The organism is Bacteroides neonati (assembly GCF_000499785.1).
In the GTDB taxonomy this organism is placed as follows: Bacteria; Bacteroidota; Bacteroidia; order Bacteroidales; family Bacteroidaceae; genus Bacteroides; species Bacteroides neonati.
Genome location: NZ_HG726025.1, coordinates 1 through 230,686 on the forward strand (window position 1 = coordinate 1; position 230,686 = coordinate 230,686).

202 protein-coding genes, 1 tRNA gene and 6 pseudogenes (1 of these 209 cut by a window edge) are annotated in these 230,686 nt (G+C 42.1%); 108 read left to right on the top strand and 101 right to left on the bottom strand.

What is annotated here, in order from left to right; genetic code table 11:
* Positions 1 to 239: 239 nt before the first annotated feature.
* Together TY03_RS21585 and TY03_RS16205 are read left to right on the top strand one after the other, a co-directional pair.
* The gene (locus tag TY03_RS21585; RefSeq protein ID WP_052332524.1) at positions 240 to 833 is read left to right on the top strand and encodes a hypothetical protein; all 594 of its coding nucleotides are present in this window, start codon (positions 240 to 242) and stop codon (positions 831 to 833) included.
* A 34-nt stretch (positions 834 to 867) separates the two neighbouring features.
* Positions 868 to 1,440 (top strand): hypothetical protein, encoded by a 573-nt coding sequence (locus TY03_RS16205; RefSeq protein WP_042371884.1) that lies wholly within the window; start codon positions 868 to 870, stop codon positions 1,438 to 1,440.
* Positions 1,441 to 2,423: 983 nt separating this feature from the next.
* On the opposite strand, the gene recA is transcribed toward TY03_RS16205, so the two are convergent.
* The 4 genes from recA to TY03_RS16225 all read right to left on the bottom strand — a co-directional run bounded on the left by recA (position 2,424) and on the right by TY03_RS16225 (position 6,533).
* Positions 2,424 to 3,467: a recombinase RecA gene (gene recA, locus TY03_RS16210; RefSeq protein WP_042371886.1), complete on the bottom strand. Its 1,044-nt coding sequence runs from the start codon at positions 3,465 to 3,467 to the stop codon at positions 2,424 to 2,426.
* A gap of 12 nt (positions 3,468 to 3,479) precedes the next feature.
* Positions 3,480 to 3,941, bottom strand: coding sequence for a thioredoxin-dependent thiol peroxidase (gene bcp / locus TY03_RS16215; RefSeq protein WP_187374007.1), 462 nt, complete (start codon positions 3,939 to 3,941; stop codon positions 3,480 to 3,482).
* A gap of 17 nt (positions 3,942 to 3,958) precedes the next feature.
* Positions 3,959 to 5,152, bottom strand: a complete 1,194-nt coding sequence (locus tag TY03_RS16220; RefSeq protein WP_042371888.1) for a saccharopine dehydrogenase family protein — start codon at positions 5,150 to 5,152, stop codon at positions 3,959 to 3,961.
* 97 nt (positions 5,153 to 5,249) lie between these two features.
* A complete protein-coding gene (locus tag TY03_RS16225) occupies positions 5,250 to 6,533 on the bottom strand; it encodes a hypothetical protein (protein WP_042371890.1) in 1,284 nt (427 codons plus the stop codon).
* A 128-nt stretch (positions 6,534 to 6,661) separates the two neighbouring features.
* Between TY03_RS16225 and TY03_RS16230 the strand changes: the two are divergent.
* The 4 genes and pseudogenes from TY03_RS16230 to TY03_RS16245 form a co-directional block, all read left to right on the top strand.
* Positions 6,662 to 7,171: pseudogene (locus TY03_RS16230) on the top strand (META domain-containing protein); the annotation flags it as partial.
* 288 nt (positions 7,172 to 7,459) lie between these two features.
* Positions 7,460 to 8,689 carry a site-specific integrase gene (locus TY03_RS16235; RefSeq protein ID WP_042371892.1) on the top strand — a complete coding sequence of 410 codons (1,230 nt, stop codon included), beginning with the start codon at positions 7,460 to 7,462 and terminating at the stop codon, positions 8,687 to 8,689.
* A gap of 12 nt (positions 8,690 to 8,701) precedes the next feature.
* Positions 8,702 to 9,910 carry a site-specific integrase gene (locus tag TY03_RS16240; protein WP_042371894.1) on the top strand — a complete coding sequence of 403 codons (1,209 nt, stop codon included), beginning with the start codon at positions 8,702 to 8,704 and terminating at the stop codon, positions 9,908 to 9,910.
* A 27-nt stretch (positions 9,911 to 9,937) separates the two neighbouring features.
* Entirely contained in the window at positions 9,938 to 10,294 is a 357-nt protein-coding gene (locus TY03_RS16245) for a virulence RhuM family protein (protein ID WP_230201994.1), read from the top strand.
* 92 nt (positions 10,295 to 10,386) lie between these two features.
* Here TY03_RS16245 and TY03_RS16250 read toward each other — a convergent pair whose 3' ends face one another.
* Together TY03_RS16250 and TY03_RS16255 are read right to left on the bottom strand one after the other, a co-directional pair.
* Positions 10,387 to 10,680 carry a helix-turn-helix domain-containing protein gene (locus TY03_RS16250; RefSeq protein ID WP_042371898.1) on the bottom strand — a complete coding sequence of 98 codons (294 nt, stop codon included), beginning with the start codon at positions 10,678 to 10,680 and terminating at the stop codon, positions 10,387 to 10,389.
* 27 nt (positions 10,681 to 10,707) lie between these two features.
* Positions 10,708 to 10,992, bottom strand: coding sequence for a helix-turn-helix domain-containing protein (locus tag TY03_RS16255; RefSeq protein ID WP_042372257.1), 285 nt, complete (start codon positions 10,990 to 10,992; stop codon positions 10,708 to 10,710).
* Between the two features lie 274 nt (positions 10,993 to 11,266).
* Here TY03_RS16255 and TY03_RS16260 point away from each other — a divergent pair, with 274 nt between their 5' ends.
* Positions 11,267 to 11,593 carry a helix-turn-helix domain-containing protein gene (locus TY03_RS16260; RefSeq protein WP_042371900.1) on the top strand — a complete coding sequence of 109 codons (327 nt, stop codon included), beginning with the start codon at positions 11,267 to 11,269 and terminating at the stop codon, positions 11,591 to 11,593.
* 132 nt (positions 11,594 to 11,725) lie between these two features.
* Here TY03_RS16260 and TY03_RS16265 read toward each other — a convergent pair whose 3' ends face one another.
* The 5 genes from TY03_RS16265 to TY03_RS16280 form a co-directional block, all read right to left on the bottom strand.
* Entirely contained in the window at positions 11,726 to 17,101 is a 5,376-nt protein-coding gene (locus tag TY03_RS16265) for an N-6 DNA methylase (RefSeq protein WP_042371902.1), read from the bottom strand.
* Positions 17,091 to 17,519: a DUF1896 family protein gene (locus TY03_RS16270; RefSeq protein WP_042371904.1), complete on the bottom strand. Its 429-nt coding sequence runs from the start codon at positions 17,517 to 17,519 to the stop codon at positions 17,091 to 17,093. Before TY03_RS16270 ends, TY03_RS16265 begins: the two co-directional genes overlap by 11 nt.
* 133 nt (positions 17,520 to 17,652) lie before the next feature.
* A complete protein-coding gene (locus TY03_RS16275) occupies positions 17,653 to 19,728 on the bottom strand; it encodes a type IA DNA topoisomerase (RefSeq protein WP_042371906.1) in 2,076 nt (691 codons plus the stop codon).
* 21 nt (positions 19,729 to 19,749) lie between these two features.
* Positions 19,750 to 19,914 carry a hypothetical protein gene (locus TY03_RS22700; protein ID WP_222860407.1) on the bottom strand — a complete coding sequence of 55 codons (165 nt, stop codon included), beginning with the start codon at positions 19,912 to 19,914 and terminating at the stop codon, positions 19,750 to 19,752.
* Between the two features lie 11 nt (positions 19,915 to 19,925).
* Entirely contained in the window at positions 19,926 to 21,332 is a 1,407-nt protein-coding gene (locus TY03_RS16280) for a DUF3945 domain-containing protein (protein WP_042371908.1), read from the bottom strand.
* Positions 21,333 to 21,616: 284 nt separating this feature from the next.
* On the opposite strand from TY03_RS16280, the gene TY03_RS16285 reads away from it, so the two are divergent.
* The 28 genes and pseudogenes from TY03_RS16285 (at position 21,617) to TY03_RS16415 (ending at position 44,278) form a co-directional block, all read left to right on the top strand.
* On the top strand, positions 21,617 to 21,943 hold the full coding sequence (locus tag TY03_RS16285) for an ArsR/SmtB family transcription factor (protein WP_042371910.1): 327 nt from the start codon (positions 21,617 to 21,619) through the stop codon (positions 21,941 to 21,943).
* A gap of 66 nt (positions 21,944 to 22,009) precedes the next feature.
* Positions 22,010 to 22,252 carry a thioredoxin family protein gene (locus tag TY03_RS16290; protein ID WP_042371912.1) on the top strand — a complete coding sequence of 81 codons (243 nt, stop codon included), beginning with the start codon at positions 22,010 to 22,012 and terminating at the stop codon, positions 22,250 to 22,252.
* Between the two features lie 2 nt (positions 22,253 to 22,254).
* Positions 22,255 to 22,689: a nitrophenyl compound nitroreductase subunit ArsF family protein gene (locus TY03_RS16295; protein WP_042371914.1), complete on the top strand. Its 435-nt coding sequence runs from the start codon at positions 22,255 to 22,257 to the stop codon at positions 22,687 to 22,689.
* A 7-nt stretch (positions 22,690 to 22,696) separates the two neighbouring features.
* Positions 22,697 to 23,413 carry an aromatic aminobenezylarsenical efflux permease ArsG family transporter gene (locus TY03_RS16300; RefSeq protein ID WP_042371916.1) on the top strand — a complete coding sequence of 239 codons (717 nt, stop codon included), beginning with the start codon at positions 22,697 to 22,699 and terminating at the stop codon, positions 23,411 to 23,413.
* A gap of 13 nt (positions 23,414 to 23,426) precedes the next feature.
* The gene (gene arsD / locus TY03_RS16305) at positions 23,427 to 23,756 is read left to right on the top strand and encodes an arsenite efflux transporter metallochaperone ArsD (protein WP_042371918.1); all 330 of its coding nucleotides are present in this window, start codon (positions 23,427 to 23,429) and stop codon (positions 23,754 to 23,756) included.
* Between the two features lie 7 nt (positions 23,757 to 23,763).
* A complete protein-coding gene (gene arsA, locus TY03_RS16310) occupies positions 23,764 to 25,479 on the top strand; it encodes an arsenical pump-driving ATPase (RefSeq protein ID WP_042371919.1) in 1,716 nt (571 codons plus the stop codon).
* 7 nt (positions 25,480 to 25,486) lie between these two features.
* Positions 25,487 to 25,942 carry an arsenate reductase ArsC gene (locus TY03_RS16315; protein WP_042371921.1) on the top strand — a complete coding sequence of 152 codons (456 nt, stop codon included), beginning with the start codon at positions 25,487 to 25,489 and terminating at the stop codon, positions 25,940 to 25,942.
* Between the two features lie 12 nt (positions 25,943 to 25,954).
* A complete protein-coding gene (gene arsB / locus TY03_RS16320) occupies positions 25,955 to 26,998 on the top strand; it encodes an ACR3 family arsenite efflux transporter (protein WP_042371924.1) in 1,044 nt (347 codons plus the stop codon).
* Between the two features lie 23 nt (positions 26,999 to 27,021).
* Positions 27,022 to 27,768, top strand: a complete 747-nt coding sequence (locus TY03_RS16325) for a hypothetical protein (RefSeq protein WP_042371926.1) — start codon at positions 27,022 to 27,024, stop codon at positions 27,766 to 27,768.
* Between the two features lie 433 nt (positions 27,769 to 28,201).
* Positions 28,202 to 28,369, top strand: coding sequence for a hypothetical protein (locus tag TY03_RS22545; protein ID WP_154663605.1), 168 nt, complete (start codon positions 28,202 to 28,204; stop codon positions 28,367 to 28,369).
* Positions 28,370 to 28,375: 6 nt separating this feature from the next.
* The gene (locus TY03_RS23045) at positions 28,376 to 28,846 is read left to right on the top strand and encodes a permease (RefSeq protein WP_262482526.1); all 471 of its coding nucleotides are present in this window, start codon (positions 28,376 to 28,378) and stop codon (positions 28,844 to 28,846) included.
* 35 nt (positions 28,847 to 28,881) lie between these two features.
* Entirely contained in the window at positions 28,882 to 29,283 is a 402-nt protein-coding gene (locus TY03_RS23050; RefSeq protein WP_262482527.1) for a permease, read from the top strand.
* A gap of 342 nt (positions 29,284 to 29,625) precedes the next feature.
* A complete protein-coding gene (locus TY03_RS23255) occupies positions 29,626 to 29,745 on the top strand; it encodes a hypothetical protein (RefSeq protein ID WP_449374813.1) in 120 nt (39 codons plus the stop codon).
* 165 nt (positions 29,746 to 29,910) lie between these two features.
* Positions 29,911 to 30,318 (top strand): DUF6769 family protein, encoded by a 408-nt coding sequence (locus TY03_RS16345; protein ID WP_316929671.1) that lies wholly within the window; start codon positions 29,911 to 29,913, stop codon positions 30,316 to 30,318.
* Between the two features lie 101 nt (positions 30,319 to 30,419).
* Positions 30,420 to 30,806, top strand: coding sequence for a hypothetical protein (locus TY03_RS22705; protein ID WP_052332525.1), 387 nt, complete (start codon positions 30,420 to 30,422; stop codon positions 30,804 to 30,806).
* Between the two features lie 11 nt (positions 30,807 to 30,817).
* Complete coding sequence (locus TY03_RS16355) at positions 30,818 to 31,795, top strand: IS982 family transposase (RefSeq protein WP_034753041.1); 978 nt, start codon at positions 30,818 to 30,820, stop codon at positions 31,793 to 31,795.
* 97 nt (positions 31,796 to 31,892) lie between these two features.
* Positions 31,893 to 32,219: a phosphatase PAP2 family protein gene (locus tag TY03_RS16360; protein WP_081713122.1), complete on the top strand. Its 327-nt coding sequence runs from the start codon at positions 31,893 to 31,895 to the stop codon at positions 32,217 to 32,219.
* A gap of 12 nt (positions 32,220 to 32,231) precedes the next feature.
* Positions 32,232 to 33,455 carry an efflux RND transporter periplasmic adaptor subunit gene (locus TY03_RS16365; protein ID WP_042371933.1) on the top strand — a complete coding sequence of 408 codons (1,224 nt, stop codon included), beginning with the start codon at positions 32,232 to 32,234 and terminating at the stop codon, positions 33,453 to 33,455.
* A gap of 24 nt (positions 33,456 to 33,479) precedes the next feature.
* Complete coding sequence (locus TY03_RS16370) at positions 33,480 to 36,605, top strand: efflux RND transporter permease subunit (protein ID WP_042371935.1); 3,126 nt, start codon at positions 33,480 to 33,482, stop codon at positions 36,603 to 36,605.
* Positions 36,602 to 37,780, top strand: coding sequence for a TolC family protein (locus TY03_RS16375; RefSeq protein ID WP_042371939.1), 1,179 nt, complete (start codon positions 36,602 to 36,604; stop codon positions 37,778 to 37,780). Before TY03_RS16370 ends, TY03_RS16375 begins: the two co-directional genes overlap by 4 nt.
* A 313-nt stretch (positions 37,781 to 38,093) precedes the next feature.
* Entirely contained in the window at positions 38,094 to 38,474 is a 381-nt protein-coding gene (locus TY03_RS22555; RefSeq protein ID WP_148335692.1) for a hypothetical protein, read from the top strand.
* 381 nt (positions 38,475 to 38,855) lie between these two features.
* Positions 38,856 to 39,995: an IS701 family transposase gene (locus TY03_RS16390; RefSeq protein WP_042371942.1), complete on the top strand. Its 1,140-nt coding sequence runs from the start codon at positions 38,856 to 38,858 to the stop codon at positions 39,993 to 39,995.
* A gap of 101 nt (positions 39,996 to 40,096) precedes the next feature.
* A pseudogene (locus tag TY03_RS22940) lies at positions 40,097 to 40,328 on the top strand (hypothetical protein); the annotation flags it as partial.
* Positions 40,329 to 40,490: 162 nt separating this feature from the next.
* Positions 40,491 to 40,925 carry a Fur family transcriptional regulator gene (locus TY03_RS16395; RefSeq protein ID WP_042371943.1) on the top strand — a complete coding sequence of 145 codons (435 nt, stop codon included), beginning with the start codon at positions 40,491 to 40,493 and terminating at the stop codon, positions 40,923 to 40,925.
* 47 nt (positions 40,926 to 40,972) lie between these two features.
* The gene (locus TY03_RS16400) at positions 40,973 to 41,635 is read left to right on the top strand and encodes a hypothetical protein (protein ID WP_042371944.1); all 663 of its coding nucleotides are present in this window, start codon (positions 40,973 to 40,975) and stop codon (positions 41,633 to 41,635) included.
* Between the two features lie 44 nt (positions 41,636 to 41,679).
* On the top strand, positions 41,680 to 43,632 hold the full coding sequence (locus TY03_RS16405) for a heavy metal translocating P-type ATPase (RefSeq protein WP_042371946.1): 1,953 nt from the start codon (positions 41,680 to 41,682) through the stop codon (positions 43,630 to 43,632).
* 30 nt (positions 43,633 to 43,662) lie between these two features.
* Positions 43,663 to 43,905: a hypothetical protein gene (locus TY03_RS16410; protein ID WP_042371947.1), complete on the top strand. Its 243-nt coding sequence runs from the start codon at positions 43,663 to 43,665 to the stop codon at positions 43,903 to 43,905.
* A 22-nt stretch (positions 43,906 to 43,927) separates the two neighbouring features.
* The gene (locus TY03_RS16415) at positions 43,928 to 44,278 is read left to right on the top strand and encodes an RteC domain-containing protein (protein WP_148335693.1); all 351 of its coding nucleotides are present in this window, start codon (positions 43,928 to 43,930) and stop codon (positions 44,276 to 44,278) included.
* 47 nt (positions 44,279 to 44,325) lie between these two features.
* Here TY03_RS16415 and TY03_RS16420 read toward each other — a convergent pair whose 3' ends face one another.
* The 4 genes from TY03_RS16420 to mobA are packed head-to-tail and all read right to left on the bottom strand — an operon-like array spanning position 44,326 to position 48,496.
* On the bottom strand, positions 44,326 to 44,772 hold the full coding sequence (locus tag TY03_RS16420) for a hypothetical protein (RefSeq protein WP_042371949.1): 447 nt from the start codon (positions 44,770 to 44,772) through the stop codon (positions 44,326 to 44,328).
* 52 nt (positions 44,773 to 44,824) lie between these two features.
* Positions 44,825 to 46,843: a conjugal transfer protein MobC gene (gene mobC, locus TY03_RS16425; RefSeq protein ID WP_042371950.1), complete on the bottom strand. Its 2,019-nt coding sequence runs from the start codon at positions 46,841 to 46,843 to the stop codon at positions 44,825 to 44,827.
* 19 nt (positions 46,844 to 46,862) lie between these two features.
* Positions 46,863 to 48,098, bottom strand: a complete 1,236-nt coding sequence (gene mobB, locus TY03_RS16430; protein WP_042371952.1) for a conjugal transfer protein MobB — start codon at positions 48,096 to 48,098, stop codon at positions 46,863 to 46,865.
* A complete protein-coding gene (gene mobA, locus TY03_RS16435) occupies positions 48,083 to 48,496 on the bottom strand; it encodes a conjugal transfer protein MobA (protein ID WP_042372262.1) in 414 nt (137 codons plus the stop codon). Before mobA ends, mobB begins: the two co-directional genes overlap by 16 nt.
* 763 nt (positions 48,497 to 49,259) lie before the next feature.
* Between mobA and TY03_RS16440 the strand changes: the two genes are divergently transcribed.
* From TY03_RS16440 to TY03_RS21590, 18 genes are all read left to right on the top strand, one after another.
* On the top strand, positions 49,260 to 50,036 hold the full coding sequence (locus tag TY03_RS16440; RefSeq protein WP_042371954.1) for a ParA family protein: 777 nt from the start codon (positions 49,260 to 49,262) through the stop codon (positions 50,034 to 50,036).
* Complete coding sequence (locus TY03_RS16445; protein WP_042371955.1) at positions 50,026 to 50,436, top strand: DUF3408 domain-containing protein; 411 nt, start codon at positions 50,026 to 50,028, stop codon at positions 50,434 to 50,436. The genes TY03_RS16440 and TY03_RS16445 overlap by 11 nt, the downstream gene beginning before the upstream one ends.
* 2 nt (positions 50,437 to 50,438) lie before the next feature.
* Positions 50,439 to 51,092: a hypothetical protein gene (locus TY03_RS16450; RefSeq protein ID WP_042371956.1), complete on the top strand. Its 654-nt coding sequence runs from the start codon at positions 50,439 to 50,441 to the stop codon at positions 51,090 to 51,092.
* Between the two features lie 6 nt (positions 51,093 to 51,098).
* Positions 51,099 to 51,857 carry a ParA family protein gene (locus TY03_RS16455; protein ID WP_042371957.1) on the top strand — a complete coding sequence of 253 codons (759 nt, stop codon included), beginning with the start codon at positions 51,099 to 51,101 and terminating at the stop codon, positions 51,855 to 51,857.
* Positions 51,842 to 52,546 carry a hypothetical protein gene (locus TY03_RS16460; RefSeq protein WP_042371958.1) on the top strand — a complete coding sequence of 235 codons (705 nt, stop codon included), beginning with the start codon at positions 51,842 to 51,844 and terminating at the stop codon, positions 52,544 to 52,546. Before TY03_RS16455 ends, TY03_RS16460 begins: the two co-directional genes overlap by 16 nt.
* Before the next feature lie 122 nt (positions 52,547 to 52,668).
* Entirely contained in the window at positions 52,669 to 52,968 is a 300-nt protein-coding gene (locus TY03_RS16465; protein WP_042371960.1) for a DUF4134 domain-containing protein, read from the top strand.
* A gap of 9 nt (positions 52,969 to 52,977) precedes the next feature.
* Positions 52,978 to 53,298 (top strand): DUF4133 domain-containing protein, encoded by a 321-nt coding sequence (locus tag TY03_RS16470; RefSeq protein WP_042371962.1) that lies wholly within the window; start codon positions 52,978 to 52,980, stop codon positions 53,296 to 53,298.
* Positions 53,295 to 55,799: a TraG family conjugative transposon ATPase gene (locus TY03_RS16475; RefSeq protein ID WP_042371964.1), complete on the top strand. Its 2,505-nt coding sequence runs from the start codon at positions 53,295 to 53,297 to the stop codon at positions 55,797 to 55,799. The genes TY03_RS16470 and TY03_RS16475 overlap by 4 nt, the downstream gene beginning before the upstream one ends.
* A gap of 11 nt (positions 55,800 to 55,810) precedes the next feature.
* The gene (locus TY03_RS16480; protein ID WP_042371967.1) at positions 55,811 to 56,176 is read left to right on the top strand and encodes a DUF3876 domain-containing protein; all 366 of its coding nucleotides are present in this window, start codon (positions 55,811 to 55,813) and stop codon (positions 56,174 to 56,176) included.
* A 24-nt stretch (positions 56,177 to 56,200) separates the two neighbouring features.
* Positions 56,201 to 56,830, top strand: a complete 630-nt coding sequence (locus TY03_RS16485; RefSeq protein ID WP_042371969.1) for a DUF4141 domain-containing protein — start codon at positions 56,201 to 56,203, stop codon at positions 56,828 to 56,830.
* 3 nt (positions 56,831 to 56,833) lie between these two features.
* Entirely contained in the window at positions 56,834 to 57,859 is a 1,026-nt protein-coding gene (gene traJ / locus TY03_RS16490) for a conjugative transposon protein TraJ (RefSeq protein WP_042371971.1), read from the top strand.
* Positions 57,860 to 57,900: 41 nt separating this feature from the next.
* Complete coding sequence (gene traK, locus TY03_RS16495; RefSeq protein ID WP_042371974.1) at positions 57,901 to 58,524, top strand: conjugative transposon protein TraK; 624 nt, start codon at positions 57,901 to 57,903, stop codon at positions 58,522 to 58,524.
* Positions 58,521 to 58,796 (top strand): TraL conjugative transposon family protein, encoded by a 276-nt coding sequence (locus TY03_RS16500; protein ID WP_042371975.1) that lies wholly within the window; start codon positions 58,521 to 58,523, stop codon positions 58,794 to 58,796. Before traK ends, TY03_RS16500 begins: the two co-directional genes overlap by 4 nt.
* Positions 58,777 to 60,117, top strand: coding sequence for a conjugative transposon protein TraM (gene traM, locus TY03_RS16505; protein WP_042371977.1), 1,341 nt, complete (start codon positions 58,777 to 58,779; stop codon positions 60,115 to 60,117). The genes TY03_RS16500 and traM overlap by 20 nt, the downstream gene beginning before the upstream one ends.
* A 64-nt stretch (positions 60,118 to 60,181) precedes the next feature.
* Positions 60,182 to 61,099, top strand: a complete 918-nt coding sequence (gene traN / locus TY03_RS16510) for a conjugative transposon protein TraN (RefSeq protein WP_042371979.1) — start codon at positions 60,182 to 60,184, stop codon at positions 61,097 to 61,099.
* A gap of 1 nt (position 61,100) precedes the next feature.
* Entirely contained in the window at positions 61,101 to 61,664 is a 564-nt protein-coding gene (locus tag TY03_RS16515) for a conjugal transfer protein TraO (protein ID WP_042371981.1), read from the top strand.
* 13 nt (positions 61,665 to 61,677) lie between these two features.
* Positions 61,678 to 62,109 carry a DUF3872 domain-containing protein gene (locus TY03_RS16520; protein ID WP_042372263.1) on the top strand — a complete coding sequence of 144 codons (432 nt, stop codon included), beginning with the start codon at positions 61,678 to 61,680 and terminating at the stop codon, positions 62,107 to 62,109.
* Positions 62,110 to 62,506: 397 nt separating this feature from the next.
* Positions 62,507 to 63,334 carry an SLOG family protein gene (locus TY03_RS21590; protein ID WP_052332527.1) on the top strand — a complete coding sequence of 276 codons (828 nt, stop codon included), beginning with the start codon at positions 62,507 to 62,509 and terminating at the stop codon, positions 63,332 to 63,334.
* Positions 63,335 to 63,526: 192 nt separating this feature from the next.
* On the opposite strand, the gene TY03_RS16530 is transcribed toward TY03_RS21590, so the two are convergent.
* Genes TY03_RS16530 through TY03_RS16560 form a run of 8 tightly spaced genes read right to left on the bottom strand, consistent with a single transcriptional unit; the run spans position 63,527 to position 67,161 of the window.
* Positions 63,527 to 65,206: a ParB/RepB/Spo0J family partition protein gene (locus TY03_RS16530; RefSeq protein ID WP_042371983.1), complete on the bottom strand. Its 1,680-nt coding sequence runs from the start codon at positions 65,204 to 65,206 to the stop codon at positions 63,527 to 63,529.
* Between the two features lie 60 nt (positions 65,207 to 65,266).
* The gene (locus TY03_RS16535) at positions 65,267 to 65,572 is read right to left on the bottom strand and encodes a hypothetical protein (protein WP_042371985.1); all 306 of its coding nucleotides are present in this window, start codon (positions 65,570 to 65,572) and stop codon (positions 65,267 to 65,269) included.
* Entirely contained in the window at positions 65,569 to 65,958 is a 390-nt protein-coding gene (locus TY03_RS23260) for a DUF3873 family protein (protein WP_449374812.1), read from the bottom strand. Before TY03_RS23260 ends, TY03_RS16535 begins: the two co-directional genes overlap by 4 nt.
* 3 nt (positions 65,959 to 65,961) lie before the next feature.
* A complete protein-coding gene (locus tag TY03_RS16545; RefSeq protein WP_042371987.1) occupies positions 65,962 to 66,210 on the bottom strand; it encodes a DUF6956 domain-containing protein in 249 nt (82 codons plus the stop codon).
* 13 nt (positions 66,211 to 66,223) lie between these two features.
* Entirely contained in the window at positions 66,224 to 66,445 is a 222-nt protein-coding gene (locus TY03_RS16550) for a hypothetical protein (RefSeq protein WP_042371989.1), read from the bottom strand.
* Positions 66,446 to 66,448: 3 nt separating this feature from the next.
* Positions 66,449 to 66,580, bottom strand: a complete 132-nt coding sequence (locus TY03_RS23055) for a hypothetical protein (RefSeq protein ID WP_262482530.1) — start codon at positions 66,578 to 66,580, stop codon at positions 66,449 to 66,451.
* 12 nt (positions 66,581 to 66,592) lie between these two features.
* Positions 66,593 to 66,958, bottom strand: a complete 366-nt coding sequence (locus TY03_RS16555) for a hypothetical protein (RefSeq protein ID WP_042371992.1) — start codon at positions 66,956 to 66,958, stop codon at positions 66,593 to 66,595.
* Positions 66,940 to 67,161: a hypothetical protein gene (locus tag TY03_RS16560; protein ID WP_042372266.1), complete on the bottom strand. Its 222-nt coding sequence runs from the start codon at positions 67,159 to 67,161 to the stop codon at positions 66,940 to 66,942. Before TY03_RS16560 ends, TY03_RS16555 begins: the two co-directional genes overlap by 19 nt.
* 654 nt (positions 67,162 to 67,815) lie before the next feature.
* Between TY03_RS16560 and TY03_RS16565 the strand changes: the two are divergent.
* Positions 67,816 to 68,100, top strand: a pseudogene (locus TY03_RS16565) (META domain-containing protein); the annotation flags it as partial.
* A gap of 285 nt (positions 68,101 to 68,385) precedes the next feature.
* Positions 68,386 to 70,293, top strand: a complete 1,908-nt coding sequence (dnaK, locus tag TY03_RS16570; protein WP_042372269.1) for a molecular chaperone DnaK — start codon at positions 68,386 to 68,388, stop codon at positions 70,291 to 70,293.
* Positions 70,294 to 70,610: 317 nt separating this feature from the next.
* Here the strand turns inward: dnaK and TY03_RS16575 are convergent, their stop codons facing one another.
* The 11 genes and pseudogenes from TY03_RS16575 to TY03_RS16620 form a co-directional block, all read right to left on the bottom strand.
* Positions 70,611 to 71,129, bottom strand: coding sequence for a very short patch repair endonuclease (locus TY03_RS16575; RefSeq protein WP_042371996.1), 519 nt, complete (start codon positions 71,127 to 71,129; stop codon positions 70,611 to 70,613).
* A gap of 5 nt (positions 71,130 to 71,134) precedes the next feature.
* Positions 71,135 to 73,336: an AAA family ATPase gene (locus TY03_RS16580; protein WP_042371998.1), complete on the bottom strand. Its 2,202-nt coding sequence runs from the start codon at positions 73,334 to 73,336 to the stop codon at positions 71,135 to 71,137.
* Positions 73,337 to 73,413: 77 nt separating this feature from the next.
* The gene (locus TY03_RS16585; protein WP_042372000.1) at positions 73,414 to 75,615 is read right to left on the bottom strand and encodes a DUF2357 domain-containing protein; all 2,202 of its coding nucleotides are present in this window, start codon (positions 75,613 to 75,615) and stop codon (positions 73,414 to 73,416) included.
* A gap of 26 nt (positions 75,616 to 75,641) precedes the next feature.
* Complete coding sequence (locus TY03_RS16590; protein WP_230201996.1) at positions 75,642 to 77,219, bottom strand: McrB family protein; 1,578 nt, start codon at positions 77,217 to 77,219, stop codon at positions 75,642 to 75,644.
* 3 nt (positions 77,220 to 77,222) lie between these two features.
* Complete coding sequence (locus TY03_RS16595; RefSeq protein ID WP_042372002.1) at positions 77,223 to 78,347, bottom strand: DNA cytosine methyltransferase; 1,125 nt, start codon at positions 78,345 to 78,347, stop codon at positions 77,223 to 77,225.
* A gap of 8 nt (positions 78,348 to 78,355) precedes the next feature.
* Positions 78,356 to 78,562: a helix-turn-helix transcriptional regulator gene (locus tag TY03_RS16600; protein ID WP_042372004.1), complete on the bottom strand. Its 207-nt coding sequence runs from the start codon at positions 78,560 to 78,562 to the stop codon at positions 78,356 to 78,358.
* 137 nt (positions 78,563 to 78,699) lie between these two features.
* Positions 78,700 to 79,409: pseudogene (locus TY03_RS16605) on the bottom strand (hypothetical protein).
* A 4-nt stretch (positions 79,410 to 79,413) separates the two neighbouring features.
* Positions 79,414 to 80,782: pseudogene (locus tag TY03_RS22245) on the bottom strand (ATP-binding protein); the annotation flags it as partial.
* A 49-nt stretch (positions 80,783 to 80,831) separates the two neighbouring features.
* Complete coding sequence (locus tag TY03_RS16615; RefSeq protein ID WP_042372005.1) at positions 80,832 to 81,296, bottom strand: hypothetical protein; 465 nt, start codon at positions 81,294 to 81,296, stop codon at positions 80,832 to 80,834.
* A gap of 815 nt (positions 81,297 to 82,111) precedes the next feature.
* Entirely contained in the window at positions 82,112 to 82,294 is a 183-nt protein-coding gene (locus TY03_RS23135) for a hypothetical protein (RefSeq protein WP_316929672.1), read from the bottom strand.
* Positions 82,275 to 83,006 (bottom strand): DNA-binding protein, encoded by a 732-nt coding sequence (locus tag TY03_RS16620; RefSeq protein ID WP_316929673.1) that lies wholly within the window; start codon positions 83,004 to 83,006, stop codon positions 82,275 to 82,277. The genes TY03_RS23135 and TY03_RS16620 overlap by 20 nt, the downstream gene beginning before the upstream one ends.
* 200 nt (positions 83,007 to 83,206) lie before the next feature.
* Between TY03_RS16620 and TY03_RS16625 the strand changes: the two genes are divergently transcribed.
* Complete coding sequence (locus TY03_RS16625) at positions 83,207 to 84,778, top strand: ClC family H(+)/Cl(-) exchange transporter (protein ID WP_042372007.1); 1,572 nt, start codon at positions 83,207 to 83,209, stop codon at positions 84,776 to 84,778.
* Here the strand turns inward: TY03_RS16625 and nfo are convergent.
* The 15 genes from nfo to TY03_RS16700 form a co-directional block, all read right to left on the bottom strand.
* Positions 84,772 to 85,608, bottom strand: a complete 837-nt coding sequence (nfo, locus tag TY03_RS16630) for a deoxyribonuclease IV (RefSeq protein ID WP_042372009.1) — start codon at positions 85,606 to 85,608, stop codon at positions 84,772 to 84,774. The genes TY03_RS16625 and nfo overlap by 7 nt on opposite strands.
* Before the next feature lie 70 nt (positions 85,609 to 85,678).
* Positions 85,679 to 88,306, bottom strand: coding sequence for a DUF4962 domain-containing protein (locus TY03_RS16635; RefSeq protein WP_042372011.1), 2,628 nt, complete (start codon positions 88,304 to 88,306; stop codon positions 85,679 to 85,681).
* A 19-nt stretch (positions 88,307 to 88,325) separates the two neighbouring features.
* On the bottom strand, positions 88,326 to 89,594 hold the full coding sequence (locus tag TY03_RS16640) for a sugar MFS transporter (protein ID WP_042372012.1): 1,269 nt from the start codon (positions 89,592 to 89,594) through the stop codon (positions 88,326 to 88,328).
* On the bottom strand, positions 89,591 to 90,535 hold the full coding sequence (locus TY03_RS16645) for an ROK family protein (protein WP_042372014.1): 945 nt from the start codon (positions 90,533 to 90,535) through the stop codon (positions 89,591 to 89,593). The genes TY03_RS16640 and TY03_RS16645 overlap by 4 nt, the downstream gene beginning before the upstream one ends.
* Positions 90,536 to 90,562: 27 nt before the next feature.
* Positions 90,563 to 92,191, bottom strand: a complete 1,629-nt coding sequence (locus tag TY03_RS16650; protein ID WP_042372016.1) for a PHP domain-containing protein — start codon at positions 92,189 to 92,191, stop codon at positions 90,563 to 90,565.
* A 22-nt stretch (positions 92,192 to 92,213) separates the two neighbouring features.
* Positions 92,214 to 93,755, bottom strand: a complete 1,542-nt coding sequence (locus TY03_RS16655) for a sulfatase family protein (protein WP_042372017.1) — start codon at positions 93,753 to 93,755, stop codon at positions 92,214 to 92,216.
* Positions 93,756 to 93,836: 81 nt separating this feature from the next.
* The gene (gene hepC / locus TY03_RS16660; RefSeq protein ID WP_042372019.1) at positions 93,837 to 95,837 is read right to left on the bottom strand and encodes a heparin-sulfate lyase HepC; all 2,001 of its coding nucleotides are present in this window, start codon (positions 95,835 to 95,837) and stop codon (positions 93,837 to 93,839) included.
* 6 nt (positions 95,838 to 95,843) lie between these two features.
* Positions 95,844 to 97,133, bottom strand: a complete 1,290-nt coding sequence (locus TY03_RS16665; RefSeq protein ID WP_148335695.1) for a DUF4995 domain-containing protein — start codon at positions 97,131 to 97,133, stop codon at positions 95,844 to 95,846.
* A 206-nt stretch (positions 97,134 to 97,339) separates the two neighbouring features.
* Entirely contained in the window at positions 97,340 to 98,461 is a 1,122-nt protein-coding gene (locus tag TY03_RS16670; RefSeq protein WP_042372023.1) for a type II toxin-antitoxin system HipA family toxin, read from the bottom strand.
* Positions 98,445 to 98,771 carry a helix-turn-helix domain-containing protein gene (locus TY03_RS16675; protein WP_042372025.1) on the bottom strand — a complete coding sequence of 109 codons (327 nt, stop codon included), beginning with the start codon at positions 98,769 to 98,771 and terminating at the stop codon, positions 98,445 to 98,447. The genes TY03_RS16670 and TY03_RS16675 overlap by 17 nt, the downstream gene beginning before the upstream one ends.
* Positions 98,772 to 98,948: 177 nt before the next feature.
* A complete protein-coding gene (locus tag TY03_RS16680; RefSeq protein WP_042372273.1) occupies positions 98,949 to 100,637 on the bottom strand; it encodes a RagB/SusD family nutrient uptake outer membrane protein in 1,689 nt (562 codons plus the stop codon).
* Positions 100,638 to 100,653: 16 nt separating this feature from the next.
* Positions 100,654 to 103,785: a SusC/RagA family TonB-linked outer membrane protein gene (locus TY03_RS16685; protein ID WP_042372027.1), complete on the bottom strand. Its 3,132-nt coding sequence runs from the start codon at positions 103,783 to 103,785 to the stop codon at positions 100,654 to 100,656.
* A 10-nt stretch (positions 103,786 to 103,795) separates the two neighbouring features.
* Entirely contained in the window at positions 103,796 to 105,904 is a 2,109-nt protein-coding gene (locus TY03_RS16690; protein WP_042372030.1) for a surface glycan-binding family protein, read from the bottom strand.
* A gap of 262 nt (positions 105,905 to 106,166) precedes the next feature.
* The gene (locus tag TY03_RS16695; RefSeq protein WP_042372275.1) at positions 106,167 to 106,517 is read right to left on the bottom strand and encodes an SH3 beta-barrel fold-containing protein; all 351 of its coding nucleotides are present in this window, start codon (positions 106,515 to 106,517) and stop codon (positions 106,167 to 106,169) included.
* Between the two features lie 62 nt (positions 106,518 to 106,579).
* On the bottom strand, positions 106,580 to 106,996 hold the full coding sequence (locus tag TY03_RS16700; RefSeq protein WP_042372032.1) for a hypothetical protein: 417 nt from the start codon (positions 106,994 to 106,996) through the stop codon (positions 106,580 to 106,582).
* 342 nt (positions 106,997 to 107,338) lie between these two features.
* On the opposite strand from TY03_RS16700, the gene TY03_RS16705 reads away from it, so the two are divergent.
* The 19 genes from TY03_RS16705 to TY03_RS16795 all read left to right on the top strand — a co-directional run bounded on the left by TY03_RS16705 (position 107,339) and on the right by TY03_RS16795 (position 126,394).
* Positions 107,339 to 107,854 (top strand): UpxY family transcription antiterminator, encoded by a 516-nt coding sequence (locus tag TY03_RS16705; protein WP_042372035.1) that lies wholly within the window; start codon positions 107,339 to 107,341, stop codon positions 107,852 to 107,854.
* Positions 107,855 to 108,053: 199 nt separating this feature from the next.
* On the top strand, positions 108,054 to 108,356 hold the full coding sequence (locus TY03_RS16710) for a hypothetical protein (protein ID WP_042372036.1): 303 nt from the start codon (positions 108,054 to 108,056) through the stop codon (positions 108,354 to 108,356).
* Positions 108,357 to 108,446: 90 nt separating this feature from the next.
* Entirely contained in the window at positions 108,447 to 108,674 is a 228-nt protein-coding gene (locus tag TY03_RS16715) for a hypothetical protein (protein WP_042372038.1), read from the top strand.
* A gap of 44 nt (positions 108,675 to 108,718) precedes the next feature.
* Positions 108,719 to 109,468: a cytidylyltransferase domain-containing protein gene (locus TY03_RS16720; RefSeq protein ID WP_042372277.1), complete on the top strand. Its 750-nt coding sequence runs from the start codon at positions 108,719 to 108,721 to the stop codon at positions 109,466 to 109,468.
* A 16-nt stretch (positions 109,469 to 109,484) separates the two neighbouring features.
* A complete protein-coding gene (locus tag TY03_RS16725; RefSeq protein ID WP_042372040.1) occupies positions 109,485 to 110,534 on the top strand; it encodes an N-acetylneuraminate synthase family protein in 1,050 nt (349 codons plus the stop codon).
* A gap of 592 nt (positions 110,535 to 111,126) precedes the next feature.
* On the top strand, positions 111,127 to 111,636 hold the full coding sequence (locus tag TY03_RS16730) for a KdsC family phosphatase (protein ID WP_042372041.1): 510 nt from the start codon (positions 111,127 to 111,129) through the stop codon (positions 111,634 to 111,636).
* A gap of 52 nt (positions 111,637 to 111,688) precedes the next feature.
* Complete coding sequence (locus TY03_RS16735; RefSeq protein ID WP_074434200.1) at positions 111,689 to 113,122, top strand: oligosaccharide flippase family protein; 1,434 nt, start codon at positions 111,689 to 111,691, stop codon at positions 113,120 to 113,122.
* A complete protein-coding gene (locus tag TY03_RS16740) occupies positions 113,094 to 114,848 on the top strand; it encodes a hypothetical protein (protein ID WP_042372046.1) in 1,755 nt (584 codons plus the stop codon). Before TY03_RS16735 ends, TY03_RS16740 begins: the two co-directional genes overlap by 29 nt.
* Positions 114,845 to 115,783: a hypothetical protein gene (locus TY03_RS16745; protein WP_042372048.1), complete on the top strand. Its 939-nt coding sequence runs from the start codon at positions 114,845 to 114,847 to the stop codon at positions 115,781 to 115,783. The genes TY03_RS16740 and TY03_RS16745 overlap by 4 nt, the downstream gene beginning before the upstream one ends.
* A complete protein-coding gene (locus tag TY03_RS16750) occupies positions 115,755 to 116,858 on the top strand; it encodes an O-antigen ligase family protein (RefSeq protein ID WP_042372050.1) in 1,104 nt (367 codons plus the stop codon). Before TY03_RS16745 ends, TY03_RS16750 begins: the two co-directional genes overlap by 29 nt.
* Positions 116,859 to 116,862: 4 nt before the next feature.
* The gene (locus TY03_RS16755) at positions 116,863 to 117,732 is read left to right on the top strand and encodes a glycosyltransferase family 2 protein (protein WP_042372051.1); all 870 of its coding nucleotides are present in this window, start codon (positions 116,863 to 116,865) and stop codon (positions 117,730 to 117,732) included.
* Positions 117,733 to 117,875: 143 nt separating this feature from the next.
* Complete coding sequence (locus tag TY03_RS16760; RefSeq protein WP_042372052.1) at positions 117,876 to 119,027, top strand: N-acetyl sugar amidotransferase; 1,152 nt, start codon at positions 117,876 to 117,878, stop codon at positions 119,025 to 119,027.
* Between the two features lie 19 nt (positions 119,028 to 119,046).
* Positions 119,047 to 120,066: a polysaccharide biosynthesis protein gene (locus TY03_RS16765; RefSeq protein ID WP_042372053.1), complete on the top strand. Its 1,020-nt coding sequence runs from the start codon at positions 119,047 to 119,049 to the stop codon at positions 120,064 to 120,066.
* A 4-nt stretch (positions 120,067 to 120,070) separates the two neighbouring features.
* Positions 120,071 to 121,219 (top strand): capsular polysaccharide biosynthesis protein CapF, encoded by a 1,149-nt coding sequence (locus TY03_RS16770; RefSeq protein WP_042372278.1) that lies wholly within the window; start codon positions 120,071 to 120,073, stop codon positions 121,217 to 121,219.
* Between the two features lie 11 nt (positions 121,220 to 121,230).
* Complete coding sequence (gene wecB, locus TY03_RS16775) at positions 121,231 to 122,373, top strand: non-hydrolyzing UDP-N-acetylglucosamine 2-epimerase (RefSeq protein ID WP_042372054.1); 1,143 nt, start codon at positions 121,231 to 121,233, stop codon at positions 122,371 to 122,373.
* A gap of 3 nt (positions 122,374 to 122,376) precedes the next feature.
* Positions 122,377 to 123,615: a glycosyltransferase family 4 protein gene (locus TY03_RS16780; protein ID WP_042372057.1), complete on the top strand. Its 1,239-nt coding sequence runs from the start codon at positions 122,377 to 122,379 to the stop codon at positions 123,613 to 123,615.
* A 40-nt stretch (positions 123,616 to 123,655) separates the two neighbouring features.
* Positions 123,656 to 124,612, top strand: a complete 957-nt coding sequence (locus TY03_RS16785) for an NAD-dependent epimerase/dehydratase family protein (RefSeq protein WP_042372059.1) — start codon at positions 123,656 to 123,658, stop codon at positions 124,610 to 124,612.
* A 45-nt stretch (positions 124,613 to 124,657) separates the two neighbouring features.
* On the top strand, positions 124,658 to 125,608 hold the full coding sequence (locus tag TY03_RS16790) for an MraY family glycosyltransferase (protein WP_042372060.1): 951 nt from the start codon (positions 124,658 to 124,660) through the stop codon (positions 125,606 to 125,608).
* A 237-nt stretch (positions 125,609 to 125,845) separates the two neighbouring features.
* Positions 125,846 to 126,394: a protease inhibitor I42 family protein gene (locus tag TY03_RS16795; RefSeq protein ID WP_042372062.1), complete on the top strand. Its 549-nt coding sequence runs from the start codon at positions 125,846 to 125,848 to the stop codon at positions 126,392 to 126,394.
* Positions 126,395 to 126,475: 81 nt separating this feature from the next.
* Here the strand turns inward: TY03_RS16795 and TY03_RS16800 are convergent, their stop codons facing one another.
* Positions 126,476 to 129,145 (bottom strand): pyruvate formate lyase family protein, encoded by a 2,670-nt coding sequence (locus tag TY03_RS16800; protein WP_042372064.1) that lies wholly within the window; start codon positions 129,143 to 129,145, stop codon positions 126,476 to 126,478.
* Positions 129,132 to 130,082 carry a glycyl-radical enzyme activating protein gene (locus TY03_RS16805; protein ID WP_042372066.1) on the bottom strand — a complete coding sequence of 317 codons (951 nt, stop codon included), beginning with the start codon at positions 130,080 to 130,082 and terminating at the stop codon, positions 129,132 to 129,134. The genes TY03_RS16800 and TY03_RS16805 overlap by 14 nt, the downstream gene beginning before the upstream one ends.
* A 304-nt stretch (positions 130,083 to 130,386) precedes the next feature.
* On the opposite strand from TY03_RS16805, the gene TY03_RS16810 reads away from it, so the two are divergent.
* A complete protein-coding gene (locus TY03_RS16810; protein ID WP_042372067.1) occupies positions 130,387 to 130,863 on the top strand; it encodes an HU family DNA-binding protein in 477 nt (158 codons plus the stop codon).
* 35 nt (positions 130,864 to 130,898) lie between these two features.
* Entirely contained in the window at positions 130,899 to 130,994 is a 96-nt protein-coding gene (locus TY03_RS22560; RefSeq protein ID WP_154663606.1) for a smalltalk protein, read from the top strand.
* An 80-nt stretch (positions 130,995 to 131,074) separates the two neighbouring features.
* Here the strand turns inward: TY03_RS22560 and TY03_RS16815 are convergent, their stop codons facing one another.
* From TY03_RS16815 to TY03_RS16830, 4 genes are all read right to left on the bottom strand, one after another.
* Positions 131,075 to 135,139 (bottom strand): hybrid sensor histidine kinase/response regulator transcription factor, encoded by a 4,065-nt coding sequence (locus TY03_RS16815; RefSeq protein WP_042372280.1) that lies wholly within the window; start codon positions 135,137 to 135,139, stop codon positions 131,075 to 131,077.
* Positions 135,140 to 135,287: 148 nt separating this feature from the next.
* Positions 135,288 to 136,973: a RagB/SusD family nutrient uptake outer membrane protein gene (locus TY03_RS16820; RefSeq protein ID WP_042372070.1), complete on the bottom strand. Its 1,686-nt coding sequence runs from the start codon at positions 136,971 to 136,973 to the stop codon at positions 135,288 to 135,290.
* 19 nt (positions 136,974 to 136,992) lie between these two features.
* Positions 136,993 to 140,190, bottom strand: coding sequence for a SusC/RagA family TonB-linked outer membrane protein (locus TY03_RS16825; RefSeq protein ID WP_052332533.1), 3,198 nt, complete (start codon positions 140,188 to 140,190; stop codon positions 136,993 to 136,995).
* A 236-nt stretch (positions 140,191 to 140,426) separates the two neighbouring features.
* The gene (locus TY03_RS16830) at positions 140,427 to 141,797 is read right to left on the bottom strand and encodes a TrpB-like pyridoxal phosphate-dependent enzyme (protein ID WP_042372072.1); all 1,371 of its coding nucleotides are present in this window, start codon (positions 141,795 to 141,797) and stop codon (positions 140,427 to 140,429) included.
* Positions 141,798 to 141,930: 133 nt separating this feature from the next.
* Between TY03_RS16830 and TY03_RS16835 the strand changes: the two genes are divergently transcribed.
* The 8 genes from TY03_RS16835 to TY03_RS16870 all read left to right on the top strand — a co-directional run bounded on the left by TY03_RS16835 (position 141,931) and on the right by TY03_RS16870 (position 154,381).
* Positions 141,931 to 143,760 carry a TrkH family potassium uptake protein gene (locus tag TY03_RS16835; protein WP_042372074.1) on the top strand — a complete coding sequence of 610 codons (1,830 nt, stop codon included), beginning with the start codon at positions 141,931 to 141,933 and terminating at the stop codon, positions 143,758 to 143,760.
* Between the two features lie 14 nt (positions 143,761 to 143,774).
* Positions 143,775 to 144,461, top strand: coding sequence for a potassium channel family protein (locus TY03_RS16840; protein ID WP_042372076.1), 687 nt, complete (start codon positions 143,775 to 143,777; stop codon positions 144,459 to 144,461).
* Between the two features lie 62 nt (positions 144,462 to 144,523).
* Positions 144,524 to 146,545 carry a PAS domain-containing sensor histidine kinase gene (locus TY03_RS21600; RefSeq protein ID WP_052332534.1) on the top strand — a complete coding sequence of 674 codons (2,022 nt, stop codon included), beginning with the start codon at positions 144,524 to 144,526 and terminating at the stop codon, positions 146,543 to 146,545.
* A gap of 126 nt (positions 146,546 to 146,671) precedes the next feature.
* Entirely contained in the window at positions 146,672 to 147,901 is a 1,230-nt protein-coding gene (locus TY03_RS16850) for a hypothetical protein (RefSeq protein WP_042372079.1), read from the top strand.
* A 90-nt stretch (positions 147,902 to 147,991) separates the two neighbouring features.
* Positions 147,992 to 148,897, top strand: a complete 906-nt coding sequence (locus TY03_RS21605; protein ID WP_052332535.1) for a FimB/Mfa2 family fimbrial subunit — start codon at positions 147,992 to 147,994, stop codon at positions 148,895 to 148,897.
* A 6-nt stretch (positions 148,898 to 148,903) separates the two neighbouring features.
* Positions 148,904 to 150,352 (top strand): hypothetical protein, encoded by a 1,449-nt coding sequence (locus TY03_RS16860; protein WP_148335697.1) that lies wholly within the window; start codon positions 148,904 to 148,906, stop codon positions 150,350 to 150,352.
* Between the two features lie 6 nt (positions 150,353 to 150,358).
* Positions 150,359 to 152,248: a fimbrial tip adhesin FimD gene (gene fimD / locus TY03_RS16865; protein WP_148335698.1), complete on the top strand. Its 1,890-nt coding sequence runs from the start codon at positions 150,359 to 150,361 to the stop codon at positions 152,246 to 152,248.
* 18 nt (positions 152,249 to 152,266) lie between these two features.
* Positions 152,267 to 154,381 carry a fimbrial protein gene (locus TY03_RS16870; RefSeq protein WP_042372085.1) on the top strand — a complete coding sequence of 705 codons (2,115 nt, stop codon included), beginning with the start codon at positions 152,267 to 152,269 and terminating at the stop codon, positions 154,379 to 154,381.
* A 99-nt stretch (positions 154,382 to 154,480) separates the two neighbouring features.
* Here TY03_RS16870 and TY03_RS16875 read toward each other — a convergent pair whose 3' ends face one another.
* Together TY03_RS16875 and TY03_RS16880 are read right to left on the bottom strand one after the other, a co-directional pair.
* Positions 154,481 to 155,527 carry a glycoside hydrolase family 53 protein gene (locus TY03_RS16875; protein WP_042372087.1) on the bottom strand — a complete coding sequence of 349 codons (1,047 nt, stop codon included), beginning with the start codon at positions 155,525 to 155,527 and terminating at the stop codon, positions 154,481 to 154,483.
* 82 nt (positions 155,528 to 155,609) lie between these two features.
* A complete protein-coding gene (locus TY03_RS16880) occupies positions 155,610 to 157,076 on the bottom strand; it encodes a catalase (protein WP_042372089.1) in 1,467 nt (488 codons plus the stop codon).
* 404 nt (positions 157,077 to 157,480) lie between these two features.
* Here TY03_RS16880 and TY03_RS16885 point away from each other — a divergent pair, with 404 nt between their 5' ends.
* The 3 genes from TY03_RS16885 to TY03_RS16895 all read left to right on the top strand — a co-directional run bounded on the left by TY03_RS16885 (position 157,481) and on the right by TY03_RS16895 (position 159,885).
* The gene (locus TY03_RS16885; RefSeq protein WP_042372091.1) at positions 157,481 to 158,029 is read left to right on the top strand and encodes a DUF4738 domain-containing protein; all 549 of its coding nucleotides are present in this window, start codon (positions 157,481 to 157,483) and stop codon (positions 158,027 to 158,029) included.
* 114 nt (positions 158,030 to 158,143) lie between these two features.
* Positions 158,144 to 159,313 (top strand): heparin lyase I family protein, encoded by a 1,170-nt coding sequence (locus TY03_RS16890; RefSeq protein WP_042372093.1) that lies wholly within the window; start codon positions 158,144 to 158,146, stop codon positions 159,311 to 159,313.
* Between the two features lie 128 nt (positions 159,314 to 159,441).
* Positions 159,442 to 159,885, top strand: a complete 444-nt coding sequence (locus TY03_RS16895) for a PepSY-like domain-containing protein (protein WP_042372287.1) — start codon at positions 159,442 to 159,444, stop codon at positions 159,883 to 159,885.
* Positions 159,886 to 159,984: 99 nt separating this feature from the next.
* On the opposite strand, the gene TY03_RS16900 is transcribed toward TY03_RS16895, so the two are convergent.
* The 8 genes from TY03_RS16900 to TY03_RS16935 form a co-directional block, all read right to left on the bottom strand.
* Positions 159,985 to 161,193 carry an L-serine ammonia-lyase gene (locus TY03_RS16900; protein WP_042372096.1) on the bottom strand — a complete coding sequence of 403 codons (1,209 nt, stop codon included), beginning with the start codon at positions 161,191 to 161,193 and terminating at the stop codon, positions 159,985 to 159,987.
* A gap of 30 nt (positions 161,194 to 161,223) precedes the next feature.
* On the bottom strand, positions 161,224 to 162,387 hold the full coding sequence (locus TY03_RS16905) for a metallophosphoesterase (protein ID WP_042372098.1): 1,164 nt from the start codon (positions 162,385 to 162,387) through the stop codon (positions 161,224 to 161,226).
* 12 nt (positions 162,388 to 162,399) lie between these two features.
* The gene (locus tag TY03_RS16910; protein ID WP_042372101.1) at positions 162,400 to 163,848 is read right to left on the bottom strand and encodes a RagB/SusD family nutrient uptake outer membrane protein; all 1,449 of its coding nucleotides are present in this window, start codon (positions 163,846 to 163,848) and stop codon (positions 162,400 to 162,402) included.
* A gap of 22 nt (positions 163,849 to 163,870) precedes the next feature.
* Positions 163,871 to 167,272 (bottom strand): TonB-dependent receptor, encoded by a 3,402-nt coding sequence (locus TY03_RS16915; protein WP_081713123.1) that lies wholly within the window; start codon positions 167,270 to 167,272, stop codon positions 163,871 to 163,873.
* A gap of 17 nt (positions 167,273 to 167,289) precedes the next feature.
* A complete protein-coding gene (locus TY03_RS16920) occupies positions 167,290 to 168,465 on the bottom strand; it encodes a FecR family protein (protein ID WP_042372103.1) in 1,176 nt (391 codons plus the stop codon).
* 76 nt (positions 168,466 to 168,541) lie between these two features.
* Entirely contained in the window at positions 168,542 to 169,090 is a 549-nt protein-coding gene (locus TY03_RS16925) for an RNA polymerase sigma-70 factor (RefSeq protein WP_042372104.1), read from the bottom strand.
* A gap of 68 nt (positions 169,091 to 169,158) precedes the next feature.
* The gene (gene corA / locus TY03_RS16930) at positions 169,159 to 170,205 is read right to left on the bottom strand and encodes a magnesium/cobalt transporter CorA (protein WP_042372106.1); all 1,047 of its coding nucleotides are present in this window, start codon (positions 170,203 to 170,205) and stop codon (positions 169,159 to 169,161) included.
* A gap of 29 nt (positions 170,206 to 170,234) precedes the next feature.
* Entirely contained in the window at positions 170,235 to 172,733 is a 2,499-nt protein-coding gene (locus TY03_RS16935; RefSeq protein ID WP_042372108.1) for an endonuclease MutS2, read from the bottom strand.
* A 131-nt stretch (positions 172,734 to 172,864) separates the two neighbouring features.
* On the opposite strand from TY03_RS16935, the gene TY03_RS16940 reads away from it, so the two are divergent.
* Positions 172,865 to 172,952 (top strand) — tRNA-Ser (locus TY03_RS16940).
* 158 nt (positions 172,953 to 173,110) lie between these two features.
* Here the strand turns inward: TY03_RS16940 and TY03_RS16945 are convergent.
* From TY03_RS16945 to TY03_RS16980, 8 genes are all read right to left on the bottom strand, one after another.
* Positions 173,111 to 174,658 carry a DUF6119 family protein gene (locus tag TY03_RS16945; protein WP_042372109.1) on the bottom strand — a complete coding sequence of 516 codons (1,548 nt, stop codon included), beginning with the start codon at positions 174,656 to 174,658 and terminating at the stop codon, positions 173,111 to 173,113.
* 1 nt (position 174,659) lies between these two features.
* Positions 174,660 to 175,373 (bottom strand): hypothetical protein, encoded by a 714-nt coding sequence (locus tag TY03_RS16950; protein ID WP_042372111.1) that lies wholly within the window; start codon positions 175,371 to 175,373, stop codon positions 174,660 to 174,662.
* Position 175,374: 1 nt separating this feature from the next.
* On the bottom strand, positions 175,375 to 175,716 hold the full coding sequence (locus TY03_RS16955) for a hypothetical protein (RefSeq protein WP_042372113.1): 342 nt from the start codon (positions 175,714 to 175,716) through the stop codon (positions 175,375 to 175,377).
* Between the two features lie 9 nt (positions 175,717 to 175,725).
* Positions 175,726 to 176,091: a hypothetical protein gene (locus tag TY03_RS16960; protein ID WP_042372115.1), complete on the bottom strand. Its 366-nt coding sequence runs from the start codon at positions 176,089 to 176,091 to the stop codon at positions 175,726 to 175,728.
* A 1-nt stretch (position 176,092) separates the two neighbouring features.
* Positions 176,093 to 176,995: a hypothetical protein gene (locus TY03_RS16965; RefSeq protein ID WP_042372116.1), complete on the bottom strand. Its 903-nt coding sequence runs from the start codon at positions 176,993 to 176,995 to the stop codon at positions 176,093 to 176,095.
* Between the two features lie 30 nt (positions 176,996 to 177,025).
* Positions 177,026 to 177,688, bottom strand: a complete 663-nt coding sequence (locus TY03_RS16970) for a DUF4145 domain-containing protein (protein WP_052332536.1) — start codon at positions 177,686 to 177,688, stop codon at positions 177,026 to 177,028.
* Positions 177,689 to 177,977: 289 nt separating this feature from the next.
* Entirely contained in the window at positions 177,978 to 178,361 is a 384-nt protein-coding gene (locus tag TY03_RS16975) for a hypothetical protein (protein ID WP_042372118.1), read from the bottom strand.
* Positions 178,362 to 178,786: 425 nt separating this feature from the next.
* On the bottom strand, positions 178,787 to 179,428 hold the full coding sequence (locus tag TY03_RS16980; RefSeq protein ID WP_042372120.1) for a hypothetical protein: 642 nt from the start codon (positions 179,426 to 179,428) through the stop codon (positions 178,787 to 178,789).
* A 255-nt stretch (positions 179,429 to 179,683) separates the two neighbouring features.
* Between TY03_RS16980 and TY03_RS16985 the strand changes: the two genes are divergently transcribed.
* Positions 179,684 to 182,647 carry an AsmA-like C-terminal region-containing protein gene (locus TY03_RS16985; RefSeq protein ID WP_042372122.1) on the top strand — a complete coding sequence of 988 codons (2,964 nt, stop codon included), beginning with the start codon at positions 179,684 to 179,686 and terminating at the stop codon, positions 182,645 to 182,647.
* A gap of 127 nt (positions 182,648 to 182,774) precedes the next feature.
* Here the strand turns inward: TY03_RS16985 and TY03_RS22050 are convergent.
* The 5 genes and pseudogenes from TY03_RS22050 to TY03_RS17005 all read right to left on the bottom strand — a co-directional run.
* Positions 182,775 to 182,951, bottom strand: a pseudogene (locus TY03_RS22050) (GGGtGRT protein); the annotation flags it as partial.
* A gap of 363 nt (positions 182,952 to 183,314) precedes the next feature.
* Entirely contained in the window at positions 183,315 to 183,734 is a 420-nt protein-coding gene (locus TY03_RS16990) for a hypothetical protein (RefSeq protein WP_148335699.1), read from the bottom strand.
* 46 nt (positions 183,735 to 183,780) lie between these two features.
* Complete coding sequence (locus TY03_RS16995; RefSeq protein WP_042372294.1) at positions 183,781 to 184,848, bottom strand: penicillin-binding transpeptidase domain-containing protein; 1,068 nt, start codon at positions 184,846 to 184,848, stop codon at positions 183,781 to 183,783.
* 13 nt (positions 184,849 to 184,861) lie between these two features.
* Positions 184,862 to 185,239, bottom strand: coding sequence for a hypothetical protein (locus tag TY03_RS17000; RefSeq protein ID WP_042372126.1), 378 nt, complete (start codon positions 185,237 to 185,239; stop codon positions 184,862 to 184,864).
* A gap of 339 nt (positions 185,240 to 185,578) precedes the next feature.
* Positions 185,579 to 185,941: a hypothetical protein gene (locus TY03_RS17005; RefSeq protein ID WP_042372127.1), complete on the bottom strand. Its 363-nt coding sequence runs from the start codon at positions 185,939 to 185,941 to the stop codon at positions 185,579 to 185,581.
* 997 nt (positions 185,942 to 186,938) lie between these two features.
* Here TY03_RS17005 and TY03_RS17015 point away from each other — a divergent pair.
* Positions 186,939 to 187,157 (top strand): HTH-like domain-containing protein, encoded by a 219-nt coding sequence (locus tag TY03_RS17015; protein ID WP_042372131.1) that lies wholly within the window; start codon positions 186,939 to 186,941, stop codon positions 187,155 to 187,157.
* A 61-nt stretch (positions 187,158 to 187,218) separates the two neighbouring features.
* On the opposite strand, the gene TY03_RS22710 is transcribed toward TY03_RS17015, so the two are convergent.
* From TY03_RS22710 to TY03_RS17055, 9 genes are all read right to left on the bottom strand, one after another.
* Positions 187,219 to 187,806, bottom strand: coding sequence for a tyrosine-type recombinase/integrase (locus tag TY03_RS22710; RefSeq protein ID WP_042372133.1), 588 nt, complete (start codon positions 187,804 to 187,806; stop codon positions 187,219 to 187,221).
* 120 nt (positions 187,807 to 187,926) lie between these two features.
* On the bottom strand, positions 187,927 to 188,382 hold the full coding sequence (locus tag TY03_RS22715) for a JAB domain-containing protein (RefSeq protein WP_042372296.1): 456 nt from the start codon (positions 188,380 to 188,382) through the stop codon (positions 187,927 to 187,929).
* Between the two features lie 387 nt (positions 188,383 to 188,769).
* Positions 188,770 to 189,417, bottom strand: coding sequence for a hypothetical protein (locus TY03_RS17030; protein ID WP_042372298.1), 648 nt, complete (start codon positions 189,415 to 189,417; stop codon positions 188,770 to 188,772).
* A complete protein-coding gene (locus TY03_RS22945) occupies positions 189,380 to 189,562 on the bottom strand; it encodes a hypothetical protein (protein ID WP_074434202.1) in 183 nt (60 codons plus the stop codon). The genes TY03_RS17030 and TY03_RS22945 overlap by 38 nt, the downstream gene beginning before the upstream one ends.
* A 398-nt stretch (positions 189,563 to 189,960) precedes the next feature.
* Positions 189,961 to 191,046 carry a hypothetical protein gene (locus TY03_RS17035; RefSeq protein WP_042372136.1) on the bottom strand — a complete coding sequence of 362 codons (1,086 nt, stop codon included), beginning with the start codon at positions 191,044 to 191,046 and terminating at the stop codon, positions 189,961 to 189,963.
* Between the two features lie 173 nt (positions 191,047 to 191,219).
* The gene (locus TY03_RS17040; RefSeq protein ID WP_042372138.1) at positions 191,220 to 192,137 is read right to left on the bottom strand and encodes a hypothetical protein; all 918 of its coding nucleotides are present in this window, start codon (positions 192,135 to 192,137) and stop codon (positions 191,220 to 191,222) included.
* A gap of 90 nt (positions 192,138 to 192,227) precedes the next feature.
* Entirely contained in the window at positions 192,228 to 193,445 is a 1,218-nt protein-coding gene (locus TY03_RS17045; RefSeq protein WP_042372139.1) for a site-specific integrase, read from the bottom strand.
* A 367-nt stretch (positions 193,446 to 193,812) separates the two neighbouring features.
* Positions 193,813 to 194,823 (bottom strand): GGGtGRT protein, encoded by a 1,011-nt coding sequence (locus TY03_RS17050; protein WP_042372140.1) that lies wholly within the window; start codon positions 194,821 to 194,823, stop codon positions 193,813 to 193,815.
* A gap of 20 nt (positions 194,824 to 194,843) precedes the next feature.
* The gene (locus tag TY03_RS17055) at positions 194,844 to 195,545 is read right to left on the bottom strand and encodes an iron-sulfur cluster assembly scaffold protein (protein WP_042372142.1); all 702 of its coding nucleotides are present in this window, start codon (positions 195,543 to 195,545) and stop codon (positions 194,844 to 194,846) included.
* Between the two features lie 242 nt (positions 195,546 to 195,787).
* Here TY03_RS17055 and TY03_RS17060 point away from each other — a divergent pair, with 242 nt between their 5' ends.
* The 11 genes from TY03_RS17060 (at position 195,788) to TY03_RS17110 (ending at position 207,249) form a co-directional block, all read left to right on the top strand.
* A complete protein-coding gene (locus TY03_RS17060) occupies positions 195,788 to 196,192 on the top strand; it encodes an HsmA family protein (RefSeq protein ID WP_042372144.1) in 405 nt (134 codons plus the stop codon).
* Between the two features lie 111 nt (positions 196,193 to 196,303).
* Entirely contained in the window at positions 196,304 to 196,804 is a 501-nt protein-coding gene (locus tag TY03_RS17065) for a DMP19 family protein (RefSeq protein ID WP_042372146.1), read from the top strand.
* Between the two features lie 7 nt (positions 196,805 to 196,811).
* Positions 196,812 to 198,557 (top strand): hypothetical protein, encoded by a 1,746-nt coding sequence (locus tag TY03_RS17070; protein WP_148335700.1) that lies wholly within the window; start codon positions 196,812 to 196,814, stop codon positions 198,555 to 198,557.
* Between the two features lie 210 nt (positions 198,558 to 198,767).
* Positions 198,768 to 199,148, top strand: a complete 381-nt coding sequence (locus TY03_RS17075) for a DUF3244 domain-containing protein (RefSeq protein ID WP_187374009.1) — start codon at positions 198,768 to 198,770, stop codon at positions 199,146 to 199,148.
* A 35-nt stretch (positions 199,149 to 199,183) separates the two neighbouring features.
* Complete coding sequence (locus TY03_RS17080) at positions 199,184 to 200,353, top strand: ETX/MTX2 family pore-forming toxin (RefSeq protein WP_042372152.1); 1,170 nt, start codon at positions 199,184 to 199,186, stop codon at positions 200,351 to 200,353.
* 653 nt (positions 200,354 to 201,006) lie between these two features.
* Positions 201,007 to 201,855 carry a hypothetical protein gene (locus TY03_RS17085; RefSeq protein WP_042372153.1) on the top strand — a complete coding sequence of 283 codons (849 nt, stop codon included), beginning with the start codon at positions 201,007 to 201,009 and terminating at the stop codon, positions 201,853 to 201,855.
* 30 nt (positions 201,856 to 201,885) lie between these two features.
* Complete coding sequence (locus TY03_RS17090; RefSeq protein WP_042372154.1) at positions 201,886 to 202,431, top strand: Yip1 family protein; 546 nt, start codon at positions 201,886 to 201,888, stop codon at positions 202,429 to 202,431.
* 7 nt (positions 202,432 to 202,438) lie between these two features.
* Positions 202,439 to 202,891, top strand: a complete 453-nt coding sequence (smpB, locus tag TY03_RS17095) for an SsrA-binding protein (protein WP_042372155.1) — start codon at positions 202,439 to 202,441, stop codon at positions 202,889 to 202,891.
* Positions 202,892 to 202,939: 48 nt separating this feature from the next.
* Complete coding sequence (locus TY03_RS17100; protein ID WP_042372157.1) at positions 202,940 to 203,911, top strand: nucleoside recognition domain-containing protein; 972 nt, start codon at positions 202,940 to 202,942, stop codon at positions 203,909 to 203,911.
* Complete coding sequence (gene metH, locus TY03_RS17105) at positions 203,880 to 206,633, top strand: methionine synthase (RefSeq protein ID WP_052332537.1); 2,754 nt, start codon at positions 203,880 to 203,882, stop codon at positions 206,631 to 206,633. Before TY03_RS17100 ends, metH begins: the two co-directional genes overlap by 32 nt.
* 22 nt (positions 206,634 to 206,655) lie before the next feature.
* Positions 206,656 to 207,249, top strand: coding sequence for a nitroreductase family protein (locus tag TY03_RS17110; RefSeq protein ID WP_042372159.1), 594 nt, complete (start codon positions 206,656 to 206,658; stop codon positions 207,247 to 207,249).
* A gap of 2 nt (positions 207,250 to 207,251) precedes the next feature.
* On the opposite strand, the gene TY03_RS17115 is transcribed toward TY03_RS17110, so the two are convergent.
* Positions 207,252 to 208,250, bottom strand: a complete 999-nt coding sequence (locus tag TY03_RS17115; RefSeq protein ID WP_042372302.1) for a hypothetical protein — start codon at positions 208,248 to 208,250, stop codon at positions 207,252 to 207,254.
* 145 nt (positions 208,251 to 208,395) lie between these two features.
* Here TY03_RS17115 and TY03_RS23060 point away from each other — a divergent pair, with 145 nt between their 5' ends.
* The gene (locus tag TY03_RS23060) at positions 208,396 to 208,521 is read left to right on the top strand and encodes a symporter small accessory protein (protein WP_262482531.1); all 126 of its coding nucleotides are present in this window, start codon (positions 208,396 to 208,398) and stop codon (positions 208,519 to 208,521) included.
* The gene (locus TY03_RS17120) at positions 208,518 to 210,065 is read left to right on the top strand and encodes a sodium:solute symporter family protein (protein ID WP_042372162.1); all 1,548 of its coding nucleotides are present in this window, start codon (positions 208,518 to 208,520) and stop codon (positions 210,063 to 210,065) included. The genes TY03_RS23060 and TY03_RS17120 overlap by 4 nt, the downstream gene beginning before the upstream one ends.
* 9 nt (positions 210,066 to 210,074) lie before the next feature.
* Here TY03_RS17120 and tilS read toward each other — a convergent pair whose 3' ends face one another.
* From tilS to TY03_RS17175, 11 genes are all read right to left on the bottom strand, one after another.
* Positions 210,075 to 211,364 carry a tRNA lysidine(34) synthetase TilS gene (gene tilS, locus TY03_RS17125; RefSeq protein WP_042372165.1) on the bottom strand — a complete coding sequence of 430 codons (1,290 nt, stop codon included), beginning with the start codon at positions 211,362 to 211,364 and terminating at the stop codon, positions 210,075 to 210,077.
* Positions 211,365 to 211,484: 120 nt separating this feature from the next.
* Entirely contained in the window at positions 211,485 to 213,323 is a 1,839-nt protein-coding gene (locus TY03_RS17130; protein ID WP_042372167.1) for a YgiQ family radical SAM protein, read from the bottom strand.
* 30 nt (positions 213,324 to 213,353) lie between these two features.
* On the bottom strand, positions 213,354 to 213,698 hold the full coding sequence (locus TY03_RS17135) for a hypothetical protein (RefSeq protein WP_042372169.1): 345 nt from the start codon (positions 213,696 to 213,698) through the stop codon (positions 213,354 to 213,356).
* On the bottom strand, positions 213,695 to 213,910 hold the full coding sequence (locus tag TY03_RS17140; protein ID WP_042372172.1) for a sulfurtransferase TusA family protein: 216 nt from the start codon (positions 213,908 to 213,910) through the stop codon (positions 213,695 to 213,697). The genes TY03_RS17135 and TY03_RS17140 overlap by 4 nt, the downstream gene beginning before the upstream one ends.
* The gene (locus tag TY03_RS17145; protein ID WP_042372173.1) at positions 213,907 to 214,221 is read right to left on the bottom strand and encodes a hypothetical protein; all 315 of its coding nucleotides are present in this window, start codon (positions 214,219 to 214,221) and stop codon (positions 213,907 to 213,909) included. The genes TY03_RS17140 and TY03_RS17145 overlap by 4 nt, the downstream gene beginning before the upstream one ends.
* 80 nt (positions 214,222 to 214,301) lie before the next feature.
* On the bottom strand, positions 214,302 to 217,205 hold the full coding sequence (locus tag TY03_RS17150; RefSeq protein WP_042372305.1) for a golvesin C-terminal-like domain-containing protein: 2,904 nt from the start codon (positions 217,203 to 217,205) through the stop codon (positions 214,302 to 214,304).
* 89 nt (positions 217,206 to 217,294) lie between these two features.
* Positions 217,295 to 219,286: a glucosamine-6-phosphate deaminase gene (locus TY03_RS17155; RefSeq protein WP_042372176.1), complete on the bottom strand. Its 1,992-nt coding sequence runs from the start codon at positions 219,284 to 219,286 to the stop codon at positions 217,295 to 217,297.
* Positions 219,287 to 219,416: 130 nt separating this feature from the next.
* Positions 219,417 to 220,232, bottom strand: coding sequence for an amidohydrolase (locus tag TY03_RS17160; RefSeq protein ID WP_394330896.1), 816 nt, complete (start codon positions 220,230 to 220,232; stop codon positions 219,417 to 219,419).
* A gap of 13 nt (positions 220,233 to 220,245) precedes the next feature.
* A complete protein-coding gene (locus tag TY03_RS17165) occupies positions 220,246 to 220,800 on the bottom strand; it encodes a lysophospholipid acyltransferase family protein (protein WP_042372179.1) in 555 nt (184 codons plus the stop codon).
* Positions 220,801 to 220,803: 3 nt separating this feature from the next.
* The gene (locus TY03_RS17170) at positions 220,804 to 221,073 is read right to left on the bottom strand and encodes a hypothetical protein (RefSeq protein ID WP_042372182.1); all 270 of its coding nucleotides are present in this window, start codon (positions 221,071 to 221,073) and stop codon (positions 220,804 to 220,806) included.
* 113 nt (positions 221,074 to 221,186) lie between these two features.
* Positions 221,187 to 223,400, bottom strand: coding sequence for a patatin-like phospholipase family protein (locus tag TY03_RS17175; RefSeq protein ID WP_042372183.1), 2,214 nt, complete (start codon positions 223,398 to 223,400; stop codon positions 221,187 to 221,189).
* A 156-nt stretch (positions 223,401 to 223,556) separates the two neighbouring features.
* Between TY03_RS17175 and TY03_RS17180 the strand changes: the two genes are divergently transcribed.
* Both TY03_RS17180 and TY03_RS17185 read left to right on the top strand, forming a co-directional pair.
* Complete coding sequence (locus tag TY03_RS17180; protein WP_042372185.1) at positions 223,557 to 225,200, top strand: diphosphate--fructose-6-phosphate 1-phosphotransferase; 1,644 nt, start codon at positions 223,557 to 223,559, stop codon at positions 225,198 to 225,200.
* A gap of 58 nt (positions 225,201 to 225,258) precedes the next feature.
* Positions 225,259 to 226,107: a glycoside hydrolase family 25 protein gene (locus TY03_RS17185; RefSeq protein ID WP_042372187.1), complete on the top strand. Its 849-nt coding sequence runs from the start codon at positions 225,259 to 225,261 to the stop codon at positions 226,105 to 226,107.
* Here TY03_RS17185 and prmA read toward each other — a convergent pair.
* Positions 226,097 to 226,939 carry a 50S ribosomal protein L11 methyltransferase gene (gene prmA / locus TY03_RS17190; protein WP_042372189.1) on the bottom strand — a complete coding sequence of 281 codons (843 nt, stop codon included), beginning with the start codon at positions 226,937 to 226,939 and terminating at the stop codon, positions 226,097 to 226,099. The genes TY03_RS17185 and prmA overlap by 11 nt on opposite strands.
* A gap of 500 nt (positions 226,940 to 227,439) precedes the next feature.
* On the opposite strand from prmA, the gene TY03_RS17195 reads away from it, so the two are divergent.
* On the top strand, positions 227,440 to 228,714 hold the full coding sequence (locus TY03_RS17195; protein WP_042372191.1) for a hypothetical protein: 1,275 nt from the start codon (positions 227,440 to 227,442) through the stop codon (positions 228,712 to 228,714).
* A 34-nt stretch (positions 228,715 to 228,748) separates the two neighbouring features.
* Positions 228,749 to 230,401 (top strand): OmpP1/FadL family transporter, encoded by a 1,653-nt coding sequence (locus TY03_RS17200; RefSeq protein WP_042372193.1) that lies wholly within the window; start codon positions 228,749 to 228,751, stop codon positions 230,399 to 230,401.
* 108 nt (positions 230,402 to 230,509) lie between these two features.
* Here TY03_RS17200 and TY03_RS17205 read toward each other — a convergent pair whose 3' ends face one another.
* Positions 230,510 to 230,686 carry the 3' end of a nucleoside deaminase gene (locus TY03_RS17205; protein WP_042372195.1) on the bottom strand. 291 nt of this gene lie beyond the right edge of the window, so only the last 177 of its 468 coding nucleotides appear in the window; its start codon lies beyond the right edge, outside the window; the stop codon is at positions 230,510 to 230,512.

The following is a 230,686-nucleotide window of genomic DNA, read 5'->3' on the forward strand; positions in this document are numbered from 1 at the left end:
CAAATAGGCATAAGCCTCACCTTTCTTTTTGGGGTCTTCCCAGTCAATTCTTTGCATATATCTACTTTTTTACGTTTGTTAGCTTATCAATCATTTCAGAAGCGTGTTCTAAAACCTTTTCCATACTTATTATTATTTAGAGTTTAATTCTTATCTTTGGACGATGTAAACCGATTTCACTGCGTGTAATGGTATCACGATGCAAATCTACAAACATGTTTTCAATTAAACAAATTATTATGCAAGAAAATGAAAACATTCTTTCAATGAATGAACTTCCACCGCTTAACTTGCGGATAAAAGGGCTTATTGAGCACTATGCAAATGGTAGTGTCAAGAAGTTCAGTGAGATAATACAATTAAGTAGTTCTCAGAAGATTAATAGAATATTCAATATAGACAAGAGAAATGGAGAATTCCCAGAAGCTAGCTCTGATATATTAATCAATATTGCAAACATGTTTTCAGAGGTAGATATGAATTGGCTACTTACTGGTAAAGGATCAATGTTTCGCAATGAGCAAGCACACACTACTCCAGTATCTACTACACAAATCACTCAACCGGCTTTACCTGTTGAAGAATCCTTTATATATAAGATGTATAAAGATAAAGACGAAGAAAATAAAGCTTTGATTAGGGAAAACGGTCACCTCGAGGAGCGTGTCCGTATGCTTGAATCTAAACTATCCGACTGTGCCCATTCAGATGCCTTAAAGGTGCAAGAATTGGTTTTAGAATTACCGGAGACTGCGAGGCCTGCCGCTACAAAACAGCATTTATCGACCTCCGAACCCTCTGCCAGCTATGCTGGAAGCCCATTACAGAAATAATAGACGAGTAAAATAAAACATTAATCACATTTATATGAATTATTTAAGAGTCAAACAAGCCCTTGAATCTATCTATATTATTGAAGATACAATGAATATAGATATACTGGTGAGCCGATATCAATTCCTTGTACCAATATTATCAGAGCTATTATCTATTAAAAATACACCTTCTTTCGAACTCACAATAGCTGATGCTGTAGAAGACTATAGGATGATGTATTATGATAGAACAGTTACAGATACGCAAATAGCCATCGTACTACATCCTGAATATATTGAAAATGGAGAGTTCTATGCCTTGAATATCGTTAGGTGCTTTCACAAATACTGCGATAAGATGGAAAAAGAGCTAAATCAAGCCAAGAGAGAAGCCACAAAGCTTAAAAGGAGGGATGCGGTAATAGAATCAGCCAAAATATGTATATCCGAATTGCATAACAGCAAAATGACTGAATTAATCATCTATATAGCCAATGATTTAGAGCGGTTCGATGTGCATATCACATTTAAGACCGAAGACAGCAGCCATCCCGGTGAAAAAATGAACGAGAAAGTAGCGGAGCGGCTAAAGAACCAGGAAATCGTAAGCGTTGTGAGGAAATAAATCATTTCAAATATACAAGATACATCCTTTAAATGGCGCACGCGCGCTTTTTCATCGCTAAAACATGCATCAAATTCTCTATTATACTGCATATCAGTATCTTATGTATAAGAAGCTGTTCTTATCGGTATTTATTTTACTACATTTTCCTACATAAAACATCGTTTTTCATTACTTAAAATAGGCTTATACACTCAATTTTATATCTAAATACGTAGTTAAAAACGTTAAAAAGTAACCCCTAAAGTAACCCCTAACTATAAACATATAAGAAATATCGCCAAAAAAGTAACCCCTAAACCGTAACCCCAAAGTAACCCCTAAGTTATATTTAACTATATTTTAACGATTTGGCGGACAATTAGGATATTGAAGTCGTATATCTATAATCAAACGCTGCACACCATCTTTTTTTGCTTATTTTCGATCATTTCGGCTTCCTAACAGATATATTCACATAGAAATAATAAACCCCCTCAAATACCTATAAAAAAGGTATTTAAGAGGGTTTCGCTTGCCATTGTATCAGTATTAAAGCAATGCCGGTTTGTTTCTTTGGTAGAATTGTATTATCTTAGTGTAAGAAAGAAGGGAATCCCACAGACGATGTAAAGTTATCCAGTTTCTTTCACTCCATTTTGAAGCTTTTTGCAAAGCAAAAGCAAAGCAATGTAAACACGTCGATTTAAAACCTTATTTTCGTCATATTCTCTGAAACGCTTTATTCATCGGACTTTGCGAAGCTTTTCATAATGTCATAGTTTACACAAGTCGTTCTATCCCCCATAGTAGGCAGGCAAACAAATGTTACATGGAAAACAGGAAAGAGAGTGAAATTTATTGATCGGGAGGGAGGTAGTGGTAAGTAGGAGAGGCACGAGGGATGAAAAAGACTGAATATGATCGGGAAGGAAAGAGGATGCAATCAAAAAAAGATGGTTCATAGCAGTGACCAAGGGTATTGCTATGAACCATCTTGAGTTTTATTTCTTAGCTGTTTTCAGCCCTTCGAAGATTAAACCTTCCAGCTCTTCGGCCAACTCCGGATTATCGGCAACGCATTGTTTTGCAGCATCGCGTCCTTGTCCTAGTTTGGTTTCATTGTAGCTGTACCATGAACCGCTTTTCTTCACGATTCCCATGTCGGCACCCAAGTCAATGATTTCGCCTGCACGAGAGATGCCTTGTCCAAACATGATATCGAACTCGGCTCTACGGAAAGGAGGAGCTACTTTGTTCTTTACCACTTTCACTTTGGTTTGTTTACCGATCACCTCTTCGCCATCTTTGAGTTGTTGAGAACCACGGATGTCGATACGTACCGATGCATAGAACTTAAGTGCATTACCACCGGTTGTGGTTTCGGGGCTTCCGAACATGACACCGATCTTCTCGCGCAATTGGTTGATGAAGATACAGGTAGTACGGGTTTTGCTAACTGTTCCGGTTAGCTTACGCAAAGCCTGAGACATCAATCGTGCTTGCAATCCTACTTTATTGTCACCCATATCTCCTTCGATCTCGGCTTTGGGAGTCAATGCAGCTACAGAGTCTACCACAATGATATCGATAGCCGATGAGCGAATGAGTTGTTCGGCAATCTCTAATGCTTGTTCGCCGTTATCGGGTTGAGAGATGAAGAGGTTGTCTACATCCACTCCCAATTTGGCAGCATAGAAACGGTCGAATGCATGCTCGGCATCAATAAAGGCAGCGATGCCACCTGCTTTTTGCGCTTCGGCAATGGCGTGGATAGCCAGTGTTGTTTTACCCGAAGATTCCGGTCCGTATATTTCTACTATTCGTCCACGCGGATAACCACCTACACCCAATGCGGCGTTCAGGCCGATAGAACCTGTAGGGATTACTTCCATTTGTTCTACCACTTCATCACCCATTTTCATGATAGAACCTTTGCCGAAGCTCTTTTCTATCTTGTCCATGGCAGCCTGTAAGGCCTTTAGTTTTTCGCTTGATGCCATTTTATTATTATCTGTTTCAAAATTAAGTTCGTCTTTCTTGGCCATAACTTTTTAGTTTTAAGAATTCGTGTCTAAAATCTGCGAAGCATGTTCTTTGGTCTTTACCTCTTTGGGCGAGATGATACGTTCGATCACTCCCTCTTCATTGATAAGAAAGGTGGTACGAAGGGTACCCATATAAGCTCGCCCATAGAGTTTCTTTTCGCCCCATACACCGAATTGTTCGACCAATTTCTTGTCCGTATCGGCTATCAGGGTAAAGGGGAGATTGTTTTTCTCGATGAATTTCTGGTGCGACTTTTCGTTGTCAATGCTTACACCGATTACTTCGTACCCGGCTTTGCGTAGCTCTGCATAATTGTCGCGCAGGCTACAGGCTTGTGCTGTACAACCCGATGTGCTGTCTTTGGGATAGAAATACAATACGATTTTCTTTCCTTTGTAACTGCTTAGACGAATCTCTTCGCCTTTCTCGTCGATACCCAATAGTTCGGGTGCTTTGTCTCCTACATTCATCATAAATCTCCTGTTTTTGTTTATAATTCGAGGTCCTTATCTATCTCCTCATGCCAAGGCAAACCTTGCTTGTTGAGTTGTTCCATGAACGGATCGGGATTGAACTCTTCTACATTGTTCACACCCGGACGTTTCCATTCGCCTTTGAAGAACATCAATGCACCGATCATAGCCGGAACACCTGTTGTATAGCTTACACCCTGCATACCTGTTTCTTTGTAGGCTGCTTCGTGGCTACAATTGTTGTATACGTAGTATGTACGTTCTTTGCCATCTTTGAGTCCGCGGATGCGACAACCGATTGAGGTTTCTCCTTCGTAGTTCTCGCCCAAGTCTTGCGGGTTGGGAAGTACTGCTTTGAGGAATTGCAAAGGCACAATCTTCATGCCGTTGTAGTCAATCTCGTCGATGCGTGCCATACCGATGTTCTGAATTACACGAAGGTGGGTCAGGTACTCCTGTCCGAAGGTCATCCAGAAGCGTGCACGCTTAATGGTGGGGAAGTTTTTCACCAACGATTCTAACTCTTCGTGATAAAGCAGGTATGAATCGCGTGGTCCGATGTTCGGATATGTCAGGTCTTTGTGAATCTCGAGTGGTGCGGTAGTTACCCACTTACCATCTTCGAAATACCGACCATTCTGTGTAATCTCGCGGATGTTGATTTCCGGATTAAAGTTCGTGGCAAATGCTTTGTGGTGGTTACCTGCATTGCAGTCTACGATATCCAGGTATTGAATTTCGTCAAAGTAATGTTTGGCTGCATAAGCCGTATAGATTCCGCTTACACCCGGATCGAATCCGCAACCTAAAATAGCGGTTAATCCTGCCTCCTTGAAGCGTTCGTGGTAAGCCCATTGCCAGCTATACTCGAAGTGTGCTTCGTCTTTGGGTTCATAATTGGCTGTATCCAGATAGTTCACTCCTGCTTGCAAACAGGCTTCCATAATGGTAAGATCCTGATAAGGAAGAGCTACGTTGATGACCATTTCAGGTTTGAAGTCATTAAACAGTGCCACCAGTTCCTCTACATTATCTGCATCCACTTTGGCTGTTTTTATATGGGGGTTACCAATAGCTTTAACGATATCATCGCATTTAGACTTGGTACGACTGGCAATCATGATGTCTGTAAATACATCGGCATTTTGTGCCACTTTGTGCGCAACGACGGTACCTACGCCGCCCGCACCGATAATAAGAACTCTACCCATCTGTTAAATTAAAAATTTAGAAAATTAGATATTAAAAACACATTGATGGAACAAATATACGAGATTATTTTCAGATATACATACCCCCCTTCCTGTTTTATTTAGTGTGAAGCAGCCTTCCGTTTTCAAATTCCAACACTGTTCCGTGATAGAACCAGGTTTCGAAGCCATCGTCTTTTTTGAATGCTACCTCAATCGGGTTTCCTAATGCCAACTTGCACTCTTCAATATCCATACCGGGTATGACTTCTCCTTTGCTTATGCGCTTCCAGTTTTCGGCACTTATAGTCGGGTATTTCTTTTCCAGATTGCCAATGCCAAACAGATCTTCAATATAATTTTCGTTCTTTAATATGAAGTCATACTTCAAGTTGACCTCTATCGAAAACAGCCTATCATCGCCGCCTGTCAAGGTCAGTGTAGCCAATGTGCTCGATGGGCTTGTTGTAATATCTTTGATGTGTAAGGTCGTATAGCGCAACAGGGCTATGTGCGACCAAAGCGTTTTGTCCTCGGATGTTATCTTGATTTTGGCAGGAAGCGTCTTTTTCGGATATATAACCAGACCGGTATATTTCTTTTTTAATGCTTCGGTCGAGTTTGCATTCTTATCCGTGAAACTAAAAGCATTCAAAAATAGTTTCATTTTTTTGTCTGCCTGAAAGTCTTTTATATCCATTCCCGAATTGGTTCGCGATAGTGCCACCTCCGTATAGTATGAATGGTTCTTTTCATCTTTGAAGATAATTTTGGCAGGAAAAGCTTTACTGCCCACACCCACGTTTGTTACGGTTACTTTGGAGTATTCGGGAATGGTGACTTCTTTGTAGCCCGTATAACTATTGGCATCATCTACGCGTACATATATGGTGCGGATGTATAAGGTTTTTCCGATGAGTTGTTCCCGTGCCGTGTCTATGTCCTTTAGGTAAACTAATCCACTGATGCTGGCTCTGGGGTCTTTTGTACATATATCGTTTAGCCGCAGGTTCTTTATCTCATGATATAGTTTCTTGCCGTCGCAGCTAAATACAAAGCGTGTACAGTAGTTGGTACCTACGTATAGTTCGTCCACTTTCTCTTCGGTACCTATAAATTCGAATATTTTTTCTTTGAATTGGCTGTTTTCAATCTCTTTCTCATCTTCATACCTACAAAAGATGGGCATAAACATCTCTTTGCCGTCGGGCCTGAACATAAACTTCATTCCGGGAGTCCATTTACAGAGTGGATGCATTGGGAAGTACGTTTCAATAAATAGCTCTTCTTCCGTCATATTGATCGATTGGGATGGAGGAGTTGTTGCAATATATTCTTGTTGGGCATTAGCTATTGTACTGCTCAGAAGCAAAAATATGGTTATTAAAGTTGATATTTTCATACGATTTTGGTTGAATGTAATGGCTTGTCTATAGGGACTATAGATATTTAACGAGGTAAATGTATAAACTTTCTATTATTTTTAATACATTTGTTGCCGATATTTTTAACTTAAAACAAGACTGAGTCATGAAAAAATTATTTCTTTCTATGTGCATTGCCTGCGTTGCATTTGCCATGTCCTCTTGTCGATCGACAAAAGAAGTAGCTTCTTTATCGTCTATTAATGGCGAATGGAATATTATTGAGATCAATGGAACCGATGTTGTTACTGCCAAAGGCCAATCACTTCCTTTCATCGGTTTTGATACGACTACCGGTAAGGTTTACGGTAACAGCGGTTGCAACCGTATGATGGGTTCGTTTGATGTAAACGCCAAGGCAGGTAGTTTGGATTTGGATAAAATTGGCAGTACACGGATGATGTGTCCCGATATGACGTTGGAGCAAAACGTGCTGGGTGCTTTGGCACAAGTAAAAGGATATAAGAAGATGGGTAAGGGACATATCGCTTTGTGCAATGACGCCAAGCGTCCGGTGCTTATCCTTGCCAAGAAGGCTGCCGATGTGCAATTGTCGGCACTGAAAGGCAGTTGGTTGATTGCCGAAGTGAACGGCGAAGCTGTGCCTTGCTGTATGATTAATTCACAATAAATCAGACATAAGAAAAGCTATGAGAGAAAAAGGTAACATGTTTATTATTAGTCGTTTTACGTAGTTTTTGCACTGGCTAAATATTCATAACGAAGCATAGCTACGAGTCTTTTTAGTTACCAAACCGTTAACCGCTCAGTTACCGGATGGACAATAGGTAACTGAAAGCAGAAAAAGAAATTAAAACTGTTTTGTTTTCGCTGATACACAGTATTTTGAATACAAAAGAGCACTTATATAATGGGTAACTTTGCTCATTAAAAATATAAGTGTATGAAAGAAGAAAAATTCAAGGTTTTACTCTACCTAAAAAAGAGCAGTCCCGACAAATTAGGCAAAACCCCAATCATGGGGCGCATCACTTTCGGCGACTCGATGGCTCAGTTTAGCTGCAAGCTATCTTGTACACCAACTTTGTGGAACTCTCGTGAAAGTCGCTTGAATGGCAAGAGCCGTGAGGCAGTAGAAATAAACGAGAAATTAGATAAGTTGCTGCTGTCTATCAATTCGTCGTATGATTCCCTTTTGGAACGCAGACTGCCGTTCAACGCCGAAGATGTAAAAAATTCACTTCAAGGAGGCGTAGCCACTCAAATGACCTTATTAAAACTCTTTGACCGCCACACCGAGGAAAAGAAAGCCCGTGTAGGTATTGATGTTGCCGCAGGTAGTATTTCCACCTATATCTATACGCGTAGAGCAATAGCCGAATTTGTTCAGAAGAAATACAACGCCACCGATATAGCTTTTGGTCAGTTGAACGAACAATTTATTCGTGAGTTTCAGGATTTTGTATTGCAAAATAAAGGCATGGCAATGGATACTACCCGCCATTATCTGGCTCTTTTAAAGAAGATATGTAAAATAGCTTTCAAGGAGGGGCACTCGGAAAAGTTCTATTTCGCTCACTACAAACTTCCCAAACAGAAAGAAAGTACCCCCAAGGCTCTCAGCCGTGAGGATTTTGAGAAGATACGAGACTTGGAAATTCCCGAAAGACGACATTCGCACATTATCACAAAAGATTTATTCCTTTTTGCCTGTTACACTGGGACTTCGTACTCCGATACAGTTTCAATCACACAGGAAAATTTATCAAAAGATGATAACGGTGAACTGTGGCTTAAATACCGCCGCAAGAAGAATGAAATGTTAGCACGTGTCAAACTGCTACCCGAAGCAATTGAGTTGATTGAGAAATACAGCGATAATTTGCGGGTTACGCTATTTCCTCCGCAGATATACAGCACCCTCCGTTCCAACATGAAAGGACTACGAGTGCTCTGTGGGATGACCCAAGACCTTGTCTACCATGCCGGAAGACACTCGTTTGCCTCTCTGGTCACGCTCGAAGAGGGTGTGCCTATTGAAACCATCAGCAAAATGTTGGGACACAGCAATATCCAGACAACTCAAATTTATGCCCGTGTCACTCCAAAAAAGCTATTTGAGGACATGGATAAATACATTGAGGCAACCAAAGATTTAGAATTAGTATTATAAAACAACATCATTATGCGTAGCACATTTAAACAACTCTATTACATCAACCGCAGTAAGGTTAAAGCAGATGGAACAACCGCCGTTCTTTGTCGTATCAGCATCGACGGGAAAAGCACGGTTCTTTCAACAGGTTTCTATTGCAATCCCGATCATTGGAACGGCGACAAAGGGGTACTCAACTCGACCAAAGAAAACAATAAGCTCGACGAGTTTCGCAAACGTATTGCCCAGACCTACGAGGATATATTAAAAGAGCAGGGCGTTGTCAGTGCCGAACTGCTTAAAAACACAGTTGTCGGTGTAAATACTGTTTCAACCTATCTGTTGCAGGCTGGTGAAGTGGAGCGTGAACGATTACGAATACGTTCTGTCGAAATAAAATCGACCTCTACTTATAGAGAATCCAAAACGACTCAACTTAACCTGAGTGATTTTATTGGTTCAAGAGAAATGGAGGACATAGCATTTTCTGATATTACAGAGGAGTTTGGTGAGTCGTTCAAATTCTTTCTGAAAAGGGAGCGGGATTACAGTGCCTCTCATATCAACCACTGTCTTTGTTGGCTGAACAGACTCATTTATATAGCTGTTGACCAAGAGGTATTGAGATTCAACCCGATTGAAGATGTTACCTACGAAAAGAAAAATCCCCCCAAGTTACGCCATATCACCCGAAGTCAGTTGAAACAGATGATGCAAACACCTATGCCCGATAAGTTGCAGGAGCTTGCCCGAAGGATATTTATCTTTTCATCATTTACTGGTCTGGCGTATGTGGATGTGTATAGGCTCTATCCACACCATATAGGGAGAGCGGCTGACGGTAGAAGGTACATTCGTCAGAAGAGGGGTAAAACTAATGTCGAGGCTTTCGTTCCTTTACATCCAATTGCCGAGCAGATACTTTCGCTTTACAACACCACCGATGATACAATGCCGGTATTCCCTCTGCCTATCCGTGATATCCTATGGCATGGGATTAGCAGTACTGGGTTTGCTTTAGGTTTCAAGGAGAATCTCTCCCACCACATGAGCCGCCACTCGTTTGGGACTCTATTGATTTCTTCTGGCATTTCCATCGAAAGCATCAGCAAGATGATGGGGCACACGAATATTACAACTACGCAGGTCTATGCAAAAATTACCGACCAGAAAATATCAAATGATATGGATAAGTTAATGGTACGTAGACAAGCAATGAACGAAATAGATAATAAATAGAAAATAATTATGAGAAAAAATATGATTATGATAAACGACAATGGAACTGTAACAGTACCAAATACAGTACAGATGAGAGATTTTGAGATAGCTCAACTCTTTGGGGTCTTTACACCAACAATAAAGGCGAATATCAAAGCCATTCTAAAATCGGAGGTAGTAACCGTTGACTTGACGGGTGGTGTGACATTGGCTGGCAACCACCTTTTGCCCGATTATTACGGGTTGGATATGATAACCGCTCTTGTGTTTCGGATTCAATCCCCACAAGCAGAATTGTTTCGACAGTGGGTCATAAGAAAGATGGTTGTACCAACAAAAATAATTAGCTCTCAACTATTTATCTCGGTGAATGAAAACGCAAGCAACCGATTGATGAACTGATTAGTTCCATACTTAGGTAGGAATCAACAGCGAGGGAAAAGTGATAAGGCTTTTCCCTCGTTGTTGATTTTAAATAATCTCAGTCAATGGCATTACTTCCATTTCTTGTGATAGGCTGCCATTAACATCTTCTCTACATCCGATACCTTATAGATTGTCTTACCACCCAATTGGATATAGGCAATTTTACCCTCCGTGCGCCAATCTTGAATGGTGCGGCGGCTTACCTTCAATTTTTCTGATAACTCTTTGTCAGTCAAATAGTGTTCACCGCCAAATGGCAGCCGATGGCTCTTTACTAACCGCTCTATACTTGCAGTCATGCGGTCGAGTGCCTTGAAGAAGAAGGCAACTCTCTGATTTTCTTTGTTTACACATTCACTCATTTTACTTTTGGATTTTAGTGGGGTTGATTATTTTTTGAGAGCAACGTCTCGTTCAAACATTTTCTGCACATCAGCGGGGCGGTAAAACATCTTATACCCAATTTTTGAATAAGGCAATGCGCCACTCTCCCGGTAGCCCTGAAGTGTTCGTTTCGAGATGTTCAGTATCTCACACACCTCCTGATTATCGAGCCATTCCTGCATACTCTTGTCACCGCTCTGGCGGCACAAAGTTTCTATTCGCTTGTCGAAGGTTTCAAACCTTGCCATCATTTCCTCAAATGTCGAGGCTTCTACACTAATAATTTCCATGATTTTCTCTGTTTTTTTAGTTGATATTTTCTTTCGCATATATAAAATGCGTGCGTTCTCTGTCAAGTTCCTACAAAGTAATATCATTGTTTTCGGCTTTCAATGGGTTGCAGCTTAACTGTGTATATATGTCTCCACTATGGATAAGTTTGTCTTCACTTTGACCACAAGGAAAAGTGCCGTTTCAAATAAATCTCATACAGGGTGGTTCACCCTGTACATACGCTTTCTGCGATTGTCGCAACTTTGCAGCAGATTTAAAACGACAACAATAATGGAACAGTTAGATAAAGATACTTTTGTGATGTGGATGGAGCGTGTTATGGAACGTTTTGATAGGCAAGAAAGTGCGAAAGTCGAAGAAACTCCATTACGCCCGATGATAGACGGTGTACCTATGCTTGACAATCAAGATGTTTGCCAAATGCTCCATATAAATAAACGCACTCTGCAACGGTATCGGGCAACCAAAACATTACCTTTTGAGATGATGTACAATAGAGCTTGGTACAGAGAAGTAGACGTATTGGAATTTATGAAACTGCACTTCAATGATAATCTCATACGTAAGCGTGAGCAAAAGTCGAAAAGTAAGAAATAGTGTATTTGCTTTTTAATGTTCATAATTATAAATCCTGTACTGTCGTGATGATAGAACAGGATTTTTTGTGATATGAGTATGTGAAAACAGCCCACTGTCCCGTGTTTATAGGGTTCAGTGGACTGTTTTGATTTAGAGTTTGAATCCTTTATTTTGAATGGTGTAGCTTTCTGCTGATTTTTCGAGGTTGTCTGTAAATGACGGTCGCCCGTCTCTTTGGGAGTGTGTGACGGTATTTCCGGCACTCTCTCCCGCATCTTTATGCAGACCATTGGTTTGAGGTAGCGGCTGACTGACGTAGGCAGTTGTTGCCGATGGCTCAATCGAATGGGGCTGCCCATTATTTTGGACTTCATCTTTTTGCTGGGCATCGTTGCCCTGTTCAATGGGCTTTAGCGAAAGTTGGATTTGCCTGTCGAGCGTTGTTAGTTCGACTTTCAAATTTTTGAGTTCCTCCTCTTTTTTCCATACACTGCTTACGAGTTCCTGCAAGACGGGAATATCTTTGGCGATTTTCGCTATCTCTGTTTCGTACTTCTCACTGAGCTTTGGTATCTTTTCCAACGCATTGAGAAAGTTAAGTGAAGCCAATTTCGGATCGGTGGCAATATTACCGTTGTTATAACTGTACTTTATTCGCCCCTCGCCCTCGGCAAAGAATTTATTTTGCGTCAGGTCGAATAGCTCCTTGTCGGATGATTCGGTTTTGACTATCAGATTAAAACCATAGAGCGAGCCGATTATCATATCCTGCCCGTGGGTGCGTGCTTTTTCGCTAATTTCCACGAGTTTTGCTCCGATGGCTTTCGGATCGCTTCCCTCAATACCTTTGAGTTGAATGGGATTGAGTTTGTTACCGTCGGCATCCCATACCACACGAGAGGTGTAGGCTTGCATATCAGCATTGATACGGGAAATCATCTCACTATTACCATCAATGTTGCAAGTAATCTGTTCCAACTTACTCTTTGCTGTGCTTCGACTGCGGTTAAAGGCGTAACGTTCACTTTCTAAAGATGTAATCTTCTTTTCAAGTTTTGCCTTCTCTAATAAGTCGGTATTTCCTGACAAGATAGCTACATATTCCGAAAAGTTCATGCCCGAATTTTCATCCATCGAACCCTCATCAATAGTACGACTCCCCATTCGATTACCCTTTAGTTGTTGGATAAAGAGTTGTTTGTTATGCAGTAGATTGAATTTGTAACCATCTAACGATTTTTCAACGGCATAGATAATTACATCGACCTTGTTATCAGCATATAACTTGGCAATTTCATTGCCCTTTCTGACCGCCCGACCATCCCGTTGGGCAAGGTCAGATGGTCGCCACGGAGTGTCTAAATGATGGACGCAAACCGCTCTTTTTTGGGCATTTACGCCTGTTCCGAGCATCTCAGTTGAGCCAAACAATACACGGATTTTGCCCTCGTTCATCCCCTCAATCAACCCCTTTCGAGCATTCATGTTTTTTGCCTCTTGAATGAAACGAATTTCGTGGGCAGGGATATGGTGATCTTCTACCAACTTGCGTTTAATCTCGCTGTATGGATTCCATTCGCCGGGCTTATACGTACCTAAATCCGAGAAAACGAACTGTGTACCTTTCTGTGCATCGTATTTATGGTAATACTCCGCAATTTTGGCGGCACAATGAGAGGCTTTGTTGTCAATATGGTCGTCGTAGTGCGGACTAATGAGTCGCATATCAAGTGACATCTTACGAGCATAGTCCGTGGCGATAAGCATCTTTGCTTTCTCCTCACTATCTGAGAGTGGTGCTCGTCCTAACACAGTGGCATCACCATCTTGGGCAAACTTCATCAGCTTTTCGATAAACTCTGCCTGCTGGGGAGTGGGTGGAATGTTGTGCATGATTTCTCTCTTGTCGGGACGGTCGATCCCAATCATCTCTGCCGTACGGTAATCTGTAATTTCAGAGTACATCGCTGAAAGTTCGGGCACTTTGATAAAATAGCGGAACCGCTCTTTCTGTACAATCTGATTGGTGACCGAGAACTCGTAATCGGTGGTCTTCTTGGCAAAGATGGCTGCCCATGCATCAAAGGTATTGATATTCTGCCGTTCTAACTCCTTCGGACGTAGATACTTAAAAAGTAGATAGAGTTCGGTCAGTGAGTTGGAAATGGTCGTTCCAGAAAGAAAAGTTGCACCAAGGTCTTTACCTGTACGCTCCTGAATGGTGCGAATAGCAAAGAGCATATTCAAGGCTCTCTGGCTTCCTTCGCTATTTCCAAGCCCTGCCACACGGTCGTGACGGGTGTTAAATAGAAGATTTTTGAATCGGTGCGATTCGTCCAAAAACAAATGGTCAATGCCAAGAGTTTGAAAATCAACCGTATCATCTCTGCGATTATCCATACGAAATTTGATTTCAGAGAGTTTCGTTTCTAAATTTAGCTTACGTTTTTCTACCCCTTTAAGCATCCCGTGAGAGACATTATTTCCCTGCTGACGTAGTACCTCCAAATTCTCTTCCACGCTGTCTAACTCTTTTTGCAGTATTTTGCGTTGTATGTCGTCCGATTGGGGTATCATTCCGAATTGGTCGTGTGTCAAAATAACACAATCCCAATCATTGTTTTTTATATCGTTGAAAATTCGCTCTCTGTTATCAGGTGTAAACTCGTTCTTGCCCGGATAGAGGATTTTAGCATTAGGATAAGCGGTTTTGAAGGTTTGTGCTATCTCATGTACATTGGCTTTGAGTGCTAAAATCATTGGCTTATTTGCAAGTCCAAGACGTTTCATTTCATACGCACCACAGCACATTATCAGCGTTTTACCGGCTCCTACTTCGTGGTCCGCAATCATACCTCCGTTCTGTTTTAGCATCCAGATGGCATCTTTCTGACTGCTGTATAAATCGGGAATACCGAGTGCTTTCAAATCCAAATCGGGAAATGATTGGTGCGAACCATCGTAATTGGGTTTAACGAAACAGTTGAACATCCGATTATAACGGTCGGTTAGTTTATCCTTAAACTCATCGGGACGCTCTGACAACCAATTTACGAAAGCACTGCGTATCTCATCAATCTTGGTATTCGCCATTTGTATCGCCTCACCGTCCCGAACTTTTACCTCTTTTTCACCGATGGTAACATTCTTGGTAATATCGGGCGTGGTATTGAGTAAGGCGTGTTTCATCAAGGCGATGCCGTCATAAGTGCGAAACTCACCCCGGACGGCATACTTCGTCCAGATATTGGCGTTGCCATAATTAGCTTTAACCGAATACTCATCGCCACTTGGCGAATAATGGATATTCACTTCTGTGTCAAAGAGGTGTGATGCAAATTCGGAATAGATACCTGCACTAATCCACCGTTCACCGAACTGAAAATCAAGGTCACAGAAAGGGATGGGTTCGGGAAAAGCATCTTTTAGAGCAAAGAGTGATGCTTCGGAAAGAGTATCTTCGGGATTGGATAGCAGGTAATGTTCTATCTCTTCCGCTTTCTCTATTACATTACCCGCAATAAACTTTTCACCTATTTCGTAACCGTTTATCAGTGGATTGTAGTAGATTATGCCCTTCAAGTCGTGTAATAACTCCGCCTCCTCTTTATCATTCAACAGGGAGGTCATGTAACCGATATTGACCTCTCCGTATTTGTTGAGCGATGCAGAGAGAGCCTCACGAGGTGTCTCGGCAGATGTCACCTCATTGGGGTTGAACGAAACGGGGTGATTGAAAATATCGGCTTTGATTACCTGTTTGTCGATGATACGTTCCAAAAATAGTATCTCACGAAAACCGCTATCCATTCGCAACGTGTCGTTGTTCTTGGGATTATGGAGGTTGCCGTATAGTTTCACAAAGCGGTCGTACAACTCGCTCAGTTGGTGACGAGTAGGTTTATTCTCTACTTTCTGCTCCATCTCCGTATTATAGAGGTGGTGGTAGTTGTCACGGATATCCATGTACAAGAGTAACTTCTGGCGTGTGTCACTTGGCAAATCCAATGGATTGAAAACAGACTCATTGTCATCGTCACGAGAGAGTGTGCCTACTTGCAAGTTGGAGGCGACAAGCGAGCCATCTTTCAAATGCGAACCCATGACACCGTCATACTTTCGAGACTCCATACTCGGCGATGGCTCTTGTTTTGCCATTCGGGGCTGGTCAAAGAGCGAGAGTTGAGCGGTGATAGGTTTAGACGTATGGCTACGTTTGCGGCTCGGTATCCGCTGTTCAACTGCCATACCGAAGAGATCATACAATGTTTGCAGCGGGGCTTCCTGCTTGGGTGGCTCAGCCACAACAGCAGGGGCAACAACCTCTTCTTGTGGCTTTTCTTGTAGTACTACTTTTTGCTTCGGCATATTCCTATTATATAGGTCAATATCCAACCGTGCCGAGAGGTCGGCACGAAGCATCTTTCCCAAATCATTAGCCATACCCGAAACGCCACCACTATGCGTAAAGATGATAGCTGGTTTGCCGTAAGGGTCGGTAGACTCTTTCCATGAGGTATGCACCACACGGGAGAGGTTTTTGAAGTAGCAGTTGAACGTCACACCACTGGGGCGAAGTCGGGTTTTAATAAAATCCTGCTCCATAGGCAAAAGTTCTGTTTTGCTGACGTTCTTTTGTAGTAGTATCAAGTCACTGCCCACATCTGTTCCTGCTTTCTCAGAAAACAGATTGTTAGGTAGGCGTACCACTGAAAGCAGGTTGCTGCTTTTCATCAGCCACTCACGTACCATCTCATTTTGGGGTGAGTTCATTACCCCCTGCGAGGTGATAAAAGCCAAAATGCCCCCATCACGCAATATATCAAGACCTTTGACAAAGAAATAGTTATGCAGCGAACGAGCAGCCAACCGCTTGGGCTGCTCGTTGGTTGCAGAAAACTGTGGGTCAAAAACTGCTACATCTCCAAAGGGTATATTAGAAGATACCACATCAAAAGAAGCAATAAAACGGCTGTCAATCTCTTCAAAACCTTTAATATGTACTTTATTGCCGGGCTGTAATGCGGTGAGCATTTTGCCTGTCAAAAGGTCTTTTTCAAAATTGAAGATTGTGTGTCCGTCGGCGGCAATTGGTTGGAAGGCGTTGGCAAATTCTCCCATTCCTGCCGAGGGGTCAAGGATGCGGGAGGGTGTGATACCGCTATCATGAAGCGATAAAGCGAGCGTTTCAACTACCTCTGACGGCGTGTAAAATGCCGTCAGGATGGAAGATTTCAAACTGCTGAAATAGCGTTTATACTCTTCATCCGAAGAGCTGTTATCCTTAATGAGAGTATGGAGTTCCGCTACCATCGGAAACAACTCCGCATCCGATTTGCTCCATGAGGCGAGGTCGCCGAAGCTCCCTGTCGGATTAAGGATACATTTCAAAGCACCGAAACCAGAGTAAGCCGAGAGTACCTCTCGCTCTACGGTGGTGGCGGTTCTTTGCTCTTTATCAAGTACAAACGCTAACTTTATTGCTTCAATATTTGCTCTTAAATGTGCCTTTTTATTAAAGCCCATTCTCAGCCAACCAAATTACAATCTCACCTGTGAGTTCTGTGTACAACTGCTCGTATTCAGCGGAATAGGCGAAGTCGTCCGAAAGGAGGTACTTAGCGAAAACAGGTTCAACGAATGGTTGCAGCTTGATGGCAAGCTCACGGGCAGAGCTTTGTGGAACCATATCGACAAACTCGTTCCAGATGATGTTAATCAGTGTATCGTGTTTAGAGAAATGCAGGTTCTCGTAAAGCACCTCATTTGCCAGCTCCGATGCTCCATCGTGAGTGTAGCCATTTAGAATGGCATCGCTGTACGCTTCGGCTGCCAATGCTGCACGGTTCTTGATGAATGCTATGTCGGTTGATAGTTCGGGTTGGCTCTCTTTGAGCAGTTCGAGTAAAGAGAGTTCGTAATATGAAAATTGAATTTGAGTCATGTTGAATGAATTTTAATGGTTGATAGTAAGCAAATAGGCACTCGGTGTCCCCACCGAGTGCCCCCACTAAAATCCATAGTAAAAACGGTATGAACCATTTATGACTATTTCATTTAGTGGCAAAGTTAGGGAATTATTTTCGTTTTTTCTTATCGGGGAAAACAAAAACAACTTTAAACTGCTCGTCAAAGACGAGTGAGGCATCGAACGATTTGCCCGCTTTGCTCTGAAAACCTTTGATAACACCTGTCTTACGATTGGTGATTAGCTCGGTAATCTGTGCATCGGACAGTTGTTTACCTGCAATCGTTCTAAAAATGGGTAGTTCACAATTAGGGTTGTTGCATTTGACCACTTTGGGGAAGAAGCTCATCTGACCGCTACCACATTTAGGACAATCCACATTTTGGCAACTACCCGTATAGAGAATTTTAGAGGCTAACAGTTCCGAGGTGATTTGAGTGGCATACACCTCAATCTCTTTACGGAACGTGCTATCTTTCATCTCTCCCGTTTCGATTTTGGCAAGTGCCGCCTCCCACTGCCCGGTCATTTCTACGTCTGCAATCTTCATCTCTTTGACAATGGAATAGATGGCAAGCCCTTTTTCAGTGGGCACGAGTGATTTTTTACTGCGTACCATATACTCACGAGAAAACAACGTTTCGATGATAGAGGCACGGGTGGCAGGTGTGCCGATACCGCACTCTTTTAGTTTGGCTCGTAGTTCTTCATCAACCATATCCTTACCACATGTTTCCATAGAGCCAAGTAATGAGCTTTCAGTATGTAGCGGTTTGGCTTTGGTAAGACTTTCTGCAAGCGAACAACCACCGACGGGTAACGTAAGACCCTTTGTCCAATCTGGGATAAGGGTGTCGGCATCATCTTTTTCGTCCTTTTCGTTCAGTACACCACGCCAGCCAATTTGTTTGATTATAGAGCCTTTGAGTATGAAGCGACTATCGCTACAAACAACGGTGACGGTAGTTACATCTTTAATGCACTTGTCAGAAAAGGCTTCAAGCATACGTGCTACTACCATATTATATATAGTGGTTTCATTCTCACTCAACCCCTTTGGCTTATTCTCTGTGATAAGCAGGGCATGGTGATCGGTTACTTTCTTGTCATCCACCGAGCGAGGGTTTAGTTTGCTCATTCCTTTGGCATATTTGCAAAATGTCGGATGCGAATGCAGCGAGGTGATAAGTTGTGGTATTTCTGCAAATACATCTTCCGAAATGTAACGGCTTCCTGTTCTTGGGTAGGTCAAAACGCCTATTTCATAGAGCTTTTGAGCAATATTTAGAGTGTTGTCTGCCGAGAAACCATGCTTACTATTCGCCTCTTTTTGCAGGGTGGTCAGATCATAAAGCAATGGTGACTCTTGTGCTGTCTCTTTGCGTTCTACATTTTCCACTGTAGCATTTTCACTCGCTTTTACTCGTTGGTAGACCTGTTCCGCTTTCGCTTTGTCGAACCATTTATCTACGGAAAACAGCTGGGTGATACGAGTGTTTTCACAAAGAGAGAGGCTCATTTGCCAAAACTTTTGTGGTATAAAGTTCTTATTCTCCAAGTATCGGGAGCAAACCATACAGAGTGTAGGCGTCTGTACTCGTCCCAGCGAGTATGTCCCACGCCCTGCGGCGATGGTTACAGCCTGAGTTGCATTCAGCCCCACAAGCCAGTCAGCCTCACTTCTGGCACGGGCAGCATAGTAGAGGTTATCATACTCTGCTCCACATTTGAGTTTGTCAAGCCCTTCACGGATAGCTCTGTCGGTGAGGCTCGAAATCCAAAGCCTATCAAAAGGCTTTGCAGTACCCAAAAATTCGTAGATGTAACGAAAAATCAATTCCCCCTCTCTTCCAGCATCAGTGCTAACGATTATCCGGTCGCAACTATCAAACAGTTTCTTAATGATTTTGAGTTGTGTCACTGCACCACTGTCGGGCTTATATCCTTTATCACTCTTCACTTGACGAGGGATAATCTGAAACACCGGAGGCAGGATCGGTAAATTATCACGCTGGAAACCTTTGATTCCATAGGCATCGGGCATTGCCAGTGTTACGAGGTGTCCGAACGCCCATGTTACGGCGTAACCGTTTCCTTCGATGTAGCCCTCTTTTTTATCTGTTGCCCCGACTATGGCTGCTATACTGCGTGCCACGCTCGGTTTTTCTGCTATTATTACTTTCATACTCTTTTACTTTTATGGATTTTAGTGGATTTGAGAGCTTTTACTCTCCATTTGTTGAATTATTTTCCGGTCGTAATAGATGTGATAGCCATCTATATAATATCGCTCGTTCTCCTTCTCAACGGCTTTCCAGTTGGTTTTCCGCCAGAGAATAATAAAGCCAATCACGATGATTGAAAGGAGCATTGCAATTACCATTATCGGCGTATACCTTTTCCTTTTTTCTGTGCCTCTTCTACCTGTTTTTGCTCTTGCTTTTCGGTAGGCTGAACCTGTCCCTGTTGCAATGGCTCTTTCACATTCTTGGTAGCCTCGTTGGTTTTCCCCTCCGAATTGACAGCTACCTGTGTTTTAGAGGCATTATCGGGGGTAATTTCTTTGGCTTTGGACTTGTCGGGGTTCCATTTGAGAAAGTCAAACTTGTTCTTCTCATAGTTCGGTTTGACGTAAGCATTAAACGGCTTGCCCTCTTTGTCAAGTAACCCAGTCATGTAGACTGCTGCTCCCGATTTTAGGCGGGCTTGCTCTTCGGGGGATACCTCTCTACCGAGCAACTTTTCGGGTACTCGAAGTTCTTTGTTGCCACTCTGCTGCTGTGGTGCTTGTGTCTGCTCTTTCCGTTCCGTCTGCTTGGGCTGGTTATGAAATTGAAACTCAATGCCTCGCTTATCAGCATTCATCTGAATGGTGGCGTTGAAACTCTTACCATTTTTTGCAGTCATGCCTTCCAGATAAATTCCTTTTCCCTCTGCAAGTGCTTTTTTCTGCTCATCACCAAGAGTTACTCCCTTAATCTCGTTTGGAACTCGAATCTTATCGGCACTCAGTGCAACCAAATCATTGGTGAGTTTATCCACACTCACAAAAGCAATAATCGGATTAGGTACATTTGGAATTTTAAGCTCCACCAAACGCCCCAAATTGCCCGTTTCAAGAAGTGCCTTTTTATCGGCATCCGTAAATGTGTTACCGTAAAATGCTTTCTCTAATTGGGGCTGTTTCTGCATGGCATGAATGGCGGGAACAATACGCCCGTCAGGAGTCTCTTTGAGCGAGAGGCGTACATCGGTACGAAGCGTTGCGTCACCCACTTTAAGGGTAATGGGGACAAGTCCCGGACTCTTTCGGAAGTTGAGCATGGCATCCAACGCTCCGGTTTTTTCCAGACTTTCACGGGTGACGCCCATCTGCTCGAACTGTGCCCAATCCACACGGTCAGCATCAATGGGCTTATAGCCCTGCTTCTCGTGAATACCGAACTCGGAAAGATCGACACGCACCGAGTCCAACATCTCCTTGTTGGATTGCTTGTCGGGTTCTTTAAGCATCTCGCCAATAACGGTGGCGTTGCTCTCCACATTCTCGGCAGATACTTTGAAGAAGTTGAAATGCGTGGGGTCTTTGTACTGACGTAGGAAGTTGGAGAAGAAGTTTTCAAGCACGTTGCTGTGCTTATCAATTTTCATAAACTCCTTTTCATGCTCTTTTTTGGGTGGAACGGTTTTGAGTTTCCCCTTATCGTCCATCCCTGCGACAACTTTCAAGGAGTTCTCGTCCTTAGTTTTGACCAACAGAACATCTTGGTCTTTGACTTTTTCGTCCATAGATTCATTGATTTTAATAGCATCAACATTAATGCTCGGACAAAGCTAAAGTAAAGATTTTGAGTATTTTTACACCGAAAGCTAACTGCGTACATTTGTCTCCGGCATGGATACATTTGTCCATGCAGATGAAATCAGATGATTAAAATTTGATAGTTTTGAGGGTGTACTTTATTATAATAATCGTGGCTTTTCACATAATCTTTTCAAGGTACAAAAAACGTTATGAATAATTTGGTAGTTACAAATAATGTTCGTAACTTTGCGAACAGAAATAAGAAAAGATGAAAAAGGATAGAGGTTATACGGTAGATAATGAGCAATTAGCTCGTTTTGCGAAGGCGTTGGGACATCCTGCACGCATTACTATAATGGAATTTTTAGCAAGTCAGGATAGTTGTTTCTTTGGTGATATTCATGATGAGTTGCCAATTGCTAAAGCGACTGTATCTCAACATCTAAAAGAGTTGAAAGATGCAGGGTTGATACAGGGTGAAATCGAACCACCAAAGGTGCGTTACTGTGTGAATAAAGAAAATTGGGCATTGGCAAAATCTCTATTTTCTAAATTGTTTGCTCATTCAATGTGCGAAAAAGTATGCTGCGAATAGTCGCATATTTTTTTGATTATATTGTTCGTAGTTTTGCGATTTACTAACATTAAAAATAGAACAAAAATGGAAATTAAAGTATTGGGAACAGGTTGCCCGAACTGTAAGACACTCTACGCAACCGTTGAAAAGGCTATTGACGAACTGAATTTAGATGCGAAGCTCATTAAGGAGCAGGATATTCTGAAAATTATGGAGTATAACATCTTGGGGCTGCCTGCACTCGTGGTCGATGAGAAGGTGTTATCCGTGGGCAAAGCACTGACTTTATCCGAAGTAAAACAACTACTAACCAAAGAACCAATCTAACTATGAAGAAATTATTATTTGCTTTAATGGCAATCATAGCCTTAACCTCATGTGGGAATAGCCAAAATGCTAATGCACAAGGGGCAACTAAAACCAATCAAAAAGAATATGTAGAGGTACTCTATTTTCATGGCAAGCAACGTTGCGTCACCTGCAATACCATTGAGAAATTGACTAAAGAGGTTATTGATAAAGACTTCGCCCAGCAGCTTAAAGATGGAAAGGTAGTATTCAAGGTTATTGATATTTCGACGAAAGAAGGTGAAAAAATAGCCGATAAATATGAAGTTACATGGTCGTCGCTGTTTGTAAATAAATGGAAAGATGGCAAAGAAACTAAAAATAATATGACCGATTTTGGATTTTCGTATGCTAAGGGATCGCCCGACGTATTCAAAGAGGGCGTGAAAAAGAAAGTTAACGAACAACTAAAATAATCGACCAATGGACTTTCTTCAATCACTTTTAGATAACAGCACGATACCTGTTATTACGGCTTTTCTGCTGGGGTTGCTTACGGCAATCAGCCCATGTCCTTTGGCAACCAACATCACGGCGATAGGTTTTATAAGTAAGGATATTGAGAGCCGTCACCGCATTTTTTGGAATGGAATACTCTATACTGCTGGCAGGATTATTACATACGCAGGCATTGGCTTCATCCTTATTCCGATTTTGCGTGAGGGCGCAAGTATTTTTGTCATTCAAAAAGCAATAGGCAAGTATGGCGAGATGATTATCGCCCCTGCTCTTATTCTCATTGGTTTGTTTATGCTCTTTGGCAATAGACTTAATCTTCCCAAATTTGGTTTTGGCGGTGGCAGTGCTAATTCCGAGAAATTAAAGAATAGAGGGAGCTGGGGAGCTTTGCTTTTGGGTGTGCTCTTTGCGTTGGCTTTCTGTCCTACGAGTGGTGTCTTTTACTTTGGGATGTTGATGCCGATGTCAGCTGCTGAAACGGGAGGACTACTTCTGCCTGTCGTTTTTGCCATCGCCACAGGACTACCTGTTATTATTGTCGCATGGATATTGGCATATAGCGTAGCAGGTCTTGGCAAATTTTATCAGCGTATGCAGGTATTCCAAAAATGGATGAACATTATTATCGCATTGCTCTTTATTGCGGTAGGTATTTATTATGCTATGATTTTTTACTTTTAAAATACAAACGAATATGAAAACAATAGAAATTTTCGACCCTGCGATGTGCTGTCCGACAGGGTTATGTGGTCCGAACATCAATCCTGATTTGATGAGAATTGCCGCTGCCGTTCAACTCTTGCAAAACCAAGGTGCGAGTATCAAAAGACACAATTTGCGTGATGAACCACAGTTGTATGTCTCGAACCAATTAGTAAACCAATATTTGCAAGATAAAGGTGTTGACGGACTACCCGTAACACTTGTAGATGGTAAAATCACTATAGAAAAGGGTTATCCTACAAATGCTCAACTAACCGAGTGGACAGGAGTCTCTTTAGATATTATTCCAATTATTAAATAATAAAAAAATGGAAACATTCGATTTATCAAAAATAGCCCTTACTAAATATCTGTTTTTTACAGGTAAAGGTGGCGTGGGTAAAACTTCGCTGGCTTGTGCCACAGCCGTAGGCTTGGCTAATCAAGACAAAAACATCTTACTTATTAGCACCGACCCAGCTTCCAACCTACAAGATGTATTCGGGCAAGAATTGAACGGACACGGAACAGCTATCGCCGAAGTTCCGGGATTGACAGTTGTCAACCTCGACCCAGAAGAGGCTGCTGCTGAGTATCGTGAGAGTGTTATCGCTCCTTTCAGGGGTAAATTGCCTGATAGCGTAATCAGTCAGATGGAAGAACAGTTATCAGGTTCTTGTACGGTGGAGATTGCCGCTTTTAACGAGTTTTCGGATTTCATTACCGACCCGAATAAGCAAAAAGAGTATGACCACATCATTTTCGACACTGCTCCCACGGGGCACACGCTCAGAATGCTACAACTACCATCTGCTTGGAGTACGTTTATCAGCGAAAATACGCATGGGGCATCTTGCCTTGGGCAACTATCGGGACTTGAAGCACGCAAAGAGATTTACAAGCAGGCAGTTGATACGCTTTCGGATGGTAAGCTGACAAACTTAGTGCTTGTTAGCAGACCCGAAACAGCTCCGTTGAAAGAGGCTGCTCGCTCATCGCACGAATTACAATTGTTAGGAATCAAAAATCAGGTGTTGATTGTCAACGGTGTTTTAGGTCAGATAGATGATGCGGACAAAATTTCTAATCAACTGCATCAAAGGCAACAAAATGCACTCCGAGAGATGCCCGATACATTAAAGGAGTATCCAACATATAGTGTTCCGCTTCGTTCGTATAACCTTTCAAATGTTGCCAATATCCGAAGAATGTTGCATGACGACACTCTTTTGCAGCACGAAACGAGAGAACCTCTTACAGGTGTCCATACATTGAATGATTTGTTGGACGATCTTCATAAAACCAACAAGCGTGTTGTCTTTACAATGGGTAAGGGCGGTGTAGGCAAAACGACAATGGCGACCAATATTGCATTGGGATTGGCAGAACGTGGAGCAAAAGTACATCTGACAACTACTGATCCTGCTAATCACCTGAACTACGATTTAGTGACCTCAAAAGGTATCACCGTGAGCCGTATTGACGAAACTGTGGTGCTGGAAGAGTACAAGAACGAAGTCCGTGCCAAGGCGAAAGCTAACAATATGTCGGAAGCCGATATGGAATACATCGAAGAGGATTTACGCTCTCCCTGCACACAAGAGATTGCTGTATTCAAAGCATTTGCACAGATTGTGGACAAGGCGGACAATGAAGTAGTGGTTATAGACACTGCTCCCACGGGGCACACACTGTTGCTGCTTGATGCTACGCAAAGCTATCATAAAGAGGTTGAGCGAACACAAGGCGGAATCCCCGACGCTGTGAGTAATCTGTTGCCTCGTTTGCGAAACGAGAAGGAAACAGAGGTTGTTATTGTCACACTACCCGAAACGACCCCAGTGTTTGAGGCAGAGCGTTTGCAAAAAGATTTGCAGCGAGCTGGTATTCACAATAAATGGTGGATTGTGAACTCATGCCTTTCACTGGTCGAAACCGAAAACCCGTTCCTGAAAGCGAAAGCTCACGGCGAACGAGTTTGGATAGAGAAAGTGAAACAATTATCAAATAATAACACAGCACTCGTTGAGTGGAAAAATATATAAAAGTAATATGAAAGTACTGATTCTTTGCACTGGCAATAGTTGCCGCTCTCAGATGGCACATGGCTTTTTGCAGTTGTTTGATAAGGATCTGATTGTTCGTTCGGCTGGTACACAGGCGGCAGGTAAATTGAATGCAGGAGCAGTTAAGGCAATGGCAGAGGTGGGAGTGGATATCTCCCACCACACCTCTGACCCTGTTGGAATGTATCTTGACGATGAGTGGGACTATGTGATAACCGTCTGCGGTGGAGCAAACGAGGCTTGCCCAATGTTTACCGGAAAAGTAAAACACCGCCTTCATATTGGTTTTGACGACCCATCGCACGCCGAAGGGACTCCCGAATTTATCGAAAGCGAGTTTCGCCGTGTAAGGGACGAAATAAAGAGTCGTTTCTACGAATTTTACATTAAAGAGATTAAGAAACAAGAGTTGCCAAAATGTTCTTGTGGTGGCAACTGCTAACTATTTACAGAAATGGAAAAGAAACAAGGCATAGGCTTTTTTGAACGATACCTGACTATCTGGGTAGCACTATGTATCGTTGTGGGAATTGGTATAGGTCAATATTTGCCCATCATTCCAGATACATTGAGCAAATTTGAGTACGCTAAGGTATCTATACCTGTTGCAATACTCATTTGGTTGATGATTTATCCGATGATGCTCAAAGTGGATTTCCAAAGCGTGAAGAACGTAGGAAAAAGACCCAGAGGCATTATAGTAACTTGTGTTACCAACTGGCTAATAAAGCCGTTCACGATGTTCGGCATTGCATGGCTCTTCTTCTACGTGATTTTCAAGGCTTTGATTCCTGCGGAGTTGGCACACGAATATCTTGCTGGAGCTGTATTGCTGGGTGCTGCACCCTGTACGGCAATGGTATTTGTTTGGAGTTATCTGACCAAAGGTGATGCTGCTTATACATTGGTACAAGTGGCGGTGAATGACCTGATAATTCTTGTGGCATTCGCTCCGATTGTAGCATTCCTGCTCGGCGTTGGTGGTGTTGAAATTCCTTGGGATACGCTGTTACTATCGGTGGTGTTGTTTGTGGTTATACCTCTTGTGGCAGGTGTTTTGACACGTATAGGGGTTGTAAAACGCAAAGGAATAGAGTATTTCAATAACGTATTCGTTAAGAAATTCGATAATTTCACCATTGGCGGTTTGCTTTTGACGCTCATTATCTTATTTTCTTTTCAAGGAGAAACAATTTTGAACAATCCGCTGCATATCCTACTTATTGCCATCCCATTGATTATTCAAACGGTATTGATATTCTTTGTAGCCTATGGTTGGTCGAAAGCGTGGAAACTTCCGCACAACGTGGCGGCTCCTGCCGGAATGATTGGAGCAAGTAACTTTTTTGAGTTATCAGTAGCAGTAGCTATCTCTTTATTTGGACTTCAATCGGGTGCTGCACTGGCAACAGTTGTGGGCGTATTGGTGGAAGTACCTGTAATGCTTATGCTCGTTAAAATTGCAAACAATACTCGTGGGTGGTTTCCTACAAAATAAGTTTAATACATAAAACAATTAAAATGAAATCATTAAAAACATTCTTACTACTTGCTGTGACTATATTTGCAACAAGCAGTTGTTCCGCAGAAAAAAACACAACGGTTAAAGATCAGTTGGCAAAAGCTAAAGACAACAACAATATGGTATTGATGGTCGTAACCGACAAAAACAACTCTGCCGAGAAGATGAACGGTTTGGTAAAAGAATCCATTAAGGATTTGCAAAATATTACTATTGTGCAAATGAGTATGGACGATGAAAAGAATGCTGATTTGGTAAAGGAATATAAACTAAGTGGTGCACCAATGCCAGTGTTACTTCTGTTCTCAAACAAAGGACTGATGTTGGGCGGTATGGTAGAAGCACAAGTAACAAAAGAAGCTATTGTAGACGCTATTCCTACCCCAAAGTACAGCGATATAACTTTTGCACTTAGTCAAGGTAAGCCAGTCTTCGCAGTGGTGTCTAATAATAAATTCAAGAGTGATAAATCAGCTCGTGAACTCTGCGAATCTGCAAAAAAAGAGATGACAGGCAAAGCCGAAATAATTGTAATTGATGCTGAGGATGCTAAAGAAAGTAAGCTGATAAGCATGTTGAACATTAAAAACAAGTTGGAAGATACCTTCATTATCGCTATCAACGGTCAAGGTATTATGTCGGGACGTTTCGATGTAATCCCAGCCCAAACCGAATTGGTCGCAGCAGCAACCAAAGTGGTGCAGAGTGGCTGTGCTCCCGGAGGTTGTACTCCGACTTGTAAGTAATAAAAGGTAGCCATTGGAATATATGGCTATTAATTTGAAATCAATGTTCGTATAAGCACGAACTGAATATTAAAGTTATGAGTAAAAAATCAGTTATAGGAACAACATCAGTAGGAATACTATCTTCTCTACGTGGCATTTTTAGGTGTAGTATCGTGTTGCGGACTACCCATATTAGCAGGCATACTTGCTTGGCTCGGAATAGGAGCATCTCAACTTAGTTTCTTTGCAGAGTACAGACCGTTTTTTTATCGGAGTCGCCATAGTAGCACTTCTATTTGGCTTTTGGCAGGTCTATTTAAAGAAGAAAACATCCTGTTGTACAACAACCTCTTGCTGCGGAACTTCTGACACCAAAGAGGAAAATCCGAAGCCAAAGTCAAACCTGTTTCAAAAGATATTTCTCTGGATTGGGGCAATTGTAATCGCACTTATGTTGATTTTAGGAGAACAGAACGCACCAGCCGAGCAAACAAACGGCTCACTTGCTCCACAAATTCAGCTACAAGACCAACCATCTGGTTGTTGCCCTGCCGAACCAACAAAAGAGTCAGTACAAGAAAAAGAGAATCAATCATCGGGCTGCTGCCCTCAAAATTAATAGAAAATGAATACGCTTTTAGATACACTTCAATATTTTGCCTTTATTACCATTGAACTGATAGTCCTTTTTATGGCAATCAGTGCTTTGGTCGAAATTATCTTAATGTATATTCCTGCCGAGAAGATTCAGAAAAGTCTTTCCGGTAAGGGGATTATGGGTAATATACTTGGTGCTGGATTTGGGGCATTGACTCCGTTTTGTGCCTGTTCCACTATTCCGATGACCGTTGGTTTTCTCAATGCAGGTGTACCGTTCGGCTCGGTAATGTCGTTTCTGATTTCTTCGCCACTGCTCAATCCTATTATTATCGGAATGTTGGGAGCATTGGTCGGAATTAAAGCCGCTGTAATCTACTTTGTCATAGCTTTTATCTGTTCGGTTGCTTTTGGAGCTATTCTACAAAAGATAGGTGGAGCTAAGTATATTAAAAATGTACGTGTGAAGCCAAGCTGCTGTGGGGGGGGGCTGCGGTAGTTGTTGATAAGCGAGCCTTGCCATTCAAAGGTAAATTGAAACTTGCATTTACTGCTGCATGGGGAAGCCTTCGTCCGATTATGGGATATTTGCTTATTGGTGTTGCACTGGGTGCTGCCATCTATGGATATATGCCGGAGGATTTTGTTTTGAAAATTGCCGGAGCCGACAATCCTTTTGCCGTACCTGTTGCAGCAATCTTGGGTGTACCTCTTTATATCAGAGCGGAAACAGCTATTCCTATCGGTATTGCATTGATGGGTAAAGGTATGAGTATCGGTGCTGTTATCGCACTTATCATTGGAGGTGCAGGTATGGCGATTCCCGAAATGAGTATGCTTGCCAGTATCTTCAAAAAAAAGTTGGTAGCTATGATTGTGGTAACTATCTTTCTTACGGCAGTAGCCGGAGGATATTTATTCAATATTTTATTATAATCTTAAATCCGCAATGGAAATACAAAACCATTTAAATATCAACTATTTAGAAATGTTTCATTATCCAAATGGCAGAAAAGAGAGTGTGCTTAATATCTTGACTTCAAGGAATAACCCAATAACCCTTACGCCTATTAGGTATAAATTAATAAAACATAGATTTTTCTATCTCTTTGAGATAACTTATTCTCTTCAAATACTGATAAATTCAATGCTTACAGCATTTTTGGGAGAACTCAAAATGAATTTATTAAAAGTTTATGAAATAACGATAAACAAAAGACTTTCAAGCATTTACTTACCAAAAAGTGCCAAATAGCCAGAGCATAATTAAAGCAAAAGATAAAAGATATTCAAGACGTGATATCCACACACGATTTGCATATATGGAGTTTGGACGGGGAATCTCATGTTATGACTCTTCATGTTGTTACATCGGGAAGAGAGAGTTTAGATATTTAAAAGCAAACTTTAGCCATTGCCGATGAATATCATCCATATAACTATTGAATTTGCACAAGCAAATAGTGCTTGTGCAACTAATTGCGATTTTAATATATATATATATTCATTTTGCAACTCAGTTGCAGAAATAAAGTTGTATCTTTGCAGAAAATAAATAAAACCGTGAGTAGAAACAGGCACATAGCAATTATGGTATTATCAGTATTTGTATTACTGGTAGCTCCATTTATACCACATCACCATCATAGTGGAGTGGCGTGTGCTGTTATAGAGCGTTGCGAACTGGATGATACATACAATGATGAGCATACTGATCATGCTGGTGATGTAGAAAAAGTATCATGCATTGAAGATGCAACCTATTTGGCTTCTCAATCAAATTCTTTTGGTGATTTTAATAATACTCACCTTTTCCCAATACTTATCTCCACGCTAAATATATTTCTTAGTGGTAATGACGATGTTGAAATTAGACTCCCTTATGGTGAGTTTCTCATTTTCTACAAGTCTCTTGAGATAAGCGGATCTAACGGTCTGCGAGCACCTCCCCGTATTTTTCTTAATACCTAACTCAATAGGTATTTTACGTGCATTCTTCTTTGCACGTAATCAATTCTTATATTTCCACAAATTGCATTTTACAACATGAAATGCAACTAAATGATTGCTAAATGACTTTTACGAGAAAAGCATTAGTGCTGTTTGCACTATACTTTCCTTTGTTGTCATATGCCAATAATGGTAGAAATAAGGATAATCCCGATAGTGATAGCTTACAACTATCTTACCCCAAATTTACAGCAAAACCTCTTATTATTCCGGCTTCACTAATGATATACGGAGCAATAGAAACGCTGCTTGCACCTAAATACAGGGGACTAAACTATGCCATAGGTCACGAAGTGATTACTCACAAACCTTCGCAATTCACAATTGATGACATTACTCAGTATGTTCCAGCAGCTAGTGTGTATGTTTTAAATTTGGGCGGAATGAAAGGAAGACATAACTTCAAAGACAGAACAATAATATTAGGTATAACCCGTTGGCGGAATTAATTCACTAAAAAATGTCAGGAAATAAGTTGTGCATATCATTGATTATTAGTATTTTAATGGTGATCAAACTATTAATATACAGCTCAATTATGCACAACTTATATGCAATATTCGCTAAATTTCTTGATATATGCAAGATGTTTTCTGCTGATTTAGTAAACGAAAAAGGGAATATACCTCGCAGAGGAGTCGTCCCGAAGTTCTCTGACTTAGAAGTGATCAGTTTAAGCCTTGCTGCCGAATCAATAGGCATAGATAGTGAAAGCTTTTTGTTTTCTAAATTAAATGAATACAAAGATGATTTTTCTTCTCTCATATCCCGTCGTCAATATAATGATCGCAGGAAGCTCACTATCGGCTTATGTAATCAGGTGCGTGAAAGAATTGCATCAAAAGTTGATGGTGGAGAAGCTATTTTCTGTATTGATTCTATGCCAATTGAAGTCTGTCGTCCCATAAGGTCAAAACGTTGTAAAATGGGAAAGAATAATTATGATAAAGCTCCCAATTATGGCTATTGTGCTTCACAGGGTAAACATTATTACGGATATAAATTACATTCTCTCTGTGGGTTGAGCGGTGTCATACACTCTTTTGACCTGACAAAGGCGAGTGTTCACGACATTCATTATTTGAAAGACGTAAAGTGTAACTTTCAGAATTGCACCATCATCGGTGATCGTGGATATATTGGAGCAGCCATACAACTTGATTTATTTGAAAAAGCTAATATCAAGTTGGAAGTTCCATATCGGTCGAATCAAAAAGATTGGAAACCTGTATTTAGTCCATTTGCTAAAGCAAGGAAAAGGGTTGAAACGCTTTTTGCACAATTATGCGATCAATTTATGATAATCAGAAATTACGCAAAACAAACAGAAGGATTGTTTACCAGAATTACGGGGAAAATTAGTGCACTTACAATCCTTCAATATATAAACAAGATTAATAACAAACCCATTGGACAAATTAAATATGCACTAATTTAATTCCGCCAACGGGTTAGGTATAGCAAGTCTTTTTACAGCAGCTTCGGTTAATGCGATAAAATATACGGCAAAGGTAGAAAGACCTGATAAGTCTGCAATGAACTCTTTCCCTTCCGGACACACCGCTGTTGCCTTTATGGGGGCAGAATTCTTGTGGCAAGAATATAAAGATGTTTCAATTTGGTATGGCATAGGTGGGTATACGGTAGCAACATTAACTGGAGCTTTTCGGATGTATAACAATAAGCATTGGATAGGAGATGTTGCATTTGGAGCAGGTCTCGGAATTTTGAGTACGAAACTTGCATATTTATTGCATTCAGCTATACAAAGCAAATGGTTAAATAGTAACGGGAACAATCTTGTCTTTTATCCTTATTATAATGGACAACAAGGTGGAATATCAATATCAAAACAATTTTAAACTGATTAAAAAATGAAAACGAAAATAGTAGGTATCTTAATTATTACAGCGCTTTTTACAATGAGCTGTAATTCTTCTCAAAATAGCGAACAGAAGGTATCCTCTGATAAGCAGCACACAGAGGGTGACGGTCACGATCATAGTGCAGAGAATGCTGTATCTCTGCAAAATGACGAACAAAATAAAGGCAGTGAAGACGTATCAGGCGGACACGCCGACGAAATAGTCTTCACTCAAAAGCAGGCTGAAGCAATTGGTCTCAAGACTGAAGTCATAACATTTGCACCTTTCCGAAGTGTGATTAAGACGAGTGGGCAGATACAAGCACCACAAGGTGATGAGCAGACTGTTGTTGCAACTTCAAACGGTGTGGTCTCGTTCTCCAATAAATCAATCGTGGATGGTACTCCTGTAAGAGCTGGTGAATCAATAGTTACTGTTTCGGCTAAAAACTTACAAGAAGGCGATCCTGCTTTAAAAGCAAAAATCTCTTTTGAAACTGCCCAAAAAGAGTACAAAAGAGCAGAAGGACTGGTTGCCGATAAAATTATTTCAGCTAAAGAATTTGAGCAAACTCGCTTGCGTTATGAAACAGCAAGAAATACTTATGAAGCCCAAGCATCTAATGTGACAGCGACTGGTATTCGTGTTACTTCTCCTATAAGTGGTTATATTAAAAACAGACTGGTTAATCAAGGAGAATATGTAACCGTAGGTCAACCGATAGCAACAGTAGCGCAGAACCGACGCTTGCAACTACGAGCAGAAGTATCTGAAAACTACTTCAAGTTTCTAAGAAGTGTGAATAGTGCGAATTTCAAAACCACTTATGACAATGCAATATATAAATTGTCCGATCTTAACGGAACATTGCTGTCTTATGGCAAAGCCTCTAATAGTAATTCATTCTATATTCCTGTAACTTTCGAGTTTGACAATATTGGCGATATTATCCCCGGATCATTCACAGAAGTTTATTTGCTCACTCAGCCCAAAGATAATGTGATTTCAATTCCAGTTTCAGCATTAACAGAAGAGCAAGGTCTTAATTTTGTTTACCTACAAATTGAAGATGACGCATTTAAAAAGCAAGAAGTAACTGTTGGACAGGATAATGGGGAACGAGTAGAAATAATGAAAGGTCTCAAGAGTGGAGACAAAGTAGTTACCAATGGCGTTTATCAAGTGAGACTGGCGGCATCTTCGTCTGCTATTCCTGACGGTCATAATCATTAATAATCCATTAAAGCTACTTGAATCATGTTAAATAAAATAATAAAATTTTCTCTCAATAATCGTCTTGTTGTCCTTGTGTCAGCGGTGTTATTGATGATGGCGGGTGTTTATACCGCTACAAATATGGAAGTCGATGTTTTTCCCGACTTGAATGCTCCGACGGTCGTGATAATGACCGAAGCTAAGGGCATGGCTCCCGAAGAGGTTGAACGCCTTGTTTCGTTTCCTGTGGAGACAGCAGTTAACGGTGCAACGGATGTTCGTAGAGTCCGTTCCTCTTCTACTACCGGATTTTCTATTGTGTGGGTAGAATTTAATTGGGGAACAGATATTTATCGTGCTCGACAGATTGTATCTGAAAAGTTAGCCGTAGTAAAGGATGCTTTGCCATCCAATGTTGGAAATCCAACATTAGGACCACAATCGTCAATTCTTGGGGAGCTAATGTTTGTCTCTCTTACAGCTGACTCGACTTCGTTGCAAGAACTCCGAACAATTGCAGATTGGACTATTCGTCCTCGTGTTTTGGCTACTGGAGGTGTGGCTCAGGTCACAGTTATTGGTGGAGAAATTAAAGAATACCAAATACTTCTGAATCCTGAGAAGATGAAGCACTATGGCATTGGACTAAATGAAGTCTATAGTGTAGTGCAAAATATGAATCAGAATGTAGCTGGTGGTATATTATATGAATTTGGTAATGAATTTATCATAAGAGGTGTTCTTTCGACAAATAAAGTAGAAGCACTTGCTAAAGCTGCGATAAAAACGGTTGATGATGTTCCTGTTTTACTCGAAAATATTGCAGACGTGAAGATTGGCAACCGTACTCCTAAAATGGGCTTAGCTTCTTATCGTACTGAACCTGCTGTTTTGATAACTATCACTAAACAGCCGAACACAAGTACATTGGAACTTACCGAAAAAATGGATCAGACCCTTGCCGAACTACAGAAAACTCTTCCTGCCGATGTAAAGATGTCAACTGATATTTATAGACAGGCAAGATTTATTGAAAGTTCTATCGACAATGTACAAAAATCGCTCTATGAAGGTGGTATATTTGTTGTAATTGTTCTGTTTATCTTCCTAATGAATGTTCGTACTACAGTTATATCACTAGTGACTATCCCTCTGGCTTTGGTGACTTCAATCCTTGCTCTGGAATTTATGGGGCTGACTATTAATACGATGAGCTTAGGGGGTATGGCTATTGCTATTGGCTCTCTTGTGGATGATGCGATTGTGGATGTAGAAAATGTCTTTAAACGACTGCGAGAGAATAGGAATAAGCCTGAAAGTGAACGAAAAACGGTAATGACTGTTGTTTTTGAGGCTTCGAAAGAAGTTCGTATGCCTATTTTGAACTCAACTCTGATTATTATTGCCAGCTTTGTGCCCCTCTTCTTCCTTTCAGGTATGGAAGGACGTATGCTTGCACCGCTTGGAATTGCTTTTATTGTTGCTTTGTGTGCTTCTACTGTTGTAGCTCTAACTCTTACTCCTGTCTTGTGCAGCTATCTGTTGGGTAATCGTAAGAATGAAAACAAGTTGGAAAAGGAACCGTTTGTTGCTCGAAAACTGAAAGAGGTTTATTCAAAGGCTTTATCTTGGACGCTACACCACAAAACAGTGGTATTGTCAGTTACAGGAGCAATGCTAATAGGTTCAATTGTAATATTCTTTAGTTTAGGACGTAGCTTTTTACCTCCGTTCAATGAAGGATCGTTTACAGTAAGTGTCAATACATTACCTGGAATTTCGCTTGAAGAATCTGATAAGATGGGTGGTATGGTTGAAAAGGCTTTACTTACAATCCCTGAGATTCAGACCGTAGGTCGAAAGACTGGACGTGCTGAATTAGATGAGCACGCATTGGGTGTGAATGTGTCGGAGATAGAGGCTCCTTTCACTCTTGGAGAACGCTCGAAAGATGAGGTTCTGATGGAGGTGCGTGAGAAAATGAAAGCTATTCCAGGTATAAGTGTGGAGGTTGGTGCGCCCATCACTCATCGTATTGATGCAATGCTGTCGGGGACAAGAGCAAATATTGCCATAAAATTATTTGGAACAGATCTTAACAAGATGTTCTCTATTGGCAACCAGATTAAAGGTGAAATACAAGGTATTGAAGGTATTGCCGACTTAAATGTAGAACAACAAGTAGAACGTCCTCAATTGAAAATAGAGCCCAAACGTGAAGTGTTGGCTAAATATGGTATTTCATTACCGGAATTTGCTGAAATTGTTAAGGTCATGCTTGCGGGGGAAGTTGTGTCACAAGTATATGAAGGAAATAAATCTTTTGACCTAACTTTAAAGGTGAACAATGAGAGTCGTGAGACAACAGAAAGAATTAAAAATCTGATTGTTGATGCAAAGGGACGCAAAGTGCCTCTAAGCAATATCGCTGAAATTACCTCATCAGTTGGACCGAATACAATAAATCGAGAGAACGTAGCACGTAAGATTGTGATTTCAGCCAATGTCGCTGGTCGTGACCTTTTGGGTGTAGTGAATGATATCCAAAGGATTGTCGATGAAAAGATTGAACTGCCGGAAGGGTATCATATCGAGTATGGTGGACAATTTGAGAGTGAACAGGCTGCGTCACGCACGCTGCTTATAACGTCAATATTCTCGATTCTTGTTATCTTTTTATTATTGTTCAATCAGTTCCGTAGCGTAACCCAGTCGATTGTTATTTTGCTTAATCTCCCATTGGCGCTTATTGGAGGCGTATTTGTTATATGGTTTACGGGAGGCGTAATCAGTATACCTGTCATCATTGGGTTTATCTCACTTTTTGGTATTGCCACACGTAATGGAATGTTGCTTATCTCTCGTTACAATGACCTACAAAGTGAAGGATTGTCCGCTTTTGAAAGTGTAATATACGGTTCAACAGACCGTCTGAATCCTATTCTTATGACAGCACTAACTTCTGGATTAGCACTTATTCCGCTGGCAATAGGCGGAGATTTGCCCGGTAACGAAATCCAAAGCCCTATGGCTATGGTCATATTAGGCGGGCTTTTCACTTCGACACTACTTAACGGATTTATCATTCCGATTATGTATCTTATGACAAGTAAACGGATTGTCGAAGAGGTTATTAATGATGACGAAATAAAAGAATTACAATCATGAAAAAGTTAATAGTAAGTATAATGGTAATTGTAGCAACAAGTTCACTTTTTGCTCAAAACAATATAAATGATGTATTGAATGCCATTGAGCAGAACAATACAACGCTCAAGGCACTACGTGAAACGTCTGATGCGAAGAAGCTAGAGAATCGAACAGGTATATTTTTGTCTAATCCAGAGATAGGTTTTAACTATCTCTGGGGTAACCCATCTTCCGTCGGTAATCGTCAAGATATAAGTATCAAACAGAACTTTGACATTCCAACCATATCAGGATTAAAAAGCAAAGTTGCAAATCAAAAAAATGAGTTAGTGGAGTGGCAATACAAAGCTGACAGGATGAATGTTTTACTGGAAGCCAAATTGTACTGTCTGGATCTAATTTACTACAATGCGTTACTTAAAGAACTTGCAGTACGCTTAAATTATGCAGAAACAATTGCAGCAGGACAAAAAGAACGATTAGATAGAGGCGAGGGCAATGTCTTGGAATATAACAATGTCCAATTAAATTTATCGTCCATCAAAGGAGAAGTTTCACGTGTTAGAACCGAACGTAATGCGATTGTTGCTCAGTTGAGCAGACTCAATGGGGGTGTAGAATTGGCATTAGGTGATTCTGGATATGAGCAAATAAAACTGCCTATCAACTTCAATGATTGGTTTGCTGTTGCTGAAGAAAAAAACCCTGTGTTATCTTATGTAAAGCAAGAAATTGAATTAAGCAAGAAACAGGTTTCGTTGAGTAAGTCAATGGGACTTCCTACATTCTCAGCTGGATATATGAGCGAAAATGTAGTAGGGCAACGCTATCAGGGTGTTTCCGTTGGTATCTCTATTCCATTGTGGGAAAACAAGAATCGAATTAAACAGTCTAAAGCCACAGTTAGAGCTGCAGAGTCACGACAAGTAGATACAAAACAGCAATTCTACAGTCAGCTTGAAATTTTATATCAACGAACGTTGGGACTGCAAGAAACGGCAACAACCTATCGTGTTTCTTTGTCAAATGCTAATAACAGCCAACTGCTCCAGAAGGCTCTTGATGCAGGACAAATCTCTATTTTGGACTACATTATTGAGATGGGATTGTATTACAATACCATTAATCAAACTTTAGAGGCAGAACGAGATTACCAAAAGGCATTTGCAGAATTATCAGCAGTAGAGTTATAATGAAACGTAGAGATAGAAGAGTCTTGAGTAAGAAAAAAAATGACATCTTAAAAATGACAAAAAAGCCGCCTCGCTTTATTGTAATAATAAGTATTACAATTGGATTGATTGCAGGTTTTGTCTTTTGGTATTTTTTATCAAGGTGTGGAGAGTCAGGATGCACTCTTTCATATTACATTCTTTTTATAGAAATGGTTTGTTCTACCGCCTTTTTTTTAGCTCTTCCATATATAATGTATGCTGATAATGAGTAGAATTGATGTTTTATACAGAAAACTTGACTTACATACAATAAACAAATAAAAATAGAAAAATGAAAATTATAGTAAATGTTTTATTCGTCGTTGCAATAGCATTATTTGCTGTTTCCTGTAATAAAAACGATGTGACTTCATTGGAAAAGGCTAAATCCGATGTGGAATTAAGAGCTCAACAGCTTGGTTTTGAAAATGTTCTGGTGTATCAAACGAAAGTGTCGGAGTTGTGTGTAGCCGGAGATCACTCAAATTGTGATATTTTGAATGATGACACACACCAACCTTGTGCCTATGCGGAACATTCAGGAACTAAGCATGATGGAGCTCATCATAATGGAACAAATCATGGCAAACATGATGGTTCAGGGCATACGCATGGATCTCACAGTAATGAGGGTTGCACAGGTGATAATCAAAATAACAGTCACCATAAATAATTATTTTCAGATAAAATATATGGGAAGGGGTATTATCTCCTTCCCATATACAATAATTTAAACAAAAAAAGATGAGCTTAAAATTTGAATCTAATTCTACTTTACCATAATAAAAAGAGCTTGTTCTTATTGTTTATTAGTATCTTTAAATATTACTAATCAGAGTTTTGTTCATATTTACAATGATGCAGAAACGAACAAGAAAAAATATATTTCTTCTTTATCAATTAGTCCACTATCCATCATTGAAGAGCTCAACACGCTGATACATAGCGTGCATTTCAATCTATTTCACGTATGCAGAAAAGCTGTACACAGGTTGCCATTGAGTATCTTTCCGGGCTTATCAAGTGTGAAAAAGGACATAAAAACATGGAATAAATGATTAAAAATATACACAATTCAGATTACGAACGTTATATTCACTTCTTATCTGTTGGCTCTTGGAGTTATAGCAATGTTAACAACGCAACTCTCAAGGATGCTGATCAGTCTTTACGCACTCAAAAAAAGATTAGCGGTAAACCGACCGGTTTAATTCTTGATGAAACTTCTCATTTGAAGAAAGATAATAAGTCAGTAGGAGTTAAACAACAGTATGCTGGTGTGAGTGGTAAGGTTGATAATTATCAAGTTTCCGTTCATACTTCTTTGAGCAATGATAGTTTTTGCGCATTGGTTGACACCTCTCTTTTTTTGCCTCAAGAATGGGCGCAGAATTCGCAACGCTGCAAAGCAGCGGGTATTCCCACTACGAATCAGAAATATCAAACAAAACCCGAATTAGCTTTAGCACTTGTTAAAAACGCAATCGCTCAGGGTGTCGATTTTGGTTTTGTAGGCGGCGGCTTGTACGGTCACAATGCAGAATTAGCCAGAGCACTTGATCAACTTCCGGGTATATTGTACGTGCTTGACGCACATAAGGATGAGCTTGTTTTCTTAGAGGAACCGAGCTTTAGTATCCCACCTGAAAAAGGTTCTAAAGGAAGAACCCCTATGGTAAGGCAGCCAAATATCACTCCCATTCTGCTTCAAGAGTATGTTAGTAGCTTATCCGACAACAATTTCACCGTAGAGAAGGTTCTTAAAATAGCCGAAGAGTGGAAACAGATGCAAGTGCATACCGTAACAATTTGGCACTGGGATGGGAAAGAAGAAAAAGCGCAGAAAAGAACCTTGATAACAACTCGGGGGGAGAAGCTAAAATTCTCTTTCAGCAACGAGACAAGAGAGACTTACTCCAATAAGGAGTGGGCATACTTTCAATGTAGCAGATATTGGGTGGAGAGATGTTTTGATGATTGCAAAAACGAACTGGGTATGTCAGGGTATCAAGTCACAGGCTGGCTGACTTGGCAACGCCATATGACACTAGTGATGATGGCAAGCTTATATATGCTGAGAATGAAAATTAAAGCACGGGGTCAACTACCGATTTTAAGCGTAAGAGATGCAAGACTATTAATGATAGCAACCCTCTTTGGAACTAGGGTGTTCAATTGGATGTACCCCTATTAACTCAAGTAAGCCAACATTTTGAGTTTCAGCGCCTATGTCATTATAGAACTTGATGATTTCTTCTTCAGTCCTTTCCCAATCGTTAGTCAAAATGCAGCGGTATGTGTACTCTCCTTGAAATAGATTTTGGTGTGAATTCTATCAAGTTTTACAATAGCTTCATTTCAGATGAAGTATGTTATCAGTACCCGTCTTCCATAAAATGGGAGGATGATACTTTACTTATGCAAGAAATGCGGCAATCCCCATTATTGCACAGGAAGATTGCCTTATTCCAGACGTTGCAGCAGGTGTAAATATGATGAAAGCCCAACCTCTGATACGATGTTCGATTTTTGTCGACATATGCACAAGAACCTTTATTGATTGTTGGGCAGCACTAATATAAGTGGATCTTGTGATATAGCCAAATCTTGAGGATGTTATTCATCCTCAAGTGTTTGGATTAAATAAAAAAAACAGTTACGGATTTAAAGTAAAACTAAGACCAATAAAATGGAAACAAATAGATATTCTGAGCGATTAGAAAAACATGGCATCAATCCAACAGCCATAAGAATATTGGTACTCAAATCAATATCTGGTAAAAAGGAAATTTTCAGCCTATTGGATTTGGAAGCTGAATTGGAGACTATTGATAAATCCACATTATTTAGAACCTTGGTGTTATTTCAACAGAACAAAGTAGTTCATAGTATTGATGATGGTTCAGGTTCTCTAAAATACTCAGTTTGTGATGAAGAGTGTGATTGTACTCGTGAATGGCTGCATGTGCATTTTTATTGTACTAAATGTAAACGGGCTTATTGTTTGAGAGATATTCCTATACCTTCTGTTGATTTACCTGCGGAATATGTCACAGACAGTATAAACTATGTAATTAAAGGTCAATGTCCTGGGTGCTCTAACTTTGCAAACAAGTTGCAATGAATATGTCATACCTTTGCTCAAAATAATTAATATCTAAATATTGAATCATGAGAAAAGGTGTGTCCTTAGTGAAATTGAGTACGGTAGTTGTTATGCTATTCATCTCAAATAAAAGTTTTGCACAAGAATGTGGTCCGAATTGTCCAGCATGTTCTGGTGGAGCGAGTGGTAGTCTTATCTCACAGAATAATTTGGTAATTTCAGCATTAGGAATGCCAACTTCTGATGATGAGTATGCTGTTGTTAATGTTCGATATGGTATTTTTAAATGGTTGGATGCAGGTGTTGGTTACGGTTTCAAAGCAAAAAAACCGATATGGAGTTTACGTGTTCAGCCTTTAGCTGAGAAAGCGGGCAAATGGCATCCGGGTATAATCGTAGGAACAGGGAGTGTGCGTACGGGAGGGACTGACCAATCCGTTTACGCAATGGCAACCAAGACCTTTGAAATTAGCGAAAAATTTGCATTGCAAGGTTATGTGGGGGCAGCCTCCATATTTAAAGATTTCAATAAGCCTTTTTTCCTATCCGGAGCATCAGCCATTCTATTTGAAAAGTTCACAGTCTTTGGTTCTTATGATGGAAAGAATTTTCATGAAGGATTCTCATGGATAACAACAGACAATTTGACTCTTTCTGCCTTATTGATAGAAACTCGTTATCCTGCTTTATCTGTCAGTTACAGATTCGATTTGGGCAAAAGAAAATAAAAGAGCATATCAATAGTAATATATAGTTTAATAAATAATTAGTTATGAGTAATTGTAATAATTGTAGCTGTGGCACAAGTATCACAAATAAAAACAAAGAAAACTCAACGAAGAAATCATATTTTCGTGCGGGAATATCCTTTACCTTACTGATGTCGGGTATTGCTTTTTCCATGTTCGATATAATCTTCTTTGAAAATCAATGGGTGCGACTTGCATGGTATCTTTTAGCTTACATTCCTGTCGGCATTCCTGTTATATTAGAAGCATGGAAGAGTATGCTCAAAAAGGATGTATTTAGTGAATATACTCTAATGAGCATTGCAACTGTCGGAGCATTCGTTATTGGTGAATACCCTGAAGGAGTTGCCGTAATGTTATTCTATGCGGTCGGTGAGCTTTTTCAAGACAGCGCCGTAAATCGTGCCAAAAGAAATATCAGCGCATTACTTGATGTCCGCCCCGAAACGGCAACAGTAGTAAAAGGTGATTTACTAGAAACAGTTTCCCCCGAAGATGTAAACATTGACGATGTTGTGGAAGTAAAAGTCGGCGGCAGAGTTCCACTTGACGGTGTTTTACAAAACGAATTAGCCTCCTTCAATACCGCTGCACTCACAGGAGAGAGTGTGCCCCGAACAATTCGCAAAGGTGAAGAAGTTCTAGCTGGAATGATTGCTACCGACAACGTTTCAAGAATTGTTGTCACCAAACCTTTTGGACAAAGTGCTTTAGCTCGTATTCTTGACCTTGTGCAAAATGCTACAGAGAAAAAAGCTCCTGCCGAACAGTTTATCCGGAAATTTGCTCGCGTTTACACGCCGATAGTAGTAGGATTGGCTGCATTAATCATCCTCCTACCGTGGCTCTATTCATTTATTTCTCCTGAATTTGTATTTACATTTAACGATTGGGTATATCGTGCTTTAGTATTCTTGGTTATATCGTGTCCTTGTGCATTGGTAATAAGTATTCCTCTCGGATACTTCGGAGGTATAGGAGCCGCTTCACGACACGGGATTTTATTTAAAGGAAGTAACTACTTGGAAGCCATAACGAAAGTAAATACAGTTGTTATGGATAAAACGGGAACATTGACACAAGGAATTTTCAATGTTCAAAAGATTTCTACTATCGGTGATATTACAGAAAATGAACTACTGAAAATTGTGGCATCAGTTGAAACCCAAAGTACACATCCTATTGCAAAGGCTGTTGTAGAATATGCAAATCAGCAAAAAGTAAATCTTGATAAAACTAAGAATGTAATAGAGATTGCAGGTCACGGTTTGGAAGCTACTGTTGCTTCAAAGAAAGTATTAGTAGGAAATACAAAACTCCTAACTAAAAATCAAATCGAGTTTCCGGCAGAAATCGCATCAATTCCCGAAACGATAGTTGTTTGTGCCGTTAATGGTGCTTATGCAGGATACATCCTTGTTGCAGATGCCCCAAAAGAAGATGCGAAAAAAGCTGTGGATTCACTCAAAGAGTTAGGCGTAAAAAACATTGTCATGTTGTCTGGTGACAAGCAGGCAATCGTATCGAAATTGGCTTCGGAGCTTAACATTACACAGGCTTTCGGCGACTTACTACCTGAAGGGAAAGTAGAACATGTCGAAAAGCTCAAAATCGATCCAACCAATAATATAGCCTTTGTTGGTGATGGTATTAATGATGCACCTGTATTGGCAATGAGTGATGTAGGTATAGCAATGGGAGGATTGGGCAGTGATGTTGCTATTGAAACAGCCGATGTAATATTGCAAACTGATCAACCAAGCCGTATTGCCACAGCTATTAAAATCGGACAATTTACGCGTCGTATTGTTATACAAAACATAAGTTTAGCTTTTGGAGTGAAATTAATAGTGTTAATATTAGGTGCTGGAGGTATTGCGACCCTATGGGAAGCCGTTTTTGCAGATGTGGGAGTCGCTTTAGTTGCCATTTTTAATGCAACAAGAATACTGAATAAGAAGGATTTATTGACATAATCACATTATTATCAATTTAAAATTTTGAAAATGGAGACATTAACAAAAACATTATTCTTTCAACTGGTATCAGGTAGTGCTAAAAACGGAGACTTACAAGTTTCGTATCGTGATTTCACATTCAAGGTTTTTGAATTGTGTAACGATACGGAGATAGACTACAGCAAACTATATTTTACACTCAATCATACTCACATCGAATTGACCTCCTTGCAAGAGCGAGCGATTAGCAACGGGGCGGGGGGAAAATGTGGAAATACTATTCCATCTTAATAAAGCTATACTATTCATTCATATGGCTATAACCTATGTGAGCGGTAGCCATAAGGCGGAAAGCTATATACGTAAAAAACCGACAATGACTGCTAAAATCAGGAAATGGACGGCTAATATAGTTGACATTGTTGAAATCATTTACGCCCTTGATACCTATAAATGCGTAGATGATGGTGATGATACGCTGGAGGGGCTGTCGGACTACATTGGTTACTTCTTGGGTGCAGACATCAAAGACTGTTCCAACAGTTATGTTTGCATGAAAAAGAGAAAAGGAAATAGCCGTACATACTTCCTTGATGAACTAAGTCGCCGCCTGAATGAACGGATGGATAGAGAGGATGAGAAATCACTACAGCATTCAAAGTGAAAAAAATGGGCGGCACACCTTTGGGTAGCCGTCCATTTTTTAATCCTTTATTTACGTATTGCTCTTATTAGTTTAAATATCGTCCAACCGATTGTAAATGGTGCAGTAAAGAAACCGACAAAAGCATATAAGAAGAGTTTGAAAAGATAGTATATCATCCACATCACTCCTGTTCCTACTAACATTTTCCATCGAATAATGTTATTCACAAATACATAGCCCGACAGTATCGCCATAATAATATACCCACTTAGAATATATGTATCAGGCGAACCCTTAGATGCCATAAAATTCAGTCTGTAACCGACAATAAACAGAACGATATATAATACAAGACGATAGGTATTGTTGATTATATCCGCTTTCTTCCGCTGGTTGTAACAAGGAGTACAGAGAATCAGTTTATATGTATTAGCACAATCGGGGCATAGCCCTTTTGAGCAATCGGCACATTGTGCAACAGCAGCTACTGTAGGATGATTTATACAATTCATAAAAACGACGATTATTCTACAAAGATACAACATACACCGCACATTTTCAGTATTATAAGAAGCTATTTCTTTTTTCAAGTAAGTGTGCCAATTCCGGGTCGGCAGCGATGCGGATGAGTTCCCGCTCTACGATACCCTTTACATCGGACTTGATACGGTCGTAGTTCTCTTTGATACATTGCCCCATCGTGTCGTTGCCCTCGTCATCTTTGAAATCATGGAAGATGGGAATGGGTTGATACTTGGCTGCTTCGGCAGTTACACGGGTATTGTCTACCACTATCTCGGCATGGAAAATCTTCTGCTCAATGCGCTCATCGAAGTTGTCGGAGACGGAGCCGACAAACATACCTTGCGTGAGGGTCGATATTTTACTCTGTGGTATCAGGCTATCCATCTGGGTAGAGATTGAGGTGGATTTATCTTGACGATTGATAGTCATGGACTGGCGTTGTTGCAGCACCTTGCCGAAACGCTCGGAGAGGGTTTTGGCGGTGTCTCCTACTACTTGTCCGCTAAAGATGTTACCCACGGTATTCATCACCACCTTCGCCTCCTTATCGCCATAGTCACGGATAAGTTGAGAGAAATCCTGAAAGCCAAGACAGACGGCAACTTTATTGCTTCGGGCGGTGGCTATCAGGTTATCCAATCCTTTGAAGTAGATAGTTGGCAACTCATCAATAATAACAGAGCTTTTGAGCTGTCCCTTCTTATTGATGAGTTTCACGATACGACTGTTATACAATCCAAGGGCTGCCCCATAGATGTTTTGGCGGTCGGGATTGTTCCCGACACACAAAATCTTTGGTTCTGCCGGATTGTTGATGTCAAGGGTAAACTCATCGCCTGTCATCACCCAATAGAGTTGCGGGCTTATCATTCGAGATAGCGGTATTTTTGCCGATGCGATTTGCCCCATTAACTGGTCAGCAGCACCGCCGAGCCACGCATCCATAAAGGGAGAGAGGTAGTTTTCGAGGTCGGGATAAGAGGTGAGGATAGGAAAAATATCCTCGTACCGTTTATTCAGAAACTCAATAGCGTGCGGAAAGGTGCAATACTTACCGTTGTCATGAATGCGCAAGTACCAGATTATGGCGGCGAACAAAATTATTGGAGACTCCACGAAAAAATCGCCCTGCTTCTGTACCCACGTGCGATTAAGGTTTAACATGATGGTATAGGCACTCTCGTAAGCATCGGAAATATCTGTCATAAAATCGGGGTGGATGGGATTACAACGATGACTACGGCGTGGGTCATCGAAGTTAATTACATAGAACTTCGGAGGTACTTTATATTGCTCGTTATTGTCCTGTAAATGATTATAGGCAATAACCGATAGGTCAGGATATTTGAAGTCGTAAATATATTGAGAAAAGCCCTTTTCAATTTGCTGCTTTATGAAATTATTAACCACAGCATAGGATTTACCTGAACCGGGCGTACCCAACACGATGGTCGCACGAAACGGATTAACAACGTTAATCCATCCCTTCCACATCTTTTTCTTATACCAGAAACGAGTAGGTAAATTGATGGAATACTCATTCTCCATTAATTTTGTCTCCTGCATAAAACTTTCGTTCTCACAGTTAAATACGTCGTCCATCATGCTATTTTTGAGCAATCGGCTCATATATAGTCCTGCCATTAGCAAACAGATATAGCCCACCGCCATCGTAAAGATATAGAGTGCGGCGTTCGCTACCATCGGTAGTGGCAGAGCCAATACCCACCAATTAAGAAAGAAAAAGACGAAGCCAACACCTAAATAAGTGTTGATTTTTCGCCAAGTTATCTTTTCTTCTTTTACCCCTTTTGTACCCAAACAGGAGAGTGCCAGCAGTAGCACACAAAATAGTTTAGTGTAGATAATAGAACCGAACAGCCCCGCCGTTCGGTCAAAGTTCATCAAGATTTTATCTACTACACCGATGTTTATACCCCATAGTTGCATTGCTTCATAGCAATACCAATAGATATTCATCACGACAAATATTATACTCACGGCACGCAGAAAATCCATTATTTTCGCCAGTGCTCTCAAATCATCTTCTTGTTGCATTTCTTTGTTTTTTAAGTTTTTAAATTCCTCTTGTTTTTCTCTTCTTGCGTTGCATTCTACGGCGAAACGCCTCTTCTTCGGGATCTGTTCCGTGGCTTTCGATCGGCATATCTAAGACTGATCCGATAAGTGAATCGCCCTCTTGTTCATAGTTATCTCGCTCAAATGTAGGTGTAACGGCTTCATGCGACTGTACCTGTGTGGTGACAGGATGAGGATTGGTAAACATCTCCTGAAAAGTGTTTGCCGAAAACTCCTTGCCCAACCGTGAACCGTTGAATACGCAGCCACAATTATGATCTACGAACGTCACACCATAGATACGCCCCGTTTCATTTTGGCGGAACAGCACATCAATCCCTTTTTGTGATAGCTCCTTTTCCAATCCGGCACGGTCTGGGTGCTTACTTATTGCCGCCAGTATTGTCTGTTTGGTTTGCCCCCCTAACCGCTTATCCTTTATTTCCGTCTTGGATTGTTCTATCCGTTTTTGCAGGGCTTCATTACCTGCAACCTTCCCAAAAAGTGAAGATTTAAACGAATTACCCACCTTATTACCCTTGTCGTCGGTTGCCGAATAGACGATACCGTTGTATGGTTTCCCTTTGACTTCACCCTTTACCTCTTCCATACCTATATTATATAGGGAGAGCAAAGAGCGGTACTCGTTGAAACTTTGAAATTTATAAAACTTCATCAGTGGTACGATGACCGATGCTACCTGCTTTTTGATATTTCCCTCATCGGGGTTCACTTTACGATAGCGATACCCTTCGGTCTGTTTCTGCTTCTCAGCAGGTAGCAGTCCGTACTTTTGTTCCAACGCTCGTGTGATTTTCTTGCTGTTAAAGAAGTTATTGCTGTCGCTAATCTTCTTACCCTGTTCATCTACACCCAACGTAACAATATGGATGTGGTGACGTGAGATGTCCTCGTGCTTGTAAACCACGTAAGGTTGGTTTCCATACCCCATTTTTTCGAGATACTCGGCAGCGATAACGGCAAGTTGTTCATCGGACAGTCTATCGTCGGGATGAGGGTTGAGCGAGATATGAACAATGGGCTTGCGTGTCTGGATGTGGGCAGGCATCCGGCTCTCAAAATCTCTCATGCAGGCGTGCATGTCTACTGTGCCATCGGCGTTGGTAAGTACTTTATTTGTTCCTAATACCTTGCCTTCACCCTCATCTACCTTCTCTTGGTTGTATGCCAGCGCTCCAAAAAGAGAACTTCCGAAACTTATTTTTGCAACCATTTCTCTCTAAATTCATTGGTTAAGAACACGATTTCTTTGACTATACAACCCAGTTCCTTCGTCTCTTTTTCGAGTTTAAAGAGCATGGCAAGAGCCTTTTTCTCCGTAAAATTGGACTTCAATTCCTTTACTACTTGGTTGTAGTTCACCCCAATGGAACGAAATTGCCCGAACAATTCAGATAGCTTTTGGTAGTAATCAAGTAGCGTGCTATCTACTTTTACTACCCTGAAGCTCTCGTTAAAGACTCGTGCTCGGATAAAAGCGGACTTAGAATATAGCCCCGATAGCTCGAACATCGTGAGAAATTGAGCGTGCTCAGTGGCGGTAAAATTGACTGAATAACGAAATTCGGTCTTCTCTTGTGAGAATTTTAGCTTCCGTTTTTTTTGATTCATATTACTTATGGATTTTAGTGGTGTCGCTGACGAACCACCATTCGAGTAAAGTGCAACTTTCATTAAAGAAAAACCGACTTCGGAGGTTTTTCCGCCCTCTGCAAGAGCAAGGGTTTCATGCTGCATCGGCTCCGCCGTGCTGCATGAGACATACCTTGCTCTTTGCTTTGAGCAAAGAAAATCCGTCTTGATAGACGGATATTGGAAATCTCGAAAGTAATGCTTCTCCGCATTGTGGGTATTGTGTGCCCAACAATCGAAAGTAGTACCATTTACTCGGAAATGATTGGTTTGTCAGCTTGGGTGCAAAATTACTATCTATTGATGGATAATTGATTAGGACAATCGGAGACAAATATATCCATAGCGGAGACAAATGTACGCAGTTAGCAAAAGCGTGGTGTTTGTTCTAAAAGATGCCTATATATTTGTTCCGTCGAAGATTCAAACGAAGGGTCAAACGAACAAAAGTATAGGTCGGCGAGGACACAAATGAGCGAGTATTCAGATATGCGAATGTATGAACGGACGAAGATGGAAACGAACGAAGATACGAATGGATAAATATAGAAATGGGCGAAGATATAGATGAACGAACGCAGGTTCAAACATGCGAAGGCATGAAAGAACGTAGGCATAAATGTATAAGAGGGCAAATATGCGACGGTATAAACAAGCGAAAGCTCAAATGTGCGAAAATAGAAATAGATGCAGGTGCATACCTGCGAAGAGATATATGTTTAACTAATTAAAAAATAAGAAGATGAAAAAGAAACCAGTATTTATCGCTTTCTCCACTCAGAAGGGTGGCGTAGGCAAAACAACCTTTACGGTCTTGGCGGCAAGTTATCTCCACTACCTGAAAGGGTACAACGTGGCGGTGGTGGATTGCGATTACCCACAGCACAGTATCAATATGATGCGTAATAGAGATATTACGCTGTTAGATACCAATGTTGCTCTACACGAGCTGGCTATGGCACAATTCTCTAAAATAGAAAAAGCCACCTATCCTATTTTATGTACTTCTCCAGAGAAGTGCATAAGTTCCGTTCAAAAATTAGTAGCAAAGAGCGATGTCGAGTTTGATTTTATCTTCTTCGACCTGCCGGGCAGCGTAAATAATCCCGCCGTATTGGAGACTCTTTCACAGATGAACTACATTTTCACCCCCATCGCTGCCGATAGAATATCATTGGAGAGTACCTTGTCTTTTGCCACAGTAGTAAAGACCTTGATTGTGAACGACCCCGAAACTTCATGTAATGGTATCTATCTTTTCTGGAATATGGTGGACGGTCGGGAGAAAACGAACCTATACGGTGCTTATGAAGCGATTATCAGAGATTTGGATATGCCTATTCTTAAAACGTTCGTCCCCAATACGACGAAGTACAAAAAAGAAGGAGCCGACGATGGAGCAATCCTATTTCGTTCCACGATTTTCCCCGCTTCCCGTGTATTGCTCAAAGGTAGCCGATTAGCAGAATTGATAGATGAGATTTTAACTACCGTAAAGATTGTCGATAATGGAGAGTAAAAAAGTAGATGCCTTGAAAATGCAGAAAATGATAGCAAAAGGTTTCCAATTGGACGATGACGAACCTATACCGGAAGAGAGCATCCCTCTGCCACAAGAGCGACCGCAGGAGGTGGATCACAAAAAAGAACCTCCCATAACAGTTGAGCGGGCGAAAAGAAAAACAGTGTCTAAAGGGGATTACGAAACGCTCTTCATTTTCAAGAACGACCTAAAAGAACGCAAAACCATCTATGTAGCTAAAGAGGTACAAGAAAAATTAGCAGAGATAGTTATGTCGATGAAGAAACAGGAGATAACCATAGGCATCTATGTAGAAAATATCATCCTGCACCATTTTGAGATGTACAAAGATGAGATAAACACTCTGTATGAAAGTAAAATCCAAAAACCATTGTAGCGATGAAGCAGATAATCACAATATTAGTCCTTGTTGGAATGGCATACGTCGGTAGTGTACACATCGTTCTCTTTATTAGTAAGTATTACCTTCGGATTGTAGCTTTCTATAAGGATATGAAAACCTTTTTTAGAAGCAGAAAAGAGGGTAATCGTATTATCGAGATAAAAATACGAGAGCCGACAAAATCGGCGACAAAACCAGAAGCCATTCCCGTCATCACTCCCGTGTCTGAACCTGTGAAGCAGGAGGCTATAACGACAGTTACTACGGATATGGGCAAAGAGCAAGGCGCTGAGACGGTGGCGGACACCACACCGGATAAAATCTCGAAAGAGGAAACATCGGATAATGAAGTACAGGGAGAGACTCTTTTTATTTCCCTCAATATTGAGGGAAAAGAGTATAACTCTTCCGATGAGGTCAGCGCCGAGGAGCTGGAAGTAATGGGTCGCACTTTGTCAAATACTGCGGCATCAATAACAGATGAGATAGCTACCGCAAAAACCCTCTACAAGCTGAAAGATACACCGTTTATGGATGAAATCAATGCCGTGGTAGGCAAACGGATAAAGGGCTTATTTGACAACATAGTGGAACAAGCCCCTAAAATAGCGAAGTCAGGAGATTATGATTATTCACGATATATTAAATAAAAAGCAATGCAAAAACCAATTTATATAACATTTGCCTCGCCCAAAGGGGGAGTTGGCAAAACAACCCTAACCACATTGATGGCGAGTTATCTGCACTATACAAAAGAATATAATGTAGCGGTGATAGATTGTTGCTATCCCGAATACGGCTTAGACTTCTTGCGTCGAAATGAGATAGAGAAGATAACTAAAGACAATTACTATAACCGTAAAGCCCAGAAGCAATTTACCGCCAAGAACAAGAAAGCCTATCCTGTCATCAATACAAGGGTGGAGACGGCTATCGAAGAGGCGGAAAAGCTACAAGGGGCTGATATTATTCTATTTGATATGCCGAACATTATGAGTGGTAAAGCAGTGTCACTCTTTGCGGAGATGGAGTGTATCGTATTTCCGCTTATGGGCGGAACGATGTATATTAATACTTTGCAATCTTTTGTCGAGGCGATTAATCAGCTCGTTATCACCACGGGAAAAGGAAAGATTAAGGCAATGTATCTGCTCCGAAACAGGGTCAATAATTGGGACGGGATTGAGTTTACAACAGCGTGTGAAGCCTTGGCTGCTGACACGGGAACGACTTTGCTAAACTCCACTTTATCGTATAGTTGCCACTACCAAAAAGACATATTCTGTTCCAAAAAGCAAGATATATGTGTCAGTACCCTATTCCCTTTTGACAAACAGTTGCCCTGCATTGAACAACTTCGGGGCTTTATGCAAGAGATGGAGCAAATAGTAGGCAAGTTATGTGGGAAATACTGATTGTCGCCTGTCTGTCCTACGGGATATGGCTTGTCGGTGATGCGGTGTATCGTAGACTTCGACCAAAGAAAAAAACGCTTCCTAAGAAACCAAAACGACACCTCTCTGGGGAACAATTATTAGGTAAGTGTCGCTATGAGGTAGGACAAAAGCAGACAAATGTATCCACTTATCCGAAAGCGGAACAAGCTATGGATAAAGAACATATATTTGCTCCCGATAAGAAAAACGAGTCACCCGAACCACTCCATTATGAGGAGTCGAACGAGGAGTTCTCAGGGTTGGAAATACCAGTTGTGTCATTGGAGTACGATCCAGAGACAGTGGAAAATGATAACTCTAATCTTGGGGAAGAGGCGGAGGAAATCATACCTGCTGCCGACGGGAAAGTGGAATTAGCGGTAGGCGATGGTGTTAATTGGGAGGCATGGGCAGAGGCGTTGAGTGTGATTAGTCGCACAGATGCTACCCCAGACCAGATAGCGAAAGCCGGAGAGCTACTGCATCAGTCCGAGGGCAACGACATCGTGGATAAGTTACGAAGTGAGCCGCAGCGATCACAGAGAGTTGATGAACTGATATGCTCCTACTTCGAGAGACGATCCAAGGCGAGGATAACGGAAGAGAACCCTTTCGCCGAAACCACAGGGGTGGCGGGTGACTTTGATATTAGAAACTACATAAATTAAAAAGATGAGAAAAATTGATTATGGATAGTGCGATGAGTGCCTCCACTAAAATCCAAAAGTAAAAACAGTATTAACCGCCGTGAGGATTATCCAACCTCACGGTACAAATCAGAAATCATTTTATGACTAAGAAACAGATTTTATTCTCGGCAGCCTGCATCTTGGCTGCATCCTCCGCAATGGCACAGGGAAACGGCATGGCGGGTATCTCCGAAGCCACCAATATGGTGACATCATATTTTGACCCTGCTACCAAACTTATTTATGCCATCGGAGCCGTCGTGGGTTTGATTGGTGGAGTTAAGGTGTATGGGAAGTTTTCTTCGGGCGACCCCGATACATCAAAGACCGCAGCCTCGTGGTTCGGTGCGTGTATCTTCCTGATTGTAGCCGCTACCATTCTCCGCTCATTCTTCTTATAATATAAGGTTATGGCAGAGTTTCCAATCAATAGAGGGATTGGAAAATCGGTTGAGTTCAAAGGGCTGAAAAGTCAATATTTGTTCATCTTCGTGGGTGGACTGCTGGCGACTTTCGTCCTTTTTGTAATCATGTACATGGTTGGTATCAACCAATGGGTATGTATTGGTTTCGGGGTGGTTGCCGCATCAGTTCTGGTGTGGCAGACCTTCGCTCTGAACGCCAAATATGGTGAACATGGGCTAATGAAAGTAGCCGCCACCAAGAGCCATCCCAAGTACATCATCAACCGCCGAAAATTCCCTCGACTAATCAAACGTAAGAAGATATGAGACAAACATTAAAAGCAACCACCTTAGAGAGTAAGTTTCCGCTACTCTCAGTGGAACACGATGTAATCGTGAGCAAGGATGCCGATATAACGGTAGGGTTTCGGGTAGAACTACCCGAACTCTACACCGTCACCTCGGCAGAGTATGAAGCCATTCATGGCTCATGGGTCAAGGCAGTAAAGGTGCTGCCGGATTATAGTATAGTGTACAAACAGGATTGGTATATAAAGGAGAGCTACACCCCGAAAATTGACGGAGATATGAGTTTTCTATCCCGTTCATTTGAACGTCATTTCAATGAACGCCCCTTTTTGAACCATATCTGTTATCTGTTCCTGACCAAAACCACCAAAGAGCGGAGTCGTACCCAAAGCAATTTTTCGACCCTTTGTCGTGGATTCATTATCCCCAAAGAAATTAAGGATAAGGAAGCGATAACAAAGTTTTTGGAGGCAGTCGGACAGTTTGAAAGCATTATGAATGATAGTGGTTTTGTGAAACTGCATCGCCTGACCACCGACGAAATCGTCGGGACGGACACGCAGGCAGGAGTTATCGAAAAACATTTCTCGTTGTCCCAAACCGACACCACTACGCTCGAAGATATAGCGATGAGTGCCGACGGAATGCGTATCGGGGATAACTATCTCTGTATGCACACCCTTTCGGATGTGGAGGATTTGCCCAGTACGGTGGCTACCGATATGCGATACGAAAAACTTTCGACCGATCGCAGCGACTGCCGCTTATCCTTTGCCTCACCTGTTGGGTTGATGCTATCATGTAACCACGTCTATAATCAATACTTATTTATAGATGACAGTGCGGCGAACCTACAAAACTTTGAGAAAGCCGCAAGGAATATGCACTCTCTATCGAGGTATAGCAGAAGCAACCAAATTAATAAAGAATGGATAGAACAGTATCTAAATGAGGCTCATAGCTATGGACTGACTTCTATCCGTGCCCATTGTAATGTGATGTCGTGGAGTGACGATAAAGAGGAACTCAAACACATCAAAAATGATGTGGGTAGCCAGTTGGCTCTTATGGAGTGTAAGCCCCGACACAATACGGTGGATGCACCAACATTATTCTGGGCAGCCATTCCCGGCAATGCTGCCGACTTTCCTGCGGAAGAGAGTTTTTACACCTTCATCGAACAAGCGTTGTGCTTTTTCACAGGAGAAACTAACTACAAAAACTCTCCTTCACCCTTTGGTATTAAGATGGTGGATAGGGTAAGCGGTAAGCCGCTGCACTTAGATATCTCCGATTTGCCAATGAAAAAGGGAATTATAACCAACCGAAACAAATTTGTTTTAGGACCAAGCGGCAGCGGAAAATCATTCTTTATGAACCACCTTGTACGCCAATATTACGAGCAGGGGACGCACGTGGTACTCATCGACACCGGAAATTCTTATCAAGGACTTTGTGAGATGATAAACCGAAAGACGCACGGGCAGGATGGTGTTTATTTCACCTACACCGAAGAGAAGCCTATCTCATTCAACCCATTCTATACGGACGACTACATCTTTGATGTAGAGAAAAAGGATAGTATCAAAACATTGCTGCTCACCCTATGGAAGAGTGAAGATGCCCAAATATCCAAGACAGAATCTGGCGAGCTGGGAAGTGCAGTAACGGCGTACATTGATAGAATAAAGGCAGACCGAACTATTACACCAAACTTCAATACTTTCTATGAATTTATGCGGGATGTCTATCGCAAAGATTTAGATCATAGGGATATAAAGGTAGATAAAGAAGATTTTAATATCGACAACTTTCTGACAACGCTCAGGCAGTATTATCGTGGTGGACGATTTGACTTTCTTTTGAACTCTAATAAGAACATCGACCTACTCTCTAAACGCTTCATAGTCTTTGAAATTGATGCGATTAAGGAAAATAAAGAGCTTTTCCCTGTGGTAACAATCATCATAATGGAAGCCTTTATCAACAAGCTACGACGACTGAAAGGTGTCAGAAAACAGCTTATCGTGGAGGAGGCTTGGAAAGCTCTTTCATCTGCTAATATGGCAGAGTATCTTCGCTATATGTACAAAACAGTTCGTAAATATTTCGGTGAAGCGATAGTTGTAACACAGGAGGTGGACGATATTATTTCAAGTCCCGTGGTTAAAGAAGCAATCATCAATAATTCTGATTGCAAAATTCTCCTCGACCAACGAAAGTACATGAACAAGTTCGATGCTATTCAAGCCCTATTGGGACTTACCGACAAAGAGCGAGCACAGATACTCTCCATCAATATGGCAAATAATCCGAGCCGACTATATAAAGAGGTGTGGATCGGACTGGGCGGAACACAGTCAGCCGTCTATGCCACAGAAGTTTCGGCGGAAGAGTACCTTGTGTACACCACTGAAGAACTTGAAAAGATGGAAGTTATGAACCTATCCGAAAAGCTCGGCGGAGATATTGAAACGGCGATAAAACAACTTGCAGACCAAAAACGAAGTAAAAAATAAAACCAATCAAAATGAATACAATTTCAAAAGAGCAACTATTACAGTTGGCGAAATGTACCCTTGCCATTACGACCATTTTCCTGACCGCTTGTGGTGATATAAAAGAGGTAGATATAGGTGAAATATGTGGTAACTGGGTCAGCACCACCGGAAAACCCGACGTACTAATTTTCAAAGAGGGCGATATTTTCAAACTTACCCTGTTCCGAAAAAAGAGCGTTACTCGAAAGATTAAGCCCGAAACATTTTTGATTGTACAAGAGAATGACAACCTGTTTATCAATACAGGGTTTCGGATTGATATAGCATATAATGAGGTTACCGATGTGCTGACCTTCTCACCAAATGGCGACTATACCAGAGCAAGCGAAAAGTAACAAACCACTAAAATCCATAGTAAAATGAAAGTAAAAACTCTTATGGTATGTATGAGCTTAATGCTCTGTACATACAGTGCGAAAGCCCAATGGGCGGTGATTGACCCAGCTAACTTGGCACAAGGGATTGTCAATGCTACAAAAAACATCGTGCAGACCTCATCGACTGCCAGTAATATGTTGTCGAATTTTAAGGAAACAGTAAAGGTGTATGAGCAAGGGAAAAAATATTACGATGCCCTGAAGTCGGTAAACAATTTGGTCAAAGATGCCCGTAAGGTTCAACAAACCATCTTGATGGTGGGCGAAATATCGGATGTCTACGTGATAAACTTCCAACGTATGATGCGGGATAAGAACTACACCGTTGAGGAATTGGGGGCAATCGCCTTTGGCTATACCAAACTTCTCGAAGAGAGTGCCGGACTGCTGACTGAACTCAAAGGAATCGTGAATATAAGTACCCTCTCGATGAGCGACAAGGAACGGATGGATATGATTAATGGTATCTATAATAACGTAAAGAGCTATCGCAGCTTAGTGGGTTACTACACCAATAAGAATATTGCCGTTAGCTATCTACGCTCAAAGAAGTCAGGCGATACCGCTCGAGTTATGGCTCTCTACGGCAATGCTAACGACAGATATTGGTAAGCCATGATATTAGCAGCCGTTGAATTTGAAAACCTACACCAGATTTTAAGAAATCTATATGTAGAGATGATGCCCCTCTGCTCGAATATGGCAGGGGTGGCTAAAGGGATAGCAGGACTCGGAGCATTGTTCTATGTGGCGATGCGTGTATGGCACTCACTGGCACAAGCCGAACCGATTGATGTCTACCCGATGCTCCGACCCTTTGCCATTGGCTTGTGTATTATGTTCTTTCCTACCATTGTGCTGGGAACGATTAACGGGGTTATGAGTCCTGTTGTTCAAGGGACGCACCAGATGCTGGAAACACAGACCTTTGATATGAATAAATATCAGCAACAGAAAGATAAGCTCGAACACGAGGCGATGATGCGTAACCCCGAAACGGCTTACTTAGTAAGTAATGAAGAGTTTGATAAGAAAATCGAAGAGTTGGGCTGGGGCGTGAAAGATATAGCCACGATGGGTGGGATGTATGTTGAGCGAAGCATGTACAATATGCAAAAGTCATTCAGGGATGGTTTTCGATACCTATTGGAACTTCTTTTTGCCGCTGCCGCCCTGCTCATCGACACGATACGTACATTCTTTTTAATCGTTTTGGCGATTCTCGGTCCCATCGCCTTTGCTATTTCGGTCTGGGATGGTTTTCAATCCACTATGACACAGTGGATAACGAGATACATAAGTGTCTACCTGTGGCTACCTGTATCGGATCTATTCAGTTCGGTGCTTGCCAAAATCCAAATTTTGATGCTCCAAAACGATATTAAGGAGATGGAGAGTAACCCCGCCTTCTCACCTGATGCCAGCAATAGTGTATTTCTGGTATTTATGATAATTGGTATCATTGGCTACTTTACCATCCCAACTGTTGCAGGGTGGATTATCCAAGCTGGAGGTGGTGGGAACTATGGTAAGAATGTAAACAATGCAGCGTCTTATGCGGGTGGAAAAGTCAGCGGAGCAGCAGGAGCGGCAACAGGTGCAGCAGCCGGAAACATAGGTGGTAGATTACTTGGTAAATAGTGGTGAACCACCGCAGGCAATTAATTTAATAAAAACAGAATATGGAATTTAAGTCATTAAAAAACATCGAGAGTAGTTTCAAACAGATCCGACTCTTCGCCATCATCTTCATTTGCTTGTGTGTAGGCATTGCAGGATACTCCATTTGGAGTTCCTACAATTTTGCCGAAGCACAAAGACAGAAGATTTATGTGCTGGACGGTGGTAAATCGTTAATGCTCGCCCTTTCGCAGGACTTGTCTCAAAACCGACCAGTCGAAGCAAGGGAACACATAAAACGGTTTCACGAGTTGTTCTTTACGCTCTCGCCCGACAAAAGTGCGATAGAAAATAACATCAAACGGGCATTGCAACTTGCTGACAAGAGTGCCTTTATCTACTACAACGACTTTTCGGAAAAGGGTTATTATAATCGTATTATTGCAGGAAATGTGAATCAATCTTTACAGGTAGATAGTATCTCGTGCGATTTTGACCACTATCCCTACAAGGCAATCACTTACGCCCGTCAGATGATAATCCGTGAAAGTAATATAACCGAGAGAAGTTTGATTACAAGGTGTAATCTACTCAATTCAGTGAGAAGTGATAATAATCCGCATGGCTTCACCATTGAAGCCTTTGAAATTGTGGAAAATAAGGATATTAAAGTAATGAAACGATGAGAAAGTATATCGTAAGAATACAGGATTGGGTGGATGACAATCTCCGCCGTCTGTGTGGTCGGATAACACCCGAAAAGCGGTTGGCTGTATTGCTGACAATGTTTCTTTTCTTTGGCATCACCTCTATCTACATCTTCGTGAGTGCGATTTACAATATCGGAAAAAACGAGGGACAGCAAATAGAAATCGAGCATATCCAGATGCTCGAACTGCAAAAAAAAGATAGTATTAATCAATTAAAATTTTACAATGATGGAAGAGAACAAAATTGAAATCAAGGCTCGAAATGAGCCTGAACCCAAGAAAGAAAAAACTGAAGAGCAGCGGCAACGAAATAAAAAACGAATTGTGCTACCGATTATCTTCATCCTTTTCGGTGTGGCAATGTGGCTTATTTTCAAGCCGTCAGCCAAAGATGAGCAAGAGAAAGAGCAACAGCAAGGTTACAACACAGATGTTCCATCGCCGACCAATAAGCAGATGGCGGACGACAAGAAGACCGCCTACGAGCAGGCTCAAATAGAGCAGAAGCAGGACGCACGCCAGCGACAGATGCAAGACCTCGCCTCAATGTTTGGAGATGAAACGGAGCCGGTAGTGCCGATTGATGAAGAACCGCAACGGAGTTACGGTGGTGGCGGAGGTAGTGAAAGACCTTACGAGACTATTAAAAGCTCCAATAACGCCTACAAGGACATCAATCGCACGTTGGGCAACTTCTACGAACAACCCAAAGTAGACCCCGAAAAGGAGGATATGCGTAAGGAGATAGAGGAGCTTCGGGAGATGGCGTACAACAAGCAGCAGACAGAGCAAGAGGTAGCCGTTGACCAGATGGCACTACTCGAAAAATCCTACCAGCTGGCAGCGAAGTATATGCCGCAGGGACAACCGCAAGGTTTGCCAATGGGCGGAGTGCAGCAGCCAACAGTAGAGGGCAAAGCACCGGAAACGGTCAAGAACGGAAAAGCATTGATTAATCCCGTGGGGCAGGTTACGACTTCGGTTGTAACCACCCTTTCACAGCCGATGAGTGATTCGACTTTCATCGCCGAATACTCGAAAGAGCGAAACATGGGATTTCATACGGCAGTCGGCACACCTAATAAAATGGATAAAAATACCATCAAGGCGTGTGTACACGATAATCAAACCATTATTGACGGGCAGAGTGTCCGACTTCGACTACTCGAACCGATGCGTGCCGGAGAGATGGTTATCCCACGCAACGCCCTTGTGACAGGCATGGGTAAAGTGCAAGGCGACAGGCTTGGCATTGACATTACCTCGTTGGAATATGCCGGAACGATAATACCTATAGAGCTGGCAGTTTACGATTCAGATGGGCAGGAGGGGATTTTTATTCCCGGCTCTATTGAGCTAAACGCCGTGAAAGAGGTTGCCGCCAATATGGGGGCATCACTCGGCACAAGCGTTTCGATAACCAATCAGGGTGCGGGTGACCAACTGCTGACTGAACTCGGAAAGGGAGCGATACAAGGGGCATCACAGTATATCTCCAAGAAGATGAAGGTAGTAAAAGTCCACCTCAAAGCAGGGTATAACATCCTATTGTATCAAGACAAAAATTAGTTCATAGTAATTCAATCAATTATTAATCGGGCAATGTTGCCTACCACTAAAATCCAAAGTAAAAATGAAAAAAGTATTTGTAATGTTTGCCCTTATGTTGGGCGTAATTGGTGCGACAAACGCACAAGAATCAACAGGCGACCTCTATCATGGTCTGACCAAGAAAGTAACCTATGACCGTATGATACCGCCACACGGTATAGAAGTGACCTACGACAAAACGGTACACATAATTTTCCCCTCTGCAGTGAAGTATGTGGACTTGGGTTCACCCAATCTGATAGCAGGCAAGGCGGACGGAGCGGAAAATGTAATCCGTGTGAAAGCCACAGTTAAGAATTTCCGCACTGAAACCAACTTTTCGGTCATTACCGAAAGCGGCTCATTTTATACGTTCAATGTCAAATATGCCGATGAACCGCTGCTGCTCAATATTGAGATGAAGGACTTTATCCATGATGGCAGTACGGTCAATCGTCCGAATAATGCGCTGGATGTGTACCTGACGGAACTTGGCAGTAAATCGCCCAAACTGGTGCACCTGATTATGAAGTCCATCCATAAGAACAATGACAGGGAGATAAAGCATATCGGAGCGAAGAGTTTTGGTATTCAATATCTTTTGAGAGGATTGTACACACATAACGGGTTATTGTATTTCCATACCCAGATTAAAAACTCATCCAACGTACCGTTCGACGTGGATTTCGTGACTTTCAAAATCGTGGATAAAAAGGTTGCCAAGCGTACCGCCATTCAGGAGCAAGTAATTTTTCCGCTCCGTGCCTACAACTACGCCACCCGAATTGCAGGCAACAAAGATGAGCGTACAATCTTTACGATGGATAAGTTTACCATTCCCGAAGATAAACAGTTGGTAGTGGAGCTTCACGAGAAGTCTGGTGGCAGACACCAAACGTTCGTCATTGAGAACGAAGACATAGTACGTGCCAGAGTTATTAACGAATTAAAAGTAAAGTAAGATGAAGCGTTGGTTATTCATTATTGTAGCGTTGCTTGCCCTGACCGGGCAGGCAAACGCCCAACGCTACCTGCCGGGTATGCGTGGACTGGAATTAAGGGGTGGCTTGGTGGATGGTATTCAAAAGCCATTGAACTACTACACGGGAATAGGACTTTCAACCTACACCAAAAACGGGAACCGCTGGGTGTTCGGAGCGGAATATCTCTCTAAAGAGTACGCCTACAAAAATATCTCTATCCCAAAGGCACAGATTACAGCAGAGGGTGGCTATTATATGAAATTTCTTTCTGACCCATCTAAAACGGTTTTTCTCTCGATCGGTGGCTCTGCATTGGCGGGTTACGAAACAAGTAACTGGGGCAATAAACTCCTACCTGACGGTGCAACCATCCGCAACCAAGATGCCTTTATCTACGGTGGAGCAATCACCCTCGAACTCGAAACCTACCTGTCCGACCGTGTGGTGCTGCTACTAAACGCAAGGGAACGCATACTCCGGGGCAGTAGCATTGGAAAATTCCACACAGTATTTGGTGCAGGACTAAAAATAATCATAAATTAAAATGGATATAGCAATGAAAATAGCATTTATAATCCTTATTGTCGCTTGTATGGGTACTCTTTTATGCTCGTGTGATGACAAACTCGACATTCAACAGGCATACGACTTCTCACTAAGTACAATGCCTATCCAAAAGCGTATTAAACAGAATGAAACCGCTGAAATCAGGTGTCAGTTAAATAAATCCGGCAACTACAAGGAGGCGGAGTTTAGAATTGGATATTTTCAATTTGATGGTCTTGGTACTCTAAAAATGGACGATGGTACAATCTTTCTGCCCAATGATACCTATCCGTTGAAAAAAGAAACGTTCCGGCTCTACTACACTTCCGAATGCACTGACCAACAACAGATAACAATCTATGTAACAGACAATCAAGGTCAGCACTACGAACTCGAAATTTCTTTTGCAAATGACTCTGATAAAGAAGAGCCAGCAGAATAGATAACCGGAAACAAAACATTCAAAGTCCGTCGGTTTATAATCGACGGACTTTTGCGTTACGACGATAATTCTGCTGATTAATTGTGATATGTTCGGAACTATTTATTAATTTTGTACTCAATCAACAATAATTCAAATGCCTATGAGCAAATAAAAAGATAAGAAATATATTATAACGGCTTAATGCTGTTTGTTTTGTATCGTAAAATCGCCAGTTTTAATCACCACAAAACAAATAGGGAAAGTCCATGCTATATCAAATTAGCACGGGCTCGACTTGTTTGTGGTGAGGGTGTCTGGCGATACCTACGATACGGACTTGTTGAGTACCGTGCTTCTTTATTTTGCAGAGGTGGATGGTTTCAGCGAGAAAATCTAATCGTAAAAACCAATCACAATGAGAATCAACAAAAACAAAACAGTCACTTTCACAGGCTATCGCAGCCAAGAAATTCAACATCTAACAGAGGATAAAAACCTCGTAAATGTTATCACCACAGAAGTTTACCGTACTGTCAAGCTCTTCTATGAACAGGGCTACAACACTTTTCTAACAGGCGGTTCAGAAGGATTCGACCTTGTTGCCGCCAATGCCGTTCTGCAACTCAAGCGGGTAAATACCGATATTCAATTAGTAATGGTCGCCCCCTTTATCGGACAGGAACAGCGATACAGCGCCGTTGATAAAATGAGCTACAGATATATCTGGGAACGAGCCGATGCAACGGTAGTACTTGCCGAAGCATACACCGATAAGGGACAGTATCTACGAAGAAATGATTATCTGGTAGATAACAGTACTGCAATGATATGTTATTATGATGGATTAGCAGGCAACACGAAGTACACTCACGACCGTGCCCAAGATGCAGGACACAACAGCATCAACATTTGTGGGATGTTATACGAATACTTCGCCAACGAGAGCCTCGCAAAACAAGCCTTTCAGCCATACAGTCGCATTCAAGGGTTTTGTTACTGCAAGGAGGGTATCCTCATTCACAGACGGGATGATAAGCCGCTTATCATTGCCTTTGAACAGATTGCAGAGGTGGAGAGTAAATGTGGGGTGCTGCATATTGTGATGGGCAACGGCTTAGAACTTCGTGCATCCCTGCTCTCGAACGATTGTCAGGTGTGGTTTCCCGGTATGGATGAGCCGACCGTGTGGGAAAGTGTGTCAGCGTGCTACGCCCAACTAAAAAACAGGATACTACCAAAATAAGCGTAGCCAATAGATTATAATTGAAAGTTTCATGGTGGTATTTTGCTACTTTTGTACCGCCTAAAGGCTCATGATAAAAGTAGTCCTTCATAAAGGTCGAAAGGTTTGAAAGTGGTTTTTTCCTACTTTTTGACCGTCCTAAAGACTCACCGTAAAAAGTAGCGGGCGGATTTTCTCCGCCCGTCCTTATCGTTAATCCGCAAATGGATTGTCCTCCTGTGCAGGCTGTTCGGCTACCGTTTCCGGCTCTGTCTGCACCTGTTCCGCTTGAATAGCCTCTATCTTTTCGGTTATCCGTGCATGGCGTTTATCGTACACCTCTGCGTGTTTGGCTTTTATCTCCGTAACTCCTTCGGGGGCGTGTTGATTGGCAAACTCCATCAATAAGCCTTCAGTTATTCCATTACGGAATGCCTCTCGCAACGTGTTCTGAATAAAGTCCCTGCGGATGACCGTCTTTTGTTCTTCGGTGAGATTGGAAAGGACTTGCATACGCTCCGTATCGGTCAAACCGTAGCTGTATTGGGGTGAAATACCTAACAATTCAATATGGTCGTGGCGTAACTGTTTGAGCATGGCAAAATACATAATCCGTTCTTCAAGGAGTGAAAAATCTCCGACGGTAGGGTTTAATCCTTTTACAAGTTCTTTGGTGTCGGCAATAACCTTTTCTTGCTCTATCTCTTTAAACCGTGCATCCTGCTTGGTCAGTTTGACAAGTGGGGTTTCTTTTACTTCATTGCTCGTATTGTTGAACATATAGCCCAAACGAACTCCTTTCGTTCCAATGTTGGCGTACATGGTGATTTTACCCTCTTTGTACTGGTCGCATAACTCTGCGGACTCGGATTGGTAATCAATAACGCTTTCTGCGTATTCGCCCATCGCCTCGTTATATTCTTCTTCCGTTTCGTAACTCTCTTGTTCGGGTGCGGTAGGTGGTACAGGACACTCACGGCAGTAGTTGAGTTCGGTTATCACATATTCCTGTTCGGTCAGCATATCAACGGCATCCTTACACACATTCAGATTGGTTACGGATAGCGGTAGTTCGGGGTTCTTCTCTACAAACTCCTTTGCTCGCTCAACGATATAGGCGGTATTCTTGGCTTTCAAGCAAGAGGTTTGAAGGCACTTTCCGCAACCGTTACCTTCGGCAAAGAGGTTGTGTTTCTCGGTATTATATCCACAATCGTAACATTTGCTCTTGTCAAAGAAATACTCATTCAGGTCGGTTGAGTAGTTCTTCTCGATAAGACCAACAACTTCTTTAGAGGTTTTCTTTAGCCAATTGTAATAGTTGTCTGCTTGGTAGTGGTCAGCGAAAATATCCTCCTGTACTTCGGGGCTGTATTTACAGAGTTCCAATGCAACCGAAAGGCTTATATCATCTTTCAAAAGTAGCTCCTTGAAAGGCTCTGCAAGGGCGTTTAGTCTCATACGGCTACGGATATAGCTTTCTGACTTTCCGAATTTTACCATAAGGGTGTTCATGTCGTAATGGTTGTTTTCGACAAGGATTTTGTAGGCGGTAGCCTCTTCGATGGGGGAAACGTCTTGGCGTTGGACGTTCTCGGTAAGGGCGTACTCCATTGCGGTATCATCGGTTAAGTCTCGTACAAGGGCTGGTATTATCTCCAATCCTGCAAGAATTGCAGCACGGTAGCGACGTTCGCCGTACACGATTTCATACTCGTTACCTTGTGGGCGTACCATAATCGGCTGTAACACGCCTTGTGCTTTTATGCTCTCGGCAAGCTCCGTGAGGTCTGCATCACGGAATGTTTTACGTGGGTTGAATTTGCTCGGTTTAACCTTAGACAAGTAGATGATGTGAGCGTTGGTGATGTTGTTGTTTTCTTGTAAGTTCATAATGTTGTTGTTTTTGTGTGGAGGTGTTTTTATTGCACCTCCACAAATTAATATTAGGGTTTATAATCTGGTGTATAGTCCTGTTACGGATGTGAACATCTCTTCAAGCATATCACAATAAATCGTATCATGTTGGGCTATCTCGGTAATTTTCATCTCGAAACCTTTGGTCATTACTTGTTTGTAAAACCTCATGGTGTAGGTGTCTGTCGCTCTGTCGAGTGTTATTTCAAGCCTGTTTGCCTGTGTCTTGTTTCGGGCAAGGTTCATCTTCAAACCGTTTCCCATATCAAGTAACTTCTTACTGCCTGTCATTACGACAAACCTGTTTCCGCCTATTTGCTGTAAAATCGTCTGTGCTATCATTGTGTGTTCTTTTTGGCGTTCAACCACTTGTCTCGTTTCTCTCGGCATTGCTCCAAAGTCGGGGCAACGGTGGCAAATAACTCACCGTCCATCGGGTCACGGTAGCCGTATTGACAATACCGTCCCTTACGTCTTGGTCGGGGTGTGAGGTTGAAATACACATACTTTTCTCCTCCGGCTTGGCATACGGATATGCCGTTCTTGTTAATGCTGTTGTTCATTGCTGTTGTTTTATTATTATCATTGAATTTGTACCAACTATCCCTGTAATTATCTCCTATAAGAGTGAAAACACCTGTATAATCACATTCTCTCGCAAACCGCTTGGCTTCTAATATGGTTGGAAATTCATCCAACTTCCGAAACCCTACAAATAACTTGTACATGGTCTATTCCTCCTGTCGTTTTGTGATGGTTGCATGTTGTTGTAGCCATTCCAGAACGTAGGGCATATTGTATTCAGAGGTGATTACCGCCGTGTTTTCTCCTATTTGCGTAAAGCGTGTGCTTTCGTAGCTGTCTATCCACTGTTTGAGGGTGGAAACGCCCCATGCCTGTGTATCATCTTCAAATATTTCATTGAGTTGCTCAATGCCTTTAGAAAAGGTTATTATGATAGTTCTATATATTACTTTCATCGCTGTGGTGGTATTAAATGGTGGCTCTAATGATTTCCAATCGGTACGCTGGATTTACCTCTTCAAACACATATTCGATAAACTGCTTTTGTGCATCGGTGCATAACTCCTTGTATAATTCTCTGAATGGTGTAATATTACCGTTGATATACACGCTAACCATGTATTCAAAGATGTTTTCTACCTCGTAACACCTGCATTGTTGGGCTACGCTCCTGTTTCTTCTTGTTCTCATATCTTATGACAAATGAAAGATTACTACTGTGTTGTCGTACTCCTGTTCAGCAATGTGGCTGTACAGTTTCAAGAACTCCTCTTTGGTCAGATTGATAAAGTCAATCATAATACCCGTGTTGTGCATAAAATTCATATTCGTATGGTTTTAATTGATTTCTACAATTTGGTTGATGCGTCCATAAAGGATTTCTCTTAGGCTTGTCTTATCGGGTGCATAATACTCACTCCATCCTCCGTGCTGATTGACAAGGAATTTGCGGATAACATCCGAAAAGTCAAAACGGTATCCCATCAGCGGTACGGCTGTTCTGAAATAGCTGTTGTGATTGAGGTTCTCGGCAAGCCAATTTTTCTCCTCACGGCTCATTTTCTCTCCTCTGTTAAGTTTCTCACGAAGTTGATACACTATGCTATTTGATAGTGTCTCAAGTGGGCTTATATCCCACTTTGCAAACTTGATTGCAATAGGTTGTGCGTTCATTGCTGTATGTTTTATCCGATTAATATCCAAAGTATTCCGCCAATGATTGAAGCATAAATAAGAATGTAGATAAGGAAGTAAAGTATTACCGCCAACGCTACGGTAAGAAGTAAGCGTGCTACTGCTTTGCCTACGAATACCCCTGCGAACCACCACCAAAGGCTACCACCCAAAAGGAGTGAACCTGCTACGGCTACCACCGCCAAACCTGCTATCTTATATCTTGTTTTCATCGTCCTGTTGTTTTTTATAATTTTATGTGGATTCTTGAGGTGAGTGAGTTGAGTTTCCATTTACTTTTTCCTGTCTCTCGTGAATCCGACATTTTTTTTATGCGTCTTTCCGTCGGGTCGGTCATTTTCGTTTCAGGGGCAATAAAGGTGTAGGGTTTAGGGGAAACAAGGTTTTTGATGAGAATACTACCCGACAGAATGGAGGTGTGGAGATTGTCAGCAAAACGGCTCTGCCGCTCGACCTTGTTTTCACGTTAAGAACCCGTAAATACCTTTGCACCTGTTACGAAATGAGTGATTCGACAGATAATAACCCGCATTTGTGGAGGATGAAACAGGAGAGACAGGGGAAAATAAGAAGATAAATAGTCTTCGGGACTATTCGTTAGAAGATGGGTATAAATAGAAAATGCCACTTTTAGGAGGTGGCTCAATTTTTCATTGCAAAACGGCAATATCGACAAATAAATAAGATAACGCTTGGTGGAGAGAACTAATTTTGTACCTTTGCAATAGTTAAGTCGCTCTTTGAGTTGTATCAGACCAAAGCAAAACAAAGCAGTTAGCTCGTTTCTTAAACGTTACCTATCGGCAAAATGAAATTTGCAACTTATTCATTTTCAGTTTGTTATTAGATTTATTGTGACTTGCTGTATGGAGACTAAACCCTTCATTGAGTTTAACCTGAAAGAAAAAAGCATTCATGGTAATGCCGGTTGCAACATCATCAACGGAGGTTTCAAGACGGACGACAGCAATGCACGTGCCATCTCTTTCCCCGCTTTGGCAACTACTATGATGGCTTGTCCTGACATGGATACAGAGTCGAAAATACTGAAAGCAATGAACGAAGTTGTGTCTTTTGATACCCTCGCGGGTGGTGGCATGGGACTGTATGACGCTAACGGCACATTGGTATTGGTGTTGACTAAAAAGTAATTCACCTTACTCTACCTTATTATAATATATAACTTAGGTCGAAGCTCTCTAAAAAGCTTCGACCTATTTTTTTTGCCTGCTCCTCTATGGCTAAATCCTTTCTCATATACGGCAAATGAATGCCCAATACTGACTTGTTTTCCTCTGTTTTTGTGACAGAAAGCCTTTAATCTGCCTTTCTGGCAGAAAAATGTCAGTTAGTTTTTGGTGAACTCTTTTGGCATAACGTTTGTTTTGTAGTCACTATAAAAATTGAATAATAATAATATAAATAATAAAAGCATTATGGGAAAAATTATTGGTATTGACTTAGGAACAACAAACTCTTGTGTTTCTGTATTTGAAGGAAACGAACCGGTAGTAATTGCTAACAGCGAAGGCAAACGTACTACTCCTTCTATTGTAGCATTCGTTGATGGTGGCGAGCGTAAGGTCGGTGATCCTGCTAAGCGTCAAGCTATTACGAACCCTACAAGAACGATCTCCTCAATCAAACGCTTTATGGGCGAAAACTGGGATCAGGTTCAAAAAGAGATTGCTCGCGTTCCTTATAAAGTAGTAAAGGGAGACAACAATACACCTCGTATTGATATCGACGGTCGTTTGTACACTCCACAAGAAATTTCGGCTATGATTCTTCAGAAGATGAAGAAAACTGCCGAAGATTATTTGGGACAGGAAGTAACCGAAGCCGTTATCACCGTGCCTGCTTACTTCTCTGACTCACAACGTCAGGCAACAAAAGAAGCCGGACAGATTGCCGGATTGGAAGTGAAACGTATTGTCAACGAGCCTACTGCCGCTGCATTGGCTTATGGTTTGGACAAGGCACACAAAGATATGAAGATTGCCGTATTCGACCTTGGTGGTGGTACATTCGATATCTCTATCCTCGAATTCGGTGGCGGTGTATTCGAAGTACTCTCTACTAATGGTGATACTCACTTGGGTGGTGATGACTTCGACCAGGTAATCATCGATTGGTTGGTTCAGGAATTCAAAAACGACGAAGGTGCCGACTTGAAAGTTGATCCTATGGCTATGCAACGTTTGAAAGAAGCTGCCGAAAAAGCAAAGATTGAACTTTCTTCTTCAAACAGCACAGAAATCAACCTGCCTTATATCATGCCGGTAAACGGTGTGCCTAAGCACTTAGTGAAGACATTGACTCGTGCTAAATTCGAATCATTGGCTCACGGATTGATTCAGGCTTGTTTGGAACCTTGTAAGAAAGCGATGAGCGATGCAGGTTTGAGCAACTCAGATATCGACGAAGTAATCTTGGTAGGTGGATCATCACGTATCCCTGCCGTACAGGAATTGGTTGAGAAATTCTTCGGTAAAGCTCCTTCAAAAGGTGTGAACCCCGACGAAGTAGTAGCCGTAGGTGCTGCCGTTCAAGGTGCTGTATTGACAGACGAAATCAAAGGTGTGGTATTGCTCGACGTTACTCCATTGTCAATGGGTATCGAAACAATGGGTGGTGTCATGACCAAGCTGATCGAATCGAATACAACGATTCCTTGCAAGAAGAGCGAAACCTTCTCGACTGCTGCCGATAACCAAAGCGAGGTAACCATCCACGTATTGCAAGGCGAGCGTCCGATGGCTGCACAGAACAAGTCAATCGGTCAGTTCAACCTGGCAGGTATTGCTCCCGCCCGTCGTGGTGTTCCTCAGATTGAAGTAACATTCGATATCGACGCAAATGGTATCTTGAAAGTATCTGCCAAGGACAAAGCAACCGGCAAAGAGCAAGCAATCCGTATCGAAGCTTCGAGCGGTTTGAGCAAAGAAGAGATCGAAAAGATGAAAGCCGAAGCCGAAGCTAATGCCGAAGCCGATAAAAAAGAACGTGAGAAGATTGATAAGCTGAACCAAGCCGACAGCATGATTTTCCAGACCGAAAAGCAATTGGAAGAGTTGGGCGATAAGCTGTCAGCCGACAAGAAAGCTCCGATCGAAGCTGCTTTGACTAAGTTGAAAGAGGCTCACAAAGCGCAAGACCTGGCTACTATCGATACGGCAATGGCCGAGTTGAATACTGCTTTCCAGGCTGCAAGTGCTGAGATGTATGCACAAGGTGGTGCTCAGGCAGGTCCCGATATGAATGCCGGTCAAGCCAATGGCGCACAAGGCAATGGCGGACAGGAAGAGCATATTCAGGATGCTGATTTCGAAGAGGTGAAATAATTCCGATAAAGGAATACATAATAAATAAAAGCGTGCAGCTCAATGAGTTGCACGCTTTTTGCGTTTGTGGGGTTCATGGTTGCTATGTGTTTTCTATGGACTTTTTTTATCTCTTATTTGCGATATATTTGCATCACATCTTATTTGGCGAAAAGATACAACTAAGATTGATATAAACCATTTATAACGAAAAGAATATGCCAAGAGGTAATTACACCATTGTATCGGGCGGTGAAGGAGAAATATCAGCATTTGAAGGAAATGACTTATGAAAAATCTAAAGTTAGAACCAAGTATTTTTTTAATGTCTATATTTATTATTTATTCGTTTCTCCGTATGCTACCTCTGATTCAGCAACCATGAGGCTATCATAGTTTTCCACAATTTTATATGCTTTGATTTTCCTGTCTTCAAGAAAAATATGATTTAAAGTATAAACTAATGATTCAAGTGTTTGCATGCGGACTTTAGGTTTTAGTTGACACTCCCAAATTGTGATGTAGTGCCAGCCCATAGTTGCAAGCTGGCATTGTTCTTTTTTATCACGCTCTTTGTTTCGTTCTATTTTCTTTTGCCAAAAGTCAATGTTTGTTTTAGGCAGGCGAAAGTATCTGCAATTATCATGACCATGCCAAAAACAACCATTCACAAAAATAGCTGTTCGGTATTTACGAAGCACTATATCAGGATGACCGGGTAGACGTGGATGGTTTAGCCGATAGCGGAAACCATGGCTAAAAAGGAATTTCCGCACCAGCATTTCGGGTTTCGTGCCCTTTCCACGTATAGCAGCCATATTACGATGACGCTGTTCTTTGGTTAGTACATCAGCCATTCCGTTTATTTGAGTTTGTCTTTACAGTCTTTGTATAATTGAATTAAATGATATATAGACATATCTATGAGAGGCTCAAACATAAAGCTATTTACATGAATTAGTTCAGGGGTTATCATATTAACACGCTCTATAGTAGTGTAATGAGCATCTCTCGGACAGACTTTTTTAAATTGACCTGTCCACCTCCCTGTCTGATTACCTGTTACGGCTAAATCTTCCTCACTTTTACCTGCAGCTATCATTTTGTCGTGCATATAATTTTCTGCCAAGTGTCTTATGGCAATAGATAAGCATACCTTATTCTCAATTAGTACTTGGTTAGGATTATCTTCAGCTATGATATTATCTGCAGTTTGCATAATTAGGTCGTAAATTTTACCTGCTGATTTCGGGCGTTTCATACCTCTACCTTGTGTAAAATCAATCATAATATTTATCACCTGCTCAATTGTTATAGTTCGTGTATTTGCTTTTCTATGAAGGCATTCGGTTAATGTTGTGTAATCGGTATCGCTTTCCCCTTTAGTATATTCTATCAAATTTCTAACAAAAGGAATCATGCTTATAAATATTTTATCGTCATTATCATGATCGATAAAAGCATTAGTGTATACATTACCCTTATACTGGCCTTGATTGATGATAACCTTACCATTAGCTAAACGTTCCGCCATCCAGAGATTTGGCTGGAATAGGCTAAGGCGAGAAGACAATGTTCTATAGAAGTCATAATTATGAGTCAGCACAAGTATATAGAACTTATTGCTACTATTTACAACAATATCTTTAATATATTCTACTATCGCATATTTGTTTTGGTAATCAAATGAATCAGCTATATCATCCATAACTAGAATCGTATCATGATCCATTGTCTTACGTGCTTCCATTTCAAAGAGAAATTGCAGGATAATGAAGGCTCGTTTTTCGCCTCGACTAAGGATTTTCTCTAGGACTTCTTTCTCTACTTTTGTTTCTGTACTTGGAGTCTCAATATAAGAAAACTGTAGTTTCGCTGCTTCTTGTTTGAGGATAATATCCTTTTGATTGGCTATAGAAACTTTTATTGGAACATGAAAGCGTGTATTATAAAGGGCAATAATTTGTTCCCATCTCTCTTGCTGCGAGTTAGCTTCTTTTAAGACTTGTTGTAGTGCCTCTTTATTTTTATTATAAACTTGTATATAAGCATCAAACAGCGGCTTTATCTCATTGTCTGCTAAATATCCTAACCAAACTTTCTTACGGAATACTTCATAGTTGATGATTTCAGGTATCCATTCTGGATGATTGTTCAAAATAGACTTAAAGCCTCTCAATTCGATATTTTTGTCAATCGCTTTTGTGATTTTATCAAACGCTTTCTTTAAATTTTTGTCTTTTAAGAGACGTTGTTGCTCGTTATCAACAAGTTCTTGTAACTCTTTCTCGGATGACAATTCCGTATTGTCTTGAAGTACAATCTTATGATTAACACCGAAAAATGAACCATCAGAAACATACTGTTGTAATTGTGCTACATGATACGTTCCAAATGTATGACCTTCTACGGTTCGGAATAGTTTAGAAGCTCCTAAAAGTCTATTGTAATTTTCGATATACACATTTAGGTTGTCTTTATTAGCTTCTGTAAATTTCTTGACATTCTCTTTGGTGTCAAATACATCATTATACCTAAACTCAAACTTTGGAAGACCTGATTTGACTTCGTTGGTTAAACGCTCAAGTATACTAAAGATAGTGTCAATTTCATTTTGTTTGAAAGTACCGAATATTTCCTTTTCACAATCAGAACTTAAAGAGACATTTTTTAGTTTACTCATTAGGAGGTCTTTCTTCTCTGACAATTGTTGATATATAGAGTCATACCTATTTTTTAGTTCTGAGCTTGCAAGGAAATTCACAAATGACTTTGAACAATCAATATCATCATCCCCATTTACTACGAATATATTTTCCTTAGGCAACTCCAAGTCGTTCGCTTTTAGTATGAAGTTCGATTCGTCCTTATCGTGTAGTTTGTCACACGGCTTCTCTTTGGACTGCCCTGATAAATAGCGCATGGTTTTGGCAAAAGATGTTTTCATCGAGCCATTAGGGGCATAAATCAAATGTATTTGTTTACCGGAAGTAAACTGGAATTCATGGTTGAGCTCCTTAATACCATAACAATTCTTCCAATCTATTTTTATTGTTTGCACCATAATAAACTTTAAGTTTACGCAAATTCTTATTTATCAAATAACGTAATATCCCATTGTGTTTGCTGATTATAAAACAGCTATAACTTATCTACTGTCATCCACTCTTCCATTTTATCAAATGAAGTATCTATAAATGTATAGTTGATGAGTTTATGGGTATTAATCGAATGATAATTATCGAATAGTTTACGGCTAAAACGCAATTCGAATGCCAAACGCATATCATCGGTTGCGCTTTCTCCTTCTATTTGCTTGGCTTCTTTCCCTGTTATAGTCCTTACACGGACAATCTCATATATATCACGGACACCTTCACCTTTTATATAAGGTATAAAGTAATGGAGATCATGCAATGCAATGGTTGTAGGGAATTTCGGCCCGGTATAGTATAAAGTCGCATTACCATCAAGGAAACTTTGTGTATATCCAGGTCTCGAACTGTTTCCAACCAAGCCAACAAGGAGGCGATTAGGGACTTGCAATAATGCGCCCTTTTGTGGTATCACTTTCGATATTGTTTCATGCGATTTGTTTTGAATAAGTTCTTCTATGAATTGCTCTAAAAGTAGTCGGTTATGAGTGTCTTTGGGTCGGAGTGGGAATGCTCCAATATTTACCTCATCTATAGTCTTACGGAACTTAGATACGGCAATGTCAGTTGGTTCGCCATCACCTGGAAATAGGATATAACCACCTATCACTTCTTTTTTCAAAGTATTCGATTGGCAATCTTTGTAATAGATAGCATCACGGTATCTGTGCATTTGGTTGATTGCATCTTCGGGTGGAACATCTACTCCATTTTTATCTTTTCCATCAATACGATATTTCGCATCAAACAGATAAGTCATTTTCATGCCCTTTTGCAAATCACTCTTGGTAAGTTGCAACACAATATCCGGCTTTTGAGGTACAGTTGGCACTACCAAATCTTTTATGCCGACAGACCTGTTCTCACGTTCCGAACTCTTAGGGTTATAAATAAGTTCTGCCAGCTCTATACCATCTTTCTTAAAAAGGATGCGAGAATGTTCTCCTGTGCCCAAATTCCATGTAAACAGACCATTCATTTCCATACGGTTTCTATGGTCTACATTTTCATTGGATAAGTTCAGTTTCTCTTTTACAATATGACTTACTTCTATGAAACACCAAATTTCATAAAGCGTGGCTATATCTTTGGTCTGCAAGCGATATATACCATCATTAAGTGAATAGGAACGTTGGAGCAGGCTCCATGTGCGATAGACCCGACTATATCCGGTTGCTTTTTGCAGAATCAAACTTTCTTGGCTCATTCCTTTGTAATTTCCCACGGTGCGGAAAAAGGGATTTCGTTGTAGACGTTTCAGTGTTGTCAATGTTGTTTGCATATTGGCTTTCATTACGTCAGAAGCATTCTTGACAATCTCTATACGTTTCTTCAAGGCTTCATATTTGCTGGTAATTTGTCCAAGTGCAAACTTCAAGAATCTGTTTTCCTGTGTGTCATTTGTCCAGACACACTCTTCCACACGATATAGATGAGAACTGTCTTGTCTGTGTTCCGCCAGTTCGTTTTCTATACAAGTGGGGATGAATGTCAGCCTATCAGCACGCTTATACGTCTCCTTTCCGTGCAAGCGATGTCGTGGCCGGTCAATGATATTCTTGCAAGCCTTTATGAATTTCTGTTGTTCATTGGCAAATACACTCCACCAAATTATTTCCGGAGTCTCTCCGCTTGTATCGGGCGAAAAGCCATGAAAGGTTCTTCGCATATAATCAAGTGAAAGCATTCTGTACTCTTGCTCAATATCCTCGATAATGACTTTCCAATGCTCATGATAGTTGAGCTTTGTGCTTAACACTTCAAAGGAGAAAACAAAACTGCGGGTTTCTGTTCCTACTTGATATATGAGCTGTATTTCACTGCGCCCAACCTCATTGCCATAATTCAAGAAACCGGCCAATATTTGTCTGCGAAAAGTGAATTTTTCATTTTCACTCTGGAGAATAGAACCAAACTGAGCCTTTTTTACATAGCCCTTGAATTCCAACCAAATAGGATAATCGGCATTGTCGAAAAATATGGCAGGAGCTTTTTGGTTATTCTCAATCGTAACTTCTTCTCCGATATAGTTGCTTAGAGTAACAGATGCTACTCCTTCTGACCAAGAGTAAGTCGAGTGTAAGCCTTCTTCTCCCACATTACTCTTAGCCTTGCGCCAAATGTCATCGAACTTTGTGCATTCGACAATCATTTCAAAATCCTGGTGTTTTATAGTAAGCAGTTCCATAGTTTCTTGCAGATGTCTGATAGCTTTTAGCCCCAGAAACTTGTATAACCGGATGACAGTCGTTCTTGCATTTCTTTCAGTTTGGCTATGGAAACAGATTCTATTTTCTTATCTTCTCCGGTTAATGCCAACAACTGCGTTTCAATAGTAATAATAAGCCTTTCAAGAAGTGAATGCCTGACTTTTGTATCATCACCTTCAATGCGCGATAAGATTTTCATGCTTGTAATTTCATCCAATGCTGTTGCTATGACCTCATCCTCACTGAACTCGTTTCCGTTTTCATCCATGTTGTAAGGCAAGTTGTTTACCACATAAAGTAAGAACTCGTTTCTTGTACGATAGGCAATCTTGAACGGTGTTCCATTAAGGACATCATTCACAGCTTGCAAATAGGTCAATACCTTATTGCAAACATCCTCGTTATCAGCATATACATCCATACCTTCTATGGCTGTACTGATAAGCATTTTACCATTCAGTTTGCCAATGCGTTCATATTTGCTGTCCAATCCGGCATACAAATCCACTTCATTCATTTCTATGGTCATGGCACGGTCAAGCACCTTTCGGGAGAAAGAGAAAGTTGTTTCATCCATGTTTACCGTACCCACTACAATTAGATTTTGTGGAATGATAATGCCTTCTTCCAAAAAGCGGTTCCTTAATGCTTCATTGTCTCCTGTCAGTTCGGCAGTCAATACTCGATACCAATCTTCCGTACTTTTCTTTAAGATAGGATCAGTTGTAATCGTGCCGCCTTCATTACTTTTGCGAGATTCTATCACGCTAAGAAATTCTGCAAAATATTGTTCTACAGGAGCAAGATTCATTTCATCCAGACAAAGGAAATAAGGTACATCTAAGTTCTCCCAAGCCTGTGTGATAAATCTTAAGAAATCGCCAATTATATATATGGGGCTTCCGCTGACACGACTCACATATCCCATGAGTTCAGTAGAATCGTGCCAATTAGGTTTTACTTGAATCATCTCAAAATTTTTAGGTTTCTGAGCTTTGTATTCGGTAGAATCTTCGTCCCAACACGCGCGGGCGAGTTCACGAACAATGCGGCTCTTACCTGTACCGGATATGCCGGCAAGCAAAAGAAAGGGCTTGGTCTTGATGGCGGTAATGATGTCTATATGCTTATATACCTGTTCGTCTGATGTATTCCTGTTAGTGGATGGATAATCAAGTAACTCTTTTGTTAAAACCGTTATTTTTCCTGCTGGGTGAGGATGGGTCGGAATCCATACCAAGTGTTTTCTTCCTTTTGAGAAATGCGTGTAAAATTCTGATGTGTGAGCAAATAAAGCCTCCCATGCAGAACGGGCACTTCCTGAACCATTCCAAACAGATTCTATATGTAAAGGCTTGTTTTCAACAACCTTATTTACAAACATACGGAGATTTTCCGTTGTTATATTGGCACTTTTCGTAGAACCTTTTTCTGTATCAACTTTTGTCGCTGATATGTATTCTTCAGCATGGTCCACAGCATCAAGCTGAATTTTATTTGTTCCAGCTTTTACATAATCTAGATTAACCTTTTTGGGTAATTCGTCGATTAATTTTAAGAAGTGTTCTAAAGTTAAAGCCATAGACTAATTATTTATGTGATTAACATAGTCGTTAATAGAGTTTGCTATGCCATTTGCTAATACAAAAGGAACTCCGTTTCCAACTGTCTTAAAGGCGTCTGTTAGTGATATATCTTTTGGCAGAATAAAATTTGCAGGTAATGATTGGATTGCCAGTGATTCTGCAACAGATATTCTTCGAGGCAGGAAGGGATGTATATGAACCTCATTATTTCCATAGGCGGCGGTTGGAGAATATCGCCATCTATGCAGACGTTTATAACATTTCTTTTCCACATCACCTTCTTCTTTTGTCCTAAATCTTACAATTCCTGCACGTGGCTGAAAATACATATTGGCATTGGGATGATGTGTGACGTCATTTTCCGTCCACCAATGTTGTGTGGTCAATTCTGCTATAATACCATTAGGCATAGGTATAGGGGTGTTTTCTTGATAGGGAGATTTATTAGGCCAGGGAAGACTTTTTATTTCTTTCAGGTTATATCGTTTATGCGCTTCCCAAGGGAAATTTGTTAAAACTCCGCCATCAGTTTGAAGATGTAGTCTATCAACGGCATCTTGGTGAAATCCTATTAATATAATTCTATCTCTATCTTGTGCTGCTCCGAATTCTAAGGAGTTTACAAGTTGTTCAGTTAAAGAATATCCATGCTCTCTAAATCGCTGTTTCAAGTCTTCAAAGAATTGCCTATGTCTTGCAGTTCTATATAGTCCTTTAACATTTTCAAAAAGGAAAAAATCCGGAAGTGCTGTACAAATCAGTTGCGCATACGTTCCAGATAACCTGCCATTTTCTCCATCGCGTCCTTTATTTTTCCCTGCTACAGAAAAATCGGGGCATGGAGGACCTCCAATAAAGCCGGTAAGTTCTTCTTCTTTCGATTCTTCTACCCAATTTATAAGTCTTTGAAGTCTGTCTTCATGTTCTCCATCAATATATTCAGTTATATCTTCTATATGGTGGCCGTATCTAGGTTCTTGCAATCCTATATTTTGCCTTGCATAACGATAAATACGATTAAAAGCTTCGTGAAATTCATTCACGAAAACAATATTATAACCACCTTGTAATTCGAATCCTAAATCCAAAAAACCAGCTCCTGCAAAAAATGAAAATATGTTCATTCGTTATTTTATTCTTTTATTGACCAAAGTAAATCTTTCACATCCACGTCTAAACATTCTGCAATCTTGACCAACGTTTCCAAGTTCGGTTGCATGGTATTTGTACACCATTTTGAAACAGTTCCCGGATCTTTTCCTAACTGTTTTGCTAGCCATTTATTGGTGTGTTTCTTTTCTGCTAAAACCACCTTCAAACGATTTATGTCTTTATTCATACGTTCTATGATATGTTTTAAATACAAAGGTAATCATTATAATCGAAACTCTATTCCAATTATAATATTTTTCTAACAAATATATGTCGAAAAACAACTTTATATTGAAATATAATTCAATGTATATATCGGAAAATTTACTTGGATTGATTTTCTTTCTCCCTTCTCTCTTTTACCTTTTCCAATCCCGGCATCTTTTTAGCTAATGTACTTTCTCCAGCAGGAAAATAGAGAGGAAAGACCTGAAATAAGAAACTTACAATATCACTACGTTTTTTGTCCATATTGAAAAAACAGTGCAGACAAAATACATAAGTTCTTGTTGACTGCAAGTGTCTTTTGATTGTATGGTAATCGGAGGAGCAACTATCAAGTCATATTCTGCAAATGTACAAGCACTGGCAAGAATCGCTTTCTGCACTTCTTCAGTGAACATCTTGATTTTATCTGCCAACCATTCAAGTTCTTCTCACTGAAGAGCTTGTTGCTTTTGTTTTGACGTTCCAGTAGGATTGATACATTTTCTTGTTGCTTTTCTGTCAAGGCTTTTTCCAATGCTTGGTTTTTTCGTTTAAGAACGTTGAATTTCAGCAAAGCAGCAATCTACATACAGAAATACCCTACTGCAATATCGAATATTAGGACAAGCAGGTAATTGTTATTTGAATTTCGAGTATGCTTAGCCATATACTCACTAAATAGGAATAATGGCTAATAGTATCAAGATGGCTATAGCGTAAAGCGCATTAGCCCGTGTCTTAGTGCTGACCTGCGGCAAAGAAGCAAATAGAAAGGCGATAAGCAGAACGGCAATAATGGCAGCGAGTGGTATGAATGGAAATCCCATAGGTTTATTGTTCAGTTTGAGAGTTAATGATGATGTGCCAGTAGCCAGTCTTATCAGAACATTCATGAGTCAAAATTCCCATATCCCTAAGGCTCTTGATGTTTTTCTCTATAGCGCGTTAAGTTACACCAACCTTGTTAGCCATATTATCGGCTGTGATTGATGGATCAGAAATAACGAGGTCGATTATCTTTTGTGCAGTTTTACTGACTTTCATCGGTGTTTCTGATGTGTCTCGAACCTATCCGCATTTACACCGAACTTTTTGACCGAACTTTCTTCGTTTGTAGGGTACTTTTTGATGGTACTATTTACCTTCTCGCCCATTTCTTCCACAGGTATTCTACTATTTTCGTTCCAGTTCAGATTATAAAAAGTCGTGAAGAAAGAAGTCGCTTCCGTTTGATATTGTGGTTCCTTGCCTTGCAGGAAATTTGGAAGTTTTTCCGTAAGCTCTCGCATTTTTCGCAAGCCCGAGCCACGTTTCTCCATTTTGTCCAATTGCGTAAATATATTCGCAATGGCAGGATTACGACGCGTGGACGGTACTTTGTATATGTCACGGTCTTGAATCTGTGTACCGTCAAGCATTGCACCGGGTGATACCAATTCTACACGGTCATCATAGATGTCGATATGTACTTCACCACCCATTACTGTGTAATCTTTATGGATAAGATGGTTTACCAATCCTTCAAAGATGGCTCGGTCGGAATAGTCGGGTAGGTTAAGGCGATAGTTAGGCATTTTTACCCAGCCACTCATAGTATAGTTTTTGATGAAGTCCTTTCCGTATTTTAAGAGCAACACAAGGTTTGCCCGATGCTCTACAGAACTGATAGCATCATCCTTATACAAGCCAGTCCAACAGGTACAGAAAATACGTGATTGGAATACGGTGCAGTTGCCTACAAACAGCAGTCTGGCATTAGTCAGTTTACCGTCTGATGTGACCAGTCCGAATGATTCCAAATATTTGTCATTCCATTCCTGATGGGTTTGCTTACGGAATGTATTGGTAGTATAACGAAAGTATGTTTGCTGGTGTCCACTTGGGTAGGAAGTGAATCCCATATCATGTGCATGCCCTTTAAAACCAACGAAAGTAATTGTTGGGAGTTACATTCCACACTTTCATTACCCACTCTTGTATAGGCAATACGTGTTCCGTCTTGGTAATAGTAATAAGGTGTCAGCATCCCTGCCTTTACTTTCACTTCAATTAGAATATGCCCTTCATGTTCTATCGGGATAAGTTGTACTTCCGGCACAGGGTCTAGTCTTGCTTTGACTGTTTTGCTGATAAAATCTGCATCGGCTTGCGGATTTTCCGACCCTACAATTATTCCGTCATCGTTCACTCCAAAGAACAAACGTTCTTGATAGATATTTCTACTCTCATATATCACTTTTGTGAAGATACTAATATATTCTTCTAATCCAACGTTCCTTTGTTTTCATTCCCCATTGAACGTGCCATTTTCTTCCACTTGTTTTATCCAGTAGAATAAACTGGTACATATTTTTTGTGGGATATAGTTCAAAACTTCCAAAACCATGATCAAATCCAAAATTCAAGTCATCGTTGTTTATAGTTACGCTACCTTCGTTTTCTGAGTCTAAAGACCATTGAACCTGTTCTATCATTCCTGTTTTAGTATCTAATTGGAGTAGGGTGTATATATTTTCTGTCTGATATAACTTATAACGTTGCTTCAGAGAGTAGTCAAGTTCTATTTGTTCTAGCCAAGCGTTCGTTATTTGAACAAGGCTATCTATTCTATTTAAAACTGAATCTTTTGGAGCTTGTTGGTTGCTTTGTTTCGTTTTGGCAAACCCTATTGTTGCACATAAAAGTATGGCAATGAATGTTGTTATTCTTTTCATGTTACTCTTTTTATATTGTTAGTCAATTTTCCCTGTTTATATTTACTGATGCAATTGATTTGTTTATTATTCAGATGCATATTTCAATATTATATACAAAAATAGAGATAAAAACAGAAGAATCTGTTAAAATTACCGCTTTCTTTTGATTTTTATGCGTTTACATCCCGTTGTTTATGACTAAAAATCGTACTTTTGTGAACAAGTGTTGTTGTTGCTTATGGATGCTTATTTTCGGGTTTGCGTTATATTTGCAACACGTGTACGCAAGTTGCTGATAGATATATCATGCCGACTTCGAAGAAGTGAAGTAATTTAAAAATACTCTCAATAACAAAAAATATAAGTTGGTAATAATACATTTTATCTTTTTTCGGGAGTCAGCCCTTCAGTGGGATTATAGTTATAAATGCGCTCCAATGAATTGATCTGAATGTTCTAAAATATCGCTCCAGCCAATAGGCTTTTCCCCAAGCAGTTACCATTCATTTAAAGTTAACAAATAACAATTTCATCCCGGCATCTATTTATAAGCGGATGCAACAGTACGTACTTTTGCTATCAAAGAGTACGTTTTCATTGATCGTAAGAGTACGTAGTTAACTCATCCTTAAAATCGTTCTTTTGCAAGCAAAGAATAATATGCCCGTTCTATTTTAGAATGTGGTTTATAAGTGCTTATTAATCAATGTTTTATTTTTTTTATTTGATCTCCACTCACGTTCGCCTTTTTCTTTTTGCGGGCTTGTACGGCTTTTATTTACGATTGTTATTTGGGCATTACTTATGTATTTCTCAACTTCGTCAACGCTCTTTCAGTCAATGATTAACGCATCGTAAGAGGCTATCTTCTCCGTGCAAATACATAGGGTTGTCTCTTTTAGGCGTTCGGCTTTTTGGAGCGTATAGGTCAGCTCTTCCCGGGTGATGGTGAAATCTTTGTTATAGCGGACTTCGATGTAGGAACGATAGAGTAGATCAAAAACACCTTTTTTCAAAATCAGTATCGGTCGGCAAAACGGTGATTAACTCTCTCGAATACTCTTTAATGCGTACTCCCAACTTCTTTAATTTATGGCTTTTGAGGCAATAGTTGGTAAATACCAAACTGATGGCACTATAAAATCGCCTGCAGGCTTGAAGTAACTCGAAAGAACCGATCTTGTATTTCCCTTTCTCGAGCATAGAATATGCTATGTCTAAAAAGGTTTCGCCATTCGGGAAGTGAATATTGTATTCAAATTGGGCTGTCTTTTTGATCTCCTTAAAGGATAATTCGCGGGGTTTGGCTAACTGAAACTCCTTGGTTTCGTATATCTTGATACCCTTTTTCACGATATCGGTGAAGAAATACTGGCTTCTTTCTAGCTCTTTGTTGAGTTTGGAGATATCTTCGATGATGAACTGCGGCGAAGCGTGTCGTCTGCGGGCAAATATTTTATGATATTTGGGAGTCGCTTTCGAGCCCAATCTGTCTTCCGTATACTTCATTTTTGATTTCGGAACGATAATCATCAAGTCATAATCGCTCTGATAAGCGGTGTTCACGCCAAACTCCACTTTTTGATCCCACAAGACATAGCCACCCCGTGCATAACTGCCATACAGCACAATCATATTGTACCACGGCACATTGTGCACAATGAGTTCCATTAAGACGTTTAACTCTTCCTGTGTTCGTTTAGGTAGGTGTTTGATGGACCATTTCATAAGCTATCTATCTATATCTATTACAAAGTTAATATAAATAATGACTTATACAGATATCGAGCCCTTAATTATTAGTGGTTGAGATTGAGTTATTGTTTCTTTCCATCGCGACAGTATCGCGATGAAACCATTTTTCTCCGATAATGCCGAAACAACCCCCGCCTCTTAGTTGTTTAACCTTGCAAAAAGAGCGATGAGGAATGTGGCGTAAATTAGATAATCTAAAAGAGGTAACCCGGTGGCAAGTGTGGAAACTGCAACTACAAGATGCGCGATTGTACTTTGTAAGTATCTTTGTGGGGCTACTTACAGGCCTTGTTGCCGTGCCCTACCATTACCTATTGAAGTGCTCTTTCGACCTTCGACATGGTTTCTTCGACTCGCACCCTCATTGGTATTGGCATATTCCGTTATTCTTTCTCTTATGGGGTGTTTTGATCTTTGTGGCTTGGTTGGTCAAGAAGATGCCACTCATCACCGGAGGAGGTATTCCGCAGACAAGAGGCGTTATTAACGGTCGCATCTCGTACCAACACCCCTTTCGCCATTTGGTGGCTAAGTTTACAGGGGGTGTTTTGTCGCTTACTGCCGGTTTGTCATTGGGGCGTGAAGGCCCTTCGGTGCAGATCGGTTCTTATGTAGGTTGCCTCGTATCCAAGTGGACACACTTGCTTGCCGGTGAGCGGAAGCAGTTGTTGGCAGCAGGTGCGGGGGCAGGTTTGGCAGCTGCTTTTGCTGCTCCTTTGGCCTCATCGCTGTTGGTTATCGAATCTATCGAGCGTTTCGATGCACCCAAAACAGCCATTACAACCCTGCTTGCCGGAGTGGTGGCAGGCGGCGTTGCCAGTCTTATCTTTCCTATGACCAGCTATTCGCTCATCAATGCCATTCCTCCCACGACCGACTTCTATTCGCAGGTCAAGTTGTTTCTGCTTTTGGCTGTATTGGTTTCGCTGTTTGGTAAGTTCTACTCGGAGGTCACACAGGTCATCCGGCGAATCTATCCGCGTATAAAGCAACCCGTTTACATGAAGATGCTCTATCTGCTGATAGTGGCCTATACAATCTCGTTATACGATGTCGATCTAACCGGCGGCGGTGAACAGTTCTTACTGCAACAAGCCTCTCACGGCAGTACTCAGATAGGGTGGGTGGTAGCGATGATGTTTATCCATTTTATCTTTACGTCCCTGTCTGTGTCTTCGGGACTGCCGGGTGGTAATTTCATTCCCACTTTGGTGACGGGCGGTTTGTTCGGTCAGATAGTCGGTCTGTTTCTGGTGCAATACGGACTGATTGCCCCACAGAGTATCAGTTATATTATGTTGATTTCCATGTCTGCCTTTTTGGTAGCGGTTATCCGAACACCGCTTACGGCTATTGTGCTTATTACCGAGATTACGGGCCATTTCGAAGTCTTTTATCCCTCGGTTGTGGTGGGCGGACTTACCTATTACTTCACCGAGCTGTTGCAGATAAAACCTTTCAATGTGGTTCTTTACGACGATATGATCCATTCGCCTGCGTTCCGGGCAGAGACACGCTATACGTTGGTGGTCGAGATTATGGCAGGCTCTTATCTCGACGGAAAAACGGTCAGTGAGCTTTTGCTACCCGAACGCTGTTTCATTGTGGGTGTGCATCGCGATCGCAAGGACTTACCGCCTACGGGTATAAAACTTGTCCCGGGCGACCAAGTTCAGATTGAAATGGATGCCCAGGACATTGAAAAGCTTTACGAGCCCTTGGTGAGTATGGCAAATATCTATTGAGCCTGCTCCTTAAGCCAGGCAATCTCTTCGGGCCATAAGGTTTCGTCGATTGTTTCGAGAACCAGTGGAATGTTATCAAACCGTTTATCTTTCATCAACCGTTCGAAGAATGCGAAGCCGATGCATCCCTTACCGATGCTTTCGTGCCTGTCAACATGGCTTCCCACTTCCTTTTTCGAGTCATTGATGTGCATACCGCGCAGGTAACTGAATCCCACCACTTCGTCGAATTCGTTGAACACTCCTTCGTAGTCGTTCACCAGATCGTATCCTGCTGCAAAGGTGTGGCAGGTATCGAGGCACACACCTACGCGGCTTTTGTCCTCTACGCGGTCGATGATGTATTTCAATTGCCAGAACTCACTACCGAGATTGGTGCCTTGTCCGGCGGTATTTTCAATCACAGCGATAACGCCCGTGGTTTGTTTCAAGGCGATGTTGATGCTTTCGGCCACCAACGCCAGACTCTCCTCTACCGATACCTTTCCCAGATGGCTGCCCGGATGGAAGTTGAGCAACCTCAACCCCAATTGTTCGCAACGTTGCATCTCGTCCAGGAAAGCTGCGCGACTCTTTTCCAATGCTTCCTCTTCAGGATGTCCCAAGTTGATGAGGTAACTATCGTGCGGCAAGATAAATTCCGGCTGATAGCCATATTCTTTGCAATGGGCTTTGAAGCTCGCAATGCTCTCTTCGGTCAACGGCTTGCTGACCCATTGGCGTTGATTCTTTGTAAATAAAGCAAAGGCAGTAGCGCCTATTTGGTGTGCATTGACGGGGGCAAACTCTACCCCTCCTGCTGCCGATACGTGTGCTCCGATATATTTCATACACTGTTCTTTAATGAATAATTCTATTGCAAAGATAACAATTTTTACTTTTCATTTGTTTGGTACGAATCTAAATCTCAAAGTCGGGCAGGTAGTCGACCAGCTTTTGCTTTACGCTCTTTCCTTCCACCTTATCTTTTACGAGGGTAGCCCCACCATTCTTCGCTTCGTTGTAGTAGAGCGAAGCACCTTCGGCTTTGTTCGATACACGAATCATAGCAGGCCCCGTAGCACCGAGGTTGCACTCAATGGTCCATCCGGCTACCTGCAAGGTGTTGCCCTCACGAGTCACTTCCCATCCTTGGCGGTCGTTGCCATGCGTGTCGATGATGCTCAAGAAACGAGCGGTTTGTGCCTTGGGTGTAGTGGCGTTGAAGTGCCAGTGATTGGCATACTTAACGGACTGTCCTTTGGCATTGGTCACGTTTTTCCAGTTGGTCGGTGCAGAGAAGAAGGTATCCACTACGGCCGTTTGCATCTTTTCGGAAGCGAACAGATGTGCTACCGATGTACCGCCTATGTTGTTGTGTCCCGTTACCACGACCGCATCCGGAGCCAACGTATTGACCTCCATCGGTTGCGAGGTAGTATGCAGCAGATAGCTCCAGGTGACAGGTTCCGTACCTTCCAGTTCATCGTAAATGACGTACACGCCTGTTGTTCCCAATTGAATAATATGTCTGCGGAAGCATTTCAACTTATTCTTGTCCCATCCGTTCTCGGGAGTAAACTTCGTTCCACTCAGTCGGGCACGCTCCAGCCATAGGGGAGCACTCACTTCGCCGTATGCGTTCGAAGCATCACCCACCACATACGAAAGCTGTTTACCCTCGTACCAGCGTGGAATCCATCCGTACCCCTCGGTACCCATCTTCTGCGTCATTCCATTTACCAGAATGGTGTTGTGCGCCCGCGTATTCCGATAAGCATACATTCCATGATCGTCGGTGAAACCCGTACGGTGTCCGCTGCTGTAGAATATCTCCTTACCACCATAAAAGGTATTGAATGCATTTTGATTGGCAAGTGCATGCGAGGTACTTCCGTACGAACTCGAACGAAACGAAAGCATGGCATTCTTGTCCGGCTCGCCCAATGCCGTATGCATGGTGGCAGTACCCGTTTCGTTAAACACCTTGCAGTTAGGCAAATCTCCCAACTCCGGCTTCTTTGTATCGCCTGTCGAAACCTCTTCGTGTGCGAAGCACCTGTACCAACTCAGGTCTCCAGCTTTGCCCTCTACCGATCCGCCAAGCATTTGGGGATCACGGTCGAGTATGTAGCGCACATAAGCCGCTGCCCATGGGTTGTTGCATTGGCGTGCCAAGGCTTCGGCATATCCTACGCGTGCCGCATTGGGCAGTCGTTTGCTTTCGTGCGAGTTTCCTTGTCCCGACGACTTCGAGAAGGGTGGTTGTTCGTAGACTACGTATAAGGCATTGTTGTTGTACCACGGGTCGGCAAAGAAGTCGAAACCGCTGATACGCGAGTAGAATGCCGGTACTTCGATCAGTGTACGTATGTTGACGTGGAAGTACGAATCGCCATTGTGCCATCCGCCGTCTGTGTTCAATCCGGGAAATCGTGATACCCATACGTTGTAGCAATAATCCGCCCAGGTGTCTGCTTCGGGCAGTTCGCCTACGGTAGCAAACGCTGCCATGGTGAGGATACGCAACGTCATTTGCCATACGTGATTATCGGCTATGCGGTTCTCCAGATGGTTTACATACTCCTCATAGAAACGGGCACCGTTCTCACGGATGCAACCCAAAAGCAATGCCTTCTCATCGGTTGTGAGCAGGTTATAGAAAGCATCGTAGGCCGAGGTCGCCATCGATAAAATGGTCGACCGGTTAAAGTCGCCTGCAAAGTACTTGCTGTCTTTCCAGGATAGCACTTCGCTCAGGCGTTTCATTCCCTCCCGATAGTATACCGTATCTTTGGTTAGCAGATAAGCGCGTATCAGTGCTTCGATATTTCCCTCTTCACGGTCTACTATTTTGCGGCTTTCCCGAATCAAGGTCGATTTATACTGCACGATGTTGGTCAGCTTCACCACCTGTGTGGTATCAATCTCTTCGGCCAAGTGCTTCAGCGGATGCTTCATGGCCTTGCCCGCTTTGTTCAGATACGCTTGGGCTTCGGGCTTCGTGCGGCTGTTTACGATGAATGCATCCCATTCGTTTTTGTCCAGCAATATACGCGGGTGATGGGCAGGTAGTTTGCCCAATAGCTCTTTCAACGACGGTGGCGAGAATACCCGTGCCGACTTATCTACCACAAAGTGATACACCGGCGACCACTCTTCGCGTCCGCTTGCATCTACATACGCATGCTGCCAGTACCAAGTGCCGTTGGCCAATGGTTCAAACGGATTAAAGAAAGCCCAGTTGCGTTCGGCACTGATCACCTCTTTCTTGAAAGACTTATCGCGCGACAGACGAATGCGATAGGTTACGTGTGGTTTCACCTCTTCACCCTCTACACCGTCGAGTACCGGCCCCAAGTGTGGGAACTTATCGGGCCATGCCAACCGCGGAGGGTTCATGGCAATGTGCTGTCCGTTCAGTGGCGAAGGGTCAACCCGCACTTCGTTCATCAGTGTAGGCTGTGTAAGCCTCATAATGTGTTTCTGTGCACTTACGCTCCAGGGTAGGAGAGCAAGCAGTAACAGATAATAAGAAATATGTTTCATTGATCGATATTAAATGTGTTTACTTTTTGGAGAATAGCTCTGAGAACTTCACCGTCTTGTTGTTAATCAACGGGTGAGCCCAGAAACCGATAAACGTAATGTATCCTATGAAAAGAACAATACTCAGCATGCCTATGCGCAGCGAAGTAGCATCGGCGAGTGTACTCACCACCAACGGACCACCCGCTCCACCTGCAATAGCCGAGCATAAGATGCCGGCAAACGAACCATGATGTTGGCGTGTCGAGTTCAGTGCCAGTGAGAAAACAATCGAGTACATCATCGAGATGCTGAACCCGATACACGGGAAAGCAATCAGCGATACCTCTTTGCTGCCAAACAAGGCTGCCAGCAACAAGACAATGGTCAGTATGCCCGAACCGCGCAGAAGCCGTTTGCTATCCATCAATTTGAGCAATACCATACCTACAATGCATCCTGCAGTCATCAGTCCCCAGAAGTAACTTACCGCCTGTGCACCTTCTGTTTGCGGATTCACTCCGTGATACTCTTCCAGAAACGTACTCATGAAGATAGATGTACCCTGCTCTGCACTCACATAACAAAAGATACCCAGAAAGAACAGCCATACATATCGCTGTCTGAACAGGGTGAGGTACGAACCACTGCCGCCTGTTTTCTCTTCCTGCTGCAAGGTGATTTTAGGAAAGCGAGTTAGCACCACAGCAATGAGCATCACCAACAGCAAGGCACTGAAAACCCAGTAGAGCGATACCCACGGCAAGTGAGCCGGTGTTACATCCGCCAGCAGGTCGATGATTGCATTTTGTCCTGCCACATAGGTTTCTGCGTTCAGTTGCTTTATTAAATAGGTATACACCAACGGGCTCAGAAACGAAGCGATGCCAAACATGAACTGAGCCAGTTCCGCTACAAAGGCATAATTCTCTTCGCCACCTACGGTGCGTTGCAAAGGGTTCAATACGGTTTGCAGCATGGCCATGCCCAACCCGATGATGAACGATGAGGCCAGCAACATCGGGTAGGTATGTATGCAGGCAAACAAGATAGTACCGATCAACGGCATCAGGAAGCCGACAAACAATACAGGCTTCTCTCCATAACGATCAATGAGCAATCCCGCAGGAATGCTCATGATAGCGTAAGCCAAAAAGAACGAGGTAGGAATAAACCCTGCCATCGCCAGATCTTTGAGGTTGAAATTAGCAATGATGTCCGGAATCAGTGGTCCCAGAATGTTCGTAATAAAAGAGATGGTAAACCAGAACGCCATGATGAGCGCCAACATACCGAAGTTTTTTTTCATACGTATTGTTTTACTAATGATGCAGCTCCCATACAACCGGCTTTATTGCCCAGTTCGGCAGCCATTATTTCTGTATTTAGTGCACAATCGGCTATGGCATAGCGCTGTGCCCGTTCGCGTAGTTTGTCGATATAGAAACTCCCGGCTTCACTCAAACCACCTCCTATAACAACACGCTGCGGACTAAAAATGTTGATAAATCCGGCTATACCGTGACCTAAGTAATCGCAATGCTCGTCCAAGCACTCCGTAGCCAATGCATCGCCTGCTTTGTACAGGCGTACAATCAACTCACCGTTTATCTCTTCGCCCGCATACGTACGCCCCGTCTCTGTACTGCGTTGAGTAAAACGCCTTACCAGTGCCGTGGTCGAAGCATAATGCTCCAGGCAACCTACCGATCCGCAGGCGCATGTCTCTCCATTGGCTATCAGCGGCACATGTCCCAGTTCCGTACCGCGTCCGCCAAATCCGGTAAATAACTTACCGTCTATGATCACTGCTCCGCCGATGCCCGTGCCTACGGTCAGAAAGAGTACATCCGTTGCACCCCGTCCTGCACCATACATCGTTTCGCCCAGCCCCATGAGGTTTGCATCATTGGCCAGTCGGGTAGGGAGGCCTGTTGCCAATTCCAGTCGATTGGCCAGTGGCAGGTTCTCCCATCCTTTTATATTCTCGGCACCACCCAGCACAATACGACCGGTAGCATCTACAATACCCGGTGTACCCAATCCGATGCCGCTTACGCCCCATCTGTTGGTGGCGGCAAAAGCGGTTACCTCTTCGATGGCCTTTGTCAGCTGACCGATAACGGCTTCTGCCGATACCTCCGCATACGACGGAAGCTTGCCCTCGAAGAGGAAGTTTCCTTCCTCATCGATGAGCGCATACTTCACGCTTGTTCCACCTAAATCTATTCCTATTACGTATTTATTCATGGTCTACACGCATATTTATTAATGATGTTACGCTCTTTCTACCCAGATCGGCGAGCTCCATGCCCATTGCTGGTCGCGTTGACGCACGCGTACATAATAGTAATCGGTCTCTTTCTGCGGCTCGGTGTCTTCCATGAAGTGCTCTACCGTATAGCTGCTTTCGGGCATGGCACGGTTGAAGAGAATCGCTTCGCTCAACCAACCAATCATGAAGTGCGAGCGCGAACCTTCGAGCAGTTCGCCCAATGTATGTTCAAACTGTTTTCCGTTGAAGTCGGCTGTCAGCTTGCCGTCTTTGGGCATATCGAGTTCCAGAATTACTCCCTGCATAGCGGCTGTTACCGTGTTGGGGTTCTTCGAGGTGTACAGATCCAGTTCCGTCTCTTTCTCGCCTACCGATACAATGCGGTTCAGTTGTGTGTGAAACTCCGTTTCGCCCTCTTGTGGTGCTGTAAACGCTGCACCGCGGAAACAAGGCGTTACCGATACGATGCGTCCTTTGTCCACACCCAGTTTTCCTTGCCAGTGCACGTGTTTCTCTTCGCGGTTCCAACCGAACTCAATCTTGATTTTGCAACGTACCGTGTCTCCTTCGGGAGCTACGGGAGTCAAAGGACCGTTCAGTCGTGCTATGCACTGTCCGTTCTTAACAATGTCTACATAGTCGATACAGCTTCCACCTTCTACGTTGACATAGATGCGACGGCTGTTTCCTTTCACAACATCGCCCATGAAGGCGTCGTTCAAGCGAAAGTCGATATTGATCTTGTCGCCCGTAGCACCACACACTCGTCGGTTGGTCATGGCATCCCACAATGCATCACGTGTCAGGCTTGGAGCCAACACACCGATACGTCCGTCGCCATAGCTACCCGGATAGCCCGAATGCTGGTCGGTCGAACACATGATACCGAATTTATGCCCTTGATCCAGTCCGTACTGTACCGTACCTTCCCATTGGCGTGGCCCCATATCGTGCAGGTAATTGTAATCGCCCTGATCGCTTTCGGCTAGTCCGTGACGGGAGTACATCTCTACAAACGGAGTCTGTTGTCCCTGCTTAAAGCAGTCCCAGTTATATCCCCGGTATCCACCTTGGTATCCCATGTGGTGGGGGGTAATCATTACTTTTTCATCTTTCAGTTTCTCTTTCCACTCCTGTACCGAGGTGCACTCTACCAAGGGAGCATCCAGCTTGTGCCACAAGGCTACATGGTCGCCATGTGCCATGCTGTGGCATTCATATCCGATGAAGGTAAGGAATTCTCCTTCCTTATTATATTCTTTCGACATGGCCACGTATTTCTCGTAACCACCCTTGCGCAATCGCTCAAACGCTCCCGTATGATAGTCGATCACCCACTTCAACCGAGGATCATCTGCTCCGGGGATATCGGGCCACATGGCATGAGGCGTTACACTTACAAAGTCCAATTGTCCTTTGGCTGCTTCGAAGGCAGTGCGCATATCACCGTGTCCGTAAGTCAGGTTGCAGTGGTTGTGCAGGTCGCCCCAATACATCTTAAGGTCGCTTGCCGACGGCATTACTCTCTTGGCATCCTTGCTGCCCGGTGTGCATGCACCCAGCAAACTTCCCGATGCTGCCAGTCCCAGAAACGACCAGCCTGTGTTTTTTAGAAAACTTCTTCTATCCATGATATTGTTTACGTATTATAAGTTATTGCCCTTTATCGTTATACTCTTTGCGGGTTTCTTGGAGTAGTTGCATCAATTCCGCTTGTTTATCGGCATACTCCGGTTTGCCGTATACGCTGTTCATCTCGCGCGGGTCTGCTTTGAGGTCGTACATTTCCCACTCGTCTATGTCGTTGTAGAAATGAATCAACTTCATATCCGCCGTGCGTATGCCATAATGGCGTTTTACCGAGTGTTCGGCAGGATACTCATAATAATGATAGTAAGCCGCTTTGCGCCAGTCGGCAGGTGTACGTCCCGCCTCGTCCCATACCGGACGCAACGAGTGTCCCTGTATATCCTCCGGAATCTCTACCCCTGCATAATCCAGAAAGGTAGGTGCAAAGTCTACATTCATGCTGATTGCTTTCGAGGTGCTTCCCGCCTTGATTGCCTTCGGATAGCGGATAATCATCGGCATGCGTTGGCACTCTTCATACATAAATCGCTTGTCGAACCATCCGTGCTCTCCCAAGAAGAAGCCCTGATCGGAGGTGTATACGATGATCGTATTGTCCAGTTCGCCAATCTCTTCGAGGTGTGCCATGAGCCGGCCTATGTTTTCATCGACCGATAAGACCGTAGCCAGATAGTCGCGCATATATTGTTGATACTTCCAACTGATGAGTGCTTTCCCTTTGAGGTCGCCCTTGCGATATTCGGCAATGCGTCGGGCATAGACCGAATCCCATTTATCCTGTACGGCAGCCGGCATTCGTTTGTATACGCTGTATAGCCGGTTGGTGGTGTCTTTCAACATCTCTGCACGCGTTAGTAGTTTCAAGTCCCAGTCTTCGGTTAGTGTTTGTCCGATGCTCATGTCCTGTTCGCGGGCAGCTCGTCCGCGTCCTTCGTAGTCATCAAAAAGCGTAGCCGGTTCGGGAAAGGTGGTATTGTTGAACATACCTAGGTGGCGAGGTGCCGGCATCCAGTTGCGGTGCGGCGATTTCTGATGAACCATCAGGCAGAAAGGTTTCTTTGTGTCACGTCCATCGATAAACTCAATGGCTTTGTCCGTGATAATGTCGGTGGCATATCCCTCTTCGCGGATGGCTTTGCCATTTTCCAGAAAGTCGGGGTTGTAATAATCGCCTTGCTCGTGTTGTCCGCTCAGGATGCTCCAATGGTCAAATCCTTGCGGGGTAGATATCAGGTGCCATTTGCCCACGATAGCTGTTTGGTATCCTGCGTTTTGCAATAGTTTCGGAAAGGTCTGTTGGTTGCCGTCGAAGGTACTGGCATTGTCTTTGAATCCGTTTTCGTGGCTGAATTTGCCTGTAAGGATGCAAGCGCGCGAAGGACCCGATAGGGCGTTGACTGCGTAGCAGTTGTCCATTCGCAACCCTTCATTGGCCAGCCGGTCCATGTTGGGTGTTTGAATCAGGTTACCACCGTAACACGATATAGCTTGCGTAGCATGATCGTCGGTCATGATGAAGATAATATTAGGCCGACGTGTTTCCTCTTTCTGCTTGTTGCTGCAAGAGGCAAGGCTGAGAGCAGCCAGGGGGAGAAGAAGTTTCATGAGGGGATGGGGTTAAAGGTTTGGGTTAACCACCGGCAGCACAAGATGATTTCTGTGCTCCCGGTGGTAACTGAGTTAAGTTTAGAGTTTATAGTTTAGTGTCTGTTTTTTGCCACCTACTGTTACCTCTACCTCCAGTGCCTTTTCGTCAAACTTTTTGTTTTTGAACTTGGCTTCCAGTTTCGGAGCTTTGGCAGCATCCTTGGTTGGGTAGATAATCGTAATGTAGCGTACTGCATCCGCTTTGTCTTTTTGCGTATTGAAAGCCACAGCGGTGCGCTTCACGCGTTGACGGTAAGCAGTCGAGCACCAACCCTCTTCTTTCTTCAGGGTTGTACCCTTCTCGCCGAAGCATTGCAGTTTCACGTTGCTGTCGCCTTCATAGGCCGATGTCAGTGTCATTGTTTTCGGGTCGATGTTCACCTTGCCCTTCGCCAGTTGGTAGTGCAGGTTTATTTCGCCACGTGCTTCACCCACTGCTTCGTCTACAATCACGTAGTAGGTATTGTCTACGAAGAAGATCGAACGACGGTGTTTCAAATCCTTATAACCGGGATTCTCCGTTACCAACGTCTGGATGTTTCCTTCGGGTTGCCACAACTTGGTTACCGACTCGGTTGTTTCCAGTGTCTTATTGTCCAGTGTCAATGTATTGTGTACGGCTGTTTGGCGGAACCAGTTGCGCAACTGCATCACTTCGCCTTCGCCTGCATATACATACGCACCACTATCGGGAAACAAGTTCTTGCCGTTAAACCACAATTCGAAAGTACCGTTATCGGGTTGGCAGTGCCAGAATGCTTTCGGACCGGCTTTCACCACCATCACCGTACCATCCATGCCCCATGAGTTACGCAAGGTAAAGAATCCCGAAGTCAGGAAACCTTTCGATAAGTAGGCAGGCAACTGACCTTTTTTGCCATCGGTAGCGAAATAACGAATCTGTTCGTTCTTCGGGAATAGCTTGGCCCAGTCGCGGTAGTTCTTCTGTTCCTCTTTCTTCGTGCCCAGCTTTGCATCGCTGAAGCAAGGGTTGGTGAAGTCGGGGTAACAAATGTTCATATAGAACACGATCATGCTCTCGATCGTATCGAGGTAGCTTTGTGGAAACTCGTTGCGGAAACCATTCACATCCGCCATGCGCAATGCTTTGCAGAAGATGTTGATGGCTGCCAGGTGATAGTGAGGGTCGAGTTCAAACTGTCCACCGTCTTTGTACACCTGTACGCCTACTTCACGGTTCAGAATATCGATACCGCTCTTGCGCCACGCTGCTGCTTCCTTAAATTCGGGGAAGAATGCACCTGCATAGATCATACGCTGTGCCTCGAACAGCAAGTGATTGCCCTGATCAGAGTAGTTGGCCAGGATGTGCAACGCATGCTTGTGGTAGTTTACCAAAAACTCCGTTAAGAATTCGGGAGTAAACGAAGGCGATGGCAGAAACAGTACAAACTGTCCCGTTTGATCCTGCAAGCGGTTGCTCACCTCGAGCGGACGCCAGGCAAAACGTACATTCTCCACTTTTCCTTTCACTTCGCCTGCGCTAATGAGTTCGTAGTGCTCTTTGTCCATGGGAGCCAATGGATTCTTCTTGATCCAGTCCATGAACTGTGCAGCCCATTCGGCAGCATACTTCTCATCGCCCGATACGCGGTAGGCTTTCCCCATCGGCGTAAACCATTTATGGCGGTGCAACTGCCAGCGCAACTCATTGTCTTTCACCGGCCAGTATTCCCAGTTGATGTCTTTGCCGTAGTTGTATGACGGTTGGTACCCTTTGTGCACAAAGAACGTATGTTCCATGGCATCATCCGCCCATTGTTGCTCTTGCTTGCTGATGGTGATTTTCTTCAAATCCAGATCCGGGTTCTTCACATTGCTGCGTGCGCGGTAGTAGTCGAGCAGGGCAGTAGCTGCCTCCTTCTCTTTTCCTTGCTCGCGCAGTGCCTTCACCTTTTCCAGTCCCGGATAGTCCAGGTTGAGCAGCGAAAATACTTCACTTCTCAGCTCCTGTGCCTTGGCACCGTTTGCCACGCATGCGATGACAAACAGAATAATCAGTTTACATGTTTTGTTCATATTATTTTATAAGTTTTGAATGGTTATTCCTTTCAAGTCGATGAATCTTTTCAACGCCTCCATGTAGTAATAGTCGGCATAGTTGAGCGGTGTGTCGATTTCCGATCCGTTGGGCAGTGATCCGGTCGAGTGCATCAAGATGAATCCTTGGTTCGTGCCTACCTTTGCCAGGTATGCATCGCTCGACAAGTTTTTCAGAATGGTCTCTGCATAATCCAGGTATTTCTTACCATCGGGTACCATGGTGCTCATTTCGATCAGAGCCGAAGCCGTAACCGAAGCAGCCGAAGCATCGCGGGGAGTGTTCTCGCCCTGAGGTGCATCATAATCCCACAACGGAATCAGGTCGTCTGTTTTCACACGTTCCATAATCATATCGGCAATCTTTTGTGCAAAGTCGAGGTACTTCTTATCTCCGGTTTCGCGATAACAAGCCACGTAGCCATACACAGCCCAAGCCTGTCCGCGTGCCCATGAAGAGTCGTCGTTTTTGCCTTGGTGTGTTTGTCTGCGCTCTACCGTACCGTCGTTGTTGTAGCTCACTACATGCCAGCAGGTATAGTCGGGTCGGAAATGATATTTCATTGTCGTATCGGCATGTTTCACCGCTACTTCCTTATACTTGCTGTCGCCCGTCAGTTTGCTGGCTGTGAACAAAAGGTCGAGGTTCATCATGTTGTCGATAATCACCGGGAAGTTCCATGTACCGAAATCCCAAGAACGGATGGCACCGATCGAGTCATTGAAACGGCTGCATAGGTTGTCGGCTGTTTCCACCATAACGGCTTTGATGCTGTCGTTTGCCGATAAGCGCAATGCGTTTCCGTAGCTGCAATTGATCATGAAGCCCAGGTCGTGTGTACCTTTGTAGTAACGTACCGGATTTAGCAGGTTCGTATAGTCGATGGCGAGTGCCTTCAACGCTTCGTCGTTGTTCAGTTCGTAAGTGTACCACAACGTACCCGGAAAGAATCCGCTTGTCCAGTCGTGTACGCCACACAGTCTACGCTTACCTAAATCTTCGGTAGCCGGTTGTGCCCGGAGCGAATCCTTGAACGTAAGCGAATCTCTTTCCAACTGTTGGCAAAGGAAATTCATGTCATATCCTGTGCGGATAGAACGGGGAAGTTGTTCGGTACCTTTCACCTCTTCTCCCGTCAACTTCAGTTGTTCGGTAGCCGTGTCGATTCCTTTTTTTACCCAGCTATAGTCTTCCTGGGGAGCAGTTTTACACGCCGAAAGCGCAATCACTGCGAACGAAGCAAAGAGCACTAAGTTCTTTTTCATACTATTCAAATGTTGTTTTAAATTAGACTTTTGTATGGATGCAAATGTACTGAATAGCCTACAAGCCCCGCTACAGATATGTTGAAAAGAAATCTGCCTCAGTATTGTTACTATTATTTTTGTTGAATTTACTATTAAAATTCTGCAAACATACGGCTAACAGCTTTTAGAAGTGGGTTTTGCCTTTGCTCTTTATTTTGTACTAGCGCTGGTATCTATCTCTTTGAAAGAATCGAGATATAATCTGTTGATAGTATATCCGAGCACTTTTCTGCCATACTCAAAATCATGTTTTTCCCTCTTGTACGGGATATCCGGATACTCTCGCCAACAACGAGCATATCTTCTATCGTCGGGTTTCCGTGGTTATTGACAGAGGTAGCATGCTCACCATTATAGCCGTTGCTGCATTGGGTCAGGTCATAAGCAGGAGCCAATGCCCAACCCTTCTCTTTGTAAATGAAGCTGAAGTTTTTGGCATGGTCATCCTTGTTTCCGGTTAATACATTGAAAACCATGCGGCGAAACATTTCATCTACCTGCTCCGGGTCTTGTGTTAAATACCCTGTGAGATGAAGTAGCGTTTTGTACTCCAGTCTGGGTTGCATAATCGACTCATTTAAGAGGGCGCCTGCCGTAGCTATATGATGCCTGACCCCGTTTTCAATATCAAAACGTTTGCTGGCAAAGTATTTTCCATCCATTAATTTGAAGTCGGGTACGGTAATGCCACATTGGCGAGCCACCTCATTATAGTGATATTCCATCGCCCCCATGTCTTTGGGATCGTAGGTATGTCTGAATTTAACCAGCCAAGATCCCTCTCTGTCTTGAAGCAAACATTTCGGCCGGCATCCTCCCGAGTTACCGCTATTAAAATATAAGACGTCTTCATCTCTATCCGATTTTTCGGACAGAATATCTAAAGCCATTTGTTGCAGATTATCTAACTCGGGAAGTGCTTTGCTTTCGCCCATATACGTTTCGGGGATATAACATAAAGCTCCCATACCCGATGTTCCGACGATGCTTAACCGCTGTAGAGGGGTTAGTTCGCTGTCGTTTTCTCCCTGTTTTTTTAGCAAACGATTTAATAAATAACGTCCATATCCATCCGGAAGGCTGTCTTCGAAAATGCCAAAGTTCCCCCAGAAGGGTTCCGGTTGCGCGATGAATAATTCAGGCTTCAAAGGAAGGTCAAGAGGAGATATTGAAAAACCATTTGCCAACCAATCTTTATCATACTGGAATGCGCACAACCGATTATCGGGTGTCATACTGAGTATCCCTACAGTTTCATTCCTATACGTTACTACTATTTTATTTACCGATTTCATTGCGCCCTTTTTTTCTGTTTTTATTCTTATTAATCACTTCCAGTTCTTCCATCGTACTATAAAGTGGTTCGGATAATAGCTCTTTGATGGCTTTGCCGTAGCCTAATGCTTTAGCCAATGCCACATAAGATGCCAATGAGATGGTATGCTTCTGTTCAAACTTAGCAATCGTAGGGGTAGGAACCCCACTAAGCTCTGTAAGAGCCTCGCGCGAAAGCCCTTTCTCAAGCCTCCTCTTTTGTAAGTTACCAGCGAGGATTGCCAGTAACTCACCGGGTGTATCCATGTCGAAATTATAAAGTAATTGCATACTATTATATCTTATAAGTGGTGTAACTGTTATTTTTGACTATCATTGTATCTGATACAAATATACTTCCTTTTCGCCAATAACACAAACTCCCCATTCACAATTTTATTTGTGGATGGGGAGTTTCCTCTTTTTACCTTATTATATATAGGAGTACGCTATGAATCAGCAGCGCGCTTAATACCAGCCTTTGTTTTGAGTAAAGCTGGTTAAGTCCATATCCCGTTGAGGGATGGGAAACAAGATGTGCTTGTCTTCCGTGTACTTCTTCACTACGTAGTTCACTTCGCCATCGGCAGTCCACCATTGGGCAAGCTTCTTTGCAGTAGCGTCGATGGTGCTTCTATAAATGCCCCAACGAATCAGATCCAAACGGCGGTGTCCTTCGAAGGCAAGCTCGTAAGCACGCTCTTTGCGAACTGCATCACGGAAAGCACTTACCGATAAGCCTGCCGGAAGATCGGCTACTGCACTCGGTGTGGCTACCGGCATACCATATCCGCGACGACGCACCTGGTTGATGGCTTCATACGCTTCGGGGGTGGGAGCACCCTTCCATTCGTTCATCGCTTCGGCATAAATCAACAGTACATCGGCATAGCGCAGCAAGTACCAGTTTACGTTCGATTTGTCATTGTTGATCAGCTTGTTGCTCTGTGGTACATACTTCTCCGTATCCCATTTGGCAGGCGTATAGCTTTGTTTCTCTTTCTGACGCTTGGTGGGGTCGGCATCATTGGCCTCCGCCACTTCGGGTGTATCGCTCTTGCTCGATGCCCATAGCACCTTGCCCGGGTTGTATTGGTAGTTAGCTACCGACAAGTTGCAGCGCAGGTCTTGCGGTTCGGCTCTCCAATCGAGCACGAAGCTGTGTACCACCTTCACGTTGCCCGCATTGCTACCCCGTTCGCCTGCAATGGCCGATGTCTTTACACCGTTCCACTTACCGATACGTCCGCAAGGATCTTCGGAAGCACCCGTGGTAGTCGGTGCATAGAAGCTTACCTCCATCAAACTCTCCGATGCATTCCAGACACCTGCACCGCTGTTCTTCCACAACTGTTCGTAGTCGCTAAGCAGCGCATGCTTGTTCGATGCCATCAGCTCCTCGGCAGTCTTTGCAGCCAGCTCCCATTTCGATACATCCAGTACCGGGTATCCTGCCCAGGTAGCATATACCTTGGCGAGCAATCCCAATGCACTCCCTTTCGACAAGCGGAAGGCGTTGCTCTTGCGCAACACATCATCCTGTGCATAAGGCAGTGTTTCGGCAGCATAGCGCAGGTCTTGTTCGATGAACTCGTACACACGCGCAGGGTCGGCCTGTACAAAGGTCGATGGGTGTTGTTTAGACATGGCGGTGTTGGTCATCAATGCAATGTTTCCGTAGCGGCGTACCAGTTCAAAGTAGTACAACGCACGCAACCCTTTGGCTTCAGCCAGATACAAGGTAGCCACTTGCTTATCGGCTTCGGTGTAGCTGCCTATCTTGCTTTCGAGTGTTTCGATAAAGTCATTGGCGTTGTATACCGAGTTGTACAGCATCGACCAGGTGTTCTGTATCTCCGCCGCACTGGTTGTAAACGAGTTGGTAGGCACAGCACGGAAGCCGTTGTTGTTGCTACCCTCTACCTGCGACACATCGGTGCCCATATCGAAAAGAATCGAAAGGTGATAGCCATACATGGCGTCGGTTACCATGTTGCGATACACACCCAGCAACACTACCTCGGCTTCGGCAGCATTGAGCATGTACTTTTCTTTGTCAATCTCTGTACGCGATTCTTCGTCGAGCATATCCGAGCACGACGAGAAGGGCAGCACACAAAGTGCTGCTATCAGGCTGAAGTATATAAATTTTTTCATTACGTTCATGGTTTTTTTAGAATTGAATGTCGATACCGAAGGTAATTACCCGGCTCTTGGGATACGCACCCCAGTCCAGACCCGGTGTCATTGGGTTGCTACCCGCTGTGCTTACTTCCGGATCGTAACCACTGTATCCGGTCAGGCAGAACAAGTTCTGTGCCGAACCATACAGACGCAGACGCGAGATCTGTGCTTTGCGTGTCCATGCCGTAGGCAGTGTATATCCCAGGGTGATGTTTTTCAATCTCAGGAACGAACCATCTTCAATGAAGCGCGAGTACAGCTCATTCTTCACATATCCCTTGGCCGATGGCACGTGTGTCGACGCATTGGTTGGTGTCCAGCGGTCGGTTACCTCGTTGAGCAGGTTGATACGCTCGTTCTGCGTCTGTGTAGAGTACAAACGAGTGGCATTGTACACATCGTTGCCGTAGTTAAACTGCAACATCACGCTCAGGTCGATGCCCCGGTAGTTGAATGTATTGGTGAAACCACCGAACCATTTCGGTACGGCGTTACCAATCACCGTGCGGTCGTCGGTGGTTATCACACCGTCGCCGTTCTGATCTTTGTACTTCACCACGCCCGGAGCCACTGTACCGTAGCGCAGGTTGTTGGTGATGCCCTCTTTCAGTATCAATCGTCCGTCGGGCGTTGTGTTGAAGTCCGAGCTTTGGTATACACCGTCGAACTCGTATCCGTAAATCTGTCCCAACGATGCACCCACGGTAGCAATGTAATCATAATCCTTGAACTCGTTGTTGAAGTTCGAGTTCGAATACATCGACTGCACACCCGATTGCAATGACTTCAACTCGTTGCGGATGAACGAAATATTGAAATCACTCTGCCACGTAAAGTTACGTGTTTGTATGTTGGTACTGCTCAAACTTAATTCCAGACCCCTGTTCTGAATCTTACCGATGTTCTGATACTGCGACGAGAAACCCGTTACGTGTGCCAAGCTCTGTGCCAGCAACAAATCCTTGGTGTTCTTTACAAAAAGGTCTGCCGTCAGGTTCAGTCGGTTGTCGAGGAAGCCCAGGTCGAAGCCCAGATTCACCGTGGTCGATCCTTCCCACTTCAGGTTGTCGTTCTTGATTTGCTTCGGAGTCAACACCGTTGTGGTGGTGCTGCCTACGCCATATTTGCTTTGCTCGTACAAGTCCATCGACAGGTAGTTCGAGATGCGGTCGTTACCTACCGTACCCCATCCCAGACGCACTTTGGCGTTCGATACAAACTCGATAGGCTTCATGAAAGCCTCTTCGCTTACACGCCATGCTGCCGAGAACGATGGGAATACCCCCCATTTATTGCTCTTCGCAAATACGGTCGATCCGTCGGCACGCAAGGTAGCCGTCAGCAGGTAGCGGTTGTTGTAGTTGTAATTACCCCTTGCAAAGAACGAGATCAACATCTTATCGCTGTATGAGGTAGCTACCTTGCTCGGTGTAGCACCGATGCCCAGGTTGTCGTTGCCCAGATTATCGAAAGGAAAATCCTTTGCCTGTCCCAGCAGGTATTCGCTGCTGTTGTACGACGTTTCCTGTCCCAACATCACATCATACTGATGCTTTTTGATCTTCTTCTTATACGTCAGGTTGTTGTAGTTGCTGAAACGCACGTCGCGTCCCATCTGTGTCTGTCCGTAAGGTTTCTGTCCGTTGCGGTATGCCTCTTTCGAGCCGTTGCGGTAGAATATATTGGTACGTGTGTTGGTTGTATTGTATGTACCGGCTGTTTTAAAAGTCAGTCCCTTCATAATCTCCCAAGTTACCGACAAGTTGCCCGACCATAGTTCCGAACGCTTGGTGTTGGTCACCGATTGTGTTTGCATAATCGGGTTCACCTGTGCCAGGCTTTCACCACTCTCCAATTCGAGGGGGTCGATGGCGGAAGCCAGCAGTTCCTCGTTCGTCATAGCCAATCCACCCGTAGGGCGTGCACTCAATATCTGCGCCATCATGTTGAAACGACCCGAGTCGCCCGACGTACCGATACCCTCGCGGTTGGTATTTGCATAGTTGATGGTGGCATCAAACGATACATTCTTCGATACCTTCTGGTTGATACGGAATTTACCCGTTGTCTTGTCAAATCCGCTGTTGCTGAAGATACCATTCTCGTCATAGCGCGACAGTGCGATCGAGTATTTCGTATTTTCATTACCTCCCGATACCGATAGGTTATGATCCTGCGACCATGTAGGGCGGAATGTTTCCGACTGCCAGTCCACACCCTCTACACCGATATAATCGTCCAGTGTCTGGTAGCGGTAGGGGATGCCATTCTCATCTTCGCCCGGACGGTAGTAAGTCGTAGCATACTTGCCCGGGTTGATCTCCATTTGTAGTTTCGCAAACTCATACGGATTGAGCAAATCCAATGTCTTAGAGATGGTACGGTAGCTGGCCGATCCGTTGTAGCTAACAACGGGACGTCCCGATTTGCCCGATTTGGTTGTTACCATCACCACACCATTCGCTGCCCGCGCACCATAGATCGCTGCCGACGATGCATCTTTGAGCACCTCGATCGATTCGATGTCCGAGTTGGCCAGGTAGCTGATGTCGTTTACCTGAAAACCATCTACTATATAAAGAGGTGAAGCATCGCCCGTCATGGTACCGATACCCCGGATGTTGATGCTAAAGCCCGCACCCGGTGTTCCGTCGGCCTGTGTTATCTGTACACCGGCTACCTGTCCGCCCAAGGCCTCTACAACCGAGCTTGTTTTAAAACCCTCTACGTTTTTCGACGATACCGATGCCACCGAACCCGTTAAGTCCGAGCGTTTCATCGATCCGTAGCCCACTACCACTACCTCGTCGAGGGTGGTGTTGTCGGGTTGCATTTTGATGTTCATCACTTTCTGGTCGGCCACCTTTACCTCTTGGGTCTGATACCCGATATACGATATCGCCAGCACACTTCCCTTCTTTGCGTTGATGGTAAAGTTTCCGTCGAGATCGGTTACCACACCGCTCGTGGTGCCCTTCTGCATCACCGTTGCGCCAATCAATGGCTCTCCTGTTTCGTCTACGATTACCCCCTTTATTGCGTTCTGGGCGTAAAGAGCGAAAGTCATCATCAGTGCCAGCAGTGTCATCCACCCTCTCCGGCCTATTGTTTTTGTTGTCATACGTATGTTTTTATTGTAAATAGATAAAAATCGGGAACACCTGGTTGGTATTCTTGCTGTTGTTCAGATAATCTACGTTACCATCGGTTGTAAAGGTCATCTGTCCGATAAAGGCACCGTTGGCATATTCGCCGTCCGTCCATTTGTTCGGGTTCACTACCACCGATCCGTCTTTGTCTACATAAGCCAATGCCTGCGACAAGTCTTTCTCGTTTACGTAATACGACATCGGGTTCTTCGACGAGTAGTTCAATGATCCCCCTGCCGTTTCGAAATACCGATCCCACAACCCTTGTAGGAACGAGCCCGATACGCTGGGCTGTCCGTTCACGTGGTTGCCGTTGATGTTGTAATAGTTAAAGGTGCGTCGGTAGTCCATCAAGAATAGCGAGCTATCCGTTACCCCTACCAGCTTCGGTGTTACCGAGCGTGTTTGCTTCTTGGGGTCGGCCTGTAGCACAAACGGCGAATACTCTACGCTTACTCCGTTGATGGCAGCCGCACAGTGGAAGAACACCGGCACGCTTACCGATACCGCCTCTTCGCCTTCGCCAGCCGTAGCCGTAACCATCACCAAACCACATTGAGCATCTTTCCATCCACCCTTGGCAGGTTTCAATACACCCGTTTCGGTGATGGTGATACCCTTCATCTGATGAATAGCCTGTACGCTCCACGTCACTTTCGCACCTGCACGCAGGTCGGTAGTAGGTGCCGGAATATCCAGTGCTTCCAATTCATCCGCCGAGTAGGCACGGTATTGGTACGCATTGCCCTCAACAGGCAGCCCCAGGTTGTTTCCGTAGCGTATGTACGTAAAGAAGTTTTCGTTTTCTTTGATGGTCAGTGTAAAGCTTGTCGTTACCGCATTTTTGCTGTTCGATGCCTTCACCTTGAGTGTGTGGTTCCCCAGTGCCAGGGTGTTACCCTTTCGTGCCGTGATGGTTCCCTCGTGGTCTATGGCCAGTTGTCCTTGCAGGGCAGCGTCCAGATCAACGAACTCAAAGCTAGCCTCGTCGCCCACAAAAGCCGGAGTATGTTTCAGTTCAAAAGCCGTAGCCTGTGTGCGTGTGGCATTGTCATAAGCCAGATTTGCCACCGGCTCTATGAAGCTCACCACTTCGATGGCAAACGCGGCGGCAAACGTCACTCCCTCCGGAGCATACGTGTTGGCAACCTTTACATCTACCACGTAGCGTTGACCCGCCTTGAAACCATGTCCTGCCGCTACCGACAATGCTCCCGTTTGCGCATCGATACCGATTTTGTTTGTAGCAGGTGTTACCGCAGCAATGCTGTAGACCACCTCATCGGTCGATCCCTTCAGCAACGGAGCGTTTCCGGCAAAGGTGCTGCCTCCCATTGTCTCTTCCTCCACCTTTCCGGTGGCAGGTGCGTAGGTGAGCGACAACGGCTTAGAGGTTACGTTTACCTCCAGTGCATTCTCAAAAATGCCCTCTCCCGCTTTGGTCGTAAGCTTCAGGTTCAATACATATTTGCCCGGCAAGATGTCTGCACTACCCTTCACAATCGATATTTCGCCCGATGGCGTAATGGCGAAGAAGCGTTTGTACTCTCCATCGGCAATTTCGTATTTGCTGATCGATACATGCTCGCCCTCGGTGGTAACCTGAGCGGTAGGTAGCTGCACGGTGCTTGCCGCATCGATGATGTCGGCATAGTCGGCCGTTAGCTTGTTCGGCTCTACTTTGATGCCGTCGGGCACCGGAGCCATCATATTCACCTCGGCTACATTATCAAACTGATGTGTTTTTCCGCCCGATTGGCACGACACCGAAATGCGGTACAATCCTACCGGAAGATCCTTGGTATTGCTTACCGAGATCGCCCCATTGTCGGGGTGAATCGAAAAGCCGCTGCCTGTATAAGGCTCGCCTTTTAGCGAAATGGCCGTAATGGCAAATTCCGATGGGGTGGCTCCCTTGTAGGTAGGGCTGCTTACGATGCCCTCCATCGACGGACCAATATCGGTCAGTCCCGAATAGTAAATGACAAACGATGTTTTATCGGTCGTTTCGGTGTCGGTACACGAAGCTCCGATCAAACACACTAATGCGATAGCCAGTACGGCTCTACATCGATTTAATAGATGTTTCATTGGCATAGGTTTAATTCTTTAGTTCAGATACAATTAATTGCCGCAAAGATAAGTCAATCGCTTCTAGCTATTTCTCTCAGTTGTGTTCTATTCATTTAAAATACGCTTTTTCTATATCATTTTTGTCTCATTAGCTTTTATTTTTGTTTAATTGCAAGAGTACGTATTTAACTTTGTGTTAATATACTAGTTATTAGTGCATTGAGTACGTACTCTTGCCACCCAAGAGTACGTACTTTTTTAATGCTTGATTTACAGTGGTTTACACCACCGGTTTCCACTCCAGAAAATTCTCTATCCGAAACGTATTCCAGCGTTGCAGCTCTACATCCTGATACACCAGCGTGGTATACATTTTGTCGGCATCATACGGCTGCCCGAAGTCGGTTTCGTAATGCCGCAGTGTAGCCCTCACCAGGCAGAACGTTCCGTCTTGTTTGTAGTAGGCTATCACGGCGTGTCCGTATTGCATGTAGTCGATCAATGCTTCGATCCGTTTCACCATCCATGCGGCACAGGTTTCGGTATACTCTTTCTCAAATACAATGTGTTTTGCCCGTTTGTTTCTCCATTCTTCTTGTTTTCCCAAAGAGATCTTTCGTTGTTTTTTCATTTTTTTTTGTTTAAAGTTATTGAATGAATTATTGTCGCCGGCAATATACGAAAGTTCTTCTTTCATCTCATTAAGCTAATTTCTGTAGCTATTCTTTGCTTTTTTTCTTCTATTTCCCGCTCTTCTTTTATATCGGTCCATGTATTGCTCAACATCACTGTTATGGAGCTTAGCTTCAGCGATGTATGCTCCTCCCCAACGCAATATTTCAATAATTCGGTGCGGGCTATGTAGCGCGCCAGGTTGGCCATTCCTGTATTAAAATGTTGATTCATAGCTCCTTGCTCGTATAGCAAAATAATCATTTTCAACACCTCGCTTCGCTGTGATGTAAAACCTATGATGGGTTCGCTCAGCTTTCTTCCTCTTTTTTTCTTAACTTTCTGACTGTTAGGTTTTAGTTGCTTCTTCTCTTTTCTTTCAACCCCTCTCTTTTCTTTCTTTGCAAGGCCTTTTGTGCATTGTTTTTTCTTTTTCATGTATTGAATTAATTTTATTAATAAAGAATAATGTTAATAAATATAAAGATATAAAAATTGGCTATTTATACACTATTTATTGGATTTTTTTTGTAAGCAATGTAGCGCATTCTTGGTTCTTTGTCAAATCTTTACAACACGTGCTTTTTTTTTAACGATGAAACCTTTTGGTGTTTCAGAAATACCGTCTATCTTTGCGATTCGATAGATAGCTGTTTATGAACCAGTTTTCATTTTCAGAATATTGACGGTTTGAGTGGGATTTCGTGTCTCGTTCAAACCGCGAAGCGCACCTACAACTAAAGAAACCTAACCTATAGTCTCCACAAACATACAATTTAAATGACTGAACAGCAGTACTATTGGTTTGCAGCTCGCACTCGCGACAAACAGGAGTTCGGTATTCGTGATTCGCTAGAAAATTTAGGACTCGAATACTACTTGCCCACACGCTACGTTATTCGTCAATTGAAGTATCGTAAAAAGCGTGTCGAAGTACCCGTTATTAGGAATCTTATCTTTATTCGTGCCGACAAGCAGACCGCTTGTGATATTCCCAACCAGCACCGTATCCCTATTTTTTTCTTGAAAGACCTGTCAACGCGCGCTATGCTTGTAGTGCCCGATAAACAGATGCGCGACTTTATGCACGTCATGAGTCTCAGCCCGGATAGTGTTTGCTTCGACGAAGTACCGCTGTCGGTCGGTGCACGTGTGCAGGTCACCGAAGGTGAATTTTGCGGGGTAGAGGGGGAACTGCTTACTACGAGCAATCGTAGCTATGTAGTGATTCGTTTGGATGGTATTCTTATGGCAAGTATTAAGGTGTTGAAGGAGCATTTGAGGGTGATAGAATAGTGTTAAGGTTATGAAAATAGTATTTAAAGTGTGGTTGATTCATTTATGGAAAGAAATTTATGAGTATTGCTGAGAAAAGTAATAAGCGATTAATGAAAAATACGTTAATGCTATATTTGCGTATGCTACTGACGATGGGAGTATGTAATTTCGCATCGCAGAGCAAATTATATCCAAGTTATAACGCTTTTGCATTAACATGAACGGACACATTGAACCAGAGGGAAAAATTCCGAACTTTCCAAACAAAGACTGTAAAATCTTGAAATGTAATACAATACAAGCTAAAGCGGGAGTAAAAGAAATGTCTTGTAGTCAGGAAAGGTGCCATCAGGAAGAGGAAGAATGCCATTGGTTCGTCATGAGAGATCTCAAACCTGCAAATTCAAATGATAAGTCTTTTCGCGTTCTTAAAGGCAAGCTCAAAGACGTATTCACCCCCACCATTAAAATAGTAAAGAAGGATCAGGCAAAAAGGCGCTGGACAGTGGCAGACTCATGATTATAGAGAAGCCCTATATCAACGACCTCCTTTTTGTGTGTGATATCTATCTATCTCCACGAAAAACGTTTTGTTGATGGGTATAAGTTCATGAAAATAGAACTGGAAGATGATATACCAGTTTATAAAATTGAAAGGCAACACCTTGTTGCACTCCTAAGGGAAGCTGACAATAACACTAATGTAAGAACAGAAAGCGATGTTGATTTAAATTGGACATCGAGAAAAACTACTGGAAGTATAGAGTTGCAAAGTGTTAAAGTGTGCGACTCTAGCACCAAATATGTACCTCCCCATCCGCTTTGCGGCAGAGGCTAAACGTCACATAGAAAGCAGTGCATGCTAAAACTAAAATATTAAATATGAACATAGGTATAATTATACAGGCAAGAATGGGGTCAACCCGATTGCCAGGAAAAATACTTAAGAAGTTTTATGGCGAATATATGCTATTGGAAACACTGCTTAACAATCTACATAAAGTAGGTGTTAAGGTGGTGGTTGCAACTTCAGTAAGTGAAAATAATGATGAGTTAGAAGCTTTCTTAAAGGAGAAAGGCGAACTTGTATATAGAGGTTCTGAGAACGATGTTCTTGATCGCTTTATCCAAGCTGCTGAAGCAAACGATATAGATGGTATCGTTAGAATCTGTTCAGATAACCCATTTATGGATTGGCATGGTGTCGTTCAACTGGTTGAGAAGGCAAAGACTAGTGCGGCAGATTATATAGGATTTCGTGTAAACAATACTCCCTCTATACTTAGCCACTTCGGCTTCTGGGGTGAGTTCGTAACTATAGATGCATTAAAGAGAGTGTATACAACCACCGAACTTGGTTCTCCTGCCCATGAGCATGTAACATTCCATGTTTACAAGCACCCAGATGAGTATACTTGTGAATGGATAAACTGCCCAGAATATCTTCAAAATCGTGAAGATATACGTTTAACTATCGATACTCCTGAAGATTTGGTTAATGCACAAAAAGTGTATGCAGAACTAAAGAAACAAGATGAGAACTTTACCCTAAAGGATGTAGTTAATTATTTGGATTTACATCAGGATATTAAGGAATCGATGTTGACCAACATATCTAGAAATAAAAAATAAATTAAAATAGTGTCTTATGATTAAGAAAGGCGAAACTTACATCATTGGTGAAATTGGACAAAATCACAATGGATCAGTTGATATTGCAAAGTTATTAGTTGAGTTGGTTGCTCGTCCAGTTAGAGAGGAAACTTTTGGTTTGGAGCTTGCTCCTATGAATGCGGTAAAAATGACCAAGAGAGATTTGTCTCAGGAATTAAGTGTATCTCAGATGAACAGACCTTACAACACTCCTCACTCTTTTGGAGCTACTTATGGAGAACATCGTGCATTCCTTGAGCTTTCTGATGAAGACCATTTTGAGGTATATAAACACGCAAAAACATACGGATTGGATTTCATTGAAACCTTGTGTGCGACAGGTTGCTTGTCAATGCTTAAACTTTTCTCACCAGATTATTTGAAAGTGGCAAGCCGCGACTTGACTAATCTGCCATTGCTAACCGCTTTGGCTGAAACTAAGATTCCTATTATCTTGTCTACTGGTATGGCAGGTAAGAAAGAGCTTGATGATGCTCTGGAAGTTATCACGAAGTATCATAATGATATTTCTATTCTTCATTGTGTTTCACAGTATCCTACTCACCCCGATAATTTAAATCTTCAGACAATCAGTTATTTGAAGAAATATTATGGTCAGTATCCTATTGGTTTCTCTGATCATACTATCGGTATCTCAGCTCCTATCGTAGCAATTGGTATGGGTGCAGAAATTATTGAGAAGCACATTACTATCGACCGCACGATGAAAGGCACCGACCAAGCAGGTTCATTGGGTCCAGACGGTGTTAACCGCATGATTCGTGATATCCGTGTTGCAGAACGTTGGATGGGTAAGGAAGAACTGTATATAGACAAGAGTGTGGAGTCAGCCAAAGCAAAATTGGAGCGTTCTATAGCCTCTACTCGTATCCTTCCTGTGGGTCACGTCATTACTGAGAACGATTTACACATGCTTAGTCCAGGCGATGGTTTTAAATGGAGCCAATTGGACGAAATTATAGGAAAAAAAGTTATATATGAAATTTCTGCTAACGAAGTCATCTATTCTGATAGTATAAAATAATGGATGGCAAGTAATTCTTTGACATAATCAACTTCTTAAAATCAAAAACTATTTGGTCTGATTTTAAGTTAGAGTATTCTTCGAATCTGTACGAGCAGGCTTTAAGCTTATTTCGTACAGATTATGAAGGATGGTTTAAAGATGCTGACGATATAAATCTTGATGATTTTCTCCTTACACCACAATTACATTTTATAGCTACATATAGGGTTAGTATGTTGATAAACAGTGAATTGTTTGGTCGTAAACAGGCCTATGTCTTATCTAATGTAGGTAGAGCTACAGGTCTTTCTGAGTTGTTTTTTCTGCCGAAATCGGTGGAGGGATAAAAATTAACCATGGCTCAGGTCTCGTTATAGGAGCAAGGTGTAAAGTTGGAAGAAATTGTTTATTCCATCAAGGAGTTACATTAGGTGATAACAAAGGTGGTAGACCAACCATTAAAGATAATTGCACATTGTGTGCAGGATCATTGGTCTTAGGGAGGTATAATGATTGGTGCAAACTCCATAGTAAGAGCAAATGCTGTAGTCTTACAATCATTTCCAGAAAATTCTATTTTGGTTGGTGCACCAGCAATAAATATAGCAAAATGAAATTACCAAAGTTGATTCTTACAGATATAGATGGTGTCTGGACAGACGGTGGAATGTATTATGATGGTACTGATGTAGAATTGAAGAAGTTCAACACATACGATAGTGCTGGAGTACTGTTTGCGCACCATTTGGGCATACCTGTAGGAATTATTACTGGCGAGAATACGCAGATAGTTCAGCGAAGAGCAGATAAATTAAAGGTAGATTATTGCTTTCTTGGTGTAAAAGACAAGATTCAAGTAGTAAAAGACCTAGTCAATAAACTCGGAATTACCTTAGATGATGTAGCATACATTGGTGACGACATCAACGACTTGCTGGTTTTAAAATCTGTAGGAATCGCTGGTGTGCCGTCTTCTGCACCTGCTTATATTCAGAAATATGCTTCTATACTTTGTGAGAAAAAAGGTGGGGAAGGAGCTTTCCGGGAGTTTGTGGAGAGGATAGTAGGGAATAATATTCTTGAAGATATAATTTATAAAATAGTATTAATAAATCAGTAGAGTTTTACTGCAAGATTTTATTTAGGAAGATATTCGCTAAACATTAAATTCTATGTCATTAATTAAAAACTCCATACTTTACCTAATTTCTACAATTTTAGTTAAAGCTACTACATTCTTTTTGCTTCCGGTTTATTCATATATGGTTTCTCCGGAAGAATATGGATATGTCTATATCGTAGCTGCATCAACTCAATTATTAATGTTATTAATGCAACTTTCAACACAAGTTTGTATTTCTAGGTTTCTTTTTGACTGTAAAAACAACGATGAAGTTAAATTACTTTATTCAACTGTAGTAATAACGGCTGTTGTTTTTTCAACGTTGATTTTTGTCGTAGTATGGCTTTGTGGGGATACAATTGCAAATGTAATTAATTTACCATTAAAATATTTTAGACTGGCTTGTTTAATACCATATATAGGTCTGTTTTATAATCTAATCTTATCACTCTTATATGCTAGACAAGACGCTAAAAAAGTATCTTTGACATCTTCAACAATAGGAATCATAAATATAGTTATACAAGTTATTTTAGTTTACGAAATGGAGGATAAGGCGATGGCCTTAATAATTTCAATGTTGGTTAACTCGATAATAACGTTCTTGATTTTTTTGTTTTATTCTTACCCTTATTTTGTTTTTAAATATGATTATAGTAGAATAAAAAGTTATTTATATTATGCTATTTCTCAAATTCCAAGTGATTTATCAGCTTGGCTGGTTAGTTTTACAGATAGAATAGTAATAAATAAATATATAGGCCCAGCTGAAACAGGTATTTATGGTATAGGCTCTACGATTGGTAATATACCAAGTGTAGTATACACGTCAATGAATCAAGCTTATGTTCCGTATGCCTATTCAAATTTTAAATTAATTGAGAAAAGTGACAATACTGCACATAATAACATCGTTAATACAACAGAAATATTAAGCGGTATAGTTATTATGCTTATAACTCTTTTTGTTATTTTTTCGAATAATATAGTTTGTCTTTTTTCTTCTTCTTATGCGTCCTCATCTTTTATTGTGGTAGTGATGCTAATAGCTTCATTATTCGATATTTTTAGAATTATATATATGCAACCGTTATGTTTTAATGTTAAGTTTACAAAAATAAAATCTGCTATTTGGCTGTTTTCTGGTATAATAAATATGGGATTAAACTTTTTAGTTATTCCTAAATATGGCATCTATGGAGGTTGTTTAACATCGTTAGTTACTTATATAGTTACCTTTTTCTTACTGCTTTATTTTAGCAAAAAAGCTATTCCGTTAAGTTATCGCTGGATTAATGTATGGAAAGTTGTAATAATTTCAATTATCATGTTTCCTTTAATCTTTTTAGGCAACAGCATGTTAGTTTTTATCTTAAAAGCTACTGCATATCTTTCATATATTGTATTATGTGATAAAATACTTAAGTTAAATATAAAAAATAAAATAATAAGTCATGTCAAATTTTTTAGTTACAAACATTAGAAATATTGGTACTTATAGTGAAGAAATAATAGAGAACTCAGTTTTTGATTTAAACTTTAAGTATGATAATAATGGCATTTTTGCTTTAACAACTCGGAAATTGGGTTTTGCAAATGAAAATGCATATCAAGAAGGGAATGATTTTGTTTTAATCAATGGTACGTTAATATACGATGGAAGTAGTGAAAAAGAATGTTTAAAGAAAATTTTTAATGATTTTTCAGGAGATTTAAATGCAATACGTAATAAATGTATAGGCAATTATGCTGTGTGTATCTACAAAAATGGACATATTACTGTATTTGGCGAAAGTTCTGCTTGTTATGACATTTATTATTATAGCTGTGATGGAGAATGGGTGGTTTCCTCTTCAATTTCGACTCTAGCAAAAGTTCTTTGGAATCGATTAAGCATTAATAAATTAAATGTTGTTGAGTCCTATGCTAGGTATGCTATTTTAAATGATGAGACAGTGTTCAATGAGATATTAAGACTATCTGGGTGGGATTTCATAAGAGCAACAACTAAATCCTTAGAAATAATGGGATGCAATGCGGATTTTCAAAATAGCTGCAACTATCAAACTACTATTGACAAGATTGTAGAAGATCTGAAATCTGTTGCAAAATCATTTTATAATAATTTTGGGACTCCAACGATATCTATGACTGGAGGTCTAGATTCGCGTATGACGCTTGCATCCTACTTAGCTGTAGATGTTAAGCCTCGTATTGTTTACGGTCTCGGAGATAGTAGCATAGCAGTATCAGGACATCATGATTGCAACGTTGACAGAATGTACAGTGAAGCTTTTGGGTTGGATTTTGAAGTATTTCCTTGGAATGAAACAATACCACTGGATAAGTATTGGATGCAATTCATTAAAGACTATGATGAAGCTACAATTATGTATGGTGGTAATAAGGATACTATGGATTATTTTTATGATACTAAAGCAAAATATTGCGAGTATGGTTTCTGGGGAGAATTTTATAGAGATGCGGGCTGGTTATTAACAGAAGATGATAATGATTTTGTTTCTATAGAAACTTTTGCTGAAAAGTGGTATTTGAAAAGTATGGAGGAAAATATAATTAATCTTTATCCTGGGTTAAAAAAGCATATTATAAATAAATTATATAAGGTTTGTAATAAAAGGGGGATGGATCCTCAGAGTTTGTCATCAACTGATTTACTACATTTAGCATTGTTATATTATCAAAGAGCCCATGGAGTAATCTTGAATCTTGTTAATAGGCATAAGTATTGTCATTATATAATGTCTGAGAGTTGTATAGTCTTTAATACTAATGTTTCTTGTAAAAACAGAAAGAAAGGAAAATTAATTTTAGACATACTAGCAAATTTGTATCCTCAAATCTTAAGCATTCCTATATACAGTGGCTGGAAATACTATAAATATAATAAACAAAATAAAACATTAGAATTAGATGGACATAATCTAAAAGGATTTATTCTTAAATTAATTCCACATAATTTATTTAATAAAATATATAAACTCATAAGGTATCGCACCATGCCAAAAGAATTTGTCTTGTTAATAAATGATCCTAAGTATAAAAGTATAGTAGATGAGTATCTAACAGAAGAAGTGAAACAAGATTTATTGGCAAATAGAAGGGACAACTCCCCTTTTGTTGTCAGATTGTTAATTCAAGGATTGTTGTTTGAACATTGGGGTAAATGTAATACTGGGAGAAAATGAATGATGTTAATCGTATAATAGTTGTAGCATTTAAATATAATGATATATTATATGCAATGGCAACAACGGAATTTAAAAAATCGAAATATAAGAAATTGGTCATTTTCTATATTAAAGGAAGATCTCCTAAAGATTTTCCTTTTCAAGAAGTATTTGATGAAGTAGTTTATGTTGAGTACTTTGATAGTATATCAAAGTTATGGGTTAATTTACTGAAAATTTGGAAAATGAATTGGAATTGTGATGTTATAACATATTCAAACCCATTACTTCTAGCAACTAAATATCTGACAAAAATAAGTAACTGTAGTAAAATTATTTGGGTGGAAGATGGTCTGATGAATTATTATCCATTATCCGATATTAATTTTTCGATTTCTAGGTCTTTAAAAAGGGATATTCAAAAGTTGTTACACTTAAGAGATAGTGATATTTATACAAAGAAGCAATTTATTACTTATCTTTTATGTCCAGATAAGGCAGTTAGTTATAAAGGGGAATTGAAGCCTCTAATATTTAAAAATCTTCTTAATACGAATGAAGCATTAAATCGCCTGTCTTTTATTCAAGGAAAGAAACTATTCATAGGTCAAGCTTTGTACAATACTGATGGCATAAGTAAAAATGACTATATGAATTGCGTAAATCGAGTTATAAAAGAATATGGGATTGATTATTACGTTCCTCATTATGGATCGCTGGCTGAGAGTATTGAATGTCCATTCTTAAATTTATCTGATTATCATATAACCTTTGAATTTATTGCGTGTGCTTATGATTTTACTCTTTATTCAATAAGTTCAACTTTACTATATTCAACAAAAAGTATTAATCCACAAGTGCGTACTTATATGATTAGGCTTGAAGGAATTGATACAGAGAAACCAATCTTACAAGAAACTGTGAATGGAATCATTGACTATCAGAAGAAATAAAAGTTTCTTTATTTTATTAATTTATTTTATTTTCCTATTTTTGAATGTGTTCATAGAAAACATGAGCAGCTATGGTTATATTCAAAGTCTAATTTTTGGAGTAGTATTTTTTTTCTGCTCAAAATGGAAAGAATGTATTAATAATATAATATTGACGCTTGTCTTACTCGTTCCTGTTTGGATAAATTCTAATTCTAGTTATTTGTATCTTATAAATGACTGCTTTACCTTGTTTTTAGTGTTATCTTGTATTGATGCTTTTAGGAGTCTTGAACTATCAGGCCAGCAAAGGCGTATAATCGCAAGATTATTCCTTCTTTACTCTATAATGTTTATTGTATGTGCAGCTTTTCCTAGCTTTTACGATGGTGAAGACTCACGTTACGCAGGACTTCTACATGGAGCAAATACATCATCCTCAGTATTGATGTTTATCTTGGCGTTCATTATAGAATATTATAAAGATAGTAAAATTAAACTTTTTGTATATTGTACTTCTTTTATTTGTTTTATAATTTGTGTTTTCTTAAGTAATACAAGATCCATTTTTATAGGTATTCCTTATCTTCTATGGTTATATAGGGAGAATATTAATTTAAAAAAGGTTTGGCCTATTATTTTTCTTATAATTGCATTAGGAGCATATTTAATAGTGCCAAATTTAATCTTTATATCAGAAGATCTTAGATTGACAGCAGAGGATACCTCTATGTTAACAAGGGCATCTTTGTATGAAAGTATATGGGAGGGAATAGCAAGTAATTATTATATTATTGCTCATGGTCCTAATGCCTGTGTTGCTTTTATTCAAAATCTAACAGAAAGTGATAGATATTCTCCCCATAACGATATGTTATCATATTGGTACGATTGGGGGATAGTTTGGCTTATTGTTTTATCCATTATGTTTATTCGTATAAAAAGATATCTAGAGGTATATAAAATGAATATAGGAGCAATATTCCTATTTTTATTTGTTATGTCATGTGGGTTACATAATATAATGATGCATATCTATATTTGGATACCTCTAATTTGTATAATGTGGATTCGTAGGATTCAAACAAAATTATAATGATATGATAATAAAAACTGATTTAACAGTTCTGGTTTTAACCATGAACGAAGAAAAAAACATTATTAATTGCATTGATAGTGTTAAAGAATTGGCTAGACGAATTGTTGTAATCGACAGTGGAAGTACTGATAATACTATATCACTTGCTGAGAGTTTAGGTGCGGAAGTATTTCATCACGAGTTTGAGAATTATGCTAGCCAATTCAATTGGGGGCTAGACAATACAAATATTTCTACAAAGTGGATATTGCGATTAGATGCTGATGAAGTCATCACACATGATTTGGCTAAAGAAATGGCAGAAGAAATGGAAAAACATAAAGATGACGAAGTAAATGGTATGCAATTGAAACTAAAACAATGTTTTTTGGGTAAATGGATGAAATATGGAGGAACATATCCTTTTATTAAGCTTATGCTTTTCAAAAATGGAATAGGTAGAATTGAAAATCGTAAAATGGATGAACACACAATATTATCCAGCGGAAGATCTATTCTTTTGAAGAATGATGTACTCCACTATGATTTTCGCGATTTAACATATTATATACACAAACATAATTGGTATGCAATTAGGGAGGCGCAAGATTACTTAGAGAATAAAATGGGTAATAGTGTCGATGCTCTAGAAGAAGGGTCATTAAAAGGTCATAGAAAACAAAAAGTCTTATATTATAAGTTACCTAAGTTTTTCAGAGCTTTTGCAATATTCATATATAGGTATATCTTTCAATTAGGCTTCTTAGATGGAAAAGAAGGATTTATATATCATGTACTAGAAGATTTTTGGTATCGTTTTTTAGTAGATGCTAAGATATATGAATATCAACAGACTGGTAATAAAATAGAAAATACAGGAGCTTTGAAATGATCATTGGACATCGTTTTAGGATACATTGCTGCTATTTTAATAAAAAGAATAAGATTTCTTAACTTTATCTTACTTGGAACTGGTAAGTAGTTAGATATAACCTCAAATTTAAGTTTATTAATATCATAACAATTTTAAGTATAATGGATAATTATATCATTTGCAAAACCTGTGTAATGGACACAAAATCCGATCCTTCAATGGTAATTGAAGCAAACGGCAAGTGCGAACGCTGCAATATGTATGAAAAGACAGTAGCAGCAGACTGGAATCATGGTAGAGGTCACGAGAAAGAATTACAAGAACTTCTTGCAAAAATAAAGAAAGCTGGTGAGAGCAAGAAATACGATTGTTTGATTGGCCTTTCTGGCGGTTTTGATTCTACATACGTCCTTCATATGGCAGTAAAAGAGTGGGGCTTGCGTCCATTGGTATTCCATGTAGATTCAGGTTTTGACCTTCCTCTTGGAGTGCAGAATATCAATACCATCTGCAATAAACTTGGTGTTGATTTAAAGATTGCGAAGATTGATCAGGAGGATATGCGAAACTTTCAGTTAGCTATGTTTCGCACGGGTTTAGCTTGTTTGGATATTCCGCAGGATCATGCTTTTGTGAATATGGTTGAGCAGTTTGCTGTAGATAACAATATTAAATATATTCTCAATGGTGAGAATATATCTACCGAGGCATTCACCAATCCTGCCTATTGGGATAGTGTATATGGTGGTGGAACAACAGATGATGTCTTTATAAAAGATATTATTAAGAGATTTTCTCCTGCACCATTGAAGAACTATAAACTGACTAATACATATCGTAGAAAACTTTGGTTGCCATATATTAAAGGTGTTAAGGTTGTAAAACCTCTTAACTTGATTCCATATGATTATGAAACAATTAAGAAAACTTTGCACGATGAGTATGGCTATATAGCATACCCTCAAAAACATTTTGAAAGTTTGATTACAAAATTTTTGGAGGCCTATTGGTATTCAAAGCGTTTTGGCTATGATGTAAGAAAGCATCAGTTGTCTTCGTTAGTAGTTACAGGACAAATAACACGTGAAGAGGCATTACAGAGATTATCTAAACCTTCTGTAACAGAAGAAGAGGGTCGCGAAATGTTCAAGCAGGTAGCTGACTTCCTTCGTATATCAGAGGATGAGTTACAAGGTTACTTTGATATGCCTTTGGTGAAAGGTGATGAGTACAAGCATGGTAGCAATTGGTTAATTAAGCTTGGTGTGAAGATAATGTTTCTTTTGGGTAAAGAAAAGAGAGTAAGAAAATAATAAATTATAAAGAAATACTATGTCAATTTTCAAAGATAAAACTTTATTAATTACCGGAGGAACTGGCTCTTTTGGTAATGCTATACTCCGTCGTTTTCTTGATTCAGATATTAAGGAAATTCGTATCTTCTCTCGTGATGAAAAGAAACAAGATGATATGCGTCATCGTTTGCAGAATTCAAAAGTAAAATTTTACATTGGTGATGTTCGTGATAAACGTTCCGTTGATGGTGCTATGGTAGGAGTTGATTACGTTTTTCATGCAGCAGCATTGAAGCAAGTTCCTTCCTGTGAATTTTTTCCCACTCAAGCTGTGCGTACAAACGTTTTAGGAACAGAGAATGTGCTTGATTCGGCAATTGCTTATGGAGTAAAGAATGTAGTTGTACTATCGACCGACAAAGCAGCTTACCCGATTAATGCTATGGGAATAAGTAAGGCTATGATGGAGAAGGTGGCTACTGCTAAAGGTCGTCAGCTAGGTGCCGAAGGAACTACTACTATTTGCTGTACACGTTATGGTAATGTAATGGCAAGCCGTGGATCTGTAATTCCTTTATGGGTAGAACAGATGAAGGTAAATAGTTCTATTACTATTACAGATCCTAATATGACTCGTTTTATGATGACGCTTGATGATGCTGTTGACTTAGTAATCTACGCATTTCAACACGGTAAAAATGGAGATTTGTTTGTGCAAAAAGCTCCTGCAGCTACCTTAGATGTACTAGCAGATGCTTTGAAGGATCTTTATAAAATGCAAACGGAGGTAAAGGTAATAGGCACTCGACATGGTGAGAAGCTATACGAAACACTAGTAACCCGTGAAGAGATGGCAAAAGCAGAGGATATGGGCGACTATTATCGCATACCTTGTGATACTCGCGATTTAAATTATGATAAGTTTTTTGTAGAAGGTAATGAGAAAGTATCTAAGATTGAAGATTATCACTCGCATAATACAAAGCGCCTAGACGTGGAAGGTATGAAACAGTTATTGTTGAAACTGGATTTCATTAGGGAAGATTTAGGATTATAATATGATGAATATTTTAGTAACTGGAGCAAAGGGTTTTGTCGGTAAGAACCTAGTGTCGCAACTGCACAATATCCAATCAGGTAAAGCCAAAAACTATAAAGTATCAAGCGAAATAAGAGTTTTTGAATATGATATAGATAGTGATCCGGCTGAATTAGATATTTATTGCAAGAAGGCTGACTTTGTGTTTAACTTGGCAGGTGTTAATCGTCCGAAAGATCAATCGGAGTTTATGACAGGTAATTTTGGATTTGCCTCAATGCTATTAGACGCTCTAAAAAAGCACAAGAATACGTGTCCTGTCATGATTTCTTCGTCTACACAAGCGGCACAAGACAATCCGTATGGAGAGTCTAAGAGGGCAGGTGAGAATTTATTGTTCGAATATTCGAAAGACACTGGAGCTAAGGTGCTGATTTACCGTTTTCCAAATGTCTTTGGGAAGTGGTGTAAGCCTAATTACAATAGTGCAGTAGCTACTTTTTGTAATAACATAGCTAACGGATTGGATATTCAGGTGAATGACCCTTTTGTAGTAATGAATTTGGTGTATGTAGATGATGTAGTGAATGAACTGATTGCTGCATTGACGGGTGATGAGAACAGGGTCGGAAATTACTGCGTAGTATCTACTGTATATACTATTACACTTGGCGAAATAGTTGATTTACTATATGATTTTAAAGCAAATAGAGTGAATTTGAATGTACCCAATGTGGGGAATGCTTTTGAGAAGAAGCTTTATTCTACCTATCTATCTTATTTACCTAAAGATCAATTTAGCTATCCGTTAAAGATGAATGTTGATGATAGAGGAAGTTTTACGGAAATTATTCGCACCAATGATAGAGGGCAGTTCTCAGTTAATATTTCTAAGCCACTCATAACTAAAGGCAATCATTGGCATCACACGAAGAATGAAAAGTTTGTAGTGGTAAGTGGTAGTGGAGTTATTCGCTTTCGACAAATAAATGAACCTAACGCAGAAGTTATAGAATACTTTGTATCGGGTGATAAAATTGAAGTGGTGGACATTCCAACAGGATACACACATAATATAGAAAACTTAGGTGACACAGATATGGTAACGTTTATGTGGTGCAACGAATGTTTTGATGCCCAACACCCGGATACCTTTTTTGAAACAGTATAAGAAATAAAGCTATGGCTAAATTAAAATTAATGACCATCATTGGTACTCGACCGGAAATAATTCGACTATCAGAAGTTATTAAGAAATGTGATATATACTTTGAGCAGGTATTAGTGCACACAGGACAAAATTATGATTATGCTTTGAACCAAGTGTTCTTTGATGATTTAGGCTTGCGTGAACCCGATCATTATCTTAATGTAGTAGGGAAAGATTTGGGAGAAACGATGGGGAATGTATTAGCTAAATCGTATCAGTTGATGGTAGAGGTAAAACCTGATGCAGTAATGGTACTTGGCGACACAAATTCTTGCCTATCGGTTATCTCTGCTAAACGTTTGCATATACCCACCTTCCACATGGAAGCAGGAAATAGGTGTTTTGATGAAAACCTACCTGAAGAAACAAATAGAAGGATTGTAGATCATATTGCGGATTTAAATATGTGTTATAGTGAACACGCGCGTCGGTATTTAAACTCTGAAGGTACAGCGAAAGAACGTACGTATGTAACGGGTTCTCCTATGGCAGAGGTACTTTCGGCAAACTTAGAAAGTATCAAAGCAAGTAAAGTGATCGAGCAATTAGGGTTAGAAAAAGGGAAATATATTTTGCTCTCGGCTCATAGAGAAGAGAATATTGATACAGAAGCTAACTTTTTTAACTTGATGAACGCGGTAAACGCTATGGCTGAGAAATATGATATGCCTATTTTATATTCTTGCCATCCGCGCTCGAAGAAGTACATTGAAACAAGAGGTTTCAAGTTTGATAAACGTGTAATTCAGAATCAACCTTTGGGCTTTCATGATTATAATAATTTGCAATTGAATGCCTTCTGTGTAGTATCTGATAGTGGAACTTTACCGGAAGAAAGCGCTTATTTTAATTCGAAAGGAATGCCTATACCGGCAGTATGTATCCGAACCTCTACAGAGAGACCGGAAGCACTTGATAAAGGAGCTTTTATTTTGGCAGGTATCACTACTGAACAAGTGCTACAAGCTGTAGATACAGCAGTTTTGATGCATGAGAATGGTGATTTTGGATTAGATGTACCTAATTATGTAGATGAAAATGTATCGACAAAGGTAGTGAAGATTATTCAAAGCTATACCGGAGTTATTGATAAAATGGTTTGGAGAAAATATTAAAACATGACGAAGAAGATTCTGATTCATAGCTTGATCTTTAGTCCTGATGGTGTATCGACAGCTTATCTTTACAATGATATTGCTCTTAGATTTCGCGAAAATGGATATGAGGTAGTTGTATTAACGACTACACCTCATTATAACGTAGTTGAAGAACAGTTAAAACAACAACCCATGCATAGATGTATGGGGGGGGGATTTAAAGAAAGCAATTTTAAGGGTATAAGAGTAATACATGTACCGCAGAAAAAGTTTAAGAATACGTTGCTTCGATTATTAGGTTTTGTGTATTGGCATATTGTTTCATTCTTCTTAGGACTTACTCAAAGAAATGTAGATATTATTTTATCTCCGTCCCCTCCTTTAACGATCGGGGTTATCAATATATTGTTAGCCAAATTAAAAGGATGTAAGGTGATTTACAATGTACAGGAGATTTATCCTGATATTTTGAAAAAGAAAGAAGGTATTATTGTTTCTTTACTTAGAAAGATGGAAAGATATGTGTATAATCGTTCTTCTGCTGTGACAACAATTGATAAAGTCTTTTATAGCACGATAGTAGATCGGTTTGAAGATAAATCGAAACTTCATATTATACCTAATTTTGTAGATACTGAACTTTATAATCCGGAACAAGCTGATCTAAATCTGTTAGATGTTGATTTGTTTCCTAAAACTGAATCGCTTAAGTTGCTTTATGCCGGTAATATAGGATTTGCTCAAGATTGGCAGCCGTTAATTGCATTGGCTCAGAAAACGAAAAATGAGGCTATAGAGTATTTTATTATAGGTGAAGGTGTCATGAAGTCTTATATCGAAGAGAAAAAGAAAGAGTTGAATTTAGATAACATTCATCTTCTCCCTTATCAACCTAGAAATTTGATGCCAAGTATTTTATCCTATTCAGATATTCAGTTTATCTTTATGAATCCGGAAATGGAAATGCAAGGTTTTCCTTCGAAAGTATACACAATCATGGCGTGTGCTAGACCTCTTTTAGTTTGTTCTGGCGAAGGAACGCCTATCGTAAATTTTCTACAAGATTGCGATTGTGCTAAATTAATTACAGAAAAGATTTTTGAAACTAAAGTAGATGAAATGTACAATTGGTTGAGAGGCGTTTCTAAAGAAAGCCTAACTCAATTGGGCAATAATGGTTTTAGTGTAATTGAAAAATACTATACTAAAGAAGTAGTAACGGCGCAGTATGTGAGATTAGTTGATAGACTACTGGATTGATATCTCCTTATTGATACTTTGATAAATAAACAGATTATTAATGAATATACTTATTACAGGAATCCACGGTTTCGTTGGTTCTAATCTTGTGAATGCTTTAAAAAAGCAACATACACTGTATGGTCTTGATATAGTTACACCTGATAAAGCAGGTGTAGCTAAAACGTTTACATGGGAAGAACTGGAAAAAGTATCTACTACTTCGTTACAGCTTCCTGTATTTGATGCTATCATCCATTTGGCAGGAAAGGCGCACGATACGAAAAATCAATCGGTAGCGCAAACTTATTTTGATATAAATACAGGGCTAACGCAAAAGATATTTGACTTCTTTCTGACGTCGGATGCAAAGAAGTTTATCTTTTTTAGTTCGGTAAAGGCGGCAGCAGATAGTGTAATAGGTGATGTATTGACCGAAGAGGTGATACCTACTCCGATCGGACCTTATGGTGAGAGTAAGATAAAGGCGGAAGAGTATATTCAAGGCATTTGCTCTCGGTTGGAGCTGCAAACGAAGCAGGTATATATACTAAGGCCTTGTATGATTCATGGTCCCGGCAATAAAGGAAACCTGAACTTACTGTACAATGTGGTAAAGCAAGGTATTCCGTGGCCTTTAGGTGATTTTGAGAATAGACGGTCGTTTACCTCGGTAGATAATCTCTGTTATGTGGTAGAAGGCATATTAACGAAAAGTGTCGATTCCGGAATATATCATATAGGAGACGATGAGGCACTGTCGACAAATGAACTGATTGAAACGATGTGTGAGGCAATAGGTAAAAAAGCGCATATATGGCGACTGAACCGTGGTATGATGGAGGCTTGTGCCAAAGTAGGTAGCATGTTGCATTTGCCTCTTAATACGGAAAGACTTAGAAAGTTGACGGAAAACTATGTAGTGAGCAACGAAAAGATAAAGAAGGCACTGGGCATTACGAGCATGCCTGTAAGAGCAAAAGAAGGGCTTGTGAAAACGATAAAGTCGTTCTCGTAAATAGCGATAGATCACTGCTAACAGAAAATAAAAAAACAGATAGAAATGTATTACCTGATTATTTTAGTTCTGCTATTCGTAGCAGAACTTTTTTATTTCCGCATAGCGGATAAGTACAACATTATTGATAAGCCCAATGAGCGGAGTAGTCATAAAAGCATAACATTGCGTGGTGGTGGAATAATCTTCTACTTTGGCGCACTGGCTTTCTTTGTAACCAACGGAGCGATGTATCCTTGGTTTATGCTGGCACTGACGTTGATTACGCTAATCAGCTTCCTGGACGATATACATCCGCAGTCGAGACGATTAAGGTTGCTGTTTCAGTTTACGGCTATGGGATTGATGTTCTATCAGTGGGGATTGTTCGCCTTGCCTTGGTGGACATTTGTGGTTGCCTTGATTGTATGCATAGGTATAATCAATGCGTATAACTTCATGGACGGTATAAACGGAATAACGGGTGGCTATTCGCTTGTAGTGCTGGCTGTATTGGCGTACATAAACCAACGCGTAGTGCTGTTTGCCGAGCCGGAACTGATCTATACGATGATATGTGCTGTGGTAGTATTCGACTTCTTCAACTTCCGTAAACGTGCGAAATGCTTTGCAGGCGATGTTGGGTCGGTAAGCATTGCATTCGTGATACTTTTCTTAATAGGACAGCTCATTATTAAAACAGAGGATTTTAGTTGGATCATCTTATTGGTAGTATATGGAGTAGATAGCGTGTTGACCATTGTGCATAGAGTGATGTTGGGTGAAAACATAGCCAAGCCGCACCGTAAGCATATGTATCAGCTAATGGCGAATGAATTGAAGATGCCGCATGTGTTGGTATCGGGCATATACATGATAGCACAACTCTTGATTATGGTGGCTTGTCTGGCACTGCCGGGATATGGCTATTGGTGCCTGTTGGGTAGCGTGATTGCATTGAGCGTGGTGTATGTGGTGTTTATGAGGAAGTACTTCGGGCTGCATAAGTGTAGGTGAGTGGTGAGGTGTCTTTGCTTGTAAAAGTTAAAGACCGGATATCTGGTTGTAAAATTGAACATATCCGTGCTGTATTTGTTTTGATGGGACGTGACAAGATTAAGGAAATAAATTAACTTGCATCGCTTTTGTTTTCGGGAATTGTATTCCGGAAAACACCCTTCTCGACAAAGCCGAAGATAAGTTCGGGTAATTAGAAGTTTGTGAAAATTGACTATCTAAAAAACATGTACAGCCATGATTAGAAGAACATTTAAAGTGGGTGATACCATCACCATCAGTCGTACCACAAATGCAGGTACAGGTTATCATTATGCATTGACACGTTTGAGCGGAGGGATAGCTTTGGTGGGAGAAACCGTGGAGGCGAAAGAAAAGCATATGCTCGGAGGAGAGACAGTGCATTCTTATGTATTCCAATTTCTGCAACCCGGAGCTGCCGAGGTTCAGTTTGCTTATTACCGTGATGTGAAGGATATACTGTATGAAGATGTGTTTACTTATGCAGTAGTGGCTCCCGAAGAAACCAACGAGATGTGTGGAGGGTGGAGCGAATATGAACCGCTGACAGAAGATGATAAAAAGGTATTTGATGCTTGCATGACACTGCTGGGTGTAAAATACATTCCTCTTTTAGTTGCCAAACAAGTGGTAAACGGGTATAATTATCGTTTCTTCTGCACAACAGAAACGGTTACGCAGAAACCTCAATGGGGATTTGCCAAGGTAAATATTTACGCACCGATTGTAGGTGATCCGGTATTGGAAGGTATTGTGAGTTATTGATTTTAATATAAAAGACCGCTTCAAGTAAAAAATGAAGCGGTCTTTCTTTTTAGTTATTTAATGGGATTCCATAAAAGGGAATTACGCATTAACGGGTCTTTTGATGTAGTTGAGCATATGATCTAAAGGCAGCGTAATGAAAGGGGTTTGCCAACCGCCGATGCGTACATTGACATCGGCATACTGGGCAAGGAGTTTGGAGGCGGCCTGCTCGGGCATCTCTAAGGCTTTCAGGGCTGCTTCGTAAATCTCCTGATACTTCTCGGTGGTACCGATGGCTACAGTCATCATGGAGCCTTGCTTGGCAATGAACTCATGCAAGATTTGTGCTACCACCTGCTGACTTGCATTTTCATCTTGCAGGCAGATATCGGTAATGGTGCCGGCTGCAAAGCGGTCTAGCTGCAACTTGGAGAGGGTGCTTAGGGTGGAGAGGATACCCGAATGTACGGTACCGGGAACAGGAGAGAAGTTGGGGGCAATAGGTGCACCGTTGGAGCGGTTGGCAGAAGCTGCAATGCCTCTTCCTTGCCAGTTGTACTGCTCGAAAGTGCCCAAACCGGCCGTGATTTTCATCTTCATATTGAAGGTTATACCCAACGGCAAGCCACTGTATCCCGCCAATGACCGTAGAGCGGCAATCTTTCTCCATTCTTTTTCGCCGGCTACATCCTGAAACAGCATCTTACCGAACTTAGACGACTTGGATACGCAACGCTCGAACATATCCAACACTTTGCAGGTGAGGTTGTCGGCGTCTTCGTTGTTGTCGCCAAACTTGGGAGAGTTGGTATCAAAGTCGATACGGATGTTGAGGTATAAGAGCTTCTTGCTGTCGGGCAAAGAGGTATTGCCTTCTCCGAAGTTCTCGCGAATGGCTTCGCAAACTTCTTCGAGTGTGTACTTCTTTTTATTGTATACCCAATGCTGAAGGGCGGACAATTGGTTGACCATATCGGGAACGGAACCCAAGACAATACCGCCGAGGTTGTGATTGGCACCTCCGGAGGCTTTGTCTACTCCTTTTTGCATGCAGCCTTCGAGATAGGCGGAGAAAAGGGGAGAGGGGGCGGCATTCTCGTCGATCATATAATATAGGAAGAGGGACATGATGGCTTGGTCGACAAAGAACTGCATGTGTAGCTCCATGTATTTAAGCAGATCGGCAAAACTCTTGGGTAGGGGTGTTGAAGGAGATACTTTGGCTCCTCTGAAGAGGGCTTCGTCTTTCTTTAAAGAAGCGCCTTGGTTCATGGCGGATTCTACGGCTTGCATACCTACGAGCATGGTGAAGGTCCAATCGGACTTTCCATTTAAGATGGGTTCCCAACAGCCGTCTACGCAGTAATCATTGGCTAGTTGCTGCATCTTTTGGCGGGTTGCGGGGGTGTCTTCTTCGTCTTGCATCAAGCTATTGTACATAGCGGGGATCATGACGTCGTCGTTGATGACAGACGGGTTGTTTTTGGTTCGATATACGGAGGAGGCTACCTTCTGTATCAGACGGTCGGGGCTCTCTTTATGAATGCGTACATAGATGCCGGGTGCAGGCAGATTGACGTTTTCGATGGCTTGGAGGATGAGATAGGTTGTTTCGTTGGTTGCGTCTGAACCGTCGGGCTTTTTGCCTCCTACGATAATGTTTTGCAAGAAGTTGTTGACGCCTGCCTTCTGGTCGATGTAATAGGGATGGGTACCCAACACGGTGGCATAGTCGACGTGGTCTTGTTTGATTAGGTATTTGGAGGTTAGGTTTAAGCGTCCGGCGCATTTGAGAATGAAACATTCGAATATCTCTAATGCCTTGGCTTTATCTGTCTCTTTTTCTAAATAGGGTTGCAACACCTGGTCGAGACGGCCCAGTGAGATGAAATTCATCGAGGCATGTAGGGCGATATGGAAGAAGCAAATGCACTGCATGGCTTCGTGGAAGTTGCGAGCGGGCTTGGCAGGAACACGGCGGGCAATGGCGGAGAGTGCACGGAGTTCTTCTGCACGCTGAGGATGTAGGTCGGCTTCGCGTTCTGCGATATCGGCAAACCGATGGGCATAATCTACCACTGCCTTGCAGGCTAATTTGACACCCCAGTAGAAGTCGAATTTCTTCTTCTTACTAATGAGCATGCCGTCTTTCTTGCGTAATATGCGGAGAGCTTCTTCTTTGGCTTCGGCAGATGCTTGGGGATCGGCTAATAGGTTCTCGTACTGTTTGCGAAGGGTGGATACCTCTTTTTTCTCTTGTTTGATAAGTGGTGAGAGCTCATTGAGCTTCTGGCTACAAAAATCGATCTTCTTCTGCAGACCGTCATGCAAGAGCTCTTCGTAGTTCATCGTATTGTGTCCGAAGAGAGAGGCGGCATTTCGATTGGTGATGGAACCGGCTCTTAACTCATCGTCGGTAAGGAAACGGGGGAAGACTTTGCCCAGGCCATTGGAACCCATGGGCATATTGCCTAGCAGGAGATCGCCTTCGTAAATGTCTGCCGTATGGGTTTTCTCGTTGTTTTGAGCATCGGTCATGGCTATCAGCATTCTGTCGATGGCAATGGCACGGCGCACAATGACCGAACAGTTCTCTACCGATTTCCATAAAGGAAACTTCTCGTTGGGGTCTTTGCTCTTGACTACATCGTGAAACATTTCGGGGGTGAACCACTCTTCGGAACGGTCTCCTAATGCTTTGTCGATTAAGCTCTCGTAGAGCTTTTTAACTCGTGGAGTCATGTGACTGGGGAATTCAGATGTGTTCATACAATTTGAATGTTAAGTTATTAAAAAAGGACGTTATTTTGCTCTCGCACAATTCGATTTCGGTCGAAGAGGGAGGTTGCATTTGCAGGGGTATTCCGCTTTCGGTGTAACAGATTGCGTAGTTTCTGTTCCACGGCATAAGCGAAACGGTGGTGAGAGAATGTTCGGCCAATAAGGAGGCAATGGATTGCAACACATCGTCGCGATCGAAGTAGGATGGAATCATCGGTATTCGAGGTAGTACGGATGCGTTGTTCCGGATCAATAAGCGGAGCACTTCTTTGATATGATGGTGGTGAGGCAAGGCATGCGGATGGGTAATGATGCGCATGCCGAATAGCCAGAGGTCGACCAATGGGAGTACTCTCTCGTAAGTGGCAAGCGAAAGGAGGCCGGAGGTTTCGATGGCTGTGTGGTATCCTCGTTGCTTGCAGGAGCGTAAAAGCTCTTCTGCGGCTTCGGGTTGTAAAAGGGCTTCTCCTCCGGATAGGGTGATGCCGCCGTTCTTGCCGTTGAGACGGATATAGGGATCGATCTGTTCGAAGAGAGAGGATACGAATACTTCGGCAGTGGGTAGGTGTAGTGCACTTCCTCTTACGCCTGCAATACTGTTGGGGCATTGCTCAATACAGGCTCCGCATTGAATGCACCGGGTTCTGTCGATGTGGTGCATGCCTTGGGAGAAAGAGTGTACGTGGGATGGACACGCCGAAACACAGCGTTGGCAGCGAGCGCATACATTGGCATTGAAGAGTAAGGGGGCATGCCCGGGTTGAGACTGGGGAGAATGACACCAGGCGCAATGGGCATTGCAGCCTTGGAAGTAAACTACAGTTCTTGTTCCGGGACCATCATAGGGAGAAAACTCGGCTACATCAAACAACCGGACTGTACAGGAACCTTTTGGATTGTTCCTATCAGAAATTTTTATTCTCATAACGGATATATAGTACTGTTTAAGGGAAACAGAGTGGCAATGTATAACAAAAATATTGAACTTGCAAGGTAGAATGGGAAAATGTGAAGGAAATGGAAGTAGAATTGATAGAGGGAAGGTTTTACTAAATCTTAAGCTTATATAAATATGCTGTTAATCAGTTGATTATGTCTTTTCTACAGAAAACTGCTCCGGAAGGGGCTTTTTTCTTTTACGGTTGCGGGTAAATGCTCATCTTTGCAATGTTGATCAACGAAATGAGAATGAAAAAAACGATTAGTAACATTAAAAAGAGGAGGTAATTATGCCTTTATTTTACAGGGCGATACAATCGCCGATTGCAGACAAGAACGGAGTGAAAAAATGGCACCTTAGTTTGGTGAAAGTGGGCAAAACGGTAAACACAAAGCAGCTGGCTGATGTGATTGCAGAAAAGTCGTCGCTGACAGTGGGTGATGTGCAAAATGTGGTAACCAACCTGATGGTAGTGATGCGCAGAGAACTGCTGAACAGCAGAACGGTGCGGCTGGAAGGGCTTGGAACCTTTACCATGAGAGTGAGAAGCAACGGAAAGGGAGTGGAGACGGCAGAGAAGGTGAACCCGAACCAGGTATCGTCATTGCAATGTCAGTTTACACCCGAGTATACCAGAACGCCGGGAGCAGGTACGACCAAAGCTTTGTTGCAAGGGGTACAGTTTGCGCATGCCGACCTGATGAAAGCATACCTGACAAAGGAAGGTGAAGAGGGCGAAGGAGAACCCGAGAACCCGTTCGAATAGAAGTATTAACGTAAAGAAAAACAAGAAAGAAGTCTATGAAAAAATCGATTTGGAGTGTAATCTTGAAAGTAGTGATCGCAGTGGCGGGAGCCATTGCAGGTGCATTGGGTGTACAGGCAATGACGCTGTAACGATACAAACCCCGCAGGGGTAATATAGAAGAAAACTCCCGGCCACATAGTGATGTGTGTGCCGGGAGTTTTTTGCTGTTTTAAGATCCTTTGAATTGCTTGATATACTCGGTAGGAAGGCATCCGAAGTACTTCTTAAAGCTGGTGGCAAAATAAGAAGGGGTGTTGAAACCAACCATGCTACTGACCTCGGAAACGGTATAGCGACCGTCTTTAAGGAGCTTGCAGGCTTCGCCAAAGCGGATTTTACGAATGAAGTCGATGGTAGACTCGCCGGTAATGGCTTTGAGCTTAAGGTGAAGATTGGAACGGCTCATATTCATCTCGCGGGCAAACTCATCGGTAGAGAATTCGATATTGTCCATATTCTTTTCGACAATGGCAACGGCACGTTTAAGCAGGGCTTCGTCCATGGCATTGAAGGTGATCTTCTCGGGCTCTACTTCGAGGGTTTTGGAATAACGCTCGAGCATACGGCGACGGGTACGAAGCATGTTCTGTATCTTGGCCGTCATCACCGATAGTGAGAAGGGTTTGGGCATATAGTCGTCGGCTCCTACTTGAAGACCTTCCATCTGGTCTTTTACATCGGTCTTGGCCGAAAGGATAATAACGGGGATGTGGCAGGTACGAATGTTCTGCTTGATGGCTTTGCAAAGCTTGATACCGTCCATGACAGGCATCATCACGTCGGTGATGACAATATCGACCTCGTGCTCTTTTAAGACATCGAGTGCTGCTTCGCCATTGCTTGCCTGCAGGGTGTTAAAGAGTTCGGAAAGACCGTTGCTGAGGTATTGGAGTATCTCTTGATTGTCTTCGACGATGAGAATGGTGCCGCGCTTCTTGTCGGCCGACTCAATGACTTCGTTTTCGATCTTTTCGGTATCGATGAAGTACATCTCTTTGGAATTGGTAGAGTGGGCGTTGCTCTCACTACTTTCTTCGAGGGTAAGGGGAGCAAGCTCGGTAGAGGTATAGGCCGATGGGCTCTGAGGAAGGTAGACGGAAAAGGTGCTGCCTTTGCCTTCTTCGCTCTGGAGTTCGATATGGCCGTGATGTAGCTCGACAAGACGCTGGATAAGCGAAAGACCGATGCCACTGCCTACGTGTTCGCTCTCGATTTGATAGAAGCGTTCGAAGATGCGTCCTTGCTTATTGATGGGGATGCCGATGCCGGTATCGCTTACTTGCAGGAGGAGGTTACCATCGGTTTCTTTGAGGGTAACGGTGATGCTCTGTCCGGCTTCGGTATATTTGAAAGCGTTAGACAGGAGGTTGTTGACAATGAGCTCGAGGTAATTGGCATCGAAGAGTTCTTCTTTGTCGTCGAGCTCGGAATGGAACGCATAATGGATCTTTTTATGACGCGCAAGTTTGTCGTAGAAGAGGAAGTTCTCCTGTACGAGTTGATGGGCATTGCCTCGCTGAACTTTAAGCTCGAACACGCCTAACTCGGCACGGCGATAGTCCATAAGTTGATTGACCAGATGGAGCAGGCGATTGGCATTGCGCTGTATGTAGTCTAACTGTGAGCGGGTCCAGCGGTCGCTAATACGGTTCATGATGTCTTGCAAGGGGGCAAGAATCAAGGTAAGGGGCGTGCGAAGCTCGTGGGAGATGTTGATGAAGAAGCGCATCTTCATCTGGTTGATCTCTTCTTGACGTATCTTGTCCATGCGTTCGAGTTCGAGTTGCGACTCCATGCTTTTGCGCATCCAGAAGAAACGGAACACGAACGTGATGAAGCCTGCAAAGATGAAAAAGAACAGAAGAATGGCCCACCAGGTTTTGTACCAGATAGGGAGCACGGTGATTTGGAGAGCGGTAGGGACTTCGTTCCACTTGCCATCGCTATTGGCAGCCTTGACCAGAAACTCATAGGTGCCTTGTGGGAGGTTGGAGTAAGACACGTTGCGCTGGTCGGTAAGTGTATACCACTCTTTGTCGAAGCCATCGAGCTTATAGGCAAAGGTGTTGTGACGCCCGGAGATGTAGTTGGATACAACGAACTCGAGCGAAAAGGTAGATTGGTCGGCGGCAAGGGTAATGCTGCGGGTATCGGAGATGTTCTTGGTGAGGATGCCGGTTTCATCGTCGGGGCGAACAATCTTATTGAACAAACGAAGATTGGTGATGACTACCGCAGGGGTATAAGGGTTGTCGATAAGCAACTCGGGACGGAAGGTAGTGATACCGTTGATACCGCCAAAATACATCTGTCCGTTGGCTGTGCGGCAATAAGACGAAGTGTTGAACTGGTTGCTCTGGATACCATCGGACTCGGTAAAGTTGCGGAACTTCTCGGTTTCGGAATTGAAGCAGGTGAGCCCTTTGTTGGTGCTCATCCACAAACGGCCGGAGGAATCTTCGAGGATACCGTAAAGTACATTGTTGGGAAGACCATTGGCAGTGGTGTAGTGGTGTAGCTCTTTCTTCTTCTCGTTGTAGCCGTAGACACCTTCGCGCGTACCGATCCAGAACGTACCGTTGGCGGCTTGGTAGATGCAGTTGACGAAGGAGTTGAGCAGAGAGGAGTTTCCGGGTAGGATGGCAGTGGATTGAACCTCGCCGTTGCGGGTGGTATAGGTAGCCAGCCCTTCTTCGCCACCGACCCAAAGGCGACGTTGAGAGTCGCGAAAGAGTGTGGTGATGCGACGGTTCTTGATCGGTGTGCCGTCTTGTTCTTGCTGGATAGTGGAAAAGGTGCGCTTATCGGGGTTGAAACGTACGAGACCGCTCAGGGTACCCAACCAAAGGTGATTGGCATCATCGGGCAGGATGGCATAGATGTTCTGGTCGATGAGTTCGCTGTTTTGAGGATTGAAATGCTCGATACGACCGGACTGACGGTTGAGTACACTCAGACCGCCTGCGTGCGTGCCGATATAAACAAGGTTCTTGGACTCGTCGACATATACTGCCTTGATGTTATTGGAACGGATGCCGCCCGACTTGCCATCTTGCAGGGTGTAGTAAGTAAAGTGCTTGGTGGTGGGGTTGTAAAGATTGAGACCGCCATCGTTGGTACCTATCCAGAGGTTGCGATGCTTGTCTTCGACAATACAGCTCACTACGTTGTCATTGAGTGAGTTTTGGTAGGGAATACGCTTGATATTCTGGAAGCGGTTCTTAAGGGGATGGTAGTAGTTGAGACCACCGAAGTAGGTGCCGAGCCACATGCCGCCTTGAGAATCCATAAAGATGCTACGTACGGATTGCTGCGAGAGGCTACCGCTCTTGACAGGGTTGCTCGTATAGGAGCTGAAGGAGTCGGTACCTTCGTGGTAGATATTGAGATCGTTGAAGGTTCCGATCCACAAACGGTTCTGTGAGTCGAGTGCCAACGAACGAATGTAATTGGAACTAATGCTCTTGGCATTGCCCGGGATGTGGGTGTAGTTCTTTATCTCTTGGGTTTTGGGGTTGAACAGGTACAGCCCTTGTCCCTCGGTAGCTACCCAAAGACGGGTGGGCGATTGTTTTAGAACGGCTTGGATGCGCTTGTTGGAAAGCGTGCTGGAAACCATGTCGAGCTGCTTTGTGGGAATGGAGTAGACATAAAGACCATTGTTGGTACCGATATAAACCTCGGAACCTTGCTTACTCAGGGTAGAGGCTTCGAGGGTATGGAGAGCGGGAGAGAGTGCATTGTCGACAAACTCCGATCGGGTGATGTTGAACAGCAACAGTCCGTTGTTGGTACTTATCAATAACTGGTCGGGGGTGTACTCGACAATACTGTTGACTTGTGTGTTCTTTCCGTCTTTCTGGTAAAAGAAATTGTGGAAGAGGTCTTTCTCTTCGTTGTAAAGAGAAAGACCGTCTCGTGTGCCAATCCATACACGACCTCTGCTGTCGGTAAATACCGTGCGGGCAATGTCATTGGCAAGACTATTGGGGTTGGATGAATCGTGCTGATACACAGTAAAGGCATATCCGTCGTACTTATTGACGCCATCGTACGTGGCAAACCACATATTGTTGCGTTTGTCCTGATCGATAGCAAAAACGGTACTCTGAGAAAGACCGTCATTGAGAGATATATACGAAAAGTTAATGGGTTCGGTAGGGATGGCTGATGCCCAATGGATTCCTGTTGTAAGGACGATAAAAAGAAGAGCTATTTTTTTCCTTGTACTCATTTTATAGATACCATGTAAATTCATGCATCAAAGGTAAGCATATCTGTTGTATAATCGTGTGAATGAGATATTAAAAAAGAAAAACAGATAAAGAATAGACACCGGGAACTATACTTTATCTGTTTAGAAATGAGAGTTATTGATCGAATTAATATCCCGGATTCTGTATCCCCTCCAGCTTTTTATTGAGCTGAATCTCATCTAAGGGGATAGGGAAAAGCTCGTGTTTGCCTTTGGTAAAGTTAAGATAAGCGGGATAGATATTCGCCTTTTTAAGCTTGGGGGCGATGTTTTCGCCAAATAGGGTCAGGGCATCGGCAAGTACATTCCAACGAATGAGGTCGTATTTGCGCTGACCTTCGAAGGCCAGCTCGAAACCTCGCTCCCAGTAAAGGGCGGTGCGGAACTTTCCTTTTTCGTCGGTATCGTCTATATAAGGAAGGTTGTATACACGAGGGGCTTTGAGCAGGCTTGCATAATTGGCCATAGTGATGGGAGTAGCACCCGAGCGGGAACGAACACTGTTGAGAAGAGCCCAGGCTTGGGTAGTGCTGCCCAGCTCATTATAGGCTTCGGCTGCCATCAACACTACGTCGGCATAGCGAAGTACGCAGTAATTGACATCGGTGTTGTTGGGCTCTTTGTAACCAATGGGCATCCACTCACGACGCCATTTGCCGGGATACCATTGCTCCTTGGTTACATCCATGGCGTTTTCTTTCTTGACGTGTTTACCGTTCTTCCATTCGTACTGGTAGGTGCAGATCATAACGTCGCGACGGGCATCGGTGGGTTCGAAGAATCCTCTCCATTCGGGTACGGCACGGAAGAAAGCATTGGCACGACCCATAACGGCTGACTTATCGGCACTCTTATCGGGTTCGGCTACTTTAGGACCATTGTACGTGCCCCAGTTGCCGGCATCTTCCCGACTACCGTCGGGGGTATAGAAGGCAATTTCGAACAGGCTCTCGGTAGAGTTGAGGCTACCGAATGAGAAGCGTTTGAAGAGTGCCTGATAACCTTCGGCATCGAAGGTATGGTAGCCATTGGCCTGGAAGGCTTGCCACTCATTGATAACCGCTTCGAAATAAGCTTTGCGCTTATCGTCGGCAGGGCGGGTAGTACGGCCATCAAGTTGAAGGCTATAGCCGGCACGTTGCAGATATACACGCATCAACAAGGCGCGGGCAGCTCCTTGGGTAGCTCGTTCGGGGCTACTTCCGCTACTACCCCAGGGGAGATTGTTCTTGGCATAATCGAGGTCGGCAATGATCTGGTCATAAATAACTTCGCGGTTGCTACGAGGTTGGAAGGCGTCTTCGTGGTTGGCTGTATAAGTGGTTTTGAAAGGCACATCGCCAAAGTATCGAACCAGATCGAAGGCGAAAAAGGCACGAAGGAAACGGGCTTGTGCTACCAATGGTATGACACGGGAGTCATTGGCTGCATACTCGGGCATCTGTTCGATGCCTTGAATTGCGTAGTTGGCTCTGTCGATGCCTTGGTATTTGTACTGCCACACGGACTCGATCCAGTCATTGGAGGAGGATATGGTGTAGTGGGCAATGTCGCGACGAGTGTTGTCGGAACCCGTTCCGTCGATGAAATAGGTATCGTCGGAGCAGGGCATCGCCATCTCGTATTGTCCGTAATGATCTAGCTTGGCCATGACATCATAGATACCGGTAACGGCCATTTCGGCATTGGATACGGCTTGGAAGAAATTCTCTTTTTCGTAATAGGAGTCGGGTTGTTCTTTTAAGAGATCCTGACAAGAAGTACTGAACAGCATCGTAGCTGCAAGGGTACATAGAAATGTATAGGTTTTCATGTAGTGAGTTTTTGTAGTTTTAGAATGCTAAGTTAATACCGAACACAAACGAACGGCTACGTGGATAGGCACCAAAATCGACACCGGGAGTAAGACCGTAACCGCGGGTAGATACTTCGGGGTCTAAGCCGGTGTACTTGGTGAGTGTAAAAAGATTGCTTGCTGTTGCGTATAGGCGCAGGCTCTGGATAGATGCTTTCTTGACCAACATCTTGGGGAAATTGTATCCGAGTGTGATGTTGCTTAGTTTGAGGTAAGAAGCGTCTTCGACTCCCCAGGAGTGAATATATTTATCACCGTCTTCGAGATCGTGGTAGGCAGCTACTGTTTTGCCGCGGTTGATGGTTGCCAGTTCGACCGGATCGGTAATGATCTGTCCGTCGCCATTGATGGTCATGAAACGATTGGAACTGTTGGCAGCATCGAGGATGTTTTTATTGCTGCGTCCGGCTTTGGTATTGGTCAGTTTGGTAGCGTTGAGTACTTCGCCTCCATAGCTGAAAGTGAAGAACACGCTCAGGTCAAAATTCTTGTAACGGAAGTTATTGTTGAAACCTCCGTAGAAGAGGGGAGTAGCGTTGCCGATGACGGTTTTGTCGTTTTCGTCGATTACCGTATCGTCGCCCGATAGGTTGGCAAACTTCCACATACCGGGACGTACTTGTTCGCGTTTGATATTGGAGGGAGTAGCAATGCCCTCTTTGACTAGATAGGTTTGGGTGGTGGGGTTGTAATCGAAATCATCGACTTCGTAAACGCCAAGAGTTTGGTATCCGTAGAACTGTCCGAGAGGTTTGCCTACTTTGATCTTATGGGTTTTCTGGCTATAACCGAAATTGGCTTCTTCGAGGAAAAATGCCTCACCCGAAAGTGCTTTGATGGTATTTTTGTTGTGAGAGAAGTTGAGATTGGTAGTCCAGCCAAAAGTTTTGGTATCGTAGTTGACCGAGGTAATAGTAAGATCGATACCCAGGTTTTGGGTCTCGCCAATGTTGCGCAACATATTGCTGAAACCCGAAGAAGAGGGTACACGCGAATCGAGCAATAAATGGGTGCTACGATTAACATAGAACTCGGGCGATACTGTGAGGCGCTGGTTAAAGAAACCCATATCGATACCCAGATTGAAGGTGTTGTTGGATTCCCATCGGAGGTCGGGATTGGGTATCTGCTTGGGGGCATAGCCGGGAGCTGTGCCGTCACCAATAGGGTAGGTAACCGATCCGAGAATATCTAACGCTCCATAGCTACCGATGCGGTTATTGCCTGCCATACCATATCCGACACGGAGTTTGAGATCGGAGAAGAGGTTGAGGCTTTGAATAAAATCTTCTTCGCATACACGCCATGCACCCGATACGGCAGGGAAATAGCCCCACTTACTATTGGGACCGAATTTGGAAGAACCATCGGCACGGAGAGAAGCGGTGAAGATGTACTTATCGGCAAAGCTATAGTTGGCACGACCGAAGAAGGAGAGTAACTTATCATCATAATTAACACCGGATTGAGGAACGCCGGGGGTAGTACCGAGGGATAAATCGCCCAGTCCGATGACATCGTTGGGGAAGTTGCTTGAACTGGCTTTAAAGAAGCGTGTCCAGTAAGATACGTACTCCTGGCCTCCCATGATCGTGAGGTGGTGTTTGTGCTTATTGAAATCGTAGGTAAGCACGTTGGAGCTTTGGAAGCTACCGGCTTCTGAGTTCTGAATACTACCGTTGATATTGCTACGGATGGCAGTCATGGATTGATCGCCAAAGAAAATATCGTAACGACGGGTTTGATAACGCATGCCTGTATTGTTGCGGAAAGTGAGCCCTTTCATCAGTTTAAAGGTTAGCCCGGCATTGGCCTGAAACGTGCGGAATTCTTTGTTATTCAGCTCTTCTGCTGCCGAGATAAGTGGGTTCTGCATAACGTTTCTGCTTTCATCCTCGAGCAGGGGGTCCATGCCGGTCAATAGCATATCGTCCGATCCGGCCATGCCTACTGTAGGACGGTACTGAAGGATGTGCTGCATCTTGTTGAAGCGGTCGCCATTCTCGGAAGTACCCATGCCATAGGTCTTTATCTGGTCGAAGGTAGCACGGGCAGTGACTTGCAAACGGTCGGAGGCGTTGTGATTGATACCGAACGAAATGTTATGTTTATCGTTGCCACTATACAGCATAGCACCTTGGTCTTTGAAATAAGAGTATCCCAGGTTGTATTTCAGGTCTTTGTTGCCACCGGCAATACCTACACGGTAGTTTTGAGTAATGGCAGTGCGTCCTAAAGTCTCTTCCTGCCAATCGACTCCCGGGCGGTTGCCGTAGTTGATATCGAGATCGCTGAATTTGCCATAGATCTTTTCGAAGCCTTGTACGTCTTTGTCGAAGTCTTTGCCGGCACTGATGCGACGTTCATAGTCGAGCAGGGCGAATTCTTTGGTTGAGAGTGTAGAGAGTTTGTTTGATATGTTTTTGAAGCCGACATAACTATCGAACGTGATAGACATCTTTTGTTCGTTCTTGGCACCGCTCTTTGTGGTGATAACCACAACACCATTGGCACCACGGGCACCATAGATAGCAGTTGAAGAGGCGTCTTTCAGAATATCGATTGTTTCTATCTCGGCAGGATCGAGGTTGGATAAGCCGTCTTCACTAGGGAAACCATCGATGATGTAAAGCGGTTCATTGCTTTGTGTTATTGATATACCGCCACGCACACGAATAGAGATAGAGGCACCCGGAGCACCTTCGCTCTGAGAAACTTGTACTCCGGCTACACGTCCCGCAAGAGCTTGTGTGATATCCGAAGTCGGTACTTTGAGAAGCTCATCGCTTTTGACGGAAACAACAGAACCTGTGAGGTCTTTGCGTTTGGAGGTTCCATAGCCAATGGCTACTACTTCGTCGAGCATAACGGCATCGGTTTTGAGCGTAACATCGATTTGGTTACGACCTTTAACGGCTATTTCCTGAGAGTTCATTCCGATGTAGGTGAATACGAGAATGTCTTGAGAGGGGTTATTTACTTTGAGCGAATACTTGCCATCGAGGTCGGTAATGGTTCCGCTACCCGGAGTACCTTTGATTGTTACATTCGCACCAATGACTTCAAATCCGTCACTGTCTACAACTTTTCCTGTCACAGTAAGGCTTTGTGCCTGTATGTGAAGGCCGGCGAGTAAGAAGATTGCCGTGAATAGGAATCTTGAAATGTTTTCCATAATAGTTAATAAAGGTTTTACTTGATTACACTTGTATGGCAAATATAGAGTGTTTGTTTATGGATGATCGACTATATTGTTTCTCATATTTCTAAAATAAGATGAAATACTTTCACTTCTGTTTACAAATGTTTTGTTTTTGTGCAAAAAAGATACAGGATACAAGAAAAGGACCCTACTCGTCGCTGTACGGCGGGTAAGATCCTTTGTGTTGGTAAGATGCTGTTTGCTTCTGTTTATGATATCAGATCACCAATGGCATCAATATTTTTTTGTATATCATCGTCGGTCAGTGCGTAGTTCACTAAGTCGCCGGAGAGGTATTTATCGTAAGAAGCCATATCGATCAGTCCATGACCGGAAAGGTTGAAAAGAATCACTCTTTCTTCTCCGGTTTCTTTGCATTCGTTGGCTTCGCGAATAGCTGCTGCAATGGCATGACACGATTCGGGGGCAGGGATGATACCTTCGGCTTGTGCAAAGAGGCAACCTGCCTCGAACGATTCGATCTGTTTGATATCGACCGCTTCCATCAGTCCGTCTTTGAGTAGTTGAGATACAATAACGCCTGCACCGTGGTAACGAAGACCACCGGCATGAATATTGGCAGGAGCAAAGTTATGCCCCAGGGTAAACATGGGCAATAGGGGAGTGTATCCGGCTTCATCACCAAAGTCGTATTGGAACTTGCCACGGGTAAGCTTGGGGCAAGAATCCGGCTCGGCAGCTACAAAGCGGGTCTTTTTACCTTCGAGCAGGTTGTGGCGCATGAATGGGAAAGAGATACCGCCAAAGTTGGAACCTCCGCCGAAGCAACCGATCACTACATCGGGATACTCGCCTGCCAACGCCATTTGCTTCTCAGCTTCAAGACCGATGATAGTTTGGTGCAACGTAACATGACTCATGACCGAACCAAGGGTGTATTTGCAATTAGGAGTAGTTTGTGCCAACTCGATCGCTTCGGAAATAGCCGTACCCAGAGAACCTTGATAGTTAGGGTGGGCAGTAAGAATATTTTTTCCTGCACGGGTAGACATCGAAGGAGAAGGGGTGACTTGTGCACCGAACGTTTGCATGATACTACGACGATAGGGTTTCTGCTCGTAGCTGATCTTTACCTGATAAACGGCTGCTTCGAGACCGAATACTTTGGCTGCATAAGACAGGGCAGTACCCCATTGTCCGGCTCCGGTTTCGGTTGTTACATTCTCTACTCCTTCTTTCTTGCAGTAGTAAGCTTGAGGGAGGGCGGAGTTGAGTTTGTGCGAGCCTACGGGGCTGACACTTTCGTTCTTGAAATAGATGTGTGCCGGTGTGCCGAGTGCTTTCTCCAAACCATAGGCGCGAACCAGAGGGGTACAACGATAGTATTTATACATCTCGCGAACTTCTTCGGGAATCTCGATCCATTGATCGGTTTGATTCAGCTCCTGGCGGGATAACTCTTCGGCGAATATCGGATATAGGTCTTCGGCTTTCAACGGTTGTTTGGTGCCGGGATGCAACGGGGGCATAGGCTTGTTAACCATATCGGCTTGTATATTGTACCAATAATGCGGAATTTCTTCTTCGGGTAGCATGTACCTCTTTGTTTTATTACTCATACTAGGATGTTTTGGTGTTTTGGATGCCAAAAGTACGTATTATTTTCAATATCCTGATTAATTTGCCTCCAAAGAATCGCTTTTGAACGTTATTTTCATTATGTTTGCAACGAATATAAAAAGGCTTTTTGTGATGAAGCTCTATCATAAACTACTCTTGTATCAAAATAAATTATTGCAACCGTACGTACGGTTGCTTTTTTGGTTGATAACCGGAATAACATATCTGGCTTCGGTGGCATTGTTGATAGGAGTTGTGTATGAACATGGATTTCCACTTTCATTGGAAGAGGTAAATAGGCTCAACTCGCTCTATCAGGTAGTGTGGATTATTTTTCTGATCGATGTAACACTGCATGTGCTACTGGAATACAGGAAGGTAAAGAGAAACTATAGAAAATTGGCATGGACCCTAAGTTGGTTGCTTTACTTAACATTGATTCCGGTCATCTTTAATCGTCCTGAAGAGAATGGGGTGGTGCTACAGATATGGAGCTTTCTGGATGGTAAGTTCTATCATATTATTTTGTTGCTGCTGTTTTCATTGTTGAACCTCTCGAACGGATTGGTGAGACTACTGGGAAGGCGTACCAACCCATCCTTGATTCTGGCGGTAAGCTTTCTGAGTATTATTCTCATTGGAATGGGGCTGTTGATGCTACCGCGATGCACCATTAACGGAATTTCGTGGGTGGATGCTTTGTTCGTATCGACCAGTGCGGTATGCGTAACCGGATTGACTCCGGTGGATGTATCGACAACCTTTACAACAGGAGGATTGATCATCATCATCTTGCTCATTCAGATTGGTGGTTTGGGCGTGATGACACTGACTAGCTTTTTTGCGATGTTCTTTATGGGAAATACGTCACTTTATAACCAGTTGGTGGTACGCGATATGGTGAGTTCTAACTCGTTGAGTTCGCTGCTGTCGACCTTGCTTTATATACTGGGTTTTACATTGGTGATAGAAGGGGTGGGGATGGTAGCTATCTGGTTCAGTATTCAAGGTACACTCGGAATGAGCTTTGAAGAAGAACTGGCATTCTCTGCTTTTCACTCTATCTCTGCTTTCTGCAACGCAGGATTCTCTACCTTGACGGGTAACCTCGGCAATCCGATGGTGATGACAGGACACAACTGGCTGTATATATCAGTTTCTTTTCTAATTATTCTGGGAGGTATCGGATTTCCGATTTTGGTTAACTTTAAAGATATTGCTCTGTATCATCTGGGACGTGTCTGGAAGTTTATATGCACCCGACGTTTTGGTAGATACCGAAAGCAGCATTTATATAATTTGAATACCAAGATTGTATTGGTGGTCACTTTCTTATTGCTATTGGTGGGTACACTGGCTATTGCTGTTTTTGAGTGGAACGCCTCATTTGCAGGAATGCCCGTAGTGGATAAGTGGACACATGCTTTCTTTAATGCCGCTTGTCCGAGAACAGCAGGATTTAATAGTATTGAACTGACTACGTTTGGTGTGCAGACAATTCTGGTATATATGTTATTGATGTGGATCGGTGGTGCGGCACAATCTACAGCAGGCGGTATTAAAGTCAATGCTTTTGCAGTAATGGTGCTTAACCTGAGAGCCATCTTGTTAGGCTCCGACCGGGTCGAAGTATTCGGACGTGAGTTGTCGCACGACTCTATCCGTCGTTCTAACGCAACAGCCGTACTGTCGTTGGTGCTACTTTTCTGTTTTATTTTCACGTTAAGTATATGGGAACCGGATATTTCATTGTTGGCACTTACGTTTGAATGTATATCGGCATTGAGTACCGTCGGATCTAGTTTAAACACAACCGCCTTGCTCGGTGATGATAGCAAGCTGTTGGTCTCTGCCTTGATGTTTATAGGCAGAGTCGGATTGATAACACTGGTAATGGGTATTGTGAAACAGAAAAAGCATCTCAAATATCATTACCCGAGCGATAATATTATAATTAACTAATTAGTCAATTTCTTATGAAGTATATCATCATTGGTTTAGGAAACTATGGACATGTGTTGGCCGAAGAATTGGCTACACTGGGACACGAGATCATTGGAGCCGATAATATAGAAAGTAGAGTCGATAGTATTAAAGATAAGATAGCTACGGCTTTTGTTATTGATGCGACAGATGAACAATCGCTTTCGGTATTGCCTCTCAATACAGTCGATGTGGTGATTGTGGCCATTGGCGAAAACTTTGGTGCATCCATCCGGGTGGTTGCATTGTTAAAACAGAAGAAGGTGAAACATATCTATGCACGTGCCATTGACCTGGTTCATAAATCGGTACTCGAGGCCTTTAGCCTGGATAAGATATTGACCCCCGAAGAAGATGCTGCAAGAAGTTTGGTACAGTTGCTTGATTTTGGAACACAGATCGAAGCGTTCCGTATTGATACGGAGTATTATGTGATGAAGTTTCAGGTGCCTCGTAAGTTTGTAGGGTATTACGTAAACGAATTAAACCTGGATAAGGAGTTTCAGCTAAAACTGATCGGGTTTAAGCGTGCCAATAAAGTGGAGAACTGTGTAGGTATATCAATCGTAGAAGGAACCATTGCAAATGAACTTCCTGATAATGAAAGAATCATTGAAAAAGATGTACTAATCTGTTATGGTAAATATCGAAATTTTCAGAAATTTTGGAGAGCATTGTAGCTTATTATTGTTACTTTTGTATGTGTTTTGAACATTAGAAACGGTTAATACAAAATAAAACAATGAAAATGATAAGCCAGCTATTAAGTGATAGACACTTAAATATAGCTCAAGAATTTTATGAAGTTTATCGGGTTAGTATATTTGCTTTTGTAGCGTTTGTTTTTGCTTTAGTTATTATTGTTTGCCTATATATTTATTCTCTTCATCGTTCACGTAAGTATAAAGAACGAGAGGAGGAGTTATTGCAATTTAACAACCGTATTCTCAAAACATTAAAAGAACCTGTATGCTTTGTTGGTGCGGATGGAATTATTCAAAAGATACTTAATGCGGAAGATCCGCTCTTTTTGGGTATACCGAGTAGAGAACTTGAAGGAATGTCTGTGAAGGCATTTATTAGCGATGAGCAGGAACAAGAATATCAGATGCAGATGATTCGGGATACGTTTCATACAAAAGAGTCTCATCAAGCAAAAGTGCAGATTCAGAGTTTATTTGAAGAAGACTATTATGTAATGGTTCGCATGGAGTATTTCGATGATAAACGTATACTTTGTACATTACATAATATAACAGAACTCGAGAGCGAGAGACTTCGCAGTGAGCAACTACATCAATACTTTGAGTCGATTCTCAATAACTTGCCTGTAGCCGTGACAGTGAAAAGTGTCGAAAATGATCTGAACTATGTATTTTGGAATAAGAAAGCGTATGAAATGCTTCGACCCGACCAAAATAGTATCGCCCGGAAGAACCACTTTGATCTGTTCGACAAAGAAGTTGCCAATCAGTTGAATGCACAGGATGAAAAGGTAATAAAGAGTAAGAATACGTATGCCGGTGTTCAGAAATGCCATTTACATGATAAATATGACCATTTTCTGCAGGTGAACAAGGTTATGTTGCCTTATGAAAACGGTAATCATATTGTAAGTGCGATTGTCGATATTACCGAAATTCATGAAAAACGTGAACAGCTGGCTCTACTTAATTATAAATACGGCCTGATGATTAAAGCGGTAAAATTGATCCCTTGGACTTATGATATCCGTGCCGGGCGCTTCGAATATGATCTTAGTGCCGTGTTTCCCAAAAATCTTCAGCCATATAATGTTAATACCTATTCGCTCGATGGAATACGTTCGTTGGTTCATCCCGACGATAAGCAGTTGACAAATCGAATCATTGATGAGGTAATGGCGGGTGCTACACAACGGCTGGAGTTTGAATACCGTGCTGTAGCATACGATGATACTGATAATTATCGGTGGACAAAATCATTTGTCACCATAGGTAAACGTGATGAAACAGGTGCACCACTTCTCGTTGTCGGTGCTTCACTGGATATCCATGAAAGTAAAATGATGGAGCAAGCTTTGCGTGAGGCAAAAGAAAAGGCCGAAGAGGCAAATCGCCTGAAGACTTCATTCTTGGCCAATATGAGCCATGAGATACGAACACCGCTGAATGCCATCATCGGATTCTCAGGTATTCTTGCCGATACCGAAGATGCTACGGAAAGAAAAGAATACATCGAGATTATTGAATATAATAATGGTATATTGCTACAACTCATTAATGATGTTCTCGATTTGGCGAAGATTGAAGCCGGTATCTTTGAATGTTCATTCGAAAAGATTGATTTAAATTATTTAATTGAGGGTATTTATCAAACAGCTTGTCTGCGTATGAAAAACCCATTGGTGCAATTAATCATTGATGAATATCCTACTATTGATGGATTGTTTAGTGATTACTATAGACTGACACAAGTAATCACTAATTTTATAAATAATGCCATTAAATTCACGGAGCAAGGAGAAATACATATAGGTTGTAAAGTACAAGAAGAGGATAAACTCTATTTTTATGTAAAGGATACCGGTTGTGGATTATCTGCGGATCAATGTGAACGGGTATTCGACCGATTTGTTAAATTTCATCCCTTTGTTCAAGGCACCGGATTAGGGCTGGCTATTTGCCAAATGATAGTAGAAAAGCTTGGTGGAACCATTGGCGTACGCTCTGATAAATCTGTTGGTTCAGAGTTTTGGTTTACAATTCCTTATGCCTTGAAATAATATTTATTGGAGACCTTGTGATTTAACACTTTTTCTTAAACTTTTTATAGTTGTAATCGTTTCGTATCTACACGGTGTATCAGTTACCCCGGTCATAGATTATTTATAATTAAAAACCTTACGATTATGAAACGAAAAGTGTATTATCTTCTTGCCTTTACAGCTTTGAGTTTGATGGCATGTACAAATGATGATGAGCCAGCAACGGTGGACACTGCGACACCAAAGACTATTCAACTAACCTTGTCGGGGCCTACTAGCGCAACTACAAAAGCTGCTCCAAGTAATCCTGTAGACATTATTGCAGACCAAACACCGGGGGTAGTAACAAGTGTAGATATTTATATTACCGATGCTTCGAATATTATTCTTCGTGCTGCCCGTATAGCCAATCCAAGCGATCAATGGACGAAGCTAACCTCAACAGATGGTCTTAAATTCCTCAACGTACCGCAAACTTCCAGTAGAGTGTATGTTTTTGGTAATCTGGGTGCTGCAAGTTTAGCTGACGAGGGTACTAATATTTCTACTGTTGCGCTAACCAAGACGTTGGCACAGCAGCAAGGAGTATCCTCTTTGCTTTACCTTGGTGATGATCAGGATATTACTCCACTAATTCCCGAGCCAACTCCTCCCGATGAAACAGTAGGACAAACATATGCTGCTCATGTGGATCTTAGACCAATCGTATCACGTTTTCAAATAACCAAGATTGCGTTTGCAAATACCGGAAATGAGACTGTTACTAAAACAATTGGTACGGCACAGGTAAGTGCAACCGTTGCTTGGACCGGATTCTCCGGTCAGGTAGATGGTATTTATATGAATAACTTCTATAATTCAAATACCAATCGTGCTCCTTCTGATTTAAAAGCAAATGTGACTGCTGTTTCTAATATCGTAGGTGGTACCTGGGTGTTCACAGGTGATGATTTTGCTGAGATAGCCAGTTACAGTAACTATAATACTGGTGCTTATGTGGCTCTTCCTTTGCCAACATCAGGTAAGTGTTATGCATTTAATTTCTTCCCCGAAAGCTTGAGCTCTTCCCCGAAGTTACATTTGCGTTTATCTGATTTGGCTTATACCGGTCTTACCTCTACCGATCAGAATGTATTTAACCCCAGTTTGGTTACAGGAACAACCGGACCGAAATATCTCAATATAACCGGCTTTACTACCGATGGTACAACTCCGGTTACCTTTGCCGCCAATAAATTATATAATCTTGAGATTCTTATTAAACCATATTTTCTGCAAGACGATATAACGCATATACAATACAACGTTATATGTACTGTAACAGTGGAACCATGGTCGGCTGTGACTTTGATCCCCACATTCGAACCTAACTAACCTATGCCTTACTAAGGCCTTGCAGTTGTGTGAGGCCTTAGTTTCTCTGTTTGTATATTTTGTCACTGTTTTTATTTAAACCTTTTAGCCATGAACCCTAAAAAACTGTTGATATTGCTACCTTTTATCGTCTTGTTTGTAGGTTGTATCAAAGATGATGCAGATGACGATACGTGTCCGACTTCCTCAACGCTCTATTTTAGTTATACGGGCGACGGGCTTACCGAATTGTTTCCTGCGAAAATGTCCAATGTTTGGCTATATGTATTTAACACAGACGATGTACTTGTAACAAAGCTGTCTATTGATCGCACACAACTTTCTGCTTATCAGGGTACTAAACTCACCCTTCCTCAAGGTCAATATCATGTGGTTTGTTGGGGAAATACATTTAGCAAGACGACTGATAAAAATACGATGGCTCGCCTTACTGCGGAATTATCTAACCCCGATTACGAAGGGGGAAGCACTGTTACAACAAATGATTCGCTTTATTATGCCTATCGTTTGCTCACTGTACCTCCTGTACCTGTAAAAAACGATACCATACATTTTCAAGGTGCTCATATAAAATTCAGGGTATTCTTGCATGGTGCTTATTCATCTGCTACGTCAACTCGCAGCAATCCGAGTGCTTATTATATTCGTATTAATCAACTACCTCCTACCTACAACTTTGCGTTGCAAAGCTTGAAGTTGCCCATTGCTTATAAGCCTGTTGGAGTTGAAGAAACTGAGGTTGGTACTTCCAAACCTGTATTTGTTTATCGCTTCAATACATTACGTATTGCGGATGATAATCCTGTAACCATAGATATCATTGATGTGCAAACAGAACAGATTGTTCACACATTATCCCTTAAAGACTATATGGCTCTTTATGGTATTCATGTAAATGGAATCAATGAAGCCATCATTAATGTACATTTTGTAATAAGTAGTATAGGTATTACTGTACTGCCGTGGCAAGATGAAAATATTCACCCCGAAGTATAGAGCCTTATGAAATCAATATATTCTATCGCTTTTCTATTGAGTGCAGTACTTGTCATTCTTGGCTTTTCTTCCTGTTCGGATGAACCTGAATTAGCCAAATCAGATGCTCCTATTCATGTTAATTTGGGCATCAGTACCCGCTCTACATCTCCGGATCCGGCAAGTCAAGGGAGTGATGATACCTTTAAAAGTTTGGCTGTTTTTGTCTATAATGCAGCCGATGTAGTAGGTGCTCCTCCTGAGAAGCAGTTTTTATCAACCTCTTTTGTGCCTGCCGATCTTAATGCATGGTCTTATTCTTTTCAGTTTGAAGCCCAAGGCACGCGGATATTTTACGTGATAGCCAATTACGATGGATCGGTATTGAAGCGTACCGACGGTACGGTTGTTACACTGTCGCCGACAACGCCCCGTAATGTGCTTGATGATCTTGTTGTTGAAAATGCTTCAGGTTTTATTTCAAATCAGTTGTTGATGGTGGGAAAGCAAGAAATTACGCTGACTACTGCCGACCGCGATGTTAGCATAAGTATTCCATTACGTCGCTTGCAAGCCAGAATAGATGTTTATGTGACTCGTGCGCCCAATTTGGAGAATACTTTATTAACCGTTCAATCGGTTCAACTCATCGGGCAAGTATTGAACTCTGAAGTGAAGTTTACCTATGACCCCGTAACAGCTTCTATGTTAGCATCGCCTAACTTGGCTACTCCTACAGTGGTTGCTGCTTCTGATGATGTACCTGTTTACGATCCCGGTGCTACGCTTGATGCTGCTTCTGCAAAAGCTATTTTTTATAGCTATCAGAATTTAGTTTCTCCGATCACTACCATACAATTGAAAGTCAATGTACTGATAGGTAGTACTCCTCATACTTATACAGCTACATTAGCCAGCCCAACCTCTACGCCACCCAAGCAGAGCTTGATGCAAAATACCGTTTATAAAGTAGTGGCGATTCTGAATCAAGAGGTTGATATCAAATTAAATTTAACTCCACAACCGTGGGACAAAAGTGATATCAATTATAGGCGTCCTATTACTACATCCGACTTCACTTTTGGAGCATGGGGAACCTCTTGGGGCGGACTCAATGCTAAGACAATGAATACCAATATAGGTGGACTGGAAGATGCCGCATTCAGCTTTGAACTCAAGGCACCCGAAGGAGCTAATTGGGTAGCCACATTGACCAACGGGCTGGAATTTGAATTTGCCAGTACTACCTCCGGTATCAATGTTACAGGTGTTACCTCGGGAGTAGCTCGAGCAGGGATACCTTATCTGATTGTGGTAAGAGCCAGTAAACGCTGGGTAGGTTTGACCCATGATACAGAACTGTATGTAACTGTCGAAGGTGTTGAAATTCCGATTAACCCTGTCGAAGGTAGCGGATTTCATTATCCGGGAACAGCCACACGCATTAAGATTACGCAAGTTGCATCCTATAATTAAATGATTATGAAACGAAATCTCTCTTTAATATTGTTGGCTTTTACGGCATTGTCATTGATTTTTTTGACAGCTGCTTGCACAACCGATAGTCTGGACGAAACATTGCCGGGCACTAAGGGTGGCTTGACGTTGCGTCTCAATACGGCTCCCATTACTCGTGCTACCGAGCCTGGTATAGATGCTTTGAATGAGAATACGATCAATTCATTCTATGTGTTTTTCTTTCCTCAAAATGCTTCAGATACCCAAACGTGTCTGATGGCAGAGTATCACGATAATTTGAATATTACCACTGCAGGCACCAATGGTGTGCAGCTAACAGTTGATAAGGAATTCTTTTCAATGGGTGTTACGTATGATATATATGTAGTTGCTAACCTTCCGGCAGACGTAACTGTTCCTAATCCTATCACATTGGGTCAGCTTAAGGCGCTTCATACCATTATCCCAATTGATGCTTCGATTACTCAGACGGCATTGGTGATGGATAGTAAAGTAACGATGGTCGTCAACCCGATAAATGATACTCATTTAGTTGAAATACCGGTACCTCTTACCCGGGCAGTAGCTAAAATACGGTTGAATGTCGTTGTGAAGCCTTTGACCGATATGGCTTCGGCAACGACTTGTTCGGCGGTTTTAAAGCATTATCCAGTACGTGGTAGTGCAGTGTCAGGTTCTCCTTACACGCTTACGGCAAGCGATTATACCGATAGTCAGCCGAAATCTGGCACACCGGCCACACCCATGAACTTTTATTGTTATGAAAGCAATTGGAGTACTGCTCCCGCACAGGAAACTTATTTGATACTAAACTTACCTTATACCGGGCATGCTACGAACTATTATCGAGTTCCTGTCAATCGTTATGCCGATAGTAACAGTGACGGGCAAAACCCATCGGGTGTCAATATAACCGGTCGATTGGATCGCAATCGCATTTATGATGTTACTGCCTATATTGACAAGCCCGGAACCGATACCGAAACAGGTGCCATAGTGGTGACAGGTAACTACACCATTACCGATTGGACAACTTATAATATCCTCTTGAATACCATTGCGCAACATTATCTCGGTATTGGAGAATATAGTATCATCATGACCAATGTATCCACGCATACGTTGAGTTATGCAGCCGACCTTCCAGTCACGGTTACAGGCATTACTGCCTCTTGTACTCAGTACAATGCCGATGCATCGACTACGCAGATTAATTATACTTCGGGACAGTCTCAATTTCCGGTTTTTACAGTCAATTCGGCTTCTAGTACCATTTCGATAACGAGTGCTATACCGATCAATTATGTACCTAAATACATCTCTTTTACAGTGACCAACGGGCAAGGATTATCACTGAGTGCTACAATTGTGCAGTATCCTTCCATATACGTTAATGCTCGTCCTTCAACCGGAAATGTGAAACCCGAATGGTTGCAGGATGGTACACAAACCAATTACAATTTGTTTACGGTCAATACACTTGTACCAAGTAGTAATGGTTCCTATTCGTTAGGCGATCCTACCTATGGCAATGCAAAAACTGACTCATTAGCTGCAGGCAATGCATTGGTGTCACCGGGGTTTATTATTGCTTCTCAATATGCTATTTATTCTTCGGTAAACTATGCACAGGCACAGAACCGTTGCTACCAATATGGCGAAGACATTTATCGTAGTGGTTGGCGAATGCCTACCAAAGCCGAATTGCTTATTATTAATACGATCCAACGAGATCCCAATAGTGCTGTTAAGAAACTGCTTTCGGGCAGTACGTACTGGAGTGCTTTCAAGTATCAATATTACGATTTTACGAATAATGCGTGGGTAACGGGCAATGCCACAACTAATAACTTTATTCGTTGTGTCTACGATGTTTATAAAAATAACAATTAACGAAACAAACCTACAAATATGAAAACAATTTATTATACGTTGATAAGTCTGCTCGTCATTTTGTTGGGTGCCTGCACTGTCGACGAAGAAACAACCCCGGAGATTATTGATGGCGCTCCCGTAGTGTTACGTTTTACCGTTGATACACCTCCGCCAACACCCGTGAGCAGCCGGGCTATTAATGAAAATCAGATCAATAGTCTCTATCTGCTGGTTTTCGACGAGAATGGGCGCTTCCTTTATCGTACACAAGCTACTGCAAATGCAGGTACTTTTACTGCTACGCTTACGCAGAGTCGTTTGCAGCGCACGGTACACTTTATAGCCAATTACGATTGGAGTACTTTCTCTGATGCAGTTGCATTGGGCAAAGATCAGGGAGAGGTGGTCGCTTCACTTCAAACAACTGCTTTGGTTTTTTGGCAACAAGTCGTGTTGACGGGAGGTCTTTCATCTACTTCCTTTGCTTCTACACCCGTGGCGTTGATACGCAATATGGCCAAATATACATTGACCAATTCGGCTACTACCTTGACCAATGTTACTTTTGCTGTTTATAATAAACCATCCATTGGCACGGTAGCACCGTTTAATGCAGCGACACGTACATTTGGACCTTATGTAACCGAACCTGTGGGTGTTACCTATACAACTAATGATACCTTCGGTGCAGGTCCGTTTTATTCTTTTGAACGAAAGAACTCTACTGTGCAATCGTCTCCTACGTTTGTTATTGTACAAGGAACCTATGCCGGAGCTGTTTGTTACTATAAGATCGATTTGGTAGACAATAACTACAATATGTATGATATAGCACGTAATACGTGGTTTAGCATACAGATACAGAGTGTTACTTTGGCCGGATATAGTACGATTGCGGCAGCTATTGCATCGCCTGCATCCAATAACATTGTTGCATCTGTATTGGTACAGTCCTATCCCACTATTTCCGATGGGATACATGTGTTATCGGTCGATCAAACAACTATTTCGTTCATTAAGAATGGTCAAACCTTGAATGCATTGGCCACCTATAAAACCGTAGCAGGAGTAATGGACAACTCTACGGTTGTGATAACGCTGGTTCAAGACCCCAGTTATCCGCTTATCAATGGTGATATTACTTACAATAGAGCCACGGGAGCGATTACGGGTGCAGTCAATGATGTTCCTTCGAATGGTGCAGCTCGTTACGCTACTATCAAAGTACAAGTAGGATATTTATCTCGTACCATTCAGTTACGTTTGCATGCTCCTTTCCAGTTTTCGGATATTAGTTTGAATCCTAATCCATTGGCGGCAGCCGTAGGAACTGCAGCTACGCTTAATTTCACGATTCCTGCCGAAGCTGCTTATTTACTGCCGATAAATGTAAACATCACTTCGGCCTATCTTACGCCGCCTTTTGGTAATATCAAGGTTATTTATGAGAATGGCATCTATAAATATCAATATACGGCAACCTCTACCGGACCGCAATCGATCAGCTTTACAACGAATACTGCTACCGCTGCGGAAACGATATTGCTTGAGGCACCTCTGTTTGCTACAGGTCAAGTTGCTTATACAAATACCGGTGGTGTCAATCGTTTCTCGAATGTGACTATTTCGCCTTATCGGGTTAATTTTGGAACCGGACAGTCAGTTGTGCTTTCCTTTACAACTACTACGGCGGGTACCTTCCAGATTCATACGAACAACCTTACTCCGGTTTCCGGAACGATTTCGGGAGGTATTTATACTTATATTGCAACTTCTCCGGGCGTACAGACTATTGCCTTTACAACGAATAAGCAGAATATTGGGGAGATTATTCAAATTACTTCTCCCGGATATACGACTTATCAAATACCGTTGCAAAATCAGTTGGTAACCGTTTCGGGTACGTTGACTTTTGGTGCCTCGGGTGGGTCAGGTTCTGCAATTAATGTGGGTGTTGTTACCATTTCGGTCAATGGAAGTGTCGTCAATATTATTAAAACAACTGCAACCGGTGGATATACGTCGACCATGGCGGTTAATCTCGGCGATGTATTGACATATAGCTATACAGCATCTAATGGTAATGTGTATACCAATACTGTTACGGTGACTGCAGCAATCATGACATCGACTATGAAGCTGATCCGTTAGCAACTAGTAGTTTTATCGAGATATAGTAAACCCCATAATACTTAACATTAGTATTATGGGGTTTACCATGTATGCCCTTTAATTTTGTTTCAATGGCATTTAATTGGTAGGTGCTGCAAACAGACTCAATGCAATGGTTGGCTTTCCGGTTTTATCAAAAGCTCCGAGTGTATATCCTTTCCAGTTGTTATAGGATTGTGGTTCCCAATAGAATATCCCCATACATTTATTAATAGCCTTCAATTGGATCATTAGCTCACTAAGAAATTGAGAAGCAGTCTGTGCTTCATCCCATGGCATACCTACTTCACAGATCATCACTTCCGAACCATAGCGTGCTATCATATCATTTATATTGGCAATACATGCTGCGTTCATTGTCTGCCATGTATCGGGTTTGGGATAAAGTGACATACCGATCACATCCCATTTTCCACCGTTACTTTTTAGACCGTCGAATAGCCATCGGTATAGTGAATTATCGTTTCCCGATTGCAAATGTACGATGACTTTGGCGTTGGGGAAGACTGTTTTTACAGCATCGTATCCTGCGTTGTTCAAAGTTGCATAGTTCTTCATACTCATATCGGCCTTTCCATCGTTCCATAGCATACCGTTGCCTGTCTCGTTTCCAACCTGTACCCATTCTGGAATGATTTCTTTGGCTTTTAGTGCGTTTAGTACCTCTTTGGTATGAGCGGAAACAGCACTTTTAAGCTCTTCGAAAGAGAGGCCTTTCCATGCAGATGGTTTGGTTTGCTGTCCCGGATCTGCCCAAGTATCGCTATAATGAAAATCAATCATCAGCCGCATACCTAACTGTTGTGCACGCTGTGCCTTTACCACGAGGTCGCTTTTGTTGCACCATCCATCGACAGGGTTTACCCATACGCGCAGCCGAATGGCATTCATGCCCAAGTCGCGGAGGAGTGCCAGGCATTCCATTTCACGTCCGTTGGTCTGGTAGAATTTGATACCTGCCTTCTCCATCTCCGTCAACCAACTCACATCTGCCCCCCGGGCAAAGCCGCTCATGTTGTAAACAGGTTTTTCCGGTTCGCTTGTTTCAGCATTCTCTCCTTTGCCGCATGCTACTGTTCCTATAAGAAACAATGTACCTAATAGTATATTTTTTAGTTTTATCATCCGATGTCCTTATATGATAAGCAAAGGTGGTGTAACCAATTTTCTGTTACACCACCTCTTTGTTCTATAGAAAAAATAGACTCTATCTGCTAGCTTTCAGTGCTTCATCAATACAGATATCCAATGCCTTTGCTACGCCTGTTCCGTAGGCTGGGTCGGCTTTGTAGCAATTGCGCACGTGGCGTTGTTTGATAAAGAGTTCGGCATCACCCATCGCTCTGGCGGTATTCTCGAACAATAATTGTTGCTCATCGGCAGGCATTAACCGGAAAAGGTCGCCTGGCTGGCTGTAGTAATCATCGTCATATTCCCGCTCGTTGTAGTTATATACATCACCTGTTACTTTCAATGGCGGCTCCTTCTTTTCGGGAGAATCTTGCCATTCGCCAAAGCTGTTAGGCTCATAACCACGAGTACCTCCGTAATTACCGTCTACGCGCATGGCACCATCGCGATGAAAGGCATGGAACGGACAGCGGGGTTTGTTCACCGGAATTTGCTCGGAGTTTACTCCCAAACGATAGCGCTGGGCATCTCCGTAAGAGAAAAGCCGTCCTTGCAACATCTTATCGGGTGAGAAACCGATACCTTCGACAATATTCATCGGATTGAAAGCGGCTTGCTCTACTTCGGCAAAGTAGTTTTCCGGGTTACGGTTCAGTTCCATGATACCTACATCCTGCAGTGGGAAATCCTTGTGCGACCATACTTTCGTTAAATCAAAAGGATTGATGCGATAGGTGTCGGCTTGTTCCTCGGTCATTAATTGGATCTGGAACTTCCATTTAGGATAGTCACCACGTTCGATGGCATCGAACAAATCGCGTTGATGTGATTCGCGATCTTTGGCAATGATGGCTTCGGCTTCCTGATCGGTCAGGTTTTTGATGCCTTGCAAGGTTGTGAGGTGAAATTTAACCCAGATACGTTGGTTCTCGGCATTGAGAAAGCTGTAGGTGTGGCTACCAAATCCATGCATGTGGCGGTAAGAATAGGGGATACCGCGAGGGCTCATGGTGATGGTAATCTGATGAAGAGCTTCGGGCAATAATGTCCAAAAATCCCAGTTGTTGCTTGCACTACGCATGTTGGTACGCGGATCACGTTTTACAGCGTGGTTTAAGTCGGGAAACTTCAATGGATCGCGTAAGAAGAATACGGGCGTGTTGTTTCCCACCAAATCCCAGTTACCGGCTTCGGTATAAAACTTCATGGCAAAACCACGGATGTCGCGTTCGGCATCTGCAGCGCCACGCTCGCCTGCTACGGTAGAGAAGCGTACAAAACACTCTGTCTGTTTACCTACCTCGCTAAACATGGCAGCTCGTGTGTACTTACTGATGTCGTGAGTTACGGTAAATGTTCCGTAAGCTCCCGACCCTTTGGCGTGCATACGACGCTCTGGGATTACTTCGCGATCGAAGTGTGCTAATTTCTCAATAAGCCAAGGATCTTGCATTACGATAGGACCTCTTTGACCTGCTGTCTGTGAATTTTGATTGTCCGCTATCGGACGACCGTTGGCTGCTGTCAGTTTTTTACTTTCCATACTTTCATGAATTTGGATTAATATGAGTGCTTTTATTATTCACAAATATAGATTATATAGATGAGAATACCTTTACTTTTACTGATAGAATATTTCGATGAAACGATAGATGAGTGTTAAAAATATCGATACCAAGTGATAGATGTCTTCTCAACCCATTTATGAGAGGGCGCTATCATTTGTCATTACCTTGGTTGTTAATTGTTTGTAATCATTGTTGTTTTAAACGAATAAAAAGGCATCCTGCTATAAAACTGTTACTTATTTGTATTGTTTTTGTTTTTTTCATTGATTTAATGACTGGGATGAGAGAGGCATATTTTATTTTTCTCTCTTACTTCTTGTGTATTTCCTCCTCTTTTTGTTCCTTTGTCTCTTCGATTAATAAATGAGAAGATTTGAAAATGAGAAGAATAACAAATCTGCTTCTACTGCTTGTGATTGTGGTAATTACCGCATGTAGTGGTAAGAATGCAAATCAGAAAGAAGATACACAAGTTGTGATGCAGGATAGTACCGATGCTCATGGCTTGCAGCGTATGCAAGTGTCTAAAAGTGAAACCAACATAACCTTCAAAGGAAAGGAATATCATTCGGTGATTTCTCGTACTCCCGACGAAGAGTTGCCATTGGTGACAAGCGAGATGGGCGATACGTATGTTGATAATAAAATACAGCTTCGGTTGACTCGCAACAATGATGTAGTGGTTAGCACCACATTTACCAAAAGTAACTTTTCTGCTTATGTTAGTGCTGAATTTCTATCGAAATCAATTTTAGAAGGAATTGTATACGATAAAACCACTCCGCAGGGAATGGTTTTTGCAGCAAGTATTTGCTATCCGCAAACAGATTTATATATTCCTCTTTCTATTACGATTTCGGCTGATGGTAAAATGTCTATTGAAAAAGTAGAAGTACTTGAAGAAGATTACTCAGCAGATACTATTTAGCCCCTCTGAATCTTATGAACGATATATTTGCACAAATGTGAAAGTATTTAAAACAATAGAAAGGCAGCCTTAGGGTTGCCTTTTGTATTTTAGCGGAGTCAAATTAAACAAAGAATGAATAAGATTACTACTTCTTTTTGCTTGCTAATACTATCAAGCACTTTACTAACTGCTCAAACGGGCAAGTTAATTCCTCTGACCGAGCGTGTTAATGTTCAAGGCGATTCGGCTCGAACCAGTCAAATAATTGATGGGTGCTGGGTAGCTGTGGGTACAAATAAAACTCACGCCATTCAACGCGACTATACCATTCCTTTCAAGGGTAAACCATCGTATCGATTTGAGTTGCAAACAGGTGATAATACTCTCGAAGGATATGGTAAAGGAGAAACCAAAGGACGTGCAGAGTTCTCTTACTGTTATGCTACCGCGAATGATTTTAAGAGACAACCGAAGAGTGTTTATACGCAAGCACAAGTTATGAAAACCGTTTACCATCATGGGAAGGGTATTTGTCCGCAAGGGGCGTCACGCGATTATCAGTTTTCAATCTATGTTCCTTCGGCACTTGATGCGAATGTATCGACCATCTTTGCTCAATGGCACGGTATGCCCGATCGAACGCTTGTATCTACTCCCGAAGGTGAAGTGAAAAAACTATCTGTCGAAGAGTTTTTGGCACTTAGTGAACGGATGACCTTTAAGAAAAATATAGCACATGATAAAATAGTAAAGTTAGATAAAGCCGGGCAGCCACAGAAGGATGCCAGAGGTAACATCGTGTATAAGATAGGCAAACCCAATGGTTGGTTGGTTGAGCAAGGTGGATATCCTCCTTTGGCTTTCGGTTTCTCGGAAGGATATTTTTATATTAAAGCAAATTCCGATCGTAAATGGTTGACTGATAAAACCGACCGATGTAACTCCAATCCGGCAAAGGTGGAAATCATGAAGCCGGTAGCTTCGGAGTATAAAGCATCGACCATCGCTTATAAGATGGCGTTTGCTGATTTTCCGAAAGATTGCTGGATAACCTTCAAGGTGCATATCGATTGGACCGTTTATGGCAAAGAAGCAGAAACAATTCTGAAGCCGGGTAAGCTTGATGTCCGAATGGAGTACTCTGATCAAGGGGAAAAGATAAATCGTACACTTGTAAATAACCAAAAGGTATTGATCGGACGTAACGATGAGGACGGATATTATTTTAAATTCGGAATTTATCGTGTTGGAAACAGCACCGTTCCAGTATGTTATAACCTAGCTGATTACTCCGAACGATAGACTGTACTTGTTAAAGAATCTCAAAAAAAGACAGCATTCGGTTTATTCCTAAATCTTTCCCAATTCTGTGTCGTTATTTGCAGTATAAAGTTAATAACAACTATATTATTCATATAAAAATAACGATTATGAAAAAGATTTTATCTGTTTTGGTGATAGCTATTGTAGCTGTACAGTTTGCCTTTGCTGCTGATGTAATAACAAAGGACATTAATCAATTGCCCTTGCCGGCACGTAACTTTATCACTAAGTATTTTGTGAAACCACAAATTGACTACATTAAGATTGATAATGAAATGCTGGAATCGAAAAAGTACGAGGTTACATTGAAAGATGGTACGGAGATTGATTTCGATAAGAAAGGCGAATGGATGGAAGTAGATGCAAAGAAAGGTAAAGTTCCTACTGCTCTTATTCCTACTTTTGTGACAGATTACTTGAAAGTCAATAACTTTACAAAAGAACATGTGACCAAGATAGAGCGTGACCGCAAGGGCTGTGAAGTAAAACTGAACACAGGGCTATCTTTCGAGTTCAACAAAAACGGTAAGTTCCGTAAAGCCGATAATTAAATCATTAAAATCGAAGAACTTTCACTGTAGTGAGATTAAAAGAAATTCCCCTAACTGCTTTTAAAAGCAGTTAGGGGAATTTCTTTGTTGATAGAGCTCTTACATCTGCTTATAATCTTTGGCCAGACCACCTTCGCTTGTTTCTTTATAGAGCGATGGAAGATCATGTCCTGTTTGTTTCATGACTTGTACTACTTTATCGAAAGATACACGATGCATGCCATCTGTAAATGAAGAATAGAGGTTAGCATCCAATGCACGAGCAGCTGCATAAGCATTGCGCTCAATACAGGGTATTTGTACCAATCCGCATACCGGATCACAGGTCATACCCAAGTGATGTTCCAATCCCATTTCGGCCGCATATTCTATTTGAGCGGGGCTTCCTCCAAATAACTGGTTGGCAGCTGCTGAGGCCATAGCGCAGGCTACCCCAACTTCTCCTTGACAACCTACTTCTGCACCTGATATAGAAGCGTTGGTCTTTACGATATTACCTACCAAACCTGCCGTTGCTAATGCGCGGAGTATTCGTAGATCACTAAAATCACGACTCTTGTGTAAATGATACAGTACGGCCGGAACTACCCCACATGATCCACAAGTTGGTGCCGTAACAATCTTTCCACCCGAAGCATTCTCTTCGCTTACTGCCAGTGCATAAGAGAAGATCAATCCGCGCGAACGAAGTGATTCTTTATAACCGGTAGCCCGTATAAAGTAGGTAGAGGCTTTACGTCTTAAGTTAAGTGGTCCGGGCAATACTCCTTCTTCTTCAAGTCCACGGCGAATTGAATCTTTCATCGTTATCCATATTTCGTTCAGATAATCCCAAATGTCCGAGTTCTCGCATTGCTTCACATATTCCCAATAGCTGCGTCCGTTGTGTTCGCACCATTCCAGAATCTCTGTCATACTATTCATGGAATAAACTTCGGGACTTTCGATCGAAGGTTTGTCTGTGTTTTCGGCCAGTGCACCACCACCGACACTATAAACCGTCCAATTCTCTACCAGCTTATTATTGGTATCGAAAGCGGCAAATGTCATACCATTGGGGTGAAAGGGTAAAAACACCTTAGGTTGCCATACTATTTCGACCGGAGCCAAGGGTTGTAATGTATCGATAATGGCTACATCGGTCATATGCCCTTTGCCGGTAGCTGCTAAACTTCCATAAAGTGTTACTTTAAAAGAGCCGGCTTCGGGGTGACGCTCGAGAAACATTTCGGCTGCTTTACGAGGACCCATGGTGTGACTGCTTGACGGACCGGTACCAATACGGTAGAGTTCTTTGATTGATTTCATAAGATGCTATTTAACGGTGATAGAGTTGCGCTACAAAGGTAATTGTTTTTTCAACATTCCACTGTCACCTATTACCGAAATCTTATTGTTTTCGATTAGTATACCTCGTCCGAGTTTCTTTTCTCTGTTTTCTTTGTTATCCACATTGATAGCTATGATACGTCCATCGTTGAATGTGGTAATATCAGGAAAGATCGTATGGCCTACAATGATACGATCTGCTCCATATTGATTCAATAATAAAGAGAGCATACCGGTCGATAATGGTTTGTACTTGTCATCGCTCTTCACCATTCCCCGATACCAAATAGGGCCATTACCTCCATACAAAAAATCAGTCAATGGCGAGATACTTTTTTTATCTTCTTTAGGTAGAAAAATAGTATTGGATATCGTCGAATTTATCTGTGCGACAGATAGTTTTCGTTTGTATAGATCGGAACTTAATCCGGCATGTACAAAGAGGTTTTTCCCGATAAGTTGTATGGTATTGCACATGCTTAGCCAACGGCCTAATTCGGAAGATTCATCAAAGAGGGTTTTGTAGGATAGGCGCAACTGCTTGGCTAGTGTGGTGTACTTCTCTTTCATATAGCGTGTATCACCTTGTAGAACCATAACTTCGTGATTGCCTAGTAGAAAAACAACAGTTCCTCCTGCATCATGTGCCTCTTTCTCTAATTTATAGATAAGCCAGAAAATAGGTAATACATCTTTGCCACGATCAAATACATCGCCGATGACAACCAACTGATTACTACCGAAAGTCCATTTGTACTGTTTATTTATAACACCATTGGCCTGTAAGAGATCGGCAAAACAATCAAAGTTACCATGAGGATCAGATACCACCAATACTTTCTCAGCTTGCTTCATCTGTGGCGATTGTTTTTTCAAAGAATGTAAACTTACCTCAAAGAGAGTCGTTCCTTTGTTCGATAAAACCGGAAAAGAGAATGAATGGGGAATTGTAGCTAAGGTAGTATCTACGATTTGTTTGAGTGGATTGACAGTGATCATTCGCAGGCTTCCACCCGGAAGGTGAATTAAGTACGGACCATCGGTTGAGCACTCCTCTTTCGAGGAGTGCTTATCTTGTTCGCCATACGCCATAACCGTCGCTGTCTGCAAAGTAAGCGACAAAAGAATGAATGTGGTTAAAAGCGTCTTTGAATGCAGAAAGAAACGTTTCATAGCTATGTTCTTTTAATCGGCATACCCCGGATTTTGCTTCATGTTAGGATTTGTATCCATTTCCTTTTTAGGTATCGGAAGTATTGATTTATGGTAGGTCCAATCGAATGACTGAGCTTCGGGAAGCATGGTCCAGTGTTTGGTGTCTTTGATTGCGGGAACTGCTACATCAATACGTTCAATACGCTTATGGTTGCGCAAAGCATCAAACATGCGATGTCCTTCGCCGAAGAACTCTTTGCGACGCTCGGTTAATACCTGATCTAAGGTAATGGTTTGACCTTTGACTGTTTTTGCAGGGTTGGCACGCATTACGATAGCATCTAAGTATTTCACAGCATTTGCATTATCTCCAATTTTAACTGCCGATTCAGCTGCATTCAGGTAGAGCTCCGATAGGCGAAAAATGGGAATGTTGGCATCTGAAATCGTCTCGTTTCCTTGTGGTTGATATTTGGTGATAAAAGCGTAATACTTACTTATTTTGTACATCTTGTTTCGTACATCCTTACTATCTTGTTGTAGCAGGGTGTAGAAGCTGCTTGTAAGAATCATATCACTGTATCCGCTTGATGAACATAAGTAACCCATACTTTCTTTTCCCGGGCTGTCTACTGTGAGGTTAACTATCTCGAACAAGATTTCGCCTGGAGTTGTGCTACTTCTGTCGACACCCCATGCTGTAGGATATTCGGCATTGGTCCATAAAGCATACTTTTTGCTCTCAGCACCTTTAATCGCATCTTGTGCTGTGCTTAATGCCAATGCGTTGTCTCCTTTATATAAGTAAACTCGGCTAAGAAGGGTCATTGCAGCCCATTTATTGATTTTTCCTTTGATGAAATTTTCGCCGAGTAAGGGGATAGCTGTTGTTAAGTCGCCAAGTACTTCATTATAGCACTCGGCAACCGTGCTTCGTGGAGGTTTGCTATCTATCGTACTCAAGTCTTTCACTATGGACACTCCCAAAGAAGCTCCGTTGTCCTTTAAATAAGGATAGCCAAAGAAACGGGTCAAATCGAATAATGCCAATGCACGCAAGGTTAGAGCCTGTCCTTTGAGATCATCGCGGCGTATAGGTTCCTCAGTATCTATTTTGTCAATTTTTGTTAGAATAATATTGCAGTTTTGAATAATAGCGTAAGAGCTTGCCCAATGAGTTGATGGACCATTGTCTTTGTTATATTCGAACAGGTAATAGTCACTGGTGCGCTTGGTGGTTCCATTGGCTTGCATATCATCTCCGGTTACATCTCCGTAATAAATCATACGTCCCGAATATGAGTATGCATCTTGCATAGAACTATATATTCCGTTGAGGGTAAATTCGATGTCCGATAATTGCTTGATGGCTGTTTCGGTTTCGATCTCTGTTGTTGGTTCTATATTGAGCCAACTATTGCCGCAGGAACTTGCCAATGTCAATAACCCGCTTAATGCGATGTATTTTAATGTTTTCATAATGTTCAATTCGTTTTAAAAGTTAGAAGTTCAGATTTAAACCGAAAGTAACGGTTTTCAAAGGAGGGGTGCCCCAAATGGCCGACCCGCTACTTACTGCTTCCGGGTCATAATAGTCATAGCGTGCCCATGTCCATAGGTTATTGGATGAAACAAAAAAGCGTAAGTTACTGATTCCGGCTTTGCGGGTCAACTCTTTGGGAATAGTTACTCCTAAAGTTAGGTTTTTGAGACGGATAAAATCCGAACCATGTAGTCGACGGCTGGTAGCGTATGAGTTCATAGCCGGACTTGGTTTCTCTACGAACACTTCATAATTACTTTGATCGCCGGCTTGTTTCCAACGGTCTTTGTAATAGGTAGGTATATTGGCTTTTAAGTCATTGCCTCCATGTTCGGTTTTTTGTGCCCAGTTATCGTATGAGTATCCACCAAATTGATACGATAACATAAAGTTCAGATCGAACCATTTGTAGCGTAGATTATTTGATAAACCTCCGGTGATAGTTGGTTCGGCATGCTTCATTGGAATAGCTTGCGCTTTGTCCGGATTCTCCGTAATCTCTTTACTATAATTACCATTTTTATCTGTTGTGTTGAGATAGAATTGCGGTGCCCCGGTCATCGGATTAATACCAGCGAACTCGATGAGATAGAAGGTACGGTACGAATAACCTACTTTACGTATTTGCGAACCACCGATAATTTCGGTCTGCATACCGTCGAGGGTTACGATTTCGTTTTTGTTATGTCCGATGTTGAATACTGTATTCCAGTTGAAGTTTTTGGTATCGAAGTTCGTCGAACGTACTTCAAGTTCGATGCCTTGATTTTTTACTTCTCCGATATTCATTAAATAAGAACCGAATCCGGTAGTCATGGAGATTGGACGATCCATTAATAGATTCTTTGTGGTACGTGTATAATATTCGAGCGAGAAGTTTAATCTATTCCAGAATCCGAAATCTAGACCAATGTTGAAGTTATAATTTGTTTCCCAAGACAGATTTTCATTTTTAATCTGTGACTGTATGATACCGGGTTGTTCCATATAGCCATTGGTTAAACTGTTAAGTCCCATGTAGCCATAGTAGTCAGAAGGCAGCGTGCCGTTTACACCGTACGAGGCTCGTATCTTTAAATCACTTAACCAATCTTTTGTACCTTCCATGAAACCCTCTTCAATAGTACGCCATGCACCCGATACCGACCAAAAACTACCCCAACGATGGTCTGATGCTAAACGAGAGCTACCATCGATACGGTAACTAGCCCCTGCATAATACTTGTTCTTGTAATCATAGTTTAAACGTGATAGGTAAGAGACCATGCGTGTACGTGTACTGTTTCCACCAACCGACTCAGTTTTCATACCATTGCTGATTTCGTTTTTATCGGCAGTTGCAAAATTTGTTGCATACCCCGAAAGATAATCGCGGTACGAATCGTCTATCTCATAACCTACCAGAGCATCAATATGATGATCATTGCCAATAGATGTTTGATAACTCAATGCATTTGTCCATACCAATTTGGTATATTCGTAAAACTTCTTAGACATACCACCATTGGTGTCTTCGCCATTTGATGTGCGAGGGTCGCTCCAGTCTTTGCCTTTCGTTATGGTATAGTCGTAACTCAAGGTCGATTTGAATTTTAATTTTTTGATGAACTCGTATTGTGCATAGATGGTGTTGAACGAACGGGTTACATATTCACGTTGATAATCGTAAGTCATAGCCAGCAATGGATTGCGGTCATCGTTACGAATAAAGACGCGGTTCCAGCTCCCATCCTCATTATAAACGGCATCAGAAGGTACTACACAGTTTCGAGAGGTATAAAACGGCGAACTATAACTGGTTCCCTCTCCGTATACATCTTGATTGACAGTAGCAAATAAGATATTAGAACCGATACTGAATTTGTCAGTAGCCTGATAATCGACGTTCAAGCGAGCACTGATACGCTCTAATCCCGAATTGATCGTGATACCGTCCTGCTTCAAGTAAGACATGGATGTATAGTATCTCAATTTATCGGTATTGCCCGAAATGGAAGCTTCATAGGTTTGATGGCTTCCTTTCTTAAATAAAATATCATCCCAATCTACATAGCCACCTGCTGGTATGGGAGCATATTTATCAATCGAACTGTCAGCATACTTTATAGCATCACTGAGTAATTCGCTGTCTGGACGTTGCTTGCCAGGTTCCAATGCATCATTGGCCGCTTTGAGTGATCTATATTTAGAAAGGCTAAGCCCGTCATAAATGGTATTACGACGCTCTTCGCCACTCATTACAGGTCGATACTCCATGGCAAAATCCGAATATCCCCAATCGGCTTTCAATGAAACAATTGGCTTTCCATTGCCCGACGATCCTTTTTTGGTTGTTATAACCACCACTCCGTTGGCAGCGCGCGAACCATATAGTGAAGCCGCTGCTGCGTCTTTAATAACTGTGATGCTTTCAATATCAGAGCTATTGATGGTAGCCATAATATCTAGACCGGCATCTGAACTCAAGGAGTTAATCGAGCCGGAGCGAACGGCTATGCCATCGATAACGTATAGTGGAGAGTTAGAAGCATTGAACGATCCCATACCCCGGATGTTGAGTGAAGACGATGCTCCCGGTTGTCCCGATGTAGAACTTATTTGAACACCCGGTGCTGCACCTTGAAGCAGGTCTGTGAATGATATAGCGGGAACGTCTTTCACTGCTGCAGTTTTAACAACAGAAGCTGATCCGGCATAAGCCGACTTTTTGAAGGTACCGTATCCGGTTACAACCACTTCTTCCAATGCTTTTGTATCGCTTTGTAATGTTACGATTACTCCTTTATTGGGGCTCGCTTTTACCTCCTGGGTAGCAAAACCGATAAACGAAACGACGAGAACTACGGGTTGGTCTTTCTCCACGCTGATCGAGAAGTTACCGTCTAAATCAGTAATGGCTCCTCGCTGTGTACCTTTAATCAGTACGTTGGCTCCGGGAATTTCTGAATTCGTATTATCAAAGACCTTTCCTTTAATCACTTTTTGCTGTTCGGGAGCAACCGATTGCACGGCAGTTCGCTTGATGGCTACCACTCCGTTATGAACCGAAAAAGTCAATCCCGAATTTTCAAGGCACTTCTTTAATACATTCGTAGCAAGTTCTTTATTTACATTCAGTTCATTCACCCTTATCGTTTGGATGTCATTCGTGCTATAAATGAACGTGAAGTCTGTTTGCTTTTGAATTTCCCAAATAATCTCATTGAGTGTTGCATTTTTAAAGTTTGCTGTAACGGTTTGTGCAAGTATGCTATTGGTGGCTTGTACAAATCCCGAACTAAGGAAAATAAGTGTAAGACATACCGTAGTAAGGATTTGTTTTCTACGATGTTGTCTTTGTTTAGAAGAATGTTTTTCCATAATGCATTGTTTTAAAGTTAGTAACTATGATCAAATATGATTGTCTTTTCGTTGATGGTGATTTTGACGTTTCCTGTTCGTTCAAGTAATTCGAGAAACGGTGTAATCTCTTTGTATCGATTGATGTTACAGCCAAATCGTAACTGCTTCAATCGTTCATCCTTGTATACGACCTTCATGTCGTACCAACGTGACAGGCCTTTTATGATTTGTTCCAAAGATTGATCTTTAAAATGTATTTTTCCGTCTACCCACGAAGTATATAATGATGTGTCTACATGGCGTACCTTGATCTTTCGATTACCAGTTTCTATGCAGGCTTGCTGCGAAGGCTCCAATAGTTGACTTTCTCCTTGTGCGGTATGTATTTTGACCGAACCTTTTACTAATGTTGCTTTATACTCTTCTCCTTCGTATGAGGATATATTGAAGGTTGTTCCGAGCACTTCGACCAATGTTCCATTTGTTTTCACAATGAATGGCGTTGAACCTTTTTTTACCTCGAAAAGAGCTTCACCTACCAATTCCACTTCACGTTTATTGCCGCAGAACTGCACGGGGAAGCGGAGTGTACTCATTGCGTTTAGGTATACTTTGGTTCCATCGCTTAGCACCAGAGAGTACTCACCTCCTCTGGGTATTTCTATTTTATTGTATGAGATTTTATCGGCTGGAACTTTTCTGCCCTTGGCTTCATAACTTAGAGATGTTGAATCAATGCGGATAGCCGTTCCATCTTTTTCTTTCACTAAGGTTTCTTCTGCAGACTTCAGATCAATCACTGCGCCATCGTCAAGCGTAAGCTTTGCTCTTTTCTCACCCGGAACAATGGTTGAACGAGCCTCTACCACCACATGGTCAATAGATTTAGAAGGCCATTTGGCAACAAGTAATGCTACCATAAGAGGCAGAACGATTAATGCTGCATAGCGAGATACCTGAAGGAGATAGTGTTTTCGTTTGCTACGTTGTATCTTGCGGTTAACTTCCTCCCATCCCTGACGATTGCTGTATTGATTGCTTTTTTGGTTGTGCAATCTTTGCTGTTCGCTGTCGCAGAGGTTATGAAAGAGTGCTTTGTTTTCCGGAGATTCATTGATCCACTCCTCGAGTTTACACTTTTCCTGCTCTGTAAGGGTTTCTGTTAGATACCGAGCAATCAGCTCGGCAATATGAAATGGTTGCTTTAACATAGTAACTGTTTTTTTGTTCTCTTTGCATACTATAACAGGCTATGTTGATATATGGGTGAATTGCTCTATCTATTTTTTATAGAAAAAATAAAAATAAGTAGTATTGCTCTTTCAATGATTCGCGTAGTTTGCGGTAAGCTATTTTCTTTAGGGTATGTACTGTTTCGGTCGATACGGCAAGTGTGTCGGCTATCTCTTTATTCGATAATCCTTCTAAAGAGCATTTAATAACTGCTTTTGTTTGTGGCGGTAGGCTGTCGATCGTTTCGTATAGTATGCGATATGTTTCTTCCTCAATAACTTGGTTGTAGAAAAACTCTTCACTTTCTTTACTAATCATTTTTTGTGCGTATTCTTGCACAACCATCCGGTGTTCTACCTCGTTCAAGGCTTTATTGCGCACTGAGGTATATAAAAATGATTTTACCTGATGAAGATAAATAAAATCATTGCGTAACTGCCACAGTTTCACAAAACAATCTTGTACAATATCATTGGCTTGTTCTTGTCTCTCCACATATTTCTCTGCAAATAGGCATAAAGGTATGTAGAATCGGTCAAAGACCGTTCTGAAAGTTTGGCTGTCTTTTAAGTTAATGTCTTCGCAGGTTCGAGCTAAATCCATTATTTTGTTATTCCATTGTTTCGATTTATCTTACTGCAAACGTACGAAAATAAATTTGGAAATAGCTCTTAGTATCTTTTTTTCTTAAAATACAGGTAAATAATAATTCCCAGCGTAATCATGAGTCCCCATGCAAAGAAGTAGCCATATTGCCATTCGAGTTCGGGCATTGTTTTGAAGTTCATTCCCCATACGCCGACAAGAAAAGTGAGCGGGATGAAGATGGTCGAAACGACCGTGAGTCGTTTCATAATGTCGTTCATGCGTAGGTCATTGTTCGATATATATAGATCGACAAGAGAAGACAGGGTTTCGCGACAGATCTCAATGGTTTGTATCACGAACTGCAAATGATCGTTCACGTCGTTGAAGAAAGCACGGTTTGCTTTATGAATCAATTGATTTTCGGCACGGAGCAGTTTTACGTACTGTTCTTTGAGGGGTAGTACAGACTTTTTCATGGTCATGTATTGCCGGCGGAGCGATTGGATTTGTATACCAATATCTTTTCCTTCGCTGATGGTAAGTAGCTCCTCTTCGAGGTCTTCGAGTGAGTCATCAATGCTAGAGACGATAGTGATGTAATTTCCAATTACACTATTTAGCAGCACACTAAGCAGGTAGTCTGTTTGTCGGCTTCGTATTTTTAATATATTGTTGCGTAAAGCGGCACTGATATCGTCAAAGAAGTCTGTTTCGTTCTCTAGGAATGTGAGTACAAAGTTATGTCCCAATATGATGCAAACCTGCTGTTGTTGCAACTCGCATAGTTCATCTTCTTTTTTCTCATACGGATGAAAAATCTTGGTGATGAGCACGATATAGTTCTCGTGCTCCTCTATTTTTGTGGGATGTTCTGCGTTTAATATATCTTGCAGGATAAGAAAATCTATCTCAAAATGTGTACAAATTTGTCGAATGGTTTCTGTATCACTCATTCCATGAACCTGTAACCAGTTTGTCTGTTCACTGTTTAGCGCCTTCGCAATGGTTCCAAAGTCGCTAGCCGATATCTCTTCCATTTCCTCTGTATTATATGTACACAGGTGTAGATGAGTTTTCGTTTGACTCTCTCCGTTATAAACCAGTTTTTCGCTGAGAAGATTGTTTTTCATACCTAATATTCTTTTTTATGATTTATAGCTTATGCTAAATCGACTACGGTAATTCCTGCTCCGCCAAATTGTACATGTTCGTCGGCAAAATGACGTACACCCGATACAGTATCCAGGTACTGGCGAATGATAGATCGTAGTATGCCCGTTCCGGTGCCATGAAGAATGCGTACTCTATCCATACCTACCAGTATGGCATCGTCAATGAAGTAGGTAACGGCCTGCAGTGCCTCATCGCCACGCATACCACGTACGTCAATATCTTGTTTAAAGTTAAGCTTCTTTTCGTACATCTGGTCGTGAGTTTGCGTACTTACAAAGGTGCTTTTAGCCGGTTCCTGCTTCTGTGGAGATACGTTGCTTCGTTCCAACCGATCTGTTTTTACTGTTGTTTTAATGCTGCCGAAGGCAACCACAGCATTTTTACCGTTTATTTCCAATACTTGCCCTACGGTAGTTTGTCCTTTTAGCTTGACATAGTCGTTTACTGCTATGGGAACAATCTTAGGTGCTTTTTGTTGCAGTACAGTTGGGTTGTCGACAGACTTTTTCTCTTTCTTACGATTCTGCTTTTCTTGGAGCCTTTGCATTTTTTGAGCAATCTTGTCTTCTACCTCTTTTGAAGTTTGTTCGTCCATTGCTGTACGGAAGTTACTTAACTCCTGGCGCACCAGACGTGTTTTTTCTTTATCGGCCTGTGCTTCTTTAATGGTTCGGATCGTGTTTTCAATGCGTGCATTCGATTCCTGCAACAGATGTTCGGCCTCTTCTTTGGCTTTCCGAATAATCTCTTTACGCGATTTCTGCAACTCTTCCATCTCCTTTTGATAACGCTCTATAGTATCCTCCATTTGTTTTTCGCGTTGGCGGATGCTTTGACGTTTTCCTTCCCAATAGCGTTTATCGCGCACAATGTCTTGCAAGTATTTATCGGCATTGATGTATTCACTACCTACCAGATTGGAGGCATCGGCAATCACATCCTCCGGCAATCCTATCTTGCGGGCAATCTCAACGGCAAATGAACTGCCTGGATTTCCTATTTGTAACTGAAAGAGTGCCTGCATCATATGACGGTCATACAGCATGGCGCCGTTTACTACTCCTGCATGATCTTCGGCAAAATGCTTTAGGTTCTGATAGTGGGTAGTAATCACTCCAAATGTTTTCTTATCATTAAACCTCTTCAATACTGCTTCGGCTATGGCACCACCTATCTGAGGTTCTGTTCCTCCACCAAACTCATCTATTAAAATCAGACTACGCTCATCACAACTTTTCATCATCATTTTCATATTAGTCAAGTGTGAGGAGTACGTACTAAGATCGTCCTCAATAGACTGTTCATCGCCAATGTCGATGAAAATATGGCTGAAAATACCCATGTGACTACGCTCATGCATCGGAACCAATAAGCCACATTGCAACATGTATTGCAGTAGTCCCACGGTCTTGAGGCAAACCGATTTTCCTCCTGCATTGGGACCCGATATAATGAGGATGCGTTGCTGTTGATGCAGTTCTATATCCAGCGGTACAACTTTCTTGTTGTGCCGGGCAAGCGATAGTTGCAGTAGAGGATGTACCGCCATCGTCCAGTCCAATAGCTGCTCGTTTTCCAAAGCCGGTTTCAAGCTGTTTGTTTGTATGGCAAAATGGCTCTTGGCACGGATGAAGTCTATTTCGGCGAGGAACTCATACGATTGTAGTATTTCGGGAATAGAAGGGCGTAGTAGATTTGAAAATTCTACAAGGATACGGATAATTTCACGACGCTCTTCGCCTTCCAATTCGCGTACACGGTTGTTGGCTTCTACCACTTCTGCCGGTTCAATAAATACCGTTTTACCACTCGACGACTCATCATGAACGATACCTTTGATCTTTCGCTTTAATCCCGGTGCTACCGGAATTACCAATCGTCCATCTCGCATGGCCGGAGCTACATCTTTATCTACATAACCTTCGGATTGAGCACTTCGCAGAATACTATTTAATGTTCTCGATATTCCTCCCATGGTGCTTGCCAACTCGCGTCGGATGCGCGATAGTTCGCTCGAAGCATTGTCTTTGATCTTTCCATATTTATTAAGGATACTATCAATCTTACCGATAAGTTGTGGAAACACTGCTATGTCTCCCGCCAATCGTTTCAGGCTGGGGTAGGGTATTGTCGATTCGTCATCTTCTTCGCTTCGTTGTAAGAAGCGAACAATATCACGAATTGTTTCTAAGGAGCGACGCAGGTCGAACAGTTCTTGTTCGTCCAGATACATACCTTCTATACGCACTCGTTTCAGTGAGGGACGCACATCGAAGAAGAACTGATCGGGAAATCCGTCTTCTTCTTGTATGATGCGCACAAATTCCGTCACCTGGTTTAAAATTTCGTCTATCTCTTCGTAATCGTCCGAAAAGCTCATTTCAGTTACCCGCTCTTCGCCTAACGTGCTGAGACACTTTAATTTTAACAGTTGTCTTATTTGGTCAAATCCTATTTTTTGTTCAAAATTCTGAGGATATATCATATTTCTATCGGTTGTGATTGGGTACAAAAGTACAATTATTTACGGAAAAAATCAGCAGAATGTTTGCAGAATTAAAAATGATTCGTACCTTTGCAGCGCTTCTGGAGAGAAGTACTTCTGATAGAAGTTTTGGAGAGATGGCAGAGTGGTCGATTGCGGCGGTCTTGAAAACCGTTGAACTGCGAGGTTCCGGGGGTTCGAATCCCTCTCTCTCCGCCAATAACACTGGAAATCAGTAGATTAAAGCACTTACACCCAATTTTACACCCCAAAAAGGTAAGATTGGGTGTTTTCTTTTTAATTTTAAACTGGGCTCGGCTTTGATTTTTTGGGGATTAAGTGGTAATCCTTGCAGAAGGATTACTGTATGGCTATTATCACACATTCTGTGTTACATCTAGAATTCTTTTTAGTGATACTTTATATCCGTAGTTACTTAATGTTGAGGCGATATTCTTAAAGGTTATTTTGCTAAAAAATGGAATTGAAGGACGTTCTTCATTAATTTTGTTAATAATACCGAAAATAACCTCATATTCATCGACTTTAATTTTTGCATCAGTTGGAACTATCCACCTTTCTTCTAATTTTTGGTTTAATTTTACTCTAAACTGTTTTGTAATAAACAAGTTTGCAGAAACTAGACCTTGATTAAATAAATGGCTTAAAACAGATGACCCTCCATATCGTTTTATGTGAATCATTTGTTTTTCAGATGTATATATATCACAAAACTCTATATTATTTTGGGAAACTCCTGTAGAAATAAGTTTTTTATCCATGCACAAAAACATTTCCGAGGTGTTGACCGCAGCCTCATTATACTCGCCTTCATTTGAATGAGAGTAATTAGGAAGTTGAATATCGCTTATTGTAGCACTGGCATAGAAGTCGTTGATCATTTGGACAAAATCAGTATTGATACGATACCATTTACCATTATTGATGATATATTGCTCATTTGCTAATTCGATTTCCGCATACAGACACTTATGATAAGTCCATTTGCTAATTTCTGAACCATCTGCATTATATGCTTTGACATATTTGCTTTTTAATTGTCCTATGTTGTTTATAGTATTTCCATATACGTCCGTCAATACCGACTGAATATCAATATCATCACAAGCACTTCCTCTGCTATTCAGTTTTAATTCATGAATCACATCCCAGTCGACCACATCAGGTACAGCCATCCATATTTTATCTAATTCGAGTGCATTTAGTTTCTCTAACAGAATGGCATCTAATTGATTAATAATTTCCGAAGATTTTATTACAGCAATATGATCTATCCAATCAAAATGCTCTTTATATGTTTCTCTCTTGTACTGTCTATAAGCAATATCAAGAACATCACCTATTGAGTCAATATCTACATGTGTTGAAATACACAATGGATCAGCTCCAGAGATGTTTTTGCCAAGAGGCTCAATTGTGCATTTTCCGGTAACTGCTTTTAGTAAATCTTTTTCTATATCAATATTGAAGTTTGGTATTCCTGACAACTTGCTAGACTGAATCCTATTTGTTTTCGGTATAGCTTCAAGACTATTAATGTCAATGCTTCTTAGATTTTCTGCATCAACTGAGTTTAATGTGGTTATCAATCCAAATCTCTCCTCTATTGCATTTGGGTTAATGATATTTCTACCATAGCCGAAACAAATTACGAAACACCTCGTTATTCCTTCATAGTCTCGATTAACCAACAAGGCACCCTGAACGGATGAGGTTCGTAAACGAGCTTCATTTTGTAGAGTATTATTAAAAAAACTATTAACCCACTTTGGTGGTCTTTGAAATGATGGTTTATAATAAAAGGTGCCAGCTCCAAGTTGCTCAGAAGTGCACCCATCTTTGATAATATCCTCAATAGCAGTATTCGCTTTAATGAGTATAACAGAAATCTTATTAATAGCCATATTATTCCTCTTTATATAGTTCGAAAATGTCGCTATGTGTGTTGCATATTGACTCGTAATTATTTGAAGATACAAGACTGGATATGTTACAGTTGCAGCATAGTTGTATGTCTCTTTCGGAAATGTAGTGTCTATTTATAAACTCATCGGACAACAACTCTTCGAGCGTTGAATATGGGCTATCTTCTACGGAGTGGTTATCGGATAGAAACTCTTTGTAAGATTGTTCGATTGTCGGCTTGGTTTTTTCTTGTATTTCGTTGCAAAATCGTATAATGTCAGAGATTTTATTGTCAATTGATTGCTGTTCCTTGTAATAGATGTTTCCATTAGAATGTGCGACATTATTTCGTTCTCTAATAAGTTTCTTGTATTCTCCTACTCTCTCGTTCAATCCCCAAAACTTAAATATCTGCATTATTTTACTCTCTTGTTCTTTTGAGTAGCCAAACGGCGATTCGGAGCATTGTATGCAATCATCAAAACCCAAAGATATTTTTTCAAAATCATCGGGGTGAATGCTCTTTATCTTCCATATAGTAAAATACACGAATGACATAAAAAGCATATGATAACTCATAAAAGCGAATTGATACTGCTCATTTTGGTAGTTGTTTTCAAATGCTTTCCATAAATATTGAACATACTCAGCCTTCTCTTCGCTTTTGTAACGAAGAGGTAGGTATGTGAATATTTGAAAGGCTTCTTCCATCATTCTACTTTCTGGTCAGTGCACTAATGGCTTCAAACAATAATGAAGCGACATCCGTTGCGCCGATTATACCGTGTCTAGCCATTTGTTGTTGACAAAATTGTATTCCATCATTACATTCTTTGGCAATGTTCAGTTCCTGAGTTGTCGTATATCCGTATATTCTTGCCCTAAAAGTTATTGTGCTTAGAATTTGAGAATATTCAACGACCATATTCTGATATTTTGCAAATTGTGCAGCATTATAAATCAATGATACACCACTAACTGCAATTCTTGCTCGTTCATCGTTTAATGCAGCTACTTTAGCTGCCATAAAACCTATATCTATTAAGTCGTTACTCATAATAATTGATCAATATGAAGAATCTCCATCCCATTTATACATTCTTACCAATCCTTCTTTTTTAGTTTTGAAATTTCTTTTATCATCTTCAATGACACGTTTAAGAAGCCATCCTGAATCTTTAGCTGCACCTGTCACAGCATCTTCCCATTCTTTTCCCAGAACATCTTTATGCTTTTGATATAACGTTAAAAGAGGTGTTCCTTCCCAGTAATAATTATCGCCTCCCATGAGGTCTCGCATAGCAAACCATTCCTTGGGACGATTTTTACACCAACAGTAAACCGCACCTTGTAGAAAATGATAAATTGCATCTCTCTGTGCTTGATTGATGCCTGCAACATTCCTAATTTCTGATTTTTCAATTAAAGCCATATTATTCTATTTCATTTAGTTCATCTACTCTCTCATTTACAACACCTTCAATACAAATGATAGAAATACCTCCTTCGTCAGGGAGTTGGTATTCTGTACATTTGTCATTATTTCGATTAATTATTAAGCTAATAGCGTCACCAGCTTGCCTACTAACATTGTTATAACCTGCTTTACGCCTATTAAAACATGATACTGACGACAAATTCAATAAATCCCAGATCATTTTCGACCAATGATCAAGATATCTTGAGTTGTTTTTTTTATCAAAGGGTCTGCCTGTTTGAAATTCCAACAGTTTGATAATTTGGAGTGCAAGAGAATTGTTAGCAACCAAAATATTATCTGGCATAGCACACCAAAATGTAGTAATACCACATGGAGAGGGAAAACTTCTACCACTGTCATCAATCAATAAATACTGAGCTCCAGGAGTAATACTCTTGGGTTGAATACTCCTAATCCGGCCATTGAGTGCACCTGCTCTCGCATACTCAAATTTTGGCCATTTTGTATACAGCAATAATTGATGATAGTCCGTTTTAGAGACCACTGCTTTATAAATGTTGGTGGCCTTTTTTGCTTGTAATAAGAGTGCATTATATACATCCCCACTGCTTCGAATCTCTTTGTAAATTATTAGCAAATCTCCAATTTCTGGACTTTTTGTACTTAGTTTTGGATCGCAAAACGTTGTCAATGGTTTTTGATGTATAAAACAGCCTCCTACCTTGAATTTTAAGTTTGGTAATGCTTTATTAAGAACAGAGGAAAGTGGTACTGGCAAATGAGTCACCAACGCAGCTATATAATCAGGCTCCTGTTTACTTTTTAGGCCAGATATAGATTGTTCTATAATATGATGTATATTCATATATAGATTTCTTTTTGTCTCCCAATTCATAATTTTATTGTTTTAAATTCAGGTATGTACCTATCTGTTTTTGCCTTCTGGCATATCTTCGAGTAGTTTTCTTGTTGAAATTTCAGCTTCAATCCAGTGAAGACATAAATCTATGAGAGCTTTAAGGTGCGAGACATCTTTATCTTCCCACTTTCGCACATAGTGAGTTTCGTCATTACCAAGCCAAATCGCTCGTTGTGCAACACTTTTGATTTTAGCATCACTTATATTCTCCTTGATGCAGTTACCTAAGAATTTAGCTTTTATACAGTCTTCCTTGTCAGGGTGTAATGAAATCAGATAGTCTTTGATTAGAAATTCAAGAGCCTTTCTGTAGCCAACCCCTGTAATTTGCGATAGTTTCATCTGTTCTGCCGAATATGCTTCGTTATATATCTGTACAAAAGATGGGCTCAGTTTTTCGACTTCATCATTAAATCCCCTTGATTTTAATTTAGCTTGAATAATATCCATAAACTCCTCCTTTCGGATATTGTAAACCCGGGTAAATGCGAATCCACAATCTTTATCCGTGCATTCGCAGAGAATAAAACATTCATTACCATTCTTATATCGAATAGCACTATACATCTCTGGGATATGAATTTTATGACAGTACGGACATTCAATAGAGGTTCTTTCTATATGAATTCCATTATCTGATACATTAACAAATGGGATATACTTTTTCATAATGTCAGTATTATTTTTTAAACAGATTCTAAACAAAAAGTATTTTGCAAAGATATAAATTTTATCTAATTTAATACAATTATTTATATCTCAAAAGACAATTTTTTTTCATTTGAGGTCAATAGTAATTAATCATTAATCTTGAAAATTAAATTAAAAAAAACTGTAAGATTTTTTAAGTCTTACGGTACATGCAGGGTGGGGCGAACCAATCTGCATAGACTTTTGATATGACAGATTGGACGATTGAGGTAAAGTATAAGGAATAAGTGCTAAATAACCTGATAAATCAATTGGCACAAAGCGTACTGCTCTGAAATTGTCCGTATGAGTTATAGTATTTTATTTCTATGGGCTTATCTGGTAATGGCTCATCGATATTCTGTAACTCTATTTTATAAACCTTTACGATGAAAGACTCATCTGGTAGATAGCTGAACACCTCTCGATTGCATATATTTTCATCATAATCGTTATATTCCTGTATCATTAGATTGTTATCAGAATCGTAGATATATTTCTCCAGAACTCTTCCGCACTCATCAAAATCTACACTATACTCAAGATTGCCATCTTCTCTAAAATAATTGGAGAAACTTAAACAACCATTGGGGGCATAACCATGCTCCTCCTTCATATTTCCGTTTGCGTAATAACTGATTTTATTGTCCATCTTTAAAGGTTATTGATTTTGTGATTTTCTATGTGTAGGCAAAATTAGAAAAAAAAGAGAGCTTTTCGCCACCTATAACCTATCTATCTAAAAAAAAATCACGCAAGGATGGAATGTAACACTTCTCTAGGCATTGAAATGTACTGAAGCTGCTTCGGGAGCGGATAAAGCTCGCATAAGGGCATAGTATTAAATATTCTTTACGTGTAAAGTAAGGAGTATTGAGGCTAAATACGGTATAATCACTTTTTATGTTGTTGATAATCAGTTGTTTTAAAGAGCACGTACTCTTGGCTGTTAAGAGTACGTACTTTATGCTCCATTAATATACTAATCATTGCACCATAAAGTACGTACTCATTTACCGCAAGAGATGTATAACTGTAATGAAGAATGAAATATGTAAACAATAACGTGAACTAAATTCACTTCAAAAGGCCTTTTACCCTTAGTTCGTTGACGATAGATTTGGCAAAAGTATCGGCCAGCGTTTTGCTATCGTGTGGATCGTAACTTTTGGTTTGAGCCGAATATACCAATGCGTCTTCATCGTTGGTGGTATACAGATCGGCTTCGAGCACATAGTTCGTATTGGTGCGATAGTATCCCGGCGTGTACATCCTGTCGTAAGATACGATATACCGTCTGTAATAGCGACTATAGCCTACAATGCGGGGCGATGTATAGCTCGACCCCGGTATGTAGTCCTTCTCTTTCTCCTTGTCGATCAGCGAAACGATCATTACCGAGGTGAAGTCGGAGCCTATCAGCTTCTTGCCGATCTGCTCTTCGGACAACCCTTTGAAGCCTTTAGGGCCGAAAAGACTAGTGGCAGTGGCTGCGTTGACGCCTGCTTTTCCGAGCTCGTTGACCATACTTAGTTCAATATTTTCGCGCTCACCACGATTGGGCATGATGCCCAATACCATTACTTTCTTCAGCACACCTTCGGGTGGGGACTCTAAGCTCCAAGACGATAGCACCTCGATACTGTGGCACGATGTAACCAGAATAACCAAAACGAGAAGAGCAGGAAACAGATGTTTGAAATTCTTGATACTTTTCATGGGAGTTTGGTTTAAGTTATTAATACTCTGTTTACTAATTTGTTTTCAGACTGATGTTTACTGAAAAATCAAGAGATTAAACAACCGCTAAATGGCTTTTGTTCAGTTGCTTTAGGGGTAGATACGTTGTTGCAGATCAATTGTCGACGGTTCATTCGCGTATTCACTTTTTTTATTGAAATTTAGTTATCACACGTCCCCTGACAGCATTTTTTTTTATACTTTCGCCCATTGTTTTCAACCCGGATAAATTTTATGACTTCTAAGATAAAAAAAAGACTTACTATTGCGCTCGTTGTATTAGCCTCTGTAGCATCTCTGGCACTGGCGGCTATTGCCGTTGTTATTAATTTTGTTTTTACTCCTGCCAAGCTTACGCCCGTTGTGTTGCGTGCTGCCAATGAGTCGCTCAATGCCGATCTACGCATAAAGAGCGTAGAGCTCACGTTCTTCTCTACCTTCCCGCAGTTCGGACTGAGAGTCGAAGAGGGTACTTTGGTGTCGAAGGTGCTCACGGATTCTGCTTTTTCACGTCAAGACTCTCTGCTATCGTTTGGAGAGTGTGTTATTACTGTTAGTCCGTTGGCCTATCTTACCGACAATAAGATTCTCATTCATAATATGCAGCTCAAAGATGCTTCGGTTTATGCTTATAAGAGCAAAGAGGGGAGAAGTAACTGGGACATCGTAAAGGCCTCGGCCGATACCGCTCAAGTAGCTCCGGCAGATACGGCTTCGTTCAATAGCGCCATCGACATCCGCAATATAGAGCTGATACGTGCCAATCTGACCTTCGACGATCGCGATACCCGTGTATATGCCCGCATGGATAGTATTCACCTGAAACTGAAAGTCTCGTTAAACAAGGAGCGCTCGTCGCTTAAACTGGTGTTCGATAATAAGAATATCCTCTTCTGGCAGCAGGGAGAATTGTTGGTTAACCACGTAGCCACATCGATCAAAACCGATATAGCGGTTGACCACGTGCAACGTAAATGGACCTTTCACGATACAGAACTAAGTGTGAATGGCATTAAGTTTGATGCCGAAGGAACGGTAGTGCGCGATACACTCGCCCAAACACTCGATATGGATGTTCGATACGGACTTCATGCACCCTCGATGGAGACGGTCTTGGGCATGATTCCCCAATCGATTGTTAAGAAGGCTAAGGTAAGTGCCAAGGGTGAGGTGATGGTAGAGGGCACACTTAAGGGTGTGTACGGAAAACAACAGTTTCCGGTAGCCAAATTGGCCATTCAGGTTAAGGATGCCTCGGCAAAATATGCCGATCTACCTTATGGTATAGACAAGCTCACAGCCAACTTTGAGGCTTGTGTAGACTTGATGCGCAACACTCCCTCGTACCTGAATCTCAAAATATTCCACTTCAAGGGTGCGCATACCGATGTGTTGGCCGATGGGCGGGTTGATGATCTGCTAAGCGATCCGCGTATCTCGTTCCATACCCGCTCTTTGGTCGATCTCAATGCACTGGCTCAAACTTTCCCGCTGCAAGAAGGTGTGTCGATCAAGGGTAAGCTCGATGCCGACCTCACACTGAATTGCAAGCTCTCTTCGTTGCGCAATCAGGACATTGGTCGCATACGTATGCTAGGCAAGCTACAGTTAAATGATTTTGTTATTCGTGACGAACAGAAAAGCTTCGATTTCGAGAGCAGTGCTTCGTTTACGTTCAGTGGCGACAAGACTCTCCAAGCCGAGGCAGAGATACGTCGATTGATGCTGAAGAGTCGGGTGCTTTCTTCGACCATCGAGCGTCTCTCGGCCAAGGTAACCTCGACCAATCCTCAAGATACTACCCGGGTGGTATCCATGCAGTGCTCGCTGAATCTTAACAAACTCAAAGCCGGTATGGGCGATTCGCTTGTGCTTTATAGCGGAAAGACCACCGCCACGGTAAGTCTGCAACCCGGCAAGCTAAATCCTGCCAAGCCATTGGTTGGATTGAAATTCCGTACCGATTCGCTTTATGCCCGCATTCGTCAAACCCAAATGGGGATGAATAGGGGCGACTTTGATGTTCATGCCGAAAAGCTGCGCGACTCGGTATGGAATACCACCGGAGACATCGGCTTCGATAAGCTCTACTTTAAAACACCCGAATTCACCCTGCCCGTCATTGTAAAAGATACACGCGTAACACTGGGCAATAAAACCATTTCGCTCAATGGTGCTCAGGTGCAAATCGGTCGTTCAGACCTTACTGCACGTGGCTCCATCTACAACCTCGCAGGCGCTATGATGAAGAATGAAACCTTGCGTGCCAAGCTCGATATTGAATCGAACCTGATCGATTGCACGCAGCTTGTCAACTCTATCGCGCTGCCCGTCGATTCTCTGTCGACACCTATAGATACCGTTTCTTCTTCCTCTTCGGATATGAAACTGTTTGTAGTTCCCCAAAACATCAATTTCGAACTGCAAACCAACATTCGTAAGGTAACGTTTGACAAGATGCTCTTCGAGCAAGTGCACGGTGCCGTCGATATCAAAGACCAGTATATCTATCTCAAAGACCTGAGCATGATTGCCTTGGGCGCACAGATGAAAACCGTAGCCGTGTACAAGGCAAGCAGCCTAAAGCGAGCTTATACCGGTTTCGATTTCCGTATCAAGGGTATCAATATAGGCAACCTGGTCGAATTTATTCCTGCACTCGACTCGATAGTGCCGATGCTGCGCTCGTTTAAAGGAACGGTCAACTTCGATATTGCCGCCGAAACACGGTTAGACTCTACGCTCAATGTGCTCATTCCTACGCTTCGCTCGGCTATCCACCTCAAAGGAGACAGCTTGGTATTGATGGATGGTGAAACGTTTGCCGAAATGTCGAAGATGCTCATGTTTAAGAATAAGAAGGAGAACCTGGTCGACAGTATTTCGGTCAACATCACCGTAGACGACGGCAAAGTGAATATCTATCCATTTCTGATCGAAATAGACCGTTACAAAGCTGCTGTAGGTGGAAAGCAAGGGCTTGATATGAGTTTCGATTATCACGTTTCGATCTTAAAATCGCCATTGCCTTTTAAGGCGGGTATCAATATATCGGGAACACCCGATAAAGTGAAGTTTAAGATTGGTAAAGCGAAGTACAAAGATGCCGTTACACCGGTTAATATTCATAAGATTGACAGCACACGACTGACGATGGAGGGCAAGATCAAGCATCGCTTTCAACGGGTGACGCATTGACATTAAAAGTAAATGGCATGAACGATGGCTAAGGAAGCATCAGTAGTTCTGTGAATGAACTTACTGAAAACAAAAATCCCTGTAACTGATAAAGTTACAGGGATTTTATATGTCGTAATTACGTAGATTACTTGCCCAAAGCTTGTGAAATATCCACAGCTACAGCTACAGTACAACCTACCATTGGGTTGTTACCAATTCCCAAGAATCCCATCATCTCTACGTGAGCAGGAACAGATGAAGAACCAGCGAACTGAGCGTCTGAATGCATACGACCCATAGTGTCTGTCATACCATAAGAAGCAGCGACACTACATCCCTGTAAATTAATAGACTTTGTTGTAATTGTTTGTATTACAGATGTATATTCCAATATTTAAAAGAACGAACCAGATTATTATTTCTGAAATATGAATAAGTAGTCGTGAATAAGTCACAAAAGAATCTATTTACGACCGCTATTTTTTTATTTGTCCTCTCTTATCGTTTTTTGTTGATTCAAGTGTTCCTGCTGCTTCTTTGTATTTTTTAATGATGCAGGTTGTTGTTTCAACATTTTCAGTAAAGGGTCTATAGAACTATTGTTTTTGTAAAAATGTAGACCCACTATCTTACCTGTGCTTCTATGTAGTGAAGGCAAGTAAATGTTTAGCTTACTGCCTTCATTTTATTTTTGTCGTTTGAATGTGCACGCTCCAACATCACCTAAATCTAGTGTTAAGTAATCTCCTTCTAGCTCTAAGATGTAATAAGTCGGAGTGAATCCATTTATGTTTTCAATATTTAACTTTATAGCTTTTGCGTCTTTGTAGTAAATAAAAGTACCATTCTCATTTTCGCGAATTATATTATATTCGTACTTTGTGCCACTCCATGTTTTGTTAGAGTTGAATGTAAAGACTTGCTTAATATCTTTTTCATATGAACCACTGCCATATCCTTTATATTCTCCAACCCAAGTACCATAAAGCAAATTTAAGTCAAGGGTATTATCAGTAAGGTTATTATTATCATCCTTGTTGCAAGATGATAAACCCACACACAAAACAGCCATCATTAGGACTGTAAAATCTTTAAATGTTCTCATAATCTTTCATTTTTAATTGTTAATGTTGAGTTGCTCATAACTACCTTTAAATCATGCTAACTACTATCTTTCTAAACACATCACCAGCCATTAGTCCGCCACTAACGGGTAATTCATTCTTATGAATAACTACAATCACTGTATATTTAGGTGCGTCAGCAGGGAAGTAGCCACAGAATTCTGCCGCATAATTAGCTTTTGAATTTTGTCTGTGTAAGTTTGTACTTCCTGTTTGCCCTGCTGCTTTACAATGTTGAGATTTAGCAGGTTTAGCCAGACCTTCTTCAACGGTTCTGTATAGAGCTTGCTGTATGCTATTTATTGTTTCCTTACTTGCAATCTGTGGATTGATTATTTCTACAGAGTTTTTGTGAAGGAGTGGCTTAATCATTTTTCCATCATTGGCAATAGCATTGTAGAAAGTCAAAGTATGAATAGGTGATGCCTCGTGACTATTTGTTAGCTGGTATTGATAACTGTTGGTCATGCAATTTTTATCGCTCCTATTCGACTTGCACGATTGTTTAATTTCTATTCCTTCAATAGAGTCTGGCTTACAAACAGATATCTTATCCAAGAGTGCATTAAATATTTCATAGGAGAATTCTTTTCCTTTTCCAAACGCCTTCTCTGTAGATAAGATAGTAGAAACTTGTGAGTTTACCATTATTCCTTCTTCTACCGTTATAGCACCATATCCACCACGCTGCCAATTGCCATCTTTGATAGAATCAGAAGAATCGGTAATGTAAATTCCATTGCCTACATCGATAGTGTCCAATAGATTTACTTTTCCAGTTTCCAGTGCCATCATTATTGCCATAGTAGAAAACAGTGTTGTTGCATCCGCTTTGCCAAAATTGTTATTTGGTTGATAGTTGGTACTGTCTTTCCTTTCAAGTCCAACCAATGCTTTTATTTCTCCTGTTTTAGTCTCCATAATAATGACCTGCCCAGATTGACCACCAACTTCTAATAGCTTTTCTTTAAGTATAGAGCTTGCATTGATTTGTAAAGTACTGTCTAAGGTAGATTCTTGTTCTACCTTAGATTTACTTGTTTGGCATGATAATAAGCCAAACATGATTGATAATGTATAGAGTAATTTTCTCATTCGTTTATAATTATTATAAAGCATATTGAATTTCACCATCAAAGAGTATAATATGGTAGAATGTTCCCCTGTATTTCATAATCTTGTCATCACTTATGATGAAGTAAACCTGTTTATTGGTTAAATAATATTTGTGATAGTAAAATGTCACTCCTTTATCTGTTTTCTCAATTTTACCTAAGTATTGGCAATCCCAATATTTACTGCCAGAAGATGTGTTTTCTGCATATATCTTAGTAGGTGTTACTTTTATGTTAATGTTCATAGGATAACAATCTCCTGATTTATCCTCAATGTACTTTACAGTATAGTTTTTATTAGGATTCCCTGCATGGGAAATGCTTACTATTGCACAGAGTACGATAGCAAGGAAAAATTTAAAATGTACCATAATCTTCTGAATTAATTTTAAGATGTAGTCATATTATCACTTGTTGTAATGTCTAGTCTATAATTAGTAACGTTTTTCCCTATCATATTTGGGTTCTCTTTCATGGTTGGAAGAGCATCCTCCCCTAAATATGACTGCAATTCCTATTATAGCAATAATAATGAATGAAATAAGGCACCCCATTGGGTTGTTGCTACCTGAGAGTTTCATTAGTAATCCCATTACTATGATGCAACCGATGATAGCTAATATAATTTGTAATGCAATTGGCATATTTTTTTATTGAATTGTATTATTGTTAAGCTAATTTTACCTATATAAGCAGTCGCGTACTAAACTTTATTCATCTGTTAGTTTTAGTGTAATAAAAAAAGTTACAAGAATCATTCCGCTAATATTTAATAAATTGAATAGAATTGCGCTGCCCATCGAAGGGGGGATTAGGTATCTGCTAATGAGAAATGCAGCAAGAGGAAGAAATGCAAGTTTAGCCCAGCTATCTACGTATTCATCTAAAAAGCATAGAACTAATATAATATATGCTCCTGCAAGGCACGAATAAATGGTCAAATCCATATAACCAATTTCTTCTAATGTTGTGTTATCATTAATGTCCATAATAGAAAAGGTAATATCTTTAATTACCCAACCTAATCCAAAATAAACTGCTAATGCAATTAAAATAGCTATAAATAACTTCATGTTAATTGAGTGTTTTCGCTTCCCATGTTCCTATGGTTAGCATTAATAATTGTAGTATATAAGTGTGAGGAACACAACGGGAGTTGCACACTTCTTTTGATTGAATTTTTTGTAGTCTGGTCTCTATGTCTTTCTGTTCAGTATTACTGCCAACTGTTCCCATAGTTGACGATTAAACATAAAGAAGGCGTGGGAACTATTGAATATTATCTGCTCAGAGGTATCGCCAAATACCCACAACTCAAATAATAAGACAATAGAACTCACGCCAAAGGATATATAGACCACCCTCTTTTGAAGATAGATATATAAACATTGACGTGAGCGTTCTTGCTTATTATTCTTGAGTTGTTCATTCAATTGGCGATTTTCTGAACAAGAATAATATTTAAAACGCTCTTCGTTAACTAATTAAATCCTTCCAGCTCTTAACGCATTAAGTCTCTGGAATTGTTGCAAAGTTAATTAAAAACGTTTATATAGCAAGAACTATATTGTCTAATATATGGTAAGCGTGCTACAAAGGCTGTTTTTGTTAATAAATTTAGGTAGGTGGAAAAATCAGCTCCGCCCCTATAAGAGTAAAAATCTACAAATTTACACCTACATTGAATTATCATCTTTATGTCAGCATACTGTTGGTGATTTGCAAAGGGATTTCTTCGATATCGGTTTTAAGATATTCGGTGATTATTAATCTGATTTATAGATAGATGTGTCATTAGGATAAGGATTAGATGGTTGTTTTTTTCTTCTGAATTTTAGAGTAGAATAAAGCCAGATTGTTGTACGTAAAGATAACTTTACTTTAGATTTATTTTGCCTATGATTAGAAGTTCTAATAGCCATGAGCTTGTACAATCTTCTTCTGTCTTAAATCAGCTAGCTTATGTTATCAGATAGTGTCGTTTTAGAAAGATTATAGACAGAATTCACTCCTTTATTTGGGGAAAGTTATTATATTTGTGCAAATCAAATAATTTTAAATCTTGACGATATGATGTTAAATGAATTAGGGCATAAATTAAAATGGATGTATGAAAAGGCTCCTAAAGGAGAAAAAGTAGCTATGATTCATTTGTTTGGAATTGAATATGCAAATGAAATAAAAAAGTATAGTATAAAAGATATTGTAAATGCTGCTAATATGCCTAAATCATATGGCACAGAAGTTGCAAAAGGAGTTCATTTATCTCGATTTGTATCTATTAAATAGCTGATTATAAAATAATAATGACGAATATTGGGGATGCCCCCAATATTCGTTTAAAATAGAATTAGAAGCTCAAACACTCATAGGCTTGCAGAATTTCTTCCTGTCTTAATCCCAGATATCGTTTAGTTATTGATATGGAACTATGATTGAATAATTCCATCAGTTTGACCAGAGCGAGTTCTGCGCTATCTGCATTTTGATTATAAACCTGTCTGCCAAAAGTCTTTCTAAGCGAATGGCAACTAAAGTTCTTGACCTTTACTTTGTACTTGGTTTTAATTTCTTTCAGCTTAACATTGATTCGTTGTATTGAAAAGGTCGTTCCTTTCTGACTTACTAAGATTGGCGCATTGATTCCAATTGGTTTTATATGCTCGTAGCAATCCTGTATATGCTTTTGCAATGCAGGGTTAATTCTGATGGTGCGTGCCTTTCCTGTCTTATGCTCCGTTACGGTAAACTCTTCTTCTTTGAGAATTTGATTCCATCTAAGAGATAGTATATCTGAAATTCTCAGTCCCCAGAATGAGCCAATGGCAATTAATAAACTCATATTGTAATCTCCGTCTTTCGCCAATTTCCTAACGAGATTTGACATCTCTTCCCATTGCAGAAAATCTGCTGTTGTGCTTGAATATTTGAGTGACATAATGTTCAGTTTTAGTTGTTAAACGACAGAAGTGAACGTTCTTCAGATTTTCAGTTTCAGTCTAAAAGCTAAGCTGTTGATAATCAAAAGTTCGTTCACTTCTCATATTAGTGATTGTTTCTAAATCAGTCCTTCATCTGCAAAGCTGTAATAGCCTTCACTTGTAAGAATGATATGGTCAAGAATTTGAAGTTGCATAATTTTAGCCGCTTGATTGATTTGTGCTGTTATGCTTTTATCATCGCTGCTTGGTCTCAAATTTCCAGAAGGGTGGTTATGTGATAGGATGATTGCAGAAGCATTGTCAAGTATGGCAGCTTGCATAATGATTCGTATATCCACAGGTGTACTATTCAATCCTCCCTCTGAAACTTGTGTTACTCCCAAAACCTTGTTAGCTCTATTGAGCAAAACGATTTTAAAAGATTCTCTATATTCGATGGTATCAGCATCATAGAATTTTTCTTTTAGTAATTGGTAGGTATCGTTTGAACTGTATATGCCCATTCGTTCAGACGCTTTTACCTTTGGTTTGTACGTTAGCTTGACTTCGCTAACTTGATAAGTGGTATTCATAAATATAACTGTTAATTGGTTTACACTACATTTCGCTATATAACTGTACGTGTTATTTAGCATGCTATTTTTACATTCAGCAAGTATATGTGTTTGCCATTATTCAATCATTCAGAATGTATTTATGAGCGGTAAAAGTTGGTTCTAAAATTGGGCGATTGGGGGTGTACCCCCATGTTCTCTTAATTTCTGATTTTACTTTTAATAGGGATGGGGGGATTAATTAGTAGTAGGGTAGGGCGTCTAGCACTCTTATGGTTTAGAGTACTATATCCATTTTGAAATATTAAACTTTAGGCGTTTGTAAAGTCAATTTACGGTAAGGTGGGGGTTATTCGTACTATCTATTAATATATTAATAAAGGGTATAAAAAATCCCCCTCCCTATTATTGGTAGCTTAGAGTTATCTTGGGTAAATCTTTTGCGGTTATTGGATTCCATACCTTACACTGTTTAGCTGTGTCGTTGCTCAATAGTAATTCCTTTGGGATGAGCTCTATCCCTTTAGAGAGATATTTCAATAGTCCAGCCTTGTATAAATCAATATTATAGCTCTCCACGACCTTCTTTCCCATTTTTAATTTCTCAGACAACTCTTTAGCGGTAAGAAGAATTGTACTATCTTCAGCTATTAATAAGAGCTTAATATAGTATCCTTTTACCTTTATTTCTAAATCCAATTTTGTGAAAATATGGGATATAGTTATAAAATTTGGATGCTCTATTGGAGGGATGCAGTAAAGACTTCTCATTGTAAACTCATATATAGGGTGATTGATTGGTACTGGGTATTTTTTTCTAACCAGCACAGCTTCTATGTCTTTATTGAAATTCTTTAGTGCGCTTTCATTTTCTCCTGTTCGTTTGGCTAAATCCTTTACTCTCCATCTGACCTTATAATAGTCATTTCTATATAAGGATAGGCAGAAGAACCTGTATAGGTTAGGTGGATTAAGTTTGTCCACGATGGATTTATTAATGGTAGCGTAATCTTGTCTACTTGTACTTTGTAATAGTCTTTGGTCTATCTTCATATTCATTAGTAGCTGATTGAATATTGTTAGTGAATAGCAAATCTTTCTTCTCACGTTCCATTTTATAATAGTGAGCCGTACCAAAATATAGCTTGGCATCTTTTCTATTATTGAACCTTTTTCCTGTTGGCAGGTGAGTTATCATATATGATTAAATATTAGTTGATTAATAAGCCAATCTCTGTAATGCGATATAATAAGTGGTAACTTTCCCATTTCTCTTTCTTCTTGTCTTTAGATAGTTGTTAAGGCTTGCCCATAATCCAATATGGACTTTGTTGTCTTTTACTCCTTGCTTGATAGCTTTAATTCTGATTTGTTCATAAGTAAATTCCTGCATAATAATGTTTAGAATAGTGTGTCGTTTGCTAATCTGGGTAGTGGATTTATCTGTTTGAGGTACTATAAAGGTAGCCATTTTATGGGAGGTGACCTAATGATAGAACCACTATTGCGGGAATTGAACTATATGCTGTTCTGAATATCTAAGAATCTAAAAAAGAGTAAACCAACCTGTCACATTGGTTTTCTCTGTGGTTGAAGTTAGCTATTTAGAGTGCTATTAAGCATCACTTGGAAATCGTCATCTTCCTTTATCTGTTTTAGCTTCTCCTCGTTTAGGTCTAAGCTTTTTAAGTTATCCAATGCTTTGAATGCTTGCTCCTCGCCATGTACCTTTGCATAGCTGTTAAAGCCTTTAATGAAATAGCGTTTGGTGAGATATGGCATGCTGATATTGGCGGCTTTACATAAAGTTATAAAGTTGTCACCTCTCTTGATATCAACTATGGTATCTTTGGGTAATTTGTATTCTTCTCCTTTTAAAACCTTGGCAAGTACTTTCTCAGAAATGCTCTTTCTGGTATAAATCAGACCTGCTGTCGTTGGGTTAAATCCTTCCTTGATTAGATTTGCCATGCTCTTAAAGAGTTCTTCATCAGAAGTTAGGGCTGCTACACTTACTCTATCTTCCTTGCTCCAATTTCCTACAGTATTAATATTTACCAGATATTCCCCTACATTAGTAATATCCTTGATAAAAACATTAGGGATAACCATGTTGCCACGAACGGAATTGAGTTTGGCAAATGCTGTGCTTTTGTGTTGACCGTCTAAGATAACGAAGTAGCCTTCTGCCTCTTCTTCTGTTAGTGCTCTACCGTTTACATCTGTTACAGTATAGCCTGCCTTTGTCAGCTCTTTGGCTTCTACCACAATGATAGGATACGCTTCTTCATATTTACCATTATCAATAATGGCAATGAATTTGTCCACCTTCTTGGTGTTAACTGTTCTGTTGTTCTCTACAAAGGCAATCTTTTTGGAGACCTTCTCCCCTGTATTAGATAATTGGAATGTAATAGGTTCGTCTTTAAGGGTGAGAGCAGGGGCTTCCTCTTTACTATCCTTCTCTGCTATAGCTTGCTCTAACTTTTTCACAATCTGCTCTTGGGCGTGTAGAACAGTTTTATCTTGCTTCCTGTTCATCATGTTATTTAAATCCTTCTCTGCCTTAGCGAGTTGTTGCTTCAAGCTTATAGTTCGTGCAGCACCTTTAGAATTAGCATTAGTTACTCCATTACCGTTCACTGTTGCAGTCTTTCCTGCTGTCTTAGTGTTTGTTCCCATAATGTATAATATTTGATGGGTGATTTACTTGTACCCCTTTTTCTGCAAGGGGATTTGCAGGTAATCTGTCTAAAGGTGCGCACCGTTTGTTTCTGATTACGCTGCAAATGTATGGTAAATATGACAGCGAAATTAGCGTAACTTTTGAATGGAGGTTTTTACGCTACTGATTGTTAGTTGGTTATGTTTAAAAAAGAACCAATTTTAAAATCTTTGAAATCTCTCATTAGTTTGTCGAATGTGGCATTATTCTCTTTTGTGCAGACTACTAGGGGGTCACCATTGAGTAATTTGCAGTAGTGCAGAACGCATAAACAGAAATTCCTTTCGTTTTGAGTATATTTCACCTCTGGTGATTTTTCTATATGATAAGGTATATTATCCAATAGAGTTTTAAGCAGTGAATATTGGATAATTCTTTGTTGCTTTTTATTCTGCTCTCGCTCTAAAAGGTATTGAGATTTAGTATTGGCATGGCAGTACTCACCTAAAAGCGATTTTATGAATAATTGATTATGAAATTCAATGCTTTTACTTCCTACTTTAATTGTCATTGAAATCTTTTCTTCTGAAGAGCATTTTGATATTATTGATAGCACATTAGAAATTTTTTCCCCGCAGGTTACAACCATATCTTTGCAATCCTCTTTTATAAGGTCATAGAGAAACACTATAAATTCAAATGTGGGTTGTGCTTCTAATCCTAATGCTGTTATGGCTTCCTGTAAAAGAGTAAAATTATAAAATTTATCTTCTGTAAGTCCCAATTCTTCAAGAGTGCTATCACGATTCAAAAAACAACTGTAAGGTGCATTTCGTATTTGAAAGTTTCCATCAAAAAGAACTGGGTTTTCAATGCAGTATTTTTTAATGTATTTCAAATTACTTAATATCAACTCACTCTCTGCTGTGTCGTATTTATCGCTTAATTTACTTATGAAAGTCTTATCTGCATTCTCTTCTGCAATAAGTAAGTCTTCTTTTATTTCTGCTCTATCTTTTTCGCTAAGAGATTTTAAATTAAAAATTTCTTCCTCCTCAATAGGATTACTAAGATATTTCAATGTCCTTAATTCGCTCTCCGTAAACATAAGTGTTTTTATTTAGTTTGCTTGCAAGTTAAAAAAATAAACCTCACCTGCATTACTGCAAGTGAGGTAATTTAAAAAAATGGAGCTATTTTAATAATCTGCTTCTCCTGTAAATGTATCCATCAACTTATCCATCTGTTCACCTATGCACTTATCTATTAGCTTGGCATAGTGGGTAGTCATTCTGGTATTGGTGTGACCTAACATTTTGGAGACTACTTCCAGTGAGATATTATTGGCGAGCGTGACCGTACTTGCAAACGTGTGCCTACTTGTATGGAACGTGATTCGCTTGTTGATTCCACAGAGGATAGCTATGTCTTTCAGATATTTATTAACGTCTGCTGGGTCTTGGATTGGTAGCAGCTTGTCACCGCCTTTGTACTTATCTAATATAAGTTTGGCGATAGGAAGCAGGGGTATTCTGGATAGAACATCTGTTTTAACTCTACGCTTCTTAATCCAGATTCTACCTGCACCATCTTTCTCAAAGTGTTCTGCTGTTAGGGTTTTGATGTCAATGTAACTAAGACCAGTGAAGCACCCAAACAAAAACATATCCTTAGCTTTTTCAAAGCGTGGGATAGGAGTGTCGAAGTTGATAACCTTTCTTAGTTCTTCTTCGTCTAAGAAGTCAATCTCCACAGGTTCACGTTCTATCTTATAAGGTAGGAATGGATTGAACGTCATATAGGAGTTGGCAACTGCTATGTTTACTATCTGCTTTAAGAACTTCAAATGTTTGGTAGCAGAGTTCTGTGCCATCTTCTTCTCACTTAGTAAGAAAGCATGAAAGCCTTGAATGAAACCAATATTTAACTCTCGCAGGTATAAATCTTCTCTTTGATATTTCTGCTTGATATATTCTGTTAATAATCTGGCAGTATATTCAAACACCCAATAAGTAGCAGGGGCAAGATTCTTGCCTACCATCGCTTTACGTTCTTTGTTGTGGTCTGCAAGGACTTCCAGCAGAGATTTCTCCTTTAAGATTTCAACTTTATCAAAATAGGCGTCACGCAATAATTCAGCAGTGATGATAAAACCCTTATCCAGCAATTCAGCCTCTTTCTGATATAATTTAGCTTTTAGGGCAGTTAAGAAATTGTTTAGACATTTAGATTCGTCATCTTTTCCTTTTACTTGCTGTTTTACTTTATCCCAATTCGATGCTTTTACTTTTTTTCCTGTTGAAAAGGCACATCTCTCACCATTAACTGTTAGAACGACTTCTATTGAAGCAGTCCCATCTCTTTTAACTCTGCTGTCTCTTATAAAAAAGAGAATAGCGAATGAACTTCTTACCATTGTTTAATCATTTAAAATTAGACATTTGGAAGTTCTTTAAATATGGTATATCTGTCTGTAATATAGGTGGTTGTCGTTGATTCTGTGTGCAGTTTCTCAAAAACGCTAAATTGCACACAAATTGCACACAAACTATTACTATTTTAGCCTACTTTTACCCTAAAATCAACTCTTATTTGTACAGCCTATCTACAACTAAAACAGCCAATCTCTTGCCGTAAATTCAGTCAATCATTTGCCATATTCTTGATTGATTTAGAAAGGTAGGAGGGGGAAGCATCAGTAGTTCTGTGAATGAATCTGCTGAAAACAAAAATCCCTGTAACTGATAAAGTTACAGGGATTTTATATGTAGTAATTACGTAGATTACTTGCCCAAAGCTTGTGAAATATCCACAGCTACAGCTACAGTACAACCTACCATTGGGTTGTTACCAATTCCTAAGAATCCCATCATCTCTACGTGAGCAGGAACAGATGAAGAACCAGCGAACTGAGCGTCTGAGTGCATACGACCCATAGTGTCTGTCATACCATAAGAAGCAGGACCGGCAGCCATGTTATCAGGGTGAAGCGTACGACCTGTACCACCACCTGATGCTACAGAGAAATATGGCTTACCAGCCAATCCGCGCTCTTTCTTATAAGTACCTGCAACGGGGTGCTGGAAACGAGTAGGGTTAGTAGAGTTACCGGTGATCGATACATCTACACCTTCTTTCCACATGATTGCTACACCTTCGCGAACATCATCGGCACCATAGCATTTTACTTTAGCACGATCGCCGTCAGAGTAAGCAATTTCGCGTACTACCTTCAATTCTGAAGTATAGTAATCGAACTCAGTCTGAACATAAGTAAAGCCATTGATACGTGAAATGATCTGAGCAGCGTCTTTTCCAAGACCGTTCAAGATACAACGCAAAGGCTCTTTACGTACTTTATCTGCTTTTGCAGCAATTTTGATAGCTCCTTCGGCAGCAGCGAATGATTCGTGACCAGCCAAGAAAGCGAAACATTTAGTCTCTTCGCGAAGCAACATAGCAGCCAGGTTACCATGACCGATACCAACCTTACGGTCGTCGGCTACCGAACCCGGAATACAGAATGCCTGCAAACCCAAACCGATAGCTTCGGCAGCTTCGGCAGCGTTCTTACAACCTTTCTTGATAGCGATGGCAGCACCTACAACGTAAGCCCACTTTGCGTTCTCAAAACAGATAGGTTGAGTTTCTTCACATGTTTTATAAGGATCGATGCCTACTGCTTCGCAGATAGCATTTGCTTCTTCGATGTCTTTGATGCCGTTAGCGTTCAACGTATCGATGATACCTTTGATACGACGGTCTTGACTTTCAAATTTTACTTCTCTAATCATAATTCTATTTCCTCCTTATATTATTCGTGACGTGGATCAATGTGTTTAACTGCTCCCTGTTCTGCTGTTACGCGACCGTATGTGCCGGTTACTTTCTTCAAAGCTTCGTTTGCATCGGTACCTTTTTTGATTTCGTCCATGAACTTACCCATGTGAACGAACTCATATCCGCAGATCTCATCGTTCTTATCCAAGAAGATGTTTTTGATGTAACCTTCGGCCATTTCAAGGTAACGAGGACCCTTAGCCAATGTACCGTACATTGTACCTACTTGGCTACGCAGACCTTTACCTAAGTCTTCAAGACCTGCACCAACGATCAAACCGCCTTCTGAGAAAGCCGATTGAGTACGTCCGTAAACGATCTGCAAGAAAAGCTCACGCATAGCTGTATTGATAGCATCGCAAACTAAGTCGGTGTTCAAAGCCTCAAGGATAGTCTTGCCCGGAAGGATCTCGGCAGCCATAGCAGCAGAGTGAGTCATACCCGAGCAACCGATTGTTTCGATCAATGCCTCTTGGATGATTCCTTCTTTAACGTTCAACGTCAGCTTACAAGCACCTTGTTGAGGAGCACACCAACCAACACCGTGTGTTAAACCTGAAATATCAACGATTTCTTTTGATTTTACCCATTTGCCTTCTTCGGGTATGGGAGCCGATCCGTGGTTAGGACCCTTCTTTACAACACACATGTGTTCCACTTCGTGTGAATAAGTCATAATTAGCTCTTTTTATTAGTGATATAATTAAAAAATATGTAGTCGTGATTTTTAAATCGAACGCAAAGTTACTCCTTTTATTCATTTGTGCAAATCGGCTCTTATTACTTTTTTGTGAAAAAAGGAAAATACAACTTGAGAATTCTACCGTTTGTAATGTGTGGATAGCATTTATTGTTTTTCTTCTCTTTAATGAAACCTTACGGACGGTGTAATTGTTTCTTCTGCAAAAATAAAGTATTATGGAACTTAATCAGGTAGATGTGCATTTCTTAATTGTAGCAATTTGTGTGATAACTTCGGCATTGGTTTTTTATACTATCGGCGTTTGGGGCGAACGACTTCAAAAGAAGTTAAAGTTCTGGCATCTGGTGTTTTTCTTGCTTGGCCTACTCTCCGATACGGTGGGTACAGCCCTGATGGAGCATATCGCTCAGATAACTCATTTGCACGATGAAATACATACCGTGACCGGTGTTATTGCTATTTTATTGATGTTTGTTCATGCGCTATGGGCTATCTGGACGTATGCCAAAGGGTCCGAAAAAGCCAAAGCACATTTCAATCGGTTCAGTATCGTGGTGTGGTGTATCTGGCTCATACCTTATTTTATAGGAGTGTATATGGGTATGTCACTGAATCACTAAATCTGGTTGCTTTTTGGAGCAGTTTTAACTTCTATCATGAAGATTAGAGGGGCAATTGACGCAATTCAGAAATAAAGTTAGTACATTTGCACCATTAACAGTACTGAATATATGATAGAAGTGAAAGATTCTGCCCTGCAAGCAGCAGCCGGCGAAGGTATGGATGAATTCATCCAGGTATTTACCGACAAATATAAAGAGGTGATAGGCGATGAGCTTACTGCCGAAACCATGGCTCTCCTTAGCGGTGAGCAGCATTCCTTATTGGCTTATCAGCTATTTCGCGACGAAATAATGGTAGGTGGATTCTGTCAACTCATTCAAAACGGTTATGGCGGCTACATCTTTGACAATCCTTTTGCTAAGGTAATGCGTCTTTGGGGAGCCGAAGAGTTTTCGAAGCTGGTCTATAAAGCAAAGAAGATTTATGATGCTAACCGTGTCGACTTAGAGCGCGAACGCACCGAAGAGGAGTTCATGGCCATGTACGAACCTTACGAAGCTTTTGATGATTTGGAAGAGGAATATTTCCAGATGGAAGAGAAAGTAACAGCCACCATCGCAGCTTATGTGGATGATCATTTAGAACTATTTGCGAAAATAATTAAATAAGTGCACTGTGACTAAAGGAGTATTCTTTTTAAGTGGATGTTTTTTAGCTATATTTTTGTTAGTCACTTCTTGCCATAAGGATATGATAAATCATCCTTTGCTTGCTCGTGCAGATTCTTTGATGCTTCAATACCCAGATAGTGCATTGACTGTTTTGCGTGGAATTCGAATTGACGAACTCAGTACTGTTGATTGTTTGGCAAAATATGCTTTACTTTTAACTCAAGCGGAAGATAAAAACTATATCTTACATTCTGACGATTCATTAATACATTCCGCTGTTAAATACTACGATTCCATCGGAGATCTTTCTTTAAGGGCAAAGTCTCATTATTATTGGGGAAGAGTATTCCAAGATAAAAAAGATCATTTAGCGGCTGCTCGCGAATTTATAATTGCTGTTCCTTTGGCAAAGAGACTTGATGATGCTGATTTGATGAGTCTGCTGTATAGTAATTTAGGATATGAGTATTATTTACGCGGATTATATCTAAAAGCTGATTCATTATATGCGTTAGCCGAAAAATTGGCTATACAGATGGGGTACTCGTCTCGCTTAGCAGTAGCACTTGCTAAACGTGGTGATATTAATTTATCTATTGGTACGAATGAGTCTCGTGCTAAGGCACAGCGATATTTAGAGGAGGCTTTGATTATTGCCGCCAAAACAGATAATAAGTGGATTGAAAGTTCTGTATTGAATTCTTTAAGCATTCTCTATGAAGCAATAGGAGAAACGTCTAAGGCAATGTCTCTTGCTCAGAGGGGAGCAACTTTATTGGCTGATAAACAATACGCGCTTAGCGGTTTTCATTTATTAAAAGGTAGTCTATTTTATAGTGAGCATAACTATGATTCTGCAAGATATTATTTAAACCAAAGCCTTTCTACTGATAATTATTACACTAAGGCTGGTGCATATATGTACTTGTCTTACATTGCTGAAAATCAAAAGCTTTTGGATGAAGCTATATATTTTAAAAATTGTTATATTGTTTGCGCTGATTCTATACAACAACGGAGATGTGTAGATGATGTTGTTATTCTAGAGAAAAATAATCAGATACAATATTATGCTCATTTATTGCAGAAATATCTACATCGATATAAGATCAGCTTATTCGTTTTATTTATAGGTATTATAGCTTTAACTATTTTATATGTTGCAATTTATCGTAAATCTCGCAATAGTGCTGATGTAAATATTAATAAGGAAAAGATACGGTTGATAAAGCTGAAAGATAGCCTGAACTTATTGCATGCTGATTTACAGAATAAGGAACTTGAAATAACAGAGCTACAAAAACTACTTTCTGAAACAGAAGAAGATAAGGGGCGGATTTATAGTTTATCAGTTCAGATAGCTAATTTGCGTACTCAAAGAAATTCTTCATTTATTCGATTGATGAATAATTCTAAATCTTATTCTATTTTGTTGATGTTTATTCAACAAAAAAAAACTACTTTTTACGCCAAGGACGAATTTAAAGATAATGATTGGAAAAGTTTAATCGCAGATATCAATTATTATTCGAATGGTTTTACAGAACGTTTAGAGTCAAAATATATATTGTTGAATAAGAATGATATAAGATTTTGCTGTTTATGTAAGATTAGATTAAGCTACTCTGACATGGCAATAGTTATGGGGCGTACTCTGGACGCTATGTATAAAAAGAAAAGTTCGATTTTGCATAAAATGAATTTGCATTCTTCTCAGTACCTATTAGGTGATATTCTGGATAATATTTGATATTACTTTCCTCTCTATTTTGTTTTTTTTCTAATAGTTACTTGTTTTATTTTTTTGTATTTATCCTATAGTCAATGATTTACTATTATTCTTTTGACTGCTTTTTAACATAAAACTCTTGTCGAATTATAATATATTATATTGAATGTTCACTACCTTTACTTCGTCAATTTGTATATGTTTGATAACCTAATAAAATAGATGAAGTTTATGAAAATGTCTTTAATTGTCTTTATTTTTTTTATTCTGTTCTTGAGCGAATTGCAAGCCTTTGAGCCTATTATGGAAAATGAGATACCGATAAAGGGGAAGCAAGAAGGTGTAGAGGCAGGGAGTATAGCACGTGATGCTGCTAATGTAATGTTCAGTGCGTCTTTGTTTAGTAACACTCTTGTTATCGATTTTGATGTAATCATTGAAAGTACAATAGTAAGAGTGATAGATATGAGCAATGGTAAATTGATTTATTCGGACTTTTATGTTAACGTCAAATCATTGTCATTTCCTATTAATCAAATTGGTGATTTTCGGATAGAGGTGCAAACTAATGGTGGAGATTTTGAAGGCTTTTTCCCCATTTTATATATATAACGTGCACATTATTATTTATTTAAGCTGTAATTATTATGAAAAAGAAATTATTTTTATTAGTGAGCTTTTTATTGATTTTGTTTGCTTGTGAGAACACAGACGCTGTTTGGGATCATCCTATAAATGAACCAGTGAGTAATTCTATGGTTGCTAGAAGTTCTAGTTATGATCTTATTGGACAATTAAATGGAATTCCTGTTAATTTGAAACAGGTTTCTAGTGGGAAGCTTTTGAGTGTTTACAGTAGTGGGAATAGTGTTGTTTTAAGCGACTCTGATGATGGTAGTATGCGGCAGAGGTGGTACATTAATATGAAATCTAATGCTGTTATGGACCCCTATTTGATTACTTTAGTAGGGGGGAATGATGAGTTTAATGGTGGATTTCTTGGTAGAGTAAATAAGGTAGTTTCTGAGCCTTATCCTATCCTTTTTTCGAAAAGTCAGTCTTCTTTTTTTAATGGTGTAAGTTTGTCAATGATACCTAACACTTCGCACTACTCTATATCTACTGTGCGGTTGAGTGATTCTGTTTTTCCGCCAATTTTTCCAGAGTATGACTATTTACAATCAAAAAACAATGATAATTATGCTTTAATTCTTGGAAATAGGATTAATGATGGTAGAGCATATTGGGAAATCATACCAGCCGAAGAATTTAAAATTGTAGGTATAAGATACGAGACTAGTGTTAATAGTCAATTTTCTGTATCTCCTAAGCTGATAGTTATTAAAAAATTAATTAACAATACGGAATTTGAAGCAACAAGAACTGTAGGATTCGAAGAGACTTTATCTACTACATCTAGTTTTACAGAAACAGAAGGTGTTCGAGTTTCTGTTTCTGTAAGTGCTTCGATGAATATTGGTATTCCGTCTTTTGGAGGAGGGTCAATTGATACTAGTAATACAACAGAAAACAGTTGGTCATATCAGGCTGGTAATTCAGAGACGAAAACAGAAAAAATTAGTGAGACTGTAACACAAGTTTTGCCTCCTTATACTACGCTTACAGCCAAACTTATGGCTTATGAATATAAAGCAACTGTAACATATATTGCGGAAATGGTTGGTTTGACAACAGGCAAAAAAATATATCTGAAAGGGGCATGGAGTGGAGTTTCTGTTAAGGAATCTCAAATAGTTTTGGAGAATGATGGAACATTGGTTCGGAGAATAATTGTTGTACCCAAAAGTGTAAACTAATCTTTGATTATTATGACCTGTAAGCTCTAAACGGATCAAATTCCTAGAGTTTACAGGTTTTTTATATAATACAAGGCACTGCTGTATCACTATTAAAACTTCAAATAGCTCTTTGATATATTTAAAGTTTAGTCAGTTAGATGTTTTTTAGCAATATAGATTCTAACTCATAGCTTTACACCAGATTAGTCTGATGGCATTTGCTCCAAGTAAAATATGTTTTCGCTCCGTTGGCTTCGGTTCGATCGAAGTAAGCTCAACCGTATTGTGGTTAGGTATGACGGTGGCTAATATTATGAAGTGTTACACATGTTGTTCCAATTAATTAGTAATATGGATAGTCATTGGGATTTCTACATAGAAAAGAGGGAGGGTGTCTGATATATTTATTGCAATGATGATTTTATACTGAATAACTCTTCCGATTTCCACTTCTGCTTGATAGATGACTTCATTCTAGTCGCGATTCTCAGATTTTTCTGTATGCCTTTATCGCAAATTCGTTCAAAAGCCATCTTTACGGAGAAATAATACTGCGCCATTATTTGTTAAAAAATAAATAATGGCGCAGTATTACTCAAGTATTCACGTTTACCTATTATAATTATAAATTAGATTTTATATCTTTGCAAACTCTAAAAAAGAAAAGACTTATGAAACATGTGAACTTTTTGATGGTAGCCTTAATGATAATAATGGGCACGACAGTTACTTCTTGTATGAACGGAGAAGAAAATACAATTGTTCAAGGAATGGAACCTATGCGAGTGAAATCTGGCTATATGGGTATGTCAAACTCATTCATATCAGGAGGAATTGAAGTTGTACCAACTAATTCTACTTTGATCGATTTACCTTCTGAAACAAAGATTGCTTTGGTCGGCTATAAATATGATAGAGCATTACAAGAAATAACACCGAATACTAAAAAACTAAATGTAGAGCTGTTAGGTAAACCTCAATCTATTGATGCACCGTTGAATATATGTCCGGCTAAAGATGATGTTCAAGATGTCAAATCGACCCATGCTATTGCTACTTTATCTGTTGTTAGCGGCTATTCTGCCATCGAACCTTATGTGCTTCCGGTATTGAAAGGAATGATCTATGACGGTGCTAAGGCCGAATATTATTTAATATCTCCTGTTGGTTATAAAATAAAAGATTCTCAGAAAGAAGATGAACTAAAGGCCGAATTGAAAAAACATTCTTTTACAATGATTCATTATTTAGATGAAGTTGAATCAGGTGAAACCTCAATGGTTGTTTATCTACGCCATGTAATAAGTGGAGATGATACTACAGGTGATAAAGTTGAAAGAACAATGAATTATGCCGAATATAAAGCGTTTGATTTGACAACTGCAATTGTTGAGTTCAAAAAGAAAAGTGGTGTGAACCCGACTAAGGTCATTGTTAAAGCAATGGAAAATACATCTTCTGACGATTTGAAGGGAGCGAATGAGAAGTCATACGAAAAAAGTATTAAAATAGAAGAATAATTGAATTACAAAGAACTATTTAAGATAACTATGTTACTGATTTCCTCTCCGGCCAAGGCCTGGGAGGAAATTCGTTTGGAAGAGGATAGGCGCAAAGTATTCGTTACTTTTGTCTATCCTATGATAGGTTTAGGCGGTTTGGCCGTCTTTATCGGTTCGTTAGTAACTTACGGATGGAGTGGTCCGCAAAGCTTTCAGATAGCTATGACTCGGTGTTGTGCTGTAGCAGTCGCTCTTTTTGGAGGATATTTTTTGGCAGCTTATGCCATTAATGAGATGCGGGTCAAGATGCTTGGCATGCGAAGTGATATTCATTTGGCTCAACAGTTTGCCGGCTATGCCATGGTGGTTGGGTTTGTACTCCAAATCATTATCGGACTATTGCCCGACTTCCGGATCATCGGTTGGTTGTTGCAGTTCTATACCGTGTATGTGGTGTGGGAGGGTGCAGCTATTTTAATGCAGGTCGAAGATAATAAACGCCTTCGCTTCACCATTCTGACTTCTATTTTGTTAATAGTATGTCCGGCGGTTATTCAGTTTGTTTTCGACAAGCTAACAACAATATTAAATTAAGATACAAATGAAACTGGCTCCTGTAAATATAAAGAATAAACGTGCTACGTTCGACTATGAGTTGCTCGATACCTATACGGCAGGTATTGTGCTCACAGGAACGGAGATTAAGTCGATACGTCTGGGAAAAGCCAGTCTGGTCGATACGTTTTGCTACTTTGCTAAAGGCGAATTGTGGGTGAAGAATATGCACATTGCAGAATATTTCTATGGCTCGTACAACAACCATGCCGCCCGTAGAGACCGAAAACTCTTGCTGAGCAAAAAGGAGCTGAAGAAACTGGAACGTGGAACCAAAGAGACGGGCTTCACCATGGTTCCTGTACGCATGTTTATTAATGAAAAAGGATTAGCCAAGCTGGTCATTGCCTTGGCAAAAGGTAAAAAGCAATACGATAAGCGCGAATCATTGAAAGAAAAAGATGATCGTCGCGACATGGATCGGATGTTTAAGCGATAATAACGTGCCGACAAGGCAATGTGCTAATGTGCCAATCAAAATGTGCCAATGAAAGAATCACCTACCTTCGCAGCACGTATCTGGAAATGTACTCGAGAGGCTTTGCCTAAATCGGGCAGAACATCGCTGTGGTTACTCAAAATCATTCTTCCTGTTTCACTGCTCGTTCGACTACTCGATTATTATGGTGCCATTGCCTGGCTGGCGGACTATATGCATCCGCTATTCAACCTGATTGGTCTGCCCGGTGCGTTGGCTATCGTGTTTATCACTAGTGTTTTTCTTCCTCTTTATGCTTCGATTGCGGTGATGACCTCGCTTGCTATGACCATTCGCGAAGCTACCATTCTTACTCTTATGTGTTTGGTGGCACACAACCTGTTGGTTGAGTGTGCCATTACCAAGAAAACAGGATCATCCTTCTGGGGCATGGTGCTGCTTCGTATAGGCATGGCATTTGCCGTAGCCGTTTTTCTGAATGCCTTGCTACCCGTCGATAATACTCCGTTCGAGTTATTAATGCAACCCGAACAGTTTGCATCGCTTGGCGAAGTATTTAAAGCTTGGTTTCAATCATCGATGGTGCTGATTGTGACTATTGTGCTGATCGTTACGGCACTGATGATTTTACAGCGTGCCCTATCCGAATTCAACCTGATTGATTTAATCTCCCGCCCGCTTCGTCCGTTGATGCGTATCTTCGGACTGCCCGATAATTCTCCTTTTCTATGGATTGTTGGCAACGTAGTGGGGCTTGCCTATGGTGGAGCGGTGATGATCGATCTGGTCGAAGAGGGAAAACTCTCGCTCAAAGATTCGAATACGGTGAACTATCACCTCTCTATCTCGCACTCATTGCTCGAAGATACCATACTCTTTGTTGCGTTAGGCATTAACTGGTTTGTTATTATCGGCACCCGCCTGCTCTTTGCTATAATCGTAGTGTGGGGACGTCGTTTTATTATATATCTTGGCAGACATCACAACAATGAAAAAAAACATTCAACAATTAGTACTTGAACGCATCTTGATACTGGATGGTGCCATGGGTACCATGATTCAACAGTATAACCTCCAAGAGGAGGATTTCCGTGGCGAACGCTTCGCACATACTTCGGGTTTACTTAAGGGAAATAATGATTTGCTCTGTCTCACACGCCCCGATGTGATTCAGGAGATCCATCGTAAATACCTCGAAGCAGGAGCCGATATCATTGAGACAAATACCTTCAGTGCTACTACCATTTCGATGGCCGACTATCAGGTCGAAGCATCCGTCGATGATATCAACCGGGCGGCCGTGCGACTGGCACGCGAAGTAGCCGATGAATATACAGCCCAAAACCCCGATAAACCTCGCTTTGTAGCAGGTGCCGTAGGCCCTACCAATAAAACCTGTTCGATGAGCCCCGATGTGAACAATCCGGCCTATCGCGCGGTAAGCTATGACGAGCTGGCTGCTGCCTATCAGCAACAGATGGAGGTGCTCCTCGAAGAGGGAGTAGACACCCTTCTCATCGAAACCATCTTCGACTCGTTGAATGCTAAAGCAGCCATTTATGCTGCCGAACAGGCCATGAAGCGTACAGGAGTCGAAGTACCTTTGATGCTTTCGGTTACCGTATCGGATATAGGCGGACGTACACTTTCGGGGCAAACGCTCGATGCATTCCTCGCATCTGTGCAGCATGCACCGATCTTTTCTATCGGATTGAACTGTTCGTTTGGTGCGCGTCAGTTGAAGCCTTTCCTCCAACAACTGGCTGCTCGTGCACCTTATTATATAAGTGCCTACCCCAATGCCGGTTTGCCCAACAGTCTGGGGCAGTATGACCAGAGTCCCGAAGACATGGAGCAGGAGATGGCCGAATACATCGACGAAGGCTTAGTCAATATCATGGGTGGATGTTGTGGCACGACAGATGCCTATATAGCCCGCTATGCCGCACTTGTAGCCGGCGTACCTCCTCATCGGCCGGCTGCCAAACCTGACTGCATGTGGTTGTCGGGATTGGAGTTGCTCGAAGTGAAACCTGAGATTAATTTCGTGAACATAGGCGAGCGTTGCAACGTGGCGGGTTCGCGTAAGTTTCTTCGATTGGTCAACGAAAAGAAATACGATGAAGCCCTTTCTATTGCCCGCGCGCAAGTAGAAGACGGTGCGTTGATCATCGATGTGAATATGGACGACGGACTACTCGATGCCCGCGAGGAGATGACTACCTTCCTCAACTTGATTGCTTCCGAACCCGAGATTGCCCGGGTACCGGTGATGATCGACTCCTCTAAATGGGAGGTGATCGAAGCCGGATTGAAATGCCTGCAAGGAAAGTCCATCGTCAACTCCATCTCGCTCAAGGAGGGCGAGGAGAGTTTTCTGGCACATGCCCGCAGTGTGAAGCAGTATGGCGCCGCAGTCGTGGTGATGGCTTTCGACGAACAAGGGCAGGCCGATACTGCCGCCCGTAAGATCGAAGTATGCGAACGTGCCTATCGTCTGTTGGTCGACCGGGTAGGCTTCAATCCTCACGATATTATATTCGACCCCAATGTGCTGGCCGTAGCCACCGGTATCGAAGAGCACAACAATTACGCAGTCGACTTTATCAACGCAACGGCATGGATTCGTAAAAACCTTCCCGGTGCACACGTTAGCGGTGGGGTAAGTAATCTTTCGTTCTCCTTCCGCGGCAATAACTTCATTCGCGAGGCGATGCATGCCGTGTTTCTGTACCACGCTATTCAACAAGGTATGGATATGGGCATTGTCAACCCCGCTACCTCGGTGCTGTATACCGATATCCCTGCCGATGTACTGGAGCGTATCGAAGATGTCGTATTGAACCGTAGATCCGATGGAGCCGAACGCCTGATCGAACTTGCCGAGACGATGAAGAATCAAGAAAGTTCGTCCGAACCCTCGGCACAGCAGATTGCCCAACAAGCCTGGCGAACCGCTTCTGTGCAGGAACGATTAAAACACGCGTTGGTGAAAGGCATTGGCGACTTCCTCGAAGAGGATCTGGCCGAGGCTCTTCCGTTGTATGATAAAGCAGTCGATGTGATTGAAGGCCCGCTCATGGAAGGTATGAACCACGTGGGCGAACTGTTTGGTGCAGGCAAGATGTTTCTGCCCCAAGTAGTAAAAACGGCTCGTACGATGAAACGCGCCGTAGCTATTTTGCAGCCGGTTATCGAGTCGGAGAAGCACGAAGGTTCTGCTTCGGCAGGTAAGGTATTGGTAGCTACCGTCAAAGGCGATGTGCATGACATTGGTAAGAACATTGTTTCGGTAGTGATGGCCTGCAACGGTTACGAAATCATCGACTTGGGTGTGATGGTGCCTGCCGATAAGATTATAGAACGTGCCATTGCCGAGAAGGTCGATATGATCGGACTCAGCGGACTGATTACCCCTTCGCTCGAAGAGATGGTATACGTAGCTACCGAGTTAGAGAAACGTGGCTTGGACTTTCCTTTGCTCATTGGTGGGGCAACAACCTCGAAGATGCATACGGCACTGAAGATTGCTCCCGTGTATCACGCACCGGTAGTACATCTTAAAGATGCCTCGCAGAATGCCGGTGTAGCAGCCCAACTGCTTCAGCCCGAGAGTAAAGCAGCACTGGTAGCGCAGTTGAATCGCGACTACGAGGAGCTTCGTGGCAAAAGCGGCTTGTATCGTCGCGAAACGGTATCACTCGAAGAGGCACAGAAGAATAAACTGAATTTGTTTGACTAACACTTATCTAAATAAACAACGTATGAGAAAGTTCTTTTTATTATCGCTGTTCGTTGCAACCTTGTTCGTTGCCTGTTCTCCTTCTCCGCAAAGCGAGAAGACCACTGCTGCCAATGCTGCTTTGGACAATATATTTGCCCGTAAAAGTGTGCGTACCTATCTGGATAAAGGTGTTGAGAAAGAGAAGATCGACTGGATGCTGCGTGCCGGTATGGCTGCCCCTACGGGTAGAGACCTTCGTCCGTGGGAGTTTGTCGTGATAAGCGACCGGGCTACACTCGATTCGATGGCAACCGCCTTGCCCTATGCCAAGATGCTTAAGCAGGCACGACAAGCCATTGTGGTGTGTGGCGACTCTACACGCTCTTCGTATTGGTATTTGGATTGTTCGGCAGCTACGCAAAACATACTGTTGGCCGCCGAAAGCCTTGGCTTGGGTGCTGTATGGACAGCCGCCTATCCGTATGAAGACCGCATGGAGGTGGTACGCCGCTTTACCAATATGCCCGAAAATGTGTTGCCGCTTTGTATCATTCCTTTCGGCTATCCGGCTACCAACGAAAAACCCAAACAGAAGTTCGACGAGAAAAAAATACACTACGGAAAATTTCAGTAACCTTATTGGTTACTGTTTCTCTTTTTTCTGTTGTTTCGAAGCACAGAGGGCGTAATGCAGTAAACCAATTGCGCCCTGTTCCATTTATAACATTGCTGAAACACAATCATAGCCACCGTCAGGAACAGTGCCGTACCTACTGCTGCCTGCAAAGGCAACCAAAGGAGCTGTTCTTGCGGAACGATCATCGGAATCAGTGCCAATGCCCCGGCAGGAGCAAAAAACTTGCCCGATCGTTCAAAGAACAAGAAGAGCAAACCGATTACCACGAAGGCCACTACCGTTTCGGGCAGGTGCAGGTAGGTGTATCCCACCCATTGTAGTACTGTACCGAGTGTAGCGGCTCCTACCAAGATGAAGAATATCTGTACGGGGCGGTTGCGAAAGCCTGCTTTGGAGTGTGCAAATTCGGTAAAAGTAACGATGAGTGGGGGTAGAATGAAGCATGTATTCTCTGTGCCTATCGCCAAGGCAGATATGGGGAAGACGAAAGCCAGTAAGGCCATCCACCGAAAGAGATCTTTTTTCCAGTTTCTATCCGAAGGACTGTGTGCGATTGGTTGGCGTATGTCGTATCGCTCCAGGATGCGTTGTCCCCAAACCAGTATAAGCGATAAGAAGAATACCGAAATCGGATAAATCCATGTTTCCGTATGTAGTAATACCGGCAGCATACAGGCTGATATGAGCGGAATCAGTGTGGTTCTGCTACACAGCAACGATAACCCTGCAAGTACAAATGCCAAGGATAGATTGGCGGTAAGTGACAGGGGCGAATAGCGGACGATGCATACACCGGCAAAAGCTCCCAGTGTCATTAACCATACGATCGCACTTCGTTTGACTCTCCATACGCGTTTGTCTACAATCCATAGTCCGATGGTGAGTGCCGCCATTTCGGGAAAGATAATTTCTTTTTCTCCGGTCCATTCTGCTACACCGATCATGAACAATATCATGAGGATCGATACCAGATATTTGATACGTTTTTTTCGTTCCATACTTCTTTTAATGACTTTTTCGGTCGCAAAAGTACAATTCTTCTTCGAAAATCCGAAAGTATAGGGCTCTTTTTCAATCTTTTTGCTTTGCTTTTTCGCCAATATGTTTACTTTTGTACTTTATTAATCTATATCTGATAACTCAATGTTTGGAATTAACGATCCATTGATTCTTTTACCGTATCTGCTTTCGATACTGTGTGTGGTGTTTGCCGCATGGTTCGGTTGGAAGTATTGGAACAAAGACGACGAAAAAGACAAAACATCATGAACACCTTCACACTTAGTCTCATTGTGATAGCTTACCTGCTGTCATTGGTTTATCTTGGTTTTTTAGGATATAAGAAAACGACCACTGCCAGCGATTATCTGGTAGGGGGCAGACAGATGAACCCCATTGTAATGGCACTCTCTTACGGTGCTACGTTTATCTCTGCTTCGGCCATTGTGGGCTTTGGTGGGGTTGCTGCCGCTTTCGGCATGGGTATTCAGTGGCTATGCTTTCTCAATATGTTTGTGGGTGTGGTTATTGCCTTCCTGTTCTTTGGATTGCGTACCCGGCGCATGGGTGCGCGACTCAATGTGAGCACCTTTCCGCAATTGCTCGGCAGGCATTACCGTTCGCGTAAGATTCAGGTATTCATAGCGGCTGTTATCTTTCTGGGGATGCCTCTGTATGCAGCCGTTGTTATGAAAGGCGGGGCTGTGTTTATCGAACAGATCTTCCAGATCGACTTTAACCTGTCGCTGCTCATCTTTACGCTGGTCATTGCGGGCTACGTCATTGCCGGCGGTATGAAGGGGGTGATGTATACCGATGCTTTGCAAGGAGTGATTATGTTTGCCTGTATGCTTTTTCTCGTATTCTCGCTCTATCAGGTGTTGGGTATGGGCTTTACCGAAGCCAATCAGGCACTGACGGATATTGCACCGCTTGTACCCGAAAAGTTCAAGGCATTGGGGCATCAGGGCTGGACGGCCATGCCTGTTGCCGGCTCTCCGCAGTGGTACACCTTGGTTACTTCGCTTATTCTTGGGGTGGGCATCGGCTGTTTGGCGCAACCGCAGTTGGTGGTTCGTTTTATGACGGTCGAGAGTAGCAAGCAGCTTAACCGGGGCGTACTGATCGGGTGTTTCTTCCTGATTATCACCGTGGGTGCTATTTACCATGCCGGTGCGTTGAGCAATCTCTTTTTCCTGAAAACCGAAGGGGCGGTAGCCACCGAGGTGGTCAAGGATATGGACAAGATTATTCCTTACTTTATCAATAAAGCCATGCCCAACTGGTTTGCCGCACTCTTTATGCTCTGCATTCTTTCGGCCAGCATGTCTACGCTTAGTTCGCAGTTTCACACGATGGGAGCTTCCGTCGGATCGGATATTTACGGTACCTATAAACCCCGCTCGCGCGATAAACTTACAAATGTAATTCGCTTGGGTGTACTCTTTTCCATTCTGGTGAGTTATATTATCTGTTACCTGCTTCCCAATGATATTATTGCCCGCGGCACGGCTATTTTTATGGGTGTTTGTGCCGCCGCTTTTCTGCCTGCTTATTTCTGTGCACTCTATTGGAAGGGGGCTACCCGGCAAGGAGCGATGGCGAGTCTCTGGACAGGCAGTTTGGCCAGTGTCTTTGCACTCGTCTTTCTTCACGAGAAAGAGGCTGCGTCGATGGGTATCTGCCGCATGCTTTTTGGGCGCGATGTGCTGATCGAAACGTATCCCTTTCCGGTGATAGACCCGATTTTGTTTGCCCTTCCGTTGTCGGTACTGGCTTTGGTCGTGGTCAGCTTGCTTACTGCACGGCGGTAAACGGGCTGTTTACACGCGACGCAAGCGAACGATCAGGATACGTTGCGTGGTTTCATCTATCCGCAAGCGATTGTCGGTGCGTTCGCCTATCAGCCAGGCTATCTGCTCGCCGCTGCAGAGTACCCATTGTTGCTCTTTCTGTGCGAGGGAGAACTTGCGGTCGGTCATATAATCGCTCACACGCTTCTTGCCCTTCATGCCGAAGGGTACAAAGGTATCGCCTGTTTGCCACAGCCGTATGCTGAGCGTACCTTTCAGCTTATCGGCATCGAAGCAGGCCACCTCTTTGTGGCGGGGAATAACGAATTCGGGGGTGTAGTCCAGCAGCTCTTGTTCCAGTTCAAAGGGAGGGGGTTCGACCGCGTCTTCCCCTTTGCGCCTTTCGATCAGCAGCCATTCGCGGTCTTTGATGATGCGCCACTCTTTGCTTTGAAACTGCTTGCCCGGTTGTCCGGCAAGCGAGGCAATTATATCTTTCGTTTGTGCCGGGTTGAAGCCGAGCGGACGCACGATCTCGAACAGCAAAGCAGCCGGTGCAGGCTCGTGTTGCAGGGCATCGATGGCGATGCCTTTTTCGGTGAGTACCCGTTTCTTTCCCTCTTCAATGCCGTGGGCATAAATCAGAGCGGCATCGTTCAGATGGTTGCACGTATCCATAATGCTCTCATTGACCGATGGGTTGATCTCCTGCATCAGCGGAATCAGGTTCAACCGGATTTTATTGCGGGTGTATTCGTCTTGCAGATTGGTGCTGTCGGTTACATAGGGCTGACCGATGCTGTTCAGGTAGTCGACTACCTCCCGGCGGTTGATGCAAAGGAGCGGACGAACTACATCGCCATTGCGGGCGCGTATGCCCAACAGACCGTTGATGCCCGTTCCGCGAATCAGGTTCAGCAGCAGGGTTTCTACACTATCGTCCCGGTGATGGGCTACGGCTATCACTGCCGCACCACTCTCTTTTTTTATCTTCTCAAACCATTCGTAACGCAGTTCGCGCGCTGCCATTTCAATCGATATATGCTTTTCGGCAGCATACTCGCCGGTACAGAAGTGTGTGCAATGAAGCGTCACTCCTTGTTCGTGGCAGAGTTGCCGAACGAAGGCTTCATCACGGTCGGATTCGGCATCGCGCAAGTGGAAGTTGCAGTGTGCCGCTTCGCAATAATAGCCCAGTTGGGTTAATAAACGCAACAAAGCTACCGAATCGGCTCCACCGCTCAGAGCTACAAGAATCTTATCTGTCTTTTTGAATAAGTTCTCATTATCAATGTATTGAGAGATGCGATGCAGAATCATAATCGACGAATTATAAGAGTACGTACTTAATAGTGCATAGATATACTATTCATTGGTGCATAGAGTACGTATTCATTAATACCAAGAGTACGTACTCTTGCTGTATAAGAAAACAGGCTTTTATTTGCCATATAACTTATTGATTAAATCTTTACGACCGATGCGTGCCAGCTCGTTCATTATATTGCGTCGTTCTTCGGGCTTGTACCAGAAGAAGAACTGCCGTTGCGCCAGCTTCTCCCGTTGCGTGCGTGCACTGAAGATGGGCTCGAGGGTATACGGATGAAAGCCGGTATACCATGCTTCGGTCGCTACGGTCATGGGGGTAGGGGTGAAGTCCTGCACCTGCTCCAAGTGAAAATCGAGCCGTTTGGTAAGTACTGCCAGCTCTGCCATATCTTCCTCTTTACAGCCCGGATGGCTGGAGATGAAGTAAGGAATGAGCTGTTGGCGCAGATTCAGTTCGCGATTGATGCGGTCGAATATCTGCTTAAACTCACCAAACTGATGGAACGAAGGCTTGCGCATGATGTTGAGCACACTGTCGCTGGTATGTTCGGGGGCTACTTTGAGGCGTCCGCTTACGTGGTTGGCGATCAGTTCGCGGGTATATTCGGCGGTACTGCGGTTCACGGCACTGTCTTTGCTTTGGTGCAACAACAGGTCGTAGCGCACACCGCTACCGATGAACGATTTCTTGATACCCGGCAAGGCATCGACCGATTGGTAGATGTCGAGCAGCGGACGGTGATCGGTATTCAGGTTGGGACATACCTTGGGGTGTATGCACGACGGGCGTTTGCATTTGTGGCAAACCGACTCGTCCTTGCCACCCATGCGGTACATATTGGCCGAAGGACCGCCCAGATCGCTTAGGTATCCTTTAAAGTCGGGCAGCTGGCTAACCTCGCGTACCTCCTTCAGGATGCTTTCCTTGCTGCGGCTGACGATGAATTTGCCTTGATGTGCCGAGATCGTACAAAAGGCGCATCCGCCAAAGCATCCGCGATGGATGTTGACCGAGAACTTAATCATGTCGTAGGCCGGGATGCGTTTGTTCTTATATTTGGGGTGCGGCAAGCGGGTGTAAGGCAGGTCGAACGAATGGTCTAACTCCGTTTCGTTCATGGGCGGATAGGGGGCATTGACCACCACCAATTGCTTGTCCACACGTTGGGTGATACGGTTGGCCGCATATTTGTTCGACTCCTCTTCGATGTGACGAAAGTTGGCCGCTTGCTTCTTCTTGTCTTTAAGGCACTCCTCGTGCGAGTAAAGCGTAAGGGTTTCGGCAGCAGGAAGCGAGCTTTCCCCTTCGGCTTGAGCCAGAAAAGCGGTTTGTGGAATATCCGTGGGTAGTTCATGGCTTTGTATGGGGGCTCCCTTAGCAACCAGTCGTTCGGTCAGTTCGGTGATGGGTTTTTCGCCCATACCATAGATCAGCAGATCGGCACCACTATCGCAAAGGATGCTCTTCTGCAACTTATCTTGCCAATAGTCGTAGTGCGACAGACGGCGCATACTTGCCTCGATGCCTCCCAGTACGACAGGCACATCGGGGTAAAGCTCTTTAAGGATACGGCTGTAAACGATCGAAGGGTATTCGGGGCGCATATCCGGACGGCCATCGGGCGTATACGCATCTTCACTGCGCAAACGCTTATTGGCCGTGTATTTGTTTACCATAGAGTCCATACAGCCGGCTGATATGCCGAAGAAGAGGCGAGGGCGTCCCAACTTCTTGAAGTCGCGCAGGTCGTCGCGCCAGTTAGGTTGAGGAACGATGGCTACCCGCAGCCCCAAAGATTCGAGGATACGGCCTATTACGGCCGCACCAAAAGAGGGGTGGTCAACGTAAGCGTCGCCACTGAACAGGATTACATCAAGTTCGCTCCATCCGCGGAGCTCCACTTCTTTCTTACTGGTGGGTAACCAGTCGGTCAATCGATATTCTTTCATGCCGCAAAGATACGGATAAAATTTCGCAGATTAACCGATACGCTTAATAATGGCTATGAATTCCTCGTCGGTGAGTCCGAAATCTTGCTCGCGGAAGTTCACAAAGTCTTCCAGATAGTCGCTGGCAATGGCCTCGAGTATGTCTTTTCCATCGAGCGATAGCTCGTCGAGCATAAATCGAATCATGCCTTGGTAGGCGCGAATGGTTTTTAGTCGTTGTTCGGCACCGGGAACCGACATGTTTTGACACTGGTGTTCATTGCGTGCAATGAGATAAACGGTAGCATAGAACTTGTCTATGCTACCGTAAATGCTGTTAATCTTGCGGGTGTCCGCTCCGGATAATTCTTTTAGTTTTTGTTGAATATCGGTCATAAAATGGTAAATTGTAATGTCATTTCTTCGCCGTCGTATATCTCGCGAAAGCCGATGCCTTGTTCGGACAGGTACTCTTTGAGGTCCTGAAAGGCTTCGAGGTTCTCCATGATAATTTCCAGTTTCTCGCCTTTTGGGGCATTGCACAAAGCAGTGATGGCCGGAATCAATGGACTGTATAAGGTCAGTCCGCGAGTATCGACAGTAATCATACCTCCTCCTCTTCTTCTTGGTTGACGAGCCAGGTAAGATACAGTTTAATGAGTTGTTGCAAACCAAACGCCTTCATGTTTTCATGATAAATGACGTCGATGCAAAGGTCGAGCAATTCTTTACTATCTTCTTCCTGACTGGCAATAAGCGAACGGATATTCAGTTTGAGCTTATCCAGTACGGCTTCGTCTACGATACCGTTGCTGTCGATCAGGTGACGGAAGAGAGCATATTTTTCGATGGTTTTCAGGTTCTCTTCAGATACCTCCATACTGCGTGTTCCGCTGAGATTAGCTTGTATAGTATACATGACTTTTAGTTTTAGAGTGAATTAATAGGAGCAAAGATAAAACTTTTCATGAAAGATGGTGCGTTGGCACCAATTTATTTTCATTTTTCATCAAAGAACCTCATGATGGCTGCCATTACCGTTGAGCGCTCTTTCTCCGACTCGATACTTTCGAAAGGAAAGCCCAGAACGAAGGTACGGTAATTGCCTTTGTAGGCAATACCTGCACTTTGATTGTCGGGGGCATAGGCAAATACCGAAAAGGCGGGAGCTACGGGAACAATGCACTCGGGAGCTGTAACGGGATAGCTTTGCTCGTTGGGCAAACGTGGAATGGTCAATGTGCGTCCCAACCCATTGATAACCTTCGAGCGGTTATCGTCCATGGAGCGTTGGAAGCCATATTTGAGTACCTTTTCCGTAAACTCACGATTGCCTTGCGAGGTGCTCATGTCGCTACCCAGGTAAGAGCCGCTTATCAATAGGCGTCCGCCCGATTGGCAATAGGCGGTGATGATGCGCTGCATAGCTGAGGAGAAGGTCTTGTAGCTGTTGCGCACGCCGGGTTCTTCTTTCTCCAATCCAAGAATATAGTCAACGATGGGGTAGTTGTCCGGCGATACGATTCCTGCTTCGACGGCTTCGTCACTGCACGACACAAAGCTATATCCGCCCGCAGCTTGCAGGGCTTTGCCGTGAACGAAGGGATAGTCGAACGTATTGCCCGCCATCTTCAATCCCTCCAGCTCCCGACCGCTATCGCCCAAACTGCCTTTGCCTTCTTTGCCGGCCTGCTTGCGGTCGAATGTGGTTTGTTCGCCACAAAGTGAAATGTCGTACAAATAAGGTACACCGGGGTCTTGCTCCATGTCGAAGCCCGCTTGAGTCGGTGTATTGACTACCGCCGGTGCACTGATGCGGTCGAACCCATTGATGATTAACACCCGGCTGCGTTCCCGTTTGGCTTTATAGGCTGCGAGTATCTCCGAAGGGAAACTTTCGCCTCCACGGTTGACGGCCGTCACCTTAAACGAATAAACCAGTCCTGGCTCTATCTTCACGGTATATGATGGTTTGCTTACAATCGTTCCGTTATCGAATCCTCCATACCCGATACGGGTATAGACTACATACGCTTGCGGCTGTGCGGTCGGTTCTAAGGGGTCTTGCACCCCTTGCCAACTCAGTTCGAGTGTGTTCTTCTTCTTCCCGAAGCGAACGGCGAAATGATCGATAGGTAGGGGTTGCACTACATAGTCCTTGCCATGCTGGCTGCTTACGAACTGTAAGATCGACTTATAGATAGAGCGACCCACGGTGAATTTGAAGTTCGGGTCGTGTCCGTATTGCATATCGGCAAAGTTCTGGTGCGACAGCAGCTCGATAATCGAAGAGGGAACTACCGGCAGGCGGGTTTCGCTGTAATTTCTGTCCCACATGCTGCGGCGTGTCCACGGTGTGTTGAAATTGGCATTGATATCCTTTTGCAGTTGCGTAAGGGTGATGTCTGCCAAGTCGCGTGAGGCATATCGGTCGATACCTGTAGCCAACTGTCCGTTGGTGGCATCGGTTGTATAAATGCCCAGCGATCCGATGATCTCGTCTGTTTTGCTACTCCCTGCATCGCTGTGCAGTGCCAGAGACATCTCAATCGGAATACCCAGTCCAGCCTGATTGGGGTTGTAAACCGAACCACCCGACAGGTAGTTGATGCTGTTGGCTCGTGTGTTGATATCATCGGCATAGTCGTTGGTTCCTTTGCGGCCGCCATATACCTCGTAGGGCATACCGCTCCACTGTGCCGAGTATCGTGCTCCTTCGAGATAGCGCGGCAACCCACTTACCGAAGCACCCCGAACGATGTTGCCCATTCCCCCGCCAAAGCGAACGGCATCGGCACAAACGACTCCGTTTTGTGAGCTCTGATTGCTCAGTACCACCATGCCGTAGTCGTTGTTGCCCTTGTCAAACTCGAAAGTGCCCAGATAAACCCAAGTGCTGCCTCCTATTTGTTGGTTGATACGAAACTCGGTGACCCCTCCTTTATGGAAAACAAGGTATTTGGCATCGCTCACACTGTTGGGCAGTGTTTGGTAAGAGACGTATACGGCATAAGCGCCCGTTGCCGGAATGGTTGGAATCCACTCGGCAAAGGCTTTGTCTTTCTTCTTCTCGGTGCGTGCAAAGCGTGCTGTGCCCGTTGCAAAAGGATTTTCGCCATCCTGATAGCGGCTTTGCTTTTGTGCAAACCCTTTACCTGCGGCAGTAGACCAGTCGGCTTTGCGGCTTTTCACCTCCAGGTAGATCGAGTTGCTTTGCGTATCGTTGTCGACAACCACTTCGTTTCTTTGCGTATCGCGTTCGCGAGGAGTGAATACATTGGCTCCGGCATTCTCCAGCATCGGAATAACGTAGGGAAGAATGAACGATTGTGTAAAGAGATCCTCCGTAGTGCAGAACAATCGCGGGCGCTGCCATCCCCAATCTTCTTTATCGTTTTTATAGTAACTGCCGTGACTTTGCCACAATGCGATGTGGCGGTTTTGCAGTCCGCGCGATACCTCGTAAGGGCGAGAGGTGTTCTTTACCCACGGCTCTCCTTTGTAATCGGTGTTGAGCAACAGGCGCGATTTGTCTTTTTTCTTTTTCCGGTACAGGTTGGGTATTAAATCGTCAATCGGTTTCGTACCTGCATAGATGGTTGTGTCGAAGAATCGCACCGGACCCGGCAGGAGGTCTTTGATCTGTTGATAGATGGTTTCGACCGTTTCGTTCTGAAAGGGTTGGTAGGCGAAACTCTCGCTCAGATAGATGGCTATCTGCTTTCGGTCGTAATCGATGTTGAAGCTTTTAAACTCAGCGGCATTGGTCTTTGCCGTAGCCGGACTGTAACTACCGAAATAGCTGGTGAGCCGCTCTTTTACATTGCGTTCAATGTCCTGAGCATGCGATATTCCTGTTGCCAAAAACAGCAACAGCAGCAGAAGGAGAGGAAACTTTCTCATATACATCTTGATTTTCATGACAAAAGTAACAAAAAAAAATAGTGGATAGCTTTATGCTACCCACTATTCTATCGTTCTTTTATCAATTATTATAGCGGCACGTACTCAACGAAAGCTTCCATCGCTTCGTAAGATGCCAGACCCAAGCTGTCGTAAAGAGCAGCCGTTCCACGGTTGCGGTCTTCACTGCGTTGCCAGAACAGACGTTCGTCGTTGCCCATAAATGGGGCGCTTTCCATCTGCGACTGGTGCTTCAGGATCGAGTTGCGTTTAGCACGCAATTCCTCGGGGCTGATAGGCACTGCCATTTCAATGTTTTCAATTTCCCATTCGGCCCATGCACCACGATACATCCAGATGCGGCAATCTTTCAACCATTTGGCTCCCTCTTCTTTTTCGAGGTCGATAGCAGCAAATACGGCATCGGTACAAACACGGTGTGTACCATGAGGATCGGCAAGGTCGCCTGCCACAAAGATCTGATGCGGTTTCAGTTCGCGAAGTAAGTTACGAACAATCTCTACATCGGCTTCACTGATCGGGCTCTTCTGAATCTTACCTGTTTCGTAGAACGGAAGATCTAGGAAGTGGCAGTGGCTCAGCGGAATGTTATTGTAGGTACATGCCGTACGAGCTTCGCCGCGACGGATCAAGCCTTTGATGGTCAAGATATCGCGTGTGTCCAGATCACCGTCTTTCTTTTCGCTAAGGAATTTGCGGAATTCGGCATAGCGATCGCTGATCACTTTATCTTCGCTGTTGATAAAGATCTGGTTGAATCCGTTGATGAAGTGCAGGAAGCGGATTACTTCTTCGTCGCCAACGGCAATGTTGCCCGATGTTTGGTAAGCCACGTGCACATCGTGCTTTTGCTCTACCAAACGACGGATGGTACCACCCATTGAAATGACATCATCATCGGGATGCGGAGAGAATACAACCACTCGTTTGGGGAATGGTTTGGCACGCTCCGGACGGTGTGTGTCGTCGGCATTGGGTTTACCACCGGGCCATCCGGTGATGGTGTGTTGCAAATCATTGAATATCTTGATATTCACATTGTATGCCGATCCGAACAGAGCAAGCAACTCGCTCAGGCCGTTTTCGTTATAATCTTTGTTGGTAAGCTTCAAGATAGGCTTTCCGGTAAGTTGGCACAACCAAACAATGGCACTGCGAATCAGCTTATCGTTCCATTCGCAAGAAGTAACCAACCAAGGACGGTGAATACGCGTCAGGTTGCTTGCTGCCGATAGGTCGATGGCTACGTGGGCATTGTTGTGTGTTTGCAGGTAAGAAGCCGGGATGGTATCGGTGATAGACCCTTCGACGCACTCTTTAATCATGCGTGCTTTGTCTTCGCCCCATGCCAACAGATAGATCTTCTTGGCACTCAGGATCGTCGATACACCCATGGTGATAGAGCTGATCGGTGTGCTTTCTGTGTTTCCGAATATCTTCGATGCTTCATTGCGAGAAGCACTGTCGAGCAAAATCAGTCGGGTAGTAGAGTTTAAGCGTGAACCCGGCTCATTGAACGCGATATTACCTACGCGGCCGATGCCCAACAGAGCGATATCAATACCGCCGAAACTCTCGATGCGTTGCTCGTACAAACGGCAATACTCCAGAATCGTATCTTTGGCAATGGTACCATCGGGGGTGAATACGTTTTGCTTGTCAATGTCGATGTAGTCGAGGAACATCTCTTTGAGTGCGTTGAAATTGCTGTTGATCGCATCGGCAGAGAGTGGATAGTATTCGTACATATTGAATACAATCACGTTGCGGAAGCTCAACCCTTCTTCTTTGTGCATACGAATCAAATCGGCATAGACGCTGCGTGGAGAATCACCTCCGGGTAAAGCCAATACACAGAAACGTCCGGCTTTTTGTTTTTCACGAATCACCTGAGCTATTTCACAAGCGATGAAGTTGGCTCCTTCTTCTACAGACTCATAGATATCGGTCGGAATCTTTTCAAATCGGGTTAGAACCGATCTTTCAAACGCATTCTCCGGTCGGTAGTACCTGGGGGATACTCTATTGAGAGTAATTTGAGAACTTAAGTTTGTTTTCATAAAATTGGGTTATTAAGTTATGATAGATTAAAGTCGTGCATTTAGTCGTTTTTTCGAACTACAAAGATACGAAAGAACTTTATGATAGAGCCTACCTCGTTGTAGGTAATCTTGCATAATGTTAGAGTTTTTAACATTTATTTTCCTGTAAAGGTAATAGCTCGAAAAGATCGGCATCTTTCCATACCGGAAACTTCTTTCGAAGCTCATGCAGGGAAGATAGGCTCAAGGTGGCTGTAGCCACTGCCTCCTCGCCATCATTGATTGTAGCCAGAGTGTCGCCTTTGGGCGAATAAAGTATGCTGCCACCTTTATATATTAATTGGTTGGCATCGGTTCCTATCCGGTTTACTCCACAAACGTAGCACATATTCTCGAGTGCGCGGGCGCGAAGAAGAGTGTCCCACACCAAACGCCGGCTTTCGGGCCAGTTGGCTACGTAGATAAGCAGGTCGTACTCATTGGCTGTATTGCGGCTCCATACCGGGAAGCGCAGGTCGTAGCAGATAAGCAAGCGGATGTTCCATCCCCGGTAAGCGATTATTTGCTTATCGGCTTCTCCGGCAGCGAACGACTCGGGTTCGTGTCCCATGCGAAACAGATGCCGCTTGTCGTAGTAATGTGCTTCTCCCTCGGGAGTCAGAAAGAATGCCCGGTTGTAATACCTGCCATTGTTGCCCAATGCTATATAGCTTCCGGCAATGGCTATGCCGTAGGTTGTTGCCCACTGCCGTAGCGTTGTGATGGTTGTTCCATCGGTGGGCTCTGCCAGTGATTGGCTATTCATACTGAATCCGGTCGAGAACATTTCGGGTAAAACAACAATCTCCGTTGTTCCACAGAGAGCTTCGAGCTTTCTGTGGAGCAAACGGAGATTGTCCTGTTTGTTTTCCCAACTAATATCTGTCTGGATGATTGAAATTCGTAATGGGTGGTCGTTGTTCATCATGAACCATTCATTAAATATCGCCCATATTAAAGTTTTCAGGATGTTTCCCTGTAAAATTCTTATAATAGAGCTTGATTTCACGCATATCCTTTTCTATATCCCCCGATGGCATAACGGCCTTGGTAGCCGAAATGGTTTTCGACGGGTAGTCGATTCCCACCAGTACGATGGGTACACCGGCTTTGAGGGCGATGTAGTAGAAGCCTTTCTTCCAGTGTGGGTTAGGCTTGCGGGTTCCTTCGGGCGTGATAGCCAGGTGAAACTTCTTCGAGTTCTTGAACGCTTGTACCATCTGGTCTACCAGCGATGTTTTGCGTCCACGGTTTACCGGAATACCGCCTACTGCTTTGAATAAAATTCCCAAGGGGAAAAAGAACCACTCTTTCTTCATCATGAAGCTCGTTTTGCGACCCCATGCTCCGTAGAATAGTTTGCCAATAAAAAGGTCCAGATTAGTGGTATGTGGAGCGGCACAGACAACACATTTATCGTAGTCGGGTACCGATACATTCATTTTCCACCCCAATAATCGATAATAGATAAAACTATAAAGGGCTTTCTTCATGCTTTAGTTTAATTTCGCAAGGGCATCAATAATTTCATTCACGCTGGCGTTAAAATCGGCACGGAACTTCTTGTAGAATCCTTTCACATTGCCCGGTTCTGTGTGACTGATGCGAGAAAGAAACTCATCTTGCATGGTCAGGATTTGACCCATTAGTTTGTCAGCTTTGGTTTTGTCCGTACCCGGAACAAACATGCTGTTGATTAAACACTCTGAGAATAACTCTCCTGCAATATAATTTACATTCTTTTTAAGTTCTCTTCTGCTTGCCATAATCTGACTGTTTTATTGTGAATACTGAATAAATATGGCGGTAAAGATAGAGACTTTCTTCGGCTTTAACGAATAAATCGCCACCTTTTAAGGAAATATATCCTATCAGAGGGCTAAAAGGTATATCCCAGATTCACGTAGAATCCGACTGCTCTCGTATCGTTTGAATAGTTGAAAGAAGCCTCTAGGGGACCGAATATGCTATCGTATCCGTATCCGATGCCTCCACCGTAAATCTTTCTGCCTTGGAGCGAATGAAAGAAGTTACTATCGCAAAAAGCAACATTTCCGGTAAGTGTGATATAGTGATTTGCACCCATTCGCTGGCGCAGCTTCAGGCTGGTAACAACGACCGATTTATCATTCATCTCAATGTTGTTAATACCTACAAATGGTAGTTGCTGAGGCGCGTACCGACCATAGGTGTATCCACCCAGCGCATTCGTGTAAGGATAGGGAATCTCTTTGCCGATCAGTACCCGGCCATAGACCGACGGCAACAGGGCAAAGCGATTGGTGAGCAGGAAGGCACTTTCCCACGAGGCACTGATGGCCGAGAAGGGTGCATGATCATTATAGCTATACAAATTATCGGTATAAAGATGATAAGCTGCCTTGATGTCGCTTCCCTTGGAAGGGAAATAATTTTTATTCAGCGTACTGTAATGCAATTGGGCAAAGTAGCTGAAAAAAGATTCGGGTTTGATGTGCATATCATATTCGGGGCTGTTGTAAAGTATGTCTTTGTATTTAAAATACTCAAAACGCGTACCTACCATGAAACGCAGGTTTTTGTACCATATATCCGAAAAGCTGAATTCGCCCGAATGGTATTTATAAGTCGTATTGAAGATTCTGTTGCCATGCGAGTAAATGTTGATATCGTTGTATTGAAACTGATATGCAAAATTGAAGTTGCGCATCTGTGCCGGCTCCAACGTATACTCTACGGCGGCGAGGTATCGCTTGCCCAATCGACCGGTTACGGATAAGCGTGAGGGAATGCGGGTTTTTAGGTTGGCAGTGGCGTTGAGCAACAAGGAAGCAATCTCTTCGGAGTCGAAACGGATGCCGAGGTTGAAGTAGTTTTCGTACTTCTCTTCGAGCATGATGTTGAGGTTATACTCGCCCGGCACGGTATTGTTCAACGCATAACTTACGTTGGAGTATGCCTGGCTCCCTCTCAATATATAGATAGCCTTATCGATTTCGCTGATATTGATTTCGGTATTCTCTTTCAATTTACATTTCTTCAAGAGCCACTTCTCGTCGGTATCTTTAAGCCCCGAGAAAGTGATGTTGCGCACGAAGATATTGCGCGAGATATCTACTGCACTGTAAGGACCGTGAGGCTTCGGAACAAAGTTTTCGGGAATGCCTATTGTTTTCTTTAAGTCGACCAACGCCTGCCATTTATCCATCGCAGCCTCTTCTCCGCGACGCATCAGGGTGTCGAGTGCTACGGCGTTGAAGCTGGCAGCCGAATAACCTTTCACGTCTACCTTAATATAGGTATTGGTTAGCTCTATGTTTCGTTCGTAGTTGCTCTGTCCACTCAGGTTTACAATCTGGTTCATAATTTCGGGCACGGTATTGAGCTTTTCGGGGCCACTTAAATCGGACTGTACATCGACTCCGATGATAATGTCGGCTCCCATCTCCTTGGCGATGTTGGTGGGGAAGTTATTGGTCATGCCTCCGTCTACCAACACCATGCTGTCGATACGTACGGGGGTGAACACAAACGGGATAGCCATACTGGCACGCATGGCTGTTGATAAGATACCCTCGTGAAAAACGACTTGCTTGCCGTTGACTACGTTTTCCGATACACAAGCAAAGGGGATGGGTAGCTTATTGAAATTGACCGAATCGTGATAACCCACGGTGAGTTCGGAAAACAGGTTGGAGAGGTTCTGTCCTTGAATCATTCCTCCCAGCGACTTCTCTTTCATTCCTTTGCTGTAGGGGATGGAGAGTACATACGTGGCGGCATTCTTACGTTCGAGCATGGTTTGTTCGCTTCGCTTTATTTTGTCGCTTAGCAGAAATGTCCAGTTTTGCTTCCTGACCATACTGTCGAGTTGTTCGGGTGTATATCCGATGGAGTACAGACCACCTACGATGGCTCCCATACTGGTTCCTACCACATAATCAATGGGGATGCCTGCTTTCTCGATCACTCTCAGTGCACCGATATGAGCCACTCCCTTGGCACCGCCGCCACTTAACACAACTGCTACTTTTTTGCGTGGCTGTGCCCCTAAAGGAATACAAATAAATAATCCAAGTACTACAAGAAGAATGCTATATAACTGTTTTTTCATACGGAAGTATCGTTTTGATGGCTTATAATAAAATACAAATGTAGGATATAAATTGTTTACTCTCTTTTATAATTCAGAAAAAAAGCCGAAATTTGCATCGCTTTTCAGAAAGCAAACGCATCGAACTTACTAACACCTTTAATAAATAGAAAGAAAATGACTAAAAGTGCATTGCAAATCGCAAGGGCTGCTTACCAGCCCAAACTCCCTAAAGCGCTGAAGGGTTCAGTGAAAGCCGTTGAAGGCGCAGCTACTCAATCAGTAGCCGATCAGGAAGCTATCAAACAATTATTCCCGAATACATACGGCATGCCTCTTATCACATTTGAAGAAGGCGCAGCAGTACAATTGCCTGCTATGAACGTAGGTGTGATTCTTTCGGGCGGACAAGCTCCCGGCGGACACAATGTAATTTCGGGTCTGTTCGACGGATTGAAAGCATTGAACAAAGAGAGCCGTTTGTTTGGTTTCATTTTGGGCCCCGGCGGTTTGGTCGATCATAACTATATGGAACTGACTGCCGATATCATCGACGAATACCGCAACACGGGTGGTTTCGATATCATCGGCTCGGGTCGTACAAAGCTCGAGAGTACTGCACAATTTGATAAAGGTCTCGAAATTATCGACCAATTGGGTATCAAAGCATTGGTGATTATCGGTGGCGATGACTCTAATACAAATGCTTGCGTATTGGCAGAGTATTATGCTGCTAAGAAAACAGGTGTACAGGTTATCGGTTGTCCGAAAACCATCGATGGTGACTTGAAAAACGAAATGATCGAAACGTCTTTTGGTTTCGACACCGCTTGTAAAGTGTACTCTGAGGTAATCGGTAACATTCAACGCGACTGTAACTCTGCTCGCAAATACTGGCACTTTGTGAAGTTGATGGGTCGTTCGGCTTCTCACATCGCATTGGAATGTGCTTTGCAGGTACAACCCAACGTATGTATCGTATCCGAAGAGGTAGAAGAGAAGAATATGTCGCTCGATGATGTAGTGACTTACATCGCTCAGGTAGTGGCCAACCGTGCTGCCGAAGGCAATAACTTCGGTACGGTGTTGATTCCCGAAGGATTGGTAGAGTTTATCCCTGCTATGAAACGTTTGATCGCCGAACTGAATGACTTCCTGGCTCACAATGCCGAAGAGTTCGCTCAGATTAAGAAATCTCACCAACGCGACTATATCATCCGCAAACTTTCTGCCGAAAACTCTGCTATCTATGCAAGTCTTCCCGAAGGTGTAGCCCGTCAGTTGACGTTGGATCGCGACCCACACGGTAACGTACAGGTATCGCTTATCGAAACAGAGAAGTTGTTGTCTGAAATGGTAGCTGCGAAACTGGCTGTTTGGAAAGAAGAAGGCAAGTTCGACGGTAAGTTTGCCGCACAGCACCACTTCTTCGGTTACGAAGGTCGTTGCGCTGCTCCATCTAACTACGATGCCGACTACTGCTACTCATTGGGCTATACGGCTTCTATGCTGATCGCTAACGGTAAAACCGGTTATATGTCGTCTGTACGCAACACAACAGCTCCTGCTTCTGAGTGGATTGCCGGCGGTGTGCCTATCACGATGATGATGAACATGGAACGTCGTCATGGCGAAATGAAGCCTGTTATTCAGAAAGCACTTGTGAAATTGGACGGTGCTCCTTTCAAAGCATTTGCTGCACAGCGTGACCGTTGGGCGTTGACTACGGATTATGTATATCCGGGTCCTATCCAATATTTCGGTCCTACCGAAGTTTGTGACCAGCCAACTAAAACGTTGCAGCTCGAGCAAGCTAAATAAATATTTATTCATCGCAGAGCATACATCCGGTGTGCTCTGTGATGAAAAATAACACCTAATGACACCTCGCAAACCCATACCTTCTCGCAAGAAAACCACTGGTGCTTCTCATCGCTCTCCGCGAAAAAAGAAGAAGACTATGCGTTCCATGCCCACTTGGTTACGAAACACGCTTGCCCTTTTGTTGGTAGGCATCTTCTCCGTCTCTTTTTATTATTTTGTCATCCGTCCCTATTCCTATCGTTGGAAAGAGTGCTATGGTCAGAAAGCCTATGGTATCTGCCTGCCATGTTGCTATGAGGTGCACGGTATCGACATCTCCCACTATCAGGGAGCCATTGATTGGGACAGACTGGCCGAGAATCGGGATGCGGAATTCCCACTTCACTTCATCTTTATGAAGGCGACCGAAGGAGGCGATCATGGCGATGATACCTTTGAACAAAACTTTTCGGAAGCAGGAAAGCGCGGATTTATTCGTGGAGCTTATCACTTCTTTTCGCCTAAAACCGACCCGTTGCGACAGGCCGATTTCTTTATCCGTACCGTTAAACTATCGGCAGGCGATCTGCCACCGGTTCTCGATGTAGAGGTACGTGGCAAAAAGACTAAAAAGGAATTACAACACAACATCAAACGTTGGCTCGATAGGGTAGAGGCTCATTATGGAGTGAAGCCTATTCTCTATACCTCTTATAAATTCAAAACCAGCTACCTGGATGATTCTCTGTTTAATGCTTATCCGTATTGGATTGCACATTACTATGTAGATTCGGTTCGTTATACCGGCAAGTGGCACTTCTGGCAGCATACCGATATCGGCACCGTGCCCGGTATCAAACACGATGTCGATCTGAATGTATTCAACGGTACATTGGAGGAGCTACAGAAAATGACTATAAAGTAAACTTCACTGCTGCCCAGCGATTCTTCTCTTTTTGATGAACGAAGGTGAGTCCATTGCGTTCGGCTTCGGCGCGAATCACAGGCACATCGTCTATATAAAACCCGCTCATATAGAGTTCGGAACCCGGTTGCATGCAAGCGATATAGTGCTTCATGTCGTTCACTAATATGTTACGGTTGATGTTGGCAATTACTACATCAAACGGTCCTTTTCCTTGAAGGATGGAGGCATCGCCTTCTTTTACCTCGATATCGGTCAATCCGTTCAGCGCAATGTTTTCGATGGAGTTGCGCACACACCATTCGTCAATATCAATAGCCAAACAAGGTGCTGCCCCACGCAGGCGAGCTAGAATGGCAAGGATAGACGTTCCACAACCCATGTCGAGCACCGACTTGCCGTTGAGTGTTGTTTCAAGCAACTCGCCGATGATGAGGCTGGTCGTTTCGTGGTGTCCGGTACCGAAGGCCATCTGAGGATTGATCACAATGTCATACTCCACCTGTGGCACATCGTGGTGAAAGGTGCTGTGAATAACACAGCGGTCGCCAATGATGATGGGCTGGAAGAAATTCTTTTCCCACTCCTCGTTCCAATCCTTATCCTCCGCTTCTACGTAAGAGTAAGTGATGTCTGTGTCGGGTATCGGGAATTCGGCAATGGCTTCCTTAATGGCTGATTCATCGCACAATGCTTGCTGTATGTAGGCAGTCAGCCCGTTGTCGGTTGTCACAAAACTTTCAAAACCGGCTTCGCCCAATACGGCTGCCAGCACGTCGCTCACTGTTTCCGAACAAGGACGGGTGCTAAATGTAAATTCGAAATACTTCATTCAATTTATCTTTTATTTGCAAAGGTATTACTTTCTTTCGAATAGAATATTTGAACCCATCGGCAAATGGCCTTATTAACACTTTTAACATGCATTCTTTCCTCACTATCCTCCCCGTTTCTCTAAGTATGCCCAACCGTTCAATAGAGTAGGCGTAGCGAAAATAATACGCTGTTTGATCATGTGCCGTTTCTTGTACAAAAAAGCTGGCGGCTTTTTCTGAAAAGGCCGCCAGCTTTTTAAATTTTCTCTCGGGCTTTTTTAAAAAGGCGACCGGCTTTTTTCGATTAATTCACGGGCTTTTAAAACATCGTCTCAATACCTTTTTATAGATGTATTTGTCGCACTATATACTTTGATCCGTGCTCATTTTATTGGTAAATCAACGTTATTAGGGAAATCCCTATAATAGTTTGGGGAAAATCTCCCTTTAATAGTAAACACCTTGATTATCTTTGTATCGTGAATAAAAAGAGTAAAAACCAATAAACCACAGAAATATGAAAAAGATTGTTTTTTTATCGCTGTTTGCCTTGGCTCTTCCACTGGTGGGGATGATGGCACAAAGCAATGATGACGACCTTTACTTCATTCCTTCGAAAGAGAAAGCAGCACCTGCACCGGTGAAGCGAGCTCCTGCGAAGCGAGAGGTAACTACTAATATTTATACATCGCCCGGTACTACGGTCGTTGTGCAAGACCGCAAAGGAAAGACGCGTGATATAGACGAATACAACCGCCGTTACGAGGCTCGCGACAATGAGTTTGTCATGGAAGATGATACACTGTTTGTTCAAGAAAAAGCCCGTCCGGATTTGGATGGCGAATGGGTGAACGGTGAGTTCAACGGTTCGCGTGAAGATTATGAATATGCCGAACGCATCATTCGTTTCCGTAATCCGCGTTACGCCATTAGCATCAGCAGCCCGCTCTATTGGGATGTTGTTTATGGCAGCAACTCGTGGGACTGGAATGTGTACAGCGATGGGTTATATGCATACGCTTTCCCTACTTTCAGCAATCGCCTTTGGTGGGATTGGCGCTTCAACTCTTACGGTTCTAGCTGGGGCTTCGGCTTTGGTTCTCCTTATTATGCCGGCAGCTATTGGGGCGGCTGGTATGGCGGCTACTGGGGTGGCGGCTGGGGTGGCTATTGGGGACATCACCACCACGGATATTATCCCGGATGGGGTGGCGGCGGTCACTATCCAAGTTGGGGTGGTGGAAGCTGGGACAGCAACCGGGTGTATACCAATCGTCGCTCGTCGGGCAGATCAGAATACAGTAACGGTATTAGAAGGCAAGAGGGAAGTTCGATTAGAGGCGAAGGCTCATCGACCAGACGAGTTGTTGGAACACGTACGTCGACAGGTACACGCTCGTATGATCGCAGCAACTCTATCCGTGTAGAAGGTAATCGTCAAGGCGTAAGTAGCGGTAGAGATGCCTCGACTCGTCGGAGCACCTATACGCGCCCAAGTAGTACACGTAGTTCTGCCGGTGAAGGTGTACGCCGAGAGATGGTTCGTAGTAGCTCTGAATCTACCCGCAGCTATAATCGTGGAAGCTCTACATCAATGCCTTCACGTAGTTCTTCTACAGAAAGTACACGTCGATCTTATGACAATAGCTCAAATAGCCGTAGCTATACTCCAAGTAGCGGTAGTAGCTCTCGTTCGAGCAGCAGCTATTCCGGTGGAGGTGGTAGTTCATCGCGCTCTAGCAGTGGTGGTGGCGGATCAAGCAGAAGTAGTAGTGGCAGTAGCCGAAGATAGGTTGAGTATACACTTTAAAACAGAGTAGTAAACAATGAAAAAAATAATGACTTTAACGGCATTCTCTTTGCTTATTGCAGCGGGAGTAAGTGCACAAACAGTGTACGATGCCGCTAATATAACAAGTAAAGATTTAAACGGAACAGCTCGTTTTGTAGGTATGGGTGGTGCTATGGGTGCTCTTGGTGGTGATATATCGACTATCGGATCAAACCCCGCAGGTATCGGTATTTATCGAAGCAACGATATAATGACTACATTTGGCTTATCGGCCTATGGTACAGAAAGTGTCTTTTCCGGAAATAAATTCAATTCGGATAAAATGCGCGGCTCGTTTGATAATATTGGAGTTGTCTTTTCTAGTAAAATAGGTAACCAAACCTCATTGCGTTATGTTAACTTTGGTTTTAACTACAAACGTGCCAAGTCTTTTAATCGCAATATGGAGATGGGGGGGAATATAGGAGCTTATTCCCAATCGTTTCAAATGGCTGCTCAGGCCGATGGAATAGATAAGCCTATGTGGGATAATGGAAATCGATACACCAATCGAGACATTGGTTGGTTGTCTGCACTAGGATATGATGGATATTTGATTAATCCTCAGATTACTACAGATAAAACAGATTTTCCTTATTTGGATAAAGATGGTAAGCCGATACTTGATAAGGATGGTAACCCTCAATACGTAAATTACAAATTCTATCAAAGCATAGCTGGTAATAATACTGATCTTAATTATCGTTCCGAGGAGCGTGGAGGTATCGATCAGTACGATTTTAATATTTCCTTTAATCTGAATGATCGTGTCTATTTGGGAGCAACCGTAGGAGCGTATTCTGTAAATTATAATAAATACACCTATCATAAAGAAATGTTTGGCGATGATCAAGGTTATAACTTACAGAGTTGGAATAAGATCAATGGCTCTGGATTTGATATTAAGTTGGGAATGATTATACGCCCGTTCGAGTTCTCTCCACTTCGTATTGGTTTGGCTGTACATACTCCTACGTTTTATAGTCTTGAATTGGCTACAAATGCTCGTATAGAAACCGATGTTTGGGACCAGGAAGCAGGTAAGATATTGCCTCATGATATAGATACGTATAAAGAATTAAATAATAAAGATATGATTCGCGAGTTCAATCTTCGCACTCCTTGGACTTATAATGTAAGTTTGGGATATACCGTAGGTAAAAGTTTGGCCTTAGGTGCGGAATATGAATATCAGAATTATTCAAAATCGAAGTTTCTTGACCCACAGGGGTATGCAGGTGCTTTTGAATATGAGAATAGCACCATGCCTATGCTTAAGGGGGTGAACACATTCCGTATCGGAGCAGAGTACAAAGTGATTCCTCAATTTGCTTTACGCGCTGGTTATAACCACAGTTCGGCTGCATTTCATAGCAATGCGTTTAAGGATTTGCCAATAAACTCTATTCAGACTGATACTGATTTTGCTAATTCGCAATCTAAAAACAACTACACGTTGGGTGTTGGCTATCGTGGTTCTCTATTTTATGCAGACCTTGCATATAAGTACGCTACGTACAAAGAAGAATTCTTCCCATTTGTCAATACCTATGCTGATAATAATCAGACTGTAGTAGAAACTCCTAATGCTACGATTGTAACCAATACCCGCAGTCAAGTACTCCTTACATTGGGTATACGCTTCTAAGAAAAAACAATTGCAACAATAACTTTCACTGTGTCGAAAAGAAATCCCCGAAGTGCGTTTAAGGTGCTCCGGGGATTCTTGATATGATAGCAGTTCGTTTACCACATTTCAATATACTACTTTATCCGTTTTCTGGCTCCATGCTTCGAAGGCTTTCAGTGCCTCTTTATGTAGCAATATCTCCGACGGTAGCTTTCTGTCAGCAGGTTTCAGCTCGAGTTCGTCGTATATAAAAGAGTCGTCGAAACCTATGTTTTTAGCATCGGTCTTGTTATTACCATAATA

Excerpts from the sequence above, each read along its gene's own strand:
- TY03_RS21585 (WP_052332524.1), top strand. The coding sequence starts at position 240 with ATGCAAGAAAATGAAAACATTCTTTCAATGAATGAACTTCCACCGCTT.
- TY03_RS16205 (WP_042371884.1), top strand. The coding sequence starts at position 868 with ATGAATTATTTAAGAGTCAAACAAGCCCTTGAATCTATCTATATTATT.
- recA (WP_042371886.1), bottom strand. The coding sequence starts at position 3,467 with ATGGCCAAGAAAGACGAACTTAATTTTGAAACAGATAATAATAAAATG.
- bcp (WP_187374007.1), bottom strand. The coding sequence starts at position 3,941 with ATGATGAATGTAGGAGACAAAGCACCCGAACTATTGGGTATCGACGAG.
- TY03_RS16220 (WP_042371888.1), bottom strand. The coding sequence starts at position 5,152 with ATGGGTAGAGTTCTTATTATCGGTGCGGGCGGCGTAGGTACCGTCGTT.
- TY03_RS16225 (WP_042371890.1), bottom strand. The coding sequence starts at position 6,533 with ATGAAAATATCAACTTTAATAACCATATTTTTGCTTCTGAGCAGTACA.
- TY03_RS16235 (WP_042371892.1), top strand. The coding sequence starts at position 7,460 with ATGAAAGAAGAAAAATTCAAGGTTTTACTCTACCTAAAAAAGAGCAGT.
- TY03_RS16240 (WP_042371894.1), top strand. The coding sequence starts at position 8,702 with ATGCGTAGCACATTTAAACAACTCTATTACATCAACCGCAGTAAGGTT.
- TY03_RS16245 (WP_230201994.1), top strand. The coding sequence starts at position 9,938 with ATGATAAACGACAATGGAACTGTAACAGTACCAAATACAGTACAGATG.
- TY03_RS16250 (WP_042371898.1), bottom strand. The coding sequence starts at position 10,680 with ATGAGTGAATGTGTAAACAAAGAAAATCAGAGAGTTGCCTTCTTCTTC.
- TY03_RS16255 (WP_042372257.1), bottom strand. The coding sequence starts at position 10,992 with ATGGAAATTATTAGTGTAGAAGCCTCGACATTTGAGGAAATGATGGCA.
- TY03_RS16260 (WP_042371900.1), top strand. The coding sequence starts at position 11,267 with ATGGAACAGTTAGATAAAGATACTTTTGTGATGTGGATGGAGCGTGTT.
- TY03_RS16265 (WP_042371902.1), bottom strand. The coding sequence starts at position 17,101 with ATGGGCTTTAATAAAAAGGCACATTTAAGAGCAAATATTGAAGCAATA.
- TY03_RS16270 (WP_042371904.1), bottom strand. The coding sequence starts at position 17,519 with ATGACTCAAATTCAATTTTCATATTACGAACTCTCTTTACTCGAACTG.
- TY03_RS16275 (WP_042371906.1), bottom strand. The coding sequence starts at position 19,728 with ATGAAAGTAATAATAGCAGAAAAACCGAGCGTGGCACGCAGTATAGCA.
- TY03_RS22700 (WP_222860407.1), bottom strand. The coding sequence starts at position 19,914 with ATGCTCCTTTCAATCATCGTGATTGGCTTTATTATTCTCTGGCGGAAA.
- TY03_RS16280 (WP_042371908.1), bottom strand. The coding sequence starts at position 21,332 with ATGGACGAAAAAGTCAAAGACCAAGATGTTCTGTTGGTCAAAACTAAG.
- TY03_RS16285 (WP_042371910.1), top strand. The coding sequence starts at position 21,617 with ATGAAAAAGGATAGAGGTTATACGGTAGATAATGAGCAATTAGCTCGT.
- TY03_RS16290 (WP_042371912.1), top strand. The coding sequence starts at position 22,010 with ATGGAAATTAAAGTATTGGGAACAGGTTGCCCGAACTGTAAGACACTC.
- TY03_RS16295 (WP_042371914.1), top strand. The coding sequence starts at position 22,255 with ATGAAGAAATTATTATTTGCTTTAATGGCAATCATAGCCTTAACCTCA.
- TY03_RS16300 (WP_042371916.1), top strand. The coding sequence starts at position 22,697 with ATGGACTTTCTTCAATCACTTTTAGATAACAGCACGATACCTGTTATT.
- arsD (WP_042371918.1), top strand. The coding sequence starts at position 23,427 with ATGAAAACAATAGAAATTTTCGACCCTGCGATGTGCTGTCCGACAGGG.
- arsA (WP_042371919.1), top strand. The coding sequence starts at position 23,764 with ATGGAAACATTCGATTTATCAAAAATAGCCCTTACTAAATATCTGTTT.
- TY03_RS16315 (WP_042371921.1), top strand. The coding sequence starts at position 25,487 with ATGAAAGTACTGATTCTTTGCACTGGCAATAGTTGCCGCTCTCAGATG.
- arsB (WP_042371924.1), top strand. The coding sequence starts at position 25,955 with ATGGAAAAGAAACAAGGCATAGGCTTTTTTGAACGATACCTGACTATC.
- TY03_RS16325 (WP_042371926.1), top strand. The coding sequence starts at position 27,022 with ATGAAATCATTAAAAACATTCTTACTACTTGCTGTGACTATATTTGCA.
- TY03_RS22545 (WP_154663605.1), top strand. The coding sequence starts at position 28,202 with ATGTTGATTTTAGGAGAACAGAACGCACCAGCCGAGCAAACAAACGGC.
- TY03_RS23045 (WP_262482526.1), top strand. The coding sequence starts at position 28,376 with ATGAATACGCTTTTAGATACACTTCAATATTTTGCCTTTATTACCATT.
- TY03_RS22705 (WP_052332525.1), top strand. The coding sequence starts at position 30,420 with ATGACTTTTACGAGAAAAGCATTAGTGCTGTTTGCACTATACTTTCCT.
- TY03_RS16355 (WP_034753041.1), top strand. The coding sequence starts at position 30,818 with ATGTCAGGAAATAAGTTGTGCATATCATTGATTATTAGTATTTTAATG.
- TY03_RS16360 (WP_081713122.1), top strand. The coding sequence starts at position 31,893 with ATGAACTCTTTCCCTTCCGGACACACCGCTGTTGCCTTTATGGGGGCA.
- TY03_RS16365 (WP_042371933.1), top strand. The coding sequence starts at position 32,232 with ATGAAAACGAAAATAGTAGGTATCTTAATTATTACAGCGCTTTTTACA.
- TY03_RS16370 (WP_042371935.1), top strand. The coding sequence starts at position 33,480 with ATGTTAAATAAAATAATAAAATTTTCTCTCAATAATCGTCTTGTTGTC.
- TY03_RS16375 (WP_042371939.1), top strand. The coding sequence starts at position 36,602 with ATGAAAAAGTTAATAGTAAGTATAATGGTAATTGTAGCAACAAGTTCA.
- TY03_RS22555 (WP_148335692.1), top strand. The coding sequence starts at position 38,094 with ATGAAAATTATAGTAAATGTTTTATTCGTCGTTGCAATAGCATTATTT.
- TY03_RS16390 (WP_042371942.1), top strand. The coding sequence starts at position 38,856 with ATGATTAAAAATATACACAATTCAGATTACGAACGTTATATTCACTTC.
- TY03_RS16395 (WP_042371943.1), top strand. The coding sequence starts at position 40,491 with ATGGAAACAAATAGATATTCTGAGCGATTAGAAAAACATGGCATCAAT.
- TY03_RS16400 (WP_042371944.1), top strand. The coding sequence starts at position 40,973 with ATGAGAAAAGGTGTGTCCTTAGTGAAATTGAGTACGGTAGTTGTTATG.
- TY03_RS16405 (WP_042371946.1), top strand. The coding sequence starts at position 41,680 with ATGAGTAATTGTAATAATTGTAGCTGTGGCACAAGTATCACAAATAAA.
- TY03_RS16410 (WP_042371947.1), top strand. The coding sequence starts at position 43,663 with ATGGAGACATTAACAAAAACATTATTCTTTCAACTGGTATCAGGTAGT.
- TY03_RS16415 (WP_148335693.1), top strand. The coding sequence starts at position 43,928 with ATGGCTATAACCTATGTGAGCGGTAGCCATAAGGCGGAAAGCTATATA.
- TY03_RS16420 (WP_042371949.1), bottom strand. The coding sequence starts at position 44,772 with ATGAATTGTATAAATCATCCTACAGTAGCTGCTGTTGCACAATGTGCC.
- mobC (WP_042371950.1), bottom strand. The coding sequence starts at position 46,843 with ATGCAACAAGAAGATGATTTGAGAGCACTGGCGAAAATAATGGATTTT.
- mobB (WP_042371952.1), bottom strand. The coding sequence starts at position 48,098 with ATGGTTGCAAAAATAAGTTTCGGAAGTTCTCTTTTTGGAGCGCTGGCA.
- mobA (WP_042372262.1), bottom strand. The coding sequence starts at position 48,496 with ATGAATCAAAAAAAACGGAAGCTAAAATTCTCACAAGAGAAGACCGAA.
- TY03_RS16440 (WP_042371954.1), top strand. The coding sequence starts at position 49,260 with ATGAAAAAGAAACCAGTATTTATCGCTTTCTCCACTCAGAAGGGTGGC.
- TY03_RS16445 (WP_042371955.1), top strand. The coding sequence starts at position 50,026 with ATGGAGAGTAAAAAAGTAGATGCCTTGAAAATGCAGAAAATGATAGCA.
- TY03_RS16450 (WP_042371956.1), top strand. The coding sequence starts at position 50,439 with ATGAAGCAGATAATCACAATATTAGTCCTTGTTGGAATGGCATACGTC.
- TY03_RS16455 (WP_042371957.1), top strand. The coding sequence starts at position 51,099 with ATGCAAAAACCAATTTATATAACATTTGCCTCGCCCAAAGGGGGAGTT.
- TY03_RS16460 (WP_042371958.1), top strand. The coding sequence starts at position 51,842 with ATGTGGGAAATACTGATTGTCGCCTGTCTGTCCTACGGGATATGGCTT.
- TY03_RS16465 (WP_042371960.1), top strand. The coding sequence starts at position 52,669 with ATGACTAAGAAACAGATTTTATTCTCGGCAGCCTGCATCTTGGCTGCA.
- TY03_RS16470 (WP_042371962.1), top strand. The coding sequence starts at position 52,978 with ATGGCAGAGTTTCCAATCAATAGAGGGATTGGAAAATCGGTTGAGTTC.
- TY03_RS16475 (WP_042371964.1), top strand. The coding sequence starts at position 53,295 with ATGAGACAAACATTAAAAGCAACCACCTTAGAGAGTAAGTTTCCGCTA.
- TY03_RS16480 (WP_042371967.1), top strand. The coding sequence starts at position 55,811 with ATGAATACAATTTCAAAAGAGCAACTATTACAGTTGGCGAAATGTACC.
- TY03_RS16485 (WP_042371969.1), top strand. The coding sequence starts at position 56,201 with ATGAAAGTAAAAACTCTTATGGTATGTATGAGCTTAATGCTCTGTACA.
- traJ (WP_042371971.1), top strand. The coding sequence starts at position 56,834 with ATGATATTAGCAGCCGTTGAATTTGAAAACCTACACCAGATTTTAAGA.
- traK (WP_042371974.1), top strand. The coding sequence starts at position 57,901 with ATGGAATTTAAGTCATTAAAAAACATCGAGAGTAGTTTCAAACAGATC.
- TY03_RS16500 (WP_042371975.1), top strand. The coding sequence starts at position 58,521 with ATGAGAAAGTATATCGTAAGAATACAGGATTGGGTGGATGACAATCTC.
- traM (WP_042371977.1), top strand. The coding sequence starts at position 58,777 with ATGGAAGAGAACAAAATTGAAATCAAGGCTCGAAATGAGCCTGAACCC.
- traN (WP_042371979.1), top strand. The coding sequence starts at position 60,182 with ATGAAAAAAGTATTTGTAATGTTTGCCCTTATGTTGGGCGTAATTGGT.
- TY03_RS16515 (WP_042371981.1), top strand. The coding sequence starts at position 61,101 with ATGAAGCGTTGGTTATTCATTATTGTAGCGTTGCTTGCCCTGACCGGG.
- TY03_RS16520 (WP_042372263.1), top strand. The coding sequence starts at position 61,678 with ATGAAAATAGCATTTATAATCCTTATTGTCGCTTGTATGGGTACTCTT.
- TY03_RS21590 (WP_052332527.1), top strand. The coding sequence starts at position 62,507 with ATGAGAATCAACAAAAACAAAACAGTCACTTTCACAGGCTATCGCAGC.
- TY03_RS16530 (WP_042371983.1), bottom strand. The coding sequence starts at position 65,206 with ATGAACTTACAAGAAAACAACAACATCACCAACGCTCACATCATCTAC.
- TY03_RS16535 (WP_042371985.1), bottom strand. The coding sequence starts at position 65,572 with ATGATAGCACAGACGATTTTACAGCAAATAGGCGGAAACAGGTTTGTC.
- TY03_RS23260 (WP_449374812.1), bottom strand. The coding sequence starts at position 65,958 with ATGTACAAGTTATTTGTAGGGTTTCGGAAGTTGGATGAATTTCCAACC.
- TY03_RS16545 (WP_042371987.1), bottom strand. The coding sequence starts at position 66,210 with ATGAAAGTAATATATAGAACTATCATAATAACCTTTTCTAAAGGCATT.
- TY03_RS16550 (WP_042371989.1), bottom strand. The coding sequence starts at position 66,445 with ATGAGAACAAGAAGAAACAGGAGCGTAGCCCAACAATGCAGGTGTTAC.
- TY03_RS23055 (WP_262482530.1), bottom strand. The coding sequence starts at position 66,580 with ATGAATTTTATGCACAACACGGGTATTATGATTGACTTTATCAATCTG.
- TY03_RS16560 (WP_042372266.1), bottom strand. The coding sequence starts at position 67,161 with ATGAAAACAAGATATAAGATAGCAGGTTTGGCGGTGGTAGCCGTAGCA.
- dnaK (WP_042372269.1), top strand. The coding sequence starts at position 68,386 with ATGGGAAAAATTATTGGTATTGACTTAGGAACAACAAACTCTTGTGTT.
- TY03_RS16575 (WP_042371996.1), bottom strand. The coding sequence starts at position 71,129 with ATGGCTGATGTACTAACCAAAGAACAGCGTCATCGTAATATGGCTGCT.
- TY03_RS16580 (WP_042371998.1), bottom strand. The coding sequence starts at position 73,336 with ATGGTGCAAACAATAAAAATAGATTGGAAGAATTGTTATGGTATTAAG.
- TY03_RS16585 (WP_042372000.1), bottom strand. The coding sequence starts at position 75,615 with ATGGAACTGCTTACTATAAAACACCAGGATTTTGAAATGATTGTCGAA.
- TY03_RS16590 (WP_230201996.1), bottom strand. The coding sequence starts at position 77,219 with ATGGCTTTAACTTTAGAACACTTCTTAAAATTAATCGACGAATTACCC.
- TY03_RS16595 (WP_042372002.1), bottom strand. The coding sequence starts at position 78,347 with ATGAACATATTTTCATTTTTTGCAGGAGCTGGTTTTTTGGATTTAGGA.
- TY03_RS16600 (WP_042372004.1), bottom strand. The coding sequence starts at position 78,562 with ATGAATAAAGACATAAATCGTTTGAAGGTGGTTTTAGCAGAAAAGAAA.
- TY03_RS16615 (WP_042372005.1), bottom strand. The coding sequence starts at position 81,296 with ATGAAAAGAATAACAACATTCATTGCCATACTTTTATGTGCAACAATA.
- TY03_RS16620 (WP_316929673.1), bottom strand. The coding sequence starts at position 83,006 with ATGAAATGGTCCATCAAACACCTACCTAAACGAACACAGGAAGAGTTA.
- TY03_RS16625 (WP_042372007.1), top strand. The coding sequence starts at position 83,207 with ATGTGGCGTAAATTAGATAATCTAAAAGAGGTAACCCGGTGGCAAGTG.
- nfo (WP_042372009.1), bottom strand. The coding sequence starts at position 85,608 with ATGAAATATATCGGAGCACACGTATCGGCAGCAGGAGGGGTAGAGTTT.
- TY03_RS16635 (WP_042372011.1), bottom strand. The coding sequence starts at position 88,306 with ATGAAACATATTTCTTATTATCTGTTACTGCTTGCTCTCCTACCCTGG.
- TY03_RS16640 (WP_042372012.1), bottom strand. The coding sequence starts at position 89,594 with ATGAAAAAAAACTTCGGTATGTTGGCGCTCATCATGGCGTTCTGGTTT.
- TY03_RS16645 (WP_042372014.1), bottom strand. The coding sequence starts at position 90,535 with ATGAATAAATACGTAATAGGAATAGATTTAGGTGGAACAAGCGTGAAG.
- TY03_RS16650 (WP_042372016.1), bottom strand. The coding sequence starts at position 92,191 with ATGGATAGAAGAAGTTTTCTAAAAAACACAGGCTGGTCGTTTCTGGGA.
- TY03_RS16655 (WP_042372017.1), bottom strand. The coding sequence starts at position 93,755 with ATGAAACTTCTTCTCCCCCTGGCTGCTCTCAGCCTTGCCTCTTGCAGC.
- hepC (WP_042372019.1), bottom strand. The coding sequence starts at position 95,837 with ATGAACAAAACATGTAAACTGATTATTCTGTTTGTCATCGCATGCGTG.
- TY03_RS16670 (WP_042372023.1), bottom strand. The coding sequence starts at position 98,461 with ATGAAATCGGTAAATAAAATAGTAGTAACGTATAGGAATGAAACTGTA.
- TY03_RS16675 (WP_042372025.1), bottom strand. The coding sequence starts at position 98,771 with ATGCAATTACTTTATAATTTCGACATGGATACACCCGGTGAGTTACTG.
- TY03_RS16680 (WP_042372273.1), bottom strand. The coding sequence starts at position 100,637 with ATGAAAAAATTTATATACTTCAGCCTGATAGCAGCACTTTGTGTGCTG.
- TY03_RS16685 (WP_042372027.1), bottom strand. The coding sequence starts at position 103,785 with ATGACAACAAAAACAATAGGCCGGAGAGGGTGGATGACACTGCTGGCA.
- TY03_RS16690 (WP_042372030.1), bottom strand. The coding sequence starts at position 105,904 with ATGAAACATCTATTAAATCGATGTAGAGCCGTACTGGCTATCGCATTA.
- TY03_RS16695 (WP_042372275.1), bottom strand. The coding sequence starts at position 106,517 with ATGAAAAAACAACGAAAGATCTCTTTGGGAAAACAAGAAGAATGGAGA.
- TY03_RS16700 (WP_042372032.1), bottom strand. The coding sequence starts at position 106,996 with ATGAAAAAGAAAAAACAATGCACAAAAGGCCTTGCAAAGAAAGAAAAG.
- TY03_RS16705 (WP_042372035.1), top strand. The coding sequence starts at position 107,339 with ATGACTGAACAGCAGTACTATTGGTTTGCAGCTCGCACTCGCGACAAA.
- TY03_RS16710 (WP_042372036.1), top strand. The coding sequence starts at position 108,054 with ATGAACGGACACATTGAACCAGAGGGAAAAATTCCGAACTTTCCAAAC.
- TY03_RS16715 (WP_042372038.1), top strand. The coding sequence starts at position 108,447 with ATGAAAATAGAACTGGAAGATGATATACCAGTTTATAAAATTGAAAGG.
- TY03_RS16720 (WP_042372277.1), top strand. The coding sequence starts at position 108,719 with ATGAACATAGGTATAATTATACAGGCAAGAATGGGGTCAACCCGATTG.
- TY03_RS16725 (WP_042372040.1), top strand. The coding sequence starts at position 109,485 with ATGATTAAGAAAGGCGAAACTTACATCATTGGTGAAATTGGACAAAAT.
- TY03_RS16730 (WP_042372041.1), top strand. The coding sequence starts at position 111,127 with ATGAAATTACCAAAGTTGATTCTTACAGATATAGATGGTGTCTGGACA.
- TY03_RS16735 (WP_074434200.1), top strand. The coding sequence starts at position 111,689 with ATGTCATTAATTAAAAACTCCATACTTTACCTAATTTCTACAATTTTA.
- TY03_RS16740 (WP_042372046.1), top strand. The coding sequence starts at position 113,094 with ATGTCAAATTTTTTAGTTACAAACATTAGAAATATTGGTACTTATAGT.
- TY03_RS16745 (WP_042372048.1), top strand. The coding sequence starts at position 114,845 with ATGAATGATGTTAATCGTATAATAGTTGTAGCATTTAAATATAATGAT.
- TY03_RS16750 (WP_042372050.1), top strand. The coding sequence starts at position 115,755 with ATGGAATCATTGACTATCAGAAGAAATAAAAGTTTCTTTATTTTATTA.
- TY03_RS16755 (WP_042372051.1), top strand. The coding sequence starts at position 116,863 with ATGATAATAAAAACTGATTTAACAGTTCTGGTTTTAACCATGAACGAA.
- TY03_RS16760 (WP_042372052.1), top strand. The coding sequence starts at position 117,876 with ATGGATAATTATATCATTTGCAAAACCTGTGTAATGGACACAAAATCC.
- TY03_RS16765 (WP_042372053.1), top strand. The coding sequence starts at position 119,047 with ATGTCAATTTTCAAAGATAAAACTTTATTAATTACCGGAGGAACTGGC.
- TY03_RS16770 (WP_042372278.1), top strand. The coding sequence starts at position 120,071 with ATGAATATTTTAGTAACTGGAGCAAAGGGTTTTGTCGGTAAGAACCTA.
- wecB (WP_042372054.1), top strand. The coding sequence starts at position 121,231 with ATGGCTAAATTAAAATTAATGACCATCATTGGTACTCGACCGGAAATA.
- TY03_RS16780 (WP_042372057.1), top strand. The coding sequence starts at position 122,377 with ATGACGAAGAAGATTCTGATTCATAGCTTGATCTTTAGTCCTGATGGT.
- TY03_RS16785 (WP_042372059.1), top strand. The coding sequence starts at position 123,656 with ATGAATATACTTATTACAGGAATCCACGGTTTCGTTGGTTCTAATCTT.
- TY03_RS16790 (WP_042372060.1), top strand. The coding sequence starts at position 124,658 with ATGTATTACCTGATTATTTTAGTTCTGCTATTCGTAGCAGAACTTTTT.
- TY03_RS16795 (WP_042372062.1), top strand. The coding sequence starts at position 125,846 with ATGATTAGAAGAACATTTAAAGTGGGTGATACCATCACCATCAGTCGT.
- TY03_RS16800 (WP_042372064.1), bottom strand. The coding sequence starts at position 129,145 with ATGAACACATCTGAATTCCCCAGTCACATGACTCCACGAGTTAAAAAG.
- TY03_RS16805 (WP_042372066.1), bottom strand. The coding sequence starts at position 130,082 with ATGAGAATAAAAATTTCTGATAGGAACAATCCAAAAGGTTCCTGTACA.
- TY03_RS16810 (WP_042372067.1), top strand. The coding sequence starts at position 130,387 with ATGCCTTTATTTTACAGGGCGATACAATCGCCGATTGCAGACAAGAAC.
- TY03_RS22560 (WP_154663606.1), top strand. The coding sequence starts at position 130,899 with ATGAAAAAATCGATTTGGAGTGTAATCTTGAAAGTAGTGATCGCAGTG.
- TY03_RS16815 (WP_042372280.1), bottom strand. The coding sequence starts at position 135,139 with ATGAGTACAAGGAAAAAAATAGCTCTTCTTTTTATCGTCCTTACAACA.
- TY03_RS16820 (WP_042372070.1), bottom strand. The coding sequence starts at position 136,973 with ATGAAAACCTATACATTTCTATGTACCCTTGCAGCTACGATGCTGTTC.
- TY03_RS16825 (WP_052332533.1), bottom strand. The coding sequence starts at position 140,190 with ATGGAAAACATTTCAAGATTCCTATTCACGGCAATCTTCTTACTCGCC.
- TY03_RS16830 (WP_042372072.1), bottom strand. The coding sequence starts at position 141,797 with ATGAGTAATAAAACAAAGAGGTACATGCTACCCGAAGAAGAAATTCCG.
- TY03_RS16835 (WP_042372074.1), top strand. The coding sequence starts at position 141,931 with ATGAAGCTCTATCATAAACTACTCTTGTATCAAAATAAATTATTGCAA.
- TY03_RS16840 (WP_042372076.1), top strand. The coding sequence starts at position 143,775 with ATGAAGTATATCATCATTGGTTTAGGAAACTATGGACATGTGTTGGCC.
- TY03_RS21600 (WP_052332534.1), top strand. The coding sequence starts at position 144,524 with ATGAAAATGATAAGCCAGCTATTAAGTGATAGACACTTAAATATAGCT.
- TY03_RS16850 (WP_042372079.1), top strand. The coding sequence starts at position 146,672 with ATGAAACGAAAAGTGTATTATCTTCTTGCCTTTACAGCTTTGAGTTTG.
- TY03_RS21605 (WP_052332535.1), top strand. The coding sequence starts at position 147,992 with ATGAACCCTAAAAAACTGTTGATATTGCTACCTTTTATCGTCTTGTTT.
- TY03_RS16860 (WP_148335697.1), top strand. The coding sequence starts at position 148,904 with ATGAAATCAATATATTCTATCGCTTTTCTATTGAGTGCAGTACTTGTC.
- fimD (WP_148335698.1), top strand. The coding sequence starts at position 150,359 with ATGAAACGAAATCTCTCTTTAATATTGTTGGCTTTTACGGCATTGTCA.
- TY03_RS16870 (WP_042372085.1), top strand. The coding sequence starts at position 152,267 with ATGAAAACAATTTATTATACGTTGATAAGTCTGCTCGTCATTTTGTTG.
- TY03_RS16875 (WP_042372087.1), bottom strand. The coding sequence starts at position 155,527 with ATGATAAAACTAAAAAATATACTATTAGGTACATTGTTTCTTATAGGA.
- TY03_RS16880 (WP_042372089.1), bottom strand. The coding sequence starts at position 157,076 with ATGGAAAGTAAAAAACTGACAGCAGCCAACGGTCGTCCGATAGCGGAC.
- TY03_RS16885 (WP_042372091.1), top strand. The coding sequence starts at position 157,481 with ATGAGAAGAATAACAAATCTGCTTCTACTGCTTGTGATTGTGGTAATT.
- TY03_RS16890 (WP_042372093.1), top strand. The coding sequence starts at position 158,144 with ATGAATAAGATTACTACTTCTTTTTGCTTGCTAATACTATCAAGCACT.
- TY03_RS16895 (WP_042372287.1), top strand. The coding sequence starts at position 159,442 with ATGAAAAAGATTTTATCTGTTTTGGTGATAGCTATTGTAGCTGTACAG.
- TY03_RS16900 (WP_042372096.1), bottom strand. The coding sequence starts at position 161,193 with ATGAAATCAATCAAAGAACTCTACCGTATTGGTACCGGTCCGTCAAGC.
- TY03_RS16905 (WP_042372098.1), bottom strand. The coding sequence starts at position 162,387 with ATGAAACGTTTCTTTCTGCATTCAAAGACGCTTTTAACCACATTCATT.
- TY03_RS16910 (WP_042372101.1), bottom strand. The coding sequence starts at position 163,848 with ATGAAAACATTAAAATACATCGCATTAAGCGGGTTATTGACATTGGCA.
- TY03_RS16915 (WP_081713123.1), bottom strand. The coding sequence starts at position 167,272 with ATGGAAAAACATTCTTCTAAACAAAGACAACATCGTAGAAAACAAATC.
- TY03_RS16920 (WP_042372103.1), bottom strand. The coding sequence starts at position 168,465 with ATGTTAAAGCAACCATTTCATATTGCCGAGCTGATTGCTCGGTATCTA.
- TY03_RS16925 (WP_042372104.1), bottom strand. The coding sequence starts at position 169,090 with ATGGATTTAGCTCGAACCTGCGAAGACATTAACTTAAAAGACAGCCAA.
- corA (WP_042372106.1), bottom strand. The coding sequence starts at position 170,205 with ATGAAAAACAATCTTCTCAGCGAAAAACTGGTTTATAACGGAGAGAGT.
- TY03_RS16935 (WP_042372108.1), bottom strand. The coding sequence starts at position 172,733 with ATGATATATCCTCAGAATTTTGAACAAAAAATAGGATTTGACCAAATA.
- TY03_RS16945 (WP_042372109.1), bottom strand. The coding sequence starts at position 174,658 with ATGGCTATTAATAAGATTTCTGTTATACTCATTAAAGCGAATACTGCT.
- TY03_RS16950 (WP_042372111.1), bottom strand. The coding sequence starts at position 175,373 with ATGATGGAAGAAGCCTTTCAAATATTCACATACCTACCTCTTCGTTAC.
- TY03_RS16955 (WP_042372113.1), bottom strand. The coding sequence starts at position 175,716 with ATGAGTAACGACTTAATAGATATAGGTTTTATGGCAGCTAAAGTAGCT.
- TY03_RS16960 (WP_042372115.1), bottom strand. The coding sequence starts at position 176,091 with ATGGCTTTAATTGAAAAATCAGAAATTAGGAATGTTGCAGGCATCAAT.
- TY03_RS16965 (WP_042372116.1), bottom strand. The coding sequence starts at position 176,995 with ATGAATTGGGAGACAAAAAGAAATCTATATATGAATATACATCATATT.
- TY03_RS16970 (WP_052332536.1), bottom strand. The coding sequence starts at position 177,688 with ATGAAAAAGTATATCCCATTTGTTAATGTATCAGATAATGGAATTCAT.
- TY03_RS16975 (WP_042372118.1), bottom strand. The coding sequence starts at position 178,361 with ATGGACAATAAAATCAGTTATTACGCAAACGGAAATATGAAGGAGGAG.
- TY03_RS16980 (WP_042372120.1), bottom strand. The coding sequence starts at position 179,428 with ATGAAAAGTATCAAGAATTTCAAACATCTGTTTCCTGCTCTTCTCGTT.
- TY03_RS16985 (WP_042372122.1), top strand. The coding sequence starts at position 179,684 with ATGACTTCTAAGATAAAAAAAAGACTTACTATTGCGCTCGTTGTATTA.
- TY03_RS16990 (WP_148335699.1), bottom strand. The coding sequence starts at position 183,734 with ATGAGAACATTTAAAGATTTTACAGTCCTAATGATGGCTGTTTTGTGT.
- TY03_RS16995 (WP_042372294.1), bottom strand. The coding sequence starts at position 184,848 with ATGAGAAAATTACTCTATACATTATCAATCATGTTTGGCTTATTATCA.
- TY03_RS17000 (WP_042372126.1), bottom strand. The coding sequence starts at position 185,239 with ATGGTACATTTTAAATTTTTCCTTGCTATCGTACTCTGTGCAATAGTA.
- TY03_RS17005 (WP_042372127.1), bottom strand. The coding sequence starts at position 185,941 with ATGAAGTTATTTATAGCTATTTTAATTGCATTAGCAGTTTATTTTGGA.
- TY03_RS17015 (WP_042372131.1), top strand. The coding sequence starts at position 186,939 with ATGATGTTAAATGAATTAGGGCATAAATTAAAATGGATGTATGAAAAG.
- TY03_RS22710 (WP_042372133.1), bottom strand. The coding sequence starts at position 187,806 with ATGTCACTCAAATATTCAAGCACAACAGCAGATTTTCTGCAATGGGAA.
- TY03_RS22715 (WP_042372296.1), bottom strand. The coding sequence starts at position 188,382 with ATGAATACCACTTATCAAGTTAGCGAAGTCAAGCTAACGTACAAACCA.
- TY03_RS17030 (WP_042372298.1), bottom strand. The coding sequence starts at position 189,417 with ATGAAGATAGACCAAAGACTATTACAAAGTACAAGTAGACAAGATTAC.
- TY03_RS22945 (WP_074434202.1), bottom strand. The coding sequence starts at position 189,562 with ATGATAACTCACCTGCCAACAGGAAAAAGGTTCAATAATAGAAAAGAT.
- TY03_RS17035 (WP_042372136.1), bottom strand. The coding sequence starts at position 191,046 with ATGGGAACAAACACTAAGACAGCAGGAAAGACTGCAACAGTGAACGGT.
- TY03_RS17040 (WP_042372138.1), bottom strand. The coding sequence starts at position 192,137 with ATGTTTACGGAGAGCGAATTAAGGACATTGAAATATCTTAGTAATCCT.
- TY03_RS17045 (WP_042372139.1), bottom strand. The coding sequence starts at position 193,445 with ATGGTAAGAAGTTCATTCGCTATTCTCTTTTTTATAAGAGACAGCAGA.
- TY03_RS17050 (WP_042372140.1), bottom strand. The coding sequence starts at position 194,823 with ATGATTAGAGAAGTAAAATTTGAAAGTCAAGACCGTCGTATCAAAGGT.
- TY03_RS17055 (WP_042372142.1), bottom strand. The coding sequence starts at position 195,545 with ATGACTTATTCACACGAAGTGGAACACATGTGTGTTGTAAAGAAGGGT.
- TY03_RS17060 (WP_042372144.1), top strand. The coding sequence starts at position 195,788 with ATGGAACTTAATCAGGTAGATGTGCATTTCTTAATTGTAGCAATTTGT.
- TY03_RS17065 (WP_042372146.1), top strand. The coding sequence starts at position 196,304 with ATGATAGAAGTGAAAGATTCTGCCCTGCAAGCAGCAGCCGGCGAAGGT.
- TY03_RS17075 (WP_187374009.1), top strand. The coding sequence starts at position 198,768 with ATGAAAATGTCTTTAATTGTCTTTATTTTTTTTATTCTGTTCTTGAGC.
- TY03_RS17080 (WP_042372152.1), top strand. The coding sequence starts at position 199,184 with ATGAAAAAGAAATTATTTTTATTAGTGAGCTTTTTATTGATTTTGTTT.
- TY03_RS17085 (WP_042372153.1), top strand. The coding sequence starts at position 201,007 with ATGAAACATGTGAACTTTTTGATGGTAGCCTTAATGATAATAATGGGC.
- TY03_RS17090 (WP_042372154.1), top strand. The coding sequence starts at position 201,886 with ATGTTACTGATTTCCTCTCCGGCCAAGGCCTGGGAGGAAATTCGTTTG.
- smpB (WP_042372155.1), top strand. The coding sequence starts at position 202,439 with ATGAAACTGGCTCCTGTAAATATAAAGAATAAACGTGCTACGTTCGAC.
- TY03_RS17100 (WP_042372157.1), top strand. The coding sequence starts at position 202,940 with ATGAAAGAATCACCTACCTTCGCAGCACGTATCTGGAAATGTACTCGA.
- metH (WP_052332537.1), top strand. The coding sequence starts at position 203,880 with ATGAAAAAAAACATTCAACAATTAGTACTTGAACGCATCTTGATACTG.
- TY03_RS17110 (WP_042372159.1), top strand. The coding sequence starts at position 206,656 with ATGAGAAAGTTCTTTTTATTATCGCTGTTCGTTGCAACCTTGTTCGTT.
- TY03_RS17115 (WP_042372302.1), bottom strand. The coding sequence starts at position 208,250 with ATGGAACGAAAAAAACGTATCAAATATCTGGTATCGATCCTCATGATA.
- TY03_RS23060 (WP_262482531.1), top strand. The coding sequence starts at position 208,396 with ATGTTTGGAATTAACGATCCATTGATTCTTTTACCGTATCTGCTTTCG.
- TY03_RS17120 (WP_042372162.1), top strand. The coding sequence starts at position 208,518 with ATGAACACCTTCACACTTAGTCTCATTGTGATAGCTTACCTGCTGTCA.
- tilS (WP_042372165.1), bottom strand. The coding sequence starts at position 211,364 with ATGATTCTGCATCGCATCTCTCAATACATTGATAATGAGAACTTATTC.
- TY03_RS17130 (WP_042372167.1), bottom strand. The coding sequence starts at position 213,323 with ATGAAAGAATATCGATTGACCGACTGGTTACCCACCAGTAAGAAAGAA.
- TY03_RS17135 (WP_042372169.1), bottom strand. The coding sequence starts at position 213,698 with ATGACCGATATTCAACAAAAACTAAAAGAATTATCCGGAGCGGACACC.
- TY03_RS17140 (WP_042372172.1), bottom strand. The coding sequence starts at position 213,910 with ATGATTACTGTCGATACTCGCGGACTGACCTTATACAGTCCATTGATT.
- TY03_RS17145 (WP_042372173.1), bottom strand. The coding sequence starts at position 214,221 with ATGTATACTATACAAGCTAATCTCAGCGGAACACGCAGTATGGAGGTA.
- TY03_RS17150 (WP_042372305.1), bottom strand. The coding sequence starts at position 217,205 with ATGAGAAAGTTTCCTCTCCTTCTGCTGCTGTTGCTGTTTTTGGCAACA.
- TY03_RS17155 (WP_042372176.1), bottom strand. The coding sequence starts at position 219,286 with ATGAAAACAAACTTAAGTTCTCAAATTACTCTCAATAGAGTATCCCCC.
- TY03_RS17160 (WP_394330896.1), bottom strand. The coding sequence starts at position 220,232 with ATGAACAACGACCACCCATTACGAATTTCAATCATCCAGACAGATATT.
- TY03_RS17165 (WP_042372179.1), bottom strand. The coding sequence starts at position 220,800 with ATGAAGAAAGCCCTTTATAGTTTTATCTATTATCGATTATTGGGGTGG.
- TY03_RS17170 (WP_042372182.1), bottom strand. The coding sequence starts at position 221,073 with ATGGCAAGCAGAAGAGAACTTAAAAAGAATGTAAATTATATTGCAGGA.
- TY03_RS17175 (WP_042372183.1), bottom strand. The coding sequence starts at position 223,400 with ATGAAAAAACAGTTATATAGCATTCTTCTTGTAGTACTTGGATTATTT.
- TY03_RS17180 (WP_042372185.1), top strand. The coding sequence starts at position 223,557 with ATGACTAAAAGTGCATTGCAAATCGCAAGGGCTGCTTACCAGCCCAAA.
- TY03_RS17185 (WP_042372187.1), top strand. The coding sequence starts at position 225,259 with ATGACACCTCGCAAACCCATACCTTCTCGCAAGAAAACCACTGGTGCT.
- prmA (WP_042372189.1), bottom strand. The coding sequence starts at position 226,939 with ATGAAGTATTTCGAATTTACATTTAGCACCCGTCCTTGTTCGGAAACA.
- TY03_RS17195 (WP_042372191.1), top strand. The coding sequence starts at position 227,440 with ATGAAAAAGATTGTTTTTTTATCGCTGTTTGCCTTGGCTCTTCCACTG.
- TY03_RS17200 (WP_042372193.1), top strand. The coding sequence starts at position 228,749 with ATGAAAAAAATAATGACTTTAACGGCATTCTCTTTGCTTATTGCAGCG.